This is a genomic window from Bythopirellula superficialaquae (assembly GCF_059632245.1).
On the sequence record NZ_CP197426.1, the window covers coordinates 2,075,652 to 2,306,337 of the forward strand.

Sequence of the window (230,686 nt, forward strand, 5' to 3'; positions counted from 1 at the left end):
GATTAAGCTAGGGAAAGTATCAGCAAAACGCGGGCCAGGGATTCCATGACAGGAAACGCCGTTTCACGCTGTGCCGAGAGTAATCTCAGACTTGTTCTGTGCCTTATCCGAGGTTGAGTGTGCAGGGCCGCACACCAAAAATCATGGAAAATGCCGCCGATGTCTGAAATTGCTCGAATTTTTTCCTTAGGGATGTGCTAAGCCCCTGGCGGCATTTCATTTGCGTTAACTTTCGTCGCGAACACTGTCGAGAGGACGTCGTAACCCCGATTTCACCAATACAAGGGCCTTGTCATGGTCGCACGTGTAAGTACGCGGTCCGCACTGGAGATTGCCGAACGCGAGCACAATCAGCTGCACGACAAACTCAATACGTTAGCTCGCCTTATCGAGAGCAGGGCGATAACTCTCGAAAGAGTCGTTGAGCTACTTGAATCCCTGCGAAAGTTTTTCATCGCACATTTTCAAAAGGAAGAGCGGAGTGGCTTATTCGAACTTATCGAAGAGCGCGCACCCCATCTGAGCCGTCAAGTTCGCAAGATCATGGGCGAGCATGCGGAACTCGTCAAGCGGATGGACGGCATGCTTCGCTTTGCCCGACGTGGCACGGGACAGCCGCTGTGCTGGTGGATGCTCAATCACCGCATGGAAGATCTCGTCACCAAGCTGCGCAAACACGAATCGGAAGAGAACTGTGTTTTGCAGATGGCCTATTCAGATGATCTCGGCACGAAAGATTGAAGACACTCGGGAGCCTATCATGTTGGCCAACAGTTATTCCGTTGTGGATGGCAATGAAGCCGTCGCTGCCGTCGCCCACGCGTTGAGCGAGGTCATCGCGATTTATCCGATTACTCCCGCCTCGACGATGGGCGAGTTCGCCGACGAATGGTCAAGCAGTGGGCGGGCAAATGTCTTTGGCGCGGTGCCGCAAGTCATCGAAATGCAAAGCGAGGCCGGTGCCGCGGGAGCGGTCCATGGAGCACTGCAACTCGGCACTCTCGCGACGACGTTCACTGCCTCCCAAGGTTTGCTGCTAATGATTCCCGAGATGTACAAAATCGCGGGACAGCTCTTGCCATCCGTCTTCCATGTTGCCGCTCGAACGGTGGCCACCCACGCACTATCCATCTTCGGAGATCACAGCGACGTGATGGCAGTCCGAGGGACTGGCTGGGCCATGTTGTCGTCCGGCAGCGTGCAGGAAGCTCAAGATCTAGCACTCGTGGCTCACTCCGCCACGCTGAAGTGCTCGGTGCCGTTCCTTCATTTTTTTGACGGCTTCCGCACATCTCACGAAGTCAACAAGATCAAATGTCTGTCACAGGCAGACCTATTGTCGATGATCGATTTGGGCGCCTTGAAGAAATTTCGTGAGAGGGCGTTGAACCCAGATCATCCCTGCCTGAGAGGCTCAGCACAAAATCCTGACGTTTTCTTCCAATCACGCGAGGCGGCCAATCCGTTTCACGATGCCGTTCCGCATCTCGTGCAGAACGAAATGAACCGTTTCGCGGATCTGACCGGCAGACACTATCACTTGTTTGATTACGTTGGTCCTCCCGATGCACAAACCGTCATTGTCTTGATGGGATCAGGGGCTGGCGCCGCAGAGGAGGCCATCGAGCGCCTAGTCAGCGAGGGTCACAAGGTCGGACTGCTCAAGGTTCGGCTGTATCGACCCTTTGCTGGCTGGTCGTTCGTGCAAGCCTTGCCTAATGCGGTCCAACGCATAGCTGTGCTCGACCGATCTAAGGAACCAGGCGCGATAGGCGAGCCGCTCTACACCGATGTTGTGGCGGCGATCACGGAATACTGGCCCACGAAGCTGGAAGCCTTAGGCGGGCCGGCCCCCCATGTCGTTGGGGGACGTTACGGGCTCGCGTCGAAGGAATTTACACCGGCGATGGTGGCTTCGGTTTTTGAGAATGCGCTCCGTCCCACTCCTAAGAAACATTTCACCGTGGGAATCTATGACGACGTCACGGAGTTGAGCCTCGCTTGGGATTCCGACTGGACCACCGAGGCGAATGACGTCTTCCGAGCCGTGTTCTACGGATTGGGTAGTGATGGCACGGTCGGGGCCAGTAAGAACTCGGCGAAGATACTGGGCGAGAATACGAATCTCTATGCACAAGGTTACTTTGTTTACGATTCCAAGAAGTCGGGGTCGATGACGGTTTCGCATTTGCGATTCAGTCCCCGTCCGATTTCATCGACGTACTTGGTGAGCCAGGCAAACTTTGTGGCCTGTCACCAATTCCAATTTTTGGAGACTACGGACGTGCTAGGCGTCGCTGCGGAGGGCGCGACGTTTTTGCTCAATAGTCCTTACTCCGCTGTCCAAGTTTGGGGCAGGCTGCCCCGGGAGGTGCAACAACAAATTATCAGCAAGCATCTTAAGTTTTTCGTTGTCGACGCTTACGGCGTGGCCCGGCGAGCTGGCATGGGAGCACGAATCAACACCGCTATGCAATGCTGCTTCTTTGCTCTCGCCGGGTTATTACCTCGTGATGAGGCAATCGAACATATCAAGAACGCAATTCGGAAGTCTTACGGACGACGTGGCGAAGATGTAGTTCTGCAAAATATTGGGGTCATCGATGAAGCCCTCAACTCACTCCAGGCCGTCGAGGTTCCTCTTTTCGCCGATGGTGACGAGCTTCCTGTGCCTCGGCTCGCTCAAACGGAATCCGAGTTTGTTAATCGAGTGACGGCGGCGATGGCTGCGGGTCGTGGAGACTTACTGCCCGTGAGTGCGATGCCCATCGATGGCACGTTTCCCACCAGCACGTCACGCTACGAGAAAAGAAGCATCGCAGCGGAAATTCCAATTTGGGATTCGTCGCTTTGCACGGAGTGTGGCTTGTGTGCCCTGGTGTGCCCTCATGCGGCGATTCGCATTAAGGCCTTCGATGAAGATCTCGGCAAAGAATCGCCTGCGAATTTTCAATCGATCGAGTGGCGCGATAAAGATCACCCACGCCATCAGTTTGTGGTGCAAGTCGCTCCCGATGACTGCACGGGTTGCCGCGTCTGCGTCGACGTTTGCCCGGCCAAGAGCAAGGAAATTCCTGGCCATAGAGCCATCAACATGGAACCGAAAGTCGATCATTTGTTGGCGGAACGTGCCAACTTCGATTTCTTCCTGGGATTGCCTGAACTCAATCGGGCGGAAGTCAAAGCCGACACCATCAAGGGTTCGCAACTCTTGCAGCCGCTCTTTGAATTCTCGGGGGCTTGCGCCGGCTGTGGCGAAACGCCTTATCTGAAACTCATGTCGCAACTGTTCGGTGACCGTGTCATCGTGGCGAACGCGACGGGATGCTCTTCAATCTTTGGAGGCAATTTGCCGACCACGCCTTGGAGCACGAACGCAGCAGGACGCGGACCGGCTTGGTGCAATTCCCTATTCGAGGATAACGGCGAATTCGGTTTGGGAATGCGCTTGGCCGTCGATCAACAACACGACTATGCGACGAGTCTGCTTGCAAAATTGAGTTCAAAAATTGACAGTGAACTCGTTGGGCGACTCTTGCATGCCAATCAAACTGATGACGACAACATTGACTTACAACGTCGAAACGTGGCCGAGTTAAAACTGTTGCTGGCTGAGGTTGACGAACCAGCAGCGCGCGAATTGGCTACGATTGCTGATTCCCTCGTTCGCCGAAGCGTTTGGATCGTCGGTGGCGATGGCTGGGCCTACGATATCGGATTCGGAGGATTGGATCACGTCTTGGCGAGTGGCCGCGATGTCAATATTCTCGTGCTGGATACCGGCGTCTATTCCAACACGGGGGGACAAGCTTCGAAGGCGACCCCACGCTGTGCCACGGCCAAGTTTGCCGCAGGTGGCAAATCCACGCGGAAGAAGGATATCGGCTTGCTCGCCATGTCTTATGGCAATGTTTATGTGGCCCAGGTCGCGTTGGGAGCCAATCCCAATCAAACGCTCAAAGCGATGCGCGAGGCCGAATCGTATCCAGGGGTGTCGCTCATTCTTGCGTACAGCCAGTGCATTGCCCACGGGATCGACATGGCGAGCGGCATGACACATCAGAAGGATCTTGTCCAAGCGGGGCTTTGGCCGCTCTATCGCCATGATCCCCGCCGCATAGCTCATGGAGAGCATGAGTTTCAGCTCGATAGCCGTAAACCGACGGTCCCATTTGCTGAATTCTGCAAGTCAGAATCGCGTTTTGCGGGTGTCGCGAATGCTCATACCGCAAGCTCTGCTGAATCGATCGAAAACGCTCAGCACGATATCGACGAGCGTTGGAAGATGTATCAGCAACTGGCGAGTATGACGAACGGCGCAGAATAGTAGTGCCGTTGAGCCGTCAGACTTATGTATCCATATGGCGCGCAGGAGCGCATTGTGCCCGGGCATCCTAGCAACTTACTCGCAAGAAACGGCTAGAATTCCGCTTCATTTTCCCCTTAGGCGATTGGAACATTCTTTGCGATCCAATTCCGTTGAGCCGTAAGAAGTTTCCAATAGCACGCGGATGCAGGACGGTTCATCACCGCGTAGGTACGAGCAGCCAGTGCTCTCACAAGCCCCTAATAATCATGGATCAACTGCTACAGGGCATTTATGGCTTAACGCCTGGCGCCGTATTGATGTTTGGTATCGGGGGACTCATTATCTGGCTGGCAATCGCCAAAGAGTATGAACCCACTTTGCTCCTGCCGATTGGCCTGGGTGCTATCCTGGCAAACATTCCTTATTCCGCGGCCATTGGAACGGCCGCAGAGCCAGGCATACTGACCACGCTGTTTGACTTCGGCATCCGTACCGAACTTTTTCCACTTTTAATCTTCGTCGCTATCGGTGCGATGATTGATTTTGGCCCCTTACTGCAAAATCCCAAGATGCTGCTGTTTGGAGCCGCCGCTCAGTTCGGCATTTTCTTCACACTCTGCTTGGCCGTGGTGATGGGATTCACATTGAAGGAATCCGCCTCGATCGGCATCATTGGCGCGGCCGATGGCCCGACTTCCATCGTGGTGGCCAATCGTTTCGCGCCGCACTTATTGGGGCCAATCACCGTTGCGGCTTATTCCTACATGGCGTTGGTGCCCATCATTCAGCCGCCGGTGATTCGACTGCTCACAACAAAGCGTGAACGAAAAATCAGAATGGATAATGCTGGATTTCGCCCCGTCTCGCAACGAACAAAAATTTTGTTTCCGATTGTCGTCGCATTACTTGCCGGTTTGATCGTGCCAAGTGCTACGGCGCTGATTGGCATGCTTATGTTCGGCAACTTGCTGCGTGAATCGGGCGTTGTCGATCGTCTGTCCAAAGGGGCACAAAATGAGCTGGCCAATATTGTGACCATCTTATTGGGCATCTCGATTGGCGCGGTCATGACGTCCGACGAATTCTTGGATAAGCGCACACTCATGATTCTCGGTATGGGTATTATTGCCTTCGTCTTCGACACGGCAGGCGGTGTGCTGTTTGCCAAATTCCTTAACCTATTTCTCAAACATAAGATTAATCCAATGATCGGCGCATGCGGCATCTCGGCGTTTCCGATGTCCGGTCGTGTGGTTTACAAGATGGGCCTCGCGGAGGATCCACAGAATCACCTGCTGATGCATGCCATCAGTTGTAATGTGGGCGGCCAACTCGGTTCGGTGATTGCTGGCGGCCTCATCTTGGCTTTGATTGGTTAGGGAGCGGCAACAATGTTCGAAAATATGCTGTCATTTCGTGTGCATTCCCTTGCGACGGTGTCATTTGACGACCCCGTGTTGATGGAAGCACTACGTGTTAGCGGGATCGCACTGTTAGCAATCTTTTTGGTCATGGGACTCTTCGGGGTCATGATTAGTTTGTTCTCAATCCTATTTCCAGCGACTGAGGATGAGACGATTTAACGAGAGGGGCAATCGCCAGGTACCATGTTTTCCACACTTCCGTTCGGTCAAGAGTTTGTTTGGGGTGATTTAGGAATTGTCGGCTTGCTCATCCTGCTCGAGGGTGTGCTGTCGCTCGACAACGCTCTCGTGCTTGGCCTGCTTGCGAAACGCCTGCCCAAAAGCCTGCAACCCAAGGCTCTCACGTATGGCTTAATGGGTGCCTTCGCCTTTCGCGTGCTGGCGATCAGTGTCGCCACTTTCTTGCTGCAGTGGCGAGTCGTGAAATTGCTCGGCGGTGGTTATCTGGCATTCGTGGCGATCAAACATCTGTGGTTCGAACATCACGAAGATGTGGGAGATGTCGCTGTGGGTTCCAGTGGTGAGCCGGTTCTCGTACATGAAGTCACAGGCGATCCGCTAACGGTTGTCCAAGAAGATGTGGAAATTGAAGAACGAGTACCCTTTCCCCGTGCAACTGAACTTCTCGATGGGCGGGCCACTGATGGCAGAGCCAAGTTCTGGCCCACGGTGTTCGTCATCGAGCTAACGGATATTGCGTTCGCCGTCGATTCGATTCTGGCGGCCATAGCATTGGTGGGGCCCGCGCCTGCGGGACATGCCACGGATGCCGTTCACCCCAAACTGTGGGTCATCATCACGGGTGGCATGTTGGGAGTCGTACTCATGCGCTACGCAGCAGTGCTTTTCATTCGCTTGTTAGACCGTTTTCCCCGCTTCGAGTTGACCGCCTATTGGTTGGTGTTATTGATCGGTTTGAAGCTGCTTATCGATTGGGGTTTCAATACACCCTTGCATCCCCATAGTGTTGACTTCCATAATTTCCATGAAGCGCCGTTTTGGATCTTCTGGATTGCGTTGGCACTGACATTCTGCACGGGATTTTTGCCAAAAAAAGACTCGATAAAGATGTATAGCAGTTAGCTGGCTGAGGACTTTTCTCGCCTTATTCAAGACTTAAATCTGTTTAACTTCGGCTTCACATCCAATGCTTCAAAGCTTAGGGGACGAGCCGTCCGAAGCGAATTGCGAGCCAGGTCATTGTACTCGGCCAAAAATACCTTCTTTCGCTCCCCCCAGCACTGGAGATAATATCCACGCCGATTCAAGGCATGTTGCTTGGCAACAGTTGAATGGATGGATTATCGCACTTCTTACGCTTCCAATAGGTAGACACAATGAGCAAGATTCTTGCGCCACGAATCGCTAAAAACAGCATGAGTGAGGCTGTTCGCGAAAAGAAAGACGCCCAATATTGTGAGGCACTGCGGGCCGTAATGGGTATATTCAGCAAGAAAATTAATTGAATTTTGCGTTTGCTGGATTATGTTCGGGTATGTTTTTGCAGGCTAAATCGGTTTGTGGCCGAGCAAAATGCCGTCGATTTCGCACCGCGCTGCTGTTCATGGTTTTTAAGTGCAGTATTGCCGCGGTGGTAGGCCGTGTATAATGAAGCTTTCAATGTGTCGCAATGCTGGTGCATAAACACTGCGCACGAAATATTTGGCACTGATTGTGAGCAGGCAAAACCTTAAGCCAGCTTGGCAGCGTGGAGCGGAAACTCTTTATGACGCGACGGACTTGGCTGCCTGGCAGGCGAATTACGGCATGAGCCTACCAGCATCGGTAGCCAGTGTTCAGGCCATTCCCGAGCCGACAAGTTTACTATTGGTTAACATCTTGGTATTTAGCATTTCAATTCAGCGCAGTACGCGAGTCTGTTTGGCCTGAAAGAATATGAGTTCATTAGTAAATATTATTGATAGACGAGGCTTTCTGCGGCGATCTACGACTGCGATGGCTGCCGCCGCGCTTATGCCTCAAATCAATCAAACAGGAGTTGCTGCAGACTTGTCACCTTCGCCAGTTGGCAAGGATAAATACTACACAGCCGTCAAATGGGGCATGATCGAAATTGCTGGCACGGTCAACGAGAAATTTCAGCTTTGCAAAGACCTTGGGTACACGGGGATGGAACTGATTAGCCCCGTGGAAGGATTCTCAATTAACGAAGTCAATGCCGCTCGGCAAGCGACGGGTCTGCCCGTGCATGGCGTCGTCGACATGAAGCATTGGGATATTCGCTTATCATCTTCGGATGAAAGCATTCGCGACCAAGGAGTTTCGATTCTGCGGCAAGCTTTGGAAGACTGCCACGCGATGGGAGGCTATTCCGTTTTGCTCGTTCCAGGCAAGGTCGATGGCGATCAAGAAACTCACGACGATGTTTGGAAACGTTCGATTGCCTGCATACATAGAGTTCTCGATACTGCGAGCCGACTTGGGGTGCAAATTCTCATCGAGAATGTGTGGAATGGTTTCTGTGAAACCCCAGAAAAGTATCGCGATTATCTGGACGAAATTGATAGCCCGTGGGTCGCGGCTTACTTTGATATTGGCAACGTGCGAAAGTTTGGTCCTAGTGAGGATTGGATTCGCACACTTGGCAAGCGGATCGTGAAGCTTGATATTAAAGATTGGAGTGCCAACGACGGTTTCTGCAAAATTGGAGATGGCGACGTCAATTGGCCAGAAGTTCGCCGCGGGTTGGATGAGATTCAGTTTACTGGTTGGTGCACGGCCGAAGTCACAGGTGGCGGCAGGGACGAATTACAAGATATTCATAAACGTACGACAAATGTGCTCGGCATGAGCTAAAACTTCGACAGGTTTTGTTGAGAACACAACCTTAATAGATAGGTGTTGCGATGGCAGATTTTGAGATATCCAGCTTTTCAACGCGTCGGCAGTTTTTGCAAACTTCAGCGGTCACCGCGGCGGCTATTGGTACGTTGGGTTTGACTCAAGCTGCGCATGCGGGTGGCACCGACACGCTGAAAATTGGTTTAGTGGGATGTGGCGGTCGTGGGACCGCCGCTGCGATCGATGCCTTGAGCGCCGACCCGCATACAGAGTTGATTGCGATTGGTGATGCGTTTGCCGACCGTACGGCTTCCAGCTTGCAAACGCTGAAAGAAACTCCGGAAATCAATACCCGCGTGAAAGTCTCTGATGATCATGTTTTCACAGGTTTTGATGCTTTCAAAGGTGTGATTGATTCTGGGGTGGATGTTGTTTTGTTGGCGACACCACCTCATTTTCGCCCGGAACACTTCGCTTACGCCGTGGAAAAGGGCAAGCATTGCTTTGTCGAAAAACCTGTAGCCGTTGACGTACCGGGGGCTTTGAGTGTTAAGAAAACTGCGGAGGAAGCTAGAAAGAAAAATCTGGCAGTCGTTTCTGGTTTGTGCTGGCGCTATGACTTAGGAGTTCGCGAAACCATCAAGCGAATTCAGGACGGCGCGATCGGTGATATCGTTGCCATCGAGTCGCGCTATAACTCTGGTACGCTGTGGCATCGAGGCCGCGAGCCCGAATGGAGTGAGATGGAATACCAGATTCGCAACTGGCTTTATTTCACGTGGCTCTCTGGCGATCATATTAACGAACAGGCGATTCATAGCCTGGATAAGACGGCTTGGCTGACGGGTGACGTTGCTCCAGTTCAGGTCATGGGGATTGGCGGTCGCCAGCAACGTACCGATAAGAAATATGGCAACGTCTACGATCACCACGTCGTGTTTTATGAATACCCAAACGGTGTGCGCGTGTTTTTTACATGCCGTCAGCAAGACAATTGCAGTTCCTTCGTGGACGAAATCGTGATTGGCACGAAAGGGACGGCTCGGATTTTGACAAACCACATTAAAGGCGAAGAGAAGTGGAAGTATCGTGGCCCGAAGCCCAGCATGTATCGGGTTGAGCATGAGGATATGTTCAAGAGCATTCGCGATGGAAATCCCATTAATAATGGCGAATACATGACCAATAGCACATTGCTCGCAATCATGGGTCGCATGAGCACCTACACGGGGCAGGACATGTGTTGGGAAGATTTTATTGCCAATACCGAACGGCTTGGACCCACTAAGTACGAATGGGGCGATGCGCCGATTGAAACTGTTGCTATTCCAGGAATCGCCGTTCCTAGTAAACCGATTGCCTAATGGTTTGTTTAACCGCAGCCGCGCACTGCCGCGTCGTGAAAAACTGCTCAGTATCATTTCAAAGATTGTTGCTCGGCATTTTCCTGGCTGCAACAGCTTGCTGCTGCCATGTCTTTGGCGAAACGCCTGGTCTCTCCTCCGAGCCGTCGACAGAGCAAAAATCTGTTAGTGCCGACGAAGGACACATGGTGCCTTATAAACAGCAGATCCCTGGTTCGGAGGTTTCGTTCGAGATGCTTCCGATTCCTGCTGGCGAGTTCAGCCAGGGAAGTGACAAACAGGATGCTCCGGCAGACGAAACTCCACCGGTGAAGGTCAAAGTCGCCCCATTTTGGATGGGTAAATGCGAAGTGACTTGGGCAGAGTATAAGGTGTTCATGCAGCTTTGCTCGGTTTTTGAAGAGTTCGAGGATCAAGGGATTCGCAAAGTCTCTATAGACAACCAGATTGATGCCGTCACTGCACCCTCAAAGCTTTATGACCCCAGCTTTACGTTTCAAGCCGGTGAGGATCCTCGACAGCCAGCCGTATCGATGAGTCAATTCGCTGCCAAGCAATACACAAAGTGGCTGAGCTTGCTGACAGGAGAATTTTATAGACTTCCTACCGAATCAGAGTGGGAATATGCCTGTCGAGCCGGTAATCAAACGGACTACTTCTTTGGTAACGACGCGAGCCAACTGGAAAAGTATGCATGGTTTGAAGATAATGCCGACTTTGAAACTCATCTTGTCGGCCAAAAACTGCCTAATGCTTGGGGATTGCACGACGTGTTGGGCAACGCATCGGAGTGGGTAATCGATGAGTATCAGGAAGATTGGTATCAAAAGCTACAGGGACGACTTTTCACGACCGAGGAGACAATTTGTTGGCCCACCAAATTGTTCCCGCGCGTGTTGCGAGGTGGCTCGATCAACTCCGCGGTGAGTGATTGCCGGAGTGCCATAAGACGGGCCAGTAACGACGATGATTTACGCAGCTACGATCCAAACACTCCCAAGAGCCCTTGGTGGTTCGCCAGTGATGAGGCTCTCGATATTGGATTTCGTATCGTCAGACCTCTGGAAGTCCCAAGTCGCGAAGAACAAGAAAAATATTGGCAAGCTGATGTTCGTTCGATTAGCCGTGACGCGAATAAAAGAATTTTCGAGGAAGGCCGCGGCGAACGTGGCTTGGTCGATCCTCAGCTCCCTAAGGTGATTCAGGAATTAGAAAGCAAAGACACAGGCACCCCATGATTGTTTTGCTGACGCTGCTATTCAATTGTCTTTTGTCGGTGGCAGTATGTTGCGCTGCTGAGCCCGAGTTCGTTCCCCTGTTTGACGGCCAATCACTCGAAGGTTGGGAAGGTGCTGTGGAAGGTTATACCGTCGAAGACGGCTTGCTTGCATGTCGTGAGGGCGCGGTTGGCAATTTGCTTACAAAGAAGGAATATAGTGACTTTGATTTGGAATTTGAGTTCCTTCTGACAAAAGATGCGAATAATGGAATAGCGATTCGGGCGCCGTTGGAAGGTGATGCGGCTTATGCGGGGATGGAACTGCAAATCATCGACAACGAATCCAAAAAATATGGCGATCTGTTGGACTATCAATACCATGGATCGCTTTACGGAGTCGCCCCCGCCAAACGGGGATTTCAAAAACCGGTGGGCGAGTGGAACAAACAGCAAGTTCACTGCCAGGGACGCAACTTAGTTGTCACTTTGAACGGAGAGAAGATATTGGATGTGAATCTCGATGATGTCGCTCCCCAAGGGAAAACTGTCGATCAGAAAGAGCATCCAGGTTTGGCCCGTTCATCTGGCCGAGTTGGTTTCCTGTCGCACGGCGATAAAGTATTCTTCCGAAACATCAAGATTAAGGATTTGAGCGAATCAGCCGCGGCCAAGTAAATTCCTAATGGTTGAATGTTCAGCGCGCAGAAGTCGAGCAAAAATTAGAGGCAACTATGATTCGTGTTGGGATTGCGGGCATCGGCTTCATGGGAATGGTTCACTACCTTTCGTACCAGAAGCTGCGCGGGGTGAAGGTCGCCGCGATTTGCGAGAGTAAGCTTAAGCGACTGAAGGGCGACTGGCGAGATATCCAAGGCAACTTTGGCCCGCCCGGCCAGATGATGGATCTTGCCGGTGTTAATACTTACAGCAACATCGATGAAATGCTTGCCGATCCGTCTTTGGACATGGTCGACGTGACATTGCCACCGGCTTTACATGCCGACATCGTTATTAAGGCTTTGCAGGCTGGAAAGCATGTGTTCTGCGAAAAGCCCATGGCGATGACGGTCCGTGATTGTGATCGCATGATCGCCGCGGCCCGCGTAGATTAGCTTACCGTTTTCGTAATAACCCAAGAGCAGCGAACCAAAGCCGACCCGCGAACCGGTCGGCTTGGTATAACCGCCGATCACGAATTCCTGTCGCTTGATGCATTTCGATTTGATCCATGCCGAGGAGCGGGCTTCGCTGTAGCCGCTTTGAGTCTGCTTCGAGACGATTCCTTCCATGCCGAGTTGGCACGCATTATCGAGGACGGAACTCCCCTGCCCTGCGATATGATCGCTGTAGCGAATGATCGAATCGTCATCCAGATTCTTGAACAGTTGAGCGAGCAATTCCTTGCGTTCGATCAGCGGAGTTTTCAGCAGCGAATACCCGCTATAGTGGGGCGCGTCGAAGATGTAGTAGACGATCTCTTTGTCGTCACCCCGTTTGAGCAGGTTTTGCAATTGCTGGAAATCAGGTCGACCATCGCGATCAAGCGAAACTACTTCACCATCGAGAATGGCAGTTTGAATCGGTAGTTGAGCCAGCGCTTTGGCGAGCGTGGGGAATTTTCGAGTCCAGTCGTTGCCATTGCGCGTGACGAGGCGGATCTGGCCTTGTTCGATGAAGGCCAGGATGCGGTAGCCGTCGAATTTCATTTCGTGCAGCCAGTTATCTCCCGTCGGTACGCTCGTGCCGAGCGTGGCCAGCTGCGGCTTGAATTCGGTGGGTTGCGATTTTTTCTTGGCGTCGGTCAACGTCGAGGGATTGACGGTAGAAGGCTTGCCGTTTCGCGCGGCACGGCTTGCTGGCTTGGATTTGGCTTTCGCTTTCGTTTTATGAGATTTTCCGTTGCTTTGCCAAACGTGATCTTTGGCCGCGGCGATTTCGTCCATATCCCGGCCCGAGAGTACGCTGTTCGGCTCGGTGGTGAGAATGTTTTTCTTCTTGTTTGCGGAGGTGTCATCGCTTTTGATGAGCAGCCAATTCTTTCCGTCTTCCCCTGCCCGGCCACCCATACGAACCAGCGACCAACGGCCCGTGAGTTTTTCGCCGTTTAAAACGAACGAGAGCTTGCCGCGCTTGTAATCTTTGACCGCGTCGCCCTCCGGCTCCCAGGTGCCGCGATCCCAGACCATCACGGTTCCCCCGCCATATTGCCCCTGCGGGATTGTGCCTTCGAAGTTGGCATAAGAGAGCGGATGATCCTCGACGTGCACGGCAAGTGATTTCACGGAAGGATTCAGACTGGGGCCTTTCGGCACGGCCCAACTTTTGAGCGTGCCGTCGAGTTCCAAGCGAAAGTCGTAGTGCAGATGGCTCGCCGCGTGTTTTTGAATCACAAAGCTGTGCCCTTGCGCAGCTTGGTCGTTGGCCTCCGGCTCAGAAGTCTTTCGAAAATTGCGTTTACGTTTGTATTCGGTGAGGCTCATGGTTAACCGGTACGTCGTTTCTTGGCGGCTGCCTTCCGCGAGGGAGTCTTTTTCTTATGCGTGGCCGTCTTGCGTTTGGTGGGTGTCTTCTTTTTGGCTTTTCCTGCCCCCGCCACGCTTTTCTTGAGCACGTCCATGAAGTTGATGGTTTGAGGTTCTTCTTCCTCGTCTTCTTCAGCATCTTCCACGTCGATGGCTTCGGTCTTGCCCGACTTGATTTTCTTTTCGATGAGCTTCATTAGCACATCGCGATATTCGTCGTGATGCTCGGCGGCATCCCACTCGGTGGTCATGCCATCGATGAGTTGGGCGGCGAGGTCAATTTCTTTCTTGCTGACTTTCAAAGTTCGCAGGTCATGCCCCGGCAAATCGAAATCGCCGAGGTCACGCAGCTCTTGATGAAATCGCAAAAGTTCAACGAGCAACGCATCGCCACTGGCAATTAGTGCGGCCAAATACTGCCTCGAGCGAATCACCACGCTGGCGATTCCCGCCTTGCCGGAGGCGGCGATGGCTTCGCGCAGCAGGACGTAGCCTTTCTCGCCCTTCTTGTCGGGCACAAGCACATACGGTCGGTCGAAGTAGCGAATATCGATTTGGCTGAGATCGACGAACTGCTCGATCTCGATCGTGCGCGTCATTTCGACCGAAGCTGTTTCGAGTTCTTCGTCGCTTAGCAGCACGTAGTTGCCGGATTCGTATTCGAAGCCTTTGACGATCTTGTCCCAAGGGACTTCCTCACCGGTTTCTTCATTGACGCGTTCGTAACGAATGCGGGCCGTATTGCGGCTGTCGATGAGACGAAAGCTGATGTCGGCCCGCTGCTCGGCGGAAAACAGAACGACGGGAACATTCACCAAACCGAACGACACATGCCCCTTCCAAATCGGACGAGCCATTGAAATACTCCCCAAAACGGGTGTGGTTTCGTAACCACCACCATGAATGCCATGGCACCATCGCTCCTTCGGTAAATCTGCCTAAACGCAGTCCCTGTAGAGAGGAGAATGCAATTGGAGTGCCACAAGGGATCGCGGCAGAAACGCAGGCGATTTAGACTTCGTAGCGCGTGAGGCTCGCCTTGGGCGCGCAAAGAATGACGAGAATTCCCAGGGCGTAGATCAACGAACAGGCTGCGCCGATGGCGGAGTAATCGTTATTAAACTTTGAAAACAAAGCCCCCGCGGCGAGAACACCACCGGCTGTGGCAAAGCGGCCGATGTTCATCGAGACGCCTGCACCGGTAGCGCGAATTTGAACGGGAAAGAGTTCGGGCAGATACAGCGGCAACCAGCCGAAGAATAATGTGGCCACCAGTCCTTGAGCAAAAACGATGGGCAGAAACGAAGGTTCAAGCGGAGCCGTCCATTGAAACATGGCCCACGTCAGAATTGTCGCGCCGATGCTAATCAGGATATACGACAGACGGCGACCGATGGCTGCCGCTAGAGGAGCGCCAACGAAGCTGCCGATTGTCGCGCCGATGGCCCAACAAAGTTGCGTTGTTGATTTATATCCGGGGACAGTCGCACCGCCGACGTGATCGGCCCAGGGAATCATCCACTTGCTGCCGGCCCAGGCACCGACAAGCGGCACCGAAGCGAGCAAAATGCCAAAGATGGTTGGCTTGAGCAAATCCCCTTGAAAGAGATTTCGCAATGGCTGCTTCGGCTGTTTATTGGACCCGCGCGAGGCGAGCCATTTTGGGGATTCGGGAAGAAAAACTAACACAAGGATTCCCAACACCAATGGCACCGCGGCTAAGCCGAACAACCACCGCCAGGAATCGGGCGTGATTTTGTAGAACATACCGATCACCGAAAGCAATACGATGCCGGCATTAATACCAGCGCCGAGAATGCCTGAAACGGTGGGGCGTGATTTATCGGACCAACATTCGGCGACAAGCGCGACGCCGTTGGGCCACATCCCGCCCACGCCAAGCCCGACGAGAAAGCGGAGCACGAGCATTTCTTCGCACGTGCGCACGAACATTCCCAAGCCGGCGAAGGCGGAATAAAACATGATGCTCACGCCCATCGCCCGCGCGCGGCCAATGCGATCGCCCAGATTGCCGAGGAAACTTCCCCCAATTGCAGCGCCGAGCATCAACGATGCCGTGTACCAAGCAAACCATTGCCCGCCGAGCTTGTCGGTGAATTGATCGCCGAGCAAACTCTTGGTGACTGAAAGAGATGCCACGGGCATGAGGCCCAATTCGATGCCGTCAAACACAAGCCCCGCGAACGCGGCGGCCAACACGGCCCAGCGGCCTCCGCGGGTTAATTCAGTCGTTGGTTGCGGCAATGACATGCTTGAGAATTACAAATTATTGTGATGAGAGTTTGACGTAGTCTTGATACGCGGCAGCGAGATCAGGCTCTTTGCCGGAATGAAGGAGAATTCCGTAGCGCAGTTGGAGCGACTCGCCCGGCTTCACTTTGATGTTACTTTCGTCACCCTTGTGAAAGGCTTGTTGGCCAAAGGGATTGGCGACAAGCAATCCGTAATCGCGGGCATGAAACCAACTGGGGCGGAAGTTGTCGGGATGGCACATCAAAGTGACGCCGACAGGCTTGCCGTTGATCGTGCCGCTGAAATCGCACCATTCGGAGGAGTTGCCCCAAACTTCGGCACCATTCTTTCGGCCAGCGGCATCGCGGATGGTGCCGGTGCCCGCGGGGATCGAGCCGCGTGGTTGTTGTTCGGAACGAAGCGGTGTGGCGAGGCGGATGCCGAGGCCCATTTCTTCCTGATCGCCGAAAGTGAATTCATTGTCGGACGAGAACGTGGAATTCCAAACCAGGAGCGTGCCTTCGGGTCGTTCGAGGAGATGGCATTTAAACATTTCATCGCAGACAACTTGCTTGGGATCTTTCTGATCGAGATAGCGGAAGCGCGCCGCGAACTCGCCGCCGTCCGAAGTCGCGTGTGGTTTCTCGGTGAATTCGACGAACTCCACCTTGGCGGCGTTGCGCCAGTAGTCTGATTCGTTCAAGATTCCAAACGCTAACCAAATTCCTGGGTGGAACAGCGGATGGTCGGCGATGTCGAGCTTCGGATCAGGCGGCTGGGGGCGGGTGACTTGCTCGCCGTTGGGGGCATGAACGGCTGCGAAGTAGGGCCGTGGAATCTGGGAATCTTGATACACGTATTCGGCAAGTGGCTTTTCCGTGAGTGTGATGATGAGCTTACCCGGTTGTGACGAATCAAAGGCGACTTCACCGGCCGACGTCGCCGCGCTGAACATTAAAAGAATCAACAGAATGAAAAACCATCTCACGGCATTATCCTCGCGCTTGTTCAACGGCATGAATGATCGCCGAGTTATCTTGCTCACCAAAGCCCGCTGCTTCGGCGGCGAGCAGAAGTTCGCGATGCACTTGTGATAAGGGAAGCTCGATGCCGGCGCGGTGGGCTTCTTCCAAAATCAGTCGTACGTCTTTGAGATGCTGCGAGAGTTTGCCTTGTGGCGAAAACTCTTTGTCGAGCATCTTTTGGCCCTTCACGTCCATCACCACGGAATAGGCATTGCCAGCTTGCAGCACGCCGAGCGCCGTGCGGGGGTCCATGCCGATGGCTTTGGCGAAGACCAGACCCTCGGCCAGCGCCACGCGGTTGAGCCCGAGCACCAAGTTGTTCACCAACTTCATCTTCGTGGCGGCACCCCAAGGTCCCAGATAAAAACTTTTGGGGGCGAGGCAGTCGATCACTTCGCGGCATTGCTCAAAGGCGTGTTCGTCGCCAGCGATCATCGCCAGGGCTTCACCGCGGCGGGTTTGTTCGCTTGAGGCGGCGATGGGGGATTCAAGATATTGCACACCCTGCTCGGCAAGCTGTTGCCCGAGCGCCGAAGTTTGCGATGGATCGCCGGTCGTCGTGTCGATCACAATTTGGCCTGGCTTAAAACCGGACTTCATCTGTTCGAGGACTTCAAGCACAACGTCGGTTGTGTAGAGACTGATGACAATCGTCTCGCAAACGGTGATCGGATTGTCGGACCAGATCGCGCCAGCTTGGATCAGCTCATCCGCTTTTTCGCGGGTGCGGTTCCAAATGTGTGTGGGATAACCAGCACCTAATAGGCGTTCGGCAAGGGCTGTCCCCAAGAGGCCGAGGCCGATGACGCCAACCGCGGGACGAGATGTTGAAGAGTTGGCCATGAAGAGAGGCTTGCTGTTTAACGGTTTACGATAATTCGCTGGCGGTAATGTTCGTCCGTGCGATTGTGAATTCGCTCGACGTTGTGGATGCCCATCGGATGCGGACCGCCGAAGGCGTAGGTTCCGCAAAGGATGCGGGCCGTTTTGACCGCCATGGCGGTGATTGCTTGCACTTGTTTGGCGGTTGCCCCCAGGGCCGTGAAACCGTGATTTTGCATGTAGACGGTTTTCGGGGGATGACCGACGCGATCGAGATATTTTTCTAGTTCGTCGCGAATCACCCGCGCGAGCACCACGCCGGGATCGACGTAGGGAACTAGCAACGGCTCGGGACCGCAAACGACGACTTCATCGGGAAACAGCCGATTTCGCAAGGCTTCTTCAAACCCCTGCGAACACGTAAATGCATTGATCGCGGTGGGATGCGTGTGGCCGACGAAATTCACACCCGGAACCGACAAAAAAACGGCATGAAACGACGTTTCCACGGAAGGAAGGCGCGTATCACTCGCATCGACTTTGGTGCCGATCAACTGCTGACGAACGGCTTCGTCGGTGGCGTTTGTCTCGTCGAGCATCGCCAAGGTGCGCTTGATATCGACTTCGACGAAGCTTTGCTCATCGAGCGTGCCGAGTTGTGTGCCGCTGGCCTTGATGAGAAACGTCTCGTTCGAAAGCCGCGCGGAGGTGTTGCCTTCGCCGAGGATCGCGCAATCTTGCTCCGGCGCACCGAGCCACCGTGATAGGTTCACGAGATCGGCGACAATTTCCCCGCGAGTGGGCATAGACAACTTTCGTGTAAGGCTTAAGACGGCATCGTGCCGCAAATGCTAACTTCCAATCCCAGGGCTTCGGCCATCGAGGCCTTGGCCAACAACGCGGCATTGGCTTCGGCGGCTGAATGGGCGTAGGCGACTTGAATGTGGTTGCTCTTGTGACGGGCCATCATCTGATCGCGGGACACCCCGTAGGTGACTGCGTGCATGATGGGCCATTGTGGTGTGGTTTCCTGCCAGCGACGTTCTGTTTCGGAGAGCGGAAGTTCGATCACTTTCGCGCGGCCGCAGTCCATTTTCAGTTTGCCCTCTTCGACGAAGATTCGCGACCAAACAATTTCGCCCGGTTTGGAAATGCCTTTGATCGTGCCGCCGCCGTTGGGAAAGTACATCGCCGGCTGGCGAACGCTCGTGACCCCCGCCCAACCACCGATCAAGTGTTCGGGCGGAACGCTACCGCTGATCTCGAAGACCCATACATATTCGTCAGTGGTGCCTGATTTGTCCCAATCGCCCCAACGCAGGTCATGCAGCGTGTTTTCCACGGGCTGGCCCATCGCCTTGTGAATGCGGTAGGTCATCAGGCCGTCGAGCCCCGCGCATTCATCGACTTCGTTGAAGTGTGGGATTGGCTCGTTCTCGTAAAGCACTCGCGAACCATCGCGGCTCGTGACGGGGGGGCGGCTGGTGTTGTTGAGGGTTCCTTCGACCAGATCGCTGGCGGGGAGCAAGTCTTTCAGGCCCTGTTGATACTGAATGCCAATGCAATCGCAGCCGAAATCGTCGGCGATTCGTACCGCGGCGATGTACATTTTGAGTTGCTGGCGGAGTTGCTCGTCGGTGAGATGTTCGGCGTGGTTGGGTCCGGTTTCAAATTTGATACCCTGCTCTTCCAACCATGAACGAGCTTTGTCGGCTTCTGCATCGGAAACCTGCGTCGTTTCGTAGTACAAGGCCGATTGACTAAGACGTTCTTTGTAAACGCCGGTGGGATTGAGCAAGTGATCGGGAATGATCGCGTTGAACATGCCCATGCAGCCTTCGTCGAACACGCCCATGATGGCTTTGTCGCGCTGCAATTCCTCGGCGAGGGCTTGACCGAGCTTGCGTTCGGCATCACCGACGGAGATTTTCTTGAATGGTTGAACATGGTCGACGGCGTGAGTGACTTTGCCGGTTTCGAGCCACGTCTTGAGTTTTTCGACGAATTTGGGATCGGCGAAATCATCGGCCCAGAGTGTTGAATAGTTGACGCCCGCTTTGGTGAGCGAGCCGTTGAGGTTCAGCATTCCCACCAAACCGGGCCAAGTGCCCGACCAGTTGGCGAGCGTCAGGATGGGGCCCTTGTGAGTGATGAGTCCGTGCAGCACATGATGCGAATATTGCCAAACGGCCTCGGCGACGATGAGCGGAGCCTTGGGATCGAGGTTGCGAAAAACTTCGAGCCCCTCTTTTTGCGAACTGATGAAGCCGTGGCGTTGGTCTTCTTTATAAGGATGAGCGCGAACAACGGTCCAACCCGCGGCGGCGACGGCCTTGCCGATCGCTTGTTCCATTTCGAGCTGAGCTGCCCAGCAGTTTTGATTGGCCGAGAGACGCAAGTCGCCGTTGGCCATCAGATAGACTTGCTTGGCCGCGAGTTGCGGGCGCTTGGTAAGTTTGGGTTGTAGGTATGTTGTCATGAATAAAGCCGCCGTGCTGAATAAGCTATTGTCACACGAACTTGCACAACCGAGTTCGTGCAAGCATGAATAGAATCGCAATTATGTTCTGATCTGTAACGAGTGTTAATAGGCACAAGCGATGAATCAACGCGATTAACAGCACAATGCAATCGAAGAGGTCCTGAATTGCAATGTCGCGCCGCAGAACTCAGGACGACGCGCGAAATTGTTGAATGACGAAATCTGTAAAAAACTCTCTGTGTGAACGGCAAAGAGTGCGGACGCCAGGGTTGCGATATAATGACCAAATAATGCAAAAACGACCGCTAGTTTGCAAGTCATGGGTTTGTTTAGTCTACTTATATAGGTATTCGCTCGTCGTTTTGATGTGATCTCTTCTTTATCGCAGTCTCCTTATCAGGCATTCCCATGTCGTTAGCAAGTTTGTTTCGAGGCACGGCTTTGGTGGTCGCGCTGGCAGTCAGTTCGTTGAATTGCGTCTACGGTGAATCCGAAGAGGAGGCTTACAGCCGAGCCATCACCGAGCGGGCTGGAAAAATCATCACAGGGATGACTTTCAGTGACCCCGACCAAGGGGAACGAGTACGAACGCTGATTGCCGATCAGTATCGTACTTTGCGCGATATTCACGCCGCGCGCGACAGCCAAGTTTCCACAGTGAAAGATTCAGCCGCCGTTGCCGGTTTCGAGCAGCAAGCGAAGCTGGCGATGTTTGAATCCCACAATCGATTTCTCGCACAATTGAACGCGGAACTCCCCTGCGATCAAGTCGAGAAGGTGAAAGATGGGCTGACTTACGGTGTGTTGCACCACACGTACAACGGTTATTTGGGGCAGCTGCCCGATCTCAATGACGAGCAGAAGCGAGCGATTCGTGCCTATTTGCTGGAAGCCCGAGAAATCGCCATGGATCAGGGTTCGGCCGACGAAAAGCATGGCGTGTTTCGCAAGTACAAGGGCCGGATCAACAATTATTTGTCCAAGGCTGGTTACAAGATGTAGTCGGTTGGCTTTTCACGTTTTTGATGTGAGGTAGCGACAGTGGGTTTCAAATATCTATTCGCAGGATTCTTGGTGCTGACTTGTGCGCAGATAGTCCACGCGCAGTATCCCACGATCACGCCGGAAGTCGCTGCGGAATCGCAAAAACGTTACGACGCGATGCGGCAACGCTCGGACGAAGCCTGGCAAAAAGCTTTGCCCACGATTGAAGCCGGCGAAAAGCATGGCAAGCCTTTTATTCCTTGGGCCGACCATCCAAATAAGCTGCCACAGGCGGAGATTCCTGCTTTCCCCGGGGCCCAAGGGGGCGGGATGTATAGTTTTGGCGGACGAGGCGGCAAGGTTTTTGTGGTGACCAATTTGAACGACCATGGTCCTGGGAGTTTCCGCGAAGCCCTAGAAGCAGGCGGGCCGCGGATAGTGGTGTTCAACGTGGCGGGGATCATCAAACTTGAGGAGCGGATCGTTGTTCGCGCGCCGTATATCACGATCGACGGCAGCAGTGCACCTGGCAACGGTGTTTGCATTGCTGGCGATACCGTGGAGCTTGAAACTCACGACATTGTGATACGTCACTTGCGTTTTCGCCGCGGTGCGACTTGGGTGGGCGATCGGAACGATTCGCTGGGGGGCAATCCGGTTGGAAATCTGATCATCGATCACGTTTCGGCGAGCTGGGGGCTTGATGAGAACTTGTCGATGTATCGGCACATGTATCAGCCGCCTGACGGCAGCAAAGAAATCAAGATGCCGACGGTGAATATCACGATTCAGAATTCGATCTTCAGCGAAGCGCTCGATACTTACAACCATGCCTTTGGCAGCACGTTGGGTGGCTACAACAGCACATTCCATCACAATCTGTGGGCGTGCAATTCGGGGCGGAACCCAAGCGTAGGGATGATTTTTGATTTCACGTTTGCCAATAATGTGCTCTACAACTGGCGACATCGCACGGTGGATGGGGGCGATCATCGCAGCTTTTTCAACATCATCAATAACTATTACAAGCCTGGGCCGATTACTGACGTGAACGATTCGGTCAGTTATCGCCTGCTCAAGCCGGAATCACGCCGGAGCAAGTTTTTTGACGGGGAATATGGCAAGGCTTATGTGGCTGGGAACGTCGTCGAAGGGAACGAGAAGGTGACGCAAGATAATTGGAATGGCGGGGTTCAAGTGGAACCCCCGGCGGGGATCGATGCGGCGCAGTTTATTCCCAAGATTCGCGCGAATGCACCCTACCCTCATGCTTACATCAAGCTGCAATCGGCCGACGATGCCTACAAGTATGTGATGCAGAATGCGGGGGCGACTTTGCCGATGCGGGACGCGGTCGATGATCGCGTGGTGAAAATGGTTCGCAGCGGCACGGTTACCTATGAAGATGGCCAGGGAATCATTACCGATATCGAACAGGTGGGCGGATATCCCAAATACGAAGGGGAACCTTACGCCGATGCCGACAGCGACGGCATGCCGGATGAGTGGGAAAAGAAGCATGGTTTGAATCCCGGAGATGCGAACGATGCTGCGGGCGACCTGAACGGCGATGGCTATACGCACATTGAAGATTTCCTGTACGGCCTCGATCCCCAAACTTTCTACGGCAAGTGGGATGCGCCGCGGACATATCGCGATTTGTTTTGGAATAACTAAGCTCGATTTTTAGGCTGCAGATTAAGCTCGGAAGAATTCTGTTTGTTGAGTACGATAGTTTTTATGGACAGAATTATTGCGACCTATTGGATAGAAACTCCCATCGCCGTAGACGATGCTGCAGCGGCGCTCGCTGGCGAGCAATCGTCGGGAACTTTCGTGGCTGTGCCCGGCGAAACCGAGGAGCTCAAGCAGCGTTTTGCCGCGCGAGTGGAGAATGTCGAACTGCTTGATGAAGTCGCTACTCCTAGCTTGCCGGGGGCCAAATCGCCGACCGGCAAATTTCAGCGAGCGCAAGTTTCTGTTTCCTGGTCGATTGAGAATGTGGGCCCCAACTTGCCGACGCTCATTTCGACCGTACAAGGCAACCTGTACGAGCTACGGCATTTTACGGGTCTCAAACTGCTCGATTTGGAGTTTCCCGAGTCGTTCACCAAGAATTATGTCGGACCACGTTTTGGCGTGGCTGGCACACGACGACTGATGGGCGTTGAGCATCGGCCCATGATTGGCACGATCATCAAGCCCAGTGTGGGTTTTTCGCCGGGCGAAACGGCGATTCTCGTGAATACCTTGGTGGAAGCGGGCATCGATTTCATCAAAGACGATGAGCTGATGGCCAATCCGCCGCATTCGCCGTTCGATGAGCGAGTCGATGCGGTGATGGACGTCGTGAATCGCCACGCCGATCATACCGGCAAAAAGGTTATGGTGGCGTTCAATATCACCGACGAACTCGACCTGATGCACGAGCATTACAACAAGGTTCTGCGTAGCGGGGGAACAGCCGTGATGATGAGTCTTAACAGCCTCGGCATCGCGGGGGTGAAGAAGATTTGCGATCAGGGTGATCTCGCCGTGCATGGCCATCGCAATGGGTGGGGGATGCTCAATCGCTCGCCAGCGTTGGGGATTGAATTCGCTGCTTATCAAAAACTTTGGCGGTTGGCTGGGGTCGATCAATTGCATGTGAACGGCATCCAGAACAAGTTTTGGGAGTCCGACGATTCGGTGGTGCGTTCTATTCAAGCATGCCTTAAGCCCATCGGTGTGGGCGAGACGATTTTACCCGTGGTTTCGTCAGGCCAATGGGGCGGCCAAGCGCCGGAAACGTACCGTCGGACGCAGACGTTGGACCTGCTCTATTTAGCAGGGGGCGGAATAATGGCCCATCCGGGCGGAGCAGGCGACGGGGTACGGGCGTTAAAACAAGCTTGGGTGGCAGCGGCCGATGGATTGTCTTGGGAGGAAGCCATCGCCGAGTACCCGCTTTTGAAACAATCGCATGAAAAATTCAGTTTGAAGTGACGAAGGATTTTTCATGAACGATCTTTTGCTGACCTATTACGGCGACGATTTCACCGGCTCCACCGATGCGCTCGAAGTGCTGGCGACGGCTGGTGCGAAAACGGTGCTCTTCACCGAGCCGCCGACGCGTGAAATGCTCGCGCAATATCCGGATGCCCAGGCCGTGGGATTGGCGGGCATCGCACGGTCTTTGCCGCCGACGGAGATGGAAGCCGAATTACGCCCCGCGTTCGCGAGTTTACATGGTTTGGGCGCGCGACATCTGCATTACAAGGTGTGTTCGACATTCGATTCGTCGCCGGAAATTGGCAGCATCGGCAAAGCGATCGACGTCGGCTGTGAATTCAATGACGCGGCCGTGGTGCCAGTCCTCGTGGCCAATCCTCGGTTAGGGCGTTACTGCGTGTTCGGCAACCTCTTTGCGCAAGAGAGCGTGGCCCAGGGGGGGGTGGTGTATCGGTTGGATCGGCACCCGAGTGCAAGTCAGCATCCTGTGACACCCATGCTGGAAAGCGACCTTTGCCGGCATCTAGCTCAGCAAACGACAAAGAAAATCGGGCTCATTGACATTTTGAAGTTTTCATTAAGTTTCGGCGAGCAGCGCGAATATTTGCAGGAAATCATCGCCGAGGGTGCGGAGATCGTTTTTTGCGATGCATTATCCCCGGAGCAGATGACGCGACTGGGGGGCCTCATCGATTCTCTGGCTTCTGATGGCAAGACCCTTTTCTCGGTAGGGTCGTCGGGGATGGAGATGGCCCTGGGAATGCACTGGCAGGCGACCGGGCAGCTAGCAGGCCGTCAGAGCTGGCCAGCAGCCGCTGCCGGGGGGCCGATTCTGGTTGCTTCGGGTAGCTGTTCGCCCGTGACGAATGGGCAAATTGACTGGGCTTTATCCCGGGAATTTGCGGAAATGGCCCTCGAAACTTGCGTTCTTACGGATGAAGATTGCAAGTCTTATCTCCTGCAAGTCACCGCAAAGGTGGTTAACCTAATTAATGAAGGCAAGAGTGTGATCGTTCACACTGGTAAGCTCGATTTGGGCGCTTGGCAGACAAGCACCAGCGGGCAACTTGCCGTACGGAACGCACGCTCTTTGGAAAACCAGGCTTGGTGCACGCGTCGTTTAGGCGCGGCCTTGGGGCAGATCATCTCTTCGGTTGCGGAACAAACTTCGTTGAAACGTGTATGCCTGGCTGGGGGGGATACCTCCAGCTATGCAACTCGCGAAATGGGAGTGACGGCGCTGGAAATGATTTGTCCTACGATGCCCGGCGCTCCCCTCTGCAAAGCAACCGCCCCGGGGCGACCCGTGGATGGATTGCAGATTTGCTTTAAGGGGGGGCAGGTTGGCAAAGAGGATTATTTTGGCTCGCTGTTATAAATCAACAATTCGCAAGTAGCACATTTCCGTGGTACCGACGAAACGCAAAACTTTAGCCCTGATTCATACCTCGTCCACGCTCGAGCCGGTGTTCGCCAAGCTCTGCGCCGACATGGACTTGGCTGTTGATCTGTTGCATATCGCCGACGATTCGCTGATTCGCGACGTCATTGCCGATGGGGCACTCAGCGAAGGCACCAGCCAGCGCGTACGCGATCACATTGCCGCCGCCGAACGTGCCAATGCCGATTACATCATGGTGACGTGCTCCTCGATTGGCCCCGCGGTTGATTCCGCGAAGCGCAATGGTTCGGTACCAATTCTACGAGTCGACCAACCGATGGCTGATCAGGCCGTGCGGCTGGGCAATCGAGTGGGAGTGATTGCCACGTTGCCGACAACGCTGGTGCCAACCGCGGAACTCATTCGTCGCCGCGCTAACGACGTGGGTAAGGAAGTTGAGATTACCGCACATCTCTGTACGGGTGCTTTCGAGGCACTTATGAGTGGCAACGTTGCGGAACATGACGCCGCAGTGTTGAAAGCTTTAGAAGACTTGAAAGGCCGCGTCGACGTGATTGTGTTAGCCCAAGCTTCGATGGCGCGTGTGATTGAGCAAATGGTTAAGAGCGAAATCTCGGTGCCGATCCTGGCAAGTCCACCGATCGCGGTAGATTTCCTCAAAGACCTGCTGTAGCATTTGGGCATGAAGCGATCTTTTCTCTTGGGCGTTGCCATCGTTGCTTTCGCCCTCTTCATCGTTGGGCTTTCATTGGGACGCTCCGCGCTGTGGCAGCCGGCGCTGGTGAGTACGACAGTTTTGACGGCTGTGGGCTTGGGGGGGCTGCCGGCGTTTGCTGGGTATCAATTCACTGCATGGATTCTTGCCGCCGTGGCCGCGGCGATGTGCTATCCCGAGACGTTCCTCTACTTGGGACCGTTCTATTTCGATGGCGTGGAAGTCCCGCAGATCGATCTGCGCAATAAATGGATTTTGCTGGTGATCGTGCAATTGGTGATGTTCGGCATGGGGACCAAGATGAGCGTGCGCGACTTTGCGGGCGTGGCAAAGATGCCTTACCCGGTATTTATCGGCACGTTCTTGCAATTTTCAATCATGCCGCTCACGGGCTATGCCTTAGCAAGAGTTTTTGAGTTTCCACCCGAGATCGCAGCGGGAGTCGTTCTGATTGGCTCTTGTTCGAGCGGCTTGGCCTCGAATGTGATGTGTTATCTGGCCGGGGCCGACTTGGCGCTATCGGTGACGCTCACCGCCGTGGGAACCTTGCTCGCGCCTCTGCTCACGCCGTTTTGGATCTACATGCTAGCCGGCGAAGATGTGGAAATGAATTTTCTCACGATGATGAGCGAGATCATTCGCATTGTGTTACTGCCCATTGGTGCGGCGTTGCTGCACGATATTCTCAAGCAATCCTCGCCGATGGTTCGTCGTGTGATTTTCGCCGCGGCGTTTTTGAGCTTAGGCTTTCTGATTTTCTTGGTTGCTGGTGGTTGGGGCCAGATAGCAGAAATTGTTCCCGTGCCACTCTTGCAAACCCTAGCTATGCTAGCCGGCGGATTGATCGTTGGCGTAGCCTTTCACCTTGCCGCGACGCGCTGGCATTGGATCGAGGACAATATTCATCTCCTCTCGATGTTCGGAATCGTTTACTTCACGGCCGTCACGACCGCCGCGGGGCGCGATAATCTTTTGCACGTGGGTCTTGCGCTCTTTGCCGCCGCGGTGATTCATAACCTCGTCGGCTGGATTTTGGGTTATTGGCTGAGCTTGTTAGCGGGTTTGGAACGCAAGCAGGCCCTCACGGTCGGCTTTGAGGTGGCCATGCAAAATGGTGGCATGGCTTCGGGGCTGGCTGGTATGATGAATAAATTAGGCACGGTGGGACTCGCGTCCGCGGTTTTTAGTCCTTGGATGAATGTCTCGGGTTCCATCATCGCCAACCTTATCCGCCGCTACGCTCCCGTCCTCCCCGATTCGGCTGAAGAGCCTTCGTCCTAAATTTAATGCGACGATTCCTTCTCATTTTTCTGTTGCTGCTAGGTTTAACGAGCCAGGCGCTTGCGCAGCGGGCAGCCGTGAGCGTGGATCGTGTTGGGCAATTGTCTTATGCCAAAGATGAATTGGGAAATCGCATTCCCGATTTTTCAAGTTGCGGATACACGGGAGGAGATCGCGATATCCCTGATGTGAGCGTCAAAGTGCTCGTGAAGCCTACCGACGGCGATGATGGCGCGGCGATCCAAGCGGCGATTGATCACGTTGCGGGCCTGCCACTTGATGCGGATGGATTCCGCGGCGTCGTCAGGTTGGCGGAGGGTGAATTTCAAATTGCCGATCAAATTGTGATTCGTAATTCTGGCGTTGTGCTGCAAGGTTCGGGGGCCACGGAAAATGGCACGACTCTAATTGCCACGGGAACGGATCGACGCGATTTGATTCGTGTTATTGGTTCGGGGAAGCGAGCACTACTGGGGGATGCGATTGAGATTACCGATGAGATTGTTCCCGTCGGGGCGAACCAAGTTCAACTCGCTTCGGTTGAAAGTTTGAAAGTTGGTGATTCAGTCATTATTACGCGGCCAAGCACGATCGAGTGGATCAAGAGCGTGGGAGGAGATGCTTTTGGCGTTGGTTGGCGACCGGGGTCACGGGATATTCGCTGGGATCGAACGATTATGTCAATCGATGGCAAGACGGTGACGCTTGATGCCCCGGTGACGACTGCCTTGGAACGCCGTTGGGGTGGCGGGACTTTGCAGAAATATACGTGGCCTGAGCGGATTGAGAATGTTGGCATCGAAGATTTGAATTTGGTATCGGAAGTGAAATCCGAGAACCCCAAAGATGAAGATCATGCCTGGTTGGGGATTACGTTTGACAACGTGCAGAATGCTTGGGTGCGGCGTGTGACGTTCCGCCAGTTTGCCGGTGGGGCCGTGCAATTGCTGCCGGGGACGAAGTGGATCACCGTCGAGGATTGCATTTCGACGGAGCCGATCTCTGAACTCGGCGGCTATCGCAGGCATACTTTCTTTACTCAGGGTCAGCTTGGCCTTTTCTTGCGGTGTTGGTCAGAAGAAGGACGGCGCGATTTTGCCGTCGGGCATTGTGCGCCGGGGCCGAATGCGTTTGTGAATTGCATCGCAGACCGCGCGCACAGCGATAGCGGACCACTCGAAAGTTGGGCGTCGGGTGTGTTGTACGACAACGTCCGCCTCGAAGGGGGCGGCTTGCATTTGGTGAATCGCTGGACGAATCCCGCGGGATCTGGTTGGTCGGCGGCGAACTGTGTGTTGTGGCAATGCCGAGCTTCGACGGTGGACTGCTTCCGACCGCCGGGAGCGAACAACTGGTCGCTTGGCAATTGGGCGGCGTTTTCAGGTGACGGCACGTTCGAAGCGCGCAGCGATTTCGTGAATCCCCTAAGCCTTTACAAAGCACAACTGGCGGAGCGCGTGGGACCGGAAGCGGCCACGCGAGTTGATCCCATCTTGGGCGAGCCCGTAGGGGCTACGAACCCCACTTATGAAGAAGCCGCCAAGTTTGTGGCTGAATCGAATGAGCCCGCACGGCAACTTGTGGATGTGATTCGCGAGAATCTCGCTCATGCAGCACACCAGCGGCAAGCGGAAAGTGTAAATGCTGAGGAGATCAAAGCACCGCAGACAAGAAAACAGGCGGAATCGCATCCCTTAGCGATCAAGAATGGCTGGCTTGTGATCGATGACAAGGTCAAGACGGGCGGATACATGAACCCGACGTGGTGGCGTGGAACCATGCGGCCCGATGATGCCCCTGCCATGGGACCGAACATCAGCCGGTTTGCGCCGGCTCGAACGGGAACTGGACTTACGGACGACCTTGCTGCGGTCGCCGATCAAATGGTCGATGAGGATATCGCCGCGTACGAACATCACTACGGCCTATGGTACGAACGGCGGCGGGACGATCATCTCATGGGACGGCAAGAAGATGGGGCGGTGATCCCACCGTTTTATGAACAGCCGTTTGCCCGCACGGGTGAAGGGACAGCGTGGGACGGTTTGAGCAAATACGATCTCACGAAGCCGAATCCGTGGTATTGGCAGCGGCTCAAAGATTTTTCAAGACTGGGCGAAGAACGCGGATTAGCATTATTTCATCAGCATTTTTTTCAACACAATATTCTCGAAGCAGGTGCCCATTGGGTCGATTGTCCTTGGCGGCCAGCGAATAACGTGAACGACATGGGCCTGCCGGAACCGCCGCCTTTTATTGGCGATAAGCGTTTGTTCATGGCGCACAATTTTTACGATCTCTCTTACGAGCCGCGTCGGGAATTGTATCGTCAATATATCCGTCAGTGTTTAGATGCCTTGGCCGATTCGCCCAACGTGATTCAACTCACGAGTGCCGAGTACACCGGCCCGCTGGAGTTTGTGCAATTCTGGCTCGATACGATCATCGAATGGCAGAACGAACACGAGCGCGATGTCATCATTGCGTTAAGTGCCACGAAGGACGTACAAGACGCGATCCTCGCCGATCCCGAGCGAAGTCCCCATGTCGATGTAATCGATATTCGGTATTGGACATACGACAAGAATTTCAAATTGTATGCGCCGCCGGGGGGAGCCAATTTGGCTCCGCGGCAGCACATGCGTCAGTTGCAGCCGAAAGAGAGTTCGTTCGCGTCGATTGTGAAAGCGGTCCGTGAGACGCGACTGGCCCATCCAGAAAAGGCTGTCACGTACTATGCAGATCAGAATTGTCGAAGCGGCCGAGATGGTTGGGCCGTGTTGATGGGGGGCGGCTCGCTCGCCGACGTGAAGCTGCCGGACGAGTTGGCCGAACAGATTGTTTCGATGTTGCCGACCGACGATGTGGTGGATGGTGATGATGTATGGTGTTTGGCGGGAGACGGCAACTATCTCATCTACACAACCAATGATTCAGAACCGCTATCGCTAAACCTCGCGCAAGGAAGCTATAAAGCAAGGTGGTTGAATCCAAAAAGCGGCGAGGTGGTTGCCACGGAATCTGTGCAAGATGGCAAGGTGTCGCTCCCTACTAAGGGGCATGTGTTGTGGCTAACCGGGAAGTGACCTCTAAAATCATTCTGAGGTGAGTTCTGCGAGCTGAAGAATCTGGCCAACGACGCGTATACGATTTGAACATGTTTCGCAAATGCCAACCAGATCCCACGGTCGGCAAGCCTCCCTCGGGATGAAATATTCAGCGATTTATTTCACCGGCAGCCAAACGGTCATCTCCCCTGCCCCGCGGTTGGCCCAGGCGTAGTAGGGAATGAGCCGCAGCGGAATCGTTTTGGCTTCAGCAGGTTGCTTGGGCCGATAAAGTTCTGAACCCCAGTCGGTGGCTGGCTCGACAAGTGCTTCGGTTTCGACAACTTCAACTCCCCCGAGCAGATCGGCGTCGAACTTTGTCGTGAGCTTGGCACCGGCAGGGATCACGATGTTTTCAAGTTGAACATCCTTGGGCAAGTCGGCCGACTCCAGGCAATAAACGATGGGGCCCCGTTTGATGGCAACTTGGTTTTGGACTTCTTCGACAAGTGGATGGGCTTCCACGAGCTGCGTTGGCATGGGGAGAACGAGTTCGATGGTGTCACCTAGTTTCCATTTCTGGCGTATCTCGCAGTAAGATGATGGCGTGAGTGTATCCACTTTCCAGAATTCAGTAGGTGTATTACTTGATTCGTGCTTTGCTTCCTCATATCGGTTAATGACCAAACTTGCTCCTTCACTCCAACCCGGAATGCGAAGTTTCAGGGAAAATTCATCGCTTGGGCATTCGTCGACGGTGAGCGTAACCCTGCCATCCCACGGATAATTAGTGGTTTGCGTGATCTTGAGCGGGGCATCGCCGAGAGTTGTGTTGAGCGTGTTGCTGCCATAGAGATTCACATACACCGAGTCATTGGATTTGCTGTAGGCGTACCCGCTGAGTTCGGCGATCATGCGAACCACGTTGGGTGGGCAGCAGAATGACGTGAAGAATTTTTGCCGCGTGCGGGGATAGCGCAATTCAACTGGCAAAGGATCGACGACGCGCAACGGATTCACATAAAAGTATTCGGTGCCGTCGAGGCTGACTCCGCTCAGGATGCTGTTGTAGAGGGCGAGCTCCACGAGGTCGACATACTTGGCTTCGCCGGTGAGCAGGAACATTCGCCAGTTCCACATTGCCCCGGCAATGTTGGCACAGGTTTCATTGTGAGCGGTCGTGTTGGGGAGTTGATAATTACGACCGAAGGATTGATGCGTGCGCGTGATGTGGGCTTGGTCGGCACTTCCATCGGGTGAGGCACCATCGTAAAGAGCGCCGCAGGCCCCGGTGATATAAAGCTTTTTTTGAACCAAGTTTTCCCAAATGGTTTGCAGTGGCTCGAGCAAAGATTTGTCACCCGTTTCCGCATAGAGATCGGCTGCACCGGCATACAGGTAATTGGCGCGGACGGCATGGCCGACTGCTTCTTTTTGTTCAACAAAAGGAACAAGGTCTTGGTTGTCGTCGCCCCCTTCGGTCACGAGGTTACGCATATCGAGGAATGTTTGGGCAAGCTTGAGATACTCGGGTTTGCCTGTCGTGCGATAGAGTTCAATCGCGCCCATATAATGCGATGGGCAGACGGCGTTGCGAGCGAGTTCAGGAGTCGGATCTTCGAATGCTTTGATCATGAACCGAGCTGCCTTTTCGGCTGCATCAAGTAAATCTGTTTTTTGTGTCAGTCGGTAGTGCAGGCAAGCCGTCGTCATGAGATGGCCCATGTTGTACATCTCGAAGTTGAGGCGATTCTCGAACGGCTTAGCGGTCATGTCGCCATTGCGTTTGCGGATCAAAACGGGCGTGTGGATGTAGCCGTCCTCCCGTTGTGCGGCAACGATCGCGGCGATCGAGGTGTCGATTGCTCCGCCGAGTGCTTGGTCTTGCGTGACGGCATACGTGGCGATGGCCGCTTCGAGCCATTTGTAGAAATCCCCGTCGTTCCACTGGGCGCCGTGGTAGTCTCCCTCGGACTTGCCGCCAGCGATCAGGAAATGCTCGAGGAATGGCTTGTACGTGCCGTCGCGCATCAGGGCCCACATCGTGGGGATTGATTTGTTATGGCAAGTATCGACCCGGTCGGCCCAAAAGCCATCGGTCCAGCGGACCTCATCAAGTGGAATAGGTTGGACGACGGCAAACTTGCTGTTGGCAGTATCCGTGATCGCCTGGCCTTGAAGCAGCGTCGGAACAATCGCGACGACAAAAGCGGCGGTTGTCAGAGAAAAGTAATGCTTGGCGACGAGCATTTGCGAAATTCCATTCCTTGATTGCAACGGAGGTGTCTGCGATAGTTGATTGTACTCTTCGGAAGTCGTGAAAACCAACGACATTGCGTTTCGTATGGTCATTTGTCATCGTTGGTTGCAAACCCACTGAGTGCGGGTCAGGCTTGCTATAAAATCGGAGCCACGCGGCCCTTTTGATTGGACAAAAATATGTATCGATACCTTGCCCTCCTGGGATTGTGCCTCATCTGTTTGGCTGCGGATCGGGCGCTGGCAGCCGAGTCCTCTGCGGTCGAAGTCACGCCTGAGGTCGAACAATGGGGTACGTGCGAGGTGACGTTGAACGGCACAAAGGAAGGAAATCCTTTCGTCGACGTGTTGCTGTCGGCCAAGTTCTTTCAGAATGAAACCTCCGTTGAGGTTGATGGTTTTTACGACGGCGATGGCGTTTATCGCTTGCGATTCATGCCAGAGAAAGAAGGCGAGTGGCAGTTCATCACCAAGAGCAATCGACCAGAGTTAGACGGCAAGTCCGGCAAGTTCACGGTCACGAAGCCGACGGGGACCAATCACGGTCCCGTGCGGGTGGCCAACACTTTTCACTTTGCTTATGCCGATGGCACGCCTTACAAGCAATTGGGAACAACGTGCTATGCCTGGAATCATCAGCCGGAAAAGTTAGAGAAACAGACACTGGAGACATTATCCAAGTCACCGTTCAACAAGTTGCGATTCTGTGTGTTTCCCAAGCGTTACAACTGGAACATGGATGAGCCCGAGTTGTATCCGTTCGAAGGAACTCCGCCACGGAGCTGGGACACAGAAAAGTTTAATCCGAAGTTTTTTCAACATCTCGACCAGTGCGTGCTGGATTTGCAAAAACTGGGGATCGAGGCCGACATCATTTTGTTGCACCCTTACGATGAAGGTCACTGGGGGTTCGACCGTATGTCGCCCGTCGAGGATGATCGCTATTTGAAATATGTCGTGAGCCGATTGGATGCGTACCGCAATGTGTGGTGGTCGCTGGCCAATGAATACGATTTTATGACCGAAAAGCGCGAGGAAGATTGGGAACGCATCGGTGAGGTCGTCGACGCGGCGGATCCTTATGAGCATTTGCTGTCGATTCACAATGGCAAGGAACTTTTCAATCAAACGAGGCCGTGGTTGACCCATGCAAGTATTCAAAATGGGGCGGCTGTGGAAGATCCCGCTCGGGCGGAATTGTATCGTGATGCCTATCGCAAGCCGATCGTGTTTGACGAAGTGAAATATGAAGGGGATCTTCCCAAGCGTTGGGGTAATCTTTCCGCGGAAGAAATGGTCCATCGGTTTTGGGCGGGGACCATTGGTGGTACTTATGTGGGGCATGGCGAAACATATTTGAGCCCCGACGATATTTTGTGGTGGTCCAAGGGGGGCGTGCTGAAAGGGAAGAGCCCCGAGCGGTTGGGGTTCTTGCGCGAAGTGCTGGAAGATAGCCCCGCCGAGGGAATCAATCCGATTGATAAATGGCAGAACCCTGAATATGCGGGGCAAAGTTCCGAGTATTACTTGGTTTACTTTGGCAAGGATAAGCCCAAGGAGTGGAAGTTTAAATTGCCGAACCCGCCACAATTAAAAGGGATGCCGCCGGTGGAGGATATGAAGTTCACGGCGGAAGTGCTTGATGCTTGGGATATGACCGTCACGCCCTTGGAGGGGACGTTCACGCTCAAGAAACTCGACGACTATTTTTACGGCGATGCCGATGGTCGCAAGATTGAACTACCCGGCAAGCCCTACATGGCGATTCGCATCAAGCGAGTTAAGGAATAGTTGGCCACGGAATTGCACGGAGCGAACACAGATCAGATTTTTGGAGAGAGTTTAGCAGTGTTAAATCAGTGTTTCATCCGTGGCTCACTATTACTGGCACTTCCAACATTCCTAAATCTATTTGCCTATGCCGAGCCGGTCTTGCTGAAGCCGGAGAACTATCGGCACTACGTCGAAAAATTTAATGCCGCGGATGAAGAAGCGGTCGTGAATTCTATTCCCAATGCGAAGGCTTGGGGCTGGATGGTCGAGCAAATTCCCTTCTTTGATTGCCCCGCCGGACAGTTGGAAGAGCCTTACTATTTCCGTTGGTGGAGTTTTCGTAAGCACATTAAGCAGACGGATGAAGGCTTGGTACTCACCGAGTTCATCACGCCCGTCAGTCACGCGGGGAAACACAACACGATTGCGTGTGCTTATGGTCATCACCTTGCCGAGGGACGTTGGCTCGGCGATCAGAAATTGCTCGATGACTACACGCTGTTTTGGTTTCGCGGTGGAACCAATGGCGGACCGATGCCGCATCTTCATAAGTTCAGCAGTTGGGCAGCGTCGGCCCTTTACGAGCGCTTTTTGGTGACGGGCGACAATCAATTTTTGGTTGAATTGCTGGATGATTTGGTGGCCGACTATCGCATGGGGGTTACGGAACGCGGTCGGCCCGACGGCATGTTCTGGCAACACGATGTTAAAGACGGCATGGAGGAATCGATCAGCGGCGGGCGACACGTTGAAAATGTGCGGCCGACGATCAACAGCTACATGGCCGCCAATGCCGGGGCGATCAGCGCGATTGCGAAGATGGCTGGGCGTGATGATGTTGCGAATGAGTTTGCTCAGACAGCCGGCGATCTAAGAAAAAAGATCAATGAGAAATTGTGGGATGAAAATCTGAAGTTTTATGTCGCCAAGACCGCTGACGGTGAGTCCTTGAATGTCAGGGAACAAATCGGTTTTATTCCTTGGATGTTCAGCCTGGCTGACGACGATCATGCCAAAGCGTGGTTGCAGCTCAATGATCGCGAAGGTTTTTGGGCTCCGTGGGGCATCACGACGGCAGAGCGAAGACACCCAGCATACCGCACTCACGGCACGGGGACATGCGAATGGGATGGGGCGGTGTGGCCCTTCGCGACGAGCCAAACTCTCACTGGGCTCGCCAATTTGCTAAGGAGCCAAGACCAAGAGTTTGTCACCAAACGTGATTATTTCGAGCAACTGCTGACCTATGCTCGTTCGCATCAAAAGGATGGCGTGGCCTACATTGGCGAGTACTTGGACGAAACCACTGGCGAGTGGCTGATCACGGGCGAAAAAGAAAAGCGGAGCCGGTTTTACAATCACTCGACTTTCTGTGATTTGGTCATTAGCGGCTTGGTGGGGATTGTGCCGCAGGACGACAACACGTTGGTTGTCGATCCCTTACTGCCAGATGATTCCTGGGATTGGTTCTGTTTGGATGGTGTGCCGTATCATGGGCACAACGTCACAGTCATTTGGGACCGCACTGGCAAACGCTACAACCGTGGCACAGGGTTCATCGTGCTGATTGATGGTGAGGAGATGGCCCATACGCCGGGGTTGTCGCGAGTGGTGGTGGATCTGCCGGAATAGCTTGAAGGGCATCGGGACGATGCCGGCTAACTTAAGGAGTTTGGAAGATTTTCTTGAGGTAGCGGGCGTTCGCGCCGTAGTTGCCGCGTACGTCACGAGCATTTTTCGCGTCGCGGGAACGTTCCATCACGAGCCAGCCGCTCCAGCCCATGTGGTCGAGCGTTTTTTTGACCAACGGCATGTCGAGCCGTTTGTTATTTTCCAGCCAAACGCCATCCTCATCCGTGCAGTGAACCTGGCAAATTCGGTCTTTGCCCAGCGTTTGTAATTCGGTGATTAGGTTGCGATCGTTTTGCAGTGGGTTGGCAAAATTGAAGTAGCTGCGAATCGCGGGTGAGCTGATCTCTTCGAGTAACTCGACTTCGCCTTGGGCATCGAGGGCAGTTTCGATGCCGATGACCACACCGGCATCCTCGGCCATTTGGCCAACTTCACGCAGTCGTTCGACGATGGCGGGGCGTAGTTCGGGATGCAAGTTGAGATCACCCTGCACTCCCAACGGGAGAAAAGCCACTTTGACACCGAATTGGGTCATCGTCTCGATGCAATCGCCCAGCATCTGTTTGTAGGTGGGCCGCTCGGCGAACGATTGTGCGTAAAACCCCGACATGGCAATTGAGCAGATATCAATGCCAAGTGCCGCGGCTTGCTCTTGAAATTGCTCGCGGATTTTGGGAGCGGCGAGGGCGTTTTCAAACGTATCGCGTTGCCCCAGCGAACCCATGTCGAGTTCCACCCCGTCGACGCCAATTTCTTTGGCCAACGTAAGAGCCCCAGGTCTCTGACGCTTGAGGATCATCCAGTCGCAGACGCCGATTTTATAGCGATCATTTGTCGCTTCTGTGGCTGCGAGGAATTGATCGCCAAGTATAACAGTGCCTGTCGCCACGGCGGAAGCCGCCAGAAAGTTGCGTCGGTTCATCTATTGTTCCTCAAAGCTATTCTTCGACGGCGATGCCTAGAACAGTAAAACTGCCTTGGCCGCGCATCGTGAGTTTGTGTTTTCCTTTGTCGAAACGGAGAGCGTACACGTCGATGGGAGGTAACGTGTCCACGATGGCCGCATCCTGAATGTAAACTTCGGTGCCACCCCGTTCGCCACCCAGGGCATCCATTTCGAGCCGCGGTGGTTGGAGCCACTGCTTGTCTTCGTCGCGGATGTAGCCGATCAGCACGAGCACCGGCTCTTCGACTTCAAATTCCACGGGATCGTACTCACCTTGTGCCGCCGTGGTGTGAGGAAAGCGAATTCCTGTGAGTTGATCGAGTTCAGGAACCAGGGCTTGAATTCGCCATTGCTGATCGTTGTACGCCCGCGTGCCGGTTTGGACGGTGTAGGCTTCTGCTTGCGGAGTGAGAACTTTGACGGCCGCCTTGCGGAGAGGTTTCTTCTCGCGACGGAACAGGGCCGTCGTGTCACCGCCGTTGACGGCCGCGACGGAAGCTTGAAAGTCGGCAAGTTCTTGTTCGTAAACGGGCAGCATTTGTGACCAATGAAAGCTGACAGGCTCGGTGCCGATGGCCCCGGTCACTGGGATTCTGCGGGTGTCAGTTTGCATCGAATTGGCAAATTCATAGGAGCCATTGGTGAGTAAAGTTAACTTGCGAAAATGCTCGAGACTTTCCGCCAGTTGTTGTTCGGCCTCGTTGAGCAAGCTCGTGTCATGAGTTTGTTGGAACTTCATAACCAGTATGGCTGCGTTCACCTTGGCGGCGTAGTTTTGCACCATCGCACGGATGCAAGCGACATCATTCTTGAGTCGGTTGAATTCCGCTTGATTTGTCGAGACGTTGGAGGCGGCCTGTTCCATAGCGTTGACGGCCTTCTCTGAACATGCAAGTGCATCAGCCAGGACAGACACGGGAGTTTCGCCGGTATGCGGTTTTCCGGCGAGTTCCTTTTGTACGTATTCATCCAGACGCTCGCCGTGTGGCGCCTGCGAAAGCCATAGCTCTGGATACGGCCGGTATTTTTCAGGATTGATCAGTTGATCCAGCGTCATGCCTAACGCCAAAGTCTGGCGATTTCCCTCAGTGATGCCGAATCGACGCAAGAGCAAGGGCGCGCACTCGCCCGACTCGTTGTAAGCAGTAAGGATCTGCTCGGCCGCTGCGCGTGATCCATACTTCTCGGCGAGACGAACGATCCAATATTCCTGATCAGCGTCGTCTTCAATGTCGGGATTCCAAGCGTAGCGTGCCCAGGCTTCGAACCAAATCCAATCCCGTTCGATCTGCTGAAGCGGCGGCGTGACTTTGTCGGGAGCATCGGGCCAATTCCAATAGGCCAGCGGATATACGTGCAAGCCTTGAGCCCCCAGCCGATCGCGCGAGGCTTGCACCGATTTTTTGATGAAGCGCTGCGCTCCGTAACGGAAAGGTTCGAGGTTGGCGAGAATGTGAATATTCGAGACGTGAGTCGAACCGAGTTGACTCAGTTTTTGATGAATCTCCTGCCACAAACCGCGTGGTTCCCAGGTGGTGAGCGATTCGCCGTTGAACTTGGCCTCGGTGTAGAGATTGCGATACACCTCAAGTGCTTTGGGCATTACGACGGTGGCGTCGGTCGCGTGGGCACGGATCACGACGGGAGGTTCCTCTACGAGTCCCGCTGCTTGCATGCCATCTTTCACGCCGGGCAAAATCACTTCGGTACACCACTTCACTTGATTGTCGAGCGTGACGCAGGCTTCACCGAGACAAACCATGAGGCCGACGTTGGGATATTGCCGCACGAATTCGGCGATGGACTTACGAGTATAATCGGCAGCGATTGGATCGATGTGATCCATTTGCGTCGGAAGGCCATGATGCTTGGCAAAAGGTTGGGACACGATGATGTTGTAAAACATCTGCACAAGCCAAATGCCCCGTTTATCGCATTCCTTGGCGATGTAGCGGAACATCTCGACGTTCTTCTCGAACACTTCGGGCGAGACTTCGAGTGCATAGGGATAGTCGGGAAGCTGCACGAGCGAAGCGAACGGGTGGCCATTCCAAATGTAGAGTGTGTTCATGCGATTCTCGACGAGAAAATCGAGATACTGTTGCCAGTAGGCCTTGTCGTAAAAGAAGGGAAACAATTCGGGCGTGTATGGGTATTCGTAAACCTTGCGACCGGGGAGGATGCTTGTCTTTTGCATGCCGAAGCAAGGACCGCGCAATTTGAACACAGGGGCATCTTGAATGTCCAAGTTTTGGGGAAGCGTTTTTTCAGCCTCAATACGTCGGGCAAGCTCCAGACAACCGTAGAGCAACCCCGAATCCCCGCCGCCATGGATTGTGATTTGACCCTGGCTATTGGATTGCAGATGAAAGCCTTCATTGCCAAGTTCAGCAGCGTCCTGTGAATCGCCGATGAGGATTTGCGCGGCCGCATCGTTTGTCGTTGTTGCATCGATACCGCATTTCTCTAGCGCGCTGAGGATCCGTTCGACTCCAAATTGAACGCGGGGAGCGGCGTCAGTAGGAACCTTAATTGTGATTGGTTCGGCGGCTAAGGCTGAGCTGCAAAATAAAAGCAGTAAGAAGCCGAGCAACGAAACGCTGTGTTTGTTTATTGATTTCATGATGAGATTAGGAACGCTGATTATCGCTAATCAGCGCTGATAAGAGTTAGACGAGTGACTTGAGAATTACTTTTGGTATTTGATCTTTGTTTCGATTTTGAGAGAGGAATCAGGATCGAGGGGACGAAAACCGACATGCAGTGAATAGGGCTGAACTGGGACCGCATATTTGGTGAGCACACCCGGGCCGCAGCTGCCGTTGCCAAGGCCGCAGTGGCGTGCGTCGATTGATACGACGACTTCATTGCGTGGCTTGAGTTCGTAATTGTGCGAAGCGGCTGCTAAGTCTTGAGCGGTGAAACGCAAGGCTGATGCAGCGAAAGGTTCTCCTTCTGCCACGACGAGCAGTCCACTCCCCGTGGAATTGCGTAGTGCGAGCCAACGAACTCCTTCTTTGTTGCCGGTTTCTTGGGGGCGAGGATACGGGAAAGCCTGCTCGTTGACGGTGCTGTGATAGATGTCTAGCGGCGAACTTTCCAAGCGGTCGGCATAGTTTTCGTAAGGACCGTGGCCATACCAGGAAAGCTGATCGAAGCTGCCGGCAAGTTTCATGACGATACCAATACGTGGAAGTGGCGGGAGATCACCACCTGGTAGAAACTCTGCTTGAAGGTCGAGCGAACCATCGCCCCGGATGAGCCACGTCGCTTTTTGAGTGATCGAACCTTGGGCAACAGTATTTTTGATGACTGTTTCAATTTGGACGAGATTGTCAGCCAGTTGCTTCACCTCGAAGGATTCGATCCCGCGCTCTGGATCAGCAAGGCGCGCCTCTTGCCAGTTACGAGCCAGCCAATTTCCGAAGCCACGGTCATTTTCCGCAGGGGCTCGGAAGAATTGGGCCACCGGTCCAGCGGGTTCTTGCTCGACTGCCAATAACTCCTTGTCGTCGTATTTGAGAGACGTGAGCGCTGCCAATCGTCGACTGAATTGGGCGGCGAAATCCTTGCCGTTGATTTGCACAACGTCATTGGAATCCTTCACGGTGAGCGACGGCAATGTGGCTTGGTTTACGAGCTTAGGAGATGACTTTGTAGCAACCGGAAATTGATCCCTGGCGATTTCATGGCCCGCTTTCGCCCAAGGGGCATCATTGCGTGTTTGAAAGCTGATTTTGAGCGAGCACACGCCCTCTGAGTTTGCGTCGATTGGGATTTGTTCGAGCGATAGAGCCCCTTGCTTGCCTGCGGGAACGTCAATCGAAGGTAGTACCCCCTGCTCGGCAACGTCGCCATCACAGATGAGTTGCCAGCGAATGTCGAATTCCTTGAGATTGAGATGCGAATGGCGGTTCGTGATGTGGATCGTTTTGCTATCCGTAAGCGTTGCGTCGGCTTCCATCAAGATGGGCTGATAGATTTTTTTGACTTCCCAGAATTTCGATGTCTTTTCGCGCTCGGCCGTGACGATCCCTTTGATGCAGAAAACACGATGGTGGGGGGAATCGCCAAAGTCGCCACCGTAGGCAATAAACTTCTGGCCATCGTCGTTGGTTTTGTACAGTCCTTGATCGCACCATTCCCAAATAAAGCCCCCCAGCAGGCGCGGATCAGAATAGATTTCCTCCCAGTATTCACGCAGATTGCCCATTGAGTTCCCCATCGCGTGGGCATATTCGCTCGCCAAAATGGGACGGCCACTCGGATCGTCTTTCGCCAAATCGAGTAACCGTTCCCAGCGAGCATTTTCCGCGCGCTCCAATTCAGCATCACCCTTCGCATCTGGAGGATTTAGATATTCCCCCTGCACGCGAGGATAAAAACGGCTGATAACGTCGACCGTGTTGGGATCGGTGGGAGCATCCTGTGCCCCTTCGTAATGAATCGGCCGCGTGGGATCGAAGGCACGTAGCCAAGCCGAGATCGCCGCGAAGTTGGGGCCGTAACCCGACTCGTTGCCGAGCGACCAGAGAATCACGCTCGGATGATTTTTATCGCGCTCGGCCATGCGGACGGCGCGTTCAAGAAACGCGGCGTGCCAAGTTGGTTCGCTGGCCAGTTGGCCGCGGAGGCCGTGCGTTTCGATGTTGGCCTCGTCCATCACGTAGAGTCCATACACATCGCACAGTTCGTACCAGCGTGCGTTGTTGGGATAATGGGCCGTGCGAACAGCGTTGATGTTGGCTTGCTTCATCAACCGGATGTCTTCGATCATCCGGCTTTCAGAAATCGCGTGGCCCTCAGTGGGATCATGTTCGTGGCGATTCACACCGCGAAGTCGCACGGGTTGGCCGTTGACGAGGAGTTGGCCGTCGCGAATTTTTACGTCACGAAAGCCGACGTTGCTGCCAGTGGTTTCGATGACGTTGCCGTCGGTATCACGCAGGGTCAGCACGAGGCGATAGAGATGGGGAGTCTCGGCGGTCCAAAGTTTAGGCGATTCGATCTTCGCAGTGAGCCAACCAAATTTCGGTTGGCCACGCTGTGGAGTGCGTTCGACCAAGAGATCGGCTTTGTAGGTGGGATTTGCGATCTTTGCCGCGTCAGCTGTGAGCGGCTTGGCAAAGACAGGTTTGCCGCCGTCAAAGAGTTGGGCTTCGAGAGTCCAGCCGTCGAGCAATTGATTGCCTGATAGCGTAAGCTCTGGTTCGATCTGAAGTTCCGCATTTTTGTATTCGTCATCAAGCTCCGTTCGCACGGCAAAGTCTGCAATCGAAACTTCGGGGCGTGAAAGCAAATACACATCGCGAAAGATGCCGCTGAGCCGCCACATGTCCTGATCTTCGAGATAGCTGCCGTCGCTCCAGCGAAAGACTTCCACCGCGATGAGATTCTTGCCGGCAACGAGTTTGTCGGTGATATCGAACTCCGACGGCGTGCGGCTGTCTTCGCTGTAACCGACAAACTGGCCGTTGACCCAGACGTTGAACGCGCTGTCGACGCCAGCAAAATGCAGAATCGTGTGGCGCTTCCCCCATGTGTCGGGAATTTCAAACGTACGGCGATACGAACCGACGGGGTTGCGCTCTTTGAAAGCCGTGTATTCTTGCGGCGGTTCGGACGTCACGCGCGGTGGGTCGATCTTGAAGGGGTAGCCCGCCGAGACATAGATCGGCGTGCCGTAGCCTTGCATTTCCCAATTCGAGGGAACGGGAATTGTTTTCCAGGCCGAATCGTCAAAGTTGGATTTGTAGAAATCTTTTGGTCGGTCGTCAGGTCGTGGTACCCAATGAAATTTCCAATCGCCGTTGAGCGTTTGATACCAGGGCGATTGATTTTGCTGACCTAAGCGAGCTTGTTCGACGTCGGCGAACGGCGTGAACGAGGCTCGAGCAGGGAGACGATTACGAGCCATGACCTGCTCATTCTCCCAATCGGGCGGATCGGCCAGCACGGAAACCGCCAGGCAGGCAATCAAGCTCAGGAGTGTAAACGTGCGAATCACGGCTGCTCCGGCGTTGGACGCAAGTCGCGTGAGGTGGCCAAGGCAATCGTGCGATTGTCCCCCGCCACGGCACAATAAAAGTGGTAGACCACCCCGTCGTGTTTCAGGAGCCAAGGTTTGTGCGCGAAGGTTTTGTCCCAAGGCTCAGACGGTTTGATCAAATCTTCGCCCGACCATTTGGTCCAGTGCACTAAATCGCGTGAACTCGCAAACGTGTCGAACGCCCCTTTTTTCCAACCCGCCCCGAAATAGAACATCACCCACAGATCGTCCATGCGCACGATTTGCGGATCGCCCGAGATTCCCTTGAAGTTGTCGATGACGGGCTGCTTGCCGTAATGTTGCCAATGCACCATGTCGTGCGAAGTGGCCATGCCGATGCGTTCGATCCACGGCCCAGTTTGCTTGGCGTTATAATACATGACAAACGGAGCACCGAGGGATTCCGTTTTGTCCCACAGGATATGGCTCTTGTAGAGCGTTGCCTTTTCAAATTCGCGAGCGTTGGGATGGCCGGGCGTGAGGACGGGATTCTCTGCCAAACGATGCCAAGGCTTTGCCAGTTGTGGTTCGGTGGTCCAGGCCATGCCAATCGAGAGGGGATCGGTTTCATAACCTTGCTTGGCCCCACCGAAGTATGACATCCAATACTTGCCGTCAAAGGATTGCAGCTCTGAAGAACCGCCCCATTTGGGATCAACGAGCGCGATGCTGCCGTCGGCTTGCCATTTGTCCCAACCTTCGTTGGCGAACGGCAGAGTTTTCCCCAGTGGTTCCCACTTCAATAAATCGTCGCTGCGGGCAAGACATGTTTCGTAACCAACTTTGTCGGTGATGGCGACGTAAACCATGTACCAGGCATCGCCATGCCGGAAGACGTTGGGGCAATCGAGAAATTGTCCTTGCTCGGGTTCGAGCAGCACGCCGTATTTGAAAGGCGTTTTGACTTCCTCGAAGACAGCCTCCATGTCTTTCGGCGAAACCGCTGTTGCTTCGGATTGGACTTCCGTCAGCAAAGTCACGGGACCTAGTAAACCCCCGGGAAGTAATTTCGCGCTACTACGTAGTGGTGTAGCGGTCGTCCAGGTGATACGCTCCGCGGCAGGAAGTTGAGCATCGCCTATCAAGCGGTTGGCCCAAGTGTTGGTGACAGCGATCGATAGTTCGTTGTCACCTTCGCGTAGTGCTTTGGTAATATCGACACGATAAGGAGGCGTCCAGGCCGTGCCGCAGGCGATGCCGTTGACTCGCACTTCGGCGATGTTAGAAATCTGGTCGAGATCGAGCCACACTTTTTCTGTGGACTTCTCCCACTGAAATTTGTTTGTGTAGGTGGCCGTGCCGGAGTAGTGGCGTATTCTGGTGTCGCTATGGTGAGACCAATCAATAAGTTCGGCGAATTCAATCGTTTCACCGGGCCCGCCAAGTGATTCGTCGAACGATACCTGCCACGGTGTTATTAGTGCTTGTCGTTCTTGGAATTTCGGCCAATTGGTTCCTTCAGCTTGGCCTGTGACGTCGGTGGCTTCGCGAAACACGACAAACAGTGAACCACTGGGTTCGAGTCGCACGGGCAGAACGGTGCGACCTTTGACAATCGTCCATTTCTTGGCCTGCTGAATTTCGCCCGTCACCGGATTCCAAATTTCGGGCTGCATGCCTTGCTCACGCAAAGAAAGAATCACTTCCTGAGCGGCGTCCGCTTGGTTCGACACGAAATACCAATCGGCGGTTTCCGAACGTCGATGGTTCCAAGCGAGATTGTGAAGCCGTTTGCCGGTTGATGTGTAAGCGATGAAGTCGGGCTCGATACCGTAGTTCGAAAAAGAGTCAGCAGTGATTGGTCCGTAAATTAATTGACCCTGACCAATTCGACGGATGGTGCCAGGGCTCTCAGCAGGCAAAGTTTCGTCGGCGGTTGGTTCCCCCAACAGAGCAAACAGTTTTTCGTCGGCTGTGGGATAGTCTTCTAAACTTGGTGACTGACGACCATGCACGCACGCGACCACTTTGGCCCCTGCCTGAACGAGCGAACCAAGTTTATCTGCCACTGGGAGTGAAATTAATTCGGGATCCGGCGAGAGTGGCCGGGGCATTGGCATGACCAAAAGTTGATAACCACGACCGTTAGCAAATTTGAGGCGACCATCTTCGGCTTTTGCCAAGCGAAGTAGCGCATCGGGATTCACCGAGTCGTAGCTGTAGCCACGCAGTGGATCAATCCAATCGGCGGGATCGGTCATGTTAGCCGAATGGTTAACGCCTGCGGGTAATTCGTGCAGTGGCGTGCCGACATTGGCGAGCCGCTCGGTTTCACGAGCGACGGCCTCTTTGCCGACGATGCCGGGTAAGGTCGTGACCAGTGTTTCGGGCAGCAAAGCGCGCGACGGGATTCCTTCGCCGGTGAAGACGGCGATGTCGACCACCGTTTCGCCTGCTTGCAGCATCGCCTGACAGCGTTTTTGGTAGTTGATGAAGGCATTAACGGCAGGCCACCAGGTTTGATCACGTTGGATAAACAGCCCGATCTGATCGAGCGACATTCCAGGCTGGCGATCGATCCAGGGATTGTGATTGAAAATGTGATAAACGAAGCGATTGGCACCCAAGGCAAGCTGGCGGTCGCCGAGGGATTTTATCAGGCCAGGATGCTCATCCCAAGCCATTCGCAACTCCGTGAACGCTTCGGCTTGAACGATGGGTTTGCCATAAACGTGCGCGGCCGAGATGGCGTCACGCATGTCGTTGGGCTTGTCGTGAGTAGGGCTGCGCAGCCAGAACTCGCCCATGGGAAGATCCACGGCGCCGAAATGCCGCATGCCTTCGGTGACCATCGTGGGAGCGACGCATTCGGCGCTGAACTGGCAATTGTGTTCGTGGGCCAAGTCACGCAATGTGCCAAAGAAATTATCGACGATCAAATCTGAGATTGTCTGCCGCACGTCGTAGAGCACTCGCTCAGAAACGTCGGCGCTGGTGATGGGAATCCCAGCCAGCACTGGCAGATAGGGCATGAGATCGTAGCCGCGACGACGTTCAAATTCCGCGGCGAAGACGGGTGACCAATTTTGGCTGCCGCATTCCCAGCTATCGACGTGAAAACTACTGAGCACGTTTTCAGTCAGCTCGGGTCCGATCTGACGAATCACTTCGCCGAACCACCTGTCGAATTGCAGTTTGACAACCGCGGGATCGAACTTATCACATTCCAAACCACGGCCGCCTCCACCGGTTTCGTTGTGAGTTCCGGCGGAAGTGTGACCCATCCGTAAGATCAACCACTCGCCCACGGGGACGTTCCAATTGAGTGTCCCATCCTGCTGCAAATGGGCGGTGATATTCTTGATCTTATCGAGAGGTACACAATCGGCATTCGCAATCTGACCGTCGATCGTTCGTTGGCTCACCCGCCAGACGGAACCGTTTTTGCCTTCCACTTGGTGAAGGCGTGGATGATTTCCCAAAACAATGGAACGAACTTTGAGCGTCGGCTTCCACTTGGCGGAATCGAGGTCTTCGGCGCCTGGCTCGGTGCCGGCGGGATCGTAGTTAAAGCGAAAGAAGCGGGCCGTCGTTTCGGGAATAGTATGAGTGACCGTCCCAGAGCCGTTCTGCCAACCATGACGGGGAGGTTCGAGCCGAGCGACTTCACGGAAGGTATTGCCGTCATCACTCGCGCTCACAAGCAAACGATTCGCTTGAAAGCTGTTGCCGTCGGGAGTGATGGTGATCGTGCGGCAGGTGAAAGGTTCGTTGTATTCGTATTGAATCCAGCCGGGTTCCTCCAATCGAACTCGCTCATTGCTGTCTGACGATGTCAGAAACTGGGCTTCGAAATGGGGAAGGCTGGTCGTAACTTGCGGGATTTCTTGAGATGGCACGGAGTTAACGGGTATCGCGAAGACGGCAAGATCGCGGTAATAACCTTCGTTTGTTTCTGGTTGGGGAAGTTTTCCTTGGAATGGCTTGCCACCGGATACATAGGTCTCCGACCAGACGACTTTCTGCATCGATTGTTCGGGTGTGATCCAAGGTCCTCCGGCCGTGGCGAAGCCGTCGCAAACGTGCATGGCGAATTTCAGATCCAAGCGCTGAGCTTCTTGAAACGCATGCTTGACCAGCTCCCACCAAGCCGGCGTGAGTTGCTCGACGGGCGGATCCCAAAGTTTGGAATCGCCACCTTTGATCGTCATCAAATACGCACCACCAATGCCTGCGTCGTGCATGGCTTCCAAGTCGGCGGTAATCCCCTCGGACGAAATGGCCCCTTTGTTCCAATACCAAAAGGTCCACGGTGCCGTGTCGGCAGGAGGATGCTCAAAAGCCGATTGGAGTTCGTCTGCGTAGAATGGCTGTGCGTGACAAATCACAAGGCCAAGTAAGCAGGCGAGCATCCCTGCACGCGGCGAGATGCGAGTTCGATAACCAATTGCTATCATACGAGAGCGATGAGGGAGATAAGGCGAGAAGCAAAGTGCTGTGTCTCTATTTATTTTCCATAGATGCACAGAGGACGCAATGCACGCCCCGTTGAAAGATCGAGAATCGATTTTCATGTTTCACAATATTTGGAATAATTTCTGCGTTTTGATGTTAGTTTTCTCAGCAGGCTCGATAGCGTGCGCGCGAGAAACTTTTTTATTGGACTCTGATTGGCGATTTGCATTGGGAGAAAAACCGCAAGCCAACGCGCGGGATTTTGCAGACCAAAAATGGCGGGTTGTGAACTTGCCACATGATTGGAGCATCGAGGGGACGACCGACCCCGCTGCACCGAGTGCAGGAGATGGGGGGTATTTTCCTACGGGCGAAGGTTGGTATCGCCGTGCGATCGAAGCCAACCCTGAATGGCGGGGTAAGAAGATTTCATTGGAGTTTGCAGGCGTTACGCCAAAAGCCGAGGTTTGGCTCAACGGTGAGAAGCTTGGTAAGCATCACTATGCTTATACGCCTTTTCGATTTGATGTGACTGAACAGTTTCGATTCGACGAGCCGAATGTGCTTGCCGTGAGAGTGGATAATTCGCAGCAGCCGAATTCGCGGTGGTACACGGGGTCGGGAATTTACCGGCATGTTCGGCTGACTGTGACTGATCCTGTTCACATAGACCACGACACTCTGAGCATCTCGACGCGCGAGATCAGTGAAAAAGGAGCTACGGTCGATGTATCGTTGGCCTTGATCAATGATTCGGATTCGGCGCGAAATATTGACATCGATATCGAACTTGCGTGCCTCAACGGCAACTCCCAAAGTTCACACGAGAGCAGTGAGATACTCCAGCCGAAAGAAAGGCTGCTAGTTAAGCGAGAGTTGCAGATTTCCAAGCCTGAATTGTGGTCGCCGGATGAGCCTCATCTATATGGCGCTAACATACAAATTTCTGAGGACGGTGAAGCACTCGATGAGAGTCGAACCAAATTTGGTATTCGCATGGTTGTGATTAATGCTATGGACGGCCTGCTGCTGAATGGGCAACCGGTGGAACTCTGTGGTGCCTGTGTGCATCACGATAACGGTCCGTTGGGGGCTGCGGCGTTTGACTGCGCGGAAGAACGTCGCGTCGAGAAGCTCAAAGCCGCGGGATTCAATGCGATTCGCACGGCGCACAATCCTCCTTCAACGGCGTTTCTGGATGCGTGTGACCGGCTGGGGATGTTGGTGATCGACGAAGCCTTTGACGGTTGGGCGGCGGCGAAGAAGAAGCATGATTACAGCACGGTTTTCGCTGAGAAGTGGCAGCAGGACTTGCGGGCGATGATCGATCGCGACCGCAATCACCCGTCGGTGATTATGTGGAGCATCGGCAATGAAGTGTTTGAACGCGGCAAAGCCGAGGGGCGGCGTCTGGCTAGCGAACTTGCGGATTATGCTCGCAAGCTCGATCCCACACGTCCCGTGACGATTGCGCTCAATGGCTTAGAAAAGAATGAAGATTGGCCCCAGCTTGATCCGGTTTTTGATTCGCTCGACGTCGCTGGCTATAACTATCAAACGAATCAGCATCACGGCGATCACAAGCGAGTTCCCGAGCGGGTGATTTTTTGCAGCGAAACGTACGCCAACTCGGCCTTTGAAGGCTGGCAGGCATCGCACGATGAGCCGTATGTGATTGGCGATTTTGTTTGGTCGGGGATCGACTATCTCGGGGAGGCGGGAATCGGCCGCGTGTTTGCTCCAGACGAGAAAATGCACGAGTTTTGGGAAGAGTCGCAATTCCCTTGGCATGGCGGAGCGTGTGGCGATCTTGATTTGAACTGCGAGCGAAAGCCGTTGTCGCACTACCGTCAGATCTTGTGGGATCGTGGTGAGAAACTCTATGCGGCCGTGCAAGTCCCCGGGCCGGATAGTAAACCGTGGCAGATTTCCAAATGGGCTCATCCGCCGACGCAAGCCAGTTGGACTTGGCCAGGGCAAGAAGGCCAGGATTTAACTGTGGAAGTTTACTCGCGGTATCCGGCGGTGAGGTTGTACCTGAATGATAAACTGCTCGGCGAGAAGCCCACGACGCGAGAACAAGAGTACCGCACCGAGTTTCAAGTACCTTACGTTCCAGGCGTGCTGCGAGTTGTGGGGATTGAGGATGGTAAGGAGCCGGGAAGCTTTGAATTGAAGACAGCAGGTCCACCCGTCAAGATTCAACTCACGCCCGACCGCGACACGATTCAAGCCGATGGGCGAGATCTTTCGTTCTTAGAAGTTGAACTGTTGGATGAAGCGGGGACGTTGTGCCCTCATGCTGACAACGCTGTGGAGTATAAGATCGACGGCCCCGGCGAGATCATTGCCGTAGGCAGTGGCGATCTTCGCAGCGAAGAATCTTATCAAGCCAATCCGCGCAAATTGCACCAAGGGCGCAGCTTGCTTGTGGTGCGGTCCAAGCCGGAGCCGGGCGCGATCAGAATCACTGCGAAATCCCAAGGTTTACCCGAGGCGAACGTGGAGATTCGGTCGCAAGCAGCGCTGCCTGATTGAGCTTGCGATTTATGTGGAATGCGTTGCAAACCGACGCGGTATTGTGCTTGTCGTCAACTGATAAAATAAAATCTTGTCTCAGCAAAACTAAAAACGAGCAATCATGAGAAGTCTTTTCCCTCGGCGTTTGATCTTAGTCTGCATTTCATGTTGCGGCGTACTTGCTGCATCCAATGGTTACGCAATTCCTGAGAATCAACCGGGCATCGAGTCGGCTGAGTTCATTTACGAGTCGGCCCCCTTCCCTTCCTGTCATGCCGCCACGTTGGTAGAAACCAAAGAGGGTTTGCTTGCCGCGTGGTTTGGTGGGACGCACGAACGTCATCCCGACGTCGGAATTTGGACGGCCCGCTACCATGATGGCAAATGGAGCGAGCCGGTTGAAGTCGCCAACGGTGTGGAATCTGACGAACTGCGTTACCCGACTTGGAACCCGGTCTTGTTTCAACCACAAGCTGGCCCCGTGATGTTGTTCTACAAAGTCGGCCCAACGCCATCCGATTGGTGGGGCATGGTGATGACCTCCGAGGATGAAGGCAAAACTTGGTCCGAACCGACTCGTCTACCGGAGGACATTCTCGGCCCGATCAAGAACAAACCGATACAACTGGCGGATGGCACAATCATCTCGCCTTCAAGCACGGAGCACGACGGCTGGCGGGTCCATTTTGAAACGTCGACCGATGGCGGGAAGACGTGGCAAGCATCGCAAGCGGTGAATGACGGCGAAAAAATTCGCGCGATTCAGCCCAGCATCTTGCAGTACAACAACAATCGCTTACAAGCGTTGGGCCGTACTCGTTCGAGCGGCATCTTTCAGATTTGGTCGGAGGATGGGGGCAAGTCCTGGGGCGAGATGTCGCTGATTCCGCTACCCAACCCGAGTGCGGGGACAGATGCCGTCACGCTGGCCGATGGTCGGCAGTTGTTGGTTTACAATCACAACCCGAATTACAAAGGCCGCAGTCCGCTCAATGTTGCGGTTTCCGAGGACGGCGAAAATTGGCAGGCCGCACTCGTGCTCGAAGATGATAAAGGTGAGAACGGCTATTCTTACCCGGCTGTGATTCAAACTTCGGACGGTAAAGTTCATATCGCCTACACTTGGCGGCGAGAGCGGATCAAGCACGTGGTCGTCGATCCCGAGAAGCTTGAACTCCAGCCAATCATCGATGGGACTTGGCCCGGCAAGAAGCCTGGGCAATACTAAGTTCAACCTTCCCTTCCAGCCCACCCTACAGCAGACAAATTGCATGGCTCGCTCCGCATCGCTTGATTTTCACGGCATTATTCCCCCCGTCGTTACCCCGCTTTTAGATTCTGAGAGTCTGGACGAACAAGGGCTGGAGCGGCTGATCGAGCACTTGGTGACAGGCGGCGTGCATGGGCTGTTTATGTTGGGCACGAACGGTGAAGGGCCCTCGCTCGATGTCGATTTGCAGCGACAGTTGATCGAACGCACCTGTTTGTTGGTTGGTGATCGTTTGCCGGTGTTGATGGGGATTAGCAACACGTCGCTCAAGGAATCGCTCAAGGCGGCCAAAGTGGCCGTGGATAATGGCTGCGCGGCGGTCGTGTCGGCGGCTCCTTATTATTTGCCGTCCGACCAGTCAGAACTCATCGGCTATTTCCGCGAGCTCGCCCTCCGAGTTCCTTTGCCGTTAGTGCTGTATAATTTTCCCGCGCTCACTAAGGTTTCCATTGCTCCAGAAACGGTTGCTGTCTTGCTGGAAGAATCGAACATCGTGGGCATCAAAGATAGCTCGGGTGATCTCGATTACTTTGCCAAAGTTGTTGAGGTCGCCAAACAGCGGCCGGGATTTAGTTTGCTGGCGGGTAAGGAAGCCAACCTGTCGGATATTATTCGACTGGGTGGTCATGGCGGCGTGACCGGCGGGGCCAATGTGGCTCCGCGGTTGTTGGTAGGTTTGTACGAAGCGGCTGTTGTCAAAGATGCCGACCGCATGGCGAAATTGACAGAGCAAGTTGTCGCCCTAGGTAAGATTTATGCGGTGGCGGGCAATCGGTTTTCGTCGGGCGTGGCGGGGATCAAGATGGCCTTGGAAGCCCTCGGCATTTGTCGAAACGTACTTGCCCAGCCGATTCAACCCGTGACGGTGGAAGCTCAAGCCCAGGTCAAAGCGATACTTGATTCACTCGATCTTGCGTGACGCCCAGCGCGTTACGTCAGATGACTTTTCGTATTCTTATTCGTAAGAGGGAATTCGCGCGATGTCGGCGATCCGGTTCTTCGTACTTATTTTGAACGTATGTTGTGTTTGGGCTTCGTTGCTCGAAGCCGCCGAAGAGGAAATGGCGTGGCAGGTGACCAAGCCGCGCTGCGAATATGCCGTCGATCCGCTGGGGATCGATGTGGCCCAGCCACGATTGTACTGGCAGTTGGCGGGAAGTCGACGAGGGCAAAGCCAGTCGGCGTACCAAATTTTGGTGGCGAGTTCCGCGGATATCTTGGACGAAGATCGCGGCGATCTGTGGGACTCGGGCAAGCAAGATTCGGCCCAATCGACGCACGTGCTTTACGACGGGAAACCACTCAAGTCATCGCAGCAAGTGTTTTGGAAAGTGCGCGTTTGGGATGACAAGGATCAGCCCTCCCCGTGGAGCCCCGTCGCCACTTGGACGATGGGTGTGATTGGCGAGGATGATTGGAATGCCAAATGGATTGTCGCTCCCTGGCAGAGTGAATCAGTGCTGATGCGCCGCGAGTTTGAAGTGAAGCCCGGGTTCAAGCGCGCGATCGTTCACATGACGGGGCTGGGGCAATTTGAAATGTTTCTCAATGGCGAGAAAGTGGGCAGCAATCTTTTGTCGCCGGGTTGGACGAAATACAACCGCACGTGCCTGTATGAAACGCATGATATCACCGAAATGCTGCGGCAAGGGGATAACGCGATTGGATTAGCCTTGGGGGATGGCATGTACCACACCGAGCGCCGCAATCGGTTCAGTAAGTTTCAAGGGAGCTTTGGTCCCCAACGGGCGTACGGGCAGATTGAGATCGAATACGAGGACGGTACGCGCGAGGTAATCGGCACGGATGAAAGTTGGCGTGTGCATGCTGGGCCCGTGACCTACAACGATATCTTCGGCGGCGAAGATTACGATGCTCGTTTGCTTCAGACCGGTTGGGATAAGCCCGGTTTTAATGATCACAGTTGGGCCCATGCCGTAGAACTTGTGCGGCCTAGTGGAGTACTACGTGGGCAGACTTCAAGCGCCGAACCCCTCGGCGAGATTGAAATCATCGAGCCAGTGTCGATCACGCCATTGAGCGAAACTGTTGATGTGATCGATTTTGGGCAGAACGCTTCATACATGCCGCGAATTACCGTGACCGGACCCGCGGGGAGTATCGTGCGACTCACGCACGCTGAAGTAATAGATGACAAGGGTCAAATCAATCGTGGGACGTGCGGTGGGAATCGCGGTCCGGCGTGGTGGCAGTACACGAAGTCCACTGATGGCGAGGAAACTTGGTTCCCACAATTTTTTTATGCCGGCTGTCGATATTTGCAGTTAGATAAAATTCCTGTGGAAGAAGGTGGCGAGCTGCCTCAACTCGAAAACATCGAAGGGGTGGTGGTGCATTCGACGGCCGAGCCGGTCGGTAAGTTTTCTTGCTCGAACGAACTTTTGAATCGTATACGCACGTTGGTTCGTTGGGCGCAGCGGTCGAATATGGTCTCGGTGCTGACAGATTGTCCCCATCGGGAAAAGCTGGGCTGGCTCGAGCAGTATCATCTCAATGGCCCCGCAATTCGCTATGAGTTCGACGTGAACCGTATTCTCGCCAAGGGAATGCGCGATATGGCGGATTCACAAACCGACGAGGGACTCATTCCTAACATCGCCCCTGAGTACACCGTGTTTGACGGCACGTTCCGAGCGGCGGCGGAATGGGGGTGTGCCTTTATTGTCGTGCCTTGGCAGCAATATTTGTTCACGGGCGATACGGCGTTGCTGCGCGAGTATTACCCCGGCATGCAGAAGTACATGGATTATTTGGCCAGCAAGGCCAAGGATCATATCCTCGACGAGGGCCTTGGTGATTGGTACGACTTGGATGGCGAGGATCGGCCCGGACATGCCAAGCTGACTCCGCCCCCCATCACGGCCACGGCATTTTATTACTACGATGCCAAGCTGCTTGCGCAGATCGCCGAGTTACTTGGAAAAGATGAGGATGCCCAGAGGTATGCCAAGTTGGCCAATGAAATTCGCGCGGCTTGGCTGGCGAAGTTTCTTAACGAAGACGGAACCTACGGCACAAACTCGCAGTGTTCCAATGCTTTGGCACTGGTAATGGATTTGGTCGAACCGGCGGATCGAGAGAAAGTGTCGGCGGCGCTAGCGAAAGATGTGCGCGACCGTGGCAATGCCATGACAGCGGGTGATGTCGGTTTTCGCTATCTGTTACAAGGGCTAGCCCAAAGCGGCGATTCGGAAGTGATCTATGACATGATCAACCAAGACGAAAAACCCGGTTACGGATATCAGCTCAAGCAGGGGGCGACCGCCCTGACCGAGGCGTGGGATGCCAACCACAATGCCTCGCATAATCATTTTATGTTGGGCCACATCACCGAATGGTTTTATAAAGACTTGGTTGGCATTGATGCGGATCCCGAGAAGCCGGGGTTTGAGAACGTGGTGATCAAGCCAACGCCCGTGGGCGATCTGACTTGGGCCGAGGCGAGCTACGATTCTTTACGCGGGCCGATCAACTGCCGTTGGGATCGCGATGAGGAGGATTTTAAGTTGCGGATTGCCATTCCAGCGAATTCAACTGCCACCGTCTATCTCCCGGCTAGTGAATCGAGCAAAGATACCGAAAGCGGCAAACCGGTGGCCGAGAGCGAAGGCGTAAAGTTCTTGCGGCGCCAAGGCGATCGGAACGTCTATTCGGTGGGATCGGGAACTTACGAGTTTGAATCGAAGTTGTAACCCGACTCATTCAGGCAGTTCGCCGAAGTAGAATTTTACGCTTCCTGAGTATTCTCCTTGGCCGATGTTGGGTTGGCCTTGGGGGCCTGTCGTGGCGGCGGTTTTGAATTTGCTTCCCACGGGAGGTATGGCGTCGAGTAGGGCGATGCCACATTCGGGGAGTTTCAGTTTGGTTTCACCCTGAAGATCCTTGGGCGGGAAACTGGGCGTGAGCACTTGCACGAACGAATCAGGGTTCCCAGGCACAATCGTGATGGGGCCTTCGTCCGTTTCAAGCTGCAGCCACTGAACGCCGGAAAAACAGCCTTTGAACTCGGGATACTCCCAGCCCGCGTAGCCGGTGATGGTGTCGTTGAACTTGTTCTCCCAGACGTTCAAGCTCACACCATGTTGGCGATTCTTCCACACCCGGAAGGGCCCATTGCCGAGCCAACGCTTGCCGCGAACCAGTTTTTCGGGGTAATCGAACGTCACGCCGAAGTAAGGGTGTTCGCCAACGACGGGATAGATGTAGTTACAACTAACGCCGTTCTCGCCATGAAATCGCCAATTAATTAGGTTGAATCCTTCCTTGAACTCAGCCGTCACGATGATGCTATCCCCCTCCGATTTGTGCGTTAGAGATTTAAGAGTCCCCTTGCCGGTCGTTGCGATGGGGCCGTTGCTTAACGAGAATCGTTTACCATTGCGTTCAGCGCCGACGAGAAGGCCAGTTTTTTTGTCAATGGTAAATAGGCACTCGCCAGAAGTGATTTTGAGTTCGTTCTTGTGCTCAACTAGCTTTGGTTGCGGCAGTTGAGTTTGTTTTGGAATGCCCTGTTTTAGTGCGAGCGATTTTCCTGACCAATTCCAGGTCCACAGGTCACGGCCATACCCATCGCTAATCGTGATTGCGACTACATCGGCCTTGGTCGAGGATAACAAGGGCAGATCAAGTTTTAGTGTTCCTTGTTCACCGGGTGGAATGTCGGGGAGGTTTTGAGTTCCTTCTTCGATGATCTCAAATCCGGCTCCCTGTTCATTAGGCCGCTTAAATTTCCCCAACTGCCAAGTCAGTTTGCACTTTTCAGCATTCGTAAAGTCATAACGATTTTCGATTGTGAACGTGCTGTCGCCTTTGCGCTCCATCACGATGGGCGACCACAGTTCCTTGACCGTGTAAAAACTCGCTTCCCGCACACGGTAAGGACCAACGATGCCATCCGGCCCTTGGTTGCCGGCGCAATCGATGCTGCCGTCGGGGCCTTTGATCCCTTCGTCGAACAGTACCCACAGAAAAGCCCCCCCCAACAACGGGCTTTCGCGCATCATTTCCCAGTAGTCGGCGAGCCCTGCCCCGCTGCCGCCGTCGTACAATCCGTGCAGCATCTCGGTGGGCATATAGATGTACTTGTTGGGATCATTTAAGTCTTCCCATTCTTGGTAGACTTCGGTGGGTCCATGACGCGTAGGTGCGCCCTGACTGGCTACTTTGGCGCGGTCGAACTCCAAGTAGTGCGCCGTGTTGATGAAATTAAAGGCTTCCCAGGCATGCAGCACTTTGCGTTGCTGGGGGTCGTACTCATCGAATACTTCATCCAAGGCAACGTTAAATCCCCCTTCGTTGCCGTTATCCCAAAAGATCACGCTGGGATGATTCACGTCCCGCGTGACGAGCGATTTTACAAGCTTGCGGCCCACCTTGGTGTCGTAGTGCCAGTGCCAGCCCGCGAGTTCGTCGAGCACGTAGAGTCCGTGCTCATCGCACAGGTCGAGAAACTCCTGATCGGGCGGATAGTGTGACATCCGCACCGCGTTCATGTTCATATCTTTAATCGTGTTGATATCGAGCAAATGAACGTCTTTGCTCAAGCAGCGCCCGGAATCGGGCCAAGTCGAATGGCGATTGACCCCTTTAAGAATAACCCGCTGACCGTTCACGTAGATCCCGTCGCCGGGGCGGACTTCAATCGTGCGGAAGCCAAATCTCTGTTGGTAGCGATGCAACACCTCGTCGCCCTGCTTGAGTCGAAATTCCGCGAAGTAAAGGTCGGGAGTTTCCGCCGTCCATTGTCGAGGATTCTCGATTTGAGTCGATAAACGGGGCGAATCGTTTTTCACGTCATGCGAAAAAGGTTTTCCGATAGGGTTGCCATCAAGGTCGGTGATTTGAACTTCAACGCTTTGTGCGTCACCTGCACCGTTGATAAATACATCGGCGGAAAGATTGCCGTCGGCGTGGGCATTGATCGCGACACGTTCGATGAATTGTTGCGGCACGACTTCTAAATACACGGGGCGATAAATCCCACCGAAGACCCAGAAGTCAGCCGTGCGCTCGGCTTTGTTGACCGATTCGTTGGCCGAATGCTTGGCGACGTCGACTTCCAGCAGATTGCTTTGGCCGTATTTCAATAAGTCGGTGATCTCGTACTTGAAGCGATAAAACCCTCCTTGATGCGTCGGACCAGCCTGCTCGCCGTTGATTTTGACCGTCGTGTCGGTCATCGAGCCTTCAAATACGAGATAGACGCGATTCCCTTTCCACTTGTCAGGTGCAGCGAACTCGTATTCGTACAGCCCATGCTCTTCGAGCGCCGATTCGATGTCCTTCTTGTAATTGAGCATGCCAAAGCCGAGGACATCCCAATTCGAGGGGACCGGAATGGTCGTCCATTCGCCGGATTTCGCGCCGGTCGTGCATTTGAACTTCCAGGGGATCGTGTGATCTTTGTCGCGACCAGAAAGATAAACGCGCTCGGTTTCTTGAGACGACAAGATACTTGCGGCGCACAGACAAATCGCGAGGATCAGGCAAATAAGACTTGGAATTTTCATGCTGCTAGCCGTGGCTATTCGCTTACGAAGTGGTACGAGCCACTGCCGACTTGGAACACCGCGTGATCGGCCTCCATGCCAACAAGTTCAACCCCTTCGGCTTTGGCGGCAGGCTCGCCGCTTTCCTTTACGGAGTCCGCATTCGCTGCGGGAATGTAAACAGTCGCGGTGGTGTTGGCTGGCACGGTGATTTTCCAATCGAAGACGCCCTCTTTCTTCTCCCAATGGCTGGCGATCTTGCCATAAGGCGATAGATAGCTGGCCTTCGCAAACTTGAGGTCTCCCACGGGCTGTGGCCGCATGATGATATGCTTAAAAGCGGGTTGGGCTTCGTCGGGGCAGATTCCCGCGAGGTCTTCAAACAGCCAGATGACAAAATCACCCACGAGCATCACGTGGTTGCCGGAATTCATGGCCGGATCGGCCGTATCGCCGTTCCACAGTTCCCAAATGGTGGTCGCCCCCTTGGAAATCATGTAACCCCAGCTGGGGTAATCGGTTTGCGAGGCAATCGTGTAGGCAATATCTGAACGACCATTGTCGGCAAGCACACGGTTCAAGAACTGCCCACCAATGAGGCCCGTGCCGATGTGGCCTTTGGTTTGCACCATGATCTTCTCGACCAAGTGATTGAAAACCTTTTGCCGCATGTCATCGGGAACCAATCCAAAGTACAAGGGCAACACGCTCGAAGTTTGCGAGCCGTTGTCATAGTAGCCCTTTTCGCGATTGAGAAACTTGTTGTTAAACGCGGTCTTTGTTTGCTCGGCGAGTTGCTTAAATCGCTTGGCATCCTCTGGCTTGTCGAGCATTTGGGCGTAACGCTGCATGAGAGTCAGATCGTAGTACAAATACGAAGTCGCCAGTAGCGCCTTATCGGTGGCACGGGCTGGGTCTTTCGAGTGAATCAGCTTCGGGTCCTCGGGCGGTACACACCAATCACCATACTGATCGCGATCCGTGATGCCATCCTTGGTGAAGGTGAGCATGTAATCGATCCAGCGTTTGGCGCTGTCGTAGTGATCGGCGATGATTTGCTTATCACCAAACTGACGCAGCAACGTGTTGGGAATAATGACGGTGCTGCTCGGCCAGGTCACGTTGTCGGAGTAAATCGGCCAATGCGCGGGGCACACGTCGGGGACGCTGCCTGTCGGTTTTTGCGAATCTTCCATATCCTGCAGCCACTTCGCATACAGCGCGGCGTTGTCATAGATATATGTCTCGCCCCGCGATTCTTCGGAGCGATCCCCGAGCCAACCCTGGCGTTCGTCGCGTTGGGGGCAATCCGTGGGAATGCTGCGATAGTTGCCGCGAGTGCCCCACACGACGTTCTTATAGATTTGATTGATCAGCGGATTGGAGCATTCAAATTCGCCGATTTGCTGGACATCGTCATGAACAACGAGTCCTTCCAAGGAATCGAGCGTGGGTTTGCCGGGGAAGCCGGTGACTTCGACAAAGCGAAAGCCGTGGTAGGTAAACTTTGGTTCCCAGACTTCGGTCCCCTCGCCTTTCAGGGTGTAAATGTCGGTGACTTTCGCGCCGCGAATGTTGGCCAGATAGAGCTCGCCCTCGGGGGTCAATGTCTCGGCGTGACGAAGCTTGACCGACGTTCCCGCCGGCCCGCTGACCTTCAAGCGGCACCACCCGACTAGGTTTTGTCCCATGTCAAAAATGAAGACACCGGGGCGCGGTTCGGTGACCGCAATTGGTTTGAGGGTTTCGACAACGCGAATGGGGTCAATCGGTTCAGGAACCAACTCACCCGCTGGCACGACGGCATTCTCGGCGTTGAGATAGCGTGTGTCATCAAAGTCAGGCTGATCCCAGCCCGGCATTTCTTTGCGGGCGTCATACTCTTCACCGTCATATTCGTTGTTGGCGATGATCGGCCCATCGGTCGTAAGCTTCCACGAATTGTCACTGACGATTTCCGAAATGCTGCCATCCGTATGTTCGATGCGGAGTTCCAGCAGGAGCTTGGGATAACCAAAGTTGGTCATCGAGGCAAAGACGTCGCTGCGTGGGGAGTAGTACCGGCCATTGCCGAGGATCACGCCGAGCGCATTCTCACCTTCGTGCAGTGCTTTGGTGACGTCGTGTGTGACGTAAAGCGTTCGCTTGGGATATTCGGTTAGACCGGGCGATAAAACGGCATCGCCGATTCTTTCTCCATTGATGAAAAGCTCCGACAGGCCCAAGCCTGACATGCTGATCGTGGCGCGACGAATCGGTTTCTCGATGTCAAATTCTTTGCGAAGATAGCGGGCAGGCAGTCGACGATCCTCGGCATGACGGACCTCTCCCCAAGGATTCATGCCGACGGGGCCGACGACCATGGCGGCGGGCCATTTCTCGTCCGAAAAATCGAGGGCAAACCAGTCATCCACGGATTTATTGTTGGCTTTCCACTCGGCATCGGTGACGATCAGCAGCGGCTCGCCCTCAGTGAACTCCACTTTCAACCAAGCGACAAGCCCAGCGGGATTGGCGTTCTCTCCTTCATTTTTAGCCGAAACGGCGAGCACATTCTTGCCGAGTTCGAGGCGCTTGGTGACATCCATTTCTTTTGCCGAGCGATGGCCACTCCGGCTGCCGACATCGCGGCCGTTAAGAAAAATCGAGCAGCGATCATCGGCCGTGATCCGCAACGTGGCGCAGCGAATCGTGCGATCTTTGGGCACCTCAAAGGTCCGCCGGAAAAAGCGTTCCTCGGGAGGTGCTGATTCCGCGGGCTTACCTTCGGGGAACCAAATCCAATTCGTGTCGGTCAAAAATTCAATGCTGGGAAATTCTTCGCGGCCAATCCACTCACCATGCCAGTCGTTAGGTTGCAGCAGTCCCATGGACCAGTGTGCTACGTCGCTCCATGAGGAAGCTTTGCCCGCTTGATCCCAGACGCGCACTTTCCAGAAACATTCCTCATGCGACTTCAGCGGCTGGCCAGCATAAGAAACGAACAGCGATTGATCCGATTTCACTTCGCCACTATCCCACAGGTCACCTTCGTCGGCGTTGAGTTTTTCCCGCGAGCTGGCAACGAGAATTTGATAAGCCGATTGCGATTGGGCCCGTTTGTCGGAGGTGCTGTACCAACTGAGTCGTGGCTGCGCGGCATCGATTCCCAAAGGGTTGACAAGATGTTCGCATTCTAATCCCGTCACGGAAAGGTCGGCATAGGAATTCGTTGAAACCGCCGCCAGGCATCCCACAACAAGAAGGTGACAAAGGATGCGAACAAATTTTGTTGATTGAATCATGATAAACCGCCTGAATAGGTTAGCTCTCGTTGCGATTGGCCCGCTCGATGGCCACTGCCACAATAATGACCGCCCCTTTGACCACTTGTTGCCAAAACGGAGAAACTTCTAAAAGCACCATGCCGTTGTTCAATACCCCAATGATGAGACACCCCAGGACGGTCCCCCAAATGGAGCCCCGTCCGCCGGAAAGCGAGGTGCCGCCGATGACGACTGCCGCAATGGAATCGAGTTCGTAGCCCGTCCCCGCGTTGGGCGTCGCGGAATCGAGTCGCGCAGTGACTAATAATCCAGCCACCCCGGCGAGCATCCCCCCTAGAGCATAAACCATCAATTTGATTTTGGGGACATTGATGCCGCTAAGTTTTGCCGCACGCTCGTTGCCACCGATGGCATACAAATACCGGCCAAAGCGTGTGCGCTGCGTGACCACGATAAAGATGCCTACCAAGACCGCGGCGATGCACACCGGCATGGGTATCCCTAGAACGTAACCGGTGCCGAGTTTGCCGAAATCATCACCCAGACTCGTGATCGGAAATCCGCCGGTCCAAAGCATCGTCAGGCCGCGGGCAATACTGAGCATGCCGAGCGTGGCCACAAATGGTGGTAAGCGGAAACGCGTGATTGCGATGCCATTGCAAAGCCCCAGTGTTGTACCAACAACAAGCCCCGCAATGATTCCGCCTAATACCGTGAATTGCAATTGAACGCCGAAGCGGTCCAGTGTGATGCCGTTCTTCATCAGTCCAGCAGCAACAGCCCCCGCCAGCGCAAGCATCGATCCGACCGACAAATCGATGCCGCCGGAAAGGATGATCATGGTCATGCCAATCGACAGGCAAACATTGATCGAAATCTGCCGCAACACGTTGAGCGTGTTATCGACCGTCAGAAATCGATCCGTGGCAAGGCTCAATCCCAAGACCAGCAGAGAAAGCGCCAGCACGGACTGAAAGCGGACGGCCCATGATTTGAATTCACTCAGCGTCATGCACAGGCCTTTCCGGTGGGAAGTGCCGCGCGAAGAATGCATTCTTCGTTGGCATCAGCGCGAGTGAACTCCGCGGTTTTACGACCCTCGCTGAGCACGACGATCCGATCGGAGATCGCCAAGATTTCCGGCAATTCCGAGGAAACGACGATCACCCCCAATCCTTCCGCAGCGAGTTCATCAATAAGCGTGTAAATCTCGCGTTTGGAATTGATATCGATTCCGCGGGTGGGTTCGTCGAGCAGCAACACGCGGGGGTTAGTAGCGAGCCATTTCGAGAGCACGACTTTTTGTTGGTTGCCGCCACTGAGATTGCGAACCTGCTGGCGGAGCGACGGCGTCTTGAGTCGCAAACGGGTCGCATATTTTTCAGCGAGCCGTTGTTCTTTGGCGGAACTCAGAAAACCATAAGTTTCCGTCTGCTCAAGAGAAGCCATGCTGGCGTTCGCGGCCACGCTGAGTGGCAAGAACAGCCCTTCGAGTTTGCGATCTTCCGGAGCAAGGGCCAGACCAGCGGCAATCGCTGCAGCTGGTGAATCGATTCGTATTGGCTCACCATCGACAACAACTGAACCAGTCGTTGAATTGGAGTACAAGCCGAAAATTGCTTGGAGCAATTCGGTTCGCCCAGCTCCCATGAGACCAAACAAGCCCAGTACTTCGCCGCGGCGGACATGCAATGAAATCTCTTGCAAAAGAAATCGATCGTAATGTTGAGGATCGCGGACGGTGAGGTTCGTAATTCGCAGCACTTCGTCACCGAACTTGGTGGATGATTTCGGAAACTGGTCGGCAAGCTCTCGGCCTACCATGAGGCGCACCATTTCGTCGTGCGTGACTGACGCGAACGGCATGGAAGTGATGAATTCCCCGTCTCGGAGTACCGTGATGTCGTCGGCAATTTGCGGCAATTCGTCGAGCTTATGAGTGATGTAGATGATTCCCACACCGCTTCGTTTAAGCTCTGTGATAATACGAAAGAGCGCGGCCACTTCTTGCTCGGAGATCGCCGACGTCGGTTCATCCATGATGATCACGCGGGCATCGGTCGAGAGAGCTTTGGCGATTTCAACAACTTGCTGGGCACCAACACGCAAGCTTGAAATGAGAGCCCGTGGATCGACCTTCAGCTCCAGACGTTCGAGCAAATTAACCGCCATGCGATTCATGGCTTTGCGGTCGACAAAACCCAACGGCGTGAGCGGCTCGCGGCCAAGGAAAATATTCTCGGCCACGCTCAAGTAAGGAATGAGATTGAGCTCTTGATGGATAATCGAGATGCCGGCGTCGGTGGCTTCACGCGGCGTTCGAAATGCAATGGGCTTCCCATCGAGCAACAGCTCACCAGCATCCGCAGAAAACACGCCTGACAGGATATTCATGAAGGTCGATTTGCCGGCACCGTTCTCTCCCAGCACCGCGTTGAGTCGTCCCGCATGCACGGTGATCTGCACGTCGTGCAGCGCGCGTACGCCAGGGAATGATTTGCAGATTCCCTGAGCTGCAAGCAGCGGTGGTGGCGAAGCGTCGACGGTCATTCGGGAACTTCCACCTGCAAGGGGATCACGGTGAGAGGCAGAATTTTTTTGTTCGACGCACGGACTTCGGCGCAGCCGACAAAGCGAATCTTTGCGCCGACTTGGGCTTGTTTTTTGAGTTCGAGCTGAACTTGCTCTTCTACAATTCGGTTCAATTGTTTGGAGATGGCATTGAAGTCTTGTGAATTGGCGAATTTGCCGGCAACCAATTGCCCGGTCGCATCGCGAACTGTATTGCCAAAGAGTAAGCCCGTTTTCAAGACGATATCGGGGCTATCAGTAATCTTGAGATGCACCCCTGATTTGTCGATCGAAGTTACGGTTCCTGTGCCTCGCAAGAAGTAAAAATAAACGCGGCCGAGGCCCACCGATTTACCAAAAGTCTTGCGGGCCATTTCAGGGTCGTTCTGAATCGCGGGAATCAGTTCCGCGGCGTCGGTGGCTTGCTCGAAACTGGGGACGAGTTGCTTGGTCCAAAAGTCCATCGCAAAAGGCTTCGCGTCGAACTTCTGACTGGTGTTCGCCGCGGCCACCTGCTCCAGCGGCACGATACGAAACAGCGGAAACCAATATGTGAGCGCCAGGCCGATGAGAACGACACCCGGCACAACGAATCGGCGTTTCAGACTTGGCCCAGGCATATTGCTCAGTCTTCCTTCAGGCCGAAGTTGGCGTAGTCGTCGACGTTGTCAGGTGTAACGAGCTCGACGTCGACCGGAATCTTTTGAGGAAAGTCGCGTTTCCCTTTCAAATACTCGTCAGCGAATTCCGCCGCTTGGATCGCCATCAGCTTGGGGAACTGCATGCAGGTGGCCGCGACTTTGCCTTCTTTGATCAGTCGGACCACGTCGTCGGAGCCGTCGAAACCAAACACTTTGATTTCATCCTGACGATTAGCCGCGGCAATCGCCTGATACGCTCCCATGGCCATGACGTCGTTGGCGCAAAAGACGGCGTCGATTTTGGGATTGGCTTGCAGAATCGATTCCATGACTTCCAGCGCACGGCCTTGATCGAAATCGGCCGACTGCTGGGCCACCATTTTTAATCCTTCAAAGCGATCGACCACACTGTGAAAACCTTTCGAGCGATTCCAAGTATTATTGTCGCCCGAGGTCCCCATCAATTCGACCCAATTGCCGTCTTCACCGATAACGCTCACGAAATACTCGCCGAGCGCGACGCAGCCGGAATAACTGTCGGAAAGAATCTGCGACGTGGCGGCATCGGTCGCGTTGATTTCGCGGTCGATGCAGAACACAGGGATCCCGGCCTCTTTGGCACGTCGAACGCTGGCAATTGAGCCGTCGGCATCGGTGCAATTGAACAGGACCGCTTTGTAACCGGCGGCAATCAAATCTTCGAAGTGCGAGCTCTCCTTGGCCGTGTCGCTTTGCGAATCAAAAATCGTGGCGTCGTAGCCTAGCTCTTCACAGCGTTTTTTGGCTGCATCAGTAAGTACCACAAACCAAGGGTTGTTAAGCGTGGAAACAATGATGGCGATCTTTTCTTTTTCGCCCGCTTTTGGTTCCGCGTCGACAGTTTGGGCGGGTTGCTCTTTTTCCGGAGGGGCTTGGCTGCACCCGCTGATCCAGGGGACGGTTGTGACAATAAGTAAACTAAGAAGAGTTTTGAACATGGAATTCCTATCCTGTGCTTCAATTGAAAATTTTTATAGCAATCGCCCCACTGCAGTATGCCAGCCAGCAAGGGAGCGCTCGACTTCCGCCGCATCGCGATTGGGCCGATAAGTTTTGATTTCGCGTGGCAGATCGGCTAGATCCGTGAGCGACGTATGGATTCCCAAGCCAAGCATTCCCGCGGAGACAGCTCCCAGCGCCGACGACTCCGGCGTGTTAGTCGTGACAAGTTCGCGTTCAATCATATCAGCCGTGAACTGCATAAGGAACTCATTGCAGGTCGGCCCGCCGTCGGCGAACAAAATTTGCGGGGGGATACCACTCTCCTGCTGCATCATGTCGAGCACGTCTCGAAGCTGATAACTGATTGATTCCAGAGCAGCTCGCACCACGTGAGCTTTGCGAGTATGCCCCGTCATGCCAAAAATCGCGGCCTGGGCATCCGGTTTCCAATGTGGCGCGCTCAAACCGGCAAAGGCGGGTACCAGATAAACGCCGCCGTTGTCTTCAACTTCCGTGGCAAGCGGCTCGCACTCAGCCAAGTCGCCAATCAATTGCAATTGATCGCGGAGCCAGGTCAGCGTTGCCGAAGAATAGTTAATGAGACCTTCCAGGGCATAAGTTGGCTTGCCGTTCAAAACCCAGGCCAATGCCAACACTGAACCGCCGTTGGTAACTTTTGATTCCTGGCCAACATTGAGCAACACGGATGTGCCGGTGCCGAACGTGGCTTTGGCCATGCCTGGCTCGTAGCAGCGTTGAGCGAACAACGAAGCTTGCGAGTCGCCCATGATCCCGCAAATGGGAACGCTCTGAGGCAAATTTTCTGCGGCATTGGTTTCGTCAAACTTAGCGGAACAATCGCGCACTTCCGGGAGAGCCTTGAGTGGCACGCCAAACAGCTCACAAAGTTCTGCGTCCCAAGCGAGCTTGTGGACATCGTAAAGCAGCGTGCGGCTGGCGTTGGTGTGGTCTGTGGCAAAAACTTGGCCGTTGGTCAGACGATAAATCAGATAGACATCGATCGTGCCGACGAGCGCGTGGCCATTCTGAACGGCGGTGGCGACATCTGCTCGCTCACGCAACAGCCAAGCAATTTTTGAAGCAGGAAAATAGGTATCGAGCTTCAAGCCCGTGCGAGCTTGAACCATCGGTTCGTGACCAGCAGCGGTGAATTCTTTACAGATCCCGTCGCCACGGCGACACTGCCATACGATCGCATTGTGCAGTGGTTTACCAGTCTGGCGATCAAAGACGACAAAGGTTTCGCGCTGATTGGTGATGCTCAGCCCCGCGAGTTCACCAAGGGCTGATTGATGTCGCGCGGTGAGTTCGGCAATCACGGCGAGAACATTCTGCCAGATTTCCTCGGCATCGTGTTCGACCCAACCGCTCTGAGGATAAATCTGGCGATGCTCGCGTGCTACCTTGTCGACGATGCGGCCATTTTGATCGAACAAGATGGCTTTGGTGGCCGACGTGCTTTGATCGATGCCGAGGATGAGAGTCATCTTGCCGCTCCCGACCGCTTTAAAAGCGATTGGGCAGCCGCGGCAAGCCCTTCCATCGAGAGACCATAATGACGGAAGATATCGGCTTGAGCACCCGTGACGGTATCTTCGTCGGGAATTCCGACAATTTTCATCGGAACAGCAACGCCCGCCTGCATCAGCACCGCGGCGCACGCTTCACCCAATCCGCCATGAACGGAATGCTCTTCCGCGGTGACAATCGCACGGCAATTTTGGCCGGCATCAATGATCGCTGCCTCATCTAGCGGTTTGATGGTGTGCATACTGATAACGCGACAATTCAGTCCCTGCTCGGCAAGTTTTTCAGCCGCAAGGAGACAGTGGATAACCGTTTCGCCCGTGCCGATGAATGCGATGTCGTTGCCTTCTCGCAACGTGATGGACTGGCCGACTTCAAACTTTGTTGCCGCGGTGTGCAGATCGTACATGGCCGCTTTGCCGAAGCGCACGAAGATGGGGTGCTTGGCTTCGGCTGCGGCGCGGATGGATTCGCGAGTTTCAAAATTATCTGCTGGCAACAAGATTGTCAGGTTATGAATGGCTCGCAGTGCCGCGAGATCGTGCAGCGAATGATGTGTACTGCCGAGCGCGCCGTAGCTCACGCCCGCACTGATACCCACAAGCGTGGCGGGAACATCCGAATAGCAAACATCGTTCTTGATTTGTTCGAGCGACCGCGCGGTCAGAAAGCAGGCGGGGGAAACTCCAAACGATTTCTTGCCCGCCGCAGCGAGTCCCGCCGTGATGCCCACGAGATTTTGCTCGGCGATGCCGACTTCGACGATTTGCTTGGGCAAGGCTTTGCCAAATGGGCCCAGTTTCCCGGACCCACGCGAGTCACTGGTGACAGCGATGATGTTGGGATTCTCGCGAGCCAATTCTTCGAGTGTCGCGGCGAACTCTTCGAGATTCGCGCGGCCTTTTTTCAGGCCCAAGCGTGCAATAACTTGCTGGGCTTCCGGCGAAAACATCGATGGGGCAGGTGCGCTCATAGGGCCTCGCCCACGAGCGTTTGCTCGGCTGCGGTCAACTCGCTTTGAGCCAGCTCGTACTGTTCCGCAGAGGGAACTCCATGATGCCAACTCACGACGTTCTCCATAAAGCTCACGCCCCTGCCCTTCACCGTATTGGCGATGATCATGGTCGGTTTGCCAATTTGGGGTGGATCCGTGAGGGCGTCGGTCAGTTCGGCGAAGTCATGGCCATTCACACTGACGACATGCCAACCAAAGGCGGCAAATTTCTCGTCGAGCGGCTCGTTGCTGCACACGTCGCGCGTATGGCCGGTGATTTGCAGCGTGTTGTGATCGAGAATCGCCACCAAGTTATCGAGCTTGTAGTGGGCAGCGGCCATGGCGGCTTCCCAGTTGGAACCCTCGGCCATCTCACCGTCACCGAGCAGCGTAAACACGCGGTACTTGGCCACATCGAGCTTGCCCGCGATGGCCATGCCGACACAAATCGGGAGTCCATGTCCTAATGCGCCCGTATTCATTTCGATGCCCGGAACCTTGCGCGTGGGATGGCCCACGTATGGCGATTGATAGTGGCAAAGTGTTTGAAGTTCTGCTTCTGGAAAAAAACCTTGATCGGCGAGGACGACATACAAGGCCTCGACCGAATGACCTTTGCTTTGAATGTATCGATCACGGTCGGGGGATTCAAAATTCCGTGGCGAGACGTTCATCACGCGGTTGTAAAGCACATTGAGGATATCAACGCACGACAAGCTGCCGCCGGTGTGGCCAGCGCCGGCTTCGGTGATGTATCGCAGAATCTTCTGGCGATATTGAATCGATTTGAGTTGGAGTTCGTGATCGGTCATTGTTTAACAGTTGGCCTTGCCGTGGTAATAGGTTTCCCAGCCCAAGTAGTTGTTAAAGGCTTCAGCAAGAATGTCGGCGGAATGAGAGTTCGTCATGACCACGTGATGCTCGAAGCCCTCGCGGCAAACGTAGCGCAGCAAATCTTGCAGCCGCGGTACGTGAGCCACGGCCCGCGTGCCAAAGGTATTCAGCTCGTCGTCGGTGAGTTCTCCTTCACCAACGTAAGCGCGAATTTTGCCGTCGCAATCCGCCGTGGAAAGGCGGCCGTAGGTTAGTGGACCCGCGGGAGTGCGGCCTTCGAGCGCGCCATACGTGTTCTCCACGCCCAGCGTGCTGCCGAGGATCGGCGCGGTGGCGATTTTGATATCAGGGAGAAAACTCTTGGCCCAGTTGCCGCAATGGAACAGCGTGCATTTGTCTTCGTCATCGCCGTAGTTATTGTTCCAGTCGACAAGTGCCGCGGGTGATTTCGCAGCCAGCTGCATGGCGTACATCGTGAGCACGCCCAGCACGTCGACTTCACACGCGCTAGGGAGAAAATTCTCGCTCATCATGCTCATCAGCGTGCAGACATTGCAGCCGAGATTTTGTTGCACCGAAGTCCAACATTGAATCGCGGTCGCGTCGATGGCATTGAGTTTCATCCAGTTTTCCAAGACAACGCCCAGCTTCGCCATTTGCAGCAGTTTTTCGGAGGGAACATTCGGCGCGGGAGCATAGTCGGTGATCGCCTTGAGCTTGGCAATCACCGCGGCATCGCCGTCGGTAAGCTGCTCAACTTGGGCAATCAACTCCGACAAATCGACGGTGGTGACGCTCACGCCGTGGCGTTCGAGAATCTTTTCGCTGAAGCGGACAGTATTGAAAGCACCGGGACGCGCGCCGACAGCTCCTAGACGAACGCCTCGTAAACCGTTTACAACCCGGCAGACGCCGAGGAATTTTGCCAGGTCCTGTTTAAAATCGTCCGACGTGGGCGACGTGACATGCTTGTGGGTGAGCGAGAACTTGATGCCCGCCTGCACGAGGTTGTTGCAAACCGAGATCTTGCCACAAAAGCCATCACGTCGACGCGAAACGCCCAGCTGATTAAGATCGTCAGGATAGGCTTGCACCAACACGGGGACATTCAAATCGGCGAGCTTGAGAACTTCGGCCACCCCTTTTTCGTCGCCGAAGTTGGGGAGCGTCACCAGCACACCATCGATTTCGTCGCGATGACGCCGAAAGAGGTCCGCGCATCGGCGTGCCTCGGCATGGGTTTCCACGCCGCCGAGTTTGGTTTCCTCGGGCGAAACCCAAATCGGCCGGATGTTGTATCTCTCGAAGAGAGCAGTCAGATCGGCGCGAGCTTCTGACACCAACTGATCGGGAAAAAAATCCCGGTTGCCGACGATCACTCCGAGAGTGGTTGTTGAATTCTTCATGCTCAGTCCTTTTGATCGTGCGCCAGTTCCAGTCCGGTGATCTTTAGCGCTAAGGCAAACTCCGTCGGACGTTCGGCGGGAAGTTCCACGGCGAGGCCTTGTTCGGTTTGTTCCCAATCGAGCTGGCCTTCATGGCCCAAAAGTTGAACGCCATCAACCTTCCCGGCGGAAGCGGGTAGCGACTTCACGAGCAACTTACCGTCCTCGGGCCATGCCAGGGCAATCGCATATAAGGCGCCGTCTTTGGTGGTGAAGCGAAGGTCTTCTCCTGTGTAAGCTTTGCGTTCGGTGTCGGTGAACGAGCCGCCTACGTCGAGTGTTGGGCCTTCACCAAATTTGTGCCAAGGCCGTGTGCCATAGATGGCTTCGCCGTTGACGTTGAGCCAAGCACCGATGTCCCGAAGCATTTGCTGTTCGGTCTCGGGAATCGCGCCGTCGGCTTTCGGCCCGATGTTCAAAAGCAAGGCCCCGTTCTTGCTCACCACGTCGATCAGGTCGTCGATGATGCTGTCGACTTCCTTGTATTCGTGGTTCGTGACGTAACCCCAAGAGTTTTTGGATACCGAAGTGCACGTTTGCCAAAAGTCGGGGCGAATTTCCGCGGCGCGGCCACGTTCGATATCGAACACACCCGTGCCATCGGGAAATGAGCGACCCTCCCATTCCTTGAAATCGATGGCGACTTCCTTGTTCCATTCCTTACCGCGGTTGTAGTAGTAGGCCGCGAATTTTTGCAAGTAAGGTTGGAAGACAGGCTGGCAGATCCACCAATCGAAGTAGATCACTTCGGGCTGGTATTTATCGACGATCTCGCAGGTACGCAGCAGCCAGTCATCGAGAAACTGCTGATCAGGCATCTCGGCGTGAGTTTCGGCGACTCGTTTGTTGCTCGCCGGGCCATAAAGGCTGCTATTCTTAGCGTCGAGTACGTCGGAGTCGATATACATCCCTTGATCAAAGAACCACCAATGCTCCGCGCGATGGGATGAAGCGCCAAACACGATGTCCTGATCGCGTAGCGCTTCGGCGAGGTCGCCAATCACGTCGCGTTCGGGGCCCTTTTTGACGGCGGTCCACTCGGTGAATTCGCTGTCGTACATCGGAAAACCATCGTGATGCTCCGCCACGGGAATCACATATTTCACGCCAGCTTCGTGAAACAGCTTAGCCCACTCCTGCGGATCAAACTTTTCGGCTTTGAACAGCGGAATAAAATCTTTGTAGCCAAACTCCGCCTGCGAGCCGTACTTCTCGACGTGATGCGCGAATTCGGGCGTCCCTTTGAAATACATATTGCGGGGATACCATTCGCTGCCAAACGCCGGCACGCTATAAGGTCCCCAATGAATGAAGAGGCCGAGTTTTCCTTCGCGGAGCCAATTGGGCGTTTGAAATTTGCCGAGGGATTCCCAGTTGGGTTGAAACGGGCCTTGCTCGGCGACTTTGTCGATCGCGGCAATGCGTTTAGCGGTTTCTTCTTTCGAGAGCGCCGGTTCCACGGGAAGACGCACGTCGCGAATTTGTTCGCTGCCAACTCGCAGCAGATAAACAAGTTCTTTGCGTGAAATTTCGAGCACCGTGCCATGCTTGTGGCCCGGTGGAAAAGAAACCTCATTGGAAATATCAGTGAAGCTATTGAAATCTTGGGTCTTAGCAGCACCATAGGTGCCGCCGCGATAGGCGTCGTAATAGATGATCCAATCATCGCCGATTTTGATTGTCGAGGGGCCTTCGGTGAAATCGGCCGTGAACGCAGGAGAAATATCTTTCCAAGGACCGAGCGGAGACTTTCCAAACGCCACGCGCAGATTCCGTTCGGGTCGCGAATTGTCTTTCAAAATCAGCACATACCGTTCGCCGTCTTTGACGATCTGGCAATCGATGACATTGAAATTGGGGTCGAGGAACAACTTTGTGGGAGCGAACGTCTTGAAATCGCGCGTCGTTGTGTAGTACATCCGCTGGTTGTTATCGCGTTCTTCGCCGTTCTCCGGAAAGCGGCCGGGGATGGTCGAAGCCCAACAGATGATGAATTGCTTTTCTTTATCATCATAAAACAGCTCCGGTGCCCAGACGTTAACCGTGGTCGGCTCGTGTTTCATCACGGGGATGAATTGTTGCGGCGACCAATGGACCAAGTCCTTGGAACTTGAGTAGCCAAAGCCCTGATCTTTTTGCCAGCCGGTGGTCCAGACAAGATGATAGACGCCGTCGGGGCCGCGCAGCAGGCTCGGATCGCGCATCAACTGGCTGTCGCCCACGAGCGGCTTCAAAAATGTGCCGGGGACATTGCTCCACTTGTAGCCATCGAAGCTGTAAAGAAATTGCAACCCGTCTTCGCCGTTGCCGCGGAAGGAGGTGGAAAGATAAACGTTTTCAGGCACCGCATTCCTCTTGACCGACTCCGCGCAAAGCGCCGGCAAGCACGAGCCAATCAGAAAAACAAGCGTTAAACCCAATCGCGCGATCATCGGAGCCTATTCTGCCTTTACCACGCGAATATTGATGGGGCGAGTCAACGAATTACCGTCGGTGTCCTTCACGGTGAACTCAAAGCGGGCCAGACCGGCGACATTTTCCGAGGGAGTAAAGCGAGCCGAGGCATCGTTGAGCTGTACGGATCCTTGTTCGACATCGCCAATTTCAAACGTTCTTTCAGCCAGTTCATAGCCAACGGCCAACGCGTTGAGGTCCACATCGAGCGACTCGCCAGCCTTACACTCAAAGTGTGGTACCGCGAGCCAATTCAAATAATCTTCGAGGTTGGTGTAGCCATCGTGGTCGGGATCAGCATTGGCGTCTGCGAAATCATTGGCCGGTGATTGTGGATTGAGCTTGTGCAATTCTTCCCACCACGTGGGGAGCCCGTCATTATCCGGGTCCCAATCGGACATGCGTTGTTCGGTTCCATAATCGTCCCAGCCACCGACATCGTCTTGTGTGTCGGGCAGGCCGGGGAGTCCAGTGATGCTCCCCTTGAACTGCGCTTCGCCACGGAGCGTTTCGTCAATCACACGCTTATCATGGGGATCAAGCAGGGGTTCGTTGCAACCAACGTCTGACAGCACATTCTTGTATGCGGCCTCGGCGGAGGTGGTTGTTACGTAAGATTCGTAGAACGGCTCCTCGACGATCCAATTTTCGTGAGGTTCGCCGTGCCGCTCGAACACTCCGGCTAGCTTCTCGCTTGCATCGAACTTGCCTTCCATGACGTTGCCGTCCGCGTAATACATTTGCGGGCCGAAGCTCGGCACGGCTTCCCGTTCGGCCATCAGCACGTGAAAGACTTTGGTTGCAGCGCCTGGCTTATAGTAGTTGTTAACGAAGTTGACTTCTTTGGCCCCGCCATCGGTGGTGCGGTGGCTCCAGTTGTAGACCACGTTGTTGCGGATATCGAGTCGCCCCGCGTGGCGGGTGGCTTTGTCGAGTCCCCCAGCGAGGCTCCAATTGCGACCGGCACAGTGAGCGAGCAGATTGTGATGAAAACTGCCGATGTCGCCGCTAATACTCGCTGCAAAACCGTGCTGTTTCCCTTTTTCATATTTGGAATGGCCCGCGACGTTGAGCGCTTCGGAAATGAGCGTGTTTTGCAGCGTGATATTTTTCGCCCCGCGTGAGCTGAACGATTCATCCTGAGTCCAACTGATCGAGCAGTGGTCGATGATTGAATTGTCACAACTGGCGAGGCCCATGCCGTCGAGGGTGACGCCCGCGGTGTTGCCTGGCCGCACGCGGACGAAGCGTATGATGCAGTCGTGGTTCCCCAGCAATCCCAAGTTGTAATTGGAAACACAAATACCGGGGGCAGGTGCTGTTTGGCCAGAGATCGTGAGATAGGGATCGCGAATGATCAGCTTGCTATTGAGAATGATTCGCCCCGAAACATCGAAGACAACGGTGCGCGGTCCCGAAGCTTCCACCGCTGCACGCAGGCTGCCAGCGCCCGAATCATTAAGGTTGGTCACCTTCAAAACACGGCCACCCCGGCCACCGATGGCAAAGCGCCCGTAACCTTCGGCACCGGGAAAGGCGAGATGGCGAACGCGGAAATTCCACACATCGCCGCGAGTGACTTTGCCGCCGGCGTCTTCGCTGTCGACTCGCCAAGCGTAATGGGTTTGGCTGGCCGTGGGATTCACTTTCGTGGATTGTTCAGCGCGATCTGTCGATCCTAGGAATTCCGGCGAATCAGCTGTGGCAGCAACCGCTAAATTCTGTGCCTCATCCGCGCTGTCAGCAGAGGCAAAATAAACGTGATGCTTGACGGCATTGTCTGCCGGTTGCCAAGTAAGTGTGACACTGCCGGAGTCGCCATCAACATGGCCGTCGTTGTTACCTGGTGCAGGGCTTAACGCTTTCGCTTTAGGGTTCGTGGCATCAATTTCCAGCCCGTTGAGTACGATGCTCGGATCTCCCGTGATTCGGATCACAGCGGGAGTATCAGCCCTGACATCGAATTCCACATAAGCGCTCTCGGCCGCTTCGTTGTTTGCCACACGAATTGTTGGTTGAACGGTGGTGCTGGCTTCACTACCGATGACAGTAACGGTTAAGGGATTAAGCGGTTCTTTGTTTAAGCCGTTGTGATAGGTCACGAGCGAATGCCGACCCGGCTTCAGCCCAGCAAGTTCAATTTCCAGCGCGGGTGCCATCACGCCGTCGGTGGCCATCGTGGCACCGGTGCTCAAACCGGCTTTGTACCACTGCCCCTCGACGATGCTCCCTTCGGGAGAACGGAGCGTAAGGACAACGCCATCAAAATCGCGCGTGACATGTGGGCCGTTCTTCACTTGCCATTCCTGCCAGCCCGGCGTGGCTGTGTCGTTGCGGCCGGTATCCATGCCCAGGTCGATGCGAATTGGCTCGGCGCAATAAGCAGAGCCACATGTCATCGCCACGAATGTCAGGATTAAGAAAAGATTCTTCATGGCACTTAATCATCCGTTCGGGGTTGTGTGACATTGTCAAACGTCATTTTGCCAACATGCTCGAAGACGCTCGCCCGTTTGGCATTGTTGAATTTGCAGTTGCGGATTTGCACGTTGTCGATTTCGTGCCCTTTGATACCGACCAGATAAAGCGGCATATCGCTTTTTTGCGACGTGACATTCTCCATGAAAATGTTGTGTACCTGGGGTGGAAAATCGCCCTGTTCGTTGGCGTATTCCAAATCGATGTGCAAAACCGCTTCTTTCACCTCGCCCACTTCGACGTTGCGAACGTAGAGGTTTTCGAGAAAGCCGCCGCGTAGGAGGTTCGATTTGAGCCGAATCGCCCGGTCGAGTTGCGGGCTATCCATCCGACAATTCTCGACGAACACGTTGCGTATCCCGCCGCTCATTTCGCTCCCCAGCACGACGCCGCCGTGGCCGTCGGCCATTTCGCAGTTGCGAACAATGATATTCTCGCTGGGGACATTGATGCGCCGACCTTCGGTGTTGCGACCCGATTTGATCGCAATGCAATCGTCGCCCGTGTTGAAGCGGCAGTTTTCGATCAGCACGTTGCGGCTCGATTCAGGATCGCAGCCGTCGTTGTTCGGTCCGTGGCTGTCGACCGTTGCCCCACGGACGATCACGTTTTCGCTCAGCACGGGATGAATGATCCACATGGGAGCATTGGTGAACGTCACTCCTTCAATGAGCACGTTCTGGCACTTGTAGGTTTGCAGAAAGCTGGAACGCAGTCGGTGGCCTTCGCCGTAGATGCGCTCCTTGGCGGGAACTCCTTCATCGGCTTGCTTGCCGAGGGCGGCCACATCGGTCATTTGGTCGGGATCCCCCTTTTTCCAACCGATGTCGGTTTCGCCCCCCCAATGGCCTTTCCAGTTCCACCACTTGCCGTCGCCCGCTTGGCCGTCGAGCGTTCCTTTGCCCGTGACGGCAATGTTCTTTTGCTCGTAGGCATAGATCAGCGGCGAGTAATTCATCAGCTCCGTCCCCTCGAACCGCGTAAAGACGACGGGGAGATAATCGGCGGGGTCGTTGCTGAAGAGGATGGTCGCTCCCTCGGCGACGTGCAAATTGACGTTGCTCTTGAGGTGAATTGGTCCCTTCACAAACCATTGGCCCTTGGGAACCGTGACCCGCCCTCCCCCGGTCGCCACGCAAGATTCGATGGCTTTGTCGATCGCGGGTTTGCAATCGGTTTGGCCATCCAATTTGGCGCCGAATTCAGTGATGGGGAAATCTTTGTCCGGAAACTGAGGCTCTTGGATTTCCGCCAGGATCGCAGGGAGCTGAGCCCAGCCCGAGGGTTCTTCAGCCAGAATATGCTGTTGGGTAGACATAAGTACGAGCGCAGCTCCCCACATGGCGGTCAGCATCAGACGTGCAACAAAGTTCTTCAACGGCTGGTCCTTTCGGACGATTTCGGTGATCGAAAAGAACAAAGACAAGTGGGAACGTGCGGCAAGGCAATAAACCGTTCTCCAACAACAGTTTATTGGTTCAAAGTTACGTCGCAACGAGTGTCGTTTGCTAGGCGACGACATTCGGTGCGATGCAAACCTTGAGGTTATTATGGAATGACAATGCAATCAGCGGGCGTTTTTTGCAAATGCGGCCTGTAAAAGCGCATCCGCTTGGGTTTGCTGATCAATATTCACTGCGTTTTTAGGTTCTCGTGTTGCAACTTCCTTATCTTGAGGCCGTTTTTGGTCCCATCTAGATTGAAATTGCAGGCAGATTTCTGCGCTTATCGAATTCTTCTCCGGAACACAGAAGGTTGATTTCATGCTGAAGTCATACGCGTTGGCGTTATGTCTTGTTTTGTTGTGTGGCGTACAAATGGCCGGCGCGCAGGCGATTCCCGCCTTTTCAGGCGCTGATGGCGCGGCGGCTTATGCCAGTGGTGGCCGCGGCGGGATTGTTTACCACGTGACATCGATCAATTCTGCCATTGATGATCCCGCGCGGAACGACTTCGGCTCGTTGCGCTATGGCTTGAACAACGCGAATTTTCCCGCCGGGGTACCCCGCACGATCGTGTTCGACGTCGGCGGCGTGTTCAGTCTGGGGCGACTCTCGCAGGCAGGTTGGGACACCAACGGCAATGGCTGGGATTCGCAGTCGCGACTCACCATCGGCGGCACGAACATCACTTTCGCCGGGCAAACGGCCCCAGGTGCGGGTGTGATCTTCATGGGGGGCGGCCTCAAACCCCAGGGGAATAACAACATCATTCGTAACATTACGGTGGCTTCCGGCTACGGTATGCGGAACTGGTGGCAGCCGGGCGAAGCCTATCCTGCGCAGCCGGTGGCTGGAGATGTGGGCGTGGGCAATTTCCCCGACGCCACGGTGTTCGACGCCATGGATATTTCCGGCACGAATATCATGATCGATCACGTCAGCACGCTGTACGCGACCGATGAGACGATCTCGATGAACGAGGTCGCCAACAACATTACGGTCCAATACAGCAATATCTCGCAGGGCCAGAACTATCCGCAGTGGGACGCCGAGGGGGGCGGCTACACGGGTCATGCACTCGGATCGCTGTTAGAAGCGGGATCGCAGGCGAAAATCAGCTTTCATCACAACTTGTACGCCCACCAGAAATCTCGCATGCCGCAGACTCAAGGGGGCGGCACGGGGGCTTACTACGACTTCCGCAATAACGTCTTTTACAACTGGCTGGGTACGGCTGGCAGCCGCAGTGGAACCACATTTTGGAACCTGGCAAGCAATTTCTATCTGGCTGGCGACGGCGGCGACAATCCGGCGGGGGGCAACAGTGTCGCCATGAATCAATCGAGCGGCGGCACAGGCGTGATCGGCACCAATAGCAACATTTATCGCAACGGCAATATCCTGGATAGCAACAAGGACGCCGACGCCAACGACGGTGTGGCGCTATCGAATTCCGGCGCGGCTAATCCCCTCTGGCAGGGTGGCGTGCCAACTTATTCAGGGACCACCGATACGGCCACGGCTGCCTTCGAGCGAGTCCTCAACTACATGGGGGCCAACTGGTGGACCCGCGACAACGTGATCGATACCCCCGACGAGCGGCTGATCCAAGAAGCTCGCACGGGCACGGGCAAAATCTTGGGCTGGGCCGATGATCCTTGGAATAATGATCCCAACGAAGGGGCCGAGTGGCGAGCACTCAAGAACACTCCGACGACCACTCGCGGCATCGATTGGGATACCGAATCCAGCGTTGGTTATGGCGTGGGTGACGGGATGCCTAGCTACTGGGAATTGGAGCATGGCCTCGATCCCAACGCCCGCGACGATAATGGAGATTTCGACAGCGACGGCTACACGAATCTCGAAGAATACCTGAACGACACCGCCGCCTGGCCCGCGCAGGGGGCGATTCTGTTCGATGCCTCGACCAACAGTCGCTATGCGCAGATTACCAACTGGGATAGCAATCCCGATCCCGCCAGCGATCTCCCCTGGCAACCGTCGCGTTACGACACGGCGGTCATCAATGCCGGCACGGTCGTTGTCGATGCCGTGGGGCAGCACGCGGGGAATTTGCTATTGGCCACGAATCCCGGCGATAGCGCAACGCTGAACATCACGGCCGGCTGGCTCAAGGTGCAGGACGCTCCGCACGGTTTGAGCGATGGGACTGTGGTGATCGCCGATAACAATGCGGCCACGGCGACTCTGAATCTATCCGGCGGCAAGCTCACAACAAAAATGTTGCTCAAGGGGGCTGGCGGTTCGTTTAATTTCACCGGGGGTGTGTTGAGTGCCGAGGTTGTAGGTTTTGACTTGGTTAACAATGGCGGCACCATTTCGCCCGGCAACAGCCCTGGGAAAACCTTGGTCATGGGCGATCTGACGATGAACAGCGGTGCCTTCGACATCGAAATCTTCGGTAATCAGGCTGCCGACTACGACGCCGTGTGGGTCGATGGCACGCTCCACGCGGGTGGTAGTTTGAACGTGTTGCTCGAAGGTTATGCTCCCGTTGAGGGGGATGCTTTTGAGATTCTCAGCTTTGCCTTGGCCACGGGCGGGTTTGATCTTAACTTGCCGGCGCTTGCCGAGGGTTTGGCCTGGGATTCTTCGCAATTGCTTGTTAGCGGGACGCTGTCGGTTGTGGCTGCGATCACCGAGAACGCCGACTTCGATGGCGATGGCGACGTCGATGGCCGGGACTTTCTGATTTGGCAGCGGGGTTTTGGCGCGACCGGCCAGGAAAACAATTCCTTGGGCGATGCCAACGGCGATGGCACGGTGAACGCTGCCGATCTGGAAATCTGGCAGGGCCAATATGGTAACGCCCCTGAGGAATTGAGTTCTCTGTCCGTTCCGGAACCGGGTACGTTGGTGCTGGGGTTGGGGTTGTTGACGCTGTTAGCCCTGCGGCGATCCGGTCAGGGTATTGTGGTCTGATCTTGTGAGTGCCCCCTTCCGTTGTGGTTTGCCTGGATTCTACTGCGACTTTTTTTGTGGGCAGCTCCTTTGGTTCCAGGCCGCTAAGCCGCGAGCGGCAAGTTGATCATCTTGTTCAACTTTATCAACTTGATCACGAAAACGTTTGATCAAATTGGTGGAACTGGGACCATTTACCATCCCAACTCCCCCCACTCACGTGGGAGGCTCGCCGAATATATCACATCTGCGCGGCCAATTCAGGCATTCAATTTGGCCATCGCACGCTGCGAAGAATTGCCAGCATGTCGGCTTCGACCGTGGTGAGAAATACGCCACGGATCAGGGGGACTTGCTACGAGGTTTGGAGTAGCGTCGTTTGCGAAGCATTTAACGCGAATACTTTGGGTGAGTCTTAAAACTTCCAAATAAAAAACGCCCGGGTTTCGCGACCCGGGCGTCGGATTAAAATCGATTGGTTTTTATCAATTAGTTGATATCGCCGTCGGCACGGCCACCGATGCCATCCCAAACGAGAGGTTCAACGTCAAAGCCATACCCATGCACGGAACCATCGCACATAACAACATTCACGCCGGCGGGATGTGCACTTCCCATGCTTTCTGGGAAGCTTGCACCCGCATCTTTCGGATCGCGATTCAAGGCTGTATCTGGCATGGGTAGAGCACCTTGAGGCTCGCCAGAACCACTATAACTGCCACTAATGGCCCGCACGGTATCCCAGTCATAGCCTTGATACATAGAACTATTGTCAGCCGGATTGTCGGCGGGCTGGCCACTCGTTCTATTTGTGGCGATTTCATAGAAATAAGAGCTCACCCATTTCTCACCTGCAGCGGCTGTTTTGGAAGCCCCATCGGTAATTTGGCCTAATCTGGCGCCAGCGCGGTCGGCGACGATGCCACTCCAACTGGAAGCTAGCCAGTTGTCACCATTGACCCAGTCACAGTTGGGATAGCGATCTCGACAATCTGTAAACGAAGGAACCAACGGCGCTGGTCGACCACTGCTCTGAGTCACACTGTGGCCACCATTGGCAGCGTAATCACTTTTCGCCGCAAATTCAGATGGATTCGCGTTGAAGATTACAGTTTCATAATTTGGATATAGCTGTGAGGGGCGACGACTTGGACAATTGAAGATAGGGATGATCACAGTGGCTTGTTCTTGAAGGGCAGCACGCAAAGCAGGACCGGTTAGTCCACCCCCACCAATTTTTTTGACGTTTTGATTTTCGAGATAATCAGAAACTTGATAAATCCAACCGCCCATTTGGCGTGGGCCGTTACCAAAGTCGGGATTGCCCATCCAGTGGAAGCTCCAACCACCACAAGGAAATGTTTTGTTAGAGCTCTCGTAGTTAAGCATGCCGAGGCCAATCTGGCGAAGATTGTTCTTGCACTGACCATTGCGGGCCGCTTCGCGGGCAGCTTGGATCGCGGGGAGCAACAGGGCCACGAGGACGCCGATGATGGCGATCACTACCAAGAGTTCCACCAACGTGAAGCCAAGGCGTGTACGGAGCGACTGTGAACGCATTGCGTAGGTATTGTTCATGCCACTGATCTCCCAGATGAGACAGGCCCAACAAAAAAGTGTATAGACGATAAGCTGCTAACAAGACAAGGTTCGAGTGTGCTCCTTGACGAAGCCCCATCGATACCGGAATCTTATCCACCTGAGCCGTTGAAAAGAGGCACCCCCCCCGAAATCGGTGACTCCCTTTTCCTTAGTCGGTCAAGGCGGTCATTCTGCGATTCACGAGTGAAACTGTGCCCTCCCAAATCTCTTGGCGATAATTCTTAAGATACGCTGCTTTTTCCTTGCATTGCAGGGGCTGTTCTTGCAATAATAGGGCGAAAAGACGCAGCTTCTTTTTGCCTTATCAAAAGCTTATCTGTGAACAGGGAACAAACCATGGAACGAGTCCTTGAAATCGCGCTCGCGTATCCGCGCTTTCCTCATCGCGAATCGTTTTTTGAAGGGGTCTTGAAGTACGCGAAGGATACGAATCGCAACTGGTCGTATATCACCGGTCTGGAAGCTTTGTCGATGTCGGTGCTCGATCTGGTGGGGTGGCCCGGCGATGGCATTCTTGCCGCGATTTGTACCGAAGAAGAAGCGGCCTGCGCCGCGGCGATGCCGATTCCGGTAGTCAATATTTCCTGTGCTTTAGAGACCACGCCCGTGCCCCGTTGTGCGGCCGACTTCGTGGCGATGGGACGAATCGCGGCGTCTCATTTGTTGGACAAGGGCTTTCAGTCGTTCGCCTATTATGGCTTGAGCGATGTGGGTTATTCCAATCAGCGCCGCAAGGGGTTCGAAGATCGGCTCGAAGAAGCCGGTTTCAAGCCATCGAGCTACTTGTGCAAGCCGACCTTCCGCCTGGGGGGGAGTGAATGGCTGCAGCAAAACAGGGAATTGGCCGAGTGGATTTTAAGCCTCCAGCGGCCGATTGGCTTGTTTGCGGTGTCGGATTACCGTGCCCGACAAGTGCTCGATGCCTGCCGGCTGGTGGGGCTCAAAATTCCCGAGGAAGTGGCAATCGTGGGGGTGGATAATGAACGTATCATTTGCGATCACGTCCATCCGACGCTGACCAGCATCGCCCGCAATAACCAACTGGAAGGCTATCGGGCGGCGGAACTTTTGGACCGGATGATCCAAGGGGAACAAGTCCCGCTGGAGACGGAGCCGGTATCCCCCTTGGAAATTGTGGAGCGCGATTCGACCGCCACGTTTGCCGTGTCCGACCCGCGACTGCGCGATGCACTGAACTATCTGCACATGCACATCGAGGATCCACTGTCGATCGATGAAGTCACGCGGCATGCGGGTGTCTCGCGGCGATGGCTCGAGTATGCGTTTCGTGATGCTTTGGGCGAAACGCCTTATCAATATTTGCGTCGGCAGCGGCTGGCGCATGCGCGGCGTTTGCTCGCGAGCGACCCGAGCGCTAAGATCTACAATATTGCCCAGCGAAGTGGCTTCACTTCGGCGAAGCAATTGACGATCGCTTTTCATCAAGACTTCGGCATGAGCCCCCGCGAATATCGGCGAGCGGCTCAGTCATAGACAGGCTTTTTGGGGTTGTTTTCTTCCGGGGAAACGCAATTTTAGCGCGGAATCGTGCAATGCGTTTTTAGGGAAGAATTATGCGGCAAGAGCTTGTTTACAGCAATGCAGTGTCAATTAGATTGAATTCAGATGGCTGGAGCTATTGGGCTGTCTGTAACGAAGACTGACGTTCAAGTGGCGGATACCTTGGGCTCAGTTACTTGTCTCGACCACGTGGGCAGGACGTGGTCAACGGTACGGGGAGATATCGCCACGTTCTTTTCCGTTGACTATCTCAATCACTTTTCAGATGGGTTTCGTAGCCTGTCGCGTCTACCAATGGGAGTAATGACTAATGAAGAAACAACTGCGATTGACTGTTTTGCTGGCCTTTGGGCTGGCTGTCTCGCTAACGCAGGGTGCTTCGGCACGCGTGATCAGCACGTTTGATCCAGGCGGGATGGATGCGGAGGTTCGCGAAGCGGCTCCGACGACCGTTTTTGGAAATGGCGCTGAGTTGGGTATGCGGGTGGCCAACGCCAACAACCCCGCTGCACCAAGTGGCAATCACAATGGCCATGTCTACATGAAGTTTGGCGTGCAAGGTGTCAATGCCGCTAATCTGAACCATCCGATCACGGTGCGGACCTCTTGGATGCTCAACAACCTTGGCAACAATCGCATCGAAGATATCCTCGATCTGGACAATGCCCAATTTGCTGATCGGCCCAATGTATCTTTCGATTACTACGTATTGAATCCCAACAACGCTAAGGCCAACTGGAATGAAACGACGATGACTTACGGTGGTCCTAGTCCGGCGACCTGGGCTCCTGGTTTGCAAGTCGACTTCAATACGGCTACCAAAGATATCATTGTGAACGCTGCGAACTTTACTTATCTCGGTAACAACGAATTGCGCAGCTTGGCTCGAAATGGAAATGGTCCGGGTTCTGTTCCCATCGAGAATCGGATCCCCTTGGGCGAAGATTTCGACTTGGTTGTGAATCCCGGCAGCCCGCTGCACGCCGCAATCGTGGCTGCCCAAGCGACTGGTCACCAGACCGTGACGATTTTGGGAACCTTGGCTCACGATAACTTGACCAATCCCAACGTTGGCTGGCAGAACCATAATTATGTTTGGACTTCCAAAGAGAAGAATCCTATGAACACGGATGCCGCCTATGACAGCGATAACACGGATCCCAACAATCCGCTGGGCTCGCCTTATAATGGTGCCGCCAACACGGCCGCTACGCCGTTTGCTCCACGCATGGTGATGGTGCCAGAACCGAGCAGCATGCTACTGCTTGGCCTGTGCGGTCTGTCACTGTTGGGACGCCGTCGGGTTTAGTTTTAACGTTGAGCAAAGCCCGCGGAACTTTCCGCGGGCTTTGCTCAATTTACCAGCACACGGAACGAGAGTTCATCAAATCACTTTTCATGCGAAGAACGACGGAAGTCACGTTCCTTGCCGCAGTTGTCTAAGTTGAGACTTCAATGACAAGCCGAGTCGAGTGGGCGATGATTCCCTCGGTTTGCCGAAACAGTTGAGCACGGAACGCGCTCGACGAACGGCTATTCACAGACTAATCGATTATCTGCTTCAGCATTAAGGACAATATCCATGCGAAAAATCACACGCTCCTTGGCAGCCATGGCGCTGGCGGCATCGAGTTTAGCAGCTTATGCGGAAACCGATGTTGAGACCATCAATTGGGGTGGCACGACTGGTCCCCAGAATTGGCACGAGACGGGAAATTGGACGGGGGGCGTGATTCCCAATGATTCGCTCAAGCGAGCGAATTTGTCGGTCAACTTGGGCTCGGGATTGACCGTCGATATTGGTGCGACGGACACAACTCTTGCCGGTTTGGATATTGGTGGGACTTCCGCCGCGGTGACGACGGCCATCAATGGCACGGGCCGCCTGATTTTCCGTAACGATGATACATTCGTACTTTCGACAACGGCCAACGCCGACTTCGACAACAGCACGACCGTCGCCGGCCGAGACTTTTTGATTTGGCAGCGGAATGTTGGTGCGACGAGCCAAGTGAACAACGGCAACGGCGATGCCAATTTCGACGGCGACGTCGACAACTTGGACCTCGAAATCTGGCAAGAGCAGTACGGCTTGGGGACGGGCCTCTTCAACATCGGTACACCGAGCGTGGCTTCCAACGGCGTGGTCGGTTCGGTCAATACAATCAATGCTCCGATTCACATTATGAATGAGCAGTTGGAATTTGGCGGGACAACCAACCTGACGCTCAATGGTAACATGACTTACGAAGGTGATCCCGAAGCCGCCGGTGCGAGCAATTCTTCGTTTCGTGCCATCAATTCGGGCTTTACAGTGACTTTGAATGGAAATCTTGTGATTACCAATTCGGATGCTGCTGAAGCCGTCGATTTTCGGATTAATGATAATATTAAAGCTCAGGGAACTGTTGTCATCGATGGCGTTCTCCAGGGGAGTGGTGGCGATCTCCAACTTGGCGCGCAGAGTTCCGGATCTTTACTGCCGCTGAGTACCATTCGCTTGAACAACTCGAATACATTTTTGGGAAGCATCCGAGCTGGCCGCGGCAATTTGATCTTGGGCCATAATGATGCCCTCGGCAAGCCCAGCGAGATCCTCAACGACAATGGCACGCCAGGTGATCCGAACGATGATTTCTTCCCACAGGCTAACTATCGCCAAAGCGGACCAGTCACGTTTGGCTACAACATGATATCGACGGATGATGCCCGTGTGATCTCCAACGACATCGTGATGGCCCAATGGCAGACCGTTAAAGGTGAACACTCGCTTGAGTTGAGCGGTCATATCACGCAAACCAACAATCGTGGCATTATCAATATGTTGCCAGCTGGTAAGACACTTACACTGAGTGGCGACATGGACATTTGGGAAGACGACGAAGTCCTCGAACGTCGCTTTGTCGTGGATGGCACGGGTAAGACACTCATTACTGGTACGATCAGTGACAACGAAATTGGCGCAACGGGTCAAGATCGTCGAATTCAAAAAACTGGCACGGGCGTGTTAGTCATCAACGTGGCACCTGGTGCGAACAATCACAGTGGTCCTGAAATTGTAACGATGGGAAATCTGCATTACGCCAACAATGGTTCGCTGAATGTGAATACAACGGTCGCCACAGGTTACTCGGCGAATATTCGTGCGACTGGTGGTGCCGTCGGCGTGGACGTCCATCCGGTTGGTCAAAATATCACGACGAACACGACTTTTATTGGCAAGATTGATCCCACGAGCACCGGTGGTTTGATGTTGGCCGCCACGGATGCCAACGTGAATATCAACCTGTCAGCGGCTGCACTCAACAATGTTGAGAACATGAGTATTGCAGCTCCTGAAACGGGTTTGACATATACAGGTACGCTCACTCCGAATGCCAACCAATATCGTCTTGGTGGTGGTTCGGGGACTCTGACTTTGCCGAATGCTCAACTCACTGGTGCCGCCCGCTCGTTGTCGGTTCGCAACGGTGGCACGGTACGGCTCTTGGGAGCCAATAGCTACGGCGGGGCGACCGTCATCGAAAGCAAATACACACAGAGCAACCAAGAACGTGCCGCTGCAGATTCGTCTGCCGCGGATGAAATATTTATTGATCGCTTGGTTGCTCCGACTTTGGAAGTGAACACGCTGGCCAACGGTGGTGCGAATAGCAGCATTGGCAATTCTTCCAATGCCGCTGCCAATCTGTTGATTCAAGGTTCGACTTTGAAATATGTAGGCACGGGGCATTCGACCGACCGATTGTTCACCATCGGTACTGCCGGGGCCACCTTGAATGCCTCGGGCACGGGAGCCGTGAATTTCACCAACACGGGTGCGGCCGTGAGTGCCGATGCGGCGGATATCACGGGCACACTCGACGACTTTACGCTGAGCCCCAATGTGATTGATAACGTGTCCAATTCGCGTGATGTGATCGTCGGCATGACCATTCAGGACCCTGATCCTGCCAATATCTTTACAGACTTTACACAGGCACCTTGCGCCCCCGATGGTTCGAACTGCATCCCTGCGACGGATTCCCAGACTCCACCTCAACCCACGGTCGTGACTGGCGTGAGTAGTGATGGCAAGCAGATCGGCATCAGTGCGAATTATGGGTTTATCTACAAGGAGAACACACGCCTCGTCTTGGGCACAGTGGCTCGGACGCTGACTCTGAGCGGCACGAATGCCCAGGCCAACATTTTGAGTCCTGTGATTGCCAATTCCGCCAAAGGTGGTGTCGTGAACATCACCAAGAATGGAACCGGTACTTGGTTGTTGGAAAGCGTGAATACAACGACTGGCGTGACGACCGTTGACGCGGGTACCCTCGGCGGTAACGGTGGCGTTGGCGGAAACTTGGTCGTCAATACGGGCGGCACCTTTGCTGCTGGTGGTTTGAATACAGTTGGGGACTTCAGCGTGGGGGGCAGTTTCACGCTCAACACGGGCGGCATTCTCGGTGTGCAGTTGGCTGGCACGTTGCCGGCTCAGATTGATTTGCTGAGTGTGACCGGTGCAGCTACGCTGAGTGGTGCGTTGAACGTTTCGCTGTTGTCCTTCTCCCCTGCTTTGAACAGCACCTACACCGTGTTGACCGCCGCGGGTGGCATTACTGATAACGGCTTGACCTTAACCGGTGCGGCCGGTTTCCAAAAGCAGATCGTGGGAAATAGCCTCGTGCTCAAGTATGTGGGCGGTGCCCTCAGTGCTTTGGCTTCGGTGCCCGAACCAAGCAGCATGGTGCTGATCAGTCTGGCCATGATGTGCTTGGGATCACGCCGACAAGCAAGGTCGTAGCCCAACTCGGGTGCGTGATTCACCTTTAAATGCTTGATCTTTTACTGAGCAACCCAACGACCAACAAGTCGTTGGGTTGCTTTTTTATGCGCAGCAACAGATGCAAAACTTGGCGGCGAATTGTTGAATTTGCCTGATTGATTCAAAGCGCAGGTGTTATCACAGGCTGCGGATTTGGGATGATTAGCTGCAAAATTGCGGTGCCGTGAGACGTGGACAGTCGATTGACACACTCCGACTAGGCCAAAGATAATGGACGGTTTCAGCAGGTCTCGCTGAACCCAATCAAAGTTTAAGAATTCCACTATGAGCGCTGCTTCGACCGATCAATTCCGCCATGTTACTTTCCTTTGGGATGATGCCACTGCCGATAATCTCAGCCCCGCGGAGCGATTAGTTTATCGTTCTAACTGTTTGGGCGCGGATCAGCGGATTACTAACACGGGTGGTGGAAATACTTCTTCGAAGCTCGCGGAAGCTGATCCGCTCTCAGGTGATGATGTCGATGTGCTGTGGGTGAAGGGTTCCGGCGGGGATTTACGGACGAGCAAACTGGAGAATTTTGCATCGCTCTATATGGACAAGCTCATCGGCTTACAGCAAGTCTACGGCAGCCAGGCCGAACGCGGGCCCAAGACGCCGGCGGAAGACGCGATGGTTGGTTACTTTCCGCACTGCACCTTCGCGCTCAACCCACGGGCGAGTTCGATCGACACGCCGCTGCATGGGTTTTTGCCTGCGCGGCATGTTGACCACATGCACCCCAATTCGGTGATCGCCATCGCGGCCAGCCGTGCGAGCAAACGACTCACCGAGGAAATCTTTGGCGGTGAAGTCGGTTGGGTGCCTTGGTTGCGGCCGGGATTTGAGTTGGGCCTATTGATGCAGCGTGAAGTCGAGGCCAACCCCGACCTCAAAGGCTTGGTGATGAGCCAACACGGGCTCATCAACTGGGCCGAAGACGAAAAAGAGTGCTATGAACTGACGCTGTCGTTGATTGACAAGGCCGCGGAATATATTGAATCCAAAGACAAGGGCGACCAAACCTTCGGTGGGCGGAAGTATCAACCGTTGGATGCAACGGCGCGGGATGCCTTGCTCGTGGAATTGTTGCCGTGGCTGCGTGGTCAGGTTTCGCAGCAGGCGCGCTTCATTGGAACGGTACAAACAGATGAAACGATTCAGCGGTTTGTGAACTCCTACGATGCCGCGCGGCTCGCGGAGTTGGGAACGAGCTGCCCCGACCATTTTCTGCGAACAAAGATTAAGCCGCTCTATGTGGATTGGAATCCTCGGCAGGAAGACATCGCGGCACTGCGTGAAAAACTGACTGCGGGGTTAGCTCAATATCGCGACGACTATCGCGATTACTACGAACGCTGCAAGCATGCGAACTCACCCGCGATGCGAGATCCCAATCCGACCGTGATCTTGATTCCCGGCGTGGGGATGATTGCTTGGGGCAAGAATAAGAGCGAGTCGCGCGTGACGGCGGAGTTTTACAACTGTGCGGTCGAAGTGATGCGTGGTGCGGAGGCGATTGACGAATACATCGCCCTGCCCCAGCAAGAAGCCTTCGACATCGAGTATTGGCTGTTGGAAGAAGCGAAACTCAAGCGGATGCCGGCGGAAAAAGAACTCGCTCGGAGCATTGTCGTCGTGGTTGGCGCTGGCTCGGGGATCGGCAAGGTGATTGCCCATCGCGTGGCGAGCGAAGGGGCTCACGTGGTGTGTGCCGACTTGAATCGCGAAGCGGCCGAGGCGACGGCCCAAGAACTCATCAAGAAATACGGCCAAGGCATCGGCGTGGCCGGCAGCGGTATCTCGGGTTGTGGCCCTGCGATTGGCGCGGCTGTCGATATAACCAAGCGGGAATCGATCAACGAATTGCTCGCACAAACGATTTTAGCCTATGGCGGGATCGACAATTTGGTGGTGACCGCGGGAGTGTTTTTGCCGCCCAGTCGCGATGGGCGTGTTTCGGACGATGCTTGGAAGCTCACGTTTGAAGTCAACGTCCGCGGCAGCTACAACATCGCCGATGAGGCGAACAAAGTGTTCGTCGCGCAAGGTTTGCCTGGGTCAATTGTGATGACGACCAGCGTCAACGGCATGGTCGCTAAGAAAGGCTCGCTCGCCTACGACACGTCCAAGGCGGCGGCGAATCACTTGGTACGCGAGTTGGCCATTGAACTCGCTCCACTTGTACGGGTGAACGCGATTGCCCCCGCCACGGTCGTCGAAGGTTCGACGATGTTTCCTCGCGATCGCGTGATAGCCTCGCTGACGAAATACAACATCGCGTTTGCCGAGGACGAGTCGGACGACGGCCTCCGCAGCAAGCTCGCCAATTTTTATGCCCAGCGGACATTGACCAAGCAGCCGATCACGCCGGCCGATCAAGCCGAGGCGGCGTATTTTCTTCTCTCCAGCAAATCGAGCAAGACAACCGGCCAGATCATTTGTGTCGACGGCGGTTTGCACGAAGCTTTTCAGCGTTAGAAACCCAATCGCATGACGACAGCCGCTCACTTAGCGATCGATCTTGGTGCCAGTTCGGGGCGTGCGATTGTCGGCACGCTCGCGGGTGAGCCGTCTCGCTTGAAATTGGCCGAAGTCCATCGTTTCGAGCATCATGCCTGTCCCACCCCCGCGGGACCGGTGTGGGATTTGACCGGGATTTGGCAGAACATTCTGACAGGCCTGCGAACCGCGGCGAGTTGGTGCGCGGTGAATCAGGTCGAATTGCAGAGCGTGGGGGTCGACACCTGGGGCGTCGATTGGGCGCTGGTGGGTAAGTCGGGCGAATTGCTCGCGCTGCCCCACTGTTATCGCGATCCGCAAAACGACGGAGCTTGCGAGCGGGTACTCGAAAAGCTGGGGGGCTTCGACAAGTTGTATGCTCGCACGGGCATTCAATTGATGTCGCTCAACACGTTGTTCCAAGTTGCGGCGCGATTCGAGCGCGAACCGCGTTTGTTTGATGCCGCCGAGCGACTTCTGTTCTTGCCCGACCTGTTCCATTTTTGGCTGTCAGGCGAGTTGAGCACCGAGCGGACGATTGCCTCGACCAGCAGCATGCTCGACGTACAAACCGGTGATTGGGATCGCCCATTGTTAGAAAAGCTCGGGCTCCCCACACACATGCTGGGACCCATTGTCGAGCCGGGCACCGACATTGGCTCGATCCGCGCTGAAGTTGTCGCCGCCACGGGTGTGCCCAAATCAGTACGAGTGATTTTGCCACCTTCGCACGATACGGCCTCGGCCGTGGCCGCGGTGCCGGCGAGTGGTGAGCGCTCCTGGGCGTATTTGTCGAGCGGAACGTGGTCGCTTTTGGGGGCGGAAATAAACGAGCCAATTGCCACCGACGCCGCGCGACAAGTGCCGTTCACAAACGAACGGGGCATCAACGGCACGGTCCGATTCTTAAAGAACATCGCGGGGCTGTGGTTGCTGCAAGAACTTCGTCGCGAATGGGAGTTGCAAGGCGAACGGCGTGATTATGCCGAGCTAGTGATCGAAGCCGAGCAAGCTGAGCCGCACCGCACTCTGATTGATCCCAACCACGCCGAGTTTGCCAGCCCCGGCAATATGGCCGAGAAGATCTGCCGTTATGCTCAGAGTGCTGGCCAGCCTGTGCCCGAAACGAAGGGTCAACTCATTCGCTGTTGCTTGGAAAGCCTTGCCCACTGTTATCGTGAGACGACCGATCAACTCGAGAAAATATTAGGCCGGCGGATCGACGTTTTGCATCTGGTGGGCGGCGGAACCAAAAATCAATTGCTCAATCGCATGACGGCCGAGGCGCTCGAGCGACCGGTGATTTGTGGCCCCGTGGAAGCAACAGCGATTGGCAATTTGCTCGTGCAAGCGATGGGAAGTGGCGAGATTGCCAATCCCGCCGAGTTGCGGTCCGTTGTTGCCAGATCGTTTGAATGCGAAGAAATTAACACGCTGCAGGCAACAAGCTAAACAGTTTGCCGCGGCTCAAGACTTTTCCCGGAAAGATTCTCATGTCGAAAATCGAGAAAGCCTACGAAATCGCCAAGGACCAATACGCGGAAATCGGCGTCGACACCGAACAAGCTTTGGAGCGATTGGCGACGATTCCCATCTCTTTGCATTGTTGGCAAGGGGACGACGTCGGCGGTTTTGAAAACAGTGGTGAAGACCTGGGGGGCGGTCTGGCGGTGACGGGGGCTTATCCCGGCAAGGCCCGCACGGCCGATGAGCTGCGTGGCGATCTCGATCAGGCACTCTCATTGATTCCGGGGAAACATCGCCTGAATCTGCATGCCTGCTATGCCGAGACGGGTGGCAAGAAAGTCGACCGCGACGCGCTCGAGCCGCAACATTTTCAGCGGTGGATCGAGTGGGCCCAAGAAAATCATCTGGGGATGGATTTCAATCCGACCTATTTTGCTCATTCGCTCGCTGGGGATGGCTTCACGTTGTCGCATCCCGACAAGAAGGTGCGGCAATTTTGGATCGATCACGGCATTGCCTGTCGCAAGATCGGCGCGGCGATTGGCCAAGCCCTCGGCAAGACTTGCATCACGAATGTCTGGATCCCCGACGGTTTCAAGGATTTGCCAATCGACCGCAAAGCCCCCCGAGAGCGGTTGGCGGCTTCGCTCGATGCCGTTTTTGCCGAGTCGATTGACCGAAATCACAATCTCGACGCGGTTGAATCGAAGCTGTTCGGCATCGGTTCGGAAAGCTACGTCGTTGGTTCGCACGAATTTTATTTGGGCTACGCGATCAAGAATAACAAGGTGCTTTGCCTCGACGCGGGCCATTTTCATCCGACCGAAGTGATTTCCGAGAAACTATCCGCCGTTTTGTGCCATTTGGACGAGGTGCTGCTGCACGTCAGTCGCGGTGTGCGGTGGGATAGCGACCACGTGGTGATCTTGAGCGACGAGCTGTTTGCGGTCGCCCAGGAGATTGTTCGCGGCGATTATCTCCGGCGGGTCCACATCGGGCTCGACTTTTTCGACGCGAGCATCAACCGCATTGCGGCATGGGTGATCGGCACGCGGGCGATGATCAAGGCCCTGCTGGCGGCCCTTTTGGAACCGATTGACCGTTTACGAGATATCGAACTCTCTGGCGACTTTACCAGTCGATTGGCTATGCTGGAGGAACAGAAGACCAAGCCGTTGGGAGCGGTTTGGGATTATTATTGCCAGCGGTCGGAAGTGCCGGTCGGTCCTCAGTGGCTGGCCAAGGTGAAACAGTACGAAGCCGACGTGCTGGCCAAGCGTTAAATTGCCGCCGCCTAATCGATTAAGAAATTTCGCCGATGCGAGTTGGTCTGTTCATTCCGTGTTATATCGACCAATTCTATCCGCAGGTCGGCATGGCGACCGTCCAGGTGCTCGAACACTTTGGCATGACCGTTGTTTATCCCACGCAGCAAACCTGTTGTGGGCAACCGATGGCCAACGTGGGGCTCGCCGACGAAGCCCGGCCGCTTGCCGAGCGGTTTGTCGAATTGTTCGCGCCGTATGATTACGTCGTCGGGCCGTCGGGAAGTTGCATTTCGATGGTTCGCAATCATTACGCCGATCTGTTGGGCGACAATCCCACGTATGTCGATTTACAGCAGAAGACTTATGAGCTGTGCGAGTTTCTGGTCGACGTGTTGAAGATTGATGAAATCCCGGGCCGGTTCCCTTATCGCGTGGGGATTCATCAAGGGTGCCACGGTTTAAGAGAGTTGCGACTAGGAAGCTGCAGCGAAGTCGTGGGCCAGCCGTTCAACAAAATGCGGTCGCTGCTCGAACCACTCAAAGGGATTCAACTTACCCAGTTGGAGCGGCCCGACGAATGTTGCGGCTTTGGCGGGACCTTTGCTGTCGCTGAAGAAGCCGTCTCGTGCATGATGGGCCGCGACCGGATCAGCGACCACTTGCAAGCCGGCACCGAAGTGCTCACTTCGGGTGACATGTCATGCCTGATGCACTTAGACGGTTTGATCCGACGCGATCACAAGCCTTTGCGCATAATGCATGTCGCGGAGATTCTGGCCGATTGTTGCGCTCAAAATAAGGCGGCATCATGACCATGCAACTCGATCATCCGACTGCCGCGGCAGAGTTTGTTGCTGATGACGAGCGTGCCCATTGGCACGATCAGGCGTTGTGGTTCGTGCGTACGAAGCGTGATCGCATGGCGCATTCGCTTCCCGAATGGGAGGATTTGCGGGAACAGGCTTCGCAGATCAAACAGCACACGCTGAGCCGTTTGGCCGATTATTTGGAAGAGTTTGAGCGCCAGGCAACGCGGTTGGGGGCAGTGGTGCATTGGGCCGCGAATGCCACTGAGCATAACGCGCTCGTGCATCAATTGCTTGCCGATCGCGGTGTGAAACACGTGGCCAAGAGCAAATCGATGCTCACCGAGGAATGCGGTCTCAATCCTTATTTGGAAGAACGCGGCATCGAGGTGGTGGACACCGACTTGGGTGAGCGGATTGTTCAACTCCGTCATGAACATCCCAGCCACATCGTGCTGCCCGCGATTCATATCAAGAAGGAAGAAGTCAGCCAGTTATTTCACAATCGCTTGGGGACCGCCGCGGGCGCGACCGATCCACAGTATCTGGCCGAGGCCGCGCGGCAACATTTGCGGCAAGAATTTTTGCGAGCTGACGCGGGAATCACGGGCGTTAACTTTGCAATTGCTGAAACAGGCGGACTGGTTGTTTGTACGAACGAAGGGAACGCCGATTTAGGCACATCGCTGCCCCGATTGCACATCGCATGCCTGGGAATCGAAAAGCTGATCCCTCGCGCGGCGGATTTGGGCGTATTTCTGCGATTGCTCGCGCGCTCAGCGACAGGTCAGCCGATCACGACGTACTCATCGCACTTCCACGGTCCACGGCCGGGTGGGGAACTGCATATCGTGCTCGTGGATAATGGCCGTAGCGAACTGCTGGCGAGTGGTGATTTTCGGCGGTCGCTCAATTGCATTCGTTGCGGGGCGTGCATGAACACCTGCCCGGTGTATCGCCGCAGCGGTGGGCATAGTTATGGCGTCACCGTGCCGGGGCCGATCGGTTCGATTTTGAATCCGTTCATGAATCCCGCGGCACATAGCAGCTTGCCGAGCGCATGCAGCTTGTGCGGATCATGCACCGATGTTTGTCCCGTAAAGATAGACTTGCATCACCAGCTGTATGTGTGGCGTCGAAGGTTGGCGGAGCAGGATCTCTTGCCGTGGTCCAAACGGATTTCGATGAATTTGGCGGGTATCTTGCTCAAGCATCCGTTACTCTATCGAGCCGCCGGATGGTGTGGAAGGATGGCTTTGAAGATTTTGCCGCGGTGGATGATCTACAATCCGCTTAACGCCTGGGGGCGTGAACGGGAGTTGCCAACGCCCCCGGCGAAGAGTTTCCGCGAGTTGTATCAAATCGATCAGCAAACAAAACCGCGACGGCGAGAAGGACATCGCCATGAGTAGTCGCGATACGATTCTCAAACGTGTGCGTGCGAATCAGCCCGCACCGCTGGAGTTGCCGTCGCATTTGACGCATGGCGTTACATTCGCCGATCCGCGAGCGCAATTTTTGACGGTGCTGGAAATGGTTGGCGGCCGTGGCGTGGTGGTCGAAGATGTGGCAGCCGCGGAGCGTTATTTGCGTGAATTGCCTGTGGTGCAGGATGCCAAAGTGATCGTGTCGCTGGTTGACGGCATCGTGGGCAATCGCGAAATCAACGACTGCCCCGAGCCGCATGAGCTGGCGGATGTCGACGTGGCGATCTTTGCTGGCCAGTTTGGCGTGGCCGAGAACGGGGCAATTTGGGTGACCGACGAGAATCTCAAGCACCGCGCGATCTATTTTATTTGCCAGCATTTGGTGGTGCTCGTGAAGGCGAGCGAGATCGTCGCGAACATGCATCTCGCTTACGAGCGGTTGGGAAGTGCTTTCGTCAGTCGCGGCTTTAGCGGCTTTATTTCGGGCCCCTCAAAAACGGCCGACATCGAGCAATCGCTGGTGATCGGCGCGCAGGGGCCAAGGTCGCTGACGGTGGTGTTGGTCGAGCGGTGGTGAGACGGCAGTGAAGCGCTAAGCCGCGAGCGGCGGGGAGCTTGGTGAGTGAACTTGTCGGAAAATCTCGTTCGCGCGACAATAGGGCGTATGGGTGTTTTCCGATTCTTGATTGCCGTGGTTGTTACGTTCTTTAGTATCACCAGCTGCGCGGCGCAGACGGCTGGCACCGCCGCGTCAGTGATTCCGCTCAAGATCCTTTCCTATAATGTTCATTTGCTGCCTGATATTGCCGCGCGGGTGGCGGGGAAGCGGAGCAATAGCGATTATCGCGCTGAAGAGATTGGCAAACAGTTGGCCGGGTACGACATCATCGGCCTGTCCGAGATGTTTGATCAGAGGCGTGCGAAAAAGCTCCTCAAGGCATTAGACGATGCGGCACCGAAAACGTATGTGTATGTCAAAGGTCCAAAGCGTTCGGGGCCACATTTTACGAATAGCGGCCTGCTTTTGATCACCCGGTTTCCGATTGAGGAAACGCACGAAGTGAGATACTCCGATGCGTCGTGGTTTCTTGATTCGGGGTTTAAGGCCGATGGCTTTGCCGCCAAGGGGGCATTGCATGCGCGGATTCGCGTGAGTGATAAGCCGCGGGCTGTTGTGGATTGTTTTCTCACGCATTTGGAAAGTCGCGACCGTGAAGCTCGCGAGAAGCAAATCGTCGAACTCGCGAGTTTTATGGCTCAGCATATAAGTGCTGAGAATCCCGTGATCGCGCTGGGCGATTTCAACGTAGGGGCCAACACAGGTGAGCGAGATACCGATGCCGCGTCGATCGCGCATCACGAATTCTTACGTAGCCGGCTCGTGCACAATGGCGCGCGGCTCGTCGATACCTGGGAAAAGGTGGGCCGCGGCTCGCCGGGGACGAATGACCCCTTGGCCGACAGTGCTGGTCGACGGATCGATTACATTTTTATGAGCGATCCGGCGAGCGCGCGGAATCAACTGCGACCGTTAGCGACGGTGGCGCTGCCCTTTGCCGATGCGAAGGTTAAGGAAGGTTCGCTTTCGGACCACTTGGGTGTGGAGTGTCAAGTCGAGTTGGTGATTGGTGAGCACTAAGCCACGATCAACTATGGAAAATCAGGATTATCGCGGCTGACATCCACCACGAAATCGTCTTGCAGAAAATCGCGGCCGAGGAGTAGCGGGTATTTCATATCGGAACGATCGTTGAGCGAAACGATTGTTTCCTTCTCGATGCCGTGGCAGATCAATCTCATGCGAACGCGATAGCGAAGGTCAGTGCCAGAGGCATTGCGAATACCGGAGTAGCCGAGAATCTTGGCCGTGAGCCAGTGCGGTTGGCCGTCCGCGCTTTCCAAGAGAAAGCGAACCTGCTTGTCAGAATTTTCGGCGGGGTCGTCGGCTGGATCTTCTACTTCAATCTGTCGGCAATGCAGCGAGGAAATGGCCGCGCCGGTATCGACGCGGGCTTTGAGGACTGTTCCTGAAATGGGTTCTGTCACATCGGCGGTGGCACCGAGCGTGACTTTGCGTGGCGCGATCGTTGCGATTAACAGCACCGCCAGCGCGAATGAACATGCCCCCACGATGGCAAGGCGCCGGCTGTTGGCGTGCGTGGGCCTGGTCGGTGGGGGCGGTTGTTCTTGCATGATGGTATTTTGGATAGAGCCATCAAAAATCACAAACGGTGCCACCGCCTGCTGAAGCAGGCTCGCCAACGGCTACTTCGTCGAAAACTTGAAAACGGTTTGGCTTTCGTAGTTTTCGCCTGGATTCAAAATCGTGTCGGGGAAACCGGGTTGGTTGGGGCTGTCGGGGTAGTGTTGGGTTTCAAGGCACAACCCGCCGCGGTGAACGTACGTCTTGCCGCTTTTGCCTTTCAAGTTGCCGCTGAGGAAGTTGCCGCAATAAAACTGCACGCCGGGCTCGGTGGTGGTGATTTCCAACAGTCGGCCCGATGTGGGTTCGTAGAGAGTGGCCGCGAGTTCCAGTTCGCCGCCGCGCTTTACGCGCTTCAGCGCCCAGTTGTGGTCGTAGCCGCCGCCGAATTCGAGTTGCTCATTGTCTTGCTCGATGTCGCGGCCAATGGCTTTCGCTTCGCGAAAATCAAACGGGGTCCCTTCGACCTCTGCAATCTCGCCGGTGGGGATCATTGTCGCATCGACGGGGGTGTACTTGTCGGCATTGATCATCAATTCATGATCGAGGATCGTGCCCTCGCCTTCACCCTTCAGATTGAAATACGCATGCTGCGTGACGTTGACCGGCGTGGCCTTGTCGGTCGTGGCGGCGTAGTCGACGACGATTTCGTTGTCGTCGGTCAGTGTATATGTCACGGTGACTTTGAGATTGCCGGGATAGCCTTGCTCGCCATCTTTCGCAAGATAAGAGAGCTTCACACCGTTGTCACCCACGACTTCCGCATCCCATACGACTTTGTCAAAACCAATCGTGCCGCCATGCAGGCTGTTGGGGGGATTATTGATCGGAAGCTCGTACTCTTCGTCACCGATGGAAAACTTGCCTTTGGCGATGCGATTGCCGTAGCGACCCACGACGGCGCCGAAATAAGGCTTGTCGACCGCGTTGATGTAATCGGCCACATTGTCGTAACCGAGTGTGACGTCGGCGAACTTGCCATCGCGGTCGGGAACTTTGATTGAGGTAATAATCGCACCAAAGTTTGTGACACCGACCTCCATTCCCGCAGAGTTCTTCAGAGTGAATAACTCGATTTTGTCAAAGTCCTCGACCGTGACTTCGGCTTGGGTGAAACCGGAGAGTGAAACCAACAGTGTCAAAGCGAAAAGGAAACGTATCACGGCAACTCCTAATAACTCAGCGAGCTTAGATCAGACACAGGAAGAGATCGAAAAAAGTGTGACTTGAATTTAACGGTCGGCCGCCGCGTTGGCAACAATCGTCAAAGTTTCATGAAAAGCGCATCGGTGGTGACTTCGGTTGCAGGGACCATTTTTTGCGCCGGATATTGGCTTCCGTTCTCTCGATTGTCATTAGATAATGAGGATTCGCGGTTTTCGTGCCGCGCGTTAGTAGGAAATGATTGAAGGACTCGTTGAAGTTCTTTGTCAACTTGTCTCACAATTCGGAATATCAATTTTCAGAGGCCACGGATCAGCCATGAAACAATATGCCATCGGAGTCGACTACGGAACCAACAGCGTGCGGGCGCTGGTCGTCGACATTGCCACGGGTGAAGAAGTCGCCTCGGCGGTCTATGATTACCCCAGCGGCGAAGCGGGGATCTTGTTGGATCCAAGCGACCCGAACCTCGCGCGGCAAAATCCTGCCGACTATATCGAGGGCTTTTTTCAATCGGTGGGCCAAGCCGTAAAGGAGGCGGGTGCGAAGTCAGGGTTTAGTTCCAACCAAGTCGTGGGGATCGGCGTCGATACGACCGGTTCCACACCGATTCCAGTTGATAAAAGTGGCAAGGCGCTCGCCACGCTCGATAAGTTTAAGAATGAACTCGCCGCGCATGCTTGGCTGTGGAAAGATCACACATCGCATGCCGAGGCCGATGAAATCACGCGCAAGGCGAGCGAAGGCAACTATCCCTACTTGGCCAAGTGTGGGGGGACGTATTCTTCGGAATGGTATTGGTCGAAAATTTTGCATTGCCTACGAACCGCGCCGCACGTGGCGGAAGCGACTTATTCATGGGTCGAGCTGGCCGACTTTGTTCCGGCTTATGTTACTGGTAACACCGATCCCGACAAACTCGAACGCGGTATTTGCGCGGCCGGGCATAAGGCGATGTACCACGAAGAGTGGGAAGGTTTGCCGAGTGCCAAGTTTCTGGATTCGCTTGAGCCAGGGCTGTCGCGGTTCCGTTATACGACGAAAGCTGTCGCTTCGAATCATAAGGCGGGTGAGTTAACTGCCGAAGTCGCGGCGAAGGTGGGTCTGCCGACGGGGATTCCTGTTGCCGTGGGGGCGTTCGATGCCCACATGGGTGCGGTGGGTTCCGGTTGTGGTAAGGGAACGCTCGTGAAGATCATGGGCACCAGCACTTGCGATTGCATGCCCGCGCCGATGACCGAGAAACTTCCCGATGTACCTGGGCTGTGTGGCATCGTGCCCGAATCGATTATGCCAGGAATGTATGGCCTCGAAGCAGGGCAATCGGCAGTCGGTGACATCTTTAATTGGTTTGTGAAGCGCCTCACGCCGGCGTCCTATGGTAGTGAGGCAGAAGCTCACGGGAAGCTGACCGAAGCCGCCGCGAAATTAAAGCCGGGGGAATCCGGCTTGGTGGCACTCGATTGGAACAACGGCAATCGCACGGTGTTGGTCGATCCGTTGCTCACAGGGCTACTTATAGGGCAAACTTTGCACACGACCGCGGCAGAAGTTTATCGCGCGCTGATTGAGGCCACGGCGTTTGGCGCGCTGACGATCATCAATCGCTTTGAAGAATATGGTGTGACGGTCGAGCAGGTGATCAACTGTGGTGGCATTGCTGAAAAGAATCCGCTGGTAATGCAAATTTACGCCGACGTGTGTGCCCGACCGATGAAGATCAGCCGCTCGGCACAAACGTGTGCTTTGGGGGCGGCAATCTTTGGTGCCGTGGCGGCGGGGGCGCACCCTTCGGTGGAAGCCGCGCAAGCCGCGATGACGGGAGTAAAGGAAACGGTTTACGAACCGATTGCCGCGAACGTGGCCGTCTATCGCGAACTCTACAAGATCTACAAGACGCTGCACGATGCGTTTGGCACGAAAGAATTCACGGGCTCGCTCGCTGGCGTGATGAAAGATTTGATCCGCATCCGCGAGCGCGCACGCAAGGGAGCAGGTCATGCTTGAGGCACTCAAAGAACAAGTTTGTCAGGCGAATCTCGATCTCGTGGCCCAAGGTTTGGTGACGCTCACTTGGGGGAACGTCAGCGGATTGAGCGAAGATCGTCAGTATGTCGTGATCAAAGCGAGCGGTGTGGGTTACAGCCAGATGCGGCCCGAGCACATGGTCGTCGTTGATTTGGACGGCAAAGTTGTGCAAGGGGAATTACGACCGTCCAGCGATACGCCCACACACGTGCTGCTTTACAAAGCTTTTCCGCGTGTGGGGGGAATCACGCATACGCATAGCCGTTATGCTACGATGTTCGCGCAAGCTCGATTGGAAATTCCTTGCCTGGGGACAACCCACGCAGATCACTTTTATGGTGCCGTGCCCGTGACGCGACCTTTGACCGAGCAAGAAGTCGCTGATGCCTATGAATCCAACACGGGGCATGTGATTGTCGAGCGGTTTGAGAAGCTCAATCCCAACGCGATGCCAGGTGTTCTGGTGGCAGGCCACGCGCCATTCGCTTGGGGAACGTCAGCAGCTAAATCGGTGGAGAATGCCGTCGCGCTCGAAGCGGTGGCCGAGATAGCATGGGGGACGCGCATGTTGGTGAACCCTCCACCTGAACTCGAACCTTATGTTTTAGAAAAACATTATCAACGCAAACATGGGCCGGATGCTTATTACGGCCAGCGCAAGCGATAAGACTTGAGAAAGCAAATATGATTGATCTCAAAGAATATGAAGTTTGGTTTGTCACCGGCAGCCAGCATTTGTATGGCGTGGAAACACTCAAGCAAGTTGACCAGCATTCACACACAATTGCCAAAGCACTTAATGAGTCGAGCGAAATCCCCGTGCGGGTGGTGTTCAAGCCCGTGCTCACGACGCCCGATGCGATTCTCGAAATCTGCCAGGAAGCCAACAGCGCGAACAAGTGCATCGGGCTGATTACGTGGATGCATACCTTCTCGCCGGCGAAGATGTGGATCGGCGGGCTGAGCGTGCTCAACAAGCCGTTCGTGCATTTGCATACGCAGTTCAACAATGAAATTCCTTGGGCGACGATCGACATGGACTTCATGAATTTGAACCAATCGGCCCACGGCGGCCGCGAGTTTGGTTTCATGTGCAGCCGGATGCGCTTGCCGCGGAAAGTCGTGGTCGGGCATTGGCAAGAAGAACGTGTGCACCGCGAATTGGGAATCTGGACCCGCGCTGCCTCGGCAAAAGCTGATGCACGGACAGCGAAGATTGCCCGCATTGGCGACAACATGCGCGAAGTGGCGGTCACGGAAGGTGACAAAGTCGCCGCGCAGTTGCAGTTCGGTTATGCGGTCAATGGTTATGGTTTGGGCGATCTCGTCGAACACGTGAACGGCATGAGCGATGGTTCGGTCGACGCACTGTGCGACGAGTATGACGCAACTTATCAAATGGCCCCTGCCCTGTTGGCCAAGGGGGAACGGCGGCAATCGCTGCGCGATGCGGCTCGCATTGAGTTGGGATTACGTTCGTTTCTCACTTCGGGCGGTTTCGTGGGATTTACCGACACGTTTGAAAATCTGCACGGTTTGAAACAGCTTCCCGGCTTGCCGACGCAACGATTGATGGCCGACGGATATGGCTTTGGTGCGGAAGGCGATTGGAAGGGCGCGGCGTTGGTGCGAAGTGCGAAAGTCATGGCGGCGGGGCTCAAAGGAGGCACGTCGTTTATGGAAGACTACACCTATCACTTAATCGGCGATGAATCGTTGTGCTTGGGCTCGCACATGCTCGAAATTTGCCCAACGATCGCCGACGGCAAGCCGTCGTGCGAGATCCATCCGCTGGGGATTGGTGGCAAGGAAGACCCCGTGCGGTTGGTGTTCAACACGCCGGCTGGTCCGGCAGTGAATGCGGCGTTTGTCGACATGGGGAATCGCTTCCGGATGGTGCTAAGCGAAGTCGATGTTGTCGCGCCCAAGAACCCGCTCGAAAAATTGCCGGTGGCACGAGCCTTGTGGAAGCCCCGACCGGATTTGAAGACCGCGGCGGCGGCATGGATTTATGCCGGCGGTTCGCATCATCCCGTGTTTAGTCAGGCACTCACCACGGAACACTTCGAGGACTTTGCCGAGATGTGCGGCGTGGAGTTTTTGGTGATCGACGCCGACACGCGGATTCGCGAGTTCAAGAACGTCATTCGTTGGAACGATGCCAGCGGTGTTTATGATCGGAAGTTTTAGGACTGACTTCAGCGCATGATCGAAATCAATAAAGAATTACGGGCTGCCGATCTGTTGCCACGACTAGAGATTTTCTGGTCAGCGTCGGCTAATTGCATTCGCTCGATTGAAAAAAGCTGCCCGCCTGGTTCGGCTTCACCCGTGTTTACGGTCGCTGGAAAATACACCGCCAAAGGTTGGACCGAGTGGACGCAAGGATTTCAATACGGATCTGCGGTTCTGCAATTCGACGCCACGGGCGATGAAGAGTTTTTGGAGCTTGGTCGGCGGCGAACCGTGGACGTGATGGCTCCCCATTTGACTCACGTGGGGGTACACGATCACGGTTTTAATAATGTCAGCACCTATGGAAATCTCTGGCGGCTGATGAATGAAGGCTGCTTGCCGGAGAATGCCTGGGAACGCGATTTTTATGAACTCGCGCTTAAGGTCACCGGAGCAGTCCAGGCTGCGCGGTGGTCGAACACGTCACCGGCGGCGGCGGGCATTGGGTATATCTATTCGTTCAACGGTCCGCAATCGCTGTTTGTCGATACGATTCGCTCGTGCCGGGCGCTGGCGGTCTCGCATCAGTTGGGTCACGCGCTGATGGGGGAACGCGACCAGAAGATCAGTCTGCTGCAACGACTGGTGGAACACGCGACGAACACGGCCAAGTACAACGTGTGGTACGGCGAAGGCCGCGATGCGTATGACATTCGCGGCAGAACGGCGCACGAGTCGGTGTTCAACACCAACAACGGCGACTATCGTTGCCCTTCGACGCAGCAAGGCTACTCGGCGTTCAGCACTTGGACGCGCGGCTTGGCTTGGGCGATGGTTGGTTTTGCCGAAGAATTGGAATGGCTGGCCACTCGCACGGATGCTGAACTTGAATCCGTGGGCGGCCGCGCTGGTGTCGAAGAGATTTTCTTAAAAGCGGCGCGGGCAACTTGTGATTTTTATCTGGAGTACACGCCGGTGTGTGGCGTGCCCTATTGGGACACCGGTGCGCCGGGGCTCGCGCACATGGGTGATTATCTCGCGCGACCGGCGGAGCCATTTAATAACTTTGAACCGGTGGATAGCTCGGCGGCGGCGATTGGCGCGCAGGGTTTGTTGCGACTTGGGAATTTTCTCATCGCTCGCGGCGAAACCGAAAGCGGGAATCAGTATCGGCAGGCGGCGTTGACTGTTGCGAACACGCTGTTTTCTGATTTGTATCTTTCGAGCGATGCGCAGCACGAAGGATTGCTGTTGCACTCAGTTTATCATCGGCCCAATGGCTGGGACTCTATTCCACCAGGCCAAAAAGTGCCATGCGGCGAGGCATGCATGTGGGGCGACTATCATGCCCGGGAACTGGCACTGATAATTCAGCGTGAAGCCACGGGCAAACCGTATTACACGTTCTTTGGACCAACGAAGTAACATTTGTCATGGCTGTATCAACAAAAAAAGTGGCGCTGGTAACCGGTGGGACACGCGGAATCGGTCTTGGCATTTCGCAGCAACTCGCGCGAGATGGTTTTAGCTTGGCTGTAAATGGCCGCCGTGCAGAGGCTGATGTTGCGGAAGCGGTTGATGCACTTAAGAAACTAGGTGCTGAGGTGCTTTACTGCCAGGCAAATGTTGCTGATGCGGCGGATCGAGAACACATGGTGACGGCGATTCGCAACAAGTTCGGTCGACTCGACGTCCTGGTGAACAACGCTGGTGTGGCTCCCGACGTGCGGGCCGATTTGCTGGATGCCACGGAAGAAAGTTTCAATCGGTTGATCAGTATCAATCTCCGCGGGCCGTATTTCCTTACACAGCTTATCGCGCGGTGGATGATCGAGCAGCATCAAGCCGACAGCAAGTTTGCTGGCGTAATTGTCAATGTTTCATCGGTAAGCGCGACCGTGGCCTCGGTCAATCGCGGCGATTACTGTATTAGCAAGGCGGGGGTTGCCATGGCCACACAGTTGTGGGCGGCGCGACTCGCGGAGTATGGAATCCAAGTTTACGAAGTCCGCCCCGGCGTGATTCGCACCGACATGACGAGTGGCGTCGTTGAAAAGTATGACAAGCTGATTGCCGAGGGGCTCACGGTCGATCCACGCTGGGGAACGCCGGAAGATGTGGGCCGCGCGGTGGGAGTGCTCGCACGCGGCGAGTTGGCTTATGCGACAGGGAACGTGATCATGGTCGACGGTGGTTTGACTTTGCCGCGGTTGTAGCGGAACATCTAGCCGGACCGCCACGCGGTCCGGGCTATTTAAGTTAGTGAACAACCGGATCACGTTGCGATCCGGCTAGGTTAGGAAAAAATGTTGACCATACGGCTTTGTGTTTTCTTTTTTGTGCTTTCACTGACTGCCGCAACAAGTAGCGCCGCGGACGTTGAACTCTCAGCCGGTGACGTGACTCACCCCGTCGGGACGATCTTCGAAATCCCCGCGCCGCCGGAAGTCGATGCGAAAATCAAGACAGTCACGCTCATCAACGAAGAGGGTGCGCGACTGATCGTGCAGCGTGATCCGTCGAATCCGTCGCGGCTGCTGGGGATTCTCGACAAAGTGTTGCCCGCACATGAAACACGCAAGTATCAGATGACGATCGACGCGGCACTCGAGGCTTCCACGCCGCAGGTGGAATGTCTGCCCAAAGGCAAAGATTATGAAATCACCGTGCACGGCAAGCCGGTACTGCTTTATAACGCTGCGCTGAAAGAGTGTCTTGTCGAAGGCTTCGCGGAGTGTCGACGAAGCGGGTTTATTCATCCTGTATATGCGCCGGATGGCACGATTGTGAGCGACGATTTCCCGCCCGAGCATCCGCATCAACATGGCATCATGCTCGCCTGGGTCGATAGCGTCTTTCGTGGTAAGCCAATCGATTTCTGGAACTCGATGAAGCAGCAAGGCGTTGTCGAGCATTTTGCCGTGGTGGATATGCTCAACGGCCCCGTGTTCGGGGAACTCAATGTAGAACTTAAACATTCGCAAATTATTGCGGATGGCAAGAATGAACCCGTGTTAGAAGAAGCGTGGCGAATTCGCGTGTTTAATTCGGTCGATCCCCACGTGATTGAAGTGCGATCGACGCTCAAATGTGCGACGGATGATCCGCTGCATCTCAATGAATATCACTACGGCGGGATGGCCTTCCGCGGCGCGCGGATTTGGTCGTTCGGCAAGGCCGAGTTTCTCACGAGCGAAGGTAAGGACCGCGAAAGTGGCAACCACACGCGGCCGCTCTGGACGGCGATCACCGGTGATGTCGAAGACAAAAGCTACACCGTGGCGGGGATGGAGTCGGCGAAGAATTTTCGCTTTCCCCAGCCCGTGCGGTTGCATCCTGACATGCCGTACTTTTGTTGGTCGCCGTCGGTATTGGGCGAGTTTGAGATTGTTCCCGAAAAGCCGTTTGTTTCTGAATATCGCTTCTTCGTGTTCAACGGTGGCGCGGATAAGGGACGGCTTGATGAATTGCAGCGCGAGATGGCGGCGCCGTTGGTCGGGACTTTGGTGGAGTAGTAGATCAACGCGTGTACGGCAGCGGGACGCTGCCGGCTAACGTTTGGTTTCAAGTTGTTGTCCGAGCCACGCGAATGCTTCGTCTTGCATTTCCACGTTGAACACGTGTGGCACGTCCCAAAGTTTGGTTTCCAGTTTGCCGCCCGCGTTTTGTGATTCCCAGACCGCTCGCATTTTTTGAAAGGCTGTTTCCACCGCGGGGACGGGATAGATCGTGTCTTGGCGGCCGTTATAAAACAGCATCGGCTTAGGGCAGGCGATGCTCGCCACGTCGGGCGTGTCGAGCGAAAGCGACAACCCGGGATGCAGCATTGTGAATGACGATTGACCTTGTGTGATGTTGGTGCCGGGAACCATCAGCTCGGGGAGACTTGCCATCGAACAAAGGCAGAGACCCGCCGCAATGCGCTCCGACATCGCGGCGAGATGCCATGTGCGATTCGATCCCATCGAGAAGCCAAGTGCCGCGATTCGTTGGGGATCAACTTCGGGTAGTGAAGCCAGGAATTCGGCGGCCTGGAGGTCTTCCTGTGAAATTAACCCTGCATAGCTGATCCCCATTTGCATGAGATTCGACGCGAGGGCTTGCTGGTTTTCGTAGCCTCCTCCGCCGCGGTCGGACCAATTGAGGGCATCGGTCGCCAGACAAACATAGCCACGCCGGGCGAGTTCATCGCCAACAAAACGACCGCCGTAGCATTTGTCGGCATACTTTTCAGCCAGGGCGAGTTTTTCATTAGGCACCTCCCATGGCCGTACCATTTTTTCTTTGCCGATTCGGAACTCAGCACCATGGTCGTGAAGCAATAGAACGGCCGGAAATGGCCCTTCTCCTGCCGGGACCAGCAAGTAGGCGAGCACTCGGCTATCGCGCGAGATATTAAAAGCAACTTTTTGCGACGTGTAACCATCGTACTTTTTACTGGCGAGGATTTGTGGTTCAAAGTCTCGAACAGGCAACGTGGACAACCAGCTTGCGCGGACTTTGTCTTGTGCTTCACGGCGCCACGTATCAAACGATTTACCATGCTGTTGGGGCCAAGCCAATGGAAAATCGAGCCGATTGGTCATGGACTCGTAAAAAATTGGGAGCTTGTCGGCGACACCCACGGTTTGATAAGCGGACTCAGCCAATACCGGCAGGGTCAGCAGTGATGACAGCAGTAGGACGTGCAAATTCATTTGAAATATCTAGCTCTTGATGTGAACTCGGACATTGAACGAGGTCAGTTATCTTGAATGTAAGTAACTTTCCGCCTTTGGCAATCATGGTAAACTGACGGTACGGATTTCTTTTCTTCGCTTTGCCAAACGTACTCTACGATATGAAGCACTTTGTTTGGCTCTTATTGCTTTGTTTTGCGCTAGGCCTAGTCCGCTATGCTTCAGCCGAGGACGTGCAGTGGCCGGAGATCACTCAGACGGCGAAGCCGTGGACGCGGTGGTGGTGGCATGGGTCGGCGGTGGATCGCGAAAATATTACGCGGTGCTTGGAGGAATACGCTGCCGCGGGGTTGGGGGGCGTCGAGATCACTTGCATCTATGGCGTGAAAGGGACCGACGACCGGCAGCTCTTGTATCTTTCGCCGGATTGGTTGGACGCGGTGACCTTTGCTGTTGGGGAGGCAAAGCGGTTGGGAATGGGAGTGGATTTGCCGCCGGGTTCGGGGTGGCGGATGGGTGGGCCGGATGTAATGCTTGCTGAGAGTGATGCTGTGTGGGAGAGCGCTAAGCCGCGAGCGGCTTTGTTGGGTGAAAAAGTGAAACGGCCTGCGCCTGGGGGTGAGGGTTATACGATCAATCCGTTTTCGCGGGATTCAGTCGAGCGCTATCTCAACGCCTGGGGGAAGAAAACTGCGTCACTACCCAACGATTTGATTCGGGCGTCGTTTCAAGATTCGTTTGAATATGATGGCGATTGGAGTGATCGACTGCTTGTGAAATTTGCTCAAGCACGCGGCTATCGATTGGAAGATCATTGGCAGGAACTCGCGGGTGAAGGCGACCCCGAGACGGTCGCGCGGGTGAAAGGCGATTACCGCGAGACGCTCAGCGATTTGGTGCTTGAGGAATTGATCGTGCCGTGGGTGGAGTGGTCGCATGGGCGCGGGCAACTCGCGCGGAATCAGGCCCATGGCTCGCCGGGGAATTGGCTCGACTTATACGCGGCCAGCGATATTCCCGAGACGGAGTCGTTTGGCCGCTTGGAGGATGATGACGCCCATCCGCTCGTTCAGAAGTTTGCGAGTTCCGCGGCGCATGTGGCTGGCCAGAATTTGGTGGCCGCGGAAACGGGGACTTGGCTCGACGAGCATTTCCATGTGACGTTGGCCGAGTTGAAAGAGCGGATCGATCAGCAGATGCTCGCGGGAGTGAATCACGTGATCTATCACGGCACGGCGTATTCACCCGTCGAGGCTGTGTGGCCGGGGTGGTTGTTTTATGCGTCGACGCAACTGAATCCACAGAATCCAATCTGGCGAGATTTGCCAGCGCTCAACGCCTATGTTGCTCGCTGTCAGGCGATGCTACAAGCCGGTGAGCCGTCGAATGATTTGCTCGTGTATTGGCCGATTTACGACGTGTGGCACGATGCGAAGGGCTTGCGGAAGGATTTTCGTGTTCACAACTCCAAGGAATGGTTTTTCAATCAGCCGATTGGCCAAGCGGCTGAATACCTGGATAACATGAGAAACAGTTTTGATTACATCTCCGATCGTCAGCTTGAAAAGTGTGAAATAGTCGGCGATCAGATCAAAACTCCAGGATCCAGTTATCAAGCGATCTTGATTCCCGATGCCGAGCATATGCCGACGGCGACGCTGGTGAAGCTCAAGGAACTCGCCCAAGCGGGCGGCCGTGTTCTGTTTTGGAGAGAGTTGCCGGCGAGCCCACCGGGATTATTGAATGCGGGCAAGGAACGTGAGTTTTCCAACGCAGTTGCTGGCATCGAGAAGCTTGTTCAAGTGAACCCCAATTTTTCGGAACTCCTCAGCAACGCGAATATCATGGGCGATCGCACGGGACTAAAAATTATTCGCCGCAAGATGCCGGATGGTTGGTGCTACTTCGTAAAAAACACTTGGGATCAAGAACGCGACGAAACATTTGCCCCGACGTATGCGTGGGAAAGTGCCGTGCTGATGAACCCGCTGTCTGGCGAGATTGGCGAACCAGAAATCAAGGATGGTTTTATTCGCGTGCAACTTGCCCCGAACGAAACTCTCTTTGTGCGAACTTTTGATCAAGAAGTGAGCGCCGAGCCTTGGCAGTATCAGGAACTCGATGACAAGCCCTTGGTGGTTGATGGTGAGTGGGGCGTGAGGTTTGTTGCTGGTGGACCCGAGTTGCCGGAAGCGTTTCAAACCAGCCGGTTAGCAACTTGGACGCCACTTGCGGGGGAAGCTGGATCGAAGTTTGCTGGGACCGCCGCGTACACAATATCCTTGCCGCGATTAAGGTCCGGAAGATATTTGCTCGATTTGGGGCAAGTGGCCGACAGTGCACGAGTGTTTCTTAATGGGAGGGAATTGGGCGTGTTGTTTGCCCCGCCGTTTCAAATTCCCATTGAAATTACTGAAGCAGACAACACGTTAACCGTGGAAGTCACCAATGTGGCGGCGAATCGGATTCGCGATTTGGATCGCCGCGGTGTTGAGTGGCGAATCTTTGAGGATATCAATTTTGTGGGGATCGATTACAAGCCGTTTAATGCGTCGAACTGGCCGGTGCGCGAGGCCGGACTGCTGGGGCCGGTGACGCTTAGTGAGCTGAACGATTAGTTACGATTATTGACGGATTATTTCGCCCAATCGGCAGAGTGTGGCGCAATTGTGCTATGTAACGCGTGACAAATTCTGATCTCGCGCAAATGAAAACATACGCTGCGTTTTCGAGGGTATTTTTCTCGGCCGTGCGTCTGGAATTGCAGTAGTCGGCCTATTACAGTGGTGAATTACGAATCACCCGCCAAGTTTGCTGGCGGTGCTTTTCTTATTGTTCTTCTCTGAATCGACGGAAAGGTCATTCATGGAATCGCTTGATTGGATTGTGATCGCTGGTTACTTCGCGCTGTTGTTGGGGGTTGCCTGGTGGGTGATTCGCAAAAGTAAGAATACGTCCTCTGACTTTTTCCTGGCTGAGAAGAGCCTGGGCTGGTTTGTTGTGGGGGCTTCGATCTTTGCCTCGAACATCGGCTCGGAGCATTTGGTTGGCCTGGCAGGCTCGGGTGCCACCGACGGCGTGGCCTTGGCCCATTACGAACTGCACGCTTGGTGTTTGTTGGTCTTGGGTTGGGTCATGGTGCCGTTCTATGCCCGGTCTAAAGTCTTCACGATGCCGGAGTTTTTGGAACGTCGTTTTTCACCCGCCTCGCGGTATGTGCTGTCGATCATTTCGCTGGTGGCTTATGTGGTTACCAAAATTGCCGTCGGGATTTTTGCCGGTGGTGTTGTGTTTGCGGTATTGCTACCGGAAATGCGACTTGGGCCACTGGATAGCTTTTGGCTGGGTTCGATTTTGGTGCTGGCCTTCACAGGCATTTACACCACGCTCGGTGGGTTTCGGGCTGTGGCTTATACCGAAGCACTGCAAACTTTTATTCTGATCCTTGGCTCGGCGATGGTGACCTATTACGGTCTGGAAAAAGTTGGCGGGTGGGGTGAGCTGCGCGAAACGGTGGGCAGTGAGATGTTCAATCTCTGGAAGCCGATTGTCCCCGAGGGTTTGCCGGTCGAATGGTCGCCGGTTGAAACCCACAACGACCAAGGGGAGTTGACGAGCCAAGCCTGGTACTTCAATGGCAACTATCCCTGGTTGGGAATGTTGTTGTGCGCGCCGATTATCGGTTTGTGGTATTGGTGTACCGATCAATATATCGTGCAGCGAACTCTGGGAGCGCCCAACGAAACCGAGGCACGACGCGGCAGCATTTTTGCCGGCTACTTAAAGCTTTTGCCGGTATTTATCTTTATCGTGCCGGGGTTGATTTGCTGGGCACTGATTCTGAAATCGAGCACGGGGGAAGTTCAGGACATGAACTTCGCCGAAATGTTGGTTCCGGAAGAATCAATCAAGATCGCCGAAAGCGGCAAGGCGTTTCCGATGATGGTCAAAAACGTTTTGCCGGTGGGAATGCGCGGATTGGTCGTGGCCGGTTTATTGGCGGCACTCATGAGTTCGTTGGCCGGCGTGTTCAATGCTTGTTCGACATTGTTCACGATGGACTTGTACAAGAAAAGGTATCCGCAGGCGTCCGAGCAACAGTTGGTGCGTGTTGGGCGTATAGCAACCGTCGTGATGGTGCTTGTCGGATTTGCTTGGATCCCGATAATCCAAGGCTCGAAAGGCCTGTACGACTACCTGCAATCCGTGCAGGGCTATCTGGCCCCGCCGATTTTTGTGGTGTTCTTTCTGGGAATCTTCTGGAAGCGGCTCAACGCCCAGGGCTGTCTGGCAGCGCTGGTCGTGGGGTTTGCACTTGGGGTATTCCGCTTGGCGGTTGATACGCCTCCCAAGATTTGGGCTGACTTCCAATACATGGAAGGTTCGCTGCTGTGGATTGTTAACAAGATTTACTTTCAGTATTTCAGCTTGCTGATCTTTTTGGTGAGCGCTGCCGCGATGATCATCGTGAGCATGCTGACGCAAAAACCCGATTACGAACGCATCTCGGGTTTAACCTTTGGCACGCTCTCAGAAGCGGATCGAAGCAAAACCCGCGCGAGTTGGTCTACGCTCGACATGGCAGCATCGGTGGGTTTGCTCGTCATTATCTTGGCAGCTTATGTGTATTTTACTGGGTGAGAATTGTTCATTGTCAGGAGGTCTTGATGGCTTGTCCTCGAGTATGGCTTTTTGGCTTGATCGTAATCGCACTCACAACGATATCTTCAAAAGCTCAAGCTGAAGAGAAGCCGGCGCCGGGGCCAACTCTCACTTTCGAGCAGATCCCCTACGAGCCTTCGGCTGAAAATCTGGCCGCGCGGGAGGCGTTTCGCGACGACGAGTTTGGCATCTTCATTCACTGGGGCGTCTACAGCGTGCTGGGGCGTGGCGAATGGGTGATGAACAACGAAAAAATTCCGGCGGCGGAGTATGAGAAGCTCGCCAAGGAGTTCAATCCCACGAAGTTCAACGCGGCGGAGTGGGTGTCGCTCTTCAAAAATGCCGGGGCGAAGTACATCGTCATCACGTCGAAGCATCACGATGGCTTTGCGATGTTCGCTGCCGAGACGGGGGATTGGGACATCACAGATCGGACCGAATTTGGCCGCGATCCGTTGAAAGAACTTGCCGAGGAATGCGCCAAACAGGACATGAAGTTGTTCTTTTATCATTCGCACTTGGATTGGCATCATCTCGATTACTTTCCTCGTGGGATGACGGGCCACGGATCGAAGAGGCTCGACGGGGGCGACTTTGAAAAGTACTTGCAGTACATGGACGGTCAACTCGCCGAGTTGTTGGGCGGTCGGTATGGCAAGATCGGCGGCATCTGGTTCGATGGTTGGTGGGATCAGCAATCGAAAAGATTTGAAGGCACGAAGGAGGCCGATCCCAAGGCGACGCGACTCGATTGGCATTTGCGGCGAACTTACGATTTGATTCACAAATTGCAGCCGGCCTGCCTCATTGGCAACAACCATCACGTCGAGCCGTTTGCGGGCGAAGACTTTCAGATGTTCGAGCGCGATCTGCCCGGCCAGAATAAAGGGGGCCACAGCCCCGACGCGGTGATTGGCAAGTTGCCGCTTGAAACCTGCGACACGATCAATGGAGCGTGGGGCTACAACGCCGACGATAAGAACTTCAAATCGCCGAAGGAATTGATTCACTATCTCGTGCGGGCGGCGGGAAATAATGCGAACTTCTTGCTGAACGTCGGCCCCAAGCCGGATGGCACGATTGATGAAGAATCGAGCCAGCGACTATTGGCGATTGGCGAGTGGATGAAGAAGAATGCCGCGTCTGTGCGACCCACGCGCGGTGGACCAGTGAAGCCACAAGCGTGGGGTGCCAGCACACGGCATTGCGACACGATCTATTTGCACATTCTTGAGACGAATGGTGCAGTGGATGGTTGGCTCAAACTAACGGGAACCGAGGGAATGGAGGTTGATGAACTTTCGCACTTCCCTGATGGCAGTGCAGTACAAATTCGTCGAAACAGCAGGGGAGAGCTAGAAGTGAAACTCCCCGTTCAACGAGATGATATAGACATCATTCTGACGGGTAAAAGTCCGGCCTAATCCCTGGTTTGTAAACAACCAGAGGTGATGCTTAGCGTTCAATGATTGGTCGATCTCAGTCCAATCCATGGTCAGTCTACATTAGGTGTTTCGCAACTGGCTTTATTTGAACCAGCAATTGGCAGTCAGATGGTTGCACAAAATTCGAGCTTACACAGTACTTACGCATAGTTTTGTACGGTAATTGGACAGTTCAGCCAACTCGGTGCGAATTTCCATCTTTTTCCAATAATCGGCTCAGCTTTTGCTAATCCGAACCGTGCGCGAGTGTCGTATCTCTCGTAGTGCGTTTGAGGGGCAAGTAACTTTCTGCGCTCAGCAATGGTCGCTTCTTGACCATTTAATCTTAAGAATTTCATCAGTGAGGGTGTCTACTGACATGAAGAGAACATTATTTACGCTTCTTAGCGTAGGCTTGTTAAGCCTATCAACATCTGCGTACGCCGTGACGATTTACGGCGTGTCTGAAATTGGCGGCCAAACACTCGTGAGTTGGGATTCTGCTAACCCGACCGCTCTTCTTAATGGCTACAACATCAGCGGCCTGCAAAACAACGAGACGATCAAGGGGATCGATTTTCGTCCCTCGACCGGTGTCTTGTATGCTTTGGGAAGCACGAGTCGGCTTTATACTGTTGACGTGAACAGCGGTATGGCCACGGAAGTGCCACCCCCTGGCGCCTTCACTCCGACCTTGAACGGCTCGAATTTCGGCTTCGATTTCAATCCCGTGATTGATCGCATTCGCACCGTGTCGAACACGCGCAAGAATTATGTTCTGAATCCCAACGACGGCTCGGCAACCGGCGTCACGGATTTGTTCTACCCTGCAGGTGATCCTAATTTTGGTGTTTTCCCGAACGTCGAGTTCTCGGCCTATACAAACAGCTTCAATCCTGCTCCGATGACGACGCAGCTCTACGGTATCGACTCGAACCTCAACATCCTGGTTACCCAAGCCAATTCGGCGGGAACTTTGGGAACTGTTGGTTCACTGGGCGTCGACGTCACAGCCGTAGGTGGATTTGATCTCACGGGAGCAAATGTCGCTTACGCAGCACTGCTGCCCGCCGGTGCGTCTCAGTCACGGTTCTACAGTATCAATCTGCTGACTGGTGCCGCCACGGATTTGGGTGTTATCGATGGTGGTTTGATCATTGGCTCGATGGCGGTTGGCCCTGACGGGCTTGTCCCGTTCGTGCCCGAGCCAACCTCAGTTGTTTTGCTAGGTATCGCATTGGTCGCTTCCTGCGGACGCCGGCGTGCCTAAGTAACAAATTCTTAGGGCATTTTAAACGGGCTCGACATTGCGTCGGGCCCGTTTTGTTTTGATAATCTCAAAAAATGTTGAGCTTGGAGCATCCGTTGTGGTTTGAGGTTCGTAGTCCCACGGGGGTGTTCCGTAAGTTGCGTTAAGGGTTAATCTTTTTCGTTCGCAGGTCGTCACATCTATGTCAGATGCGAACACTACTACCCTTGATACCGAGAGCCGTGGCGGATTGTTCGTCGTGGCGGTGGTTTTCTTGAGCTTGGCGTTCTTGGTGACGCTGGGGATTCAATTCGCTTGGTCGCGATTTGGGCCTGTCCCCTCAGCCAGAAATCTGGAAGCGGTCAGTTCCAAGCAAATCGTGCAGCCTAAGCCCAACTTGAGTCCCGACCAAATCGTGGAGCTTCAGCTCAAGGGATTGGGTGAGTCCAACCCGGCGGCGGGGATCATGCAATGTTTCGCGTTTGCCTCACCGGGGAATAAGCAATCGACGGGGCCACTCTCTCGCTTTGCGATGATGCTGGAAAAGCCGCCCTACGATGTTTTCTTGCACCGTCATTTGTTGCTGATTGGCAGACCGGCGATCACGGGCGAGGAAGCCGCGGTCATGGTCACGTTGCTCGACGAGCATAATGAAATCCGCGTGTTTCATTTTCATCTCACCAAGCAATATGGCGAGTCGATCGAAGGCTGCTGGATGACGGAAGCCGTGTATCCTTTGCAGCAAATCACGACGCCAGCCATAGGACAAGAGCCCACTGTGTGGCGATCGCCTCAACAGGATGGAACGCGCTGCGGATGGTGGGCCCACTATGGATAAGCCCGATCCCACCTCGAAGGCCGGTGAAGTGCATCTCCCGGGATCTTTGCCGACAGACGACAAGTGTCAGCAAGACATTGCCTGGATGTCGGCTCTGCGGCATGGGGACGAAGCCGCGTTCTTGGGACTCTATCATGCCTACGGCGACCGCGTGTTAGCCGTGTGCTTGCGCGTGTTGCACGATCGGCAACTTGCCGAGGATGTGCTGTCAGAAGTTTTTTGGGAAATTTGGCGGCATCCTGACCGCTATGAAGCATCGAGAAGCACTCCGCAGACGTATCTCTTAATGGTGGCGCGCAGTCGGTCGATCGACCGACTGAGGGAAATCGCGCGCAGGGCACGTGTGTTGAACGCGGCGACCGAGTCGGCGCGGGACGGCGACGGAATATTCCCAGACATACCGCCTGAAGCTGGCTTAGTACGCCAAGAGCAGAACCATTTGGTTCGCACGGCACTCGACCATCTCGAGGACAATCAACGGCAGGTTTTAGAGTTAGCATTTTTTGGAGGTTTAAGTCATCAACAGATTGCCAAGCATTTGGACTCGCCGTTGGGAACGGTCAAGAGTCGCATACGGCAAGGCTTGATTCATTTGCGCGCTAAACTTTCATCCACCTTTCCAGAGCGGTTTCGATCATGAAATGCCATGACAGCAGGGAATTGCTGATTGAGTATTCGCTGGGTCAACTCGATCCGGCGCGAACCAGTGAGGTGCGTGCGCATCTCGCGAAAGGATGTCCTGTGTGTGCTGAACAATTAGCTGAGATTCAAAACTCGTGGGCGAGCTTGGCGGCCGGCTTGGAACCGGTGTCTCCTTCTCCCGGGGTCGAGCAGAAATTGTTGGCGATGATTCGCGGAGAAATCGCGCCACCGGTTGAGGTTACGAATCGGCAGGAGCATCGCGAACGATCGCGCTTGTTGGCTTATGTTTTGGCGGCATCACTTGTCGGTATTGCCACGGGGGTCGTGGTTTGGAATTTCACACCGTTGGGAACTCAGTCTACGGGACGCGATGTCGTCGTTGCCCCGGCAGATGCTTGGGGAGCGCCAGACGGGAGTGCTGATAAACCCGGTTTTCAAACTGTGGCGCTCGAGCCTATCGCCGAGCAAAAGGGTGTTCAGGTGGCAATTGTCATGAACCAAGCCACTCGGCAATGGCATGTGATTGGCTCGGGGCTTCCGGAAGTTGCCACGGATGAGCATTATCAGCTTTGGTTGGAAACTAAGTCAAAGCAATTCTTGCCCGTCGAGCAACTCACGGTCGATCACAAGGGCCACGGCGGCGTGATCATTGATTTGCCGAAGGAGCACGCGAATCAGTTGGCGGGGGTGTGGCTGACGGTCGAGAAAGTCGAAGAACCAACGCAACCCTCGCAGCAAGTGTTATTTCACGCCGCGATCAAATAAAGATGTGACTCGTCTGGTCGCCAGCCGCGGACTACACTTGGGGCATGCCTGAACCCAGTTACTGCCGCCCGCTTGCCTTTCATCGCTTTGTCTCTGCGCTGCCTCAGATCGACACGGCGGAGGGACTATTTCGCGCGGCCTTTGCAATCTCACTGCATGAGCGCCCCGAGGCCGAATTCGGGGAAGCGGAATCTATTGTCAACCAACTCAGCGAAGCAGTGCGGCAGCGAGTGCGATCCGCTAATCCCCAGGCGCTCTTAGCGCATTTGCACGACGTGCTGTTTGAAGTCTTCGGTTTGCGCGGCAACACACGCGATTACTACAACCCCGCGAACAGTTATCTGGGAGACGTGCTACGAAGCCGGCAGGGCCTGCCTATCGTCTTGGTATTGATCTATAAGCGAGTGGCAGAGCCGCTAGGGCTCGTTGTGCATGGCATCAATTCGCCCGGGCATTTTCTCGCGGAAGTGTCGACCGAACGGCCCAATGAAAAGTCGATGTTCGTCGATCCGTTTTTTGGCGGCGGGATTTTGACCGCTGAGGAAGTTTTTGAGCGGATCAGCCAAGCCACTGGACAAGCGGTGATTCCCTCCCCTGCCCTACTGTCTCGTGCGACTCCTGAGCAATGGCTGGCGCGGATGCTGACCAATCTGCAAGCGGCCTTTTCCGCGGCAGGACAGGAACGCAACGTATATGCGATGCAGGAGCTTTTTACGCTGATTGACCAGTGATTCGCTCGAAATACGAATGCAGGGTAAAATGCAAAGACTCACCGCTGCTCCCTTCGACGGAACTTTTCTTTGACGGAACTTTTGATCGTGCCTTGTGTCCGCCGGCTTATCATTTGTGTTGCGCTTTTGCTGTCGGGATGGTTGAGCAGCGGGATTTCTATGGTTTTGGCCGACGTGGCGGTGCTGAGCAATCGCACGGGGCGAGAACTTGTGGTCGAAATTATGCCGGGCGTGGGCGCGGCGAAGCAAATGGCAATCGCCAGCGGCGAATCACGGCCTGTGTTCTTTCAAGGCTTTGCACGGGTGCGGTTTGGCGATCAGTTCACGTCGCAATCTTATGAATTGGCCCCCAAGGCTGCCTACTTTTTTGCCCCCGATGCCGACGGGCAAACACTGCGTATGGAACGCATCGGTTTTGGGCCCAGCGATTCTGAACCGCTCAAGCCTGTGCCGTTTGATCCAAATCAGAAGTTAAGTGAAGGCGCCGTAACGGTGCCGATCAAAATTGCGGTCGATGATGATGAGCCGACTCACCGCACGGTTTGGGAACCGCGATTGCGGGACCGTGTTGCCAAGGCCTCGCAGATTCTTGAACAGCATTGTGGCGTGAAACTTGAAATCGTGGATGTGGCAACGTGGGAGTCGAACAATCAGATTCGTGATTTCTCGCGCTCGATGCGAGAATTTGAACGCGCCGTGCCCGCCACGCCGGCACAGCTGGTAATTGGTTTCAGCAGCCAATATGACTTTTCCGTGGGACCGATGCACTTAGGTGGCAGCCGCGGGCCATTGCATCCTTACATCTTGCTTAAAGAGCGTGCGCCCAATACCCAGGAGGCGGAAAAGCTCGAGCTGTTGGTTCATGAGCTGAGCCATTTTCTAGGGGCATCTCATAGCCCCGAGCCGAATAGCGTGATGCGGCCAATGCTCACCTTCAGCCAACTCCGGTCCACAGGATCCAAGATTTACATTGATCCAGTGAATGTGCTGCTGATGTCGCTGATGGCCGACGAAATGCGACAGAATAAGGTCAAGACTTTCGCCGAAGTTTCGCAACCGACGAAGGACCGCATGCTGGAAATTTATCGCGTGTTGCAACAAGCATTGCCGAACGACCCGGCGGCGATTATTTATCAAAGGTTGCTTGGCACTTCGAATGCGCCACAATTGGCGATGGAAGTCCGCGAGATATTGAGCCAGCTCTCGCAGTTCGCACGGCTCGAACAAGCGCGTGCCGAGAAAGCAGGAGTGAAAATTCCGGGCGACGATCTCACGGCGAGTTATGTGCGTGAGGCCGCGGTCATCGCTGCGGATCTGCAATCACCCACCGCGGCGAAATCCATGTTGCTCGCGTTGGGAGTTTTCTTCGATGACGTGGGTACGCTGCGAGCGTTTCCCGGAACGAGCAGTTTGGTTTCGCAATTGGAAACCGACGAACAACGTCGCACGCGGATCGGTGTGCTGGGACATCCCACGATGCGCGATCGGCCAGATCTCGCCAAACATTTCTTTGTTTCCGCTCACCTTGCCGCGACGATGGGGGGCAGCGCCGCGCGGGGCATGGGCCTCATGAAAGAAACTCTTGATGCGCAGGGAGGCTCGGGATTCAGCTTCGCGGACATGGCTGCCAATCGCGCGGGAATTGTGTTTGCAGAGAAGCTGCTTGCGAATGAGCTGACATTGGACGAGCTGACCAATTCTTTTGAGGTTGGTAATTTCATCCCCGAAATTAGCGAACTTGTGGAAGGTTTGCAGGGGGGCGATTTACAATCGCATCTTAAAAATGCGGAGACAAATCTCACCGCGGAATTGGATCAAATCGAACAGCGCATCCTCGATCTTCCGATTTATCAAAAAACGATTCGGAATTCTCGACAGCCGTGAGTTCCTCCGGCTTGGGGCAATTGCTGCTTCGATCTGAGGCGGCTAGAATGCGGAATTCTGGCATTATTTTGCGCCCCAGGTAAGCTGCGAAGCCGACCAGGAAGCGGTAGGATTTGTGTTTTTGCCGAACCGGAATTCTCGAATATGACTCGTCCCCGAAATCTTATCGTGGCCCAAAGTGGCGGACCCAGTTGCGTTATCAACAGCACGTTGCGCGGCATCGTCGAAGCAGCGCGTGATTCGGCCAGCGTTGGCACGATCTACGGTGGGCATCACGGCATCGAAGGAGTCTTGAAGGAAGAATTGATCGACCTGACGGCCCAATCGCCTGAAGAAATCGCCCTGCTCCGCTATACTCCCGCCGCGGGCTCGATTGGTACCTGTCGTTATAAGCTTAAGGATTGGCAGAACGAAGATTTCGACCGCATGATGGAAATCTTCAAGGCCCACGACATCGGCTACTTTGTTTACATAGGCGGCAACGACTCGATGGACACCGCCAACAAGGTGGCCAAGCTCGCCAACGAACGCGGCTTGGATATGGTGGGGATCGGTGCCCCCAAGACAATCGACAACGACGTCGGCGACAGCGAATTCAAGTTGATCGATCACACCCCCGGCTATGGTTCGTGCGCCAAGTATTGGATGCACATGGTGCAAAACGCCAACGAAGAGAACGCTGGTTCGTCGCCGGCTGATCCTGTGTTGGTACTGCAAGCCATGGGTCGCAAGATCGGCTACATCCCCGCCGCCGCGCGGTTGGCCGATCCGAAGCGAGAAATGCCGCTGCAAATCTATCTCGCCGAGCGGAAGTTCACGCTTGAGCAGATCGCCGATAACGTGAACGATCAACTCAAACGCGACGGCCGCGTGATGCTCGTGGTGAGTGAAGGCTTGGACGTCGGCGACATCGGCGCGGTGAAAGATTCGTTTGGACATACGTCGTTCAGTGCGAGCCAGATCAGCGTCGCGCAGATCATAACCAACTATCTCAACTCGAAGGGTTTGGCTGCCAAGGGTGCCGCACGTTGCAATGTTTCGGGCACCGACCAACGCAACTCGATTGGCTATGCTTCAGAAGTCGATCTCGACGAAGCCTACGAAGTGGGGGTGAAAGCTCTGGAACTTGCTGACAAGGGCCAGAGCGGCTTCATGTCGACGATCCTACGGAAGCCGGGGCCGAAGTATGGTGTGACGTATGACAAGGTTCCGCTTCCCGAAGTGGCGAACAGCGAACGGACCTTCCCCGACAAATGGATCCTGCCGAGCGGCATTGATGTGAGCGACGAGTTCTTGGCTTACTGCCAACCGCTCGTCGGCGACACGATGGTGCAACTTCCGATGGAAGAAGGCCGGCAGCGGCTCGCGCGGATCAAGCCGATCTTCGCCGAGCAAAAGCTAGCGAAGTATGTTCCACAGGCGGATCGTATGAAGGCCCCAGGCAATTAAAGTAAGAATGTTTACCACGAAGAGCACAAAGGTCACAAAGTTAATAATTTCAGAAGTGGAGATTGGTGATTGTCTTGCTACTTTGTGTGCTTCGTGTCTTTGTGGTTATTAATTGGATAGGTTAGGCATGAAAGATTACAAACCCCAAAAAGAGTTCTTGGTGGCCATCGATTCCGATGGCTGCGTGTTCGATACGATGGAGATTAAACACAAAGAGTGTTTTATTCCCGCGTTTATCAATCACTACGAACTGCAAGGCGCGAGCAAATATGCTCGTGAGGCTGCCGAGTTCGTGAATTTGTATTCCAAGAGCCGTGGTATTAATCGCTTTCCTGCTTTGGTCGAACAGCTCGAATGGCTCGCGCGTCGGCCCGAAGTAAAGGCCCGGGGGATCAAGGTTCCATCGCCGAAAGGCGTGATCGACTGGATCGCCGAGGAATCGAAACTGGGTAATCCGGCGCTGGAAAAAGCCGTGGCCGAGTCGGGTGATCCCGATTTGAAGGTGGCACTCGCGTGGTCGAAAGCGGTGAATGATGCCGTCGCCGACATGGTGCGTGGAGTACCTCCCTTTCCCAATGTGAAAGCCTGTTTGGACCGCTTTGCCGAGAAGGCCGACATGATCGTGGCCTCGGCGACGCCGAATGCTGCGCTCAAGGTCGAATGGGAAGAACACGGCATCGCGGGGCACGTACGCGAGATTTGTGGCCAAGAAGCAGGCACAAAAAAAGAAATCCTGGCGGTCGCGGCCCAATACGGCAAAGATAAGTGCTTGATGATTGGGGACGCCCCGGGTGATCATAAGGCTGCGGTGGCGAACAATTGTTTGTATTATCCGATTAACCCAGGGGCCGAAGAAGCAAGTTGGAAGCGGCTGCTCGACGAAGGCATCGACCGATTTTTCAACGGAACCTTTGCCGGCGAGTACCAAGAAAAGCTTGTTGACGAGTTCAACACCTACTTGCCCGCCACGCCCCCCTGGCCCGTGCATTAATAATATGAACCGTGGCCGAAGCGTCACGGACAACATCGTTAGCAATAAAGAAGCAAAACAATGGCTGAATTGTGTGATTTCGGTTTGATTGGCCTCGCCGTGATGGGTGAGAACTTGGCCCTTAACGTGGAAAGCCGCGGCTATCGCGTGGCGGTATTCAATCGCACGACCGAGAAGGTCGACGATTTGATGGCCGGTCGGGCGAAGGGGAAAAACTTCGTCGGCTGCCATTCGCTCGAAGAGTTGGTCAAGTCGCTCAAGACGCCGCGGAAAGTGATGATGATGGTCAAGGCGGGGCCTGCCGTCGACGATCTGATGGAGCAACTGATTCCCCTGCTCTCACCTGGCGATATTTTGATCGACGGCGGCAACACCTTTTATGCCGACACCGAGCGTCGCACCAAATATGTCGAAAGCAAAAGCTTACTGTTCTGTGGCACGGGCGTGTCGGGTGGTGAAGAAGGGGCGCTACTTGGCCCGAGCATGATGCCGGGTGGCAGCGAAGCCGCGTGGCCCGAGGTGAAGCCGATCTTTCAGGCGATCGCCGCGAAGGTGGGACCGAACAACGACATTCCTTGCTGCGAATGGGTCGGACCGCGTGGTGCCGGGCACTATGTGAAGATGGTGCACAACGGCATCGAATATGGCGACATGCAGTTGATTTGCGAAGCCTATTACTTGCTCAAAGAAGCGTTGGGCCTCACCAACGACGAACTCTACGACGTTTTCCAATCGTGGTACGACGGCGAGCTCAACAGCTATCTGATCGAGATCACACGCGATATTTTTAGCGTCAAAGACGATCAAGGGGGCGATGGCTACCTGGTCGACAAGATTATGGATAAGGCCGGAGCCAAGGGAACTGGCAAATGGATGAGCCAACTCGCGCTCGATCTGGGTGTGCCAAGCACGCTGGTGACCGAGGCCGTGTATGCCCGCTGCTTGTCGGCGATGAAAGATGCTCGCGTGCGGGCGAGCAAGGTTTTGAAGGGACCCTCGCCCAAGTACACGGGTGATCGCGCAAAGTTTATCGACCAGATTCGCCACGCTTTGTACGCCTCGAAGATTTGCAGCTATGCCCAAGGCTTTGTGCAAATGCAAGCCGCAGCGATCGAGCACGATTGGCCGTTGAATTTCGGCGAATGTGCGATGCTGTGGCGGGGCGGTTGCATTATTCGCGCGGTGTTCTTGGATCGTATTAAAGAAGCGTTCGACGCCGATCCCAAGTTGGAAAATTTGCTGCTGGCTCCGTATTTTCAAGAAACCGTGCAAAACGCGCAAGATGGCTGGCGGCATGTCGTGTCGACTTCGGCATTGTTGGGGATTCCCACTCCCGCCTTCTCGGCGGCACTCGCCTATTACGACGGTTATCGTCGCGACCGGCTGCCGGCGAATTTGCTGCAAGCTCAGCGTGATTACTTCGGCGCTCACACGTTCGAGCGCGTCGACAAGCCCGGCGTGTTCCACGCCGAGTGGATCAAGTTGCGTAAACAACCTGCCGACTGATTGTCTTTTCTCTTCCCGCACAAACATCACACCGCTTTCGAGAGTTGCATGGCTGCTGAGTTTCTTCAAAAACAGTTTGGCTTCGATGGCAAAGTGTGTGTTGTAATCGGAGGGACGGGTGTGCTGGGTGGGGCCTTGTGTGAGGGTTTGGCTCAGGCGGGGGCATACGTGGTTGTTGCGGGCCGCAATGAAGAGCGTGGCCAGGAGCGCGTGTCCGCCATCGAAAAGCTGGGTGGCAAAGCCTCGTTCGGCGCCGTTGACGCCACGTCGCGTGAGTCGATGCAGGAATTGCTCGATACGGTGGTGAGTCAGCATGGCCCCGTGTACGGCTTGGTGAACGGCACGGGCGTGAATTCGCCGACGCCGTACTTGGAGATTTCCGACGAAGAGCTCAAGAAGATTTTCGACGCGAATTTTTTGGGAACCCATTACGCCTGTCAGACCTTTATTCCGCACATGATCGAAAACGGCGGCGGTTCGATTCTCAACATCGGCAGCGTGACCTGCTTCTTGCCACTGTCGAAGGTTTACACCTACTCGGCTACGAAGGCGGCGATTTTAAGTCTCACACAGAACACGGCCCGTGAGTTCGCACCCCAAAAGGTGCGGATCAATTGCCTGTGCCCCGGTTTCTTTCCCGCAGAGCAGAATCGCAAGATTCTCAGCCCCGAACGAACCGAAGCCATCATGCGGCACACCCCCATGAATCGTTTCGGCAATCCCGAAGAATTGATCGGCGCGTCGTTGTTGTTGCTGTCGCCCACGGCGGGGAGTTTCATCACGGGGACGACGATTTACGTCGACGGCGGATTCACGGCGATGACGATCTGAGTACGCTGTCGGCTTTACAGAGTTCGCCAGTCGGGCTATCTTGCTGGCGCGTTGCGAATCGAACGAGAAACCTCGGTAGAGTCCTGCATGTCCGCCACGATTGTAATCTTTGGTGCTTCTGGTGATCTGACCAGCCGCAAGTTGATCCCCGCCTTGTATCAGGTGTTCCGCAAGGGACGCTTGAAGACGCCGCTCAATATTGTGGGCGTCTCGCGGACGGAATTTAGCAACGAGCAATGGCGGGCCGCGCTAGCCGAAACGACTGCCAAGTTCGCCGGTGACAGCTTTGACAAAGAAAAATGGGCGCAGTTCGCCGAGCGGATTTACTATCTGCCGGGTGATATCGGCAACTTGGAAGACTTTCAGAAGCTCGCCAAGTTTCTCGATGAGATGGAATTCGGCGAAGCGGGGACGCGGGTTTACTACCTTTCTACTGCGCCACGATTCTATATGCAGGCAGTCGAGCACCTGGGCAAAGCTGGAATGGCTTGCGAGGGAGACTGCCCGCGGCGGGTCGTGATCGAAAAGCCGTTTGGCACGGACCTGGCCAGCGCCAAGGAACTTAATCACGCGGTCCACGAAGTCTTTGACGAGCGGCAGGTCTATCGCATTGATCACTATCTCGGCAAAGAGACGGTGCAGAATCTGTTGGTGCTGCGCTTTGGCAATACCATCTTCGAGCCAATCTGGAACCGCAACTATATCGATCACGTGCAGATCACCGTGGCCGAGGAAGTCGAAATCGGCAGCCGCGCAGGATACTACGACACTGCCGGCATCATCCGCGACATGTTCCAGAACCATTTGCTGCAACTTTTGATGGTGACGGCCATGGAAGCTCCCGTGCGGTACGAGGCCGACGCGGTCCGCAATGAAAAAGTGAAGGTGCTGCATGCGATCCGCACGATGAGCCCCGAGAAAGTGCAGCACGACACATTCCGCGGGCAGTATCGTGGCTATACCGCTTCGCCGGGTGTGAAACCCACAAGTCGCACGCCGACGTTTGCCGCGATGAAATTGTGGATCGATAACTGGCGGTGGCAGGACGTGCCGTTTTATCTGCGAAGCGGCAAGGCGATGTCGTGCCGCACGACGCAGATCGTCATTCAATTCCACACCCCACCGCAAAAGCTCTTTGCCGGTGCGTCGTCGAACCTGTGCGAAGCGAATCGGCTGGTGATTCAAGTCCAGCCGGCGGAAGGCATTCAGATGCACTTCCAAACGAAGGTTCCCGACGCCGGGATGCGCACGCGCCAAACTGATTTGAGCTTTAACTATCAAAAAGAATTTCGCGACGTGATGCCTGAAGCCTATGAGCGGTTGCTCTTGGACGCGCTCGAAGGGGATGCGAGCCTGTTTGCTCGTGCCGACGAAGTGGAAGCCGCTTGGAAGGTGTGTGACCCCATCATTCAAGAGTGGAATGAACGGGATAAACCAACGCTGTTCATGTACGATCCCGGTTTCTGGGGTCCGGAAGAGTGCCAGGAATGGATGACCAACCAAGGCCGCGACTGGTTTGATACGTGCCCGGTGTTGGGGTAGGTGCTCAAACGGCGTGACAATGAAGAAATGCACAACGCCCAGGGATTGCAATCCCTGGGCGTTGACTTAATTGTTGTCCAAAACGAGGCAATCAGCTCAATGAAGCTTGTTTCTCGGCCGTGGGCGTGTACGCTAAAGTGTTTCACTAACGGCCAAGAATCACAGTAAGGCAATGTCCGAATCGAATTTTCCCACCCTTCCCGACAACATTCGCAGCGTGCAGCCCGGTGGCGGCAAATGCTACGCGATCGAGCTCGCATGGGGACGCTGGCGGCGTTGGTATCTCAAGATATTTCGCCCCGGCTACGTGCGCGAGATGGCCGCGCGGCGACTCGGGGATGCGAGCGGTGCGCCACACGAGATTCTCGATCCGCGCGATCTCAAGTATTGCTGCAATCTGTGTACGGCCCACTGGGCGCCTGAGGACGATCCGTTCTTGTGGCGGGAGCACTTGCCGTTCGCGCGGTGGGGCTTGGCGGAACTGCAACTGATGGGTTGGCCGCTGTTGGCAGCCACGATCTTGTTTGCTTGGTGGGGGCATTGGTGGTGGCTGCTCGCGGTGCCGCTCGCGGTGGTCTTCGGTTTGATTGTCTATTTCTTTCGCGATCCGCATCGCATTATTCCGCAAGGCATCAATGATATTGTTTCGCCCGCGGATGGCACGATTGCCGAAGTGACGGAAGTCGAGCACTACGATTTCCTTGATGGCCCCGCGGTGAGGATCGGGATTTTTCTTTCGATCTTTAACGTCCACGTCAATCGTTCGCCACGTGCGGCGCGCGTGGTCGATATGTGTTACAAGCCGGGCGAGTTTCTCAACGCGATGAACCCCGAGAGCGCGATCCGCAACGAATTCATGTGGATTGGCCTTGAGGAACTCGACAACCCTCAGCGGCGGTTGGCCGTGCGGGCGATTTCTGGCCTGATTGCCCGGCGAATCGTGTGCATTCTGAAGCCGGGGCAGGAGGTCCAGCGGGGCGAGAAATTTGGTATGATTAAGCTTGGTTCGCGGACGGAGTTGATACTTCCCCGCGATGCGGTCGAGGTGGCGGTCGTCGTCGGCGATAAGATCAAAGCCGGCAGCACGATCTTGGCACGTTACCGCGATTAATTTCCTACCAATCTGCATTGAAATAGCCCATGCGACCGATTCGCCCGATTGCCGTTTTGCCGACGTTATTCACGTTGGGCAATCTCGTGTGCGGTTTCTTCGCGATCGTCGTGGCCAGTCGGATCGCCAGCCCCGATTTGATCGATTTCGTGCCGGCCCCCAAAATCGATTCCGCACGGCAACTGCTCGACAGCACCGATCCCACGCACAACTTGATGCTGGCGGGACTTTTGATATTTCTAGCAATGCTCTTCGACACGTTCGACGGCCAAGTCGCTCGTATGACACGCACGGCGAGCGATTTCGGCGGGCAACTCGATAGCTTGAGCGACACGGTGTCGTTTGGCGTGGCCCCCGCGATTTTGCTCGTTAAGATGTGCCCTGATTTCAGCAACTTGCACAAAGAAGCCGTCTGGACGATTGCCGCGCTGTTTGCCTGCTGCGCCGCACTGCGGCTGGCTCGGTTCAACGTGGAAACCGATGAAAAAGACGACCACGGTGCTTTTTCCGGATTGCCCTCCCCTGCCGCCGCGGCAGTGATCGCCAGCCTCGCCGTGTTCTCGTACACGTTGCGGAACGAATTCAACTTTGAAAATTATGCAGGGTTCGACTGGTGGCTGCAAAGATTGTTGCCACCGTTCGCGGTGGCGGTGGCAGTGCTGATGGTATCCCGCGTCCCCTACCCTCACATTGTGACCCATTTGGTGCGGGGCCGTAAAAGCTTCACACACATCGTGGGGCTCGTGTTTGCGATCATGGCGATCCTGCTCGTGCGTTGGTTTGCCGTGCCGATTCTCTGTTTCGTTTATGTGACGGTGCCCGCCTTGCGATTCGGTTGGCAGTCGTTGAAGACGAAGCCACAAATGACGAAGCCGACCCAGCGTGGGGCCGTGTAGCCGATGTTCACGGGTCTTGTGCAAAGCTTGGCGGAAGTGAAATCGATCGTCCCAGTGGGGCCGGGCGTGCGGCTAGCGATCAGCGATGGCGAAATTGCCCAGCGCTCAGCGATTGGGGATTCGATCGCAATCAACGGGTGCTGTCTGACGGTCGTGGCGATTGAGGGCGCATCGCTCTCCTTTGAAGCGGGCGAAGAAACTTTGAGCCGCACGACTCTCGGCAACGTTCAGGCGGGGGATCGTGTGAATCTCGAGACTTCGCTCAAGATGGGCGATGAGTTGGGTGGTCATCTCGTGGCGGGACACGTCGATGGCGTTGGCTCGGTCGATGAACGAACCGACGACGCGGAGTGGTCGAAATTCTGGTTTCGGGTGCCGGCGGAATTGACCCGGCAAATGGCGAGCAAAGGATCGGTCGCCGTCGATGGCGTGAGTTTGACGTTGGTCGACGTCGAACATGAGCGATTCAGTGTGGCGCTGATTCCGCACACGCTTAAAGTGACGACGCTCGGCTTTCGGCAAGTGGGTGACCGCGTGAATATCGAAACCGACGTGCTGGCCAAATATGTGCAGCGCCAATTGGCTTGGCGAGACGAACAATAATTCTTCCTGCGATTCGTTGAATCGCGGCTTATGGGCATTATGAACAGACAAACAAAATCCTTTTTGATCTCACGCTTTCGCGAAATGGGGATTACCCCCGCGACGCGGCATGGGCAAAATTTTCTCATCGATTTGAATCTGCATCGCCTGCTGATCGATTCGGCAGAACTCACCAAAGATGACGTCGTCTTGGAAGTCGGCACGGGGACGGGCGCGCTCACGACGGAAATGGCCCGCCGCGCGGGGGGCGTCGTGACGGTCGAGATCGATAGCCATTTATACGAGTTGGCTAGCGAGGAGCTCTTCGAATACCGTCACGTGACGATGCTCAACTTCGATGCCCTGCATAACAAGAATGCCTTCGATCAACGGGTGATCGACGCCGTGGGTGAGAAACTGGCCGAAGCGCCGGGGCGAAAATTCAAGCTTGTTGCCAACTTGCCGTACAACATCGCCACACCAGTGCTGTCGAATCTGCTGCTCTGCCCGCACACGCCGGTGATGATGGTGGCGACGATCCAAAAGGAGCTGGGCGACCGCATCGTGGCCCAGCCTTGGAGCAAGGACTACGGGGCGCTGAGCGTCTGGATGCAGAGCCAGGCGGCAACCGAGATCGTGCGGATCATGCCCCCCAGCGTGTTCTGGCCGCAGCCGAAGGTCGACTCGGCGATTGTGAAGATCGTCACCGATTTCGAGAAGCGCGCAGCGATTCCCGATCTGAAATACTTCCATCAATTCGTGAAAACAATTTTCATCCACCGCCGCAAATACTTACGGGCGAATATCGTGGCCGCGATGAAGGAACATCTCTCGAAGCCTCAGATCGATGAAATCTTGAGCGAGATGCAACTCGGCGAAAATGCACGGACCGAAGAGCTCGACGTGGCAACGCTGCTACGGCTTACGGAGTTGGTACGAACGAAAGCGCCGGAGTGGAAGTTGTAAGGCCTAACGTTATGTGGAAGTGGTTAATACGTGCAGTTGTGGTCGTCGTGTTAGTTCTCGTATACCTAGTTTATCAAGGAATATCTACCTCTTTGCATGCAGAACATGTTTTGCACGCTGCGTTGCTTACAATCGATGTACTTAACGTATATGTTGACGAGCAGAAGGGGGCTTGGCCAAAGTCGTGGCGAGATTTAGAAGATATTAAGCCACGAAAGTGGGCCATGTTTTCTTGGCCCGAAGACTCTGACGAAATACAGAAGTACGTGGAAATTGACTTCAATGCGGATTTAGAGAGATTGATTAATCAGAAGCCTGGTGAGTTTGATGCAGTCCGACCGATTGGCCCCTCATATCCTTTTGAAGATAGTTGGACGGTAGAAGAACTTCAAAAAACAATACGCAAGTATTCTGTAAAGCAAGGCAAGCATTAACCACACAGGTGCTACGACCGCAACGGTTGTAACGGCCACGCCAGGGTATTGTTTCTTCCCTTGTTCGCTGGCGTTTCTGAACCCGTCGTGTGCTACCAGGGTCCGTGATAGGATGGAGTAGATGATTATTCGCGCGGTGCAAGAACCGCGGCTAAATATTGGGAATGATTATGGCACGCACGCATCGCATCGAGCGGAAAACCAATGAAACGCACATTTGGCTCGAACTGAACCTCGACGGCGAGGGGAAGTCCGAGATCAAGACGGGCGTGGGCTTCTTCGACCACATGCTCGAGCTATTTGCCAAGCACGGGGCGTTCGACCTTCAGGTGCGTGCCGAGGGGGATCTCCACGTCGATCAACACCACACTGTGGAAGATACCGGCATTTGCCTGGGGCTCGCCCTCCGCGAAGCACTGGGCAACAAGGCCGGCATTCGCCGCTACGGGCATTTCACGTTGCCGATGGAAGAAACTCTGGTGACCGTGGCGGTTGATTTCTGCGGCCGGAATATCTTGGCCTACAATGCCCCCGTGCCGGCGGCGAAGATTGGCGATTTCGACAGCGAACTGCTCGAAGACTTCTGGCAATCGGTGTCGGCCAATGCGCTTTGCAATTTGCACGTGCTGCTGCACTATGGCCGCAACAGCCATCACATTGCTGAGGCCATCTTTAAGGCCACGGCACGGGCGATGCGGATGGCGGTGGAAAGCGATCCACGGATGCCCGGCGTGCCGAGCACCAAAGGGACGCTGGAATAGCCGCGATCAAACTTGATCGCAGGGTTCCCAGCGATTCGTTGAATCGCGGCTATTGTTTAATAGCAGCCATCATTCGCCGAAGTGTTCGATGTAATCGGCGAGCGCGGCCCGGATCACCTTCTGGGCATGGTCCGCGCCGTAGGGCTCGCCAACCATCGTGGGGGGATCGTCGGGGGTGAGCATCTTGTAAGTGCGGAAGTAATGCCGCAGGCGGTTCACGAGAATGTGGGGCAGATCGCTGACGTCCTGCACTTGTTCCCACATGCCGTCGTTGGCCATGACCGCGATGATTTTGTCGTCGGCCTCGTGGTTGTCGAGCATGGGCAGGCCGCCCACGACACGAGCCTTGAGGATCACTTCGCCGACGTTGATCGGCCGCTCGCTGATGACGCAGATATCGAGCGGATCGCCATCGCCCGAAACGCATTCGGGCATCATCGACTGCACGCGGTCGCCGCAGAACGTTTTGGGGATGAACCCATACAGCGTTGGGCAAAACGACGACGTGCGGTTGGGGCGATCGACGCGCAAGTAACCGGTCTTCTTGTCCAATTCATACTTCACCCGGTCGAATGGGGTCAGCTCGATATAGGCTTCCACCACACGCGGCACATCAGGGCCCGGATCCAATCCATGCCAAGGATGGGGACGCCACTTATAAAACGGAGCGGGGAAGCTCATGAGGTTTCCAATTCGTGAGGCGATTAACGAGCGATTTGCCCGTCATCAACGTAGGTTTCAAGGAAGCGGGTGAGCCGCTGGAAGTCGCTGTCGCGTTCAATATAGCGTACAACCGTGACCAGTGTTTCAGGATCGACCAATTCGTCGAACGGCACGTATTCGAGCTGCAACTGGCCGGAAACGGAGACCATCACGCCGTTGAGCCGCTTTTCGATCAGGGCCCGGTAAGCCCCCACGCCGAGCTGGCTACCGAGCATCACGTCGAAGGCATGGGGCTTGGCACAGCGGGCTTCGTAGCCCAGTTGCATTGGGTTGATCTTGCGTTTCTTGCCGGTTTGGCGAGTGTATTCCTTGCTCACCAGATCGGAGAAGATGTCGTGCAGGTTGATCGCCGAGATATTGATGTGGCCGTGGTCGTCGCGGCCGATCCCTTCGAGATACTTGCTGGGAAGCAGTTCGGCCAAGCCTTCGGCGATGACGATGACGCCGTATTCTTTGCCTTCTTTTTCACGAGCGGTCATCGTGGCGACGATCCGAGGAATGACTTCCTCCATGTTCATCACGGCACGAGCCTTCTTTTCACCGGTCTTGGGATCGATCGTTTCCTCGGTCGCGCGATACTTGCCGTCGATGTCTTCGACGCTGATCACGAGGCTCGCTTCACCGGCAATCGCAACGCCGTAGGCCAACCATCCCGCACTGCGGCCCATCGATTCGCACAAGAAGTAGCTGCGATTGGCTTCCGCGTCGGCGAGTAAATTGCGAACTTCACCGGCGAGAAAATCGACGGCTGTGAAATAGCCGAACGTGAAGTCGATGCCGCGGTAGTCGTTGTCGATCGTCTTGGGGAGATGCACCACGGGAATGCGGTGGGCATCGAGCGGCAGACGCTCTTGGAACAGCTTAAATTTGTTGGCCGTCTTGAGCGTGTCGTCGCCGCCGATGGAAACCAGCAAGTCGACGCCAATCGAGCGCAACGCTTCGTAGGTGGTCTTGAGCGGGGCGCTCTTTTCGGGGTCGGTCAGATGTGAAGGATGCGAAACCATCTTGCCGGGGTTGGTGCGGGCCGTGCCGATCATAATTCCTTGCGAGTTGCGCGTGCGGCCCAGCATCTTGTGATTGACCATCACGTAGTCGCGACCTTCGACCAACGGGTTCGAGGGCGTGTAATTCACGAGCGATGAATAGCCGTGCTTAATACCAACAACTTCGATTTCGTTGCGCAAGAAGGCGGTCGCCGCGGCGGAGATCACGGCATTGGCGGCGGGGGCAGGTCCACCGGCGAAGAGAATCGCAGCCCGGCGGAAATTGTGGAGCATTTTGGGAGGACGCGAGAGAGTGTTCTCAGCCATGGGATTCAATCCAATCTAATTCAAGAAACTTTGCCTGGTTCGTTTTTTTTGAGCGTTTATTCTAACTGCCGCGAGGATTCGCGTGAATGGATGGTGGCGGGGTTGCGGACTACGTTAAGCGAACGTGAATTCTCGTTCGATGAACGTGGTATCGATGCGGCCTTCGGCAAACGCGCTGTGGCTCAGAATTTCCTGATGCAATCCGGCCGTCGTTTTGATGCCATCGACACGCAATTCCGCCAGGGCGCGCAGCATCGTGCGGATCGCTTCGGCCCGGGTGGGCTGGTGGACGATGAGCTTGCCGATCATCGAATCGTAATAGGGTGGGACAACATAGCCGCTGTATACGTGGGAATCAAATCGCACGCCGAAGCCGCCCGGGACAATCAGTTGCTCGATTTTGCCGGGCGAGGGGCGGAAATTGGCCTTGGGATCCTCGGCATTGATCCGGCATTCAATCGCCGCCCCGCGTTGGGGAATATCTTCCTGCTTCATGGAGAGAGGCTCGCCCGAGGCAATCAGAATCTGCTGTTTGATCAGATCGATGCCGGTGATCATCTCGGTCACGGGATGCTCGACCTGAATACGAGCGTTCACTTCGATAAAGTAATAGTTGCCGTCCTTATCGACGATGAATTCCACCGTGGCGGCGTTGGTGTAGTTTGCTTCCCGAATTAACCGGCGAGCGGCGTTGCACATCGCTTCGCGGGTTTCTGGCGTGATGCTCAGGCTGGGGCTTTCTTCGATGAGCTTCTGATGCCGCCGCTGCACCGAGCAATCGCGCTCCCAGAGATGCAGCACATTGCCGTGATGATCGGCGAGCACTTGGACTTCGACGTGGTGAGGTTGCTCGATGTATTTTTCGAGATAGACATCGCCGTTGCCAAAGGCTGCTTCGGCTTCGGTGCGAGCTTGTTGGAACGCGGTTTGGAGCGACAAATCGTTCTGCGCGACCCGCATGCCACGCCCCCCACCACCGGCCACGGCTTTGATCAACACGGGAAAGCCAACCTCGTGAGCGAAACGCAAAGCGTCATCGACGTTTTCGATGATGCCGTCGCTGCCCGGAACCACTGGCACCGAGGCTTTCATCGCCATCATCCGCGCGGAGTTCTTGTCACCGAGTTGGGCCATGGCCTCGGGACTGGGGCCAATGAAATCGATGTTGCAGCTGCGGCAGATTTCGTTGAAGTGGGCGTTTTCCGAGAGAAAGCCATAACCCGGGTGAATCGCTTGAACATTGCCTACTTCAGCGGCGCTGATCACGTTGGCAATGCGGAGATAGCTATCGGCCGCTTTGGCCGGGCCCACGCAATAGGCCTCGTCGGCGAGATCAAGATAATGGGCTCCACGATCCCCTTCGCTGTAAATGGCGACGGTTTCGATCCCGAGCTCCCGACACGCCCGGATCACTCGCAGGGCAATCTCTCCGCGATTGGCAACGAGAATTCTTTGATACATGGCTGGAGTCGCTTAAGGAGCGTGAATGCGGATGGGCGGGATCAGGACTTTTGGATTTTGAACAGTTTCTGACCGTATTCGATGGCATCGCCGTTTTCAGCAAGGCGGGCCAGAATTTTGCCTGAACACTCGGCGGGGATTTCGTTGAAGACCTTCATCGCCTCGAGGATGCAGACCACCGTGTTGGGGCCCACCGAATCGCCAACGTTGACAAACGCCGGTGCCTCGGGGCTGGCGGCCATGTAGAACGTGCCGACCATCGGGCTGGTGACGTAAGTGACGTTGGCCTCATCGACAGGAGCAGCCGGGGGAGTGGCACTGGGGGCAGATGGAGCAGCCACGGGGGCAGCAGCAGGCGCTGGTGCGGCGGTGGGAGCCCCCATTTGCACGACGGGCTCATGCCCACGGCGGAGCCGAATGCGTTGATCCCCCTGCTTGAGGTCGACCTCAGCCAGTTCGTGCTCTTTCATCAATTCGACGAGGCGTCGAACTTTGCGCACATCGAACACGTCGTTTGGGGCGGATCCTCCGTCTTTCATCTCGCATCTCCCACAGTTCTGTTGGGGAGGCACGCGATCATTCGCCCCCTCCCATCAATGCCATGTTGTGTTGCTTAGCTTCTGCTGCCAATTGGGGAGCATGCCTTCTTGCCGCTCTAGCCAACCACGCATTCGTCGATTTCTTTGGGCACCGAGGTCAACACCTCATGACCGTCGCGGGTGACGAGTACGTCGTCTTCGATCCGCACCCCGCCCCAACCTGGAAAATAGATGCCTGGCTCGACGGTCACGATCATTCCAGGTGCCAACACCGTCGATTGGTTTTGGGCCAATCGGGGCGCTTCATGGATCTCCAGCCCCGTTCCATGTCCGAGTCCGTGACCAAACTGTTTGCCGAAGCCCGCCTTGGCGATCACGCCACGCGCGGCTTGGTCGACGGCTTCGCAGGTGACACCCGGCCGAATCGCAGCGATTCCGGCCAACTGCGCCTTTAACACAACTCCATATATCTTACGGAGTTTGGGCGAAATTTTACCGGTCACAACTATGCGAGTCAAGTCGCTCATGTAGAGCCCTTCGTTCACTCCCCAGTCGATCAGGGTGAAGTCCGCGGCCCCCAATTTCTGCTGCGTCGGGCGGGCGTGGGGGAGCGCCGCACGGGCCCCCGTGGCGACGATCGCCTCAAAGCTCAGCCCCTTGGCCCCGAAGCGGCGAGCCCGGTACTCCAGGTCTGCAGCGACCTGGGATTCGGTCATGTCGGTGGTCAGACCCGCGGTGACGACCTCGAACGCCCGCCGGGCCTGTTCGCAGGCGACTTTGGTACGGGCCACCTCGTCGCGGTCCTTGATCATCCGCAGCTCTTCGATCCAGCCGGTGCTCGGGACGAGCTCACAATCGGGAGACGCCTTTTCCAGCCCCGCGTGGAGGCCCAAGGTCATGGAACTCGCTTCGACGGAAAGTTTTTTGAGTTTGGCCTTCTTGAGCACCTCGGCGACCGTCGGCAACATCTGCTTGCCGGGACCGCGAATCTCAAGTTCCAGGCCCGGGCATTCTTCTTCGAGCTGCGTGGTGTAACGCTCGTCGCTGATAACGACGTCGTTTTTCGTCGTGACCAACAGATAACTATCGTCGCCGGTGAAACCGGTGAGATAGGTGACGTTCGTGAAGTTGGTCACTAGCAGCGCGTCGGTCCCTTCTTTGCGAAGGAGACTGCGAAGCTTGCTGCGGCGTTGTGCGAAATTGGTCATGATGGTGCCCCATAATCAGCGATCGGAATCGGCCCAATATCGGCGAGTTGCGGAAGAATGGCAAGATCGTTAGCCGGCATCGTTCCGATGCCGTGTGGGACGAAGGAACGGCATCGGAACGATGCCGGCTAACACGGACTGCCGGTTTTTGATAACCTAGAGTGCTCCATCATGCACCGCTGAGGTTCTGCCCATGTTCCGAGTTACCCGCGAGATTGACTTCTGCTACGGCCACCGTCTGCTCAACTACGATGGCAAATGCCGCTATCTGCATGGGCACAATGGCCGGGCGGTGATCACAATCGAGGGCGAAAAGCTTGATTCGCGGGGAATGGTGCTCGATTTCAGCGACATCAAGAAAACCGTCAGCACCTGGATCGACGACAATCTCGATCATCGCATGATTTTGTGCCGGGAAGATCCGGTCGTGCCGATTCTCGAAAAAATGGGCGAGCCCTTGTATTTGCTCGACGAGAATCCTACGGCCGAGAACATCGCCAAGCTAATTTTCGTGGAATCGCAATCGCACGGCTTCCCGATTGTCGAAGTGAAGCTGTGGGAAACACCGCGATGTTTCGCGACGTATTTGCCGTGAGTGAATGCTAAGTTCCGCGTACTTAAGTTCCGCGGACTGGGCCGAACCATTCGATCTGCTTGCGAGGACAGAACGTCCAGCCGCGCTCTTGGCAGAGAGTTTCAAGCCACGCCGTGCGTTGAGCCAATTCTTCTTGGGCCGTCCCTTGAGGCATCAAGAGCACTCGGTCGGTACGAACTTCTGGGAAGTGTTGCAGAAATTCTTCGACTTCCGCCATGTCCGCTTTATTGTCGATGACAAATTTCAATTGATATTCGTAAGAGCTAATCAACTCGCGAATCACATCCGGCTGGAAGCGTTGCCGCTCGTGGCGGCGGCTCCAATGGGGATGCTTCTTGGCATCGGGACCGCTGCCGGCCAGCTTGGGGCTGATGGACATCAGATCGCACTGCACCGGCAGTAACAGCGTGCCGGCCGTTTCGATGGTGATGTGCCGACCTTGGGCTCGTAGGGTTTCGCACAGAGGTATCAATTCTGAGAACAACATCGGTTCGCCGCCGGTGAGCACCACGTGGCGGCAATCCCATTCCTCGACCTCGGCAACAATTTCGTCCACCGCGTAGTCGATCCCCTCGGGTTGCCATGAGGCGAACGGCGTATCACAGAACCAGCAGCGCAAATTGCAGCCACTGGCGCGGACAAACACGCTGGGCGTACCCGTGAGCAGCCCTTCTCCTTGCACCGATTTGTAGATTTCTGCGATTTTCATTTACACTTGATATTCAATCGGATCAACCAAACCTGCGTCCGCGAAGCCCTTTTTTCGCAAGTGGCAAGCATCGCAAATGCCACAAGAGATACCCGCTTCGTTGGGGGCATAACACGTGTGGGTGAGTCCATAGTCGACGCCCAACTCCGTGCCGCGTTGAATAATTTGGGCCTTGGTCAACTGAATCAAGGGCGTGTGGACGCGGAAGTGGGCTGTTCCTTCGACGCCGGCCTTGGTGGCGAGGTTCGCGAGCTTTTCAAACGCGGCGATGAACTCGGGGCGACAGTCCGGGTAGCCACTGTAATCAACCGCATTCACGCCGACAAAGATATCAGCGGCCCCCAAAACTTCCGCGTAACCCAAAGCCAGCGAGAGCATCACGGTATTCCGCGCGGGGACGTAAGTCACCGGGATGCCGGTGGAGATCTCGTCCAAGTTCCGGCCCTGCGGCACGGTGATATCGGCGGTGAGCGCGCTGCCACCCAGCGCGGCCAAATCGATCTTCACCAACTTGTGTTCAGCGACACCCATGGCCGTGGCAACGCGACGGGCGGATTCCAATTCAAATCGATGGCGCTGGCCGTAGTCGACGCTCAAAGCGTAGACCGTAAAGCCCTCGGCTTTGGCGATTGCAGCAACGGTGGCCGAGTCGAGCCCGCCGGAGAGCAAGATCACGGCCTTTTTCTGTGATTCTGACATAGAACGTGTGAACGATGGCGAAATAACGGGCGCTACTGTGCGCCCCCCGTCTATCATGGCACAATCGAAGGTCCATCGAAAGGCAGAACGGCTCAAAAGGAGAACGAGATGAGCGACTTCCGCAGCAAATTGGAAGCATTTGATAACAAGTTTCCGCAGCGTGACTATACGATCGAAATTGTGTGCCCCGAGTTCACGTCGGTTTGTCCCAAAACGGGCCAGCCGGATTTCGGTACGGTCACGATCAACTATATTCCCAACCGCCATTGCATCGAGCTCAAGAGCTTGAAGCTCTATATGCAGAGCTTCCGCAATGAGGGGATCTTTTACGAGAACGTCACGAATGTGATTCTCGAAGATTTGGAGGCCGTGCTGTCGCCTCGTTGGTTGAAGGTTGTGGCGGCATTCAGTGCGCGGGGCGGAATCACCGAAACCGTCACCGTCGAACACGAGTCGGTAATGTAATTCTTGTTTTAGCCGCAGGCGGCAGCCGGCGGTTGAACTACTACTGACCGTCGGCTTCCGCCTGCGGCTAATAAGATTGGCTTTTCTGTATGACCCAAGCACCGCGTGTGATCCTGTCGGCCTTTGGCGACGAAGGAGCCATCCACAAGACGGCGTATGAGCAATATGCCACGCTGGCCGCGCTTGGGTTGGAATTTTACAGCCTGCGTTTCATCGACATTGGCAGCGGCGTTAAGAACGTGATGAAGCTCACCAAGAGCGAGGTTACCAAGCTCCGCCATCTGGAAGGCGAGTTCGGACTCAACGTCGCGTCGATTGGCTCGCCGATCGGCAAGGTGAAACTGCTCGACGTAGAAGACGGCACTGAGAACCGGTTCGTGCCGTTCAAGAAGTATTTGGAAACCGAAGTCGCGAAGGCGTGCGAGATGGCCCATGCTTTCGAGACAAAGCTGATCCGTGGTTTTTCGTTTTATCATCCCAAGGGAAGCGATCCTTGGGAGCACTTGCCTCAGGCAGCCGAGCAAATTGCCGAGATCGCCGAGATGTGTCATCGCAGCGATTTGACCTTTGGCTTGGAGATCGAAGCCAACCTGGTGGGCCAGACGGGCCAATTGATGGCCGAGCTACATCGCCGAATCAATCATCCGGCGGTGGTGACGATCTTCGATGGCGGCAACATCGTGTGCCAAGGTTTCAACACGGCAGAAACCTTCGAACAATATCAGGCGATGAAGCCGAGCATCGGCTGGATGCACATCAAGGATTATCACGATCCTCATCCTAAGCAGCGGCAAGCGCACGTCGAGGAAGATACGCTCAAGAATTTTGTTCCTGCTGACATGGGAGACACCGGCCACGATCAAATCCTCAAGGATTTCGCCGCGGAGATTCCTGCTCTTGAAAAGCGCTTGACGCGCCGCGGTATTCCGGGAGTATTTCTCGATCTCGAACCGCATCTTAAAGGGGGCGGTCAATTCGGCGGTTTTAGCGGGCCCGACGGTTTGGCCGTGGCGCTCAAGGCGGTCACGAAGATTCTCGATTACGTGGGGATCGAATACCATCTGCGCGACTTCGCCGACGTCCGCGCCGACCGGGGATTTTAAGCTAGCAGTGCGTGGTTCGCATTGAGAGCTTATGCTAAGCGGACTATTCTCAAGGGCTGCATTGGTCTACCGAACTTGTATGGATCTGCGCAAAAGGAACTCTTATGCTGCCACGCCTGTTCCCGATATTTTTTGCCGCCATCTATTTACTTCACTCTTCTGATTTAATTGCTGAAGACAAAGTGGAAGTGCTTGCGGAAGCCAAGAAATTCGCAATCGAGGGCAAAAGGCTTTATAAGGCAGAACGCTATATCGAAGCGGTTGATCAAGTTAGTCGATCTATCGAATTGAGTCCGCAATTAGCCACTTATTTGTTCCGTGCATCAATCTGGGCAGAACTCAAAAAATATGACGCAGCCATCGAAGATTGTAACCAGGCGATTCAATTAGATAATGATTATGCGATGGGGTACACTTTGCGCGGCTTCTATTCTGCCCGTAATAAGGACTTCAACCGAGCGATTAAGGATTTAACTAGAGCGATAGAGATCGATAGTTCTAACGCAACATTTTTTATGTACCGCGCATCGGTTTTGGAAAGATTCGGGACATGAAGAATTAGCGATTGCGGACCTTAATGCGGCGATAGAGATTGATAATTCTGACGCAACATTTTTTATGTACCGCGCAATGGTTTGGAAAGATTCGGGGCATGTGGAATTAGCGGTTGCTGACTTTAATGCTGCCCTAGAACGATCACCAGATCGCATCGACCTTGTAAAGGCCAGAGCGACTTGTTGGGAATCTTTAGGTAAGTGGGATAAATTGCTCGAAGACGCTGAAAAAATAATCTTGGCGGAACCCGATGGCATTGGCGGTTATCTATTTCGAGCCCTAGCCAGAGGTTTCACTGGAGAATACGAACTTGCTCGTCAAGACTATCTTAAGGCAATATCTATAGATAAATCCGATCCTGCTCCACGAAGACGCTACGCGAATTTTTTAGCGGGTTGCTCCGATGAAAAGATCCGTGATGTCGATGAGGCGCTCAAATTAGCGACAAGTGCTTGCGAACAGACTGAATGGCAAGAGAGCAGAGCGTTGAGTGCAGTCGCCTACGCATACTATGCATTGGGGCAGTACGAACAAGCCATCAAGCATCAATCAGATGCTGTGAAGTTTGCATCGGAAGGAGACAAGCCTGAAGCCGAGCAGACTTTGACAGCTTACGAGGCGAGAACGCCAATGGTGTGGAATCGGAAATAGCCAAGTCGCTGACCGAAATCAGGTATTTAATGCCCTCCCAGCACTTCCTAGTGATCGTTAATCCCGCGAGTGGCCATCGGCGGGGACGGGAAGTGTTGGAGCAGGCGAAGCCTTTGTTTCACGCCGCGGGTGCTGAACTCGATGTCCGCATGTGCGAGCGTCCGCGGCACGCTTTGGAGATCGCCAGCGCGGTGGATCTCACACCGTATGATGGTTGCTCGATCATCGGGGGCGACGGGACGGTGCATGAGGTGGTCAACGGATTGCTCAGCCGTGGCGAGAAGATCGATTTGCCATTGGGGCTAATTCCGGCCGGCAGCGGCAACACGCTGCACTTGCATCAAGGGGGCCATGATGTGCCCGAATCCGTTCGCCGAATCTTGGCGGGCCAAACAACCGCGCTCGACGTAGCCCGCGTGATGACTGGCGGCGATGTCATCTACTGCATCAACATCGTTGGTTGGGCCGCGGTGGTCGACATCAATTGTTTGGCGGAGAAATTGCGACTTTTGGGGCCCATGCGCTACGCTGTAGCGACGATGCGATTCTTGGTAAATCCCAAGCCACGCCCGGCTCGGCTGGTTTTGGACGACGACGTGATCGACGACGAATTCCTACTCGTCGTGGGCTGCATCACCAAGTACACCGGCAACGGCATGCTGCTCGCGCCCCAGGCTTCAATCGACGACGGCAAGATCGACGTGGTTGTCGTGCGGCAGGCATCGCGGCGAGAACTTTTGCAACTCTTCCGCAAGGTATTCGACGGCTCGCATGTGGATTTGCCATTCGTCGAGTGCCATCAGGTTCGCCGCTTTGCCCTGGAACATGATGACCAGCGGCCATTAAATCTTGATGGCGAATCCGTGGGGCAGGCACCCTTCACAGTCGAGATGGTGCAGGGAGCTTTGCGGATTTTGGCTTAGTGCGCTGCCGACGCGGCATGATCGGACGTGCCGTCGATTGGCAACGCATCGTCGAGGCTTTGCAGTTCAGCCGGGGTGAACTCGTTGTTGATTCCGTCGCGGACCATCTCCAAAAAGACACCCAGCAACTTGAACCCCCATAGGGCGCCCACCACCGCCACGGCGCAGCCCGCGAGGAAATAGGGGCTAGTAAAACTATCGGCGGTGAACAGCATATAGGCGGCGGTGACGCCGGCGATCACGCTTACCAAAAGTTTGCCCAGTGCCCCTTCCATGTGGCGGCGTTTGCGGTGCTTGGCGATGGCCTGCCGTGCCGAATTGTTGGCCAGTTCACGCATTGCGGAAAGGCTCGTGGGCAGTGGCGGTTTCTGCGAGGTTTCCTTCAGCGTTTCCATGTCGATCAAAGTATCTTCAGCGGTCGGCTCGGCTTGCATGCACTGTGACGAGGAAACACGCTGAGTGAGCATCGCCATCCGCGTGACCGGATTGCTAAATGCAGCACGGCTTTCGTTGTCCGAGGTTTTGGCGAGCGGTGGAGTAACGGATTCCGACGACGTTTCACCCCGCACGCGCCGCATCATGTTGGCCATATAGGCTTCAAGAGCCGAATCGTCGTGCATGTCGAGATGGGAAAGATCTTCGGAAGTGGTTGTGGCAACCGGCGCGGGTTGGGGTATGGGTAAAGTCGCGGTGCCATCGGTTTCTTCATCGAACAGATGGCTGTAACGGTCGATAAATGAAGTGCTTTCCACCGTCGGCTTAGCTTCGGCAGCATCTTCGATCGTTGGCTCGCTGGCCACACTCGCCAAGGCACGCACGATCCGTGGTTCGTCATCGTCACGGGGATCGTCACTCGGTAGGAATGGGTCAGGTGGCAAGTCGCTTGTTTCAGCGATACGCGATTCGGTGGGAGCGACCGCAGCAACGCTCGCCTGCAACGCCGCCAAATCGATCTGCGCTTGCTGATACAACTCGTGCAGGCGTTCCCCTTGGGCGGCACAGTCGGTGAGTTGATCTTGCGTTTGTTTGAGCTCTCGCGCCAACTCGGCGATGTGCAATTCACGTTCGTTCAACGTGGCCGAGAATTTTTCCTCGGCCTCTTTAAGCTTGGCCAACAATTCAGCCGCCTGCACATCAATCGAGCTATTGCTGCCCTGAACAAATTGCTGCTGAACCTGGGCCAGTTCTTCAGTAAGTCGTGCGAATTGGGAATCGCGGTTCGCGAGTTCGCTGGCCGCTCGATCATGAGCACTGCGGAGTTCCAAGATTTCTGCATCGCGATCTTGGCGATCATGTTGAGCCGTGTTGAGCTGAGCGGCGAGCTCATTGATTCGCGCTTGCTGGGCATCAATTTCAGCGAGTGCTTTTTCTTGGATTTGAGTTAACTCGCTTGTTAGCTCAGCAATCTGAGCGTCATGTTCGTGGCTAGACGTTGCTGTTTTGCTTTGGGCTTCTGTCAATTCCGAAGTGAGTTGAGCGAGCCGTTCGTCGCGTTCACGCAAGTTTTCAGCGGCTTGTACACGGACTTGCTCGATTTCTTTGACCAGATCCTTGATCCGCGCCTCGCGGCTTTCCAATTCACGCGCCGCTTGTTGCTCGGCCGTCTGAATCTTGTGGGTCAGTTCGGCTGACTGTTCGTCACGCACAGTCAATTCCGCGGCAAGCTGGGTCCGCTCTTTTTCGGAACGAGTAAACTGGGCTTGCAGATCAGTGAGTTGCCGATGGGCGTCGGCGAGTTCTTGCTGGCGTTTGTCCAACTCCAGATGCACTGCCGACAACTGCACCGCGAATTGATCGCGCTCGGCGGTCGTTTCGGTGAGAGCTTGTTCGTGGGCCGCGAGTTGCTCGCGAGCTTCCGCGAGTCGGGCCGAAATCTGATCACACTCGGCTGACCATTCGACCGCTGCGGCGCATTCCAGATCAGCCATCTTGGCAGTCAAATCCGCCACATGAGCTTCAGCGGCGGTGCGGGCTTCTACCAAGCGGGTCGCCGTGCTTTGAGCTTGTTGCCATTCGCCAGTGATACTACGAACGTCGATTTCCAACAACTCAACGCGCTTCTGTGCCTCGCTCAATTGTTCGGAAAGCCGATGATTCTCCGTGGCAAAATTCTGCCGTTCTTCGCGCAACGTCGACAACTCGGATTCGAGTTCCGTCACCAAAGGATTCGGCGCTTCAAGCCGGGCGATTGCATCGCGGGCCACGACTTCGGTTTGATGAAGTTGGTGATGCAACTCGGCGATTTGCCGCTCGTGTTCGACCGCGGCCGAGTCGAGCTGGCTTTGGTGTGATTGCGCTTGCTTTTCCAATTCGGCCAGCGCCGCGGCGTGGGCTTGCTCGAATTCATGATGAAACTCAGCGACTTGACGTTCGCGCTCGGCGGTTACTTCGGCAATCTGCTGTTGCAACTCGTGATTATGTGATTGCAATTCCTGTTGCGTGGCAGCCAAAGCCTGTTGAACGTGGGCCAGTTCTTCGCGAAGCTCGGCAATCTCTGTATCGCGCTCATCAAGCAGTTGCTTGAATTGATCGGATTGGATGGCGTTAGCCTCTTGCGCTTCACGAAGCTGTTTGCAATCCGTGGTCAGCGATTCAAATTGCGATTGCAGCAGTTGGAAGCTCTCTTGCGCGGACTGCAAACCCTGCTCGGCTGTGTTGGCCCGTTCGTAGGAGGCCGATAGTTCAGCGATCGTGCGGTCGAGTTCTTCGCCAAATTGCGATTCGCGCTGAGCGGAGGTTGCGTGGGATTGATGCAGTTCCTCGGTGAGATGTTCTTGCAACTTTTGCGCGACTTGCAATTGCTCAGACAGCACGCGGACATGCTGATCGAGGCCGCGGGTTTCGTCGCGTAATTCGCGTAACGTGCCGATGAGTTGGCGCGAGCGTTGACGTGATTGCCGTGTGGCCGATTGCAGTCTGGCAATTTCCGCGGCGTTGTTGGGCTGTGGCTCTGCCTGCAGAGCCACGGTATCGACTTTTGCAGTGACTTGTGGAGTTGGCGTGACGGCCTGAACCGGTGGGCTGACTTCCGCGGCAACTTGTGCTTCCATGCGGTCGAGCAAAGCCACGGGGCATGGATGCGATTCGGGATCCCTGTCTGCTTCCTTTTGGGTGACTAATTCGAGCTGCACATCTCCGATGGTCAGGCAGTCGCCTGTTCGAATCGAAGCGGTGGTAAATTCAGCCCCATTGAGCAGAACGCCGGTTCCCCAGCGTGTGACCGTAAATTGATCGTCGTTGCGAATGATCAAGCACTGCAACGGCTTGAGTTGGCCGGTGATGACCCGGATTTGGCAACTTGGGCTTGAACCGATCGTGCATTTCCCGACCGGCAAGGCGGTTTGCTGGATCACCTGGCCGGCTTGCGTGACTTTGAGTTCCACCACGCCGGTTGGTTGGTGGGGTGGAGCCTGGCTCAGAGCGGGGTTATTTAGCAGCGTAGGCATGATCAAAGCGAATTGGGTTGCTAGCGGGGAAAAATAATCGGTAGGCGCACACAGAGGCCTTGTTTAGGCACTCTGGGCCGTATGCAACCCTAGGTCACGGAAAATGACGCGAAATCGAGGTGCAATCGGAACTTAAGGCCCCAAAGTGCGTGAAAACGCATATCTTGGCACCGATGTTGGCCTTTTGGCGGCCGAGAAAGTCAAATCTTGCGGATTATTCCAAGAAAGAGGTGCAGCCGCTTCCGAGAATGGCCGATCATCGAAAGTGAATAAATCCCCGATGCAGTTCGGGAGGTAGTGATGGTCATTGCCCAACCGCGGTTTACCACTTGGCCGGGGTTGTCCAACGATCAAATGCGGTTTTTGTGCACTTGGGATTACGCAGGCTAATGATCGCAAGTTGTTTGTTAATAACGGTTTGCGTTCACGGTTAGAGCGAGTGGGTGCAAACCACTAGCAAAATTAGCAACAAACGATCTAAAAAGATTGCAACACGTACTATAGTTACGGTGCACTCGCATGATTTTCCCCTGTAGAGGGGGGCGGGAGTAAAAGGCACTGAACAACCAATACTAACGGCCATTCTTCGGAACAGATTTGCCGTTGGGCTGGAACAGAGAAATGTGACCGCTGACGCAATCAGCAAACTAACAACCAACACGACGCCAGGCGTCACGGTTCACAAGTAAGGCAAACATTATGGCTCGTAAAGATTCAATCCTCAATTTGCGTGCACTCCTCGTTCAGCGTCGCGACGCCTTGCGTAGAGCCTTGGCTGGCGACTTGAGTTTGCTCAAGAGCATGGCCGAGCAGTCGGGTGGCGACGTGGTCGACGCCGCTTTGGACGCCGCCCAAGACGAAATCAGCTCTCAGCTGGCCGAAGTCGAAAGCCGCGAACTTGCGCAAATCGAAAATGCCCTGGAACGCATGCGTCAGGGAAGTTACGGCCAATGCGAAGTTTGCGAGACCAAAATTCCCTTGGCCCGTCTGACGGCCCTACCCTACGCGATGACCTGCATCGATTGCCAGCGGGCTGCCGAAGCGGGTGGCCAAGTTGGCAACAGCTGGGCGACTTTCATCGACAGCGATATGTCGTATAGTGACCTGGAAGGCTAAACCGTTTTCCATTCCGATTCGCCGGGCGGGGCGCCGCGTTCCTTTGGAGATGCAACTATGCGGCAAGGGACAAAGTGGTTCGCTAAGAAGATCGTTCCTGCAGCTTCGTGGCTATTATTGGCGACGGTCTGCATTTCGGCGGCCGCTCAGGTTGTCGACGTTGCTCCCGCGGTGAATGATCGCGAGCAAGCCTTCGTCGAACTCTCTCGCGATGTAGAAGCGCTCGAACCCCAGCTCGGTATTTTCAAGCGGGTCGTGCAGTTGGTTTCGCCGTCGGTGGTCCACATCGAAGCGACCCCCCTGCCCCAATATCGTTTGCGGCGTGACGCCGAAGAGGCCGGCTCTGCCGTGCTGGTCCGTTATCGAGGTGCCGATTACGCCCTCACCAACCGGCATGTGATCAAGAATTCGTCCGAGAATTTGATCTCTCTGGAACTCGCCGACGGTCGGCAACTGCATCCTAAGGAGATCTGGAGCGACCGCGAAACCGACGTCGCCGTGATGCTTGTCGAGGCCGAGAATTTGGTCCCTGCGCGGATTGGTAACAGCGACGGCATGGAAATCGGCGACATGGTGCTCGCCTTCGGCAGCCCCTTCAATTTGCAGCGGAGCGTCACCCGGGGCATCATCAGCGCCAAAGGCCGCTCGAATTTGGACCTCGGCGAAGGGGAAGTCCTTTACCAGAATTTCTTGCAGACCGACGCCGCGATCAATCCGGGCAACAGCGGTGGACCGCTGGTGAACCTCCGCGGCGAAGTGATCGGCATGAACACGGCCATCGCCAGCAACTCCGGTGGTAACGAGGGAATCGGCTTCTCGATTCCAATCAACATTGCGGTTCGCATCATGCGGCAACTGATCGACGCCGGCCAAGTCGAACGCGGCTTTTTGGGCGTGGCCCTCGATCGCAGCTTCGATGCCGCCACGGCCCAGCGCGTGGGACTCACGCGATTGACGGGGGCTCGGGTCACCAACATCACGGCCGGTTCCCCCGCGAGCTTTGCCGACATCAAGATCGACGACATCATCTTGCGTTTCGACGGAATGCTCATCGACAACGACGAGCATCTGATCAATCTCGTGAAACGGTCCGAAGTGGGCCGACGGGTGCCGATCGAACTCTTCCGCGAGGGTCAATTCTTAACCACGCACGTCGACATCGTGCGCTGGACCGACCCCAACGCGCCGCGACCTGAATAATCGCGGCACCCAGCGCGAAAATCAACGGCGAGCCGTAAGCGTCAGCGACCGGAGCATTAGACCGCTGATGCATTGCAACGTTGTCAAGGTTTCAACACGCACTCGGGACAAAGTGTCAGTATTACCCAGCTAGAATACCCACTGCTGGTATCTAATTAATCGAGCGATTTCTCGCAGAGATATTTGAGAGCATCGTATCCAACTAATGCCGTTGTTCGATTGCCCACTTCTTCGCAAAATTCACTTGTGAATCCGTCAATAATATTTTCAGATAGAACCTCGATACACTCCCGACGTTGACTAATCGAACCTAAAATAAATCCAGTTCCTTCAGGGCGAATATAAATCAATCCCTCCTGGTCGGACTCCATCGAATTAAATTGAAAAAGACGTTCAATTGCTCTCTTGGCCTGCCATTGAACCAGATCAAAAGCGAACTCAACGATTGGAAACGATTGCTCGTTATAAATGTCCATCTCGTTGCATCGAAGTTGAATGTCAGCCACTATATGAAGCAGCAATTCGTGAACCTCGGGAGGAGTCGATACAACTCCTTCAACTCTTAAATTGTTTAACCTATACTCAATCACTGGTTTATCGGATATGCCGTCCATATTTCCCGCAGTTCGCGTACGCGATTATGACGAAAATCTAAACCACTAACCGTTCTGCAACCCGCGCAAAATACAATCCACTGTGGCGGCGGCGTTGATGTCGGTTACGACGTCCATGTTCGGACGATGAGGCGTCACGCGGCGGCGGTCGATAACGGTGGCTCCGCGGGTGAGCTCGCCGCTGAGTTCCACGTCGCAATGTTTGCGCTCCGTGGTCACCAACTCGGGATGCAAGAGTGCGGCAATGGCCACGGCTTCGGGGACGACCAAGCCTTCGACCCCCAGGCGTTGATGCGAAGCTAGAAAGGCTCCCGGCAAGATCGCGCGCAAGACTTTGCCCAAGCGAGTCGACGACTTGGGGAGTTGATCGAGGACGTCGTAACGCAGCACGACCTTCGACGAGATGTCGAGCGGCAGCAGCGTCATCGTCACGGGGGCCAGAAAGACGGCCCGTGCGGCGTCGGCATCGCAGTAGATATTGAACTCGGCGGTGGGGGTGACATTCCCCGGGCCATCGAGCGTGCCACCGACGATGATCAAGTGCCCAATCATCGATGTGAGGTCGGGCTCGCGTTGGATCGCGGTGGCGATATTGCTCAGGGGTCCACAGGCAACCACCGTGATTTCACCGGGGGCGGCCTTCAATTCGTCGGAGAGGAGCTTCACGGCCGAGTGGCGGTGGTGCAGCTCGGCGACGTGGAATTCGGCTCCGCACAGGCCGTCCTCGCCCCACAGTTCGCGGCTGTCGGTGATCAGCAGTTGCTCGGGATCGGCTGCACCAATTCGGGGCCAACGGCGGGGGTCGAGCTGCTCGATGAGCGCTTGGACGTTGCGCGTGGCTTGTTCGGGGGCGACATTGCCGCCAGTCGCGGTCGCGGCCACGACTTCCAGCTTGGGATCAAACAGCGACATGCACAACGCAATCGCGTCGGCGACGCCAGGATCCACGTCGAGGATGACTTTTCTAGCCATGGGGCATCTTGCCGATCTGTTTGTAAGCCGAACCCTTTTCCGGCTGTGCCGCTCACTTTCGACAAAGACCGGGGAGACGAAGCCCTAGGACAAGTCCCGTTCACCTGCCAAAATTGAAGCTGGCGTACACTCTGGATGAGTACCAAAATCGCCTAACCATTGTAGAATTCCCCGCTTAAAGAAACAACCACACCTTCATCGGCACAGCATGGCAGAAAATTTCAATTCGTTGTTAGGTTTGGTGGTCGGTGGAGAAAACCTCAGCGCCGAGCAAATGAAGGTGGCCATCGGTCAGATTATGACCGGCGGGTGCAACCACGAGCAAATGGCGCTGTTCCTGACGGCGTTAAGCACCAAAGGGGAAACCGTCGCGGAATTGGCAGGCGCAGCCGCGGCCATGCGGGCGAACATGACCCCCATCATCAGCCGCCACAAAAAATTGCTCGACACCTGCGGCACGGGGGGCGGCGGCAGCACGACGTTCAACATCAGCACCACCGCGGCACTGGTGATCGCCGCGACGGGGATGCCGGTCGCCAAGCATGGCAATCGCAGCGTCACGAGCCGCAGCGGTTCGGCCGACGTGCTTGCCGGTTTGGGAGTGAACATCGAAGCCAACGTCGCGCAAGTGGAGCGTTGCCTCAACGAGTTGGGAATCTGCTTTTGCTTCGCCCCGCTCATGCACCCTGCTATGAAAAATGTTTCCGCCGTGCGTAAACAGTTGGGAATCCGCACGATCTTTAATTTGCTGGGGCCACTCGCCAATCCGGCAGCCGCGCAATATCAATTGCTGGGTGTGGGTCGTCCTGAAACACGGCCGCTGATTGCCTCGGCCTTGCGGATGTTGGGTACCGAGCGATCGTTCGTCGTGAGTGGCTCCGATGGATTGGGCGAAGTGACACTCGCCGGAACCACCGTGGGGGCGGAAGTGACTTCGCAGAACGAAACCGAATTTGCCTGGGAACCCGAAGATTTTGGCATCCCGCGGGCACCTTTGGATTTGATCAACATTTCGGGACCCGAAGAAAGCGTGGCACTGGTTCGCCAGGTGCTCTCCGGCGAATTCGGACCGGCCCGTGATATTGTGGTTCTCAACGCCGCCGCGGGGCTGTTGGTCGCCGAACGCGCGACCGATCCGCGATCAGCAGCAGCGATGGCCGCCGAGACAATCGACAGTGGCGCGGCGGCGGATTTGCTCGAAAAGTTGGTGCGGCTGTCACACGAACCTGCCGCCTAGCATAGAATGACGCAGTGCGTCGTCATGAGAAAAGGAACGGAGTGTTGTCTCGATTTCCAAACAGCCGCGATATTAGCGGGCAGCTTTTATTTCTCGGAACCGGTACGTCGGTTGGCGTGCCGGCGATTGGCTGCGACTGCGCGGTTTGCACGAGCAGCGATCCGCACAACAATCGCACGCGCTGTGGTTTGGTGTTGGGGCTTCCGCAGGGAAATCTGCTGATCGACACGCCGCCCGAACTACGGATGCAACTCCTCCGCGAGAAGATCGGCATTATCCACTCGGTGCTGTACACGCACGAACACGCCGACCACATCTTCGGCCTCGATGACTTGCGGCTGATGCAGTTCTATCTCGGCGGGCCGGTGCCGTTGTATTGCGAAAAGCACGTCGAAGACCGCATCCGTAAGTCGTTCGACTATGCGTTTCGCGATGCGTCGTCGCTGCATCGCGGGGCCGTGCCTCAACTCTTGATGAAGCACATCGATCTCGAGTCGTTTTCAGTTCTTGGCGCGGAAGTCATCCCGCTGCGGCTTGCTCACGGTCCCCACTGCCAGGTGCTGGGTTTTCGTTTCGGCAACGTGGCCTACTGCACCGACACCAACGCGATTCCGATGGAGAGCATGGAGAAGCTCCAAGGTCTCGACGTGTTGATCCTCGATTGCCTACGCCGCGAGCCGCATTCCACGCATTTCAGCTTGGACGAAGCGCTCGCCGTGGCGGCAGAACTCGCACCACGAAGGACTTTGTTCACACATATTTCGCATGATTTGGATCACGAAGCCACAAACGCGATTTTGCCACCGGGAGTGGAAATCGCGTACGACGGCATGATGATTCCGCTGAGCTAACAAAAGCTGAGCTTACAAAAAAAGCCGCGGAGCAAAAACTCCGCGGCTTTGTCGTTTCAATTTCTAAACAGGATTACCGCGTGGCGGCAACGCTGTCGTCATCCAACAGATCAAGATAATCCAACGAGATCGAAATGATTTCTTCGTTGTAGGGGGTCGCAGGAAACACAGGGCGGTCGTTGTCCTGGAGATCCTCAAACATTTCTTCCTGATCCTTGTCAGAGTTGACGGCCTCGCGCTCGGCCAGGAACTTTTCCTTGTTCAACGTCACGGTTGGTTCCTGCTGACGCTTGACGAGTTCCTTGATCTTCTCCTGCTCTTTGATGAAGAAGTCGGTCTCGGCAATACGCTTCGTGGCCTTATCACGCAGGCGATCAACGATCGGCTTGGCCGCTTGACGATAGTTGTCATGCGGTTGTGGCGCGACCTGATCGAACTTCAACGCATAGTCGAGGTCCGATTCGCCGATGCCTTCCCAGAAACTCGTGCGATAAGGCAGTTCGATATCCGACACAACGCCACGATTTTGCGTGCTGTCGCCGCTGGGGCGATAGAACTGCTGAATCGTCATTTTCAGCGCACCCAGGTTCGGACCGTCTCCCATGGGGAACAATTGCTGACCCAAGTCAAACAACTGTTGAACGGTTCCCTTGCCGTGTGTCGATTTGTCACCGATCACGATGCCGCGACCGTAGTCCTGAATAGCACCGGCAAAGATTTCGCTAGCACTGGCGCTGAAGCGGTTGATTACCACCACGAGCGGGCCGGACCAAACTTCACCGGCTTCTTCGTCGGGATACGGCGAAACGCGGCCATCTGGACCCTTCACTTGCACGACGGGACCCTTGTCGATGAACAGGCCGGTCACTTCCACCGATTCGGGGAGAGAACCACCGCCGTTGAAGCGGAGGTCCATCACGACCAAATCGACGTTCTTTTGCTTAAATTCTTCGAGCAGTTTACGGACGTCGCGCGTCGTGCTTTTGTAATCGGCCTTACCGGCACGACGGCCATCCATATCCATATAGAAGCTGGGCAGGCTGATGATGCCGATCCGACGAGTCGGACCATCGGGGCCTTCCTTTTGCTCCACGATTTTGCCGGTGGGCTCTTCGACCGACTCTGCGGAATCTTTATTCGGCTCGGTCAGTTCGGCCGTATCGGCAGCTTTTTCATCTGTGGTAATTGGAGTTTTCTTGAGCGGACGTTCCAGCACGGCGCTGCGTGCTTCGCTGTCCTTCAATTCGATTCGGGCACGCGTGATGTCATAAACCTTGCGGCCCGTCTTATCCTCGGGATCGACTTGCAGGCGAACAATTGTGCCGGGTTTGCCGCGAATCATCTGCACAACGTCATTGATTTTCATGTCGACGATGTCGACGAAATCTCCCTCGGGACCTTCAGCCACGCCCACGATCACGTCTTTCTCCTTGAGACGACCGTCTTTGTCGGCGGCACCACCGGGGACGATTTGGCGAACAATCGTTTCGCCGTACTTCGATTCGAGCGAAGCTCCAATGCCGTCAAGTTCCAGCCGCATTTGAATTGTGAAATTGTCGAGCGTGCTGGGTGACATGTAGCTGCTGTGAGGATCGAAGCTCATAGTGAGCGCGGTGAGGAAATCTTCCAGCAATTCGTCGTTGCTGTACTGCTCCCAGTTGCGTTCAATGCCGCGATAGCGTTTGTGCAGCTTATCGATCACATCTTTTTCATCGGCGTCTTCTTCGACTAATTCCAACAACAAGTCGTATTTCACACGCTTACGCCAACGCTCGTCGAGTTCTTCGTTCGTTTTGGCATATTCCATCTTTTTGGGATCGCGAACCATGTCCTCGTCGACGGTGAAGTCATGCTCGGTGTCGATCAACTTTTGCGCGACGGCAACGCGCTCAGAAACGCGCTGGAGAAAGCGGTCGAACACGCGCTTGGCAAAACGGACGTCTCCTTCTTTGACGTAATCGTCGATCTTGTCCTGATCGGCCATGAATTCATCAACGTCGCTTTGCAGGAAGAACAGCTTCATGCGATCGAGGTTTTCCAGAAACGCCTTGATCGTGCGCTGCGAAATCTCGTCGTTGACCTGCATCTCCGAGAGATGCTTGCGGTCCATGAGAGCCGAAACCATCAAAGCGATGTTGCGATCTTCGCGCGTAGGATCGGTGGGTTTGGCTTGGGCCAAGGGAGCAAGAAAAGTGGTTCCCAAACAGGCGGCCGTCAACAGAGCAACCATCACCGATCGGCGGCTCCGCGAACGTAAATACCTCTCTCCGTCGAGACTCATAACATTCCCTCTCTGATGAAAATTCGGGCAAGAGCAGCGGCGATGCGCTGTCGTGGTTGGCTCAGAAAAAGCTGCTGTCATAGTACAGAGCAGCCATTCTGCGGACAAGATCGAACGGTGTTCCGGTAGATAGCTTACGCTGGCACTTCCGCGATGGTTCGTAGCCGCAGAGAATCGCGGCAAATACCGAAGAAAATACCGTTATTGGGGCACACTTGGTGTCGATGTTTGCGACGCTTCTTGGGTCGTGGCGACAGTGGGCGTGTCGCTTGATTGACCATGATTCAGAAGCTTCTGGACGCTCCAGCGGATGCGCCGGCCGGAGGAATCGAAATCAGTCGATTGGGCTTCAATCTCCGCACCAGGGACTTCGCTGGAGAGCAGAACCATCGTCTGCGAATTCCCTTTTTCGCGGCGTTTTATCGTTTGTTGACTCACGCAGTCGAGAATCTTTCCTTCGAGAGAATAGGGAACCGAGCGTGCGACGGTCGTAACGGAATCAAGTGGCGCCGCTTCGACCGGTGAGGCTTCGGTTTGCTCGATCACGTTGCGAGCCAACACGTGAGGAAAGATTTCGGAAGAGTAATAAATCCGGTCGACGAGCGTTCGATTCTCGTCGTTATATTCGACTTCCCAAACCTGACAACTCACGGTGTCAATCGACAACGTCATCGAGTGATCGGCCTGGCGGGTGGTGGAGAAAATCGCACCAGCCCGATCCGTCGACAAACGCAAAACGCGCGTATTCCAGGGGCCCTCAATTCTTTTGCCCGAAACGTCGACCGTAGCTTGCACGTCGATAACGTAATTGTCCTCGGTCACGGCTTTGAGGATTTCTTTTTGCGTGGTGACGCTGCGACCGAAGAGCTTTCCGCTCTCGTCAAAGGTTTCGGTGGTGATTTCAATTTCACGCCAGGCACCGATGGGAAATCGAGCCCAGGGATGATTCTCCGCGGGGAGATTCCAGTCCACCTTGGGAGCCGTCGACTGGGGGCTGGCCGATGCCGTTTGAATCGGGACAGCCGTGGGCTTCTTCGCAACGGAATCGGCCTGGGCGTGGAGGGGCGAAAACTGCGAACCCCCAGCCAACAGCACGACCATCATGCCGAAGCGAATAGCAGCAAAATGAAAATTCTTCACGTAACGTGGCCCGCTGGTGAGAATCGTCAAAAAATCGAGAGGTAGGTTGGCTGAATCGGACAAGCTAGCATTTTACCGCATTACGGCGCGGCGATACTAGGGCGAATTGTGGCCATTGCCTACTCAAAAGCCGCCACAAGCTGCTGGTCCCAGCGGGGAAAAACACCGCGTAAATCGAGCCAAATTTCCTCTTGTTGCATTTGGGCGAGGATTTGTGGGCTAGATTCTTGCAAAGCGTTGACCACGGCTTCAAACGCCGCCGGTTGGGGCTTCACGACGATTGCCCAGCTGGGAGCTGTGAGTTTGGCATCGGTGGCGTCGCACCACAGGCCATCATAGTGCGTCGGTGTGGCCGTGATGATCTGTTCGTTAGCGCCAATCAACATCGCCAAGCGATTGGCCCGCTGTTCAAGATTCTCCAGCGGTGCGGTCAGTAATTGCCAAACGGGAATTTGATACACAGCCTGCGCCTTGTTTTGATAAAGCGACAGCGTGGCCATGAGCGCGGCAAACGTCAGGTCATGCGGCGTGGCGAGTTGAGCCAGTGTGCTATACGAGAGTTGGTCCACTAAATACTGCTTGCCAACGATGATCCCACACGGCGGTCCTCCCAACAGCCCTGCCCCATCGAGCACGATCAACTCCGTTCCCCATTCCAGACGCTCGTTGATCGTCGCGTAACCCCCCAGTCCATACTGTTGAGGGTTGATCAAACCCGCCAGACGCGATTGGTCGAACACCAGATTAGCCGCTCGTGCGAGTTCACAGGCCGTATGAAAACTATTGACGACAAACACGGCTTCGGCGCCGGTGAGTTCTTTCAGCGTGATCGACACGCGATCTCTTAGGGCTGTCCCGCCCGAGTGATATTCGGTGGCCAGACGCACGACTTCATCAACCGCTGGTTCGGCCAGTGGCAACGCAGGCCAGCGATCACCAATCACCGTGCCCGAAGCGTTCACCGCGGGGAGCGAAGTTTGTGCAGGCCCTAGCAACCGTCGCGCAAGGCGCTCGGCCAATTGCCCTAAGGAAGGAACATTGCCTTGATCGATCCGCTGCCGCAGATTGGTCTGCAATTCTTCCAGAAAACCGGTCGCCCGCTGGGCAATCGTGGTTTGATTCACTCGCTTCACAACTTGGGCGACCGTGGGATGGCCGAGCAATTCCGAAAGCGAGGGTAACTTCGAGAATGGGGATTCGGGTTTCATACACCCGATTATCCCGCTTTATTGCGAAGCGTCTACTAGAGCGAGCTGGAAATCAACGCAAAGAACCGGACGCTAGCGCGTGACGGCTGATTGAATTAGCCGCAGGCGCTAGCCCACGGTTTCTTAAACTACTATTTTAAGCCCACTTGTTGCGGAGTGGGGAACGGATCGTTCTTCACTTTTTTCAATATGTTCCGTTCTTCGTTCCAGGTGCTCAATCCTGGCAGACTTCCTGAAGATTGCCAAGTTGTACAGCCCACGCTGATCATAAGCAGAGCACTGCAAACCACACACTGCCAGCATCGACAACTTTTCAGCAAACCTGGCATCGATATTCCGCTGGTTGAGTAAGTGCGACAAACGAAACGAGGAGCAGCGAGTTACGGATCGAGCCGAGGTTGAGACATCCATTCACCCACTGTTTGGGGACCATCATTTTTCGGCGGGTCGGGCGTGGTGAGTCGTTCCCACAACCCTTGCTTGGGTTGTGAATTGTTCGCTTGCTGGGCATTGGATCCGCCGCCAAACGAAAACATTTCTTTCGTCCCTTCCCAGGCGCTCTTCGTGCCGGCGGTAACTTTGTTGTAACCCGATTTGAACGGTGCGGTCACCGACGACATGTCGGGCATCGTGAGTTTCGGCATTGTGAGCTTGGGCATCGGAATGCCTGCAAAGCCCGTCTGTTTCACGTCGGAATCTTCACGCATTTGAGGGGTGCCCCCGATGGACTTGTGAGATTCTTTTTTTTCTTCCTGGCCGCCGAACAGTTGGGCCGAGCAAGGTACCGCAGCAATCAACATGTAAGCAAGGATCAGTGACGAAAGAGAGGTTTGGCGTGCAATCGTCATACAAATGGCCTCCTGAAGATGGCCTGATAGGTTAAGACAGGGGTGTGCAGCCGCAAATTGCGGATTCAACTGGGGCGGAGTGTTTCAAATCCCCCGTTTTTCGTCCAGAGAACTTTGCCGAGGCAATGTGTCGCGATTGTCGAACCGTACAGCTTGGCGTACCATAGCCGCCAGTCATTCGCACACTAGCAAAGCTGGCGGACACTTTCGTGGCTGAATTCGCTCCAACAATCGGTTTTATTGGCTCGGGCCGGATGGCCACCGCACTCGCGCGGGGCTGCCTGCAAAGTGGCTTGGTCTCGGCCAAGCAAGTGCTAGCAGCCGATCCCCATGCCGACGCGCGCAAAGGATTTAGCGAACAAGTCGCCGGTGTCGAAGTCTTCGATGCCAACGGGCCAATTCTTTCCCGCGCCGATTTGATCGTCTTAGCCGTGAAGCCACAGGTGATGTCGACCGTACTTGCGGAGATCAAAACGCAAGTCACTACAAATCAATTGTTCGTGTCGATTGCGGCGGGGATCACAATTTCGCGATTGGCCGAGGGTTTGCCCGCAGGTACGCGGTTGATTCGTGTGATGCCGAATACCCCCTGCCTTGTCGGCTTAGGGGCGTCGTGTTTCAGTCGCGGCCCAACCGCTTCGGCTGCTGATGCCGATCACGTGCGCCAGATACTCGCCAGCGTGGGCCAAGCCTTTGAAGTGCCGGAAGAATCGCTCGACGCCGTGACGGGGCTCTCGGGTTCGGGTCCCGCGTTTATCTATCGCGTGATAGAATCGCTCGCGGCTGGGGGAACGGCCATGGGTTTGCCGGAAGAGTTGGCACTGCAACTTGCCGCGCAAACCGCCAAAGGAGCCGCCGAAATGGTGCTCACCACGGGACGTTCGCCCGCGGAACTGCGCGAGCAGGTCACGAGCCCTGGTGGCACGACACTCGCGGGGTTGAATAAACTGGGAGAACTCAAAGGGGCCGAAGCGTTTGGCGAAGCCGTGATCGCGGCGACCAAGCGCTCGCAAGAATTGGGTCGTGCTTAGGAATTCGAATCGTGTCAATTTTATGTCGTGTTGATGACAAGTATGTGCCGCTTTACCGCGTGATGTGGGTCGCGGCGACGCCTCACTTTTGTGGTGAGGAAGATTGCACGCGTGAGGGCTTTTACGAGATTCGCCTAGAACAAGGAGAATCCGTGTGGGCCAACGTCAAGGAATGCGAAGAAATGAATAAGCGGCTCGATCAATGGCAAGGGGGCCTCGGGCCACCCGACGACGAGCCAGGGGAAAGTCCGCAGTGGTGAAAACCGGCTGAGTCGGTAGGAAGGGTCCAACATGGCCGATAGCGATGAACTCTACTGGCGGGAAACGTACTTTATTTTGTTCCCGCAAAAACGTCGGCCAACGCTCAAGGAAGTTTCGGCCGCGCTTGCCAATGCCAATAAACGCTTTCAATTGGAGAATCCCGCTGCCGACGACAAGGGATTGATCGAATCGCTCTTTGTGGAATCGCCCGAGGATCATGCCGCGGTCGAGATCAGTTACGAAGTGGGGGACGCGATCATCGAGCAAAACCTGGCCTGGGCCAAGGAACTGAAAAAACAATTGTCGGCCGCGCAATTGCAGGAGCTGATTAAATCTGATGCCCGCCTGGACGTAGCCCACTTCGAGCGCATGCCCGCCAGCGGCGGAGCGGAATACGCCGCCGACAATTTCGGCGATGAATTCGACGACGAGGAAGCGGGCCTCGAAATGCTCGATCCGACCTGCCTGCTGACCGTCGTGGAAACCTTGGCCGATTTGACGGGCGGCTTGACGTTCGACCCCGCGGCTGGTGAAATTTTGAGCTAAAGGGGAAAGTCGAATTCGGAAAGGGGAATCTTGGGTTGCTCTTTTCTTGCGATTGAGCGACATTCTCCGCTTCGACATTTCCCTTTCCACTTTCGTATTTCGACTTTGATACTATGCTCGCTAAAGACGCCAAACCGGGTGCCATCGTTTTGTACAACGAATCTCCGCACATCATCGAAACGGTTCACGTGCAATCTCCCTCAGCTCGCGGTGGAACGACGCTCTACAAGTTCCGCGCCCGAGATATTGTGTCGCAGCAAAAGACCGATTTTGCTTGCAAGGGAACCGACATGCTTCCCGAGGCCGACTTTCAGCGGCGTGAAGTTACGCTCATGTACTCCGACGGCGATCAGGTTCACTTTCTCGACTCGGCCGATTACAACCAGTACACTCTTCCCGCGGCCGACATCGCCGAGCAAATGCAATACATCAGCGAGAGCCTGACGGGCATTCTGGCGCTTGTCTACAACGACGAATGCGTCGGTCTGCAATTGCCGCCATCGGTCGAACTGAAGATCGTGCAGTGCGACCCCGGCGTGAAAGGCAACTCGGCCACGTCGCGAACCAAGCCCGCGGTGACGGAAACCGGCGCGATCATTCAGGTGCCCGAATACATGAAAGAGGGCGAGGTCATCAAAGTCGACACCCGCACGGGTGATTTCACCGGCCGGGCGTAAAATGGTCCGTTCTCAGGCACGGCAGTGGGACACTGCCGGCTAACGGTATCAGAAAAGTTCTTTCTGCAGCAGGACGGGGCCGGATTTCTTTTTGACCCGGGCCGAAGTTTTTTTCTTCTGCGCTTTTTTCTTCACCGCTTGCGGTTTCGCGGCCTTCGAGACTTTCTTTTTCGGAGCAGTCTTTTTCGGCGCGGGCTTCGGCTTGGCTGCTTTTTTCGCCGCAGCTTTCTTCACCGACTTTTTCTTCGCAGCCTTTTTGGTCGGTTTGGCTTTCGGACCTCCGCCGAAGATACCATCCCAACCATCCGAGAACTTTTTAGTCGATCCAACCCGCACAACGCTCATCGATAACTCTCACCTAAATATTGGAATAGAACGCGGATGAACACAGATCGAACGGATTGACGCAGATTCTAGAAATAGAAATCCGTGGTAATCTGCCCGATCCGCGTCCCTCTGTGGCCACTCTGGAATTAGTTCTGCTGCAATTTTTTATACCGGAATCGATGCGGCGAGTCAGCCTCTTCGCCGAGTCGTTCTTTCCGTTCGCGCTCGTAGGCGTCGAAATTTCCATCGCACCAATGAACGTAACCATCGCCCTCAAACGCCAGGATATGCGTCGCCAAGCGGTCGAGGAACCAACGATCATGGCTCACCACGACCGCGCAACCGGCAAAGTTCGCCACCGCTTCTTCGAGTGCCCGGAGCGTATCGACGTCGAGGTCGTTGGTCGGTTCGTCCAAGAGCAGAACATTGGAACCACGTCGTAGCAGCTTGGCCAAGTGAACGCGGTTACGTTCACCACCCGACAAAACGCCGACCTTCTTCTGCTGGTCCGTGCCCGTGAAATTGAAGCGTGCCACATACGCGCGGCTGTTCATCACACGTTTGCCCATTTCCAGATTGTCGAGCCCACCGGAGATTTCTTGATACACCGTGTTATCGGCACCGAGGGCATCGCGGGACTGATCCACATAACCCAGATTGACCGTGGGACCCATTTTCAAGCTTCCGACATCGGGCTCTTCCATGCCCATCAACATCTTGAGCAGCGTCGTCTTGCCGGCACCATTGGGGCCGATGATGCCCACGATACCACCCGGCGGCAGACGGAAGTTGACGTTCTCGAAGATCACGCGGTCGCCGTAAGATTTGCCGAGATTCGTGGCTTCGATCACCATGTCGCCCAAGCGCGGGCCGGGCGGAATTTGGATTTCTAGTTCGTCAGGCTTGTCGTTGTACTCTTCAGAAGCCATTTGCTCGTAAGCTTTAACCCGCGCTTTGTTCTTAGCCTGCCGAGCCCGCGGAGCCATACGAATCCAATCGAGCTCCTTAGCCAGCGCCCGCTGACGAGCGGATTCCTTCTTCTCTTCGGTGGCCAACCGCTTGCCCTTTTGTTCCAACCACGATGTGTAGTTGCCCTCGAAGGGCCAGCCTTTGCCGTATTCGAGTTCCAGGATCCAGCTGGCCACGTTGTCGAGAAAGTAACGATCGTGGGTAACCGCCACGATGGTCCCGGTGTACTCCGCCAGATGGCGTTCGAGCCAGGCAATGCTTTCCGCATCCAAATGGTTGGTCGGTTCGTCGAGTAGCAGCATGTCGGGCCGTTCGAGCAACAACTTGCACAAAGCCACGCGGCGTTTTTCACCACCGGAAAGTATCGACACATCGGCATCACTTGGCGGCAAATTCATCGCGTCCATCGCGATCTCGATTTGCCGATCAAGTTCCCAAGCATTCGCCGCGTCGATCTTGTCTTGCAGCACCGACTGGCGATTCATCAGCTTTTCCATCGCATCGGGATCGTCGGCCACCTCGCCATATTTTTCACCGATCTCCTCAAATTCCTTGAGGAGCGCACGCGTCTCCGCGACCGCTTCTTCGATGTTGCCGCGCACGTCCTTGTCAGGATTTAGGTGGGGCTCTTGCTCCAACAGACCGACCGTGTAGCCTTCGGCAATCTTGGCTTCACCGTCGAACTCCTTATCACGGCCCGCCATGATTTTAAGCAGCGTGCTCTTCCCCGAGCCGTTGCGCCCCAGGACGCCAATCTTCGCGCCAGGGTAGAAGGCCAAGTTGATGTCCTTCAAGACCTCGCGCTGCCCGATCTTCTTGGTGAGATTATTGATTTGGTAGATGTATTTTAATGCCATAGGTCTGTTCTAATGTGAAATGTTGAATTGCTATGTTCAGATGCTTGTCACGCAGAGGCGCTGAGAGCGCCGAGTTATTAATTGATTGTTCTCAGCGTCCCCTGCGCCTCTGAGTGAATATTTTATTCCCATTCAATCGTTGCCGGCGGTTTGGAACTGATATCGTACACCACGCGGTTGACCCCTTTGACTTCGTTAATGATTCGCGTCGAAATCCGGGCGAGCAAATCGTAGGGCAAGTGGCTCCAATCGGCGGTCATGAAATCGTCGGTGTTCACGCATCGTACGGCTAGCGCATTATCATACGTGCGGCTATCGCCCATCACGCCGACACTTTGCACCGGTAGCAACACGGCAAACGCTTGCGAAGTTGCTCGATACAGCCCCGCGGCTTTAATTTCACCCACGACGATGGCATCCGCGGCCCGCAACACGTCGAGCCGTTCGCGGGTCACTTCCCCTAAACAACGCACGGCCAAGCCCGGTCCCGGGAACGGATGCCGCCACACGATTTCTTCCGGCAGGCCCAACTGAAGCCCTAGCCGGCGAACTTCGTCCTTAAATAAATCCCGCAGCGGCTCAATCAGTTCGAAGCCCAGTTCCGCGGGGAGCCCCCCCACGTTGTGATGCAATTTTATCGTGTCGGCTGGGCCATCCACGGCCGCGCCGCTTTCAATCACGTCGGGATACAGCGTCCCCTGAGCCAGGAACTTCGCTCCCGAAATTTTCTGAGCTTCTTCCGCAAAGCAATCAATGAAGGTGTGCCCAATCCGGCGGCGTTTTTCTTGCGGATCGATAATCCCAGCCAGCTCGTTCAAAAATCGATCTTCGGCCTTCACCACGTGCAGATCGGTTTTGAAATGCTTGGTGAACTCCTCGATCACGGCCTTTTCTTCATCAAGCCGCAGCAGGCCGTTGTCGACCAAAATGCACGAAAGCTGTGGGCCAATGGCTTCGGCTAATAACGCCGCGACGACTGAGGAATCCACGCCCCCCGACAATCCGCAGATCACACGATCGGAACCGACGCGCTGGCGAATTTGAGAAATCGTCTGGTCGGCGAAGTCACCCAGCTTCCAAGTTCCCGTGGTCTTGCACGCGTGATGCAAGAAGTTGGCGAGCATCTTGCCACCCTCGGGGGTGTGCGTCACTTCGGGATGAAACTGCAATCCATAAATCGGCAAACTGCGGTGCTTCACCGCCGCATAGGGGCACGTATGCGTGTGGGCGAGCGGTTCGAATATCTCGGCGATGTTCGAAACCTGATCGCCGTGGCTCATCCAAACTTGCGTCTGCCGCGCCACGCCATCAAATAAATTGTCTTGGGCTGTGATCTCGCATTCGGCGCGACCATATTCCCGCGCGGGGAAGCTTTCGACCTTGCCTCCCAAAGCCTGACAAGCAAGCTGCATTCCGTAGCAAATGCCAAGAATTGGTATGCCCAGCTCAAACAGCTTGGGATCGCACTTGGGGGCGCCGTCGTCATACACGCTGGCCGGCCCGCCCGACAGGATCAGCCCCATCGGCGCGAGCTCTTTCACACGCTCAGCCGTGATGCTGTGCCGCACGATTTCGCAATAGACGTGCTGCTCGCGGACCCGGCGGGCGATCAGTTGGGCGAACTGTGAACCGAAGTCCAGCACCAACACTCGCTCGGCGGCGGTACTGCGTTCAGCTACTGGCGGAGTGACCGTCATGGTTCTTTCAGCGGGAGCGAGTCGGGCCATCCTCGACCCTGACAATTCACTGTCCTCGTTCCCAATCGGGTGGGAAACTCGCCATTATAAGGGTGGGGTGGGGAGTTGCTAGTGGCGTGGAGGCTCGAAGAAAGCCGCGATTCGACGAATCGCCGGTCTCGGGCAATGTTGCATTTTCACACCATCGCGTTGAATTTCAGCACAAAGACCCGCTATGATGTGGAATTCTAAGTATCGACGGAACTCCTAGCCACACGGATATTTACGGCATGCGAATCTTGCTCACCAACGATGACGGCATCTATGCACCGGGCCTGGCGGCCATGGAACGTGAGTTGCGGAAACTGGGTGACGTGACCGTAGCTGCCCCCCTCACCGAACAAAGCGGCGTGGGGCATGCGATCACGTACCTGACCCCCCTGATGGCCCGGGAAGTGTTCGCCGAGGATGGCAAGCGGCGTGGCTGGGCCGTCGAAGGAAGTCCCGCCGACTGCGTGAAGCTGGCCGTTTGTGCGTTACTGCCGGAACGGCCCGATTTGGTCGTCAGCGGGATCAACAGTGGCATGAACGCCGGTATCAACGTGCTGTACTCCGGCACCGTGGCGGCGGCCATTGAAGGAGCCTTTTTTGGAATCACCAGCATCGCGGTGTCGCTCGAATATCACGACGCCCCGCGTTACGACATAGCCGCGGAAAAGGCGGCGGGCATCATCAAACAAATGCTCGCCCAAAAAGACGCGGCCGGACATTTGTATAATTTGAACATCCCCATGCGGGCGTTGACCAATCCGGCGGAAGTGAAATTCGTGCCGATGGCGACCGCTCCCTGGGGAGAAGATTTTCAGGCACGAATGGACCCCCGCGGGCGGCCCTACTTTTGGGCCAACGGTTTGCAACCCGACCCACCGCCGGGGGCAGACACCGATTTGTTAGAACTGCGTTCAGGCAACATTACGGTGACGCCATTGAAGTTCGACATGACGCATACCGCGATGCTCAGCGAAATGCGTGACTGGAAGTTTGAAAAAGTGAAAGCTTAAGACAACGGGCGGAACACTAATCATCACTAATAACCACTGATCTCATTTGCGAAGATCAGCGATTTATTAGTGTTCAAAAAGATCAAACTTGGAAAGCATAAAACACAACGGAATTCTTATCATGAAGGCCATTCCCTATTTCCTATGCGTGATCGCAATGATTTCCGGCTGTGAAGTTCCGGAACTGGAACCTCCCCAAGCTGCTGCGCCCGCTCAGCCGGCAACCACGGCGGCAACTCCTGGGAATACGGCTGCTGCTCCGACAGACACAACCGCTGCTGCGACCACTCCCGCAGCCGAGCCTTCGGCTTACGACCGAGCGGCCCATGTCGACCCCGAAGCGTTCCTGCCCGATGGCCGCGTTGATATGTCGGGCGTCGAAGGGGAACCACCGATGACCAGTGGCGTCCCCCGCGAGATTCACCCCAAGGATCCCAAGCAAGGCAAACTCTCCCGCCGCGCGGGTGGCACCTTAGGCAGCACGATGCAATCGATGCCGTGGGTTAAGAATGAAACCACTTTTAATCTCGTGATCAAGCCGGCCCTGCTGCAGTACGAAATCATTCATTCCCATTACCCGAAGGACCACAAAGAATTCATGGAGAAGTTCATTCCGGAAATGTGCCCGCAAGTGCTGCCGCTTCCGGAACTCGAACCCGGCGACGAATACCTTTACGATCCCGACGATCATTTGCTGAAGATCTGGCGCCCTGCCGAGGCGACGCCTGAACTTCGTGCCAAGTATCTCGGCGAAGAAGCGGCAGCATCGCCAACCGATCCAGCGGCAGCTACGTCGGCCAACCCGGGTTCCCCCAATCCCAACGAACCATCAGCTGTTACCAGCACGCCTCGCGAACTCACCGGCCTCGACCCCTCGAAGGGTAAGAAATCCCGCGCCGCGGGTGGCTACCTGGGTGCCGTCGGGGGGGCTCGTTTTTATGCCGAGCACTCGATGATCTTTAACAATATGAAGCGCGCGCTCGAAATATATAACGGAAACGAAGGGCATTATCCCAAGTCCCACGAAGAGTTTATGAAAGTGATCATTCAAGATAATCAAATTGCCTTACCGGAACTGGATCCCGGCGTGGAGTACATTTACGACCCGGAAGATCACAAACTCAAAATCTGGCAACCCGCAGACACAGAAACCGCCCCCGTTGCGATTGAAGAAGAGTCATAAAATATCCCCCTCTCAGTACTCTGGGAGGGGCTAGGGGAGGGTTTTCAGCAGCACCAATCCGCGCAACCCTCACCCAAAACCCATCCGCTTTCGAGTCATTTTTTGGTTGAAGTTCGATAGCGTAATTACAATGAAAGTAAGACCCTGCGATTCGTTGAATCGCGGCTAATAAACCCCCTTTTCAAAATCCCCCTCCTCCTCGCTTCTCTCCCCTGCCCTCTCCTCCCTCCTCTGATGAACAACATGAACACTCGCATCCCTTCGCTCATTTGGCGGTTGGTGTTTGCCGCCGCTTTGGTTGCCATCTTCTTCGCCACGCGCTCCCGCGCTAGTGAATGTTGTGGTGCCTACCCCCTCGCCACGGCTGCACCTTATGTATCGAGGCCCGATAGCTGGGTCTTCGCGCGGAGTCGTTACACGCACGATCCCGAAACCAATGCGCGTGTCGCGCAGTACGATCGGATTGAACCTGTCGAGCCTTTGGACGATCCACGCTTGGTCACCAGTGGCTACAGCCGCAATCGCACGGTGCTGCGTGGTGCCGATGGTTCGGCCAGCACCAACTACCAAGTCACCAGCTACGGCAATGGCCGCGGCGGTCTCGATGCCGAGTGGGAACGATTCCACGACGCCTGGCGGGGTTCGACCGTATCGGGTGGTTCCTTTGGCGGCGGCTTCGGTGGTGGTTTTGGCTTCCCCGGTTACGGCGGAGGTTATGGCGGCGGCTACGCCGGTGGCGGCGGTGGGGGCGGTTACGGTCCTGGTTGGGGTGGCGGTGGCCATCACGGCAATGGTCCTGGTTATCCGCCGCCCTGGGATGTGACCTCGCCCAGCTACGGCTACGGTTCCGCAGGCCCCGATCCTCGTCGCCTCGATCCCGATGCCGCCGACGGCTACCGCGATGGCGTGCAGCGGCGAGAGTCGACCCGCGAGTTCTTCCAACCGATTCCGCCCCCACGTGAAGATCTGTGGAATAACCAGCCGAATGATTAGCGAATTCCGCGCAGTCCCTCGGAGGCCTTCACCGGCTTGCCGCGAAAGCTGGCACGGTAGTCGGTGATCAGCCACTTGTCAGACGGTTTGTGCCAATCGAGTTCGACCTGATCGAAGTAGAACAGACGCACGCCGTTGCGAGTGTGCGTGCCGTCGATGCGTCCGCGAAAGAATGTCGTCGCTTTGACTGGGGCCGCGTTGCCGTCGATCTCCACCCGCACGGCCGTGGCCCCCGTTTCTTTGACTTTCACCTGCGGCATCAGCGTTTCCGCATCGTGGCGGACATGCGCGGCCTGCGGATCGATCTGCGTCAGCACGCCGTTGAGGTCATTCACTTCGATAGCGGCCATCACGGTTGCGACCGCTTGTTCAAGTTCTTCCGTGGGCGTAACGACCGCTCTTTCAATGAACAACAGCAGCACAGTGATCCCAATCACTGCCGCCACGCCCAGCATCGAACCAAGCGACCGCTTAGCAAGAAACACGATCACGCTGATCGTAAGCCCAACGGCGCCGAGGGCCCAAATCGGCAGCGGATTTTCAAGCAAGAGATTCACGATTCGATTTTCACCACAAAGGCACGAAGGACACAAAGTATTGAATTAACCGATTCATTGATCATGTCTCTTTCTTCGTGTCCTTTGTCTCTTCGTGGTTAAACAACCTCTCTCTCGCTAACATCGCCAGCGACCCAGCGCAAATCAGCCCCAACACCGTCGCCAACGGCACGAGTCGAATCTGTGTCTCCCCTGGCGCGGAATACTTGGGAACGCCCGTCGCCAGTTTCTTGCCACTCGCATCTTGTTTAACGTCGAGCCCTTCCGCCACCGCCGCGCGGGCTTGAGCCTTGCGTTCAATGTTCGCTTGCCGCGCTCCGAACTTGCCCCCCGTGGCCACGAGCGCGGTCAGCCCCACCGCAGTGAACAACGCGAACCAAAGCCAGGGCGAATCGGTGATCGGAGGTTTAGGCATGTCTCCATTCTAGCGGATACAGAATTTTGCCCCAAGGTTCCAACCAAGTTATTCTGTACGTTCGCCGCGAAGCAACGCGGAGCGCGCTATTCGCAGAGCGCGTACCCCAAACAAAACGCCCAGGGATTGCAATCCCTGGGCGTCCAAAGTTTTCACCACTTCTGACCGAAACCGGAAGCTGACGCATCCGGCTCGCCAGTTATTTGTACTTAAACAATGGTCCCGCGTATTGCGCCGCGTCACCGAGTTGCTCTTCGATGCGGAGCAACTGGTTGTATTTGGCCATGCGGTCGGAGCGCGAAGCCGAGCCGGTTTTGATTTGGCCTGTGGAGCATGCCACCGCGAGATCGGCAATCGTCGCGTCTTCGGTTTCGCCGCTGCGATGGCTCGAAATGCTCGTGTAACCGTTGCGGTGGGCCAGATTGATCGCGTCGATGGTTTCCGTGAGGGTACCGATTTGATTGACTTTAATCAGAATGCTGTTGCCGATCCCTTGGTCGATGCCGCGTTGTAGACGTTCGACGTTGGTGACGAACAAGTCGTCCCCCACGAGCTGGCACTTGCTACCCATGCGGTCGGTGAGCAGCTTCCAACCTTCCCAGTCGTCTTCGCTGCAGCCGTCTTCAATCGAGCAGATGGGATACTTGTCGACCCACGAGGCCAACAGGTCGACCATCGCGCCGCTGTCGAGTTCCTTGCCGTCGATCGTGTAAACCTTCTTTTTGGAATCGAAGAACTCGGTGCTGGCCACGTCCATCGCGAACCAAACTTGCTCTCCCGGCTTGTAACCAGCCTTTTCGATGGCGGTGAGGATCACGTCGAACGCCTCGGCGTTGGCCTTCAGGTCGGGAGCAAAACCCCCTTCGTCGCCGACGGCCGTGTTGAGCTTTTTGTCGTGCAAGACCTTCTTGAGGTTGTGGAAGATTTCGCAACCGCAACGCAAGGCGTCGCTAAACGAGTCAAACCCCAGCGGCATGACCATGAATTCTTGCACGTCGACATTATTGTCGGCATGCTGACCACCGTTGAGGATGTTCATCATCGGGGCGGGCAACAACCGGGCGTTCGAACCGCCGAGGTAGCGATAGAGCGGCAATTCGCAATACCGAGCGGCCGCGTGGGCCGTGGCCAGCGAGATGCCCAGGATCGCGTTGGCACCGAGGCTTTTTTTGTTGGGTGTGCCATCCAAGTCGAGCATCAGGCCATCGACGGCCATTTGATCGAGCGCATCCATGCCGATGAGCTCGTCGGCGAGCTTGGTGTTGATGTTCTCAACGGCCTGCTTGACCCCTTTGCCCATGTAAACGGCTTTGTCGCCGTCGCGGAGTTCCCAAGCTTCGTGTGCGCCGGTGCTCGCCCCGCTAGGGACTGCGGCCGTGCCCACGGTGCCATCGGCGAGCGTGACGTCGACTTCGACGGTGGGATTACCGCGGCTATCGAGAATTTGGCGGCCATGGATATCGACGATCGTGCTCATGCGGAGGGTTCCTTCTAGTCTTAAACAGATGCAATGCGGAATATAGAAATGCGATAGTTGTCAGTTGAGAAACCACCCATTTTAAGGCGAGAAGAAGGAATGTCGAGGCGTACAAAAAGCCCGAATTTTGCGGCGGAACTTGTTCCGCGCTGAGAATCGCCATGTAAGTTCGCGCGACTACACCCGTCGCAACTTGCTAACCCGACCCGTGGCGACCCACTCAGCCACGAAGATATTGCCATCGGCATCGAAACAGGCGTCGTGCGGATGGACAAACTTGCCATCCTGCCACTGTGATTCATCGGTGCGGATATTGAATCCACCGGTGTCTGCTTTGTTCTTTTGAATCCGCTCGGAATCGGTCCCCAAGTGGGCAATGACTTTGTTGTTCTTATCCAGCAAAGTCGTGCGCGCCACAAGCTCGGGAACGACCATCACATCGCCATGGATGTCGACATTCGCCGGCCAGAGAAAACCATCGAGCGTTTCGCGATGATTGCCGTCGAGCGTGAACCATTGCAGCCGATCAAATTCCCGATCGGCCACAACGATGAGTGGTTCCTCACCGCGACTATCGATCCAAATCCCGTGCGGCAGCTTGAATGTGCCATCCTTGCGTTCAGCGAGCTGGCCCACCGAACCAAACGTGCTCTGCCAATTCGAGTCGGCATCGTAGCGATGAACACAGTAAGCCCCGTAGCCATCAATCACAAAGAAGCCACCATCGGGGAGAAAAGCGATATTCGTGGGGATGAACCGATTCCGTTCCCAGGGATTGTCATCTTTCGCACGCGGAAATTTGTCTTCGCCCTCGGCATACAAGCCGCTTTCCATCGGCGCGCCCTTCCGCCACACTTGCTCGCCTTTGGTGTCGAGCTTGGCGAAGGAACGCTGCTGCTGATAGGCACACACGTACAGAAAGTCTTGCCCCCCTTCGTTGCGAATTTCCAAGCCGTGCCCGCCGCCGTTGAATTGCTCGCCGAAGGCACGAATGAATTTGCCGGATGGATCAAACACAAAGATCGTGGGATGGTCCGTGAGATCGATCTTACCTTCGTGAATAACGTAGAGATTGCCTTCGCTATCGAACGCGACGTTGTGCGTCGTCATCCAGCGGTATTTGTCGGGAAGTTGGGGGAAGTGGTGGAGCACTTCGTATTGATGCTCGCCCGTGCCGATGATCATGTTTTTAGCCGTCTTGGCTGCAGTGAGAATGGCCGGCGCGGCGAGTGTAGCGGCCGTGGTGGTGAGAGCCGTTTTAACAAACTGCCGGCGCGAGAAGGGGGAATTCATGCAATCCTCCATAAGAAAAGAAGAGTAGTACAAGAGAATCTTACAGGGGAATATTTACAGGAGGAAGCGGAGGGAACAGAGAATTTAAGATTGGCAATACCTTCAATTGTTTTCATTTATAGGAGCTTGTTGAATATTTTCCTTCTCAATGGCAGATTGTGGCGAAATCATCCACATAGCGAACACATCAGAGATTGTGATGACAATAAATGGTAAAGCGATCCAGAAGAGAATTTTCCAGCGAAAGGAGTACCAAGGTCGCGTTTTCATGACTCTGCTCACTCTGTTACCTCCTGTAATATTTTCTCACTCAGTCTTGAGCTCTGTGCTCAGATTTTCAGCCAGAAACGCGAGCCAATCGTCGCTCGGCCGGCCATAGGGGCGAAACTTGGTTTGCGAACCGGTGTCGTCGCGATAGAAGATGGCACGATGCTCGCCGAGCCGACCTGCGGCGGGGGAATCGATGAGACTCGTGGAATCCACGGGACTCATTTGCAAGGCCACACGGAAATCGATTTCACGCATGGTGAGGCGATCGACAAATCGCATCAGGCTGTTATGCGAATCGCACCAGATGAGCACGTGCACGCCAGTCGCGGGGCCTTCGCGCAAGATTTCGCGGAAGCGTTTGTCGGCGGAAGTGGCATTGCCGTTGGTCGTTCGGGAGAAACTGAAATCTTCTTCGGTGAGTCGTAAATCACGAATTTGTGCGAGATCATGAATTACCAAAATGCGAGGTTCGAAACTCGTATCCGGACTTTCCTGGCGGCGTTTCACTTCCTGGGCGAGCTCCGTAATGATTCGTGAAGCATCGCGCGGGACATGGACGGAAACCTTGGCGGGCAAATTGGCGGCAAATTTTTGCCAAGCACCATGATTGGGAGACTCGGGCCGTGTGCCGTCGAGAATTTCGATTTGGGAGGCGTCACCATTAAGTTGCGCGGCCAATCCTGCCACGGCAGTGGTCAATATGCCGAGTGCCAATGGTTCGTCTTGGCCCACGATCAAAAGGTTGTTGCCTCCTTGTCGGCGAAACGTCATCTGGCTTGGCGGCTCGATCCGCACCGCCGAACCGAGCCAAATCTTTGGCTCGCTGACAGTTTGTTCGCCGTCAGTTGTGAGCAGCTTGACGAGTTGTTCATTCTGCAGCGGATCGGCGGGAACATTTCCCTCAAACACGATGGCAGGTTGGGAAGTCGCTTCTTCGGCTTGATGTTTCGCGCGGATCTCCGCCAGATATTCTTGGCGCTGCTGATCGGACAGCCAAACCACTTGAAACAGATGATTGCCTTCGACCGTGCCATTCTGATCGTTGTAAATCGCTTCGCCCGGTCGCGAAAGCAATCGAGCCGCGGGGTTGTCGTCGCTCAAAATCAGATGGGCGTCGGCTTCACTGCATTCCAGCGCGATCCGGACGGCCATTTGCCCCAAGGTGCTACGAGCAAGCGAATAAGCTCCCGACAAGGTTTGCGAACCTAACAGCACATGCACACCGAAAGCACGGCCTTGCCGCACCAGACGGTCTAATAAGAGCGCCGCATCCTGGGCCAGCTTGTCGTCGGCAACGAAGAGTTCCTGGAACTCGTCGATAATCAGCAAGACACGCGGCAAGATATGTTTTGTTTTCTGTCGAAAGCTCGCCAAGTCCTGCACGCCGAGTTCACGGAACATTTCGCCCCGTTGCTGGAGCTCCGCATCAAGCCGTTCTAACACACTGACGCCAAATTCGCGTTCGCTTTCGATGGCAATCACGCGGGCATGTGGCAATTCGTGGGTGGCGTAGGTTTTGAATTCCACGCCTTTCTTGAAGTCGACCAGATAAAACTCGACTTCCTGGGGGCTATAGCGAAGCGCAAGATTCGTGACGAGTGCATGGAGCAACGTACTCTTGCCGGAACCCGTTTTGCCGGAAATCAAGGCATGCTGGGCCGTGCCGCGGCCGAGTCGTAAGGATTGCAATTCGTTCGCGCCGGCGCGACCAACGGGGACGATTAATTCATTATCACAAGTTTCCGACCAAATTTTGTCCACCGGAGGTGCGACCACGGCAAATGGCACTTCCACGCGGCTGGCGGCTCGTGATTCTTGGCCAGCATGCCGTAGCAACTCGTTGAGTTTGTCTTTCGCGGGCAATGATTCAAGCTGCAACGGAAGTTTCTCGAACAGCGGATACTTCCACTTCAACCGATCCTCAGACCAATCTAAGTGGACCGAACCATTCAAGATATCCGCGATGCTGAAATCCATCGGCAATTTGACGGAAGTGTCGATATGCATCAACGTGAACACGCCGCACTTAGGGCCGGTCATGGCAATGGTTTTGAGTTTGCGAATCGCGGCGTCGCTCAACCCGCCGGGGAAGTTGGCAACCACGAGGACATGATAAGGTTCGGACACTTCGCCTGCCTGAGCGTTGTATTCGTCGATCGTGGCGAATTCGTTGCGCAGATATTTCTGGACGACCCGTTCCATGTGATCGGATAATAGTGCAAGCCGCTCTTCGATTTGTCGCGGGTCGGTCCAAATCCGTTTCCCGACGAGTTGTTCATCGTGATCGGCCAGATGCATGAAGCCCGCAAAATTCTGTCCCAAAGCCATCGGGTCGATGATGGTGAAACGCAATTTCCCGGCAGGAACGGCAGTTAAGAAGCGAAACATCATGAGCTTCAACAACTCGGCGGCAACGGCGCGTCCTGGTCCATCGGCCGTAATCACCATGCGCGGATGCTCATGGAGCGACATCCATGCGGGAAGGGCGAGCTGAGTTTGTGCGGGAACGAGTTGCGGATCTTGGGAGATACCATTTTTGACTGCCTGCAGCGGCAACTGGCAGCGACCGAACTGAATTACTGGAGGAATCGATTTTGGTCGTGGCCATTCTTGCCATTCGGCATCGTTCCAATCAGGGAAAAATCGATCGCAGGCCGTTTGCATGGCAGCAAGCTCACCGGCAACCTCTTGAAAGCCAGCATGCCAGCGATTGGCCATCTGCTCCCATTCGGTGGCATGCTGCGCTTTGGCTGCGGTCGTGCGGTTTGAGTATCGAGTTTCATTCGCTTGCCAGGCTGCTTGCCGATCGGTGGCGAGTTGATCCAACAATGGCGGATACTTTTCATCCGCAGCCGCCAAAACGGAAAGATGCCGAGCTTGGGCTTCGGCTAGCCGCGCGTTGAAACGCTGTTGCGTTTGAGCGAGCAGTTCTGCTTTTTTAACGTCGGCTTCGGCGAGGGTTTTGTCTCGCTCGTCCTGAGCGGCTACCAGATCGTGTTGCTTGCGCTGATGAATAGCCTCGGCTTCAAGTCGACTGCGATTTTGTGCCCCCTGCCAAGCTGAGGTTTCCAAACGCCTGGCAATCCCCAAGTTCTGTTTGATCCGAGAATATTGATCGAGAGATTGCTTAACCGCACGCGGCTTGAGCAACAAATAACCGCCGCCAGCCAGAAGAGTTCCCGCCACGATGGCTCCCAAGGACGTACTAACTAGTGAAAGCCCTGAGAAGAATACCATTGGCAAAAATATCGCGATGATTGCCAGAGCCAACCAGATAAAGACGCGATTTCCTTCGAGAAGCAATGCAGGCAATGTCTGCGCTTGGAGCTCGATGACCGAGCGTTGCAATTCGCTGACTGACGCCTGGAGTTGCTCCTCGGCGTTTTGTTCATTGGTGGATGCCTGAGCGGGAATCTCAGTTGAAACTGCGTCAGCAAATTTGCTGAGATTGCGCATCGCAAGCAAAGTGAGGGCATCGCGTTCGAGAGCGTCGACTTGCAGCTTGCGTGTGTGGATCCGCTTACCGGCTTGGTCCAACGCTTGTTGTGGCGCGTCTTTGGAAGCGTCGAAGACGGCCATTGCTTCCCACTGTTTTTCCTTGTGTTTGCGTTCCTGCATCAAGGCATGCTGACTGTGGTCGGCCGCGATTTGATTTTGCTCGGCCTCGAGCTTGGCCGTGTATTCCGCCTTGGTATCACGTAGCTCCTGCCCCGCCGCGAGCTTGGCATTTGCGAAATCGTTCTCCAAGCTGCGACGTTTTTCCGTAAAGTCCTTGGTTAGCTTGTTGAGTGTGGTTTGATGTTCTTTTTCTGCCGCGACTAATTCTGTAGTCAGGGTCGTTGCCAAACGTGCTTCTTCCGCGGCGCGCGCATCGGCCAACTGCTGCAAATATTGCATCAGCTCCAATTCGCGGCGGGTGGAAAGTTGCACGTCAGTCACGCTGTTTGGGTAGTCCTAAATTCAATTTCTATTCGTTACATTCACGTTCAATACGGCCGAGCAGGTCGCGCATCCGATTGACCGCGTCAATGGTCATGCGGCCTGACGGAATCAGCGGATCGAGATGTTGCTCGGCAAATTGGCGGCTCACGCCATCGTTCCACGATTCGCAAGTGACGTGCCAGGCAAGCTGCAAATCCTTCAGAGCGCTGTGCAATTGGGCGGCACTGGTATCAAGATCGATGCGTCGCATGATATTTACTCGGGTTGGTTCGGTATCGGCAGGGTTGGGCTCGGCTCATACGATTCGGGGGGGCGTTCGATCGTGTAACCTTCAATTCTCCTGATAATCAAACTTAACTTAGCTCGGGCGGCAGGTAGATCAGTCTCCAGTAGCCTGCGTAAATGGCCAAGGCGGCCTTCATACTCATATTGCTCATGTTGCAACACGCCTCGCCAGTGACGGACTAAGTCGCGTTTTTCACGGCAATATTCCCAACGTTGCTGGGCGGTTTTCAAGACGGCTCTCTCTTCTCGGCAGGATGGTTTTTCCCCCGCGATGGGGAAAATCAAACAGCGCTCCAAATCAAGCTTGGCTTGATGCACGGCATCGGCTGCGTCTTTTTCTTGTTGTTGCCAATAGCGAGGGCAAGCGTGATCAAGCCAATCGGTCGCACGATTGAGTTCGCTTGATAGCGTGTCGAGGGCGCTACGCACGCGCTGCTCAAATTCGGCGAGCGACGCGCGAAAGCGTTCAATCGCTGCCACCGAACGGACTTGAGCGGGTCCCGACATGCTTGTTCTCAATTGGGGAATGATAACTGGAGGAGGCTTATTTTTGCTGCAAATATTCTTCGATGCGTTCGGCCTTTCGGAGCAGAAACGGCGCGTATTCGCGCGAGGCTTCAATCGACCGCGCGATCAGCTTCAGGTGGTGCTCAAACTCTTCAGCGAATTTGTGGTGTTCTTGATCCCGCCAACTGCTGTTGAGTCCGTGCAATTGGCTGGCGAGCGTGTTCACGCGATCTTCGAGTTCGTTGCTGAACTGGGAGAGCTGATGAGCAAACCGCCGCAACTCGGCGGGATCGACAATGGCTTGGGACATGGGGAGCCCTCCAGCGGTTAAGACAGTTGACAAGGATTTTCAAACACCAAGCCGATGCGACAAGTTTCGACAGCACAAGCTACCGGGCGACCGTGATTGGAATCCTTGAGCATGGTTTCCTGATCGCTGTGCGCGCACGACGACCAACATTCTCCCCATCACTATTCAGTTTAGTCGGCTGGGTAGGAGCGGTAAAGCAAACGCAAATCAGGAGTTAGGATGGGCGTGAGCAGACGGTAAAGTCGGCACAGGACGAATAATCCTAATGAAAAACGGCCGAATCCCCCGCCGTGACTGCCGAGTTTTCGAGCCGTCGTTTGTAATTGGGATCGATCTTTGCCAATTCCTCGGAAGTAGCCGACACGGTTGCGTGAATCTGTTCGTCCGTGTGGAGGCTTGTAATGAAGAAACGCAATCGGGCTGCACTCTCTTCGACGGCCGGATACATAATCGGCTGCACGTTGATACCACGCTCGAAGAGCGCGTGCGCCAGCCGGAGCGCGTTCTGCGAGTTGCCGGTGATCACAGGCACGACGGGCGTGTTGTTACCAAGGCCGGTGTCGAGCCGCGCGTCCTTAGCAAGCTGCAGGAACAGACGCGAGTTGTGTCCGAGTTTGTGAACGCGCTCGGGCTCTTTTTGCAGCAGTCGTAACGACGCGAGTGCTGCCGCGGTGCTTGGCGGCGGAAGTCCTACGCTATACACAAAGCCCGGCGCCGTGTATTTGAGATATTGAACAAGTTCCTTGGATGCGGCGATATACCCGCCCGCACTACCGAAGGATTTGCTCAAAGTGCCCATCCACATATCGACATCGCGGGGATTGATGTCGAAGTATTCGGACATACCCTTACCGTGCAGCCCCATTGTTCCCATCGAGTGGGCTTCGTCGACCATCAAGAAAGTTTTATGACGCTTCTTGAGTTCAACGAACTTGGGGAGGTCGGGATAATCGCCGTCCATGCTGTACACGCCTTCGAGGACGATCAGCACTTTGCGATATTCGTGGCGAAGCTCGGTGAGTATCTCGTCGCAAGCTTGCCAATCATTGTGCGGGAAGGGTCGGCGACGTGCACCGGAACTCATGGCACCATGCAAGATGCTGTTGTGTGACAGCGCATCGTGCAAAATCATGTCACCGGGGCCAAACAAGTGACTGATCGTCGTTTCGTTGGTCGAATACCCGCCGATGTAGACAATTGAGTCGTCCGTGCCAATAAATTCGGCCAGCGCCCGCTCGAGTTCTACGTGGATTGTTTTCTGCCCCGAGACCAATCTGCTCGCAGAAACGCTCGTGCCGAACTTGGCGGTGGCTTCCTGAACAGCGTTGATAACCACGGGGTCGCCAGACATGCCGATGTAGTTGTAGCTGCTGAAGTTGATGTACTCTTTGCCACCAATTTGTGCCCGATCGTTTGTGATGCCCTGATGTACGTTGAAAAAGGGAATGGGCAGACCGGTGCTTTGGGCCATGCGGAAGTTTTCCTGTAGTCGCATATATTCAGCCGACTTAGGAAAGTCATAATCCTCATCGGGAACGACGTAGTCAGAGGGTTTTGGTGCCCGCCGTTTCGTCCCGCCCCCCATGTATTGCTGGATCGCTTCGACAACTTCGCCGCAGGTTTCCATTGAGGGGAGCACCGATTCGGGGAAACGTCCCCCGAACGTCTCTTCGAGCGAAGCGACGATTTCCATCCGTTCGAGTGAATCGAGACCCAACTCAAGAATGTTGGAATCCCAATCCAATTCGCCGACTCGCTCGCGACCAATTTGGCGGACCTTGGCATAAACGATTTCTGCGATCTCGGCCGTTTGTCCGACGGGAATCTTCCCCGCAGGTTTAGATGGTGTGGGTTTCTCGGTAACAGCCGAGCCATTCAGTGCGGCGGGCTTCTCGTGTTCGAGTCGCTTTTCACGAACATCGCCCTCTTCAACCCAATCCGATTCTTCTCCTCGTTCGCGACGCACTGAAGGAGCGACCACCACGTCTCCCGACTCCACTGACCAAGTTGCTACCGCGGCGAGGGTGCCGGCGAGATAGCCATCGCGGCAGGCGTGACGTTGAATTTTGCCGCTGGAAGTCTTGGGAATGCTGCTTACCTTAATCAGCACAACGGCCGAGACGGGAATATCGTGTGTGAGTGAGACTCGCTTGCGAATCGCCTGGGTGATTTCAGCAAAATCGAGATCGCGGCGGCGCACCGTTTCTTGGACGATCACCAGTTGTTCGTTGCCTTCATCACCCACGACAATCGCAGCGCCTCCGCTGGGAACCACGTCGGGATGAGCCGCCTGAACAGTGTCTTCAATATCTTGGGGATAGTGATTCACGCCGCGGATGATGATCAAGTCTTTCAAACGGCCCGTGACGAATAGCTCGCCATCGAGCAGAAAGCCCAAGTCGCCTGTGCGTAAGAACGGCCCACGACCATCGTCGAGACGTGCCTGGAAGACTTGCTTGGTGAGATCATCGCGTTTCCAATATCCTTGCGCGACGCTGGGGCCAGAAACCCAGATCTCTCCCACGCGGCCATTGCCCAGATTGGCAAAGGTTTCGGGATCGGCAATCACGATCTGTTGATCGAGCAGATTGCCGCCGCTGCCAACCAGCATGCGCGAACCTTCGGCACCAGGCTTCGTTTCGACAACCAAATTCTTTTCGAGGTTGGCGACATCAAACGAGTGAATTTCCGGCGGCGATTGCTTGTAGCCACCCGTGACGATCAGCGTTGCTTCGGCCAAACCATAGCAAGGATAAAACGCTTCGCGGCGGAAACCGCATTCCGCAAAGGCTGCGCTGAAGCGTTCGATGGTTTCCGCACGAACAGGTTCGGCTCCATTGAAAGCCAGGGTCCAGCGGCTTAAATCGAGTGTTTTCTTTTGTTCAGCTGTAATCTTCTCTGCACAGAGGTCATACGCGAAATTAGGCCCGCCGGAGATAGTGGCGCCCGTTTGCGAGAGGATTTGTAGCCATCTCACAGGTTTCTGCAAGAAGTGGGTCGGCGAGAACAGAGTGTTGGCTTTGCCCATGTAGAGCGGCTGGAGAATACCACCGATGAGCCCCATGTCGTGATAGAGCGGCAACCAGAAGCAGCCGTTACCCGAGCGTGTGTGCTCGAAGGCATAGGCAATCATTGCCGAATTGTGCATCAGGTTGGCATGCGACAGCATGACCCCCTTAGGCGTGCCAGTCGAACCCGACGTGTATTGCAGGAAGGCGAGTGTCTCGCCATGCACATCGGGGCGTCGCCAATTATTGGCCAAGTCTTCGTTCCATTGGTCCGTCGCCCGCCAACGAAGTTGCTGAAGCGCGGGCGTATCGCCAATCATGGTTTGTACGCGTTCAAGCACGTCGACCGTTGTCAGTGCGATCTTGGCTTCGGCGTCGTTGGCAATCGAATCGATTCGCGCCATGTTGCGATTGCGACGTGGCGGATAGGCCGGGACCGCCGTCACGCCTGCATAGAGGCAACCAAAAAACGCGGCGACAAAATCCAGCCCCGAAGGATACAGGAGCAGTGCGCGTTCACCTTCCAGATCAAGCGACTGCAAAGAGGCAGCGATGGCTCGTGCTTTGCGGTCGAGGTCGGCATAAGTCCATTCAACGGTTTCCCGCTCACCGTCGACGACAAATCGGAAACCGACGTCATCCCCTTGATGGAGTGCGCGGTGCTGGAGGAGCTCCAGCAGATTCGCGGGACCAAAAAACGAACCGGGAAGATGATCGAGGTGCACGGTTGCTACCAATTTCTTGAACTTACCAGACAGCGTGTCAGCAGGCCATTAAGCTTGTTACCAGCATAGCGGCCACCCACAATGTGCTAAGCGGAACTTAAACCGAGATGTTACCGATGCCTGTTGTCTCCAGACCTCGCCAAAGCGGTTGATGCGGGCTGCGGGGAGTAAGGCGGGTGCCATACGCAGTGCATGGCGGCAATCCGTAAACTGCAACCACGCCAATAACCGCTGTACCGGCGAGAAAACCAAACCACTATTGTAAAGGGCCTGCATGGTCTACGCACCCCCTGCCGGGGGTAAATCCGAAGTGCCGTATTTACAAGGTTTTTTGGACAATCATGACCTTTCAATCGGCACTGTTCGCCTGTAGTAGCAAGCCAATCCTAGCTATGTTGTCGGATTGCCATGATCCCCACCGGATATTCCATAAGGCCAGCTCGCCATGGATAACGTGATCCGGTTGCCTCACATGTCGAGCTTGCGGGAATGACAAAATCGTCAGGTTCGCCAGAGGTTAACACCGCCGTCCCCCAAAGCGAGTTGATCCGTAACCGGTAACTTTGACAAGCCTTAACGTATTTACAGCCAAGTTCTGCAATTTTTCCGCACGACTTTTTCGCGGGAAATAGCAGAAGACTTGCTGGTTATCGCAGCAGCAATGATAATGAAGAAGAAGTTAATGATCTTGATCTCACGCTTGATCGTATAAGGAATACTATTTTGCTTACTGAAAACGAAGTCTCCCGAAGCTGGAGCCGGCTATTCAAGAATGGCCTTTCGCCAGAGGTCTTTGAGAATGCTGAAGACTTGCTCAACGAATTACGGCCCGAAAGTCCATTGCGCCATCGTTTGGAAGGCGAACTTGGCGAGTTGCGTGAACTGCATACCGCGCAGATCAAGGCTTAGGTATTTGTAGGGCGATCAAACGCTAAATGCTGGCGATTTCGCGAGTTGAAATCCACCAGCATTTTTTATGCGCAGAAGGAACAAGTTCAATAAAAAAGCCCCGGCCTTGCGCCCGGGGCTGAATTTCGTTTGTAAATCAATCGTTTGGTTAATAAACCACGTCGAAGCCGAAGTCCACACCGTTGATGTAGATTTCTTGCTGGCTGCCTTCGGTCATGCCGAGGTCAGGTATGTACCAGTTCACGATTTGCGATGCTCTTGTGATGTTATCTACAAAGATACCGGTATATCCTAGCCGAGCTGCCAGAGCACTCGTGACTTGATAACTCGCTTCGACTCGCAACTCCGCCGTTGGTGAGAAGTCGTTTTCTTGACGACCGTAGGAGACGGCATGCGGTTGAGCAAAGATGGGAGAATTCACGGCACCGGGATTAAGGTCTTCCCCGATCGCTCCATCTTGGCTTAGGTCCTGAATATTGTAACCAAACAGGAAGCGCCCATCGATACCGAAGTTCCAGCGGTTGACTTGCCGAGACCACCTCGCTCGAATCTGTGGTCCGACAATCTGATTTTCCGCCTGAGTCGTAGCATAAGTTCGACCTAGAATGCCGCCAGCACCATCAAAGGTGAATTTGTCATCAATGTTAAGGTACCGCACACCCACACCAATTTCAGCGAAATCTCCTTGCCGCTTGACGGGAAGGTGCTTGTTGTCGAGCGTGAAAGTCTTCATCAATTCCACGCCATCGGTACGAGTGCTATTGCGAACTTCCATTCGCTCGAATGCAACATTGAACTGGTGCAAGTCGCCATAATCAACGCCAGTTGCAATGATTTCGTCATCAGCGTTAACCACAAAGAAAAAGCCAGGTAAGGTATTACCGTTTAGATCATCCGCCTGTCCATCCGCGCCACTTATCAGCGTGATTTCAGTTACCTGAGGAATGCCATTGGCATCAACTTCAAGTACAAGAACTTGAACAGCACGGCCTGGGCCTGCAACATTCGGGGATTGGGTATTACCCTCGCCATTCACGTTATAGTCAACAAACCCACTTAGAAATCCTGTTGGAGTTCTAAAATTGACATGCACACTTCCCCAACCATTCCGTGAGGTAGCTATGTCGTCGCTGCCAGCGCCCGGTGGACCAAGCACTCCGCTCTCGAAGAGAAAATCTTCAAAATCAAAGTTGGGATCATTCACATTAAGAATTAGTGGAAGCTGATTCGGAACTTGGATACTGTTGAAGCCAAAGACTTCCTGGCCTTTCATCTCTGGGCCATCGAGGATTCCGACCGACCATGTGTGGTTTCCCGCTCGATATCCTATTTCATATCGATTGCCCCAACCGAAGTCGGCATCAGGTGGAGCATCTTGAATGCTATTGTTTATTTGATACAGCGGTGGTGGGCTGTCAATCGAGGCAGGGCTGTCTCCGTAGATCAATTCGGACAACACAACCTCATTTGGGTCGCCTACCGTTACCCGTTCGCCAGTCGCTGCCCAGCTCAATTTGTCGTAGCGGAAGATATATCCGTTGGGTTGGCCGATCGGTCGATTCTCGAAATCGAAATTTACCGGCGAAAAGAACTGCAAATCGTGGTCGGTGTTGTCCACGTAAATGCTGGTGTCCTTCATATCATAGTATTCGTCGGCGAGCAGCCGGTCGGTGCCCGCTGCCATCAGCAAGCCGGCGGCCAAACACTTCGAGAACCATTTCGAGATTGATGGAGCGGTCATACTTCCCACTACCCTTGTCGCAGGCACCCTGTTAGAGGTGCAGTTTCGTTGGTCCTGGCCCTACCTCGAGGGCCCAAACGGACGATCTGTGCTGGTAGTATCGGAAACGACGGTCGTGAGGGTTGAGTAAGTTCGGCAAAGTCTGACGAAAATAACGATTCTTCGGTTGCTTGCTGCTAGCGGCATTTGTTTGCCCGTGGCACGGCGGGTATACTTTTTCAGTATTCGACGCCCGTTCACGGTAGCTTATTAACCAAGGATATTCCGTTGATAAAGCCACTCTCCTGTATAAAGCTTGTGGTTTTTTTGTCGCTAGCAGTCCCAATTGGCCAGTTACAAGCGGAAACCCCTGCTTCTGAGACTAAGGCTGATCTTGGCAAAGAGTGGGTCCGCTTTACCAAAGACAAAGACGGCAACCCGCAGGCCTTGGAAATCGCCATCGTCCGCTATGTGCCTGCAAGAATGGCAGCACAATTCGCGGGTAAGGCCAAAGAAGGGACTTTGCCCAACGCCCGGCAGTATGTTGACTTGATCGGAGCCGTCCATGTGGGAGACAAAACCTACTACGAGGGGTTAAACGACAGTTTTCGTCAGTATCAGGCTTTGCTTTATGAATTGGTTGCACCCGAGGGTACGCGGGTGGAACGTGGTCGGGGGACTTCAAATCTCCATCCCGTGGGAGCCATGCAAAACGGCATTAAGTCTATGCTTGAGCTTGAGCACCAACTGGAAATGGTGGATTACACGCGGCCCAACTTCGTTCATGCCGACATGTCACCCGAGGAATTTGGCGAATCGATGACTGCCCGCGACGAAAGTTTCATGCAGATGTACATGCGGATGGCGGGGCAAGCGATTGCCGAGCAGTCGGGCGATCCGAGCCAAGGCTTCATGATGAATTTAGATTTGCTCTCCGCGATGGCTTCCGAGAACAAAGCTTTGAAGCTCAAAACCACCATTGCCAAACAGTTCGCCTCGATGGAATCGATGCTGTCAGGAATGTCCGGCCCTGAGGGATCCACGTTGATTACCGAGCGTAATAAAAGAGCCCTCGACGTCCTACGCAAGCAGCAAAAGGCTGGCAAACGTAAGATCGGTATCTTCTATGGAGCAGGGCATCTCAATGACATGCACGAACGGCTTGTCAAAGATTTCGGCATGCAGCCCGTGGGGATCACCTGGGTCGAGGCGTGGGATTTGCGGGAGAGGTAAGACTTTTCTAACCCCACCCGCACTTTCGGGCCCCCCAGTTCTTTGCTAAACTCAGGGGCTATTTCGCATGCAATCACGCCAAAAGGGAGATCACAATGGCCAAACCTGGTCGTAAAGTCAAAAAAGCCAATCACGGCAAGCGCCCCGCCTGCAGCCGGCCACGCAAGAGCCGTCGTCAAAAGGTCCGCACCTAAGCCACTTTTGGTGGCCTCTCAGTCTCTGCAGCTAAGGAACTACCTCGTGGCTGGCAAAGAGTGGATCGTTGACCCCGACGTGCTCGATTATTCCCACATTGTGGCGGATATCGATGCCATTCGGCAGATCAATTCGCAGCGCGGCGATATGGAGCATTTGACCGCTATCGTCTACGACGATGGTGAGAATAACGTCTGCGCCGGCTACTTAGACGTCTCGGACAAGGAATTCTGGATTCCAGGCCACATGCCGGGCGCTCCGTTGATGCCGGGCGTCATTATCTGTGAGGCCGCTGCCCAGGTTTGCTCCTATCACGCGCTCAAGCACGACCTGTTGGGTTGCGACATTATGGGCTTTGGCGGCCTCAGCGACGTTAAATTTCGCGGGGCAGTTCTTCCCGGGGATCGTCTGACCGTTTCCTGCATGCTTACCAAAATGCGGCGTGGCAGCATCGTGGTTAGCCGCTTTCAAGCGTTTGTCGGCAGGTCGGTCGTGTGCGACGGAGAGATTCGTGGCATCCCGCTTTGGAAAGAAGACATTCGCAAACTTGCCCAGCGTGAAGTTTAAACATGGGCCGGCGCGCATTACCCAAAGTCGATCCGCAGCTTGATTACTCGCGCAATTTCCGCACGCTCGAAGAGTTGCCGCTGCCGTGGAACCCCCCGGAACTTTTTGGCCGTGAGGCACCGCTCGAAGTGGAGGTTGGCAGCGGGAAAGGTTTGTTTTTGCAAACCGCCGCGGCCCATTGTCCCGAGCACGACTTTTTGGGGATTGAAGTCGCCCATAAGTATGCTCGCTTTATCGCGGCTCGATTGGCCAAGCGAGACCTCCACAACGCCATCGCCGTGCAAGGAGATGGATTGCGGCTGTTTCGCGAAATGATTCCCAGCGATTCCCTCGCCGCGGTCCATGTTTATTTTCCCGATCCTTGGTGGAAGAAACGCCACCACAAACGTCGCGTGCTTAACGAAGAATTTTTGCGCGATGTTCATCGAACATTGAAACCCGGTGGCCGATTTCACTTTTGGACCGACGTGAAAGAGTATTTCGACGCCACACTGGAACTGATGACTGCGATGAGGCAGTTCGGCGCTCCGCTCGATGTGGCTGAAAAACCACCTGAGCATGCACTCGACTATCGCACGCATTTCGAACGTCGCACGCGGTTAAAGGACGAACCAGTCTACCGCTCGGAATTTGTGAAGTAACAGTCACAAATCATCTAGCCAGTCGCGACTTCGTAGGTCCGCACGGGATCAGGACCCCCTGCGGCGGAGCTTTCCAACGCGATGCTATAGAGCTTTTGCCCACACGGTGTGGGATAGTCTCCGGTAATACATGCTCGGCAAAGTTGGTCGGCGGGCTTGGCCACGGCCCGTGCGATGGATTCCACGGGCAGAAATCGCAGTGAGTTTGCACCCAAATCGTTGGCCATGGCCGTGAACATTTCTTCGTCGCTGCGGCCTGCTTGCATAAATGCCGGTGCGAAGAGCTCGCCGATGGTCGACATATCGATGCCGTAGAAACAAGGGGCAATAATCGGTGGGCAGGCAACCCGGACATGAATCTCGCGCGCACGTCCGACTTCACGAATTTTTGAGATAAGGACGCGCATCGTTGTCGACCGGACAATCGAATCTTCGACTAAGATCACCCGTTTTCCCGCCAGAACTTCAGGAAGCGGCGTGTATTTGACCGAAGCCTTGGCCACGCGGTCGCCGCTTCCCTCGATAAATGTGCGGCCCGAATAGCGATTCCGAATCAAGCCTTCGATACTCGGCACACCCAACTGAAATGCCATCGAATCCGCGGCCGCCTTGCTCGTGTCGGGGACAGGCACGACGATCGTATCTTCATCAATCGTCAAATCTTCCATACGAGCCAGCTCTTCACCCAAGGCTTTGCGAGCTAAATACACACTGCGGTCGTCGAGCGTGCTCGCGACGTTGGAAAAATAAATCCATTCGAAGAAACAGTGAGCTCGCTGAGTTTCGTCCGAAAAGCGTTCGATTTTGATGCCGCGTTCGCTGATGGTGATCGCTTCGCCAGGTTCCAGAGGGCGGACCGACTTGGATTGAAAACCCAGATTCACTAGGGCCACGCTTTCGCTGGCCGCGGCGAATAGCGGACCCTCGATGGCATAGCACATCGGCTTCACGCCCAAGGGATCGCGGGCAATAAGCATTTCACCTTGAGCATTCAGAATCGCCAAACTGTAGGCCCCGTCGAAACGTGTGGCAATATTCCGCATCACTTCGATCAGAGGCAAGCGACTGTCACCCGACAGTTCGCGACTGATCTCGTGCATGATGATTTCGGTGTCGGTCGTTCGCGCGAGATGATGATCATCTTCGGCGAGCAATTTGTCGCGAAGTTGGGCGTAGTTGGCAAGCTGACCGTTAAAGGCGAAGGCAAACCATTTGTGCTTTTGGAGGTGATGCCGTTCAAACGGCTGGGCATAGCTGCAATCTTCGCCGCCGCAGGTCGCATAGCGCACATGTCCAATGGCCGCGCGCCCGGCATATTCCCGCATCAAGCTCTCAGCCTTGCCACGGTGATTGAGCCGAAACGCTTCGTTGACCGTTCCCAACTTACGGTACGTGTCGATTAACTGATTGCGATGCGGAGAGAATGTCGTCATTCCTGCCGAAAGCTGACCGCGATTTTGAATGTCGAGTAGCATCCGTGGCATAAGCCGAGACGCTTCCTCGGGCCCTTGGGGAGGGCATAACGGGCTCACTTCACGACCGGGGAGGTGATAAATGGCCGCGACGCCGCACTCGTGGTGTAATTCGCTCATGAAGAAGGCCTGGGGCCGATTGGGTGAGGGAGAATCCGTTCGCAGCCCTAAATTTTACGTTGCGGCGGGCAAACACTCAACGGCCCAGAGCTTTGCCACTTTAACGCCCGGTTTAGCGTTCTTCACATCATGCGCAATCTATTGCATAAGAAAAGTGAGCAAGTCGCGCAGATCCTCAACCGTCAAGCTTTTCTGTAATCCCGCCGGCATAATCGACGATTTTGAAGGTTCACGGTGCGTAATCGCTTCGCTTTCTAAATCGAATTCCTTGCCGGCCGTATCGGCGTAAGGTTCCACGCCATCGTCGCCTCCCTTGGGCAGTCTTTGCCCGACATGAGTTTTGCCGTCGTCGGTGATGAGGAGCCAAGTCTCATAATGCGGTGCGACTTCACGACTCGGATCGAGAATCGATGTGATAACCCGCTCCCGCGAATTGGAAGCGGCGAGATTTGTTAGATCCGGGCCAATGTTGCCCCCCCGGCCACTGTGACGATGGCACGCACTGCATCTTGGCCCAACGTCGCTGAAAAACAGTCGGCGGCCTGAATCAGCATTACCTGGCGCAGCGAGGAGTTTGACCCACGCGTCAACATCGCCGGCGTCGGGCTGCTCATCGAATTTGGCTGGACTGAGACCGCTCAGCCGTAGGATTCGCTGGGCTTCTTTGGCAAGGCTGTCATTGCCTGCAGCGTATCTTTCTAGCAATTCACGATGCTCTTCAGCCACCGAAGCCATGCCTGCCAAGGCTTCGACTCTCACCGCGTCACTCAATTTGGGATCTTCGGCGAGTTTGATGAGTACTGGAAATCGTTCCGAATTGGTCTGTTGGGCCAGCGTGCGGGCAGCGGCGATTTGCAGCGGCTCGTAAGTGTCTTGCAACAACTCAGCCAGCATATCCAGCGTCAAATCTTTGTAGTCTGGCGACATCAGATTCAAAGCCAAAGTTTTGACTTCAGAACTACGCTTGGAGTTGCGTAACTCACGAGCCAGTAATCCGTCGGAAATACCGGTATGACGCTGCTCCGGTTCGCGGCTGAGCCAATCAATCGCCGCCAACACGGCGAGGAAATAGCGCTCGCTCGGCTGAGGCGCGTCCAGAAGCTTTTCCACTTCAGGCAACAATTCGGTGAGATGCTCCTCGGCGAGCCAGCGAAGCGCAAAGAGCCGCACATTGGGGTCAGGGTTATTCAGTTGCTTGCGAAGAAGTTCAACCAACTCAGCATGCGATATCACTTTGTTCCAGCGAGTCTCGTGCAATTCCGCCAGCGCGGCTAATCGGGCAGCCGGAGATTTGGTTGTTAGCGGTTTGAAGTCAGTCTTCATGGCTGGCGGCAATTCTAAACGCCAAATCCGCCCTTTTCCATGAACGGGGTAACTGCGATCAACCCAATCCGCGAACCAGAGCGAGCCATCTGGCGCGACAGCCATGCCTGTGGGACGAAAATCGGCATCGCCTTGAACAACAATCGTCCGCTCCGCGGAATATGTGCCATTCGATTTCGGCGTTAATTTGTAGCGCTCGATGCGATAGTCGCCCCAACTCGTAACCCACAAATAACCACGATGAAACAACACAGTCGTGGGGGCTTCTCCCGTTCCACAAATCATGGGAAATGTGCCAGGAAGTTCGCCATTCCAGGCTTGCAGCGGATGCACCCCTGCCCTGCCGTATTCAAAACGGAAACCATAATCCCCTTGGGCTGCCACGTTGATCAACCGGCAAGGCGGGCTCGCATCGGGATCGTTATCGACGCAAAAAAGTTCTCCTTTGGCGAGGCACAATGAAAAAGGATTCCAGAATCCCTCGGCATATCGTTGGAGATTCGAACCATCGAGCTTGCAAGTATAGATCGTGCCGACACCGCCCACGTTTTTGATCGATTTCTCATCACTGCCGACAAGATCGTATTCAACGCCAAAGTTTTCTCCCACGCCGAGAAACATCCTGTCGCCAGCAGCGCTGATTCCACTCAGAGCATTATGGGGATAGTCAACGGCTGTCTTGAGCTGCACGATTTTTTCATTGAAATCCGCCACGCCATCATCGTTGGTATCCCGTAGCAAATGCACGTCGCTGCGTGTTACCAAATAAACATCACCGTTGGGCAGTACGGCGACGTTCATCGCATGGCGGAACCCCTCGGCGAATGTTGTCCAGCGGTCGAGTTGGCCATCGCCATCGGAATCGCTAAACATTCTGAGCCGGTCACCGTTGGGGCCTTCGTAGCTCTCCGTCCGCTGATGCGTGTGAGATTCGATGACTAAGAGTCGCCCCTTCGCAGCAAAGGCCATCCCCACCGGCGTGACAATCTCGGGCTCACGAGCGATTTGCTCAAGCTGGCAACCCTCAATGAGAACGCGAGGTGGCGCGGCCACAGAAGTCAAAGCTGAGAAAGCAAACAGAAAAGTCAATACGTAGCGAATCATGGCTTCGAGGCCACCGCCCGATGTACGCACTTAGCGATCTCGGTAAAGGCTTCCAAGAATCGGGCTTCTTCGCCATCTTTACCCATCAGAGTGATGATGTACGGTCTGTCCGCATATTCGACGAGTGCCCATTCGGTGGCCACGCCTGGGATGCCACCCGGTTTGTTGGCGATGAGAATTTCGGCAGGTATCGCTTTGCGAACGGCCGTCGACTTGGGCTTACGCAGGATTGCCAGGACTTCATCGCTCGCGGTAGGGTTGAGAAATTTTCGCTGTGCCAAAGTCTGCATGATCTTGGCGGCCTCGGCGGGCGTGGAAACATTCTCTTCACCCCGCGCGGCAGCCGCCGTGTCCATCATGACGCGGCGCAATCGGGTTTGTGGGCAGCCTAGGGAATCGAGCCGTTGATTCACGTTGTCCATGCCGACCAAATCGATCAGCAGATTCGTGGCCGTATTATCGCTCAGCACGATCATCATGACGGCCAAATCGCCCGTGCTGATCTGGGAACCACCGTCGGAGAGTTGCGAGAGTATGCCACTACCACTCACCTGATTACTTTTTGTGATTGGATAGGGCTTGGACCAATCGATTTTGCCAGCTTCGCGTTGGGCGATCGCTTCGAGCAGAATAGGGATTTTGATCGCGCTGGCTTGGGTGAATAGCTGGTCTTCGTTGCGGCTGAACAGCGTCTCGCCATCGACGGTTATCACGTAATATCCGACAAGCCCAGACGCACCGTCGGCAATTTGCTCTAATTTCTTAGCAGTTTCACTCATGCGTTGATTGTCCGCTGCGTGGCCCGGCGTTGTCGAGAGCAAGACGAACGCCGCGATTATCAATCGGACTTTACGGCTTGGCATTTTCTTTGGCCTTCTCGTCCTGTTTAAAACGCAAGGCCGCCACAAGCGATTCGCCGTAAGTTTCCCAAAGTTCTTGCGGATCGCGGCTCGTCTTGCGAGGAAGTTCGAGCGTGATAATCGGCTTCTGCAAAGTTTCGCCAACAAATGATCCCAGCGAACCCGGTAGGCCTCCAAGTTTTTTGACCGGTAGTGGACTGACTTTCCCCATCGCCTCGGCCAACGCTTTGGCCGGACCATCGTAATCAATGCACTCCAGCGGTTGGTGGATGCTCACAATGCGATTCGGAAAGTAACGCATGATCGCTTGTAAGATGGCCCGCGATTCGGGCTCGGACAGCGGCGTGTCGCCGTGCAACTTCACATCGCCTTCTTGCCAGTTGCCGGCGGGAAAGTTGCGGTTGAGATCGATTCCACGAGGATTAAATCGCACGTCCGCCGCCATGCCATCCGGATTCGCTACTGGTATGATCACGACCTGTTTGCCGTTTAATTCTTCGGGGTGAGCTGATAACCACTCACCAAATGCTGCGACCAATGGCGTACCGGCCGATTCATTGCCGTGGATCGTGGCTATCACCATCAGAATGTCAGAACCCGTTCCGTAGACTTCGCACTCGATGTGGCGGCCTTCGGCAGAACGTCCGATGACTGTTTTTTCGACTTCAAGTTCTACGGCTTCGCAGCAGACCAAGAAACTCGAACTGACGAAGGCACAAAATAAGAGGAGTCGGATCAACGCCATCAAGGAAAGTCCCTTCTGAGTTATTGGGAAAACTAAGCCGAGGCTTCCACCGCGTGCGCCTGCAAGTCTTCAAGGTCGACGAATTCCAAAGTCGACATGTGCGTCGATTCGAGAACCACGGGCGGGGCCATTCCCGCCTCAAGGGCTTCTTTCCAGCGCGGGGCGCACAGACACCAGCGATCACCTGGTAGCAAGCCGGGAAACTCATACATTGCGTTGGGAGTGCTGAGGTCATTCCCAACCGCCTTGGAAAAGGCCAGAAAATCCTCGTTCACTTGAACGCACACTGTGTGCAGTCCCATATCGTCGCGGCCCGTGCGGCAGCAGCCGTCGCGATAAAAACCCGTAAGTGGGTCAAGGGAACAAGATTGGAGCTCGGTGCCGAGGACGTTCTTGGGCTGATGCATAGTGAAACCTTGGCTGCGAAAAATCGCGATTGATAACTAGTTACTTCCGCCAATTTAATCACCGGTTACAAGCAAAGCCAGTCGCCCCATTCCTTTTAGGGCTCAGATGATTATTATGAGGCTCCTAGCGGCGTTTTATCGTGAACTTCTGAGAGCGTGATTATGGCACTCCGTAAATTGAAAACCGTCGCCGAAGCCATTCCCTACGGGGTTTCGTACGCTTGGTTAAAATACCAGATTCGCTCGCCCGAGCCGCTCAATGAGGAGGCTATCTGGCAAGAAATTACCCGGCCGCTGCCCCCTGCGATTCAATTTGTCCGTGATCATTGGCCCTTGCGGCCACTCCGTTGGGCTCTGCTGCATGCCAAAATGAAGCAGGATCACGTGCTTGGCATCTCCGAGCATTACGACGTGTCGAATGAGTTTTACAAACTCTTCTTGGATAAAAAGTACATGTTCTACACATGTGCCGATTTCCTGCGCGGCGGGGATGAGACCATCGAAGAGGCCCAACAGAATAAAGCCGACTACATTCTGCGACTGATCGATCCCAAGCCGGGAGAGAAAATTCTGGAACTCGGTTGCGGTTGGGGGGCTATGCTCAAACGCATCTACGAGCATACCGGCGACAAGCAGAATCTTTATGGATTGACGCTATCCAAGGAGCAGGTGGCTTACAACATCGATAATAATGGCTTCAATGTGAAGTTTGATGATTTCATCACTTGCGATTATGAGCCGAACTCCTACGACGCGATTTACTCGATTGGTTCTTTTGAGCACGTAAGGCCAAATGAACTAGCACCACTCTCAAAGAAAATCTATGCCGCTCTCAAGCCCGGCGGTCGCGCGGTCCATCATTTTTTCTGCCGCGTTCCGCCACATTTGTTCGCGACGGCGATTTGCTCTCAGATCTATTTCCCCGGATCAATCGGCAGCACCTATAAGGAGCATTTAGATGCATTTGAAGGTGCGGGTTTCAGGGTCGCGCATCGTTCGATTCACGACTATCGCCCGACCCTGCGGGCTTGGTTCGACAATCTGGTTGCCAACCGCGAGCGAGCCCTGCAACTGGTCGATGTCGAAACTTATAATCGCTATGTGACGTTCTTCCCGTCGTCGTGGCGGTATTTTAACGACGGTTATGGAATGCTCGTCCGCTGGGTTTTAAGAAAACCCGCTTAAATTCAAACAAAGGTTTCTTATGTTCAAAGTCAACGAATACTTCGACGGCAAAGTTAAATCCATCGCGTTTCAAACCAAGACTCTGCCCGCGACCGTGGGAGTGATGGCCGCTGGAGAATACGAATTTGGCACCAGTCAAAAGGAAGTTATGACAGTGGTCAGCGGCCAACTGACCGTTAAACTGCCCGGCAGCGATCAGTGGCAAGATTTCCCCGCGGGAAAGTCATTCATCGTGGCCGCAAATGAAAAATTTCAGCTCAAGGTCGCCGAAGAAACGGCCTATCTCTGTACCTACGAATGAGCGATCGTGCTACCAGGATAGACGGCAACGGCCGATCCTTCGGCGAGAAAGACTGATTTTGGTGGTGGAGTTAAGCATTCGTTGAACGCGGAGCCATAGACAGTTCCAACATCACAGCAAAACTCCGCGTTTGCGGCCAGCGAAACCCGCCACGGCGGATGCTCGACGCGATATTCACTTGTTCGTCCATCGCGACGCGCGGTGTAGCCCCAATAGTGTTCGGTGATGAATTCTTCCAAACTACCTCGTGCTGGAATGGTTGGAGGCGATAGCTTGCTTACTTCCAACCGATGCCAACCGCGAGCATCATTCCAGGCATATTCGACACGTTTAGGGAGTGAGGCAGATTCGTCCAACTCAATGGTGGATCGCATGGGATGCGCCACGAAATTTTCGTCGTAGAGTTTGCGTGCAACCAGTGCGATAGCACTGCGGGGGACAATTTCTTTGATAAACGCCACGCCTCGTCGCCAACCGTCGGCTGCACGATGACGGATATAATAACGCAGGTTCACTTCGGGGAAATTGCGATGCCAAGGAATTGCCAACCCTCGCACGCGTGTATTGCGGTACAAAAAACCGACGATGCTCACGAAGTGGTGACCATTAAAATCGTCCAACTCGGTTCCACGGGGCACGAAAGGCGCTAAGATCTTCGGATCGACCTCGTAGTTGAGCATCGCCAGATGGAGCCATTCGGTAGTTAAAAAAGGTTTCATGGCGTCGTTGTCAAAGACTACTTGTTCTCCAGTTCTAACCGCACGGCTGCTGGTGCTGTAACATAGAGAGAAACAGGAATCCGATCATGCCCAATCGAGTTGAGATACGCTACTGCCGCCAATGCCGTTGGATGCTCCGTTCGGCGTGGATGGCTCAAGAACTGCTCACCACGTTTGAAGAAGAACTCGGCGAGGTTGCACTCTGCCCCGGCACCGGCGGAATATTTGAAATTCGCGTCAATGACGAACTCGTTTGGTCGCGCGCGGAGTCAGGGCGTTTCCCAGATATCAAGGAACTTAAGCAGCTTGTGCGGGATAAAGTTGCACCTGAGAAAAACCTAGGTCACAGCGAAAAGAAGGTATGAGAGTGCCGAATATCGCTTAATATTAAAAGCTTTATTGGCGGACAAATGGTACAAATTCGTCAGCACGCGAGATTCCTTCCGGTAAGACAATCGGATGGAGGATTTCCCGACCATCGATGGATACAATCAGCGTTGCGCGACCAGGGGACAAACGAGGACAGTCACCAGTGATCATTAGTCCTGAGTTGCCGACGTGAGAGACGTTTAGTTGGGCACCGTCTTCATAAATAAGTGTTAGCGAAACATCAGTGGAATAACCGGTCGTTGCCATGATGTACGATAATAAGTTGCTTTTTGAGAACGTGCTTAATTATTGTAAGCGTAAGGTTGCAGACGTTGAGCGTCAAGACAGCCTGGGCCATGGCTCCGACGGCGCTGTTTGGAAGACTTCGATCCCCTCCGCAGTTAAAGCATTCTACAAACAAGCGAATTACAAAATCGAGTTAGAATGTTATCAAAGGTTGAAACAAGCAGGAGTAAACAAAATCCATGGTTTCAACATCCCCATGCTTGAAGGTTTCGATGACACATTACGAGTGATCGAAATTACCTTTGTAAGACCGCCGTATTTTCTTGACTTTGGAAAAGCAACCACTGACGATCGGCGTAAAGAATATCGCGATCCTCAATTTCTCGCCAAAGCCATTCATTCATGGCAACAAGATTTCGGGGCTAAATGGAAAGAAGTCGCGGCGGTTATTCATTACCTCAAAGATAAACACGAGATACTGTATTTGGATCCGCGGCGTGGAAATGTCAATTTCGGTGATGCTGAAGACGATAATGATTGGCTAGCCGAGCCTGGGATTGATTATTCAGAATACGAATAGCTCTGTAGCCCCGCGTGGCGAGCTAAAAGTAGTGAACAGAGATTGTACCTGCTAATCGTTTTCTTCTTCCTCTTCCACAACACCCATCTCGAGTTGCCGCATCTTGCGATAGAGATTCGAGCGGTGCAGCCCGAGTCGTTTGGCGGCCTTGCTCATATTGCCGTTGGCTTTCTCGATGGTTTGCTTGATAAATTTCTGCTGAAAATCGTGTGTTGCCGCGGCGAGAGTGGAATTGAAGTCAAATTGCAAAGTATCGCTGACCGCGCCAGCGTTGATAAAGGCCAACTCCTCGGCTTCGATACGATCTCCTGATGTCAGATAAGCCAAGCGTTCCATGAGGTTGCGCAGTTCGCGAATATTGCCAGGCCAGGCGTGCTCCAAAAGTCGTTTCTTGGCTGCGATTGTGAACTGAGGGCGGTTGCGGCCCATGTTGCGACAAAAGGAATCGAGAAAATAATCGGCTAGCAGAAAGACATCTTCTCCACGTTCACGCAGCGGTGGTAATTCGAGACTTACCACATTAAGACGGAAGAACAAATCCTCGCGGAACCGCTTTTCGCGGACCATCTTGCCCAAATCTTGATTGGTCGCTGCCAGGATTCGCACCTCGGTGTAAATCGGTTGCGAGCCGCCCACACGGACGACAGTTTTGTCTTCCAGCACGCGGAGTAATTTTGCTTGGCCGCTCAAGCTCATGTCGCCGATTTCATCAAGAAATAGTGTTCCTCCTGAAGCCAGCTCGAACTTACCTTGGCGAGTTTCTCGGGCATCGGTGAACGCACCTTTTTCATGACCAAAGAGTTCACTTTCAAGCAACGTTTCAGTAAGAGCCGCACAATTGACGGCTATAAACGGCTGCTCGCGGCGACGGCTCAAATAGTGAATCGATCTCGCGACCACCTCCTTACCCGTGCCGTTTTCGCCCAGTATAAGTATTGCCAAGTCGGTATCGGCGATCCGGCGAATCGTGGAACGGAGTGCCCCGATGGCTGGACTTTCGCCGATGAGTTGCAATCCCCCCGCGGCTTCCTCAACCATTTGTTGATGTTTGGTGAGCAAATCCTCCCATTGCTGAGTGCTCTCAAGCGCAACGGCCGCGTGAGTTGCTAGTTCTGTCAGCGCCTGCTCATCATCGTCTGTGAACAAGCCATTTTTCTTGTTAAGGACTTCAAACGCTCCTAAGCATTGGCCAGGAGGTGATATCAGAGGTACACAAAGTAAGGTTTTGGTTGTGTAGCCGGTTTCTTTGTCGATCACGCGGGCAATTTTGTCGTCATCGACACCGCCACCCACGCGGCGCGGTTCACGCGATTCGACAACTTGGCCAACGATCCCCGTGTTCTCGGGGATGCGCAGTTCCCCACCCTTTTTGATGCCAAGAGCGGGCCTTCCCACGAGCATTTTGTTCGGCTTATCCCAAAGAAAGATGCTGGCCCGATCGGCTCCTAACAATTCCGTCGCAGCTTGAGCCATCGCTTTGAGCAATGACTCCATGCAATCGGATTGCCCCCAGGTATGGGTGATCTCCAGAATTTTCTGGAGTCGAAGGATGCGTTGGGTGCGCTGCTGTTGTTCGTCGACAATTTTTAGGGCCGCGGAAAAGTTGCCAAGCAATTCTTTGAAATCATTGTTCGCAAGATTGCCGCGTATCAGCATGACTTGCTTTTCATCGAGCGGCACGGCGGCAAATTCTTCATTTCGTACCACTCTGAGTTTGTCGAGCGCATCGGCTGCGAGATCAGTGGGTAGCGATCGCGGCATATCGCCCGCGCTGCCAAGGACATTCCACTCGGGTGGAATTGATTCGACAACCGCCAACCCATGACTGGCGGTCAGTTTGACGAGCCAGGGAAGTGCTTCTTTGACAAACTTTTCAACCGATGAGGCAATGCCTGCTTGCTCTAAGAGAAAAGTCGTAAGCTCTTTATTATTCTTGACTTCTGTTTCCATCTCAAACCCTGATGACACCTCGAATGCGGCGTTTGTAATCAATAAAATAGATACTTAGTCAAAGTGACTAAGTAAACATATCCCACATGTGTCAAAAAAGCAACGGTTGTGAGTCAGTATTTTTGGTTGTGTGTATCAAAATGATAAATCCGTAGCGAATGTCGTAGGATATTGCCCAAATTTCCTGGTTTTAGCCCCCTGTTGGCACTCATGGCTAAGGTGTTATCCTGCGATGCTGGCTCTTTTGAGCCGCAAATCGAGGCACACACCGGCTAATTCAGTAGGACGAGGACGACGTCATGGGCTTATTTACTGGCAAAAAAGGACTTATCACCGGGGTTTTCAACAAGCAGTCCATCGCTTGGGCGATCGCCGACAAGATCATGAGCGAAGGGGGCGAATGTGGCTTTTCCTACATGCCTGACAAGCCTGATGACGAGCGCAAAAAGAACCTCAACCGCATTGATAAGCTCACCGAAGGCAATTCGCAGGTCAAGTTTTTGCAGCCGATGGATGTGACCAACGACGAACACCTGTCGGCACTTCGTGATGTTTGCAGTACCAAGTTGGGCAAAATTGATTTTCTGCTGCACTCGATTGCTTTTGCTCTTCCCGATGATTTGAAGCACGACACGATCCTGACCAGCCGCGCCGGATTCAAGCTGGCCATGGAAATCAGTGCCTACAGCTTGATCGCGTTGTCGAATGCCATGCAGCCTGTGCTCAATGACGGGGCCAGCATACTGACCCTCACCTACTATGGTGGCGAAAAAATAGTTCCGGGTTACAACGTGATGGGTGTTTGCAAGGCAGCCCTCGACTCGATCGTCAAATACTTGGCTTACGACTTGGGCCCCCGTGGCATTCGCGTCAATGCTCTCAGTGCTGGTCCTTTGCAGACCATCTCTGGTCGTGGTGCAGGGGTCGAGGAAATGCTTGGTTTGTACGAGGCCATGGCTCCCTTGGGACGCAACATCACGCACGAAGAAGCAGGCAACTGCGGCGCGTTCTTGCTCTCCGACATGTCTGCCGGAGTGACGTCGGAAATCCTGCATCTCGATGGCGGTTACAACGCCATGGGCTCACCCGGTCGATTGATTGATCGCATCAAGGCGGCTCAAGCCACTTGATCGTTTTCGGGCCTGATCGCTAGCGAATCACTAGCTAGCATGCTAGAAATTCTGCGGAATTTACTCTAGGTGTTTCCGCGCGCGGTCTGTAAATTTTGCAAAGTCATCGCGACGAATTACTCGTGCGATGGCGACCCCGCAGTATTGATTCGCCCCCAAGATCCCAGTTCCTTGCTGATTCGGCGAATGAGCGTTTGAGTTGTGCAGAGTTGGTCCGCCGTTTGCACGCTCACGATTCGCCTGAGTATTTTGCTCTAGGACATGGATCGTCCTTCAACCCCGCACAGGTTTGAGCATGGAAGCTCCCCTTTTTGGGACTAGTGGTCGTTGCGCCATTAAGTTCTTGTTATCACTCGTACTTCTCGCCATCATTCATTGCGCTGCGCAGGCCGGCGCAGGGTATCGAACACAAAACTTCACGGTGGATGCGCCCACGCCACAATTGGCGAAAGAGATCGGCGACTTCGCCGAAAAGTATCGCAAAGAATTGGCAATCGAATGGTTAGGGAAGGAACTTCCCGGCTGGTCGAAGCCATGTCCGATCAAGGCGCGTGTTGAACAAAACTTGGGGGCCGGCGGCGCGACAAGTTTCGTGTTTGATCGTGGTGAAGTGTTTGGCTGGCGCATGGATATTCAAGGCTCGCGCGAACGGATTCTCGATTCCGTGTTGCCTCACGAGATCACACACACCATTTTTGCCTGCCATTTCCGTCAACCGCTGCCGCGTTGGGCCGACGAAGGAGCTTGCACCACGGTCGAGCATCACAGCGAGATTTCCAAGCAGGAAAACATGCTGATTGAATTCCTGCAAACTCGTCGCGGAATTCCGTTCAGCCACATGTTTGCGATGAAGGAATATCCGCAGGACGTGTTGCCGCTTTATGCTCAAGGACACTCCCTCGCACAGTTTTTGATTTCCCAATACGGCAAACAGGCATTCTTGGAATTCGTCGCCGATGGCTTAACCGACGAAAATTGGCCTCGCGCGATCAAGGAAAATTACGGTTACAGCGACTTGCTCACCTTGCAGAATTCCTGGCTCGGTTGGGTCAAAGAGGGTCGGCCTCAGTTGCAATTGGCCAGCAATGCCAAGGCACGCGGAACCGTTGCTCAGCCAGTCTCTGCTCCTGCTTCCACGGTTGTACGTGGCCAGGATCCGGATTCTGGAGCAAAGTCAGGCGGATGGGTGTCCGTGGGAGCTGCGGCATCACGGCCCACTCCCAATCGGTCTGCTGAGCAACGCGAAGTCGCTGCTGCTCCTGCAGGGCCCAGCGTCTATGAAGCTTTGAGCAGCGGCGCTTTAGGTGGTGGAACTGTCCGGCGGTAACTATTTAGACGGGTTGTTATTAGCTTGGTTACCGTTGGCCTGGTCGCCATTGGTACTGGCCACCAAGGTTCCCCAGTCGGCAGAGAAATTATGCTCGCACTTTGGACAGCGTACTTGTTGCCCCAAAAATTTCGTCGGCGCATCCTTGCCGTGTTTACAAGCAGGGCATTCGATATGAAATCTTAAATGGCTATCCTCGGTGACGTTAACAAATACCTCCAGTGGCACATCCTTAAATTCCACGTCTTGTGGTTCGAGCATCGATAACTGCTCAACCGATAGCTCTGCAATTTCGGCAATGCGGTTGGCCATCAAGCGAATCGCATGTTCGAACAAGTTGCGAGCCGCTCGGCCATTGCCGAAGTAGCGGTCGCGACGTTGCCAGAGATAATCGAAGCCGACGATCACTTTCGCACGGGTTAACGGTTTGAGAGTGTATTGGTTTTTGTCGCACATCAAACCAAAGATTTGAGTCAGCTCCAGCGGCGAGTAGTCCAGAAACTCAAGGTTGCGGCTAAAACGGGACGACAGTCCGGGATTCGAGCGCAGCAGGATTTCCATTTCGAGCGGATAACCCGCCAAGATGACCACGAGTTGATCGCGGTTATCTTCCATTCTTTTCAAAAGGGTTTGCACGGCTTCATGGCCAAACGGATCTTCCCCTTCGCTGGAAATGAGCGTGTAGGCTTCGTCGATAAACAAGACTCCGTCCAACGCTTCGTCAATCTTCTTATTGGTTTTTGGGCCGGTTTGGCCAGCGTACTCGGCAACCAAGCCCGAGCGATCGGTTTCGACCAGATGCCCTTTCTTGAGTACGCCCATCGCACCGAAAATCGTACCGACGATGCGGGCGACGGTTGTTTTGCCCGTCCCCGGATTGCCGTTGAAGACCATGTGCAAACTAAGGTTTGTCGTGGGCAAGCCAGCTTGTTCACGCTGCTTCTGAACTTTCAGGAAATTGGTAAGCGTCCTCACTTCCTGCTTGATGTTGCCCAAGCCAATCAGGCGGTCAAGCTCGGCGAGCGCATCTTTCAAAACCTGCTCAGGAGATTTTTGAGGCTCTTGCTTGCCTTCTATTTCTTCAGCAATTTTGATCCTGGGCTGGCCGAGTAATTGGGGATCTTTCTGCACGGCTGTGGAACCGTGCCGTGTTTCGGGAAGCTCATTGCGATCGAGCAAAATTTTGTCGATCGCTTCGATGCGAGCTTGCGATTCCTCTTCGTGCTGGGTTGGCTCGTCGATGGGAATTTGTCGCAGGTGGCGGTGCAGTTCATCCTGCACCATCTTCACGTGGAGAGCTTCCCGTTCCTTGAGTGGGCCATCCGCGCGGGCAATCACGTTGGCCAGGCGCATCGCGATGGTTTCTAGTTCACCGACGCGCTCACGCAAAGGGGCAATTTGATCGAATGGTCGCACGAGCGCGTACCATTTAAGCGACGACGCTTTGCCCGACATGTCGTGAATCGCCGCCTTGAGGGCTTCTTCGTTGAGCCATTGGCTCCACAGATGAAAGAGCAGCACTTCGGCGAGAAATTTCTCGTTGGTGCTCCAGCGACGATCCGCTTCGCAAATCGTGATGAAAATTTTCACCACCAAGGCGCGATGCAGATCGTCCATGAGTTGGACGAACCCACTCCCCGACTGAGGAAGTTGATCGGGAAAATCTCGCACGCATTGTTCGCCAGCCGACAAATAAAGTTCGCGGCACTGGCCTAGAAGTTGGCGAAATTGGCTCGGCAGATCAGAAAACTCAAATGTCATGTGCCCCATTATCCGCTCGCCGAGCGTGCGGACAAGGCGGCAAATCTGTCTAAACCAAGCCCTTCCGCACGGCCCAGACCGCCGCCTGCGTGCGGTCCGAAACTCCAAGCTTACGCAACACGTGTTGGACGTGCTCTTTCACTGTTTCGTAGCTAATCGACAAAGCTTGGGCAATTTCTTTGTTACTTAGCCCCAAAGCGAGTTGTTTGAGGACCTCGCTTTCGCGTTTCGTGAGCGGTACTTCGAGATCGTTGGTCGGGCGTGAATTCGTGAGAGGCCCTGAAACACGGCGGAGGTTCTCCCGATTCCAGAGTGTCACGCCGGTGGCCACTTGTTGAACCGCGGAAATTAATTCCGCTTGCGAGGCACTCTTAACCAAGTAGCCCGCCGCCCCGAGAGCGACCGCGCGAGCAATGTATGTCGGATTATCATGGGCCGTGAAAATTACGACCGGAATATCCGGCATTTCGGCCTTGAGTTTTGACAGGCACGCCATGCCATCGGATTCGGGCATGCGCACGTCGAGAAGTACTACGTCGGGCCGATGTTGTTGTGCCATCTGGAGCGCTTGTGCTCCATCACATGCTTCGGCGACCACAGTGATGTCGCTTTCGCGAACCATCGACGCAACACCTGCCCGAACGACCGCGTGGTCGTCGGCAACTAGCAGGCGAATCGGCATTGCACACTCCTGGCTGTCAGTCCGATGAATTCATCGGGGCTTAGGTAATTCGATAACAGATACCAAGGGCTCTTCAACACATGCGGAGGATTTCTAAGTAATCATTGCGCATAGTTGCGCATACTTCTCTCAAACCCCTTCACTGTCACGTTAAATTACCCTGGCAACTGTGAGCATCGAGCAAACGATGCTGCAACAATCGATTCCCTGCCAAGAATGATCATTCGATAGCTGTAGGCAAGACGCAAATCTTGTCTCTAAAACCTATCGATGATTAATTAATCAACCCGAAGTCAACGCAAACGACTCATTCGTTAGCTGACTCCAAGGCTTCAACTTGTTGCTTTAACTTACCAACAGAAAACCACAAACAACAGCCTTATTTCAATTCCTGACTCTACGAGAAAAAGTTGATAATAGCAAAGAAAATCCCGTAGAATTCGCAATAGCTGGATAAGTTCGCGCGCTAATATGATGGCACTGCTGCCGACCAAAAATTGCTCCAGTTCAAGCTTTACACCAAATCAACAATCCACCATACTCAGCCCCCTACCCGCTGAGAAACGCCATTTTTAGGGCCTCTCGCAAGGTCTGCCGGTTAAGGCTGGTCGTTTTTCGATTCGCTTCTCGGAGCACACGGTGTTTTATGGATTTGAGCAGTGTTGCCGCTTGTCCCAAGTTATCGATGAGCGAGGTGACCACTTTCCGTTGGTCCTTCGAGCAGGATGTTTTCAACTATGCAGCGGCGGGCTACGAAGCGATCGGCGTATGGCGGCAAAAGTTAGCCGATTTTGGCGAGGAAGCCGGTGTTGATCTGCTCGCCGACAGCGGCCTGCGTGTCTCGCATTTGCTGTGGGCAGGGGGATTCACAGGGAGCGATGGCCGCACCTGGGACGAATCCATCGACGACGCCTGCCAAGCCATCCGGCTTGCCGGGGCGATGAATGCGGGTTGTTTGGTTGTTTATCCGGGTGGCCGCAATAATCACATTTACCGCCATGCCGAACGATTGTTTCGCGTGGCGCTTGATACGCTGCTCTCATTAGCTGAGGCCGCGGATGTGACTTTGGCAATCGAGCCGATGCACCCCGCCTGTGCTCGGGACTGGACGTTTCTGACCGACATCGAGTCGACTCTGGCCCTGATCGAAAATATCAATTCTCCGAATCTCAAGCTGGTTTTTGATACTTATCACTTCGGCCATGATCGGGCCATTTTGTCGAATCTTCGAGAGCTCGTGCCCTACTTGGCTCTTGTCCAGCTAGGTGATCGTCGTGTTCCCCACGGAGTCGATCAGCAGCGTTGCCCGCTCGGCGAAGGCAAAATTCCCTTGCGAAAAACCATCCTCGGTTTGCGCGAAGCTGGCTATAATGGCGATTTCGACGTTGAGCTTTCAGGCGTTGGTTTCGAAATGGGAAGCTACCATCGGCTACTTGCCGATTGCCGCCAGCAGTTTGAAGCGATGATGCCCGCCTTGAGCAAGTCGATTTCATAAGCACGGCGGCATTGCCGTCCCAACGGTATTGCCATGTCGCGCTCACTAGTCATCAATTCGCAGATTGTCATTCCCAGTTCGGAATTGATAGCGTCGTTTGCCCGTAGCTCGGGGCCCGGCGGGCAGAACGTCAACAAGGTCAACAGCAAGGCCCAAGTACGCTGGAACCTGCGTGCTTCGGACGCGTTGCCTGCGGAAGTGAAGGTCCGTTTCGAGGCCTATTTCCCCACGCGGATCAATCAAGCCGGGGAAGTGATGCTCAGCAGCGACAAATATCGCGACCAAGGGCGCAACCTCTCGGATTGTTACGAAAAGTTGCGTCAACTCATTCAGGCGGCTTTGATCGTGCCACGCAAACGCAAAAAATCACGTCCCACGCGAAGTTCGATCGAAGAGCGGTTAACTGAGAAGCGTCAAAAATCCGTTCAAAAAACTCAACGCAAGTTCCGTCCTTCTGACGAGAATTGAACACAATCGCCGCAAGTGCTTATCTGGCTGGCAGTTCGGGATTGGCTTCTGAAAAAGCTAAACTTGAATAGCACCAGGTAATTGCTTGTTTCGCAACTCGCGCGGTAAAATACAAGGCCTTCTCAAAGAGGCGACAGCGAATCTACACATCGCTGGTTGCGACTCCCAGGCAACTGCAGAACAAGTTTCCTCATTCACAAAGGAGCATGGTAACAAGTGACGGCTTGCCGCCAGACGACTCTTCGTCTGTCACTGCTTCAGCGATCACGACAACATTTCTAAGATCGATGTTACAGCGATGAGAAAGAATTCTCATCACGCAATGAATGGAGGATGTTCACATGCAAACCTTCGATATAAAATCCCAAGCCAATGCGGCGTGTCTCGAACACGAAATTCTTAACCATGTAAAACAAGCCTTGCGGGTGACGTTGGGCTGGAAAGTCCCTCCCGAGGGCATTTCTCGTAAGCTGTCCAGCGTACAGTTCACGCTCAAATCGTTTCAGCGCCATCTTGAGCGTTTGATGAACATCGAAGAGCAAGACGGCTACATGGTTTACGTGGAAGAAATCAAGCCCAACATGCACTTTCGTGTTGATCGCTTGGAACACGACCACAGCCGCTTCCGCCGAGTAATGGATAATCTGCTTCCCAAAGTCGATTCTTTAAGCGAATACGATGAAGACGAAATCCAGACTGTTTGCGAAGAAATCTATGCCTTGTTGGAACGCGTCGATCATCACGACAAAGAGGAAATCGCGCTGCTGCAAGACTCGATGTGGTTAGATGAAGGGGGCGAAGGCTGAAGGTGTCCATAATCTGCACCTTGCTGGCAACGTTTTCCACGAGAATATTCGCCACGAGTGGCAGCTTTAGGGTAAAATTCAATGTGACTTGATTCTCATTGAACGCTGCTTAACAATCCACTCATGGCTCGACGCATTCAACACCTCGACAATTACTTTGCCGATTGGCCTTTTGTGCCCGGCCAAGTCTTGGTGCGTGAAGTCAAAGGTTCCGATGGCCGGCCCGTATTACAGATGCGGGTCGACATGGGCATTGTCCAGATGGAGGAGACAGGTCGTCCCGACGGTGTCATGCCCGAAGGGTTTGAAACCTTTTACGACTACATGCTCTCGTTATCTTTCGCCGAGGGCCCAGCCTTTCAGCTTGATGGTCAGCGGTGCAACGAAATCGACCGCGAGTTTTACCAGTTCTATCACCGCCGCGTTTGCTGGTTGACTCTCAACCGCTACGCCGAGGCGATCAGCGATGCCGACCACACGCTCTCATTGATGGATTTCAGTGCCGCTTATGCCCCCGATCCCCAGTGGGCCATGATGCACGAACAGTATCGGCCGTTCGTGATGTTCCATCGCATTCAGGCCTTGGCGCTCGTGGAATTGGAAAAATCCAATCCCCGTGGCGCAGTGGAAGCTGTCGATGCTGGGCTGACTTCGTTGCGAAACTTGTTTGAATCGCAAGAAGCTTTAGAACAATACGAAGAAGATACCTTCGTTGAGAAATTGCGCGAGATGCGAGACTCGATCGCCAAGCACTACGAGATCGGCCCCTCGCTTGCTGAACAATTAGCTCAAGCGATCGCGACCGAGCAGTATGAGCTGGCCGCCAAACTCCGTGATCGCATGGATCACGAACCACAAAATTAGGGCCTTCTGGTTTTCGCCGTGTCACTGCGAATCTTGGTCGTCCGACGGCAAACATTACTTTTTACAATGCTGTCAGTCTAAAGCTTCAATATCGCCAATGTTCAACGATAGCTAGCAGTCGATGAATTGCCGAGAAATCGCGATTTTCTGGGCTTGACGAAATCTCGCCGCACCATTGGCATGCGCTGTGCGTAGTATCGATGCGTGTCTTAAACGACACCAACTTTTCTAAACGGAACGGAAGCTCATCTTACTAACGCAGGGAGTGTGTCATGTTAGTTCTCACCAGAAAGCAAAGCGAAACCATTCAAATCGGCGACTCGATCACCATCACCGTCTTGCGGATGAAGGGCAAGGCTGTGCGGATCGGCATTCAAGCTCCGCACGATTACAACGTCATTCGTGGTGAACTGGCGTTCGACTTGGCGAATGAAGCAGCCGGCGAAGGTGATACTGCTAAAGAAGATGGCGTGCCGACTTTGAAGCACAAGTCACGCATTCGTGAAAATCGGAATGACTCGTGGTCAACAGAGGCAAAGACCACTTTGGAATCGGTTGTCGGTTCCGCGGCTGGGGCTTGGAGTATCTAACGCAACTATCGTGCGATGGTTTCTGATGGTTCTCGAGCCACATCAACTTGATCATGTGGCACAAATTCATGTTGAGTGGGCAAAGGTGCCTCGGAATCGGTGAAGTAATCGGGTTCGACTTCCATGTGTCGTGGAGGAATGCCAACTTGGAGAACTTCGCCGTTTCCGTAACCACGGAGTTCGGCGACTTGCTGTAACAAGAGGCGGCGAACTTCGAGAATGCTTTGAGGATGGCGGTGTACCATACTATGATCCGCGGCCACCACGATCTGTGATTCGGCATCGTCGAGCTTGGCACTTTCGAGTGTTACCACACCATCTCCCTTGCCACTGGAGAAGAGAGTAATAATTCCTTTGTCGGGAATCTCGCCAATGATGTTGTTATATTTTACCCAAGGACCGTGATGGGCGGTTAGCAGCACGGGGAGAAAAGGGGAGTTCGGTGCTAACGAATCGATGCTCGTGCTAATGTCGAGTGGCGCATCAGGCCGGAAAAAGTCGGGATTGCGGGCGATCAATTGATGCCGGCCTTGGATCATCTTGGCTGGCACTTGAATAAGCTTACGACCTAACCACCGCGTCGTGTCGTTGGAAAATTCGCTGCCCCGATGGGGCGTGCCAATTGTGATCACCCTTCTTACTGACGGATTCGGATCAAAGAAGTACGTTTGCGCAAGACCATCACGCAGATCATCATCGGCGGAGAGTTCGGAAAAGGGCTTATCGCTGAGCGTCGCCCAAAATTCATTACCGCTGTCAACCGTCTGCAGTTTCGAAACCAGGCCACCCATACTGTGTCCCACTAGCACGGTCTGATCCAGTGCGGGACAAGTTCCCGCGGGGTCAAGTTTTTGCCGTACTTTGGCTAAGTCGGTCCGCATTTGCGCGGCGCTGATCCAAAAGGGTTGACCGCTCGGGTAAAGGTAAAACCAGAACTGATAGTGATCGCGAATTTGCGGATCGCTGCGTAAGTCATTGAACATTTCCATCCAAGTCACGGGGCTTGACCACAAGCCGTGGACCATCACGACTGGCACCTTGCCCGGTTGGAAAGGCTCGAGCATATACAGCCCCTGCTCTTTGGCAACTTTCTCGGGCTTGAGTAAGCCCAACGTTGAGAGTCGCGTATCGTCGAGCGCTGGCTGACTTAAAGTGTGTGCCAGTGGGGTACTGAGATCGGTTTCGAGCGGCACGACTCGATTGGCGACGGTGACCCTAGGTTCGTCGAGTGGATCATGTAGCTCCAAGACGGCCGTTTCTACGTTACTATTTCCACTAGCTTCGAGGTTAACTCTCATAAAAGCCGTGACAGGAAACGACAAATCACGCGGATAGAATTCCTCGCGCGGGTCCTCACCCTCATGACACTTGCGAACGGCGATCAAGGGTACGCCCAATCCGAAGTTGTGATAATGGTTCCTAAGACCATGAACTTCGTAATCAGAGACGAACTCAAAGTGATCGATGTCTTCGTCATGCCAGCCTTCGCTATTGAGCACGACTTCAATTTGACAATCGCTGTTGGCTGTTTTAATCGTTCGCATGGTCCCCGGACTCAGAGCGTCGCGGTTCTGCACGATCCGTAAACATCCTTCAAGTGCCGCATTGTAGAGGTCACAGGCTCGCCTAAATTCGGGGTCGTAGGGATTGCAGGCTGCACCATATTTGGTGTCAAACAAATAGCGGTAGGAGTGAAGCACCGCCGAGCTATAGAGTTCCACCGCCTGACCTTGCCGCATGGACCGTTCCGCCTGCTTCGCGCCGACGTAGGCCAGTTCAGCTTGCGCGTAAGCGTGCTCGCGATTCGGGCTTTGTTCGTCTATCTTGCTGAGTTCGGCCAGCAGCTCGTTACGATCTTCCTTAAGCGCACTTTCAAGGTTGTAGCGCCGCAGCAACTGGATGGTGCGTTCGGTCGGTTTGGCACCTTGTTTAGTCAGTAAACCAAGCGATTGGGTGAGCGGATTCTTCGGCGTGGAACGCAGTGCTACCCATTTGTTCGTGGAACTAGCGCAGCCCGTCAGCAAGGTTCCACAGATCAGCGCAATGAATAACGTCCGCGCAAGGTTAGCACGTACGCCGAGCTTCAAGGACTGATGGGGAAAAGATTGCCGCAACGCACTATCCCTGCGTGGTTGGCTGGTGACCAAGAAAAACAGTGGCGAAGAGTAGAAAACGCACCTTGAGCTGGCAAGCTCAGGCGGTTTTGCTAGCACGCTGCTGGCCTGTTGTCGGTCGGAGCGAAAACTTAAACGCTGCAAAGAACTTAAGCGTAGCAAAGCTTCAACGGGCGCATAGAAAAAGCCGCCCGCGGATCAGCACGAGACTGTCATAACCGACCAGTCTCGGCGTCCAGCACACCAAGTTAGCCTCTTGTGAATGGGGATCTTAGGCAACAGCAACTTGGTTGGGCGGCTTCGTGGGTTTCAATTGTGCGTCTGGCCCCCTGACGTTCCCCCTGTCCAAAACAGTCTCTCTCACTCAACTCAAACAGTTTCCGCGTGATCGAGTTGGAGTTCATGTTGTTTGACGGCTTCAGCGAGGAGACCTTCCACGACGGCAGCTTGAGATTCGCTCATAATGACGGTGTCGGTCGTCGATTGATTCAGGACACCTTCATCGAGCACGTCACCGGCATCACCGGCCTCAAACAATTCACCGCGGAGAATCCGGACGTTTTTGGGAGCACAAACGGCTAATGTCACTCTATTTCCGGCGACCCGGCGCACCTCAACGAAGATATCTTCGCCAATGTGAATACGTTCGCCCATCTTACGGCTTAAAACGAGCATCCTTACTTCCTCCTACGAAAAGCTGATGTGTTATCGGCGTGACTCTCTTTTGAGAGGTGCCCTCGCGTGTTGCGATGACTGTAATACGGCAACGCCTATGCCAAGGATGAGATATTGTCTTTCCAAAGCCGCTGGCAAGTTGTAAGTCTCGATAAATTAACGTTTTACGTCTTGCGATATCTGGGGGCGATAGTAGCTAGCGAGCGTCGTCTGTCAGAAAATCCATCCCACTTTGAGACGTCTGTCCGGAATTGGGACGATTCGACCCATAAAATCTCTCCACTCGCCCTAGCCGGAGGACCACGTCCTCCGGGCCTTCTTATACGCGATGCCATGGCCGGCAACGCTGTCGAAGCATCGCCCTACGACACTGAGCCGCAACGCGATAGCGTCGGGTGACCATAGGTAACGGCACGAATTCCAATCACCCGAGACCATTAAAAAATCCTGTCGCGCCTTCCGCTCAAATACAAATTCAACAATTTCAAAACACGTTCTAAAGCAAAATATGCACGTGGCATGCAGCTTTGGCTGCCACTCTGGAATCACGGCAATCAGTGATCTCGTCGAAAATCTCTATTCGGCCAAGCCGGCTGCTATCGCTCTAGTGTTAAAACACGTTGTCACAAGATCTTAACTTGCAATTGGCCGCGCATAGGAAGAAAATGGCGGGCGAGGCAAATTTTCTTCTGAGGAACAAATTCGATGAGCGGTCGCGTCGCTATTCTGTTGGTCTTGTTATTCTGCCCCAACAGCTTTGCTGAGGAGACGGTGGAGATACCACTGAGCGAGATATGGGGCATTAACTTACGTGAAACGAAGGCAGCTTCGAGTATTGAGCCAAAGCATGACAGCAAGAATGTTTGGACTTCGCTGACATATCAAATTCACAGGTCTCTCTCAGCTAAAAGACTGCCAAACAACAAAGCCTTGCGTCCCGGCTTTGCTGTACTTGGTGAAGGTCGCGAAGCGTTGGAGCAGGTCCATGCCGTACTTGTGGAAGATCAACCTCACCAGGATTCCTTTCCTGAGGGAAGTGAAATCTCGGCCGTTTTTTTTACCCACACCATTGGTTTTATGCAGTTGAGACGAGTCGAGCGATCAGATACTACGATCACCATCGAATATTGTTTAGGACCTCCCAAAAGTAGGCCGCTAGTCTCGCCGAAGGTGGCAATCATTCCTCTCGGAAAATTAATTACCGGTAAGTATCAGGTGAAAATTGTAGGCTTTACGAAAAAGACGAACTCAGTTGTAGACGATTGCGAGCCGGTCTTGGATGAGAGAGCAAAAATGCTTATCTGCCAGCCGTTCGATTTTTCGGTCGTGGAAAATATGTCGAGCAATAAGAATTCTTGAACTATTGGTTGTAAAAATAGGAGTTTACCATGAGCCGGCATTTGTTTTTTCCTTTACTTGCCGGGTGCCACTGCTAGCTTGCCTAGCAGTGTCTTCCACGACACCTGCCAAACTCTTAGCACTTAGTGCGGTGTGACATCGACAAGGCCTACAAAAACTCACTTGGCAGCCGGGCTAGCTCAGGTTATCGAGCAGAAACGTGTGCCCCATCACGGCGTGCCACGTAATGCCAATCGGTGATTGTTTCACAAAGCCCGTCTCGTTGGTTGACGTATGCTCATGAGGACAGAATAGACATCCGCCACGGACAACATTTCACCGGAATTTCTGGCCGAAGAAAGAGTTCATGAAGACACTGCTGGGCAAGCCAGCGGTGGCACCCAACTCGGCGACCGCCAAACGCATTCCTGCTTTTGCTCACTGCCATGATGTTCGTCCGTGCAACTCGATTCATCAGCATTCATTAGCGTCCATCAGCGGTTACTCAATCTTCTCCGGTCACTAACGTTCACGGCTCGCCAAGTCTATTCGTGCGATTCGTTTTATTCGTGGTTACTCCTACGCGACTTCTCCGTTTTGGCCACTCAATCGGGTATAATAACTTCACCCTGGCCAGGAATGGCATGCTGTCAAGCAGAGAGGCGCTGTCAACCACAGATTTGGCCAGCCCCGTCTGAAAAAAAATCAATTCGCGGAAACGTGAATAGAGGTGGAAAAGTTGGACAAGTTGACCAAGTTGACCAAGTTGGAAGTCTTGAAATGAGAAAATCAGAGGTTCGAGAAGTGATACTTATGGTAGTGGCATCGCGCTCATAAATCGCGATAATGACGAATCGGCGAAGTGGCTGAGTCCCGAGGGGATTTTGGGCCAGCATCGCTCTGACTTGCCCTCCCCTTGGAATCACGGAACAGAATTGATGGCTAGCGATCCTTATGAAGTCGATGTGGCTGGTTGCCGCTCCCGCCAACAACGGTTGTTGGCCGAAATGGAACTGCAAGGTTGGGAGTGGGTGTTGCTCACCCGCTCCGAGACCGTGCAGTGGCTCACAGGCGCTTATGTCGGGCCGCTTTTTTCGCCGGCAGCTGCGATGGATCGCAACGGCAAAGTGACTTTGGTCCTCCCGGCACGAAAGAAGGATATCCTCGTGGCCGCGGATGAAGTGCTAGCCTACGAGGAAAAATGGCATTCCACCTTACGCGACGAACAACGTGTTGCTAGCAACGCGGTGTTGCTACAAGCACTGCCGAAGACTCTCAAGCACGTCGGCGGGGAATGGACGAGCCTTGGCCCCGATGTAATGGCGGCTTGCGACGGTGAAATCGCGAATATCGAGTCCACGATCTTTCGCCTTCGCCGTAAAAAGGAACCCGATGAATTGCGGATGCTCAAACGGGCCAACGACGCGAATCGCGTGATGTATGCCCTGGCCCGCGAGATTGTTAAGCCGGGCGTCAACGAGATCGATGTTTATAACGCCCTGCATGCAGCGGCCGTCACTGAACTGGGTGAGCCGCTGACTTACTTCGGCCAGGATTTTCGGAGCAATGCCCGTGGCGGTGCGCCACGGAATCGGCGGGTTGAAGCTGGCGAGCTCTACATCTTCGATCTCGGTGTTGGCTTTCGAGGTTTCTACAGCGACAACGCCAGGACGATTGCCGTGGGAGGATCTCCGACGGAGAAGCAGCAGCAAGCCTGGCAAGCTGTGATCGAAGTGCTAGAGCTGGTGCGGTCCTTTGTAAAACCGGGAGCCAGTTGCCTGCAACTCTTCCAGCAAGTGCAAGCAATGCTGGATAAACGGTTGCCGTGGGTATTCAACCATCATCTGGGACATGGCGTGGGTCTCGCACCGCAGGAAGGTCCCCATCTGAACCCTTACTGGGACGACACTTTTGAAGAGGGGGACTATTTTACGGCCGAGCCAGGGCTTTATCACGAAGAATTGCACAATGGAGTACGGCTGGAAGAGAATTATGTCGTAACAGCTACGGGCGTGGAAAAAGTGACCGATTACCCGCTTAAACTCTGATTTTGACCTGCCTTGACCGCTTGGGTCGCGATTTCTATTCTCCAGCCGCTCTTATCCGACCCCTTCTTCTGCTTGCAGCGGAGCTCGCTATGCAAGGTAGCTTTGCCGATATCCATTGTCATCTTCTCCCGGGAATTGACGATGGTTCGCCCGATCTGGAAACGTCACTCGCGATGGCGCGGATGGCCGTCGACGACGGAATTCACACGATGATTATGACGCCGCACCAACTGGGCAACTTTGCGCACAACCACGGCGATGAAATCCGCGCTCGCACTTTAGAGTTTCAGCAATTTCTCGATGCCCACCATATTCCGCTGGAAGTTCTCCCCGGTGGTGACGTGCGGATCGAAGACGGCATGATCGAAAAGCTTGTCAGCGGCGAAGTGATGACGCTCGGCGATCATGGTCTGCATGTGTTGCTGGAATTGCCTCACGAACTGTATTTTCCAATCGAGGGCGTGCTCGCTGCACTCGAACGTCACGGCATGACGGGCATTCTCTCGCACCCTGAACGGAATCAGGGCATCATGCGAGATGTGAGCATGCTGGAACCGCTGGTCGAATGCGGCTGCCTGATGCAGGTGACCGCCGGCAGTTTGATGGGCACATTTGGTTCACGCAGCCAAGAGCTTGCCGAGTGGATGCTTGAGCACGGTTTGGTCCATTTCCTCGCCACCGATGCCCATGGCATAAAATCTCGTCGTCCGCTGATTCACCGGGCTTACGATCGCGTGGCCGAATTGGTGGGTGAAGATACCGCTGCCGACCTTTGTTCGATCAATCCCGAATTGGTCGCGCTTGGTAAATCGGTCGCTGGTGGTGTTCGCGTGCGACAACGTCGTGGTTGGTCAGGCTTCTTCTCATCAAAGAAAGTGGGCTGATGAGCCTGTTGTCACGCCGGACATTTCTGGCCGCCGGAGGTACTGCGCTCTTTGCGCATTGGCTCGGCCAAAATTCCTGCCGCGCCTCAACGGTTTGGCAGGACTCGCGTTCGCACGGGCCGTTTCAGCTTCAAGCGAGCTTCCCACTGGGCGATTTGACGCCGTTGTTTGAAGAACTCTCCGCCTTGGAGTTGGAACTCCAACGGACTCTGGCTGTTCCTACCGCACAACAGCAGATTGATGTGTATCTGGTCAACGACCAACGAATGCACAAGGAACTCCTTAAACAGCTCTATCCGAACGTGCCTTATCGCCGGGCCTTGTATGTCCAGCGTGGTAAACAGGCTGCCGTGTACGCTTATCGGCATCCTGAACTACCCGTTGACTTGCGGCACGAATGCACCCATTCCTTGCTGCATGCGAGCTTGCCCATGGTTCCGTTGTGGTTGGACGAGGGTTTGGCTGAGTACTTCGAAGTTCCAGCACCACAACGAGCATTTGAGAATCCACACCACGCCAAGATTCGTTGGCACCAACGGTTTGGCATGATTCGCAGCATCGAGTCTTTGGAAGAATGCGGTGATCTTTCGCAAATGGGTTCCGTCGAATACCGCTTCTCCTGGGCCTGGGTTCATTTCATGCTGCACGGGCCGTTGCCAGCACATCGCGAATTGGTGCATTTCCTGGCTGACATCCAACGGGGCAATCCTCCCGGTGTGCTATCACAGAGGCTGCGCGGCGCATTGCCCCAACTCGACAATCAGTTCGTGGCTCATTTCAAATCATGGTCTCGCTCGTAGCATTTATGGTTTGGTTATCTGCTTTACGTAAGCTTCTCGCATGTCATCATTTGCCAAATTACATAAACTTTATGGCCTAATCTGCTGGTAATGGCAGCAATGATGTCGGCCGCAATGTTTATGCAGTTTTTGCGATTTGTAACTTGAGCCAATTTGTTTTTTGACCGATACCCCCCGTATCTGTGTCATTTCCGGCTCGACATTTGTCCGTTGAGCCGCCGAGGTGATCCGCTTTGTTGGTGCAATTCAGGGGCCAACGAGCGCTTGTCTGAGAGGGTGGATATATGAAGACGAATTCGATCAAAATATTGGTCGTTGTCCTGTGGTGCATGGGGTTTCATAGTGCATCGCTGGTCAACGCCGAGACCATACTGCCGCGATCGGTCGACGTTGCTTTACAAGGCAATGGCGTGTTGATCGGGCAGGTCGTGAATGCCGAAGGCCAAGCCATGACGGGCGTTCCCGTAGTTTTAACCTCACGTGGCAAGGAAGTTGCTCGCTGCCAGACAGGCAAAGAGGGCGTTTTCCAGGTTGCGGGGTTGAAGGGAGGCACGTTCGAGGTGGCCGCCGTTGGGATTGAAGGTTCGTGTCGGGTTTGGGCACCGGGCACGGCACCTCCTGCTGCCCAGCAAGGATTGCTGGTCGTGGCTGCAGGTGACGTTGTGCGGGGCCAGCACATGGGCGGTCCAGTGCGAAGTGGACGAGTTCAGGGGCATGGAGGTGGTTTGCTAGCGTTGATGATTGATCATCCGCTTGTGACTGGTGCAGCCGTTGGTGCGGCCATTGCCATCCCCATTGCTTTGTCGAATTCTGGTTCGCCTTCGTCGCCTTAATAAAACACTGAAGTCGCCAGACTGCTTGCTGAGTTCGTTGCATGGTTGCCCTTTGCGTGGAGGGGAAGAATCGCTACGATTCGCCGCTCTGCAAAAAGGGAGGTATAGGGATTATTGAATTGATGGACCTTCCTCATCCAAACGGTTGGGGGCAGAAATGGAGTTCTTTCATGTCGAAATATTTTTCTAAGTCCTTGCAGCGAGGCGTGACGTGGGTCGCCGCCGCTGCCATTGTGACTCAGCCTCAGTTGATTTTGGCGGCTGAAGTGAATCAACCAGTTGTCGCTCGATCAGCCTCCGTCGCGGTCGCTCCACAGGACGTCGCTTTAGCCGATGGTGGTGTGTTGATCGGCCAAGTCGTCGATACCGCCGGCAAGCCTCAAGCGATGACTCCTGTTTCGTTGTCGACCGGTGGCAAGGAAATTGCTCGTGTCACGACCGATGCGAAAGGCGAATTTCGTGTTGCCAGCCTCAAGGGTGGCGTTTATCAAGTTTCGACCAAGGGCAACTCGAGCGTCTATCGCTTTTGGGCCCCACAAACGGCTCCTCCTTCATCGCTAAGTGGTTTGAACATGGTGTCTGGTGACTCCGTAGTTCGCGGCCAAATGGGTGGTGGACCCCTGGCTTCGGCCGGCCAATGGATTGCCGAGCATCCGATCATCACCGCCGGTGCGATTGCGACCGCGATTGCCGTTCCTCTGGCATTGGATGATGACGACGATAATCCCCCAGCGAGCCCCTAATTCGCTCGGATCAATCGAATAACATTACGACCACGCGACAGAACTTGTCGCGTGGTTTTTTTGTTTGTGACGCGCCAAAGGACAGGGCAGAAATGTTACTGACCTCCGGCCTCGCGCGTCGTCGTGCTCAACTTGGCAAACCTTGCCAAGTTGATTTCTGTTGGCGCCCCTCGTTTTTCTCGGGAAAAGCGTCAATTCTTCCAACTTGTCCAACTTGGCAGACTTTTCTGCGCACTTCGAAATGAATTGTGTTTTTTTCATCGTGTTTGTCGTGTGTCTAGACCTTCGGCGTTGCCAGGACTAAGGGTGTAAAGCTTCTGTCCCTCGGAATGGGTGTGAATTAAGTAGGCCGGAACGAGTTATACGAAGTTCCGGCATGGTAGCGGTGCTGGTCGTACATTGTCGGAACTGCGCACCGCTTGTTCCGGCCTACAAAGTGCTAGGTTGTACTCGCTCCGCGTTGCTTCGCAACACGTCGCGGCTAACGATAAGACCCCATTGTCGTGATTTTGGAGCGTGATGCCACCACGATTTTTGGCCATCAAGAATTTTCACGCTGAGACGCGGAGGGAAACCACGAATCAAACGAATTGCACGAATTGAATAGGCGAGCCGTGAGCGTCAGCGACCGGAGAAGAAAGAGTAACCGCTGATGGACGCTGTTCAACGCGGAAGAAGGATTTGTATTGCGACGACACTCTGTTTGTAAAAATTTGTCCAGTTACTTGACTTCAAACTGAAAGGATTTACAGACACGCTTGGCTTCGGGGATCACTACACTGTAATCGCCCGCTCGTAGCTTCCCGAGAGGTATCAATGCGAAGTGAGGGATCGTTAGCATTGTATGAAATGGTCCTTCGGGCACCTCGAATTGCACATTGATGCGATTACCTTCAATCGTAACGGGTTTCAAATTGAATACGTCATAGCTACCGGTAAAAAGCACAAGCGTCAGATCATTTTCTGTCGAGAACGATTTTTTTGCTTCGAGCCCATCGCACAAAATCATCTTGGCAGTCAGCAGGGCGGTCTTGTCGGGGCCACCAACCACGAATCCGGGTGGCATTGGGTCTCTCTCGGTGCGACTGAGGTTTATGTGGATCGCTTGGCTGGGCTGTGCTTCGACCCACTTTCGTATGGCCCAACGCACTTGCTTGTCGTTCGTATCTTTAGCCAGACTCATTATGTCGCTGGTGGGGAACAATTCGCCCGCGTTTTTTGTTCCTTTGATGTTCTGCCCCCACATTTCGGAGAGGGGTATCTCGACAATTTCTTCTCCGAAGCCGATCGAGCAACAGCAAACCAGCGCCACCACACCCATCAATCGAATAAACATTCCAAGCCTCCTTCTATCCCGCCCCGTATTCTCTTGCTAGAGGTGGCCAAATGCAAGAAGGAAAGGTTTGAGCGCGACCAGCGGCCGCGGCTTTGCAAGAATTTTTTGGGGCATTCTCTTCCGCAATCACTTATAATGTGGCCATGCTCAGCGCTCCTGTAATCGACATACAATTCGCCATGAGACCTGAAGTCAGAGTCGTCATGGCGAGCGATATTCACGCGCGGCTCTCTGCTTGGCAAACGTTCGTGGCACGCCAAAGCGAGTTTCCGCTGCATGCTGATCCCATGTGGCTGTTGGTCCTAGCCGAAGGTCGCGGTCACGTGCCGTATTGCGTGGAAGCGGTTAGTGCCGGTGAAACTGTCGGAGTATTGCCGTTGGCCTTAGTGACGAGCCCCTTCTTTGGACGATTTTTGGTGAGCCTGCCACACCTGAGTGGTGGTGGTGTTTGCTGCGATGATCTCGACACCTCTTTATTGCTGGTCGACAAAGCGATTGAACTCGCGGACGCGCTCGACGTCGATTTTTTGGAATTGCGAAACGAGCGCTTGCTACCGCACACACAACTTCAACACGTGGTGACCGATAAAGCCCATATGCGGCTAGCGTTGCCGTCGGATGAGGGTCAGTTGTGGGATCAGTTGCGGGGCAAGGTCCGCAATCAGGTGCGCAAGGCCGAACAGTTTCATTTTCATGCCACTTGGGGGGGAAGGGAATTGCTCGGCGAATTCTATTCGCTCTACACGCGGCGGATGCGTGACCTGGGTTCACCGACCGACGGCAAGATTTTGTTCGATCAGATTTTGAAGGGTTTCCCGTGCCAAGCGGAATTGCTAGTGGTACGCCAACAGAATCGCCCGGTTGCCACAGCGATGTTATTGCACGGTCAGGGAACCACTGAAATTCATCGTAGTGCCACAATCGTGGATCTGCGCTCGACGGCTCTGAACACGTGGATGCATTGGCAATGTTTGATGCGTACTCTGGAGCGAGGGAATCACCAGTTCGATTTCGGTCGTCCGACGGTGGGGACGAGCGTTTACACTTTTAAGAAGCGATTCGGCGCGACGGCTCATCCCGCGGCAGTCCAACATTATATCCGCCGTGGTTCGCCGGGCGATCTCCGCCGCAATGACGGCAAGTTCAAACTCTCCATCAAGCTGTGGAGTTGCTTGCCACTCGGTGTCACTCGTTGGTTGGGCCCGCTGATTGCCAACGGGATGCCCTAGGTTGGTCGCGCAGCGAGCAGCTTTCTCGGCGCTCATCACGCCAATGCGCACACTTTTGGCGCGCCTCCGCAGGGCTTGTTGCACAGCGACATTCATCGTTTAAGGTGAGACAAACGCTGCAAGTAAGCGGCGTACCGACTTTTCCACCTGGAGTTTTAAGGAACGATGATTAGTCGCTCGCGTTGGTTGCACGCACTCGCCATTTCCTGTTTCTCGTCACTTCTTCTGTCGGCTCATTTGCTCTCTGCGGCGGCGATTCCCGCTTACTTGCAGGGGATCACGCAGACGTCTTCGCCGTTTATCGGAATCACGCACTATCAGATTGTGCAGTCGTGGAACGATCCGCTGCCAAATCCGTTCACGCGGGAACTGGCGGTTCACATCGTGGAGATCGATCCCGCGGCGCCGGGGATCGCCTTTTTGGGAACCCCCGGCAATGGTGCGGAGTCGAATGAATACACACGAATGACGACCGGCGCGTTCGTGAACAACAACGATCTGGCCGTCGGAATCAACGGCGATTTTTATGACACAAGCACCGGCATCACGACCAATGTGAATGGCCTCGGCATGAGCAACGGCGAAGTTGTTTCGGAACCGGGCACGGGCGGTTCGCGGAATTCGCTCGTCGTTGATCAATTCAATCTAGCAAGGATTGTGACGCGCGGGACAGTCCGCGCCGATACATGGAATGCTGTCAGTGGAAATCAGCGGATGTTGGAAAACGGCGCGATCGTCACACCCAACGATAGTTACACAACGACATTGAATCCGCACACGGCCGTCGGGGTCGACGCAGATAACGGTCACGTTTTCTTTATGGTGGTCGATGGACGGCAGACAGATTTCTCGGAGGGAATGCGAACCGACGAGATGGCGCAATTGTTTCTTGACTTTGGGGTCGACAATGCGATCAACCTGGACGGTGGTGGAAGCAGCACGCTGGTGTTTGCCGACGGAGTGGGCGGATCAGCACGCACGGTCAATAGTCCCAGCGACGGCGCGTCGACCTATGCCCCTGGTTCGCAGCGTGCGGTGGGTAATCACTTCGGCGTGTATGGCATTCCAAATCCTGATTACGTGAGACTTGCCACGCCGCCCCGCCCTTCCGCTCCAGGCAGCGAGCCATTCGTTCCGGAATTGACAATTCTGGATGGCTTCGACGGCAATGAAGGTCGGTTCACGGCCCCACCATCTGGTGGCAGCGGCTCGACGACCGGCATCACCGCCGCAAGCACGGCTGTTTACACGACAGAAGAAGCTCACATGGGCGAGGGAAGCCAAAAAATTACTTTGATTCGCAACACGTCCACTGCTGTTTCGCGTTTGCGGCATTTGTCGGGGGGTGGCAGTCCCGTGAACAATCGAATCAATGTCGATGGCACGCCGTCGGCCTTGGCACCGTATGGATTTATTGGCTTCTTCATGAAGACGACACAGGACGACCTGAGCGTTTATATGGGCTTGGATGACGGCACGGCCACCACGACTGCCCTGGAACGCAGCACCGCCACGCCGGTGATCGCCGATGGTGAATGGCATCTCTACGAATGGGATCTTTCTGACCCCGATGTGTGGAGCAACTTTGCCAACGGGAATGGCACGATGGGCGGTCCCAACGCCTACTTGGATTCAATTTTTGTCGAATCGGGCAGTTCGACGTTGGGCGACACGTTTACGTTTTACCTTGATACCGTGGCGTACAATCCCAACGGCAGCTTGGCAGCCTTGATCACTGTGCCCGAGCCGATGACGCTGGTGATGTTGTTGCCGTTAGTTGGTGTGATGATTAGACGACGTGTGGTCTGATATTTCGCAGCGCTAAGCCGTAAGCGGCGAAGAGGAGTAGCACTGTGGCCGAGGGTTCGGGGAGTTGCAACGCTGAAATGGTATCAGAACCCTCGCCATAGTGCTCGTGCCAGAGGGCGAGATCGGCTTCGTTGACGAGCCCATCGTGGTTGCCATCGGCTCCCGAGCCCTGAGGGTTGGCGGACGAACCAAACTGCCGTTGCCAGAGCAGGAAATCGCGGCCGTTGACCGCCCCATTGCGGTCGAAGTCTCCGGCTGGCTGAAAGAGTTGCTCGGATAAAAACGCAATGGCCTCGGCATTGACGGTAGCCGTTTGAGTGCCAAAGCCGTGCCCTGCCCCGATGACGACACGCATCACGTGGTCGATGTTTTGTTCGGTCAAAGCCGTTTCCAGGCGAAAGCTTTGCTTGAGAGGCACCGTGGTATCTTGATCGCCATGGGCGATGAAAATCGGCGGGTCCGCGGCATCGATGTGCGTGATCGGATTGACCAAAGTGGCGAGCGCGGCCTTTTCGGGAAATGGTGCAGTTGGGTTGGTGAGATTGGCGCGCAGTACGCCGATGCCTTCTCCAGGATCAGCGAAGCCGATAAGTTTGGACTCCGCGGAGTTTGGCGTGTCATGACTTGCTCCACCCGGTGGTGTTGTGATGTCGAGCGTCATGTTGACGATGTCGGTTGGCCCAAAATAGTCGACAGCCGTTTGGAGTGCGCTCGATTGCTCGAGATTGCCGCCGGTTGTCCCTTCCAACTCTGCAACGCCCCCACTCGTGGCGAGCAGCGTCGTCAGATGGCCACCGGCTGAGCTGCCCCAAGCCGCGAAGCGCGAAGCATCGAGGCTGTAGTCGTCGGCGTGGGCGCGTAGATAGCGCACGGCCCCTTTGACGTCGTGAATCTGAGCGGGGAAGATCGCGGCGCCGCTGAGGCGATACTGGACCGATGCCACGGCGAATCCGGCGTCGAGCATGGCCTGCAAACCGGGAGGCGGATTGTTATAGGTGCCGCTTTGCCAGCCGCCGCCGTGGATCCATATGACTAGGGGGGCCCGTTCGGCTTCGCCCGTTGCCAGCCAGAGGTCCATGCTCAAGGTCTGCGTGCCGCCGGCATCGAGGGGGACCGTGGCGTACTCGATGTTATTGAAATTGGGCGTTTGAGCGTGAGTGAAAGCCGAGGCCAGGAAGGAGAAGCACAGAAAGTAGGCCGAAATTTTAGGCATGCTGTTTTAACACGGTAGAATGTTAAAAGTTTCGCGTGGGATTTTACTCTCACAATTTTACTGCCCGCTGCTGATTTGATTGATGTTGGGGGGCTCGACGGGCTGTTATAATGGCACACAGACTCCGGTGGCCACAAGGTTTTTCTATGTCCGATACGCAGCATGCTCAATTGATTGCCTGGCTTGAAGATCAGGGGCATACGCCCGCGGAGATTGAGAAAATCTTGGCGAAGGTGGCGGAGTATGATGCCCAAACACTGCATGAATCGATCTTCGATTCGATCAGCTCGGGGACGATTGATATCGAGCAGCTTGTCCGCGAAGCGTTGGACAAAGAGCTCGAAGCTTGATTCTTTTCAGGTTATAACTTCTTCAAGCGGATGTCGCGAAACTCCACCGGGTGGCCTTCTGACTGCAAGGAAATTGTTCCGCCCGTAAGCATTTTATCCGTGCCGGCTTCTAGCAGCTTCTTGGCGTTGGCATCCTTTTCGTCGAGCTGAGGCTCGCTGTATTCCATGACCGTTTCGCCATTGATCTTGTGCCGGATCACGCTGCCACCGTGCACTTCGATCTCGCCTTTGACCCATTGATCGCCGTGAAAAGTTTTGCTCGTGCTGTTGGTGCAATGAGGTGTGTGGAGCTTGCCGTTCATCACGACGTGCGTGCCCGGCGTGCAAAGGTTGGCGGTCGAACGTGGCTGCTTGCCGTCGCCCGCTAAGTATTGTACTTCAATCGACACGGGAAAATCTTGGTCAAGGTCCATCGACTCGGGCGTTTGGCCGTGGATCATCACACCACTGTTGCGTAACGCCCACTCCGGCGCATTGGGAGCTTGCTCGCCGACGATGCGATATTCAAACTGCAAGAGGTAATCGGAAAACGGCTCTTTGTAGAACAGATGCCCAAAGCGGTCGTTGAAATCGCCGTCGTATCTGTCATAGGAGACGACGATAGCGTTGTCTTTGACGCGGAAGGTATCGGCAAAGTTGTCGCCCGCTTTGTGGCCAGCAATTTTGGGCGTCCAGCCGGTGAGATCTTGCCCGTTGAAAAGCTCGACCCATTCGTCATCGGCACAGGCAAATGAACCACAAATCAAGAGCATACACACGAAGAGAGTGGTGCGAAGCAGCATTCGGACCTCGACTGAAGGTTTAGAAAAGTCAGGTCCAGTATAGAAATTGGATGGCTCCACTGCAAAAGGCAAAAAAGAGCCCTCCTCCGACCTGTGATCGGAGGAGGGCCAGGGCACTACGTCGCCAGACGTACTTTCCTTACCCAAACTACGAGGCGGCATTCTCCGCATCACGGAGATCGCGAACCACATCGTGAGCCGCCTTAATCTTCACGTATTGATGTTGAAGAACATCGTGCACCGCCGATCCGGCCGACTCGGTGAGAACATCCTCATACATATGCTTAATATGGTCTTCGCCACGCTCGGCTTCGTTCAAAACAGCTTTCGCGTCGTTGGAGCTTAAGGCGGTTTTGAGATCCATCCACGTGCGATGCAGCACTGCCATCACGCTGCCGTCTTCAACGGGGGCTTTGCCGTTGAGCTGCACGAATTGTTTTAGTTCAGCAGCGTTATTTAGGCGTTCGTCCGCAAACTGCCGGAAGATACGACGCAAGGCAACGTCTTCCACTTGCTCGGCTGCGTCACGAAAACCGTTTTCACTATCAATATTGACCCGCAAGAGGTCCTGCAACTTGTCGATCGTTTCCGAAGGCAAATTGCGTGTCGATTCAGGAGTTAAAATGGACATGTTTGTTCCTTTCAGACGAGTACTGTCCCTTGATACCGTACTGAAGAAATGCAAGATGCGTGCCAACAGTGAGCTGACAATCCAATAGTGCCCGAGAAATGGCTATTTCCAGCGACTAACGCGAATTTCCGCCATTGGCAGGTCAAGAAGATAGCAGTGCGATGGCAAATCGCCTGCCATGTTGTTTGCCAGCGAACCAAGAGCAATGGCGGTTCAAAAGACAGTGCGCGGCTTGAACTAAGCAGCGAGCTTGATTTTGACCGCTTCCTCGGCGACCGCGGGACGCATCACTGGAATGATTTCCGCGAGAGCTGCCCGCACGACATCGTTGGGTTCTTCGAGGAGATCGCTCAACTCGTTGATGTCGTGCAAGACTTCGATCAGACGGCGCGGCTGCCCCACCGCCGTCATGATCTTGTCATGATTGGTGGGGAGATGTTGCTCGTGATCGCTGTAAAGTTCTTCGTACAGCTTTTCACCGGGACGCAAGCCAGTGATGGCAATCTCGATATCTTCGTCGACGCGCAAACCAGAAAGTTGAATCATGTCGCGGGCAAGATCCATGATTTTCACGGGCTCGCCCATATCGAGCACGAAGATTTCGCTGCCGCGGCCCATCGCGCCGGCTTGGATCACCAACTGTGCGGCTTCGGGGATTAGCATGAAGTAGCGGACCATGTCGGGATGGGTAATCGTGACAGGACCGCCGCGGGCGATCTGTTCGCGGAAGATCGGAACAACGCTTCCCGCGGAATCGAGCACGTTGCCGAATCGGACCGTCACCAGCCGACATGGCGACGTGCTAGACTTCGCTTCTACATATTGTTCGGCGAGCCGCTTGCAGGAACCCATCACGCTGGTGGGATTCACGGCCTTGTCGGTTGAGATCATCACAAAACTTTCGGCGTGAAATTCCTCGGCCAAGTCGACGACATTCTTGGTGGCAAGCACGATATTCTTGATCGCTTCGCCGGGATGAGCTTCCATCAACGGCACGTGCTTGTAAGCCGCAGCGTGAAAAATGATCTGAGGTTGGTGATGCTTGAAGACCGTGTGCAGACGCTCGCGGTCAGTGAGATCGGCCATCGCGACTTCGACTTCAATATGCGGCGCGAGTTGGCGCAATTCGCGTTCGAGAAAGAATTGGCCCGTTTCCGAGCGGTCGACCAGCACGATCTTTTCGGGAGCGAGTTCCAAGACCTGGCGGCAAATTTCCGAACCGATGCTCCCTGCACTGCCGGTGACCAGCACGACCTTACCTGAAAGCCAATCGTGAATGCGGTCGATATCGAGTTGCACGGAAGGACGGCGCAACAAGTCGGTGATTGCGACCGAGCGTGGATTCACGTCGACACGCTCGCGAACCAATTGCTCATAACTGGGGAGAACCTTGACGCGGAAGCCACTCACAGCAGCGAGGTCTAAAAGATTTCGCACTGCTTTGCCGGACAGCGTACCACTAGTGATAAAGACTTCGTCGATGGAGTTTCTATTCACGAGTTCCGAAATTTCGCTTTGATTTCCCAGCACGGGAACGCCCGCGATCCGGCGGCCCTGGAATTGCGGGCGATCGTCGACAAATCCGATGACTTGGTACTGAAGCGTGGCACTCGTGCGCACGGAACGCAACAGGGCCTCACCGGCATCGTTGGCGCCAACGATCAGAACTTTGGCACCACGTGGCATTTGGAACGGTTTCCACTGAAAGTCACGAATCAAGCGGGGAGTCATTCGCACCCCGGCCAGCAGCATCAATGTCACACCCCAGTCCAGCAGGATGACGCTACGGGGTATGACCACAGATGTAAAAAGCATCGCATCGACTAATGTAATTGCTACCGTGGAGAGCGTGACCGTGCGCAAGAGTAGGAGCATGTCGTTGAAGCTGACGTAGCGCGCGCAGTCCTGGTGGAGGCGGGCGTGGAGAATTACTCCCATTTTTATGGCCACGATCCAAAACAGCGTCGAAATGAAAACCGTTCCTGCGTTGGCGGTGGGATGACCGTCGAAGCGCAACAAGAAGGCGATGTAATAAGCGGCTAAACAGGGTAATGCCAGCAGGAGCAAAACAGTGATTAGCCTTTGAATATGTTGAGATCCCATGTCATTTTACTTTGCTGGGGGTGTGTGTCGTTTTGGCAAGTCTTTGCATTTTTCCACGCGTGGCTTGCCGCAATTCAAGTTGGACTGGGTGGTGGTTCGGCAATTGCTGAGCACACCAGTACAGATGGTGTTCTGCAGCATCAAATTGGCCGAAAGCAATCAGGCATTTACCTAGTTTGCGTCTGACATCAATGGAATTAGGGTAAGCTTTGTAGGCCTGTTGCAAGCATTGATAAGCTGCGTGCTGATCGTTGAGCTTGAGTTGCATGTCTGCTAGAGTGCTCCAAGCTTTACAGGCGAACTCGGGCAAAAGGGTGGGTGAGACTTGCGCGATCTCTTGAGCGGCATAGTGCATGATGGCTTGTTGATCTGACAACGAGCCGTTCGCTTCGTAGGCCTGCCACAACATCTCCATGGCAGACCAGTCAGGCTTGAATTCGTGCAAGAAAACTTGTGCAGGAAGTTCCTGAACCAAGATCAAAGCAATGTACTGTTGATGAATTCCCTTGGCCGCGAATGCTGTGCGCCAGAGCTTCATGGCTTGCTCACGATCGTCGGCAATGAAATAATTTTTGCCAATGCCAAATAAATGCATAGGATTGAGCGGGTTAACACGCAATCCTTGTGCGGCGTAGGCGTTGTAGGTATTCATGCCCTGGCCTTCGAGAAAACACAATTCAGCCAGACAGATATAGGCCTCGGCTTGAAGTGGACAAAGCTTGAGCGCGCAGCGAGCGTGCATAGAGGCTTGATAGAGCAACTGACTGCTCTCGCCGAATGCGACTTTAAGCCAACTCCGTAGTTCGTGTTCTGAACGAAACTTGCTGGCTTGAGCAGCCTCGCGGACTTGGCTGAGCGCCATTGCATTGCCGTTTTCATGGCACGCGGTTTCAAACTGCTTAAGAAGGGCACAAGCAAGTTGAGCATGTGCCGACGCCGAGGAGGGACACTCTCGAACAATTGTTTGTAGACTTTGCAGCTCAATGGCTGCATTCATACGCTCTGCTTCTTCCAGTTCTTCGCGTAAATGTTGCCAACCCGCGTTTTTCTGTTTTGCGATGGACTCATTTCCCAGCCGAGCGCGTGTGTAAGTATCCCAGGTCAGTGACGACTTCGCAGTGGGGAAGAGTGTCATCACAATCCAAAGTGCCGCGACCCCGGTTCCCAGGACCATGTTAAAATTCGTAAGTTGCGAAACCGGTGGTTGGTGACTTCGGTCAGCATTGCGCACACTGGATAGCTGCCAAAGTCGTAACATGCAACCGGCAAGCAAGATCGTGACGGTCGCGCAAGCGGGAATATACCACACAAAATCCACAACGGAATGAACGGCGCTCGCGACGAGGGCAGCAATCATCCCACCCGCAAGAATTTGTGTTTGGGAGTTTCTACTCTCTGCAAATACGCTACGTATACCCCATGAAAATACGATCAACAGCGCGGTCGCTAAAAGTAGCAATCCAGGAAGACCATTTTCAGAAGCGATCTGCAGGTAGCCATTTTCGGCATGTGTGAATATCGTGGGAAAGTAGCGATCGATATAGATAGGATAGGTATATTGTTGCGTGCCGGCTCCGGAGCCTGTGAGCCAACCGGCGCGAAACGCGGCCAAGTTCGCCTGCCAAATACTGCGGCGGCCACCGCCGCTATCGACAATCTCAAGAGAAGTGCTCGAGAGCGAGTCAACGCGCTGCGCCAGCTTGTCATAGGTGCCGGTGATCGAAAGTGCCACGACAACAACTATGATCAGAAATCCCGCCGACAAGGCATGACCAGAGTTCAGGAGGCCGGCTTTTGCATAAATCAGAGTTAGGACCACTCCCGAGGCGGTCATAGCAAGTAGGCCACCACGCGAGAGTGACGCGAGAATAGCGAAAGTGACGATCACTGCGGCTACGGTTAAAACCAAGCAGGATGAGTGGTGTCCTGGCGAAGCCACTACAGATTTACGTCGTTGCCGACTGCTGGTGTGATCTTCGCGAACTGGGTTCCGCTTCAATACGGCGGATGCCACCAGGGCTGATAACCCGAGAACCAAGAAATGTGCAAAATGATTGCGCGACGTGAAACCTGCCTTGAAAGAATCCTTTGTGTCCACGAAGGGATAATCGTAGAACCAAAAAAACTTTCCATTGGCCGTGAAATACTGCACAATTCCAAAGCAAGCGACAATGGTTGCCGAAATGCCGATCCAGCGAACAATCCGTTTAATGTCTTCAATAGTTTCAAGACGCTGGACCGTGGTGATGAATAACAAACCATAGGCCATCAAAGTGGCAAGCGACGAGCGCGTTTCTTCGGGGCATAATGAGACAGTTTGCCATGTTCCCAACGACGGTGCCGACGCATTCGGACCGTTCCAAAGAGGCAGGATTTCGTTTATTCGTGGTGCGAGTTTGCTCAGCCATTCATGAGGCAGGGGTACCAACTGAAAGGCGACCCATGCGGTTGCGACTGCGAATAGCCAGACGGCCGGTGTGCTGAAGCCCGGAGACTTTTTTACCCAAAGTTGCCGGGCAAACCATGTGAAAGCCGTAAAGACGCAACAGCTAAGTATGGCAAAATGCCCAAGAGGGTGCCTGCCACCAAAGAGGTGTGGCCCAATGAATATAATCGACCACAGACCAAGATCGACAACTTGCAGTAGCGTCGTAGCTCGGCGTTCATCGCCCCGTGCGAGTTGTCCGCGGCTGGAACTTGTTCGAATTGCTTGCCAGGTCGCCATACCCTGTCTCAAAAACTATTTCTAAGCAGCTCGACGGGGCTGAACAGGAGAAGCTTCAGAGCGTCTACGAGGTGTCTGACGCTCTGGCGGGGAATATCGAACACTTGCATCTTCAGCGGGTAGGTCTTCCGGACTTTCTTCGTGACCGTAGGTATATCCATAGCCATAACCGTAGCCATAGCCGCCGTATCCGTAACTTTGGGAATCCGGTGATAAAGCATTGGCCACAACTCCCAGAACTCGGCAACCAGAAGCATGGAAACTTTCAACAGCACGAATAACTGCCCGACGATGATTTTTCTCGGGCCGAACAACCAGAATGGCTCCATCAACGAGTTGTCCGACGATTTGAGCATCGCTGACCGCGAGAATGGGCGGGCAATCGACGATTACGCGATCGTAGACAGAATCGGCCCATGCAAGGAGTTCGACAAACGCCTGACTGCTTAAGAGTTCGGCTGGGTTGGGACGTCGCAGACCGACAGGGAGGACATGCAGTCCTTTAACTGCAGTTTGATATATCAGTGTTGGGGCGGTTTCGGCAGGTGGCAGATTGGAGGTGATAACTTCCGCAACTCCGGGAATGCCCTTGAGATTGAGCAATGTTGTGAAGCCAGGTCGGCGTAAATCGGCATCAATGACCAAAGTTGATTTCCCCGCTTGTGCAAACGCGGTGGAAAGATTGGCCGTAATTGTCGTTTTGCCGTCACCCGGTTCAGAGCTGCAAATCAATAGTCGTTCGCAGGCCGAGCCCGTCATCGATAAGGCAGTCCTAAGCGTGCGGAACGCCTCGGTTTCGACGGCATTAGGCATGGCATGGGTATGAACTGTTTCCATGCCTGTGCCAGGCAAGGGATCCAATTTTCGTACCATAGCTAAGACCGGAACACCTAGTTGAGCCTGCATTTCCTCGGGAGAATTGAAACGGTCATCGAGAACGTCTTGGATGTAAACAATGATTGTGCCGAGTACCATCCCCCCCCCGAGACAAGCGACGATTAAGAAGCGAAGCTGAGGTGACACGGGAACAAGATTAGGAATTGGCGCCCGCACAACGGTTGCTTGGATAGGCGCTTGTTCCTGACGCATATCAACCGTTGAAATCTTTTCAAACAGCAAATCGTATTGGGTTTCCAAGCGTGTGACTTCTCGTTCGAGCATCCTTAATTGGACGACATCGCCACTGTGCCGCGCGGCTTCTTGGCGAGCCTCATCGAATGAAGCCGTGATCTGCTGCTCTTTCTGCTGAGTTTGACGAACGGCTTGTTCGAGCATTTTTTGGACAATTGGTCCCAGTTGTTGATTTCCGCCCGCTCCGAATCGCTGTCCGATATTCTGGCGGTAGGAGTCGAGAAATTGCTGAGTGTTGCTAATTTGTGCTTGTAACTGAGCGATATGCGGATGGTTGGGCCCATAGAAGTTGAGCAAGGAATTCAGTTCTTGTTTGGTCGCCAATAGTTGCTTCTGTTGGTCTTCAAGTACTGCTAGATCCTCGGTGCTCATTCCGAGTGACGAGAGGAGCATTTGGCGGCCGACGGTCTCTTCCATGCCCACGAGATGTTGATTGATATCTTCGCCGCGCTCAAGCGCGCCGTTAACTGAAGCTAAAGTCGCTTGCAGTTCGAGACGTCGTTCTTGTGTGTCGAGTAGCGCATCGTTGAGACGCAAAGCACGTTGAATAATCGGTTCGGTGACTTTATCGTCCGCATTGGCGGCTAGGTAGCCAACTTGTTGGCTAAAGGATTGCAGCTGATTCTGTTTCTCGGCGAGTTTAGCTTCCAACTCGCCTCCCTTTTCCAACAAACTTTGTAATGTTTCACCAGCCGTGCCCCGATGCTTCTCTTCAACAAACTGGAGATACGAGCTTATGACGGCGCGTACGACGGCAGCCGCGGCTTCAGGGTGCTTCGAGCGATAACTGACGTTGATGAAATTTGTTTTGCGCGTGACGCTCGCGGTGAGGTTGTCCGTAATTGTGTCGACCCATTCGTGAACGGGCACTCCGATCAGATCGACGCGAAATTGTGGCGGCAATTGCTTGATTGCATTTTGAACCACAATGGGACTCGAGATTAACTTCTGGTGCGTCGCCATCGTATCTTCAGAAGTTTCGTGATCGCCGACCGTCGAAAGATGGTCTTGCTTCTGTTGAATAATGAGCAACTCGGAAGTCGAGGAGTATTTGCGAACTGCCAGCGTATAATAAATTGTACCTAGAAAACTACAGCAGAGGATTGAAGTGACAAGGACCTGCTTTCGGCGACGGACAATCTGTAAAAAGCGCGCAATCGTAGCCACGATATCAACCGAGGGCGTGACATCAGGGTCGGACGACAGGTGAGGTGGCATACTTGTCATAGATGATTAGAAAAAGTTGCTTCCAGACACACCGACCGTGAGATGGAAGAGTTTCGAAAACGTCTCAAAGACGGCTGTGACCGGTGTTTGTTCGATGCTAATCATGTCGCCCTCAGCAAGAATCAGATTTTCCTGGCCGTCGTGTTTCGCTCGTTGCATACTGGCTTGGATCACGATCGGCTGGGGGCGTGTCGAGGTGGGTCTAATGATGTACACTTTGTCCGCGACGATCGACGAACTCCCTCCTGCGAGCGCAATGGCATCCAAGAGACGGACATTTTCGGTGTGTGAGAGTTCGAATTGACCTGGATTCTTGACTAGGCCGCCGACGTGAATAGTTCGCTTGGGTTTGCTCTGAACCATGACGACATCACGATCTTGCAACCGATAATCCTGATAAACATTGCGAGCTGCCACGTCAGCAAGATTGATACGTTGGGTCATTGCTGGACCATCGAGAGGAGCAACCGCAGGATCTGGAGTGTTGCTCAGCGTACTGTAAGCCGTGAGTTCGACTTCACCTGATTTGGTTTTTGATGAAGGCTGTTGCGCGAATCGCGTGTAGTTATTACTTGTTGGCATGTGTTGGCGAATGATTTCGACGTCCGAGCCGGCTTCTTTGGTTACTCCCCCCGCCATGGCAATCGCGCTGACGACATCACAAGAGTTGCGTGGAACTTCGATAAGTCCTGGTTTTTCAACGGCTCCCAAGACTGTGATGTGATTGACCGCTTTCTTCTTGAATTCCACGGTCACGTTCGGTTGAATATAGATGCCTCGTTCGATGGCAGTTGAGGCGATGAGTTGTCCGGCATCGACGGGATCAAGACCACCTACTTGAACCGGACCGATCGGAGAAACATCAACAGTTCCTTCCTTGCCAACGCGAACGACAACAGGCCGAGCTTCTTCATTGTCGCGCCCGGTAACGATCGTCACATCAAGCAAGTCGTCAGGTCCAATCACTGAGTTATCGTAGCCATTGCCAGTCATCCGCGCCATGTTGACGGAGACATCGCCTACGGTGGGGCTGGCCCGCAATTCCTGAGGAAGACTGTGTGCTTGAAACATTGCATTGCGGCAACCTGTCGTGAAACTTGCCGACAGTACCAGCATACAAAGCCACGCTAGGCGTCGAGAATTGACTGTAAACAAACCCATCTCGCGGCGCTGGAGATGCAGCCGAGTTCGATGAAATTTGTAAGTCAACGGACGCATGGTATTGGGTCTCGACGATGTGAGAACGCATCATCTCCAGGGGAAGTCACGGATAGCTCAAGCCACGGGATTGCTTAGCTACCTCTACCGAGAGGGGGTGAAATACTAACTCCCCCTTATTGCGGCAAGTCCGCTTTGAAATCCTGAGAGCTTTAGCTCGATGCTAGCGAATGTAAAAGGTGGGAATACAGTGCTATCAGATGCGGCTTTCCGATCTGGTCTTGTCATCGTTTAAGGAAAGCTCTTACACTCACGCCACCTATCAGAATGTCAGTTCACCCCGCAATCGAGCTGCCATTTGGTCTAATGGAAACAGCGATCGACCTCGCTTTGCCTCGCAGGGCACGGATGCCGACAGCGAGAAAGATTTCGACCATTACTCGCAGAAGGATGCTCGAGCAATGTTCAATGGACAAACACTCTTCGTCACGGGCGGAACAGGCTCGTTTGGCCACGACTTCACACGGCTCGTGCTTAGCCGTCACAACCCCCAGCGGGTGATCGTTTACAGTCGTGATGAAAAGAAACAACATGATATGCGGTTGGAATTCAACGACCCCCGACTCGAATTTGTGATCGGCGACGTTCGAGATCGTAATCAACTGATGATGGCGATGCGAGGAGTTGACTACGTCTTTCACGCAGCAGCCCTCAAACAGGTCCCTTCCTGCGAGTTTTTTCCGATGGAAGCTGTTCTCACGAACGTCGTAGGGACAAACAATGTTCTTGATGCCGCCGAGATTAATAACGTTAGGAAAATGGTCGTATTGAGTACGGACAAGGCCGTCTATCCAATCAACGCAATGGGCCAAACTAAGGCTCTGATGGAAAAACTCACACTTGCGAGAGCGAAGCAAAGTACTACCAAAACGATTTTTTGTGGCGTCCGTTACGGAAACGTGATGTATTCGCGAGGTTCCGTGATTCCTCTATTCGTGAAACAAATTATCAGCGGTGAGCCACTCACGATTACTGATCCGCATATGACGCGGTTGTTACTTCCGTTGGCTGAAG

The 230,686-nt window shown here is 54.6% G+C and carries 180 protein-coding genes (1 of these 180 running past the window's edge); 104 read left to right on the forward strand and 76 right to left on the reverse strand.

The genetic code is table 11. The annotated features are described in order from the left end of the window. The first annotated feature begins 294 nt into the window (after positions 1-294). The 10 genes from SH678x_RS08545 (at position 295) to SH678x_RS08590 (ending at position 12,230) form a co-directional block, all read left to right on the forward strand. Positions 295-741 carry a hemerythrin domain-containing protein gene (locus SH678x_RS08545; protein WP_496922477.1) on the forward strand — a complete coding sequence of 149 codons (447 nt, stop codon included), beginning with the start codon at positions 295-297 and terminating at the stop codon, positions 739-741. 19 nt (positions 742-760) lie between these two features. Then, complete coding sequence (nifJ, locus tag SH678x_RS08550) at positions 761-4,327, forward strand: pyruvate:ferredoxin (flavodoxin) oxidoreductase (protein ID WP_496922478.1); 3,567 nt, start codon at positions 761-763, stop codon at positions 4,325-4,327. Positions 4,328-4,479: 152 nt separating this feature from the next. Next, positions 4,480-5,688, forward strand: a complete 1,209-nt coding sequence (locus SH678x_RS08555; protein ID WP_496922479.1) for a sodium ion-translocating decarboxylase subunit beta — start codon at positions 4,480-4,482, stop codon at positions 5,686-5,688. A gap of 228 nt (positions 5,689-5,916) precedes the next feature. Beyond that, a complete protein-coding gene (locus tag SH678x_RS08560) occupies positions 5,917-6,816 on the forward strand; it encodes a TerC family protein (RefSeq protein ID WP_496922480.1) in 900 nt (299 codons plus the stop codon). Between the two features lie 254 nt (positions 6,817-7,070). Then, positions 7,071-7,199 carry a hypothetical protein gene (locus SH678x_RS08565; protein ID WP_496922481.1) on the forward strand — a complete coding sequence of 43 codons (129 nt, stop codon included), beginning with the start codon at positions 7,071-7,073 and terminating at the stop codon, positions 7,197-7,199. 490 nt (positions 7,200-7,689) lie between these two features. Further along, on the forward strand, positions 7,690-8,550 hold the full coding sequence (locus SH678x_RS08570) for a sugar phosphate isomerase/epimerase family protein (protein ID WP_496922482.1): 861 nt from the start codon (positions 7,690-7,692) through the stop codon (positions 8,548-8,550). A gap of 50 nt (positions 8,551-8,600) precedes the next feature. Next, on the forward strand, positions 8,601-9,899 hold the full coding sequence (locus SH678x_RS08575; RefSeq protein ID WP_496922483.1) for a Gfo/Idh/MocA family protein: 1,299 nt from the start codon (positions 8,601-8,603) through the stop codon (positions 9,897-9,899). A 185-nt stretch (positions 9,900-10,084) separates the two neighbouring features. Continuing rightward, positions 10,085-11,137 carry a formylglycine-generating enzyme family protein gene (locus SH678x_RS08580; RefSeq protein ID WP_496922484.1) on the forward strand — a complete coding sequence of 351 codons (1,053 nt, stop codon included), beginning with the start codon at positions 10,085-10,087 and terminating at the stop codon, positions 11,135-11,137. After that, on the forward strand, positions 11,134-11,793 hold the full coding sequence (locus SH678x_RS08585) for a 3-keto-disaccharide hydrolase (RefSeq protein ID WP_496922485.1): 660 nt from the start codon (positions 11,134-11,136) through the stop codon (positions 11,791-11,793). Before SH678x_RS08580 ends, SH678x_RS08585 begins: the two co-directional genes overlap by 4 nt. 56 nt (positions 11,794-11,849) lie before the next feature. After that, positions 11,850-12,230: a Gfo/Idh/MocA family protein gene (locus SH678x_RS08590; protein ID WP_496922486.1), complete on the forward strand. Its 381-nt coding sequence runs from the start codon at positions 11,850-11,852 to the stop codon at positions 12,228-12,230. On the opposite strand, the gene ligD is transcribed toward SH678x_RS08590, so the two are convergent. The 7 genes from ligD to SH678x_RS08625 all read right to left on the reverse strand — a co-directional run bounded on the left by ligD (position 12,111) and on the right by SH678x_RS08625 (position 20,219). Beyond that, positions 12,111-13,598 (reverse strand): non-homologous end-joining DNA ligase, encoded by a 1,488-nt coding sequence (gene ligD / locus SH678x_RS08595; protein ID WP_496922487.1) that lies wholly within the window; start codon positions 13,596-13,598, stop codon positions 12,111-12,113. The two genes, SH678x_RS08590 and ligD, sit on opposite strands and share 120 nt — an antisense overlap. A gap of 2 nt (positions 13,599-13,600) precedes the next feature. Beyond that, positions 13,601-14,497 carry a non-homologous end joining protein Ku gene (ku, locus tag SH678x_RS08600; protein ID WP_496922488.1) on the reverse strand — a complete coding sequence of 299 codons (897 nt, stop codon included), beginning with the start codon at positions 14,495-14,497 and terminating at the stop codon, positions 13,601-13,603. Positions 14,498-14,651: 154 nt separating this feature from the next. Continuing rightward, positions 14,652-15,911 (reverse strand): MFS transporter, encoded by a 1,260-nt coding sequence (locus SH678x_RS08605; RefSeq protein ID WP_496922489.1) that lies wholly within the window; start codon positions 15,909-15,911, stop codon positions 14,652-14,654. Positions 15,912-15,927: 16 nt separating this feature from the next. After that, the gene (locus SH678x_RS08610) at positions 15,928-16,881 is read right to left on the reverse strand and encodes a DUF6807 family protein (RefSeq protein ID WP_496922490.1); all 954 of its coding nucleotides are present in this window, start codon (positions 16,879-16,881) and stop codon (positions 15,928-15,930) included. A 4-nt stretch (positions 16,882-16,885) separates the two neighbouring features. Next, complete coding sequence (locus SH678x_RS08615) at positions 16,886-17,761, reverse strand: NAD(P)-dependent oxidoreductase (protein ID WP_496922491.1); 876 nt, start codon at positions 17,759-17,761, stop codon at positions 16,886-16,888. Between the two features lie 17 nt (positions 17,762-17,778). After that, positions 17,779-18,546 (reverse strand): class II aldolase/adducin family protein, encoded by a 768-nt coding sequence (locus SH678x_RS08620; RefSeq protein WP_496922492.1) that lies wholly within the window; start codon positions 18,544-18,546, stop codon positions 17,779-17,781. Between the two features lie 20 nt (positions 18,547-18,566). After that, on the reverse strand, positions 18,567-20,219 hold the full coding sequence (locus SH678x_RS08625) for a fucose isomerase (RefSeq protein ID WP_496922493.1): 1,653 nt from the start codon (positions 20,217-20,219) through the stop codon (positions 18,567-18,569). Positions 20,220-20,630: 411 nt separating this feature from the next. Between SH678x_RS08625 and SH678x_RS08630 the strand changes: the two genes are divergently transcribed. From SH678x_RS08630 to SH678x_RS08660, 7 genes are all read left to right on the forward strand, one after another. Beyond that, entirely contained in the window at positions 20,631-21,224 is a 594-nt protein-coding gene (locus tag SH678x_RS08630) for a DUF3826 domain-containing protein (protein ID WP_496922494.1), read from the forward strand. 39 nt (positions 21,225-21,263) lie between these two features. Continuing rightward, the gene (locus tag SH678x_RS08635) at positions 21,264-22,883 is read left to right on the forward strand and encodes a pectate lyase family protein (RefSeq protein ID WP_496922495.1); all 1,620 of its coding nucleotides are present in this window, start codon (positions 21,264-21,266) and stop codon (positions 22,881-22,883) included. Between the two features lie 63 nt (positions 22,884-22,946). Beyond that, positions 22,947-24,191: a ribulose-bisphosphate carboxylase large subunit family protein gene (locus SH678x_RS08640; RefSeq protein ID WP_496922496.1), complete on the forward strand. Its 1,245-nt coding sequence runs from the start codon at positions 22,947-22,949 to the stop codon at positions 24,189-24,191. Positions 24,192-24,204: 13 nt separating this feature from the next. Further along, positions 24,205-25,575 (forward strand): four-carbon acid sugar kinase family protein, encoded by a 1,371-nt coding sequence (locus tag SH678x_RS08645; protein ID WP_496922497.1) that lies wholly within the window; start codon positions 24,205-24,207, stop codon positions 25,573-25,575. Positions 25,576-25,603: 28 nt separating this feature from the next. After that, complete coding sequence (locus SH678x_RS08650; protein WP_496922498.1) at positions 25,604-26,272, forward strand: aspartate/glutamate racemase family protein; 669 nt, start codon at positions 25,604-25,606, stop codon at positions 26,270-26,272. Between the two features lie 9 nt (positions 26,273-26,281). Continuing rightward, entirely contained in the window at positions 26,282-27,595 is a 1,314-nt protein-coding gene (locus tag SH678x_RS08655) for a bile acid:sodium symporter family protein (RefSeq protein WP_496922499.1), read from the forward strand. A 5-nt stretch (positions 27,596-27,600) separates the two neighbouring features. After that, positions 27,601-30,681 carry a DUF6298 domain-containing protein gene (locus SH678x_RS08660; RefSeq protein ID WP_496922500.1) on the forward strand — a complete coding sequence of 1,027 codons (3,081 nt, stop codon included), beginning with the start codon at positions 27,601-27,603 and terminating at the stop codon, positions 30,679-30,681. A 138-nt stretch (positions 30,682-30,819) separates the two neighbouring features. On the opposite strand, the gene SH678x_RS08665 is transcribed toward SH678x_RS08660, so the two are convergent. After that, positions 30,820-32,994 carry a glycoside hydrolase family 127 protein gene (locus tag SH678x_RS08665; protein ID WP_496922501.1) on the reverse strand — a complete coding sequence of 725 codons (2,175 nt, stop codon included), beginning with the start codon at positions 32,992-32,994 and terminating at the stop codon, positions 30,820-30,822. Positions 32,995-33,081: 87 nt separating this feature from the next. Here SH678x_RS08665 and SH678x_RS08670 point away from each other — a divergent pair, with 87 nt between their 5' ends. Both SH678x_RS08670 and SH678x_RS08675 read left to right on the forward strand, forming a co-directional pair. Then, positions 33,082-34,692 (forward strand): DUF5060 domain-containing protein, encoded by a 1,611-nt coding sequence (locus tag SH678x_RS08670; protein ID WP_496922502.1) that lies wholly within the window; start codon positions 33,082-33,084, stop codon positions 34,690-34,692. Between the two features lie 57 nt (positions 34,693-34,749). After that, positions 34,750-36,306: an MGH1-like glycoside hydrolase domain-containing protein gene (locus SH678x_RS08675; RefSeq protein ID WP_496922503.1), complete on the forward strand. Its 1,557-nt coding sequence runs from the start codon at positions 34,750-34,752 to the stop codon at positions 36,304-36,306. Between the two features lie 31 nt (positions 36,307-36,337). Here the strand turns inward: SH678x_RS08675 and SH678x_RS08680 are convergent, their stop codons facing one another. The 4 genes from SH678x_RS08680 to SH678x_RS08695 all read right to left on the reverse strand — a co-directional run bounded on the left by SH678x_RS08680 (position 36,338) and on the right by SH678x_RS08695 (position 47,698). Further along, on the reverse strand, positions 36,338-37,228 hold the full coding sequence (locus SH678x_RS08680; RefSeq protein ID WP_496922504.1) for a sugar phosphate isomerase/epimerase family protein: 891 nt from the start codon (positions 37,226-37,228) through the stop codon (positions 36,338-36,340). A 16-nt stretch (positions 37,229-37,244) separates the two neighbouring features. Further along, positions 37,245-39,875 carry a glycoside hydrolase family 20 zincin-like fold domain-containing protein gene (locus SH678x_RS08685; protein WP_496922505.1) on the reverse strand — a complete coding sequence of 877 codons (2,631 nt, stop codon included), beginning with the start codon at positions 39,873-39,875 and terminating at the stop codon, positions 37,245-37,247. Between the two features lie 66 nt (positions 39,876-39,941). Beyond that, entirely contained in the window at positions 39,942-43,259 is a 3,318-nt protein-coding gene (gene lacZ / locus SH678x_RS08690; protein WP_496922506.1) for a beta-galactosidase, LacZ type, read from the reverse strand. Next, positions 43,256-47,698 carry a glycosyl hydrolase gene (locus SH678x_RS08695; protein WP_496922507.1) on the reverse strand — a complete coding sequence of 1,481 codons (4,443 nt, stop codon included), beginning with the start codon at positions 47,696-47,698 and terminating at the stop codon, positions 43,256-43,258. Before SH678x_RS08695 ends, lacZ begins: the two co-directional genes overlap by 4 nt. Before the next feature lie 151 nt (positions 47,699-47,849). Between SH678x_RS08695 and SH678x_RS08700 the strand changes: the two genes are divergently transcribed. The 4 genes from SH678x_RS08700 to SH678x_RS08715 all read left to right on the forward strand — a co-directional run bounded on the left by SH678x_RS08700 (position 47,850) and on the right by SH678x_RS08715 (position 55,199). Beyond that, entirely contained in the window at positions 47,850-50,234 is a 2,385-nt protein-coding gene (locus SH678x_RS08700) for a glycoside hydrolase family 2 TIM barrel-domain containing protein (protein ID WP_496923064.1), read from the forward strand. Between the two features lie 103 nt (positions 50,235-50,337). Further along, entirely contained in the window at positions 50,338-51,444 is a 1,107-nt protein-coding gene (locus tag SH678x_RS08705; RefSeq protein ID WP_496922508.1) for a sialidase family protein, read from the forward strand. 43 nt (positions 51,445-51,487) lie between these two features. Then, positions 51,488-52,405 (forward strand): dihydrodipicolinate synthase family protein, encoded by a 918-nt coding sequence (locus SH678x_RS08710; protein ID WP_496922509.1) that lies wholly within the window; start codon positions 51,488-51,490, stop codon positions 52,403-52,405. Between the two features lie 61 nt (positions 52,406-52,466). Further along, on the forward strand, positions 52,467-55,199 hold the full coding sequence (locus SH678x_RS08715; protein WP_496922510.1) for a family 78 glycoside hydrolase catalytic domain: 2,733 nt from the start codon (positions 52,467-52,469) through the stop codon (positions 55,197-55,199). 6 nt (positions 55,200-55,205) lie between these two features. On the opposite strand, the gene SH678x_RS08720 is transcribed toward SH678x_RS08715, so the two are convergent. The 14 genes from SH678x_RS08720 to SH678x_RS08785 all read right to left on the reverse strand — a co-directional run bounded on the left by SH678x_RS08720 (position 55,206) and on the right by SH678x_RS08785 (position 76,972). Beyond that, on the reverse strand, positions 55,206-58,016 hold the full coding sequence (locus tag SH678x_RS08720) for a glycoside hydrolase family 2 TIM barrel-domain containing protein (RefSeq protein WP_496922511.1): 2,811 nt from the start codon (positions 58,014-58,016) through the stop codon (positions 55,206-55,208). Between the two features lie 14 nt (positions 58,017-58,030). After that, complete coding sequence (locus SH678x_RS08725; protein WP_496922512.1) at positions 58,031-61,279, reverse strand: glycoside hydrolase family 78 protein; 3,249 nt, start codon at positions 61,277-61,279, stop codon at positions 58,031-58,033. A 19-nt stretch (positions 61,280-61,298) separates the two neighbouring features. Beyond that, positions 61,299-62,273, reverse strand: coding sequence for an ABC transporter permease (locus tag SH678x_RS08730; RefSeq protein WP_496922513.1), 975 nt, complete (start codon positions 62,271-62,273; stop codon positions 61,299-61,301). Next, on the reverse strand, positions 62,270-63,811 hold the full coding sequence (locus SH678x_RS08735) for a sugar ABC transporter ATP-binding protein (protein WP_496922514.1): 1,542 nt from the start codon (positions 63,809-63,811) through the stop codon (positions 62,270-62,272). The genes SH678x_RS08730 and SH678x_RS08735 overlap by 4 nt, the downstream gene beginning before the upstream one ends. Next, a complete protein-coding gene (locus SH678x_RS08740) occupies positions 63,808-64,452 on the reverse strand; it encodes a DUF2291 family protein (RefSeq protein WP_496922515.1) in 645 nt (214 codons plus the stop codon). Before SH678x_RS08740 ends, SH678x_RS08735 begins: the two co-directional genes overlap by 4 nt. A 5-nt stretch (positions 64,453-64,457) precedes the next feature. Then, positions 64,458-65,450, reverse strand: a complete 993-nt coding sequence (locus SH678x_RS08745; protein WP_496922516.1) for a D-ribose ABC transporter substrate-binding protein — start codon at positions 65,448-65,450, stop codon at positions 64,458-64,460. A gap of 33 nt (positions 65,451-65,483) precedes the next feature. Next, positions 65,484-66,962 (reverse strand): FGGY family carbohydrate kinase, encoded by a 1,479-nt coding sequence (locus SH678x_RS08750; RefSeq protein WP_496922517.1) that lies wholly within the window; start codon positions 66,960-66,962, stop codon positions 65,484-65,486. Continuing rightward, a complete protein-coding gene (locus SH678x_RS08755; protein WP_496922518.1) occupies positions 66,959-67,975 on the reverse strand; it encodes a transketolase family protein in 1,017 nt (338 codons plus the stop codon). Before SH678x_RS08755 ends, SH678x_RS08750 begins: the two co-directional genes overlap by 4 nt. Continuing rightward, positions 67,972-68,808: a transketolase gene (locus tag SH678x_RS08760; RefSeq protein WP_496922519.1), complete on the reverse strand. Its 837-nt coding sequence runs from the start codon at positions 68,806-68,808 to the stop codon at positions 67,972-67,974. The genes SH678x_RS08755 and SH678x_RS08760 overlap by 4 nt, the downstream gene beginning before the upstream one ends. A 3-nt stretch (positions 68,809-68,811) precedes the next feature. Further along, the gene (locus tag SH678x_RS08765; protein WP_496922520.1) at positions 68,812-70,236 is read right to left on the reverse strand and encodes an L-fucose/L-arabinose isomerase family protein; all 1,425 of its coding nucleotides are present in this window, start codon (positions 70,234-70,236) and stop codon (positions 68,812-68,814) included. Positions 70,237-70,238: 2 nt separating this feature from the next. After that, complete coding sequence (locus tag SH678x_RS08770) at positions 70,239-72,620, reverse strand: alpha-L-fucosidase (RefSeq protein WP_496922521.1); 2,382 nt, start codon at positions 72,618-72,620, stop codon at positions 70,239-70,241. A gap of 93 nt (positions 72,621-72,713) precedes the next feature. Further along, positions 72,714-75,164 (reverse strand): pectate lyase family protein, encoded by a 2,451-nt coding sequence (locus SH678x_RS08775; protein ID WP_496922522.1) that lies wholly within the window; start codon positions 75,162-75,164, stop codon positions 72,714-72,716. A gap of 5 nt (positions 75,165-75,169) precedes the next feature. Next, positions 75,170-76,585, reverse strand: a complete 1,416-nt coding sequence (locus SH678x_RS08780) for a glycoside hydrolase family 28 protein (protein WP_496922523.1) — start codon at positions 76,583-76,585, stop codon at positions 75,170-75,172. A gap of 189 nt (positions 76,586-76,774) precedes the next feature. Continuing rightward, positions 76,775-76,972, reverse strand: coding sequence for a hypothetical protein (locus tag SH678x_RS08785; RefSeq protein WP_496922524.1), 198 nt, complete (start codon positions 76,970-76,972; stop codon positions 76,775-76,777). Between SH678x_RS08785 and SH678x_RS08790 the strand changes: the two genes are divergently transcribed. Then, positions 76,971-79,595: a dockerin type I domain-containing protein gene (locus SH678x_RS08790; protein ID WP_496922525.1), complete on the forward strand. Its 2,625-nt coding sequence runs from the start codon at positions 76,971-76,973 to the stop codon at positions 79,593-79,595. The genes SH678x_RS08785 and SH678x_RS08790 overlap by 2 nt on opposite strands. 468 nt (positions 79,596-80,063) lie before the next feature. Here the strand turns inward: SH678x_RS08790 and SH678x_RS08795 are convergent, their stop codons facing one another. Next, the gene (locus SH678x_RS08795; RefSeq protein WP_496922526.1) at positions 80,064-81,152 is read right to left on the reverse strand and encodes a DUF1559 family PulG-like putative transporter; all 1,089 of its coding nucleotides are present in this window, start codon (positions 81,150-81,152) and stop codon (positions 80,064-80,066) included. 360 nt (positions 81,153-81,512) lie between these two features. Here SH678x_RS08795 and SH678x_RS08800 point away from each other — a divergent pair, with 360 nt between their 5' ends. The 10 genes from SH678x_RS08800 to SH678x_RS08845 all read left to right on the forward strand — a co-directional run bounded on the left by SH678x_RS08800 (position 81,513) and on the right by SH678x_RS08845 (position 96,616). Beyond that, complete coding sequence (locus SH678x_RS08800) at positions 81,513-82,670, forward strand: XylR family transcriptional regulator (protein WP_496922527.1); 1,158 nt, start codon at positions 81,513-81,515, stop codon at positions 82,668-82,670. 337 nt (positions 82,671-83,007) lie between these two features. Continuing rightward, entirely contained in the window at positions 83,008-84,006 is a 999-nt protein-coding gene (locus SH678x_RS08805; protein WP_496922528.1) for a PEP-CTERM sorting domain-containing protein, read from the forward strand. A gap of 273 nt (positions 84,007-84,279) precedes the next feature. Beyond that, a complete protein-coding gene (locus SH678x_RS08810; RefSeq protein WP_496922529.1) occupies positions 84,280-87,486 on the forward strand; it encodes a PEP-CTERM sorting domain-containing protein in 3,207 nt (1,068 codons plus the stop codon). A 306-nt stretch (positions 87,487-87,792) separates the two neighbouring features. After that, entirely contained in the window at positions 87,793-89,988 is a 2,196-nt protein-coding gene (locus SH678x_RS08815) for a bifunctional rhamnulose-1-phosphate aldolase/short-chain dehydrogenase (RefSeq protein ID WP_496922530.1), read from the forward strand. Between the two features lie 12 nt (positions 89,989-90,000). Then, the gene (locus SH678x_RS08820; protein WP_496922531.1) at positions 90,001-91,461 is read left to right on the forward strand and encodes a rhamnulokinase; all 1,461 of its coding nucleotides are present in this window, start codon (positions 90,001-90,003) and stop codon (positions 91,459-91,461) included. Positions 91,462-91,502: 41 nt separating this feature from the next. Beyond that, on the forward strand, positions 91,503-92,759 hold the full coding sequence (locus tag SH678x_RS08825; protein ID WP_496922532.1) for an L-rhamnose isomerase: 1,257 nt from the start codon (positions 91,503-91,505) through the stop codon (positions 92,757-92,759). Between the two features lie 35 nt (positions 92,760-92,794). Next, on the forward strand, positions 92,795-93,556 hold the full coding sequence (locus SH678x_RS08830) for a (Fe-S)-binding protein (protein ID WP_496922533.1): 762 nt from the start codon (positions 92,795-92,797) through the stop codon (positions 93,554-93,556). Then, the gene (locus SH678x_RS08835; RefSeq protein ID WP_496922534.1) at positions 93,553-94,962 is read left to right on the forward strand and encodes a lactate utilization protein B; all 1,410 of its coding nucleotides are present in this window, start codon (positions 93,553-93,555) and stop codon (positions 94,960-94,962) included. Before SH678x_RS08830 ends, SH678x_RS08835 begins: the two co-directional genes overlap by 4 nt. Beyond that, a complete protein-coding gene (locus tag SH678x_RS08840) occupies positions 94,955-95,554 on the forward strand; it encodes a LutC/YkgG family protein (RefSeq protein WP_496922535.1) in 600 nt (199 codons plus the stop codon). The genes SH678x_RS08835 and SH678x_RS08840 overlap by 8 nt, the downstream gene beginning before the upstream one ends. An 87-nt stretch (positions 95,555-95,641) precedes the next feature. Further along, positions 95,642-96,616: a sphingomyelin phosphodiesterase gene (locus SH678x_RS08845; protein WP_496922536.1), complete on the forward strand. Its 975-nt coding sequence runs from the start codon at positions 95,642-95,644 to the stop codon at positions 96,614-96,616. Between the two features lie 11 nt (positions 96,617-96,627). On the opposite strand, the gene SH678x_RS08850 is transcribed toward SH678x_RS08845, so the two are convergent. Further along, the gene (locus SH678x_RS08850; RefSeq protein ID WP_496922537.1) at positions 96,628-97,170 is read right to left on the reverse strand and encodes an ATP-dependent zinc protease family protein; all 543 of its coding nucleotides are present in this window, start codon (positions 97,168-97,170) and stop codon (positions 96,628-96,630) included. 72 nt (positions 97,171-97,242) lie between these two features. Beyond that, positions 97,243-98,343 (reverse strand): aldose epimerase family protein, encoded by a 1,101-nt coding sequence (locus SH678x_RS08855; RefSeq protein ID WP_496922538.1) that lies wholly within the window; start codon positions 98,341-98,343, stop codon positions 97,243-97,245. Between the two features lie 319 nt (positions 98,344-98,662). Here SH678x_RS08855 and SH678x_RS08860 point away from each other — a divergent pair, with 319 nt between their 5' ends. From SH678x_RS08860 to SH678x_RS08885, 6 genes are all read left to right on the forward strand, one after another. Continuing rightward, positions 98,663-100,351: a ribulokinase gene (locus SH678x_RS08860; RefSeq protein WP_496922539.1), complete on the forward strand. Its 1,689-nt coding sequence runs from the start codon at positions 98,663-98,665 to the stop codon at positions 100,349-100,351. After that, positions 100,344-101,039 (forward strand): L-ribulose-5-phosphate 4-epimerase AraD, encoded by a 696-nt coding sequence (gene araD / locus SH678x_RS08865; RefSeq protein ID WP_496922540.1) that lies wholly within the window; start codon positions 100,344-100,346, stop codon positions 101,037-101,039. Before SH678x_RS08860 ends, araD begins: the two co-directional genes overlap by 8 nt. A 17-nt stretch (positions 101,040-101,056) precedes the next feature. Next, positions 101,057-102,562, forward strand: a complete 1,506-nt coding sequence (gene araA / locus SH678x_RS08870; RefSeq protein ID WP_496922541.1) for an L-arabinose isomerase — start codon at positions 101,057-101,059, stop codon at positions 102,560-102,562. 15 nt (positions 102,563-102,577) lie between these two features. Continuing rightward, positions 102,578-103,972, forward strand: coding sequence for a glycosyl hydrolase (locus tag SH678x_RS08875; RefSeq protein WP_496922542.1), 1,395 nt, complete (start codon positions 102,578-102,580; stop codon positions 103,970-103,972). Between the two features lie 8 nt (positions 103,973-103,980). Beyond that, complete coding sequence (locus SH678x_RS08880; RefSeq protein ID WP_496922543.1) at positions 103,981-104,763, forward strand: 3-ketoacyl-ACP reductase; 783 nt, start codon at positions 103,981-103,983, stop codon at positions 104,761-104,763. 90 nt (positions 104,764-104,853) lie between these two features. Further along, on the forward strand, positions 104,854-106,062 hold the full coding sequence (locus tag SH678x_RS08885; RefSeq protein WP_496922544.1) for a DUF6807 domain-containing protein: 1,209 nt from the start codon (positions 104,854-104,856) through the stop codon (positions 106,060-106,062). A gap of 36 nt (positions 106,063-106,098) precedes the next feature. On the opposite strand, the gene SH678x_RS08890 is transcribed toward SH678x_RS08885, so the two are convergent. Beyond that, complete coding sequence (locus SH678x_RS08890; RefSeq protein ID WP_496922545.1) at positions 106,099-107,244, reverse strand: dienelactone hydrolase family protein; 1,146 nt, start codon at positions 107,242-107,244, stop codon at positions 106,099-106,101. Positions 107,245-107,387: 143 nt separating this feature from the next. On the opposite strand from SH678x_RS08890, the gene SH678x_RS08895 reads away from it, so the two are divergent. The 20 genes from SH678x_RS08895 to hisB all read left to right on the forward strand — a co-directional run bounded on the left by SH678x_RS08895 (position 107,388) and on the right by hisB (position 130,490). Beyond that, positions 107,388-109,844 carry a glycosyl hydrolase gene (locus tag SH678x_RS08895; RefSeq protein WP_496922546.1) on the forward strand — a complete coding sequence of 819 codons (2,457 nt, stop codon included), beginning with the start codon at positions 107,388-107,390 and terminating at the stop codon, positions 109,842-109,844. A 247-nt stretch (positions 109,845-110,091) separates the two neighbouring features. Further along, complete coding sequence (locus tag SH678x_RS08900; RefSeq protein ID WP_496922547.1) at positions 110,092-111,867, forward strand: sodium:solute symporter; 1,776 nt, start codon at positions 110,092-110,094, stop codon at positions 111,865-111,867. A 26-nt stretch (positions 111,868-111,893) separates the two neighbouring features. Then, positions 111,894-113,312 (forward strand): alpha-L-fucosidase, encoded by a 1,419-nt coding sequence (locus SH678x_RS08905; protein WP_496922548.1) that lies wholly within the window; start codon positions 111,894-111,896, stop codon positions 113,310-113,312. A gap of 379 nt (positions 113,313-113,691) precedes the next feature. Beyond that, positions 113,692-114,582, forward strand: a complete 891-nt coding sequence (locus tag SH678x_RS08910) for a DUF4394 domain-containing protein (protein WP_496922549.1) — start codon at positions 113,692-113,694, stop codon at positions 114,580-114,582. A gap of 181 nt (positions 114,583-114,763) precedes the next feature. Then, positions 114,764-115,399 carry a hypothetical protein gene (locus SH678x_RS08915; protein ID WP_496922550.1) on the forward strand — a complete coding sequence of 212 codons (636 nt, stop codon included), beginning with the start codon at positions 114,764-114,766 and terminating at the stop codon, positions 115,397-115,399. Beyond that, positions 115,392-116,039, forward strand: coding sequence for a sigma-70 family RNA polymerase sigma factor (locus SH678x_RS08920; RefSeq protein WP_496922551.1), 648 nt, complete (start codon positions 115,392-115,394; stop codon positions 116,037-116,039). Before SH678x_RS08915 ends, SH678x_RS08920 begins: the two co-directional genes overlap by 8 nt. Then, a complete protein-coding gene (locus SH678x_RS08925) occupies positions 116,036-116,806 on the forward strand; it encodes a hypothetical protein (protein ID WP_496922552.1) in 771 nt (256 codons plus the stop codon). The genes SH678x_RS08920 and SH678x_RS08925 overlap by 4 nt, the downstream gene beginning before the upstream one ends. A gap of 44 nt (positions 116,807-116,850) precedes the next feature. Continuing rightward, positions 116,851-117,537: a transglutaminase family protein gene (locus SH678x_RS08930; protein WP_496922553.1), complete on the forward strand. Its 687-nt coding sequence runs from the start codon at positions 116,851-116,853 to the stop codon at positions 117,535-117,537. A 159-nt stretch (positions 117,538-117,696) separates the two neighbouring features. Next, positions 117,697-119,421: a hypothetical protein gene (locus tag SH678x_RS08935; RefSeq protein ID WP_496922554.1), complete on the forward strand. Its 1,725-nt coding sequence runs from the start codon at positions 117,697-117,699 to the stop codon at positions 119,419-119,421. 144 nt (positions 119,422-119,565) lie between these two features. After that, on the forward strand, positions 119,566-120,870 hold the full coding sequence (locus tag SH678x_RS08940; RefSeq protein ID WP_496922555.1) for a diphosphate--fructose-6-phosphate 1-phosphotransferase: 1,305 nt from the start codon (positions 119,566-119,568) through the stop codon (positions 120,868-120,870). A 127-nt stretch (positions 120,871-120,997) separates the two neighbouring features. Next, positions 120,998-121,861: an HAD family hydrolase gene (locus SH678x_RS08945; RefSeq protein ID WP_496922556.1), complete on the forward strand. Its 864-nt coding sequence runs from the start codon at positions 120,998-121,000 to the stop codon at positions 121,859-121,861. Between the two features lie 60 nt (positions 121,862-121,921). Then, positions 121,922-123,367, forward strand: coding sequence for a decarboxylating NADP(+)-dependent phosphogluconate dehydrogenase (gnd, locus tag SH678x_RS08950; protein WP_496922557.1), 1,446 nt, complete (start codon positions 121,922-121,924; stop codon positions 123,365-123,367). A 48-nt stretch (positions 123,368-123,415) separates the two neighbouring features. Next, complete coding sequence (locus tag SH678x_RS08955; protein WP_496922558.1) at positions 123,416-124,198, forward strand: SDR family oxidoreductase; 783 nt, start codon at positions 123,416-123,418, stop codon at positions 124,196-124,198. A gap of 87 nt (positions 124,199-124,285) precedes the next feature. Then, positions 124,286-125,740, forward strand: coding sequence for a glucose-6-phosphate dehydrogenase (zwf, locus tag SH678x_RS08960; protein WP_496922559.1), 1,455 nt, complete (start codon positions 124,286-124,288; stop codon positions 125,738-125,740). Between the two features lie 172 nt (positions 125,741-125,912). After that, positions 125,913-126,851, forward strand: coding sequence for a phosphatidylserine decarboxylase family protein (locus tag SH678x_RS08965; RefSeq protein WP_496922560.1), 939 nt, complete (start codon positions 125,913-125,915; stop codon positions 126,849-126,851). A gap of 29 nt (positions 126,852-126,880) precedes the next feature. Beyond that, positions 126,881-127,747, forward strand: a complete 867-nt coding sequence (gene pssA / locus SH678x_RS08970; protein ID WP_496922561.1) for a CDP-diacylglycerol--serine O-phosphatidyltransferase — start codon at positions 126,881-126,883, stop codon at positions 127,745-127,747. Between the two features lie 3 nt (positions 127,748-127,750). Further along, a complete protein-coding gene (locus tag SH678x_RS08975; protein ID WP_496922562.1) occupies positions 127,751-128,350 on the forward strand; it encodes a riboflavin synthase in 600 nt (199 codons plus the stop codon). A 39-nt stretch (positions 128,351-128,389) separates the two neighbouring features. Further along, entirely contained in the window at positions 128,390-129,295 is a 906-nt protein-coding gene (rsmA, locus tag SH678x_RS08980; protein ID WP_496922563.1) for a 16S rRNA (adenine(1518)-N(6)/adenine(1519)-N(6))-dimethyltransferase RsmA, read from the forward strand. Between the two features lie 92 nt (positions 129,296-129,387). Beyond that, entirely contained in the window at positions 129,388-129,729 is a 342-nt protein-coding gene (locus SH678x_RS08985) for a hypothetical protein (protein WP_496922564.1), read from the forward strand. Positions 129,730-129,899: 170 nt separating this feature from the next. Then, entirely contained in the window at positions 129,900-130,490 is a 591-nt protein-coding gene (gene hisB, locus SH678x_RS08990) for an imidazoleglycerol-phosphate dehydratase HisB (protein ID WP_496922565.1), read from the forward strand. A gap of 69 nt (positions 130,491-130,559) precedes the next feature. Here hisB and SH678x_RS08995 read toward each other — a convergent pair whose 3' ends face one another. From SH678x_RS08995 to SH678x_RS09015, 5 genes are all read right to left on the reverse strand, one after another. Continuing rightward, a complete protein-coding gene (locus SH678x_RS08995; RefSeq protein ID WP_496922566.1) occupies positions 130,560-131,171 on the reverse strand; it encodes an inorganic pyrophosphatase in 612 nt (203 codons plus the stop codon). 23 nt (positions 131,172-131,194) lie between these two features. Next, entirely contained in the window at positions 131,195-132,523 is a 1,329-nt protein-coding gene (locus tag SH678x_RS09000) for a 6-phosphofructokinase (RefSeq protein WP_496922567.1), read from the reverse strand. 114 nt (positions 132,524-132,637) lie between these two features. Next, the gene (gene accC, locus SH678x_RS09005) at positions 132,638-133,984 is read right to left on the reverse strand and encodes an acetyl-CoA carboxylase biotin carboxylase subunit (RefSeq protein WP_496922568.1); all 1,347 of its coding nucleotides are present in this window, start codon (positions 133,982-133,984) and stop codon (positions 132,638-132,640) included. A gap of 41 nt (positions 133,985-134,025) precedes the next feature. After that, positions 134,026-134,523, reverse strand: coding sequence for an acetyl-CoA carboxylase biotin carboxyl carrier protein (gene accB / locus SH678x_RS09010; protein WP_496922569.1), 498 nt, complete (start codon positions 134,521-134,523; stop codon positions 134,026-134,028). A 116-nt stretch (positions 134,524-134,639) separates the two neighbouring features. Then, complete coding sequence (locus tag SH678x_RS09015; protein ID WP_496922570.1) at positions 134,640-135,731, reverse strand: M24 family metallopeptidase; 1,092 nt, start codon at positions 135,729-135,731, stop codon at positions 134,640-134,642. A gap of 193 nt (positions 135,732-135,924) precedes the next feature. Between SH678x_RS09015 and SH678x_RS09020 the strand changes: the two genes are divergently transcribed. Next, entirely contained in the window at positions 135,925-136,326 is a 402-nt protein-coding gene (locus SH678x_RS09020; RefSeq protein ID WP_496922571.1) for a 6-pyruvoyl trahydropterin synthase family protein, read from the forward strand. Between the two features lie 22 nt (positions 136,327-136,348). Here the strand turns inward: SH678x_RS09020 and SH678x_RS09025 are convergent, their stop codons facing one another. After that, positions 136,349-137,035, reverse strand: a complete 687-nt coding sequence (locus SH678x_RS09025) for a 7-carboxy-7-deazaguanine synthase QueE (protein ID WP_496922572.1) — start codon at positions 137,033-137,035, stop codon at positions 136,349-136,351. Beyond that, positions 137,036-137,734: a 7-cyano-7-deazaguanine synthase QueC gene (gene queC, locus SH678x_RS09030; RefSeq protein ID WP_496922573.1), complete on the reverse strand. Its 699-nt coding sequence runs from the start codon at positions 137,732-137,734 to the stop codon at positions 137,036-137,038. 108 nt (positions 137,735-137,842) lie between these two features. Here queC and queF point away from each other — a divergent pair, with 108 nt between their 5' ends. The 5 genes from queF to SH678x_RS09055 all read left to right on the forward strand — a co-directional run bounded on the left by queF (position 137,843) and on the right by SH678x_RS09055 (position 141,431). After that, the gene (gene queF / locus SH678x_RS09035; RefSeq protein ID WP_496922574.1) at positions 137,843-138,199 is read left to right on the forward strand and encodes a preQ(1) synthase; all 357 of its coding nucleotides are present in this window, start codon (positions 137,843-137,845) and stop codon (positions 138,197-138,199) included. Between the two features lie 89 nt (positions 138,200-138,288). Beyond that, entirely contained in the window at positions 138,289-139,302 is a 1,014-nt protein-coding gene (locus SH678x_RS09040) for a sugar phosphate isomerase/epimerase family protein (RefSeq protein WP_496922575.1), read from the forward strand. Positions 139,303-139,406: 104 nt separating this feature from the next. Continuing rightward, positions 139,407-139,856 (forward strand): tetratricopeptide repeat protein, encoded by a 450-nt coding sequence (locus SH678x_RS09045; protein ID WP_496922576.1) that lies wholly within the window; start codon positions 139,407-139,409, stop codon positions 139,854-139,856. Positions 139,857-139,920: 64 nt separating this feature from the next. Beyond that, complete coding sequence (locus SH678x_RS09050; protein WP_496922577.1) at positions 139,921-140,508, forward strand: tetratricopeptide repeat protein; 588 nt, start codon at positions 139,921-139,923, stop codon at positions 140,506-140,508. A gap of 29 nt (positions 140,509-140,537) precedes the next feature. Next, on the forward strand, positions 140,538-141,431 hold the full coding sequence (locus tag SH678x_RS09055) for a diacylglycerol/lipid kinase family protein (RefSeq protein WP_496922578.1): 894 nt from the start codon (positions 140,538-140,540) through the stop codon (positions 141,429-141,431). Here the strand turns inward: SH678x_RS09055 and SH678x_RS09060 are convergent. Further along, positions 141,428-144,877, reverse strand: a complete 3,450-nt coding sequence (locus SH678x_RS09060) for an FHA domain-containing protein (protein WP_496922579.1) — start codon at positions 144,875-144,877, stop codon at positions 141,428-141,430. The two genes, SH678x_RS09055 and SH678x_RS09060, sit on opposite strands and share 4 nt — an antisense overlap. 699 nt (positions 144,878-145,576) lie before the next feature. Between SH678x_RS09060 and SH678x_RS09065 the strand changes: the two genes are divergently transcribed. Further along, on the forward strand, positions 145,577-145,993 hold the full coding sequence (locus SH678x_RS09065) for a TraR/DksA family transcriptional regulator (RefSeq protein WP_496922580.1): 417 nt from the start codon (positions 145,577-145,579) through the stop codon (positions 145,991-145,993). A gap of 57 nt (positions 145,994-146,050) precedes the next feature. After that, positions 146,051-147,193, forward strand: a complete 1,143-nt coding sequence (locus SH678x_RS09070; protein ID WP_496922581.1) for a S1C family serine protease — start codon at positions 146,051-146,053, stop codon at positions 147,191-147,193. Positions 147,194-147,348: 155 nt separating this feature from the next. Here SH678x_RS09070 and SH678x_RS09075 read toward each other — a convergent pair whose 3' ends face one another. Together SH678x_RS09075 and SH678x_RS09080 are read right to left on the reverse strand one after the other, a co-directional pair. Beyond that, complete coding sequence (locus SH678x_RS09075) at positions 147,349-147,807, reverse strand: DUF7878 domain-containing protein (protein ID WP_496922582.1); 459 nt, start codon at positions 147,805-147,807, stop codon at positions 147,349-147,351. 45 nt (positions 147,808-147,852) lie between these two features. Beyond that, on the reverse strand, positions 147,853-148,779 hold the full coding sequence (locus SH678x_RS09080) for a nucleoside hydrolase (RefSeq protein ID WP_496922583.1): 927 nt from the start codon (positions 148,777-148,779) through the stop codon (positions 147,853-147,855). A 208-nt stretch (positions 148,780-148,987) separates the two neighbouring features. Between SH678x_RS09080 and trpD the strand changes: the two genes are divergently transcribed. Together trpD and SH678x_RS09090 are read left to right on the forward strand one after the other, a co-directional pair. Further along, a complete protein-coding gene (gene trpD, locus SH678x_RS09085) occupies positions 148,988-150,016 on the forward strand; it encodes an anthranilate phosphoribosyltransferase (RefSeq protein WP_496922584.1) in 1,029 nt (342 codons plus the stop codon). Positions 150,017-150,060: 44 nt separating this feature from the next. Continuing rightward, positions 150,061-150,867 (forward strand): MBL fold metallo-hydrolase, encoded by an 807-nt coding sequence (locus SH678x_RS09090; protein ID WP_496922585.1) that lies wholly within the window; start codon positions 150,061-150,063, stop codon positions 150,865-150,867. Between the two features lie 73 nt (positions 150,868-150,940). On the opposite strand, the gene SH678x_RS09095 is transcribed toward SH678x_RS09090, so the two are convergent. The 4 genes from SH678x_RS09095 to SH678x_RS09110 form a co-directional block, all read right to left on the reverse strand. Beyond that, entirely contained in the window at positions 150,941-153,148 is a 2,208-nt protein-coding gene (locus SH678x_RS09095) for a carboxy terminal-processing peptidase (protein ID WP_496922586.1), read from the reverse strand. A 201-nt stretch (positions 153,149-153,349) separates the two neighbouring features. Beyond that, positions 153,350-154,351: a hypothetical protein gene (locus SH678x_RS09100; RefSeq protein ID WP_496922587.1), complete on the reverse strand. Its 1,002-nt coding sequence runs from the start codon at positions 154,349-154,351 to the stop codon at positions 153,350-153,352. A gap of 56 nt (positions 154,352-154,407) precedes the next feature. Next, entirely contained in the window at positions 154,408-155,496 is a 1,089-nt protein-coding gene (locus SH678x_RS09105) for a hypothetical protein (protein WP_496922588.1), read from the reverse strand. A gap of 380 nt (positions 155,497-155,876) precedes the next feature. Further along, positions 155,877-156,344, reverse strand: coding sequence for a hypothetical protein (locus tag SH678x_RS09110; RefSeq protein ID WP_496922589.1), 468 nt, complete (start codon positions 156,342-156,344; stop codon positions 155,877-155,879). A 209-nt stretch (positions 156,345-156,553) separates the two neighbouring features. Between SH678x_RS09110 and proC the strand changes: the two genes are divergently transcribed. The 4 genes from proC to SH678x_RS09130 all read left to right on the forward strand — a co-directional run bounded on the left by proC (position 156,554) and on the right by SH678x_RS09130 (position 158,859). Beyond that, a complete protein-coding gene (gene proC, locus SH678x_RS09115) occupies positions 156,554-157,375 on the forward strand; it encodes a pyrroline-5-carboxylate reductase (protein ID WP_496922590.1) in 822 nt (273 codons plus the stop codon). 11 nt (positions 157,376-157,386) lie between these two features. Beyond that, positions 157,387-157,635: a hypothetical protein gene (locus tag SH678x_RS09120; RefSeq protein ID WP_496922591.1), complete on the forward strand. Its 249-nt coding sequence runs from the start codon at positions 157,387-157,389 to the stop codon at positions 157,633-157,635. A gap of 31 nt (positions 157,636-157,666) precedes the next feature. Continuing rightward, entirely contained in the window at positions 157,667-158,182 is a 516-nt protein-coding gene (locus SH678x_RS09125) for a hypothetical protein (protein ID WP_496922592.1), read from the forward strand. A gap of 113 nt (positions 158,183-158,295) precedes the next feature. Continuing rightward, a complete protein-coding gene (locus tag SH678x_RS09130) occupies positions 158,296-158,859 on the forward strand; it encodes an elongation factor P (RefSeq protein ID WP_496922593.1) in 564 nt (187 codons plus the stop codon). A 48-nt stretch (positions 158,860-158,907) separates the two neighbouring features. On the opposite strand, the gene SH678x_RS09135 is transcribed toward SH678x_RS09130, so the two are convergent. From SH678x_RS09135 to guaA, 3 genes are all read right to left on the reverse strand, one after another. Beyond that, the gene (locus SH678x_RS09135; protein ID WP_496922594.1) at positions 158,908-159,204 is read right to left on the reverse strand and encodes a hypothetical protein; all 297 of its coding nucleotides are present in this window, start codon (positions 159,202-159,204) and stop codon (positions 158,908-158,910) included. A gap of 128 nt (positions 159,205-159,332) precedes the next feature. Next, a complete protein-coding gene (gene ettA, locus SH678x_RS09140) occupies positions 159,333-161,012 on the reverse strand; it encodes an energy-dependent translational throttle protein EttA (protein WP_496922595.1) in 1,680 nt (559 codons plus the stop codon). A gap of 122 nt (positions 161,013-161,134) precedes the next feature. Then, positions 161,135-162,739: a glutamine-hydrolyzing GMP synthase gene (gene guaA, locus SH678x_RS09145; RefSeq protein ID WP_496922596.1), complete on the reverse strand. Its 1,605-nt coding sequence runs from the start codon at positions 162,737-162,739 to the stop codon at positions 161,135-161,137. A gap of 239 nt (positions 162,740-162,978) precedes the next feature. Here guaA and surE point away from each other — a divergent pair, with 239 nt between their 5' ends. The 3 genes from surE (at position 162,979) to SH678x_RS09160 (ending at position 165,925) form a co-directional block, all read left to right on the forward strand. Then, the gene (gene surE / locus SH678x_RS09150; RefSeq protein WP_496922597.1) at positions 162,979-163,749 is read left to right on the forward strand and encodes a 5'/3'-nucleotidase SurE; all 771 of its coding nucleotides are present in this window, start codon (positions 162,979-162,981) and stop codon (positions 163,747-163,749) included. Positions 163,750-163,870: 121 nt separating this feature from the next. Then, positions 163,871-164,932 (forward strand): hypothetical protein, encoded by a 1,062-nt coding sequence (locus tag SH678x_RS09155; protein WP_496922598.1) that lies wholly within the window; start codon positions 163,871-163,873, stop codon positions 164,930-164,932. Between the two features lie 243 nt (positions 164,933-165,175). Then, complete coding sequence (locus SH678x_RS09160; protein ID WP_496922599.1) at positions 165,176-165,925, forward strand: hypothetical protein; 750 nt, start codon at positions 165,176-165,178, stop codon at positions 165,923-165,925. Here the strand turns inward: SH678x_RS09160 and SH678x_RS09165 are convergent. The 9 genes from SH678x_RS09165 to SH678x_RS09205 all read right to left on the reverse strand — a co-directional run bounded on the left by SH678x_RS09165 (position 165,922) and on the right by SH678x_RS09205 (position 178,714). Continuing rightward, positions 165,922-166,482, reverse strand: coding sequence for a hypothetical protein (locus tag SH678x_RS09165; RefSeq protein ID WP_496922600.1), 561 nt, complete (start codon positions 166,480-166,482; stop codon positions 165,922-165,924). The two genes, SH678x_RS09160 and SH678x_RS09165, sit on opposite strands and share 4 nt — an antisense overlap. Positions 166,483-166,543: 61 nt before the next feature. Continuing rightward, positions 166,544-166,897, reverse strand: coding sequence for a hypothetical protein (locus tag SH678x_RS09170; protein WP_496922601.1), 354 nt, complete (start codon positions 166,895-166,897; stop codon positions 166,544-166,546). A 199-nt stretch (positions 166,898-167,096) separates the two neighbouring features. After that, positions 167,097-168,374: a phosphopyruvate hydratase gene (eno, locus tag SH678x_RS09175; RefSeq protein WP_496922602.1), complete on the reverse strand. Its 1,278-nt coding sequence runs from the start codon at positions 168,372-168,374 to the stop codon at positions 167,097-167,099. Positions 168,375-168,551: 177 nt separating this feature from the next. Beyond that, positions 168,552-169,667, reverse strand: a complete 1,116-nt coding sequence (locus SH678x_RS09180) for an NHL repeat-containing protein (protein WP_496922603.1) — start codon at positions 169,665-169,667, stop codon at positions 168,552-168,554. Between the two features lie 306 nt (positions 169,668-169,973). Then, positions 169,974-173,876: an FtsK/SpoIIIE domain-containing protein gene (locus tag SH678x_RS09185; protein WP_496922604.1), complete on the reverse strand. Its 3,903-nt coding sequence runs from the start codon at positions 173,874-173,876 to the stop codon at positions 169,974-169,976. A gap of 28 nt (positions 173,877-173,904) precedes the next feature. Further along, positions 173,905-174,129, reverse strand: coding sequence for a hypothetical protein (locus SH678x_RS09190; RefSeq protein WP_496922605.1), 225 nt, complete (start codon positions 174,127-174,129; stop codon positions 173,905-173,907). Between the two features lie 5 nt (positions 174,130-174,134). Beyond that, positions 174,135-174,671 (reverse strand): hypothetical protein, encoded by a 537-nt coding sequence (locus SH678x_RS09195; RefSeq protein ID WP_496922606.1) that lies wholly within the window; start codon positions 174,669-174,671, stop codon positions 174,135-174,137. 37 nt (positions 174,672-174,708) lie between these two features. Beyond that, on the reverse strand, positions 174,709-174,981 hold the full coding sequence (locus tag SH678x_RS09200; RefSeq protein ID WP_496922607.1) for a WXG100 family type VII secretion target: 273 nt from the start codon (positions 174,979-174,981) through the stop codon (positions 174,709-174,711). 262 nt (positions 174,982-175,243) lie between these two features. Further along, positions 175,244-178,714 (reverse strand): aminotransferase class I/II-fold pyridoxal phosphate-dependent enzyme, encoded by a 3,471-nt coding sequence (locus SH678x_RS09205; protein ID WP_496922608.1) that lies wholly within the window; start codon positions 178,712-178,714, stop codon positions 175,244-175,246. Between the two features lie 723 nt (positions 178,715-179,437). Here SH678x_RS09205 and SH678x_RS09210 point away from each other — a divergent pair. After that, on the forward strand, positions 179,438-179,623 hold the full coding sequence (locus SH678x_RS09210) for a hypothetical protein (RefSeq protein ID WP_496922609.1): 186 nt from the start codon (positions 179,438-179,440) through the stop codon (positions 179,621-179,623). A 148-nt stretch (positions 179,624-179,771) separates the two neighbouring features. On the opposite strand, the gene SH678x_RS09215 is transcribed toward SH678x_RS09210, so the two are convergent. After that, entirely contained in the window at positions 179,772-181,364 is a 1,593-nt protein-coding gene (locus tag SH678x_RS09215) for a BBP7 family outer membrane beta-barrel protein (protein ID WP_496922610.1), read from the reverse strand. A 306-nt stretch (positions 181,365-181,670) separates the two neighbouring features. Here SH678x_RS09215 and SH678x_RS09220 point away from each other — a divergent pair, with 306 nt between their 5' ends. From SH678x_RS09220 to trmB, 4 genes are all read left to right on the forward strand, one after another. After that, positions 181,671-182,576 carry a hypothetical protein gene (locus tag SH678x_RS09220; protein ID WP_496922611.1) on the forward strand — a complete coding sequence of 302 codons (906 nt, stop codon included), beginning with the start codon at positions 181,671-181,673 and terminating at the stop codon, positions 182,574-182,576. Positions 182,577-182,671: 95 nt separating this feature from the next. Then, positions 182,672-182,770: a 50S ribosomal protein bL37 gene (locus SH678x_RS09225; RefSeq protein WP_390622054.1), complete on the forward strand. Its 99-nt coding sequence runs from the start codon at positions 182,672-182,674 to the stop codon at positions 182,768-182,770. A gap of 46 nt (positions 182,771-182,816) precedes the next feature. After that, complete coding sequence (locus SH678x_RS09230) at positions 182,817-183,338, forward strand: 3-hydroxyacyl-ACP dehydratase FabZ family protein (protein WP_496922612.1); 522 nt, start codon at positions 182,817-182,819, stop codon at positions 183,336-183,338. A 2-nt stretch (positions 183,339-183,340) separates the two neighbouring features. After that, positions 183,341-183,979, forward strand: a complete 639-nt coding sequence (gene trmB, locus SH678x_RS09235; RefSeq protein ID WP_496922613.1) for a tRNA (guanosine(46)-N7)-methyltransferase TrmB — start codon at positions 183,341-183,343, stop codon at positions 183,977-183,979. Between the two features lie 14 nt (positions 183,980-183,993). Here trmB and SH678x_RS09240 read toward each other — a convergent pair whose 3' ends face one another. The 5 genes from SH678x_RS09240 to SH678x_RS09260 all read right to left on the reverse strand — a co-directional run bounded on the left by SH678x_RS09240 (position 183,994) and on the right by SH678x_RS09260 (position 190,010). Continuing rightward, positions 183,994-185,571: an amidophosphoribosyltransferase gene (locus SH678x_RS09240; protein WP_496922614.1), complete on the reverse strand. Its 1,578-nt coding sequence runs from the start codon at positions 185,569-185,571 to the stop codon at positions 183,994-183,996. Positions 185,572-185,709: 138 nt separating this feature from the next. Further along, positions 185,710-188,028, reverse strand: a complete 2,319-nt coding sequence (locus SH678x_RS09245) for a PVC-type heme-binding CxxCH protein (protein ID WP_496922615.1) — start codon at positions 188,026-188,028, stop codon at positions 185,710-185,712. Further along, positions 187,995-188,861, reverse strand: coding sequence for a serine hydrolase (locus SH678x_RS09250; protein WP_496922616.1), 867 nt, complete (start codon positions 188,859-188,861; stop codon positions 187,995-187,997). The genes SH678x_RS09245 and SH678x_RS09250 overlap by 34 nt, the downstream gene beginning before the upstream one ends. After that, complete coding sequence (locus SH678x_RS09255) at positions 188,848-189,603, reverse strand: DUF2817 domain-containing protein (protein ID WP_496922617.1); 756 nt, start codon at positions 189,601-189,603, stop codon at positions 188,848-188,850. Before SH678x_RS09255 ends, SH678x_RS09250 begins: the two co-directional genes overlap by 14 nt. Positions 189,604-189,635: 32 nt before the next feature. Beyond that, a complete protein-coding gene (locus tag SH678x_RS09260; protein ID WP_496922618.1) occupies positions 189,636-190,010 on the reverse strand; it encodes a DUF2237 family protein in 375 nt (124 codons plus the stop codon). Positions 190,011-190,172: 162 nt separating this feature from the next. Between SH678x_RS09260 and SH678x_RS09265 the strand changes: the two genes are divergently transcribed. Together SH678x_RS09265 and ppnP are read left to right on the forward strand one after the other, a co-directional pair. Then, the gene (locus SH678x_RS09265; RefSeq protein ID WP_496922619.1) at positions 190,173-191,195 is read left to right on the forward strand and encodes a class I SAM-dependent methyltransferase; all 1,023 of its coding nucleotides are present in this window, start codon (positions 190,173-190,175) and stop codon (positions 191,193-191,195) included. A 19-nt stretch (positions 191,196-191,214) separates the two neighbouring features. Beyond that, positions 191,215-191,496: a pyrimidine/purine nucleoside phosphorylase gene (ppnP, locus tag SH678x_RS09270; protein ID WP_496922620.1), complete on the forward strand. Its 282-nt coding sequence runs from the start codon at positions 191,215-191,217 to the stop codon at positions 191,494-191,496. Here ppnP and SH678x_RS09275 read toward each other — a convergent pair. Further along, positions 191,487-192,215 carry a YqjF family protein gene (locus SH678x_RS09275; RefSeq protein ID WP_496922621.1) on the reverse strand — a complete coding sequence of 243 codons (729 nt, stop codon included), beginning with the start codon at positions 192,213-192,215 and terminating at the stop codon, positions 191,487-191,489. The genes ppnP and SH678x_RS09275 overlap by 10 nt on opposite strands. A gap of 86 nt (positions 192,216-192,301) precedes the next feature. Here SH678x_RS09275 and SH678x_RS09280 point away from each other — a divergent pair, with 86 nt between their 5' ends. Both SH678x_RS09280 and SH678x_RS09285 read left to right on the forward strand, forming a co-directional pair. Continuing rightward, on the forward strand, positions 192,302-192,580 hold the full coding sequence (locus SH678x_RS09280) for an Rdx family protein (RefSeq protein WP_496922622.1): 279 nt from the start codon (positions 192,302-192,304) through the stop codon (positions 192,578-192,580). A 269-nt stretch (positions 192,581-192,849) separates the two neighbouring features. Further along, positions 192,850-193,410, forward strand: a complete 561-nt coding sequence (locus SH678x_RS09285; RefSeq protein ID WP_496922623.1) for a hypothetical protein — start codon at positions 192,850-192,852, stop codon at positions 193,408-193,410. Between the two features lie 51 nt (positions 193,411-193,461). On the opposite strand, the gene SH678x_RS09290 is transcribed toward SH678x_RS09285, so the two are convergent. Then, positions 193,462-195,360 carry a sigma 54-interacting transcriptional regulator gene (locus SH678x_RS09290; protein ID WP_496922624.1) on the reverse strand — a complete coding sequence of 633 codons (1,899 nt, stop codon included), beginning with the start codon at positions 195,358-195,360 and terminating at the stop codon, positions 193,462-193,464. A gap of 299 nt (positions 195,361-195,659) precedes the next feature. Here SH678x_RS09290 and SH678x_RS09295 point away from each other — a divergent pair, with 299 nt between their 5' ends. After that, positions 195,660-196,490 carry an enoyl-ACP reductase FabI gene (locus SH678x_RS09295; RefSeq protein ID WP_496922625.1) on the forward strand — a complete coding sequence of 277 codons (831 nt, stop codon included), beginning with the start codon at positions 195,660-195,662 and terminating at the stop codon, positions 196,488-196,490. A gap of 295 nt (positions 196,491-196,785) precedes the next feature. Then, positions 196,786-197,817, forward strand: a complete 1,032-nt coding sequence (locus SH678x_RS09300; RefSeq protein ID WP_496922626.1) for a hypothetical protein — start codon at positions 196,786-196,788, stop codon at positions 197,815-197,817. Here SH678x_RS09300 and SH678x_RS09305 read toward each other — a convergent pair whose 3' ends face one another. Continuing rightward, positions 197,818-199,578 (reverse strand): AAA family ATPase, encoded by a 1,761-nt coding sequence (locus SH678x_RS09305; protein WP_496922627.1) that lies wholly within the window; start codon positions 199,576-199,578, stop codon positions 197,818-197,820. A gap of 49 nt (positions 199,579-199,627) precedes the next feature. Beyond that, complete coding sequence (locus tag SH678x_RS09310; RefSeq protein ID WP_496922628.1) at positions 199,628-200,260, reverse strand: response regulator; 633 nt, start codon at positions 200,258-200,260, stop codon at positions 199,628-199,630. 646 nt (positions 200,261-200,906) lie between these two features. Between SH678x_RS09310 and SH678x_RS09315 the strand changes: the two genes are divergently transcribed. From SH678x_RS09315 to SH678x_RS09335, 5 genes are all read left to right on the forward strand, one after another. Further along, a complete protein-coding gene (locus SH678x_RS09315; RefSeq protein ID WP_496922629.1) occupies positions 200,907-201,755 on the forward strand; it encodes a sugar phosphate isomerase/epimerase family protein in 849 nt (282 codons plus the stop codon). 33 nt (positions 201,756-201,788) lie between these two features. Continuing rightward, positions 201,789-202,223: an alternative ribosome rescue aminoacyl-tRNA hydrolase ArfB gene (arfB, locus tag SH678x_RS09320; protein WP_496922630.1), complete on the forward strand. Its 435-nt coding sequence runs from the start codon at positions 201,789-201,791 to the stop codon at positions 202,221-202,223. A gap of 341 nt (positions 202,224-202,564) precedes the next feature. After that, positions 202,565-203,029, forward strand: a complete 465-nt coding sequence (locus SH678x_RS09325; RefSeq protein ID WP_496922631.1) for a hemerythrin domain-containing protein — start codon at positions 202,565-202,567, stop codon at positions 203,027-203,029. A gap of 123 nt (positions 203,030-203,152) precedes the next feature. Next, on the forward strand, positions 203,153-203,893 hold the full coding sequence (locus tag SH678x_RS09330; RefSeq protein WP_496922632.1) for a UvrB/UvrC motif-containing protein: 741 nt from the start codon (positions 203,153-203,155) through the stop codon (positions 203,891-203,893). A gap of 272 nt (positions 203,894-204,165) precedes the next feature. After that, positions 204,166-204,483 carry a carbon storage regulator gene (locus tag SH678x_RS09335; RefSeq protein WP_496922633.1) on the forward strand — a complete coding sequence of 106 codons (318 nt, stop codon included), beginning with the start codon at positions 204,166-204,168 and terminating at the stop codon, positions 204,481-204,483. 5 nt (positions 204,484-204,488) lie between these two features. Here SH678x_RS09335 and SH678x_RS09340 read toward each other — a convergent pair whose 3' ends face one another. Further along, entirely contained in the window at positions 204,489-206,597 is a 2,109-nt protein-coding gene (locus tag SH678x_RS09340) for an esterase/lipase family protein (protein WP_496922634.1), read from the reverse strand. A 369-nt stretch (positions 206,598-206,966) separates the two neighbouring features. After that, complete coding sequence (locus SH678x_RS09345; RefSeq protein WP_496922635.1) at positions 206,967-207,272, reverse strand: carbon storage regulator; 306 nt, start codon at positions 207,270-207,272, stop codon at positions 206,967-206,969. Positions 207,273-207,977: 705 nt separating this feature from the next. Here SH678x_RS09345 and SH678x_RS09350 point away from each other — a divergent pair. The 7 genes from SH678x_RS09350 (at position 207,978) to SH678x_RS09380 (ending at position 213,918) form a co-directional block, all read left to right on the forward strand. After that, entirely contained in the window at positions 207,978-208,631 is a 654-nt protein-coding gene (locus SH678x_RS09350) for a hypothetical protein (protein ID WP_496922636.1), read from the forward strand. Positions 208,632-208,977: 346 nt separating this feature from the next. Beyond that, positions 208,978-209,136, forward strand: coding sequence for a hypothetical protein (locus tag SH678x_RS09355; RefSeq protein ID WP_496922637.1), 159 nt, complete (start codon positions 208,978-208,980; stop codon positions 209,134-209,136). A gap of 412 nt (positions 209,137-209,548) precedes the next feature. Beyond that, the gene (locus SH678x_RS09360; protein WP_496922638.1) at positions 209,549-210,658 is read left to right on the forward strand and encodes a M24 family metallopeptidase; all 1,110 of its coding nucleotides are present in this window, start codon (positions 209,549-209,551) and stop codon (positions 210,656-210,658) included. 89 nt (positions 210,659-210,747) lie between these two features. Further along, the gene (locus tag SH678x_RS09365; protein ID WP_496922639.1) at positions 210,748-211,542 is read left to right on the forward strand and encodes a tyrosine-protein phosphatase; all 795 of its coding nucleotides are present in this window, start codon (positions 210,748-210,750) and stop codon (positions 211,540-211,542) included. Next, positions 211,542-212,342 (forward strand): hypothetical protein, encoded by an 801-nt coding sequence (locus SH678x_RS09370; RefSeq protein WP_496922640.1) that lies wholly within the window; start codon positions 211,542-211,544, stop codon positions 212,340-212,342. The genes SH678x_RS09365 and SH678x_RS09370 overlap by 1 nt, the downstream gene beginning before the upstream one ends. 284 nt (positions 212,343-212,626) lie before the next feature. Beyond that, positions 212,627-213,175, forward strand: a complete 549-nt coding sequence (locus SH678x_RS09375) for a hypothetical protein (protein WP_496922641.1) — start codon at positions 212,627-212,629, stop codon at positions 213,173-213,175. A gap of 170 nt (positions 213,176-213,345) precedes the next feature. Then, complete coding sequence (locus SH678x_RS09380; RefSeq protein ID WP_496922642.1) at positions 213,346-213,918, forward strand: carboxypeptidase-like regulatory domain-containing protein; 573 nt, start codon at positions 213,346-213,348, stop codon at positions 213,916-213,918. A 721-nt stretch (positions 213,919-214,639) separates the two neighbouring features. Here the strand turns inward: SH678x_RS09380 and SH678x_RS09385 are convergent. Continuing rightward, entirely contained in the window at positions 214,640-215,254 is a 615-nt protein-coding gene (locus SH678x_RS09385) for a hypothetical protein (RefSeq protein ID WP_496922643.1), read from the reverse strand. A 179-nt stretch (positions 215,255-215,433) separates the two neighbouring features. Here SH678x_RS09385 and SH678x_RS09390 point away from each other — a divergent pair, with 179 nt between their 5' ends. Further along, positions 215,434-216,483 carry a FemAB family XrtA/PEP-CTERM system-associated protein gene (locus SH678x_RS09390; protein WP_496922644.1) on the forward strand — a complete coding sequence of 350 codons (1,050 nt, stop codon included), beginning with the start codon at positions 215,434-215,436 and terminating at the stop codon, positions 216,481-216,483. A gap of 165 nt (positions 216,484-216,648) precedes the next feature. Next, positions 216,649-218,292 (forward strand): phosphodiester glycosidase family protein, encoded by a 1,644-nt coding sequence (locus SH678x_RS09395; RefSeq protein ID WP_496922645.1) that lies wholly within the window; start codon positions 216,649-216,651, stop codon positions 218,290-218,292. Here the strand turns inward: SH678x_RS09395 and SH678x_RS09400 are convergent. Further along, entirely contained in the window at positions 218,273-219,505 is a 1,233-nt protein-coding gene (locus tag SH678x_RS09400; protein ID WP_496922646.1) for an alpha/beta hydrolase fold domain-containing protein, read from the reverse strand. The genes SH678x_RS09395 and SH678x_RS09400 overlap by 20 nt on opposite strands. A gap of 146 nt (positions 219,506-219,651) precedes the next feature. Between SH678x_RS09400 and SH678x_RS09405 the strand changes: the two genes are divergently transcribed. After that, positions 219,652-219,855 carry a hypothetical protein gene (locus SH678x_RS09405; protein ID WP_496922647.1) on the forward strand — a complete coding sequence of 68 codons (204 nt, stop codon included), beginning with the start codon at positions 219,652-219,654 and terminating at the stop codon, positions 219,853-219,855. Between the two features lie 11 nt (positions 219,856-219,866). Here SH678x_RS09405 and SH678x_RS09410 read toward each other — a convergent pair whose 3' ends face one another. The 6 genes from SH678x_RS09410 to SH678x_RS09435 all read right to left on the reverse strand — a co-directional run bounded on the left by SH678x_RS09410 (position 219,867) and on the right by SH678x_RS09435 (position 229,570). After that, positions 219,867-220,637, reverse strand: a complete 771-nt coding sequence (locus tag SH678x_RS09410) for a 3-keto-disaccharide hydrolase (protein ID WP_496922648.1) — start codon at positions 220,635-220,637, stop codon at positions 219,867-219,869. 148 nt (positions 220,638-220,785) lie between these two features. Beyond that, positions 220,786-221,268 carry a PA2169 family four-helix-bundle protein gene (locus SH678x_RS09415; RefSeq protein WP_496922649.1) on the reverse strand — a complete coding sequence of 161 codons (483 nt, stop codon included), beginning with the start codon at positions 221,266-221,268 and terminating at the stop codon, positions 220,786-220,788. A gap of 237 nt (positions 221,269-221,505) precedes the next feature. Next, positions 221,506-223,371, reverse strand: coding sequence for a polysaccharide biosynthesis protein (locus tag SH678x_RS09420; RefSeq protein ID WP_496922650.1), 1,866 nt, complete (start codon positions 223,369-223,371; stop codon positions 221,506-221,508). A gap of 1 nt (position 223,372) precedes the next feature. Next, positions 223,373-226,096 (reverse strand): O-antigen ligase family protein, encoded by a 2,724-nt coding sequence (locus tag SH678x_RS09425; RefSeq protein WP_496922651.1) that lies wholly within the window; start codon positions 226,094-226,096, stop codon positions 223,373-223,375. Positions 226,097-226,117: 21 nt separating this feature from the next. Next, the gene (locus SH678x_RS09430; RefSeq protein ID WP_496922652.1) at positions 226,118-228,454 is read right to left on the reverse strand and encodes a GumC family protein; all 2,337 of its coding nucleotides are present in this window, start codon (positions 228,452-228,454) and stop codon (positions 226,118-226,120) included. Positions 228,455-228,460: 6 nt separating this feature from the next. After that, on the reverse strand, positions 228,461-229,570 hold the full coding sequence (locus SH678x_RS09435; RefSeq protein WP_496922653.1) for a polysaccharide biosynthesis/export family protein: 1,110 nt from the start codon (positions 229,568-229,570) through the stop codon (positions 228,461-228,463). A gap of 302 nt (positions 229,571-229,872) precedes the next feature. Between SH678x_RS09435 and SH678x_RS09440 the strand changes: the two genes are divergently transcribed. Beyond that, positions 229,873-230,686 carry the 5' portion of a polysaccharide biosynthesis protein gene (locus tag SH678x_RS09440; protein ID WP_496922654.1) on the forward strand. It continues 434 nt past the right edge of the window, so 814 of the gene's 1,248 nt are visible here — the first part of the coding sequence; the start codon lies at positions 229,873-229,875; its stop codon lies beyond the right edge, outside the window.

What these genes read in the sequence shown, in the direction of transcription:
- SH678x_RS08545 (WP_496922477.1), top strand. Translation starts at nt 295, where the DNA reads ATGGTCGCACGTGTAAGTACGCGGTCCGCACTGGAGATTGCCGAACGC.
- nifJ (WP_496922478.1), top strand. Translation starts at nt 761, where the DNA reads ATGTTGGCCAACAGTTATTCCGTTGTGGATGGCAATGAAGCCGTCGCT.
- SH678x_RS08560 (WP_496922480.1), top strand. Translation starts at nt 5,917, where the DNA reads ATGTTTTCCACACTTCCGTTCGGTCAAGAGTTTGTTTGGGGTGATTTA.
- SH678x_RS08565 (WP_496922481.1), top strand. Translation starts at nt 7,071, where the DNA reads ATGAGCAAGATTCTTGCGCCACGAATCGCTAAAAACAGCATGAGTGAG.
- SH678x_RS08570 (WP_496922482.1), top strand. Translation starts at nt 7,690, where the DNA reads ATGGCTGCCGCCGCGCTTATGCCTCAAATCAATCAAACAGGAGTTGCT.
- SH678x_RS08575 (WP_496922483.1), top strand. Translation starts at nt 8,601, where the DNA reads ATGGCAGATTTTGAGATATCCAGCTTTTCAACGCGTCGGCAGTTTTTG.
- SH678x_RS08580 (WP_496922484.1), top strand. Translation starts at nt 10,085, where the DNA reads ATGGTGCCTTATAAACAGCAGATCCCTGGTTCGGAGGTTTCGTTCGAG.
- SH678x_RS08585 (WP_496922485.1), top strand. Translation starts at nt 11,134, where the DNA reads ATGATTGTTTTGCTGACGCTGCTATTCAATTGTCTTTTGTCGGTGGCA.
- SH678x_RS08590 (WP_496922486.1), top strand. Translation starts at nt 11,850, where the DNA reads ATGATTCGTGTTGGGATTGCGGGCATCGGCTTCATGGGAATGGTTCAC.
- ligD (WP_496922487.1), bottom strand. Translation starts at nt 13,598, where the DNA reads ATGAGCCTCACCGAATACAAACGTAAACGCAATTTTCGAAAGACTTCT.
- ku (WP_496922488.1), bottom strand. Translation starts at nt 14,497, where the DNA reads ATGGCTCGTCCGATTTGGAAGGGGCATGTGTCGTTCGGTTTGGTGAAT.
- SH678x_RS08605 (WP_496922489.1), bottom strand. Translation starts at nt 15,911, where the DNA reads ATGTCATTGCCGCAACCAACGACTGAATTAACCCGCGGAGGCCGCTGG.
- SH678x_RS08615 (WP_496922491.1), bottom strand. Translation starts at nt 17,761, where the DNA reads ATGGCCAACTCTTCAACATCTCGTCCCGCGGTTGGCGTCATCGGCCTC.
- SH678x_RS08620 (WP_496922492.1), bottom strand. Translation starts at nt 18,546, where the DNA reads ATGCCCACTCGCGGGGAAATTGTCGCCGATCTCGTGAACCTATCACGG.
- SH678x_RS08625 (WP_496922493.1), bottom strand. Translation starts at nt 20,219, where the DNA reads ATGACAACATACCTACAACCCAAACTTACCAAGCGCCCGCAACTCGCG.
- SH678x_RS08630 (WP_496922494.1), top strand. Translation starts at nt 20,631, where the DNA reads ATGTCGTTAGCAAGTTTGTTTCGAGGCACGGCTTTGGTGGTCGCGCTG.
- SH678x_RS08640 (WP_496922496.1), top strand. Translation starts at nt 22,947, where the DNA reads ATGGACAGAATTATTGCGACCTATTGGATAGAAACTCCCATCGCCGTA.
- SH678x_RS08645 (WP_496922497.1), top strand. Translation starts at nt 24,205, where the DNA reads ATGAACGATCTTTTGCTGACCTATTACGGCGACGATTTCACCGGCTCC.
- SH678x_RS08655 (WP_496922499.1), top strand. Translation starts at nt 26,282, where the DNA reads ATGAAGCGATCTTTTCTCTTGGGCGTTGCCATCGTTGCTTTCGCCCTC.
- SH678x_RS08660 (WP_496922500.1), top strand. Translation starts at nt 27,601, where the DNA reads ATGCGACGATTCCTTCTCATTTTTCTGTTGCTGCTAGGTTTAACGAGC.
- SH678x_RS08665 (WP_496922501.1), bottom strand. Translation starts at nt 32,994, where the DNA reads ATGACCATACGAAACGCAATGTCGTTGGTTTTCACGACTTCCGAAGAG.
- SH678x_RS08670 (WP_496922502.1), top strand. Translation starts at nt 33,082, where the DNA reads ATGTATCGATACCTTGCCCTCCTGGGATTGTGCCTCATCTGTTTGGCT.
- SH678x_RS08680 (WP_496922504.1), bottom strand. Translation starts at nt 37,228, where the DNA reads ATGAACCGACGCAACTTTCTGGCGGCTTCCGCCGTGGCGACAGGCACT.
- SH678x_RS08685 (WP_496922505.1), bottom strand. Translation starts at nt 39,875, where the DNA reads ATGAAATCAATAAACAAACACAGCGTTTCGTTGCTCGGCTTCTTACTG.
- SH678x_RS08695 (WP_496922507.1), bottom strand. Translation starts at nt 47,698, where the DNA reads ATGATAGCAATTGGTTATCGAACTCGCATCTCGCCGCGTGCAGGGATG.
- SH678x_RS08700 (WP_496923064.1), top strand. Translation starts at nt 47,850, where the DNA reads ATGTTAGTTTTCTCAGCAGGCTCGATAGCGTGCGCGCGAGAAACTTTT.
- SH678x_RS08705 (WP_496922508.1), top strand. Translation starts at nt 50,338, where the DNA reads ATGAGAAGTCTTTTCCCTCGGCGTTTGATCTTAGTCTGCATTTCATGT.
- SH678x_RS08710 (WP_496922509.1), top strand. Translation starts at nt 51,488, where the DNA reads ATGGCTCGCTCCGCATCGCTTGATTTTCACGGCATTATTCCCCCCGTC.
- SH678x_RS08715 (WP_496922510.1), top strand. Translation starts at nt 52,467, where the DNA reads ATGTCGGCGATCCGGTTCTTCGTACTTATTTTGAACGTATGTTGTGTT.
- SH678x_RS08720 (WP_496922511.1), bottom strand. Translation starts at nt 58,016, where the DNA reads ATGAAAATTCCAAGTCTTATTTGCCTGATCCTCGCGATTTGTCTGTGC.
- SH678x_RS08725 (WP_496922512.1), bottom strand. Translation starts at nt 61,279, where the DNA reads ATGATTCAATCAACAAAATTTGTTCGCATCCTTTGTCACCTTCTTGTT.
- SH678x_RS08730 (WP_496922513.1), bottom strand. Translation starts at nt 62,273, where the DNA reads ATGACGCTGAGTGAATTCAAATCATGGGCCGTCCGCTTTCAGTCCGTG.
- SH678x_RS08735 (WP_496922514.1), bottom strand. Translation starts at nt 63,811, where the DNA reads ATGACCGTCGACGCTTCGCCACCACCGCTGCTTGCAGCTCAGGGAATC.
- SH678x_RS08740 (WP_496922515.1), bottom strand. Translation starts at nt 64,452, where the DNA reads ATGCCTGGGCCAAGTCTGAAACGCCGATTCGTTGTGCCGGGTGTCGTT.
- SH678x_RS08745 (WP_496922516.1), bottom strand. Translation starts at nt 65,450, where the DNA reads ATGTTCAAAACTCTTCTTAGTTTACTTATTGTCACAACCGTCCCCTGG.
- SH678x_RS08750 (WP_496922517.1), bottom strand. Translation starts at nt 66,962, where the DNA reads ATGACTCTCATCCTCGGCATCGATCAAAGCACGTCGGCCACCAAAGCC.
- SH678x_RS08755 (WP_496922518.1), bottom strand. Translation starts at nt 67,975, where the DNA reads ATGAGCGCACCTGCCCCATCGATGTTTTCGCCGGAAGCCCAGCAAGTT.
- SH678x_RS08760 (WP_496922519.1), bottom strand. Translation starts at nt 68,808, where the DNA reads ATGACCGATCACGAACTCCAACTCAAATCGATTCAATATCGCCAGAAG.
- SH678x_RS08765 (WP_496922520.1), bottom strand. Translation starts at nt 70,236, where the DNA reads ATGAAGAATTCAACAACCACTCTCGGAGTGATCGTCGGCAACCGGGAT.
- SH678x_RS08775 (WP_496922522.1), bottom strand. Translation starts at nt 75,164, where the DNA reads ATGAAGAATCTTTTCTTAATCCTGACATTCGTGGCGATGACATGTGGC.
- SH678x_RS08790 (WP_496922525.1), top strand. Translation starts at nt 76,971, where the DNA reads ATGCTGAAGTCATACGCGTTGGCGTTATGTCTTGTTTTGTTGTGTGGC.
- SH678x_RS08785 (WP_496922524.1), bottom strand. Translation starts at nt 76,972, where the DNA reads ATGAAATCAACCTTCTGTGTTCCGGAGAAGAATTCGATAAGCGCAGAA.
- SH678x_RS08795 (WP_496922526.1), bottom strand. Translation starts at nt 81,152, where the DNA reads ATGAACAATACCTACGCAATGCGTTCACAGTCGCTCCGTACACGCCTT.
- SH678x_RS08800 (WP_496922527.1), top strand. Translation starts at nt 81,513, where the DNA reads ATGGAACGAGTCCTTGAAATCGCGCTCGCGTATCCGCGCTTTCCTCAT.
- SH678x_RS08805 (WP_496922528.1), top strand. Translation starts at nt 83,008, where the DNA reads ATGAAGAAACAACTGCGATTGACTGTTTTGCTGGCCTTTGGGCTGGCT.
- SH678x_RS08810 (WP_496922529.1), top strand. Translation starts at nt 84,280, where the DNA reads ATGCGAAAAATCACACGCTCCTTGGCAGCCATGGCGCTGGCGGCATCG.
- SH678x_RS08815 (WP_496922530.1), top strand. Translation starts at nt 87,793, where the DNA reads ATGAGCGCTGCTTCGACCGATCAATTCCGCCATGTTACTTTCCTTTGG.
- SH678x_RS08820 (WP_496922531.1), top strand. Translation starts at nt 90,001, where the DNA reads ATGACGACAGCCGCTCACTTAGCGATCGATCTTGGTGCCAGTTCGGGG.
- SH678x_RS08825 (WP_496922532.1), top strand. Translation starts at nt 91,503, where the DNA reads ATGTCGAAAATCGAGAAAGCCTACGAAATCGCCAAGGACCAATACGCG.
- SH678x_RS08830 (WP_496922533.1), top strand. Translation starts at nt 92,795, where the DNA reads ATGCGAGTTGGTCTGTTCATTCCGTGTTATATCGACCAATTCTATCCG.
- SH678x_RS08835 (WP_496922534.1), top strand. Translation starts at nt 93,553, where the DNA reads ATGACCATGCAACTCGATCATCCGACTGCCGCGGCAGAGTTTGTTGCT.
- SH678x_RS08840 (WP_496922535.1), top strand. Translation starts at nt 94,955, where the DNA reads ATGAGTAGTCGCGATACGATTCTCAAACGTGTGCGTGCGAATCAGCCC.
- SH678x_RS08845 (WP_496922536.1), top strand. Translation starts at nt 95,642, where the DNA reads ATGGGTGTTTTCCGATTCTTGATTGCCGTGGTTGTTACGTTCTTTAGT.
- SH678x_RS08850 (WP_496922537.1), bottom strand. Translation starts at nt 97,170, where the DNA reads ATGCAAGAACAACCGCCCCCACCGACCAGGCCCACGCACGCCAACAGC.
- SH678x_RS08860 (WP_496922539.1), top strand. Translation starts at nt 98,663, where the DNA reads ATGAAACAATATGCCATCGGAGTCGACTACGGAACCAACAGCGTGCGG.
- araD (WP_496922540.1), top strand. Translation starts at nt 100,344, where the DNA reads ATGCTTGAGGCACTCAAAGAACAAGTTTGTCAGGCGAATCTCGATCTC.
- araA (WP_496922541.1), top strand. Translation starts at nt 101,057, where the DNA reads ATGATTGATCTCAAAGAATATGAAGTTTGGTTTGTCACCGGCAGCCAG.
- SH678x_RS08875 (WP_496922542.1), top strand. Translation starts at nt 102,578, where the DNA reads ATGATCGAAATCAATAAAGAATTACGGGCTGCCGATCTGTTGCCACGA.
- SH678x_RS08880 (WP_496922543.1), top strand. Translation starts at nt 103,981, where the DNA reads ATGGCTGTATCAACAAAAAAAGTGGCGCTGGTAACCGGTGGGACACGC.
- SH678x_RS08885 (WP_496922544.1), top strand. Translation starts at nt 104,854, where the DNA reads ATGTTGACCATACGGCTTTGTGTTTTCTTTTTTGTGCTTTCACTGACT.
- SH678x_RS08890 (WP_496922545.1), bottom strand. Translation starts at nt 107,244, where the DNA reads ATGAATTTGCACGTCCTACTGCTGTCATCACTGCTGACCCTGCCGGTA.
- SH678x_RS08895 (WP_496922546.1), top strand. Translation starts at nt 107,388, where the DNA reads ATGAAGCACTTTGTTTGGCTCTTATTGCTTTGTTTTGCGCTAGGCCTA.
- SH678x_RS08900 (WP_496922547.1), top strand. Translation starts at nt 110,092, where the DNA reads ATGGAATCGCTTGATTGGATTGTGATCGCTGGTTACTTCGCGCTGTTG.
- SH678x_RS08905 (WP_496922548.1), top strand. Translation starts at nt 111,894, where the DNA reads ATGGCTTGTCCTCGAGTATGGCTTTTTGGCTTGATCGTAATCGCACTC.
- SH678x_RS08910 (WP_496922549.1), top strand. Translation starts at nt 113,692, where the DNA reads ATGAAGAGAACATTATTTACGCTTCTTAGCGTAGGCTTGTTAAGCCTA.
- SH678x_RS08915 (WP_496922550.1), top strand. Translation starts at nt 114,764, where the DNA reads ATGTCAGATGCGAACACTACTACCCTTGATACCGAGAGCCGTGGCGGA.
- SH678x_RS08920 (WP_496922551.1), top strand. Translation starts at nt 115,392, where the DNA reads ATGGATAAGCCCGATCCCACCTCGAAGGCCGGTGAAGTGCATCTCCCG.
- SH678x_RS08925 (WP_496922552.1), top strand. Translation starts at nt 116,036, where the DNA reads ATGAAATGCCATGACAGCAGGGAATTGCTGATTGAGTATTCGCTGGGT.
- SH678x_RS08930 (WP_496922553.1), top strand. Translation starts at nt 116,851, where the DNA reads ATGCCTGAACCCAGTTACTGCCGCCCGCTTGCCTTTCATCGCTTTGTC.
- SH678x_RS08935 (WP_496922554.1), top strand. Translation starts at nt 117,697, where the DNA reads ATGGTTTTGGCCGACGTGGCGGTGCTGAGCAATCGCACGGGGCGAGAA.
- SH678x_RS08940 (WP_496922555.1), top strand. Translation starts at nt 119,566, where the DNA reads ATGACTCGTCCCCGAAATCTTATCGTGGCCCAAAGTGGCGGACCCAGT.
- SH678x_RS08945 (WP_496922556.1), top strand. Translation starts at nt 120,998, where the DNA reads ATGAAAGATTACAAACCCCAAAAAGAGTTCTTGGTGGCCATCGATTCC.
- gnd (WP_496922557.1), top strand. Translation starts at nt 121,922, where the DNA reads ATGGCTGAATTGTGTGATTTCGGTTTGATTGGCCTCGCCGTGATGGGT.
- SH678x_RS08955 (WP_496922558.1), top strand. Translation starts at nt 123,416, where the DNA reads ATGGCTGCTGAGTTTCTTCAAAAACAGTTTGGCTTCGATGGCAAAGTG.
- zwf (WP_496922559.1), top strand. Translation starts at nt 124,286, where the DNA reads ATGTCCGCCACGATTGTAATCTTTGGTGCTTCTGGTGATCTGACCAGC.
- SH678x_RS08965 (WP_496922560.1), top strand. Translation starts at nt 125,913, where the DNA reads ATGTCCGAATCGAATTTTCCCACCCTTCCCGACAACATTCGCAGCGTG.
- pssA (WP_496922561.1), top strand. Translation starts at nt 126,881, where the DNA reads ATGCGACCGATTCGCCCGATTGCCGTTTTGCCGACGTTATTCACGTTG.
- SH678x_RS08975 (WP_496922562.1), top strand. Translation starts at nt 127,751, where the DNA reads ATGTTCACGGGTCTTGTGCAAAGCTTGGCGGAAGTGAAATCGATCGTC.
- rsmA (WP_496922563.1), top strand. Translation starts at nt 128,390, where the DNA reads ATGAACAGACAAACAAAATCCTTTTTGATCTCACGCTTTCGCGAAATG.
- hisB (WP_496922565.1), top strand. Translation starts at nt 129,900, where the DNA reads ATGGCACGCACGCATCGCATCGAGCGGAAAACCAATGAAACGCACATT.
- SH678x_RS08995 (WP_496922566.1), bottom strand. Translation starts at nt 131,171, where the DNA reads ATGAGCTTCCCCGCTCCGTTTTATAAGTGGCGTCCCCATCCTTGGCAT.
- SH678x_RS09000 (WP_496922567.1), bottom strand. Translation starts at nt 132,523, where the DNA reads ATGGCTGAGAACACTCTCTCGCGTCCTCCCAAAATGCTCCACAATTTC.
- accC (WP_496922568.1), bottom strand. Translation starts at nt 133,984, where the DNA reads ATGTATCAAAGAATTCTCGTTGCCAATCGCGGAGAGATTGCCCTGCGA.
- accB (WP_496922569.1), bottom strand. Translation starts at nt 134,523, where the DNA reads ATGAAAGACGGAGGATCCGCCCCAAACGACGTGTTCGATGTGCGCAAA.
- SH678x_RS09015 (WP_496922570.1), bottom strand. Translation starts at nt 135,731, where the DNA reads ATGACCAATTTCGCACAACGCCGCAGCAAGCTTCGCAGTCTCCTTCGC.
- SH678x_RS09020 (WP_496922571.1), top strand. Translation starts at nt 135,925, where the DNA reads ATGTTCCGAGTTACCCGCGAGATTGACTTCTGCTACGGCCACCGTCTG.
- SH678x_RS09025 (WP_496922572.1), bottom strand. Translation starts at nt 137,035, where the DNA reads ATGAAAATCGCAGAAATCTACAAATCGGTGCAAGGAGAAGGGCTGCTC.
- queC (WP_496922573.1), bottom strand. Translation starts at nt 137,734, where the DNA reads ATGTCAGAATCACAGAAAAAGGCCGTGATCTTGCTCTCCGGCGGGCTC.
- queF (WP_496922574.1), top strand. Translation starts at nt 137,843, where the DNA reads ATGAGCGACTTCCGCAGCAAATTGGAAGCATTTGATAACAAGTTTCCG.
- SH678x_RS09040 (WP_496922575.1), top strand. Translation starts at nt 138,289, where the DNA reads ATGACCCAAGCACCGCGTGTGATCCTGTCGGCCTTTGGCGACGAAGGA.
- SH678x_RS09045 (WP_496922576.1), top strand. Translation starts at nt 139,407, where the DNA reads ATGCTGCCACGCCTGTTCCCGATATTTTTTGCCGCCATCTATTTACTT.
- SH678x_RS09050 (WP_496922577.1), top strand. Translation starts at nt 139,921, where the DNA reads ATGTACCGCGCAATGGTTTGGAAAGATTCGGGGCATGTGGAATTAGCG.
- SH678x_RS09055 (WP_496922578.1), top strand. Translation starts at nt 140,538, where the DNA reads ATGCCCTCCCAGCACTTCCTAGTGATCGTTAATCCCGCGAGTGGCCAT.
- SH678x_RS09060 (WP_496922579.1), bottom strand. Translation starts at nt 144,877, where the DNA reads ATGCCTACGCTGCTAAATAACCCCGCTCTGAGCCAGGCTCCACCCCAC.
- SH678x_RS09065 (WP_496922580.1), top strand. Translation starts at nt 145,577, where the DNA reads ATGGCTCGTAAAGATTCAATCCTCAATTTGCGTGCACTCCTCGTTCAG.
- SH678x_RS09070 (WP_496922581.1), top strand. Translation starts at nt 146,051, where the DNA reads ATGCGGCAAGGGACAAAGTGGTTCGCTAAGAAGATCGTTCCTGCAGCT.
- SH678x_RS09075 (WP_496922582.1), bottom strand. Translation starts at nt 147,807, where the DNA reads ATGGACGGCATATCCGATAAACCAGTGATTGAGTATAGGTTAAACAAT.
- SH678x_RS09080 (WP_496922583.1), bottom strand. Translation starts at nt 148,779, where the DNA reads ATGGCTAGAAAAGTCATCCTCGACGTGGATCCTGGCGTCGCCGACGCG.
- trpD (WP_496922584.1), top strand. Translation starts at nt 148,988, where the DNA reads ATGGCAGAAAATTTCAATTCGTTGTTAGGTTTGGTGGTCGGTGGAGAA.
- SH678x_RS09095 (WP_496922586.1), bottom strand. Translation starts at nt 153,148, where the DNA reads ATGAGTCTCGACGGAGAGAGGTATTTACGTTCGCGGAGCCGCCGATCG.
- SH678x_RS09105 (WP_496922588.1), bottom strand. Translation starts at nt 155,496, where the DNA reads ATGAAACCCGAATCCCCATTCTCGAAGTTACCCTCGCTTTCGGAATTG.
- SH678x_RS09110 (WP_496922589.1), bottom strand. Translation starts at nt 156,344, where the DNA reads ATGACGATTGCACGCCAAACCTCTCTTTCGTCACTGATCCTTGCTTAC.
- SH678x_RS09125 (WP_496922592.1), top strand. Translation starts at nt 157,667, where the DNA reads ATGGCCGATAGCGATGAACTCTACTGGCGGGAAACGTACTTTATTTTG.
- SH678x_RS09130 (WP_496922593.1), top strand. Translation starts at nt 158,296, where the DNA reads ATGCTCGCTAAAGACGCCAAACCGGGTGCCATCGTTTTGTACAACGAA.
- SH678x_RS09135 (WP_496922594.1), bottom strand. Translation starts at nt 159,204, where the DNA reads ATGAGCGTTGTGCGGGTTGGATCGACTAAAAAGTTCTCGGATGGTTGG.
- ettA (WP_496922595.1), bottom strand. Translation starts at nt 161,012, where the DNA reads ATGGCATTAAAATACATCTACCAAATCAATAATCTCACCAAGAAGATC.
- guaA (WP_496922596.1), bottom strand. Translation starts at nt 162,739, where the DNA reads ATGGCCCGACTCGCTCCCGCTGAAAGAACCATGACGGTCACTCCGCCA.
- surE (WP_496922597.1), top strand. Translation starts at nt 162,979, where the DNA reads ATGCGAATCTTGCTCACCAACGATGACGGCATCTATGCACCGGGCCTG.
- SH678x_RS09155 (WP_496922598.1), top strand. Translation starts at nt 163,871, where the DNA reads ATGAAGGCCATTCCCTATTTCCTATGCGTGATCGCAATGATTTCCGGC.
- SH678x_RS09160 (WP_496922599.1), top strand. Translation starts at nt 165,176, where the DNA reads ATGAACACTCGCATCCCTTCGCTCATTTGGCGGTTGGTGTTTGCCGCC.
- SH678x_RS09170 (WP_496922601.1), bottom strand. Translation starts at nt 166,897, where the DNA reads ATGCCTAAACCTCCGATCACCGATTCGCCCTGGCTTTGGTTCGCGTTG.
- eno (WP_496922602.1), bottom strand. Translation starts at nt 168,374, where the DNA reads ATGAGCACGATCGTCGATATCCATGGCCGCCAAATTCTCGATAGCCGC.
- SH678x_RS09180 (WP_496922603.1), bottom strand. Translation starts at nt 169,667, where the DNA reads ATGAATTCCCCCTTCTCGCGCCGGCAGTTTGTTAAAACGGCTCTCACC.
- SH678x_RS09190 (WP_496922605.1), bottom strand. Translation starts at nt 174,129, where the DNA reads ATGCGACGCATCGATCTTGATACCAGTGCCGCCCAATTGCACAGCGCT.
- SH678x_RS09195 (WP_496922606.1), bottom strand. Translation starts at nt 174,671, where the DNA reads ATGTCGGGACCCGCTCAAGTCCGTTCGGTGGCAGCGATTGAACGCTTT.
- SH678x_RS09200 (WP_496922607.1), bottom strand. Translation starts at nt 174,981, where the DNA reads ATGTCCCAAGCCATTGTCGATCCCGCCGAGTTGCGGCGGTTTGCTCAT.
- SH678x_RS09215 (WP_496922610.1), bottom strand. Translation starts at nt 181,364, where the DNA reads ATGACCGCTCCATCAATCTCGAAATGGTTCTCGAAGTGTTTGGCCGCC.
- SH678x_RS09225 (WP_390622054.1), top strand. Translation starts at nt 182,672, where the DNA reads ATGGCCAAACCTGGTCGTAAAGTCAAAAAAGCCAATCACGGCAAGCGC.
- trmB (WP_496922613.1), top strand. Translation starts at nt 183,341, where the DNA reads ATGGGCCGGCGCGCATTACCCAAAGTCGATCCGCAGCTTGATTACTCG.
- SH678x_RS09240 (WP_496922614.1), bottom strand. Translation starts at nt 185,571, where the DNA reads ATGAGCGAATTACACCACGAGTGCGGCGTCGCGGCCATTTATCACCTC.
- SH678x_RS09250 (WP_496922616.1), bottom strand. Translation starts at nt 188,861, where the DNA reads ATGCCAAGCCGTAAAGTCCGATTGATAATCGCGGCGTTCGTCTTGCTC.
- SH678x_RS09255 (WP_496922617.1), bottom strand. Translation starts at nt 189,603, where the DNA reads ATGGCGTTGATCCGACTCCTCTTATTTTGTGCCTTCGTCAGTTCGAGT.
- SH678x_RS09260 (WP_496922618.1), bottom strand. Translation starts at nt 190,010, where the DNA reads ATGCATCAGCCCAAGAACGTCCTCGGCACCGAGCTCCAATCTTGTTCC.
- SH678x_RS09265 (WP_496922619.1), top strand. Translation starts at nt 190,173, where the DNA reads ATGGCACTCCGTAAATTGAAAACCGTCGCCGAAGCCATTCCCTACGGG.
- ppnP (WP_496922620.1), top strand. Translation starts at nt 191,215, where the DNA reads ATGTTCAAAGTCAACGAATACTTCGACGGCAAAGTTAAATCCATCGCG.
- SH678x_RS09275 (WP_496922621.1), bottom strand. Translation starts at nt 192,215, where the DNA reads ATGAAACCTTTTTTAACTACCGAATGGCTCCATCTGGCGATGCTCAAC.
- SH678x_RS09280 (WP_496922622.1), top strand. Translation starts at nt 192,302, where the DNA reads ATGCCCAATCGAGTTGAGATACGCTACTGCCGCCAATGCCGTTGGATG.
- SH678x_RS09285 (WP_496922623.1), top strand. Translation starts at nt 192,850, where the DNA reads ATGATGTACGATAATAAGTTGCTTTTTGAGAACGTGCTTAATTATTGT.
- SH678x_RS09290 (WP_496922624.1), bottom strand. Translation starts at nt 195,360, where the DNA reads ATGGAAACAGAAGTCAAGAATAATAAAGAGCTTACGACTTTTCTCTTA.
- SH678x_RS09295 (WP_496922625.1), top strand. Translation starts at nt 195,660, where the DNA reads ATGGGCTTATTTACTGGCAAAAAAGGACTTATCACCGGGGTTTTCAAC.
- SH678x_RS09300 (WP_496922626.1), top strand. Translation starts at nt 196,786, where the DNA reads ATGGAAGCTCCCCTTTTTGGGACTAGTGGTCGTTGCGCCATTAAGTTC.
- SH678x_RS09305 (WP_496922627.1), bottom strand. Translation starts at nt 199,578, where the DNA reads ATGACATTTGAGTTTTCTGATCTGCCGAGCCAATTTCGCCAACTTCTA.
- SH678x_RS09310 (WP_496922628.1), bottom strand. Translation starts at nt 200,260, where the DNA reads ATGCCGATTCGCCTGCTAGTTGCCGACGACCACGCGGTCGTTCGGGCA.
- SH678x_RS09315 (WP_496922629.1), top strand. Translation starts at nt 200,907, where the DNA reads ATGGATTTGAGCAGTGTTGCCGCTTGTCCCAAGTTATCGATGAGCGAG.
- arfB (WP_496922630.1), top strand. Translation starts at nt 201,789, where the DNA reads ATGTCGCGCTCACTAGTCATCAATTCGCAGATTGTCATTCCCAGTTCG.
- SH678x_RS09325 (WP_496922631.1), top strand. Translation starts at nt 202,565, where the DNA reads ATGCAAACCTTCGATATAAAATCCCAAGCCAATGCGGCGTGTCTCGAA.
- SH678x_RS09330 (WP_496922632.1), top strand. Translation starts at nt 203,153, where the DNA reads ATGGCTCGACGCATTCAACACCTCGACAATTACTTTGCCGATTGGCCT.
- SH678x_RS09335 (WP_496922633.1), top strand. Translation starts at nt 204,166, where the DNA reads ATGTTAGTTCTCACCAGAAAGCAAAGCGAAACCATTCAAATCGGCGAC.
- SH678x_RS09345 (WP_496922635.1), bottom strand. Translation starts at nt 207,272, where the DNA reads ATGCTCGTTTTAAGCCGTAAGATGGGCGAACGTATTCACATTGGCGAA.
- SH678x_RS09350 (WP_496922636.1), top strand. Translation starts at nt 207,978, where the DNA reads ATGAGCGGTCGCGTCGCTATTCTGTTGGTCTTGTTATTCTGCCCCAAC.
- SH678x_RS09355 (WP_496922637.1), top strand. Translation starts at nt 208,978, where the DNA reads ATGAAGACACTGCTGGGCAAGCCAGCGGTGGCACCCAACTCGGCGACC.
- SH678x_RS09360 (WP_496922638.1), top strand. Translation starts at nt 209,549, where the DNA reads ATGGCTAGCGATCCTTATGAAGTCGATGTGGCTGGTTGCCGCTCCCGC.
- SH678x_RS09365 (WP_496922639.1), top strand. Translation starts at nt 210,748, where the DNA reads ATGCAAGGTAGCTTTGCCGATATCCATTGTCATCTTCTCCCGGGAATT.
- SH678x_RS09370 (WP_496922640.1), top strand. Translation starts at nt 211,542, where the DNA reads ATGAGCCTGTTGTCACGCCGGACATTTCTGGCCGCCGGAGGTACTGCG.
- SH678x_RS09375 (WP_496922641.1), top strand. Translation starts at nt 212,627, where the DNA reads ATGAAGACGAATTCGATCAAAATATTGGTCGTTGTCCTGTGGTGCATG.
- SH678x_RS09380 (WP_496922642.1), top strand. Translation starts at nt 213,346, where the DNA reads ATGTCGAAATATTTTTCTAAGTCCTTGCAGCGAGGCGTGACGTGGGTC.
- SH678x_RS09385 (WP_496922643.1), bottom strand. Translation starts at nt 215,254, where the DNA reads ATGTTTATTCGATTGATGGGTGTGGTGGCGCTGGTTTGCTGTTGCTCG.
- SH678x_RS09390 (WP_496922644.1), top strand. Translation starts at nt 215,434, where the DNA reads ATGAGACCTGAAGTCAGAGTCGTCATGGCGAGCGATATTCACGCGCGG.
- SH678x_RS09395 (WP_496922645.1), top strand. Translation starts at nt 216,649, where the DNA reads ATGATTAGTCGCTCGCGTTGGTTGCACGCACTCGCCATTTCCTGTTTC.
- SH678x_RS09400 (WP_496922646.1), bottom strand. Translation starts at nt 219,505, where the DNA reads ATGCCTAAAATTTCGGCCTACTTTCTGTGCTTCTCCTTCCTGGCCTCG.
- SH678x_RS09405 (WP_496922647.1), top strand. Translation starts at nt 219,652, where the DNA reads ATGTCCGATACGCAGCATGCTCAATTGATTGCCTGGCTTGAAGATCAG.
- SH678x_RS09410 (WP_496922648.1), bottom strand. Translation starts at nt 220,637, where the DNA reads ATGCTGCTTCGCACCACTCTCTTCGTGTGTATGCTCTTGATTTGTGGT.
- SH678x_RS09415 (WP_496922649.1), bottom strand. Translation starts at nt 221,268, where the DNA reads ATGTCCATTTTAACTCCTGAATCGACACGCAATTTGCCTTCGGAAACG.
- SH678x_RS09420 (WP_496922650.1), bottom strand. Translation starts at nt 223,371, where the DNA reads ATGGGATCTCAACATATTCAAAGGCTAATCACTGTTTTGCTCCTGCTG.
- SH678x_RS09425 (WP_496922651.1), bottom strand. Translation starts at nt 226,096, where the DNA reads ATGGCGACCTGGCAAGCAATTCGAACAAGTTCCAGCCGCGGACAACTC.
- SH678x_RS09430 (WP_496922652.1), bottom strand. Translation starts at nt 228,454, where the DNA reads ATGACAAGTATGCCACCTCACCTGTCGTCCGACCCTGATGTCACGCCC.
- SH678x_RS09435 (WP_496922653.1), bottom strand. Translation starts at nt 229,570, where the DNA reads ATGCTGGTACTGTCGGCAAGTTTCACGACAGGTTGCCGCAATGCAATG.